The sequence below is a fragment of the Algibacter lectus genome, assembly GCF_900112395.1.
In the GTDB taxonomy this organism is placed as follows: domain Bacteria; phylum Bacteroidota; class Bacteroidia; order Flavobacteriales; family Flavobacteriaceae; genus Algibacter; species Algibacter lectus.
The window spans coordinates 1-207,896 of sequence record NZ_FOLN01000007.1; the positions used below are offsets into that span (position 1 = coordinate 1).

General features: G+C 33.7%; 149 protein-coding genes, 4 tRNA genes and 1 pseudogene. 79 read left to right on the plus strand and 75 right to left on the minus strand.

The genetic code is table 11. The features are described from left to right. The 3 genes from BM246_RS12885 to BM246_RS12895 all read left to right on the plus strand — a co-directional run. On the plus strand, positions 1-4,500 hold a 4,500-nt coding region (locus BM246_RS12885), incomplete at its 5' end, for a T9SS type B sorting domain-containing protein (protein WP_074938446.1). A 30-nt stretch (positions 4,501-4,530) separates the two neighbouring features. Next, entirely contained in the window at positions 4,531-5,463 is a 933-nt protein-coding gene (locus tag BM246_RS12890; RefSeq protein WP_074938448.1) for a PorP/SprF family type IX secretion system membrane protein, read from the plus strand. Positions 5,464-5,480: 17 nt separating this feature from the next. Then, positions 5,481-7,451 (plus strand): OmpA family protein, encoded by a 1,971-nt coding sequence (locus tag BM246_RS12895; RefSeq protein WP_231961858.1) that lies wholly within the window; start codon positions 5,481-5,483, stop codon positions 7,449-7,451. A gap of 55 nt (positions 7,452-7,506) precedes the next feature. Here BM246_RS12895 and BM246_RS12900 read toward each other — a convergent pair whose 3' ends face one another. Beyond that, complete coding sequence (locus BM246_RS12900; RefSeq protein WP_042497841.1) at positions 7,507-9,096, minus strand: peptide chain release factor 3; 1,590 nt, start codon at positions 9,094-9,096, stop codon at positions 7,507-7,509. 194 nt (positions 9,097-9,290) lie between these two features. On the opposite strand from BM246_RS12900, the gene idi reads away from it, so the two are divergent. The 4 genes from idi (at position 9,291) to BM246_RS12920 (ending at position 10,765) form a co-directional block, all read left to right on the plus strand. Then, positions 9,291-9,812, plus strand: coding sequence for an isopentenyl-diphosphate Delta-isomerase (gene idi, locus BM246_RS12905; RefSeq protein WP_042497843.1), 522 nt, complete (start codon positions 9,291-9,293; stop codon positions 9,810-9,812). 1 nt (position 9,813) lies between these two features. Beyond that, positions 9,814-10,224: a 6-pyruvoyl trahydropterin synthase family protein gene (locus BM246_RS12910; protein ID WP_042506240.1), complete on the plus strand. Its 411-nt coding sequence runs from the start codon at positions 9,814-9,816 to the stop codon at positions 10,222-10,224. A 139-nt stretch (positions 10,225-10,363) separates the two neighbouring features. Continuing rightward, on the plus strand, positions 10,364-10,630 hold the full coding sequence (locus tag BM246_RS12915) for a hypothetical protein (protein ID WP_042498109.1): 267 nt from the start codon (positions 10,364-10,366) through the stop codon (positions 10,628-10,630). 61 nt (positions 10,631-10,691) lie between these two features. Then, positions 10,692-10,765, plus strand: a tRNA-Thr gene (locus BM246_RS12920). 65 nt (positions 10,766-10,830) lie between these two features. Here the strand turns inward: BM246_RS12920 and BM246_RS12925 are convergent. Then, complete coding sequence (locus BM246_RS12925; protein ID WP_074938452.1) at positions 10,831-11,532, minus strand: DUF4369 domain-containing protein; 702 nt, start codon at positions 11,530-11,532, stop codon at positions 10,831-10,833. 606 nt (positions 11,533-12,138) lie between these two features. Between BM246_RS12925 and BM246_RS12930 the strand changes: the two genes are divergently transcribed. Then, entirely contained in the window at positions 12,139-12,804 is a 666-nt protein-coding gene (locus tag BM246_RS12930; protein WP_083415805.1) for a M15 family metallopeptidase, read from the plus strand. A gap of 399 nt (positions 12,805-13,203) precedes the next feature. Here the strand turns inward: BM246_RS12930 and BM246_RS12940 are convergent, their stop codons facing one another. Continuing rightward, positions 13,204-13,896, minus strand: coding sequence for a peptidylprolyl isomerase (locus BM246_RS12940; RefSeq protein WP_042506235.1), 693 nt, complete (start codon positions 13,894-13,896; stop codon positions 13,204-13,206). A gap of 4 nt (positions 13,897-13,900) precedes the next feature. Between BM246_RS12940 and BM246_RS12945 the strand changes: the two genes are divergently transcribed. From BM246_RS12945 to BM246_RS12960, 4 genes are all read left to right on the plus strand, one after another. Next, a complete protein-coding gene (locus BM246_RS12945; protein ID WP_074938454.1) occupies positions 13,901-14,542 on the plus strand; it encodes an NUDIX hydrolase in 642 nt (213 codons plus the stop codon). Positions 14,543-14,603: 61 nt separating this feature from the next. After that, entirely contained in the window at positions 14,604-15,401 is a 798-nt protein-coding gene (locus tag BM246_RS12950; protein WP_042497856.1) for a lysophospholipid acyltransferase family protein, read from the plus strand. Between the two features lie 40 nt (positions 15,402-15,441). Next, positions 15,442-17,598 (plus strand): DNA helicase RecQ, encoded by a 2,157-nt coding sequence (recQ, locus tag BM246_RS12955; protein WP_074938456.1) that lies wholly within the window; start codon positions 15,442-15,444, stop codon positions 17,596-17,598. 67 nt (positions 17,599-17,665) lie between these two features. After that, entirely contained in the window at positions 17,666-18,244 is a 579-nt protein-coding gene (locus BM246_RS12960; protein WP_227805829.1) for a pentapeptide repeat-containing protein, read from the plus strand. 244 nt (positions 18,245-18,488) lie between these two features. Here the strand turns inward: BM246_RS12960 and BM246_RS12965 are convergent, their stop codons facing one another. From BM246_RS12965 to BM246_RS12995, 7 genes are all read right to left on the minus strand, one after another. Continuing rightward, entirely contained in the window at positions 18,489-20,360 is a 1,872-nt protein-coding gene (locus tag BM246_RS12965; RefSeq protein ID WP_074938458.1) for a B12-binding domain-containing radical SAM protein, read from the minus strand. Positions 20,361-20,418: 58 nt separating this feature from the next. Next, positions 20,419-21,561, minus strand: coding sequence for a fibrinogen-like YCDxxxxGGGW domain-containing protein (locus tag BM246_RS12970; RefSeq protein WP_074938460.1), 1,143 nt, complete (start codon positions 21,559-21,561; stop codon positions 20,419-20,421). Between the two features lie 258 nt (positions 21,562-21,819). Further along, positions 21,820-22,500, minus strand: coding sequence for a Lipl32 family lipoprotein (locus BM246_RS12975; protein WP_042506272.1), 681 nt, complete (start codon positions 22,498-22,500; stop codon positions 21,820-21,822). 41 nt (positions 22,501-22,541) lie between these two features. Beyond that, on the minus strand, positions 22,542-23,159 hold the full coding sequence (locus tag BM246_RS12980) for an SIMPL domain-containing protein (RefSeq protein ID WP_074938462.1): 618 nt from the start codon (positions 23,157-23,159) through the stop codon (positions 22,542-22,544). Positions 23,160-23,185: 26 nt separating this feature from the next. Then, the gene (locus BM246_RS12985; RefSeq protein WP_074938464.1) at positions 23,186-23,605 is read right to left on the minus strand and encodes a hypothetical protein; all 420 of its coding nucleotides are present in this window, start codon (positions 23,603-23,605) and stop codon (positions 23,186-23,188) included. Positions 23,606-23,975: 370 nt separating this feature from the next. Next, complete coding sequence (locus tag BM246_RS12990; protein ID WP_074938466.1) at positions 23,976-24,620, minus strand: response regulator transcription factor; 645 nt, start codon at positions 24,618-24,620, stop codon at positions 23,976-23,978. Further along, complete coding sequence (locus BM246_RS12995) at positions 24,621-26,717, minus strand: tetratricopeptide repeat-containing sensor histidine kinase (RefSeq protein WP_074938468.1); 2,097 nt, start codon at positions 26,715-26,717, stop codon at positions 24,621-24,623. Between the two features lie 251 nt (positions 26,718-26,968). Here BM246_RS12995 and BM246_RS13000 point away from each other — a divergent pair, with 251 nt between their 5' ends. Continuing rightward, complete coding sequence (locus BM246_RS13000; protein WP_074938470.1) at positions 26,969-29,287, plus strand: type IA DNA topoisomerase; 2,319 nt, start codon at positions 26,969-26,971, stop codon at positions 29,285-29,287. Between the two features lie 112 nt (positions 29,288-29,399). Here the strand turns inward: BM246_RS13000 and BM246_RS13005 are convergent, their stop codons facing one another. Continuing rightward, the gene (locus BM246_RS13005) at positions 29,400-31,256 is read right to left on the minus strand and encodes a M1 family metallopeptidase (RefSeq protein WP_074938473.1); all 1,857 of its coding nucleotides are present in this window, start codon (positions 31,254-31,256) and stop codon (positions 29,400-29,402) included. Positions 31,257-31,434: 178 nt separating this feature from the next. Between BM246_RS13005 and BM246_RS13010 the strand changes: the two genes are divergently transcribed. The 3 genes from BM246_RS13010 to BM246_RS13020 are packed head-to-tail and all read left to right on the plus strand — an operon-like array spanning position 31,435 to position 33,154. Continuing rightward, a complete protein-coding gene (locus tag BM246_RS13010) occupies positions 31,435-32,718 on the plus strand; it encodes a DEAD/DEAH box helicase (RefSeq protein WP_074938475.1) in 1,284 nt (427 codons plus the stop codon). A gap of 3 nt (positions 32,719-32,721) precedes the next feature. After that, a complete protein-coding gene (locus tag BM246_RS13015) occupies positions 32,722-32,946 on the plus strand; it encodes a DUF6500 family protein (RefSeq protein ID WP_042497875.1) in 225 nt (74 codons plus the stop codon). Beyond that, complete coding sequence (locus tag BM246_RS13020) at positions 32,927-33,154, plus strand: VF530 family protein (RefSeq protein WP_042497878.1); 228 nt, start codon at positions 32,927-32,929, stop codon at positions 33,152-33,154. The genes BM246_RS13015 and BM246_RS13020 overlap by 20 nt, the downstream gene beginning before the upstream one ends. 22 nt (positions 33,155-33,176) lie before the next feature. Here the strand turns inward: BM246_RS13020 and BM246_RS13025 are convergent, their stop codons facing one another. From BM246_RS13025 to BM246_RS13065, 9 genes are read right to left on the minus strand one after another with little or no spacing between them, the layout of a single operon-like run. Continuing rightward, positions 33,177-33,926, minus strand: a complete 750-nt coding sequence (locus BM246_RS13025; protein ID WP_042497881.1) for a DUF5995 family protein — start codon at positions 33,924-33,926, stop codon at positions 33,177-33,179. A 25-nt stretch (positions 33,927-33,951) separates the two neighbouring features. Beyond that, positions 33,952-36,078: a methylmalonyl-CoA mutase gene (gene scpA / locus BM246_RS13030; RefSeq protein WP_074938477.1), complete on the minus strand. Its 2,127-nt coding sequence runs from the start codon at positions 36,076-36,078 to the stop codon at positions 33,952-33,954. 9 nt (positions 36,079-36,087) lie between these two features. Then, a complete protein-coding gene (locus BM246_RS13035; protein WP_139221892.1) occupies positions 36,088-36,726 on the minus strand; it encodes a hypothetical protein in 639 nt (212 codons plus the stop codon). Beyond that, positions 36,710-38,095 carry a methylmalonyl-CoA mutase subunit beta gene (locus BM246_RS13040; protein ID WP_074938481.1) on the minus strand — a complete coding sequence of 462 codons (1,386 nt, stop codon included), beginning with the start codon at positions 38,093-38,095 and terminating at the stop codon, positions 36,710-36,712. The genes BM246_RS13035 and BM246_RS13040 overlap by 17 nt, the downstream gene beginning before the upstream one ends. Beyond that, on the minus strand, positions 38,088-38,420 hold the full coding sequence (locus tag BM246_RS13045) for an FtsB family cell division protein (protein ID WP_042497887.1): 333 nt from the start codon (positions 38,418-38,420) through the stop codon (positions 38,088-38,090). The genes BM246_RS13040 and BM246_RS13045 overlap by 8 nt, the downstream gene beginning before the upstream one ends. Further along, the gene (gene udk, locus BM246_RS13050; protein ID WP_042497892.1) at positions 38,421-39,026 is read right to left on the minus strand and encodes a uridine kinase; all 606 of its coding nucleotides are present in this window, start codon (positions 39,024-39,026) and stop codon (positions 38,421-38,423) included. It lies immediately after the preceding gene. A 51-nt stretch (positions 39,027-39,077) separates the two neighbouring features. Next, on the minus strand, positions 39,078-39,494 hold the full coding sequence (locus BM246_RS13055; RefSeq protein WP_175489797.1) for a c-type cytochrome: 417 nt from the start codon (positions 39,492-39,494) through the stop codon (positions 39,078-39,080). Between the two features lie 10 nt (positions 39,495-39,504). Further along, positions 39,505-40,629: a PQQ-dependent sugar dehydrogenase gene (locus tag BM246_RS13060; protein WP_074938484.1), complete on the minus strand. Its 1,125-nt coding sequence runs from the start codon at positions 40,627-40,629 to the stop codon at positions 39,505-39,507. Positions 40,630-40,654: 25 nt separating this feature from the next. Continuing rightward, entirely contained in the window at positions 40,655-42,952 is a 2,298-nt protein-coding gene (locus BM246_RS13065; protein ID WP_139221893.1) for a TonB-dependent receptor domain-containing protein, read from the minus strand. A 163-nt stretch (positions 42,953-43,115) separates the two neighbouring features. Here BM246_RS13065 and BM246_RS13070 point away from each other — a divergent pair. From BM246_RS13070 to BM246_RS13080, 3 genes are all read left to right on the plus strand, one after another. Next, a tRNA-Pro gene (locus tag BM246_RS13070) sits at positions 43,116-43,190 on the plus strand. Positions 43,191-43,379: 189 nt separating this feature from the next. Then, a complete protein-coding gene (locus BM246_RS13075) occupies positions 43,380-45,656 on the plus strand; it encodes a DUF7133 domain-containing protein (protein ID WP_074938485.1) in 2,277 nt (758 codons plus the stop codon). Between the two features lie 296 nt (positions 45,657-45,952). Then, complete coding sequence (locus tag BM246_RS13080) at positions 45,953-47,773, plus strand: lectin-like domain-containing protein (RefSeq protein WP_074938486.1); 1,821 nt, start codon at positions 45,953-45,955, stop codon at positions 47,771-47,773. A gap of 160 nt (positions 47,774-47,933) precedes the next feature. Here the strand turns inward: BM246_RS13080 and BM246_RS13085 are convergent, their stop codons facing one another. From BM246_RS13085 to BM246_RS13185, 21 genes are all read right to left on the minus strand, one after another. Continuing rightward, positions 47,934-50,306, minus strand: coding sequence for a GumC family protein (locus BM246_RS13085; RefSeq protein WP_074938487.1), 2,373 nt, complete (start codon positions 50,304-50,306; stop codon positions 47,934-47,936). Positions 50,307-50,313: 7 nt separating this feature from the next. Beyond that, the gene (locus BM246_RS13090; RefSeq protein ID WP_074938489.1) at positions 50,314-51,081 is read right to left on the minus strand and encodes a polysaccharide biosynthesis/export family protein; all 768 of its coding nucleotides are present in this window, start codon (positions 51,079-51,081) and stop codon (positions 50,314-50,316) included. A 14-nt stretch (positions 51,082-51,095) separates the two neighbouring features. Continuing rightward, on the minus strand, positions 51,096-52,088 hold the full coding sequence (locus BM246_RS13095) for an MraY family glycosyltransferase (RefSeq protein WP_074938492.1): 993 nt from the start codon (positions 52,086-52,088) through the stop codon (positions 51,096-51,098). A 132-nt stretch (positions 52,089-52,220) separates the two neighbouring features. After that, positions 52,221-52,982 (minus strand): glycosyltransferase family 2 protein, encoded by a 762-nt coding sequence (locus tag BM246_RS13100; protein WP_074938495.1) that lies wholly within the window; start codon positions 52,980-52,982, stop codon positions 52,221-52,223. Between the two features lie 14 nt (positions 52,983-52,996). Next, complete coding sequence (locus tag BM246_RS13105) at positions 52,997-53,932, minus strand: UDP-glucuronic acid decarboxylase family protein (RefSeq protein ID WP_074938497.1); 936 nt, start codon at positions 53,930-53,932, stop codon at positions 52,997-52,999. After that, positions 53,929-54,750, minus strand: a complete 822-nt coding sequence (locus tag BM246_RS13110) for a glycosyltransferase family 2 protein (RefSeq protein WP_074938500.1) — start codon at positions 54,748-54,750, stop codon at positions 53,929-53,931. Before BM246_RS13110 ends, BM246_RS13105 begins: the two co-directional genes overlap by 4 nt. Before the next feature lies 1 nt (position 54,751). After that, the gene (locus tag BM246_RS13115; protein ID WP_074938502.1) at positions 54,752-55,300 is read right to left on the minus strand and encodes an LbetaH domain-containing protein; all 549 of its coding nucleotides are present in this window, start codon (positions 55,298-55,300) and stop codon (positions 54,752-54,754) included. Next, complete coding sequence (locus BM246_RS13120) at positions 55,297-56,445, minus strand: glycosyltransferase (protein ID WP_074938503.1); 1,149 nt, start codon at positions 56,443-56,445, stop codon at positions 55,297-55,299. The genes BM246_RS13115 and BM246_RS13120 overlap by 4 nt, the downstream gene beginning before the upstream one ends. A 3-nt stretch (positions 56,446-56,448) precedes the next feature. Next, on the minus strand, positions 56,449-57,423 hold the full coding sequence (locus tag BM246_RS13125) for a glycosyltransferase family 4 protein (RefSeq protein WP_074938504.1): 975 nt from the start codon (positions 57,421-57,423) through the stop codon (positions 56,449-56,451). Next, a complete protein-coding gene (locus BM246_RS13130) occupies positions 57,413-58,630 on the minus strand; it encodes a glycosyltransferase (RefSeq protein ID WP_074938506.1) in 1,218 nt (405 codons plus the stop codon). Before BM246_RS13130 ends, BM246_RS13125 begins: the two co-directional genes overlap by 11 nt. Next, entirely contained in the window at positions 58,611-59,885 is a 1,275-nt protein-coding gene (locus BM246_RS13135) for a hypothetical protein (RefSeq protein WP_139221894.1), read from the minus strand. The genes BM246_RS13130 and BM246_RS13135 overlap by 20 nt, the downstream gene beginning before the upstream one ends. Positions 59,886-59,893: 8 nt before the next feature. Continuing rightward, positions 59,894-60,484, minus strand: a complete 591-nt coding sequence (locus BM246_RS13140; protein ID WP_074938509.1) for an acyltransferase — start codon at positions 60,482-60,484, stop codon at positions 59,894-59,896. Then, the gene (locus BM246_RS13145; RefSeq protein WP_074938511.1) at positions 60,485-61,606 is read right to left on the minus strand and encodes a glycosyltransferase family protein; all 1,122 of its coding nucleotides are present in this window, start codon (positions 61,604-61,606) and stop codon (positions 60,485-60,487) included. A 2-nt stretch (positions 61,607-61,608) separates the two neighbouring features. After that, the gene (locus BM246_RS13150; RefSeq protein ID WP_074938512.1) at positions 61,609-62,562 is read right to left on the minus strand and encodes a glycosyltransferase family 2 protein; all 954 of its coding nucleotides are present in this window, start codon (positions 62,560-62,562) and stop codon (positions 61,609-61,611) included. Between the two features lie 47 nt (positions 62,563-62,609). Further along, a complete protein-coding gene (locus BM246_RS13155) occupies positions 62,610-63,539 on the minus strand; it encodes a hypothetical protein (protein WP_074938514.1) in 930 nt (309 codons plus the stop codon). Positions 63,540-63,570: 31 nt separating this feature from the next. Continuing rightward, on the minus strand, positions 63,571-64,323 hold the full coding sequence (locus tag BM246_RS13160; protein ID WP_074938515.1) for an acyltransferase: 753 nt from the start codon (positions 64,321-64,323) through the stop codon (positions 63,571-63,573). Between the two features lie 2 nt (positions 64,324-64,325). Then, entirely contained in the window at positions 64,326-65,801 is a 1,476-nt protein-coding gene (locus BM246_RS13165) for an MATE family efflux transporter (protein WP_139221895.1), read from the minus strand. A 96-nt stretch (positions 65,802-65,897) separates the two neighbouring features. After that, positions 65,898-67,334 (minus strand): UDP-glucose 6-dehydrogenase, encoded by a 1,437-nt coding sequence (locus tag BM246_RS13170; RefSeq protein WP_074938518.1) that lies wholly within the window; start codon positions 67,332-67,334, stop codon positions 65,898-65,900. A gap of 18 nt (positions 67,335-67,352) precedes the next feature. Beyond that, a complete protein-coding gene (locus BM246_RS13175; RefSeq protein WP_074938520.1) occupies positions 67,353-68,303 on the minus strand; it encodes a GDP-L-fucose synthase family protein in 951 nt (316 codons plus the stop codon). 1 nt (position 68,304) lies between these two features. After that, positions 68,305-69,423, minus strand: a complete 1,119-nt coding sequence (gmd, locus tag BM246_RS13180) for a GDP-mannose 4,6-dehydratase (protein ID WP_042506194.1) — start codon at positions 69,421-69,423, stop codon at positions 68,305-68,307. A 135-nt stretch (positions 69,424-69,558) separates the two neighbouring features. Then, entirely contained in the window at positions 69,559-70,020 is a 462-nt protein-coding gene (locus BM246_RS13185) for a UpxY family transcription antiterminator (RefSeq protein ID WP_074938521.1), read from the minus strand. Between the two features lie 856 nt (positions 70,021-70,876). On the opposite strand from BM246_RS13185, the gene BM246_RS13190 reads away from it, so the two are divergent. Beyond that, on the plus strand, positions 70,877-71,467 hold the full coding sequence (locus tag BM246_RS13190; protein WP_074938523.1) for a DUF3575 domain-containing protein: 591 nt from the start codon (positions 70,877-70,879) through the stop codon (positions 71,465-71,467). A gap of 268 nt (positions 71,468-71,735) precedes the next feature. Here BM246_RS13190 and pepE read toward each other — a convergent pair whose 3' ends face one another. Continuing rightward, positions 71,736-72,443, minus strand: a complete 708-nt coding sequence (gene pepE, locus BM246_RS13195; RefSeq protein ID WP_074938524.1) for a dipeptidase PepE — start codon at positions 72,441-72,443, stop codon at positions 71,736-71,738. Between the two features lie 112 nt (positions 72,444-72,555). Here pepE and BM246_RS13200 point away from each other — a divergent pair, with 112 nt between their 5' ends. The 5 genes from BM246_RS13200 to BM246_RS13220 all read left to right on the plus strand — a co-directional run bounded on the left by BM246_RS13200 (position 72,556) and on the right by BM246_RS13220 (position 77,631). Beyond that, positions 72,556-73,353: a hypothetical protein gene (locus BM246_RS13200; RefSeq protein WP_074938526.1), complete on the plus strand. Its 798-nt coding sequence runs from the start codon at positions 72,556-72,558 to the stop codon at positions 73,351-73,353. Positions 73,354-73,448: 95 nt separating this feature from the next. Further along, positions 73,449-74,237, plus strand: coding sequence for a hypothetical protein (locus BM246_RS13205; protein WP_074938527.1), 789 nt, complete (start codon positions 73,449-73,451; stop codon positions 74,235-74,237). A gap of 108 nt (positions 74,238-74,345) precedes the next feature. Next, positions 74,346-74,849 carry a DUF6702 family protein gene (locus tag BM246_RS13210; protein WP_074938529.1) on the plus strand — a complete coding sequence of 168 codons (504 nt, stop codon included), beginning with the start codon at positions 74,346-74,348 and terminating at the stop codon, positions 74,847-74,849. Positions 74,850-74,959: 110 nt separating this feature from the next. Next, positions 74,960-77,215: a M1 family metallopeptidase gene (locus BM246_RS13215; RefSeq protein ID WP_042506185.1), complete on the plus strand. Its 2,256-nt coding sequence runs from the start codon at positions 74,960-74,962 to the stop codon at positions 77,213-77,215. A 128-nt stretch (positions 77,216-77,343) separates the two neighbouring features. Continuing rightward, positions 77,344-77,631 carry a Sec-independent protein translocase subunit TatA/TatB gene (locus tag BM246_RS13220; RefSeq protein WP_042497928.1) on the plus strand — a complete coding sequence of 96 codons (288 nt, stop codon included), beginning with the start codon at positions 77,344-77,346 and terminating at the stop codon, positions 77,629-77,631. Positions 77,632-77,633: 2 nt separating this feature from the next. Here the strand turns inward: BM246_RS13220 and BM246_RS13225 are convergent, their stop codons facing one another. The 3 genes from BM246_RS13225 to BM246_RS13235 form a co-directional block, all read right to left on the minus strand. Then, positions 77,634-78,308, minus strand: a complete 675-nt coding sequence (locus BM246_RS13225; protein ID WP_042506181.1) for a DUF2490 domain-containing protein — start codon at positions 78,306-78,308, stop codon at positions 77,634-77,636. Positions 78,309-78,455: 147 nt separating this feature from the next. Further along, the gene (gene pckA, locus BM246_RS13230) at positions 78,456-80,087 is read right to left on the minus strand and encodes a phosphoenolpyruvate carboxykinase (ATP) (RefSeq protein ID WP_074938530.1); all 1,632 of its coding nucleotides are present in this window, start codon (positions 80,085-80,087) and stop codon (positions 78,456-78,458) included. A gap of 36 nt (positions 80,088-80,123) precedes the next feature. Further along, a complete protein-coding gene (locus BM246_RS13235; RefSeq protein WP_231961859.1) occupies positions 80,124-81,968 on the minus strand; it encodes an SLC13 family permease in 1,845 nt (614 codons plus the stop codon). A 274-nt stretch (positions 81,969-82,242) separates the two neighbouring features. Between BM246_RS13235 and bshB1 the strand changes: the two genes are divergently transcribed. Both bshB1 and BM246_RS13245 read left to right on the plus strand, forming a co-directional pair. Further along, complete coding sequence (gene bshB1 / locus BM246_RS13240) at positions 82,243-82,962, plus strand: bacillithiol biosynthesis deacetylase BshB1 (RefSeq protein WP_074938533.1); 720 nt, start codon at positions 82,243-82,245, stop codon at positions 82,960-82,962. Between the two features lie 115 nt (positions 82,963-83,077). Continuing rightward, positions 83,078-83,153, plus strand: a tRNA-His gene (locus BM246_RS13245). Between the two features lie 108 nt (positions 83,154-83,261). Here BM246_RS13245 and BM246_RS13250 read toward each other — a convergent pair. Further along, the gene (locus tag BM246_RS13250; protein ID WP_042497938.1) at positions 83,262-83,768 is read right to left on the minus strand and encodes a hypothetical protein; all 507 of its coding nucleotides are present in this window, start codon (positions 83,766-83,768) and stop codon (positions 83,262-83,264) included. An 89-nt stretch (positions 83,769-83,857) separates the two neighbouring features. Further along, positions 83,858-84,760, minus strand: a complete 903-nt coding sequence (locus BM246_RS13255) for a LysR family transcriptional regulator (RefSeq protein WP_074938535.1) — start codon at positions 84,758-84,760, stop codon at positions 83,858-83,860. Between the two features lie 93 nt (positions 84,761-84,853). Here BM246_RS13255 and BM246_RS13260 point away from each other — a divergent pair, with 93 nt between their 5' ends. Further along, a complete protein-coding gene (locus BM246_RS13260; protein WP_042506171.1) occupies positions 84,854-85,450 on the plus strand; it encodes an NAD(P)H-dependent oxidoreductase in 597 nt (198 codons plus the stop codon). Positions 85,451-85,626: 176 nt separating this feature from the next. Here the strand turns inward: BM246_RS13260 and BM246_RS13265 are convergent, their stop codons facing one another. The 5 genes from BM246_RS13265 to BM246_RS13285 all read right to left on the minus strand — a co-directional run bounded on the left by BM246_RS13265 (position 85,627) and on the right by BM246_RS13285 (position 89,112). Beyond that, on the minus strand, positions 85,627-86,145 hold the full coding sequence (locus BM246_RS13265) for a DMP19 family protein (RefSeq protein WP_042497949.1): 519 nt from the start codon (positions 86,143-86,145) through the stop codon (positions 85,627-85,629). 67 nt (positions 86,146-86,212) lie between these two features. Beyond that, the gene (locus BM246_RS13270; protein ID WP_042506164.1) at positions 86,213-86,614 is read right to left on the minus strand and encodes a UPF0158 family protein; all 402 of its coding nucleotides are present in this window, start codon (positions 86,612-86,614) and stop codon (positions 86,213-86,215) included. A gap of 23 nt (positions 86,615-86,637) precedes the next feature. After that, the gene (locus BM246_RS13275) at positions 86,638-87,642 is read right to left on the minus strand and encodes a M28 family metallopeptidase (RefSeq protein WP_074938536.1); all 1,005 of its coding nucleotides are present in this window, start codon (positions 87,640-87,642) and stop codon (positions 86,638-86,640) included. Positions 87,643-87,772: 130 nt separating this feature from the next. Further along, the gene (locus BM246_RS13280) at positions 87,773-88,288 is read right to left on the minus strand and encodes a hypothetical protein (protein WP_074938538.1); all 516 of its coding nucleotides are present in this window, start codon (positions 88,286-88,288) and stop codon (positions 87,773-87,775) included. Positions 88,289-88,347: 59 nt separating this feature from the next. Further along, positions 88,348-89,112 carry a DUF3108 domain-containing protein gene (locus BM246_RS13285; protein WP_042506256.1) on the minus strand — a complete coding sequence of 255 codons (765 nt, stop codon included), beginning with the start codon at positions 89,110-89,112 and terminating at the stop codon, positions 88,348-88,350. A gap of 170 nt (positions 89,113-89,282) precedes the next feature. Here BM246_RS13285 and BM246_RS13290 point away from each other — a divergent pair, with 170 nt between their 5' ends. The 4 genes from BM246_RS13290 to BM246_RS13305 all read left to right on the plus strand — a co-directional run bounded on the left by BM246_RS13290 (position 89,283) and on the right by BM246_RS13305 (position 94,543). Continuing rightward, positions 89,283-89,621 carry a DUF4870 domain-containing protein gene (locus BM246_RS13290; RefSeq protein WP_074938541.1) on the plus strand — a complete coding sequence of 113 codons (339 nt, stop codon included), beginning with the start codon at positions 89,283-89,285 and terminating at the stop codon, positions 89,619-89,621. A 409-nt stretch (positions 89,622-90,030) separates the two neighbouring features. Further along, a complete protein-coding gene (locus BM246_RS13295; protein WP_074938543.1) occupies positions 90,031-91,986 on the plus strand; it encodes a protein-disulfide reductase DsbD family protein in 1,956 nt (651 codons plus the stop codon). Positions 91,987-91,989: 3 nt separating this feature from the next. After that, on the plus strand, positions 91,990-92,991 hold the full coding sequence (locus tag BM246_RS13300) for a TlpA family protein disulfide reductase (protein ID WP_074938545.1): 1,002 nt from the start codon (positions 91,990-91,992) through the stop codon (positions 92,989-92,991). 49 nt (positions 92,992-93,040) lie between these two features. Further along, the gene (locus BM246_RS13305) at positions 93,041-94,543 is read left to right on the plus strand and encodes an aminotransferase class V-fold PLP-dependent enzyme (protein ID WP_074938547.1); all 1,503 of its coding nucleotides are present in this window, start codon (positions 93,041-93,043) and stop codon (positions 94,541-94,543) included. Between the two features lie 8 nt (positions 94,544-94,551). On the opposite strand, the gene BM246_RS13310 is transcribed toward BM246_RS13305, so the two are convergent. From BM246_RS13310 to BM246_RS13330, 5 genes are all read right to left on the minus strand, one after another. Beyond that, a complete protein-coding gene (locus BM246_RS13310; RefSeq protein ID WP_074938549.1) occupies positions 94,552-96,084 on the minus strand; it encodes a sialate O-acetylesterase family protein in 1,533 nt (510 codons plus the stop codon). Between the two features lie 7 nt (positions 96,085-96,091). Beyond that, positions 96,092-97,930 carry an alpha-L-rhamnosidase-related protein gene (locus BM246_RS13315; RefSeq protein WP_175489798.1) on the minus strand — a complete coding sequence of 613 codons (1,839 nt, stop codon included), beginning with the start codon at positions 97,928-97,930 and terminating at the stop codon, positions 96,092-96,094. Beyond that, complete coding sequence (locus BM246_RS13320) at positions 97,923-99,125, minus strand: Gfo/Idh/MocA family protein (RefSeq protein ID WP_074938554.1); 1,203 nt, start codon at positions 99,123-99,125, stop codon at positions 97,923-97,925. Before BM246_RS13320 ends, BM246_RS13315 begins: the two co-directional genes overlap by 8 nt. Before the next feature lie 88 nt (positions 99,126-99,213). Beyond that, the gene (locus BM246_RS13325) at positions 99,214-100,563 is read right to left on the minus strand and encodes a Gfo/Idh/MocA family protein (protein WP_074938556.1); all 1,350 of its coding nucleotides are present in this window, start codon (positions 100,561-100,563) and stop codon (positions 99,214-99,216) included. Positions 100,564-100,588: 25 nt separating this feature from the next. Next, positions 100,589-101,965, minus strand: a complete 1,377-nt coding sequence (locus BM246_RS13330; RefSeq protein ID WP_074938558.1) for a 3-keto-disaccharide hydrolase — start codon at positions 101,963-101,965, stop codon at positions 100,589-100,591. Between the two features lie 247 nt (positions 101,966-102,212). Here BM246_RS13330 and BM246_RS13335 point away from each other — a divergent pair, with 247 nt between their 5' ends. The 13 genes from BM246_RS13335 to BM246_RS13395 all read left to right on the plus strand — a co-directional run bounded on the left by BM246_RS13335 (position 102,213) and on the right by BM246_RS13395 (position 130,210). Beyond that, complete coding sequence (locus BM246_RS13335; protein ID WP_052415499.1) at positions 102,213-105,278, plus strand: SusC/RagA family TonB-linked outer membrane protein; 3,066 nt, start codon at positions 102,213-102,215, stop codon at positions 105,276-105,278. An 18-nt stretch (positions 105,279-105,296) separates the two neighbouring features. Beyond that, positions 105,297-106,940 (plus strand): RagB/SusD family nutrient uptake outer membrane protein, encoded by a 1,644-nt coding sequence (locus tag BM246_RS13340; RefSeq protein ID WP_042497973.1) that lies wholly within the window; start codon positions 105,297-105,299, stop codon positions 106,938-106,940. 169 nt (positions 106,941-107,109) lie between these two features. Next, a complete protein-coding gene (locus BM246_RS13345; protein WP_175489799.1) occupies positions 107,110-109,143 on the plus strand; it encodes a glycosyl hydrolase 115 family protein in 2,034 nt (677 codons plus the stop codon). 12 nt (positions 109,144-109,155) lie between these two features. Next, complete coding sequence (locus BM246_RS13350; protein WP_074938563.1) at positions 109,156-111,480, plus strand: GH92 family glycosyl hydrolase; 2,325 nt, start codon at positions 109,156-109,158, stop codon at positions 111,478-111,480. A 14-nt stretch (positions 111,481-111,494) separates the two neighbouring features. Continuing rightward, positions 111,495-112,796, plus strand: coding sequence for an alpha-L-fucosidase (locus tag BM246_RS13355; RefSeq protein WP_074938565.1), 1,302 nt, complete (start codon positions 111,495-111,497; stop codon positions 112,794-112,796). A 36-nt stretch (positions 112,797-112,832) separates the two neighbouring features. Beyond that, positions 112,833-114,251: an alpha-L-fucosidase gene (locus tag BM246_RS13360; RefSeq protein ID WP_083415810.1), complete on the plus strand. Its 1,419-nt coding sequence runs from the start codon at positions 112,833-112,835 to the stop codon at positions 114,249-114,251. Positions 114,252-114,279: 28 nt separating this feature from the next. Further along, entirely contained in the window at positions 114,280-116,841 is a 2,562-nt protein-coding gene (locus tag BM246_RS13365) for a glycoside hydrolase family 3 protein (RefSeq protein ID WP_074938567.1), read from the plus strand. Between the two features lie 15 nt (positions 116,842-116,856). Continuing rightward, positions 116,857-118,479: a sialate O-acetylesterase gene (locus tag BM246_RS20125; RefSeq protein WP_074938569.1), complete on the plus strand. Its 1,623-nt coding sequence runs from the start codon at positions 116,857-116,859 to the stop codon at positions 118,477-118,479. 106 nt (positions 118,480-118,585) lie between these two features. Then, positions 118,586-121,582 carry a glycosyl hydrolase 115 family protein gene (locus BM246_RS13375; RefSeq protein ID WP_074938572.1) on the plus strand — a complete coding sequence of 999 codons (2,997 nt, stop codon included), beginning with the start codon at positions 118,586-118,588 and terminating at the stop codon, positions 121,580-121,582. A gap of 8 nt (positions 121,583-121,590) precedes the next feature. Beyond that, positions 121,591-123,432 (plus strand): metallophosphoesterase family protein, encoded by a 1,842-nt coding sequence (locus BM246_RS13380; protein WP_317042983.1) that lies wholly within the window; start codon positions 121,591-121,593, stop codon positions 123,430-123,432. Positions 123,433-123,455: 23 nt separating this feature from the next. Then, the gene (locus BM246_RS13385) at positions 123,456-127,490 is read left to right on the plus strand and encodes a hybrid sensor histidine kinase/response regulator transcription factor (protein WP_074938576.1); all 4,035 of its coding nucleotides are present in this window, start codon (positions 123,456-123,458) and stop codon (positions 127,488-127,490) included. 106 nt (positions 127,491-127,596) lie between these two features. Further along, entirely contained in the window at positions 127,597-128,475 is an 879-nt protein-coding gene (locus tag BM246_RS13390; RefSeq protein ID WP_074938578.1) for an inositol oxygenase family protein, read from the plus strand. A gap of 157 nt (positions 128,476-128,632) precedes the next feature. Further along, on the plus strand, positions 128,633-130,210 hold the full coding sequence (locus tag BM246_RS13395) for a solute:sodium symporter family transporter (protein WP_074938580.1): 1,578 nt from the start codon (positions 128,633-128,635) through the stop codon (positions 130,208-130,210). Positions 130,211-130,293: 83 nt separating this feature from the next. Here the strand turns inward: BM246_RS13395 and BM246_RS13400 are convergent, their stop codons facing one another. The 3 genes from BM246_RS13400 to kduI are packed head-to-tail and all read right to left on the minus strand — an operon-like array spanning position 130,294 to position 133,128. Then, positions 130,294-131,469 carry a DUF4861 family protein gene (locus BM246_RS13400; protein WP_074938582.1) on the minus strand — a complete coding sequence of 392 codons (1,176 nt, stop codon included), beginning with the start codon at positions 131,467-131,469 and terminating at the stop codon, positions 130,294-130,296. A 16-nt stretch (positions 131,470-131,485) separates the two neighbouring features. After that, on the minus strand, positions 131,486-132,280 hold the full coding sequence (locus BM246_RS13405) for a gluconate 5-dehydrogenase (RefSeq protein ID WP_042506450.1): 795 nt from the start codon (positions 132,278-132,280) through the stop codon (positions 131,486-131,488). A gap of 5 nt (positions 132,281-132,285) precedes the next feature. Beyond that, complete coding sequence (kduI, locus tag BM246_RS13410) at positions 132,286-133,128, minus strand: 5-dehydro-4-deoxy-D-glucuronate isomerase (protein ID WP_042506448.1); 843 nt, start codon at positions 133,126-133,128, stop codon at positions 132,286-132,288. A gap of 126 nt (positions 133,129-133,254) precedes the next feature. On the opposite strand from kduI, the gene BM246_RS13415 reads away from it, so the two are divergent. The 10 genes from BM246_RS13415 to BM246_RS13460 all read left to right on the plus strand — a co-directional run bounded on the left by BM246_RS13415 (position 133,255) and on the right by BM246_RS13460 (position 155,367). After that, positions 133,255-134,271, plus strand: a complete 1,017-nt coding sequence (locus tag BM246_RS13415; protein ID WP_083415811.1) for a LacI family DNA-binding transcriptional regulator — start codon at positions 133,255-133,257, stop codon at positions 134,269-134,271. Between the two features lie 18 nt (positions 134,272-134,289). After that, a complete protein-coding gene (locus BM246_RS13420) occupies positions 134,290-135,261 on the plus strand; it encodes a type I phosphomannose isomerase catalytic subunit (RefSeq protein WP_074938586.1) in 972 nt (323 codons plus the stop codon). Positions 135,262-135,543: 282 nt separating this feature from the next. Further along, complete coding sequence (locus tag BM246_RS13425) at positions 135,544-139,743, plus strand: hybrid sensor histidine kinase/response regulator transcription factor (RefSeq protein WP_074938589.1); 4,200 nt, start codon at positions 135,544-135,546, stop codon at positions 139,741-139,743. A gap of 551 nt (positions 139,744-140,294) precedes the next feature. Beyond that, entirely contained in the window at positions 140,295-142,598 is a 2,304-nt protein-coding gene (locus tag BM246_RS13430) for a fasciclin domain-containing protein (RefSeq protein WP_175489800.1), read from the plus strand. 20 nt (positions 142,599-142,618) lie between these two features. Next, complete coding sequence (locus BM246_RS13435) at positions 142,619-145,873, plus strand: SusC/RagA family TonB-linked outer membrane protein (protein ID WP_042506441.1); 3,255 nt, start codon at positions 142,619-142,621, stop codon at positions 145,871-145,873. 22 nt (positions 145,874-145,895) lie between these two features. Beyond that, positions 145,896-147,350 carry a RagB/SusD family nutrient uptake outer membrane protein gene (locus tag BM246_RS13440; protein WP_083415813.1) on the plus strand — a complete coding sequence of 485 codons (1,455 nt, stop codon included), beginning with the start codon at positions 145,896-145,898 and terminating at the stop codon, positions 147,348-147,350. A 10-nt stretch (positions 147,351-147,360) separates the two neighbouring features. Further along, positions 147,361-149,013, plus strand: coding sequence for a fasciclin domain-containing protein (locus BM246_RS13445; protein WP_042506438.1), 1,653 nt, complete (start codon positions 147,361-147,363; stop codon positions 149,011-149,013). Positions 149,014-149,039: 26 nt separating this feature from the next. Then, entirely contained in the window at positions 149,040-150,563 is a 1,524-nt protein-coding gene (locus tag BM246_RS13450) for a fasciclin domain-containing protein (protein ID WP_074938596.1), read from the plus strand. A 37-nt stretch (positions 150,564-150,600) separates the two neighbouring features. Next, positions 150,601-153,717 carry a SusC/RagA family TonB-linked outer membrane protein gene (locus BM246_RS13455; protein ID WP_175489801.1) on the plus strand — a complete coding sequence of 1,039 codons (3,117 nt, stop codon included), beginning with the start codon at positions 150,601-150,603 and terminating at the stop codon, positions 153,715-153,717. Between the two features lie 39 nt (positions 153,718-153,756). Then, positions 153,757-155,367 (plus strand): RagB/SusD family nutrient uptake outer membrane protein, encoded by a 1,611-nt coding sequence (locus tag BM246_RS13460; RefSeq protein ID WP_074938601.1) that lies wholly within the window; start codon positions 153,757-153,759, stop codon positions 155,365-155,367. A 248-nt stretch (positions 155,368-155,615) separates the two neighbouring features. Here BM246_RS13460 and groL read toward each other — a convergent pair whose 3' ends face one another. The 7 genes from groL to miaB all read right to left on the minus strand — a co-directional run bounded on the left by groL (position 155,616) and on the right by miaB (position 162,482). After that, positions 155,616-157,247: a chaperonin GroEL gene (gene groL, locus BM246_RS13465; RefSeq protein WP_042498019.1), complete on the minus strand. Its 1,632-nt coding sequence runs from the start codon at positions 157,245-157,247 to the stop codon at positions 155,616-155,618. Between the two features lie 107 nt (positions 157,248-157,354). Then, positions 157,355-157,630 (minus strand): co-chaperone GroES, encoded by a 276-nt coding sequence (locus BM246_RS13470; protein ID WP_042498021.1) that lies wholly within the window; start codon positions 157,628-157,630, stop codon positions 157,355-157,357. Between the two features lie 151 nt (positions 157,631-157,781). Then, the gene (gene secG / locus BM246_RS13475; RefSeq protein WP_042498023.1) at positions 157,782-158,132 is read right to left on the minus strand and encodes a preprotein translocase subunit SecG; all 351 of its coding nucleotides are present in this window, start codon (positions 158,130-158,132) and stop codon (positions 157,782-157,784) included. Continuing rightward, positions 158,132-159,079 (minus strand): hypothetical protein, encoded by a 948-nt coding sequence (locus BM246_RS13480; protein WP_074938603.1) that lies wholly within the window; start codon positions 159,077-159,079, stop codon positions 158,132-158,134. The genes secG and BM246_RS13480 overlap by 1 nt, the downstream gene beginning before the upstream one ends. A gap of 56 nt (positions 159,080-159,135) precedes the next feature. Next, positions 159,136-159,642, minus strand: coding sequence for an LptE family protein (locus tag BM246_RS13485; RefSeq protein ID WP_042498026.1), 507 nt, complete (start codon positions 159,640-159,642; stop codon positions 159,136-159,138). Between the two features lie 59 nt (positions 159,643-159,701). Beyond that, the gene (locus tag BM246_RS13490) at positions 159,702-160,970 is read right to left on the minus strand and encodes a sigma 54-interacting transcriptional regulator (protein WP_042498031.1); all 1,269 of its coding nucleotides are present in this window, start codon (positions 160,968-160,970) and stop codon (positions 159,702-159,704) included. A gap of 63 nt (positions 160,971-161,033) precedes the next feature. Continuing rightward, positions 161,034-162,482: a tRNA (N6-isopentenyl adenosine(37)-C2)-methylthiotransferase MiaB gene (miaB, locus tag BM246_RS13495; RefSeq protein ID WP_074938606.1), complete on the minus strand. Its 1,449-nt coding sequence runs from the start codon at positions 162,480-162,482 to the stop codon at positions 161,034-161,036. A gap of 290 nt (positions 162,483-162,772) precedes the next feature. Between miaB and BM246_RS13500 the strand changes: the two genes are divergently transcribed. The 8 genes from BM246_RS13500 to BM246_RS13535 all read left to right on the plus strand — a co-directional run bounded on the left by BM246_RS13500 (position 162,773) and on the right by BM246_RS13535 (position 173,614). Then, the gene (locus BM246_RS13500) at positions 162,773-163,558 is read left to right on the plus strand and encodes a hypothetical protein (RefSeq protein ID WP_042506433.1); all 786 of its coding nucleotides are present in this window, start codon (positions 162,773-162,775) and stop codon (positions 163,556-163,558) included. A 202-nt stretch (positions 163,559-163,760) separates the two neighbouring features. Then, on the plus strand, positions 163,761-166,295 hold the full coding sequence (gene topA / locus BM246_RS13505) for a type I DNA topoisomerase (protein WP_042506432.1): 2,535 nt from the start codon (positions 163,761-163,763) through the stop codon (positions 166,293-166,295). A 124-nt stretch (positions 166,296-166,419) separates the two neighbouring features. Continuing rightward, complete coding sequence (locus BM246_RS13510) at positions 166,420-167,586, plus strand: formimidoylglutamase (RefSeq protein ID WP_074938609.1); 1,167 nt, start codon at positions 166,420-166,422, stop codon at positions 167,584-167,586. Positions 167,587-167,747: 161 nt separating this feature from the next. Continuing rightward, entirely contained in the window at positions 167,748-169,109 is a 1,362-nt protein-coding gene (gene porK, locus BM246_RS13515; RefSeq protein WP_042506458.1) for a T9SS ring complex lipoprotein PorK/GldK, read from the plus strand. Positions 169,110-169,197: 88 nt separating this feature from the next. Beyond that, complete coding sequence (porL, locus tag BM246_RS13520) at positions 169,198-169,839, plus strand: type IX secretion system motor protein PorL/GldL (RefSeq protein ID WP_042498037.1); 642 nt, start codon at positions 169,198-169,200, stop codon at positions 169,837-169,839. Positions 169,840-169,905: 66 nt separating this feature from the next. After that, positions 169,906-171,468, plus strand: coding sequence for a type IX secretion system motor protein PorM/GldM (gene porM / locus BM246_RS13525; protein WP_074938612.1), 1,563 nt, complete (start codon positions 169,906-169,908; stop codon positions 171,466-171,468). 117 nt (positions 171,469-171,585) lie between these two features. Continuing rightward, positions 171,586-172,476 carry a type IX secretion system ring subunit PorN/GldN gene (gene porN, locus BM246_RS13530; protein ID WP_042498039.1) on the plus strand — a complete coding sequence of 297 codons (891 nt, stop codon included), beginning with the start codon at positions 171,586-171,588 and terminating at the stop codon, positions 172,474-172,476. A gap of 91 nt (positions 172,477-172,567) precedes the next feature. Continuing rightward, entirely contained in the window at positions 172,568-173,614 is a 1,047-nt protein-coding gene (locus BM246_RS13535; RefSeq protein WP_074938614.1) for an NAD(P)/FAD-dependent oxidoreductase, read from the plus strand. A 186-nt stretch (positions 173,615-173,800) separates the two neighbouring features. Here BM246_RS13535 and BM246_RS13540 read toward each other — a convergent pair whose 3' ends face one another. Further along, positions 173,801-174,184 (minus strand): DUF983 domain-containing protein, encoded by a 384-nt coding sequence (locus tag BM246_RS13540; RefSeq protein ID WP_042498041.1) that lies wholly within the window; start codon positions 174,182-174,184, stop codon positions 173,801-173,803. Positions 174,185-174,269: 85 nt separating this feature from the next. On the opposite strand from BM246_RS13540, the gene abc-f reads away from it, so the two are divergent. From abc-f to BM246_RS13580, 8 genes are all read left to right on the plus strand, one after another. Continuing rightward, a complete protein-coding gene (abc-f, locus tag BM246_RS13545) occupies positions 174,270-176,174 on the plus strand; it encodes a ribosomal protection-like ABC-F family protein (protein WP_042506425.1) in 1,905 nt (634 codons plus the stop codon). A 183-nt stretch (positions 176,175-176,357) separates the two neighbouring features. After that, positions 176,358-177,488, plus strand: a complete 1,131-nt coding sequence (locus BM246_RS13550; protein WP_074938616.1) for an efflux RND transporter periplasmic adaptor subunit — start codon at positions 176,358-176,360, stop codon at positions 177,486-177,488. Continuing rightward, positions 177,488-180,685 (plus strand): efflux RND transporter permease subunit, encoded by a 3,198-nt coding sequence (locus BM246_RS13555; protein ID WP_074938618.1) that lies wholly within the window; start codon positions 177,488-177,490, stop codon positions 180,683-180,685. The genes BM246_RS13550 and BM246_RS13555 overlap by 1 nt, the downstream gene beginning before the upstream one ends. Beyond that, entirely contained in the window at positions 180,675-181,991 is a 1,317-nt protein-coding gene (locus BM246_RS13560) for a TolC family protein (RefSeq protein WP_074938620.1), read from the plus strand. The genes BM246_RS13555 and BM246_RS13560 overlap by 11 nt, the downstream gene beginning before the upstream one ends. Positions 181,992-182,146: 155 nt before the next feature. Next, a complete protein-coding gene (locus tag BM246_RS13565) occupies positions 182,147-182,971 on the plus strand; it encodes a Two component regulator three Y domain protein (protein WP_074938622.1) in 825 nt (274 codons plus the stop codon). A 278-nt stretch (positions 182,972-183,249) separates the two neighbouring features. Next, positions 183,250-183,322, plus strand: a tRNA-Met gene (locus tag BM246_RS13570). A 125-nt stretch (positions 183,323-183,447) separates the two neighbouring features. Then, positions 183,448-184,683: a tyrosine-type recombinase/integrase gene (locus BM246_RS13575; RefSeq protein WP_231961860.1), complete on the plus strand. Its 1,236-nt coding sequence runs from the start codon at positions 183,448-183,450 to the stop codon at positions 184,681-184,683. A gap of 4 nt (positions 184,684-184,687) precedes the next feature. After that, a complete protein-coding gene (locus BM246_RS13580; protein ID WP_139221896.1) occupies positions 184,688-185,368 on the plus strand; it encodes a hypothetical protein in 681 nt (226 codons plus the stop codon). A 168-nt stretch (positions 185,369-185,536) separates the two neighbouring features. Here BM246_RS13580 and BM246_RS19780 read toward each other — a convergent pair. The 7 genes and pseudogenes from BM246_RS19780 to BM246_RS13625 all read right to left on the minus strand — a co-directional run bounded on the left by BM246_RS19780 (position 185,537) and on the right by BM246_RS13625 (position 196,802). Continuing rightward, positions 185,537-186,250: pseudogene (locus tag BM246_RS19780) on the minus strand (transposase). Between the two features lie 94 nt (positions 186,251-186,344). Beyond that, complete coding sequence (locus BM246_RS13600; RefSeq protein ID WP_074938634.1) at positions 186,345-188,411, minus strand: glycoside hydrolase domain-containing protein; 2,067 nt, start codon at positions 188,409-188,411, stop codon at positions 186,345-186,347. Between the two features lie 7 nt (positions 188,412-188,418). Then, a complete protein-coding gene (locus tag BM246_RS13605) occupies positions 188,419-189,684 on the minus strand; it encodes a YdcF family protein (protein ID WP_074938636.1) in 1,266 nt (421 codons plus the stop codon). 45 nt (positions 189,685-189,729) lie between these two features. Continuing rightward, a complete protein-coding gene (locus tag BM246_RS13610) occupies positions 189,730-191,397 on the minus strand; it encodes a RagB/SusD family nutrient uptake outer membrane protein (protein ID WP_074938638.1) in 1,668 nt (555 codons plus the stop codon). A gap of 9 nt (positions 191,398-191,406) precedes the next feature. Then, positions 191,407-194,838 carry a TonB-dependent receptor gene (locus BM246_RS13615; RefSeq protein WP_231961861.1) on the minus strand — a complete coding sequence of 1,144 codons (3,432 nt, stop codon included), beginning with the start codon at positions 194,836-194,838 and terminating at the stop codon, positions 191,407-191,409. 156 nt (positions 194,839-194,994) lie between these two features. Beyond that, positions 194,995-196,119, minus strand: coding sequence for a FecR family protein (locus tag BM246_RS13620; RefSeq protein ID WP_074938640.1), 1,125 nt, complete (start codon positions 196,117-196,119; stop codon positions 194,995-194,997). 110 nt (positions 196,120-196,229) lie between these two features. Then, positions 196,230-196,802, minus strand: a complete 573-nt coding sequence (locus BM246_RS13625) for an RNA polymerase sigma factor (RefSeq protein WP_074938642.1) — start codon at positions 196,800-196,802, stop codon at positions 196,230-196,232. 709 nt (positions 196,803-197,511) lie between these two features. Between BM246_RS13625 and BM246_RS13630 the strand changes: the two genes are divergently transcribed. From BM246_RS13630 to cas2, 8 genes are all read left to right on the plus strand, one after another. Next, positions 197,512-198,060, plus strand: a complete 549-nt coding sequence (locus BM246_RS13630) for an RNA polymerase sigma-70 factor (protein ID WP_074938644.1) — start codon at positions 197,512-197,514, stop codon at positions 198,058-198,060. Positions 198,061-198,182: 122 nt separating this feature from the next. Beyond that, a complete protein-coding gene (locus BM246_RS13635) occupies positions 198,183-199,097 on the plus strand; it encodes a FecR family protein (RefSeq protein ID WP_074938646.1) in 915 nt (304 codons plus the stop codon). Between the two features lie 83 nt (positions 199,098-199,180). Then, positions 199,181-202,420 carry a SusC/RagA family TonB-linked outer membrane protein gene (locus BM246_RS13640; protein ID WP_083415816.1) on the plus strand — a complete coding sequence of 1,080 codons (3,240 nt, stop codon included), beginning with the start codon at positions 199,181-199,183 and terminating at the stop codon, positions 202,418-202,420. Positions 202,421-202,432: 12 nt separating this feature from the next. Then, positions 202,433-203,971 (plus strand): RagB/SusD family nutrient uptake outer membrane protein, encoded by a 1,539-nt coding sequence (locus BM246_RS13645; protein ID WP_074938648.1) that lies wholly within the window; start codon positions 202,433-202,435, stop codon positions 203,969-203,971. 91 nt (positions 203,972-204,062) lie between these two features. Next, positions 204,063-205,487: a purple acid phosphatase family protein gene (locus BM246_RS13650; RefSeq protein WP_074938650.1), complete on the plus strand. Its 1,425-nt coding sequence runs from the start codon at positions 204,063-204,065 to the stop codon at positions 205,485-205,487. A gap of 88 nt (positions 205,488-205,575) precedes the next feature. Further along, a complete protein-coding gene (locus BM246_RS13655; protein ID WP_175489802.1) occupies positions 205,576-206,409 on the plus strand; it encodes a glycerophosphodiester phosphodiesterase family protein in 834 nt (277 codons plus the stop codon). A gap of 196 nt (positions 206,410-206,605) precedes the next feature. Further along, positions 206,606-207,490, plus strand: coding sequence for a type II CRISPR-associated endonuclease Cas1 (gene cas1 / locus BM246_RS13660; RefSeq protein WP_074938656.1), 885 nt, complete (start codon positions 206,606-206,608; stop codon positions 207,488-207,490). Further along, a complete protein-coding gene (cas2, locus tag BM246_RS13665; RefSeq protein ID WP_074938658.1) occupies positions 207,481-207,810 on the plus strand; it encodes a CRISPR-associated endonuclease Cas2 in 330 nt (109 codons plus the stop codon). Before cas1 ends, cas2 begins: the two co-directional genes overlap by 10 nt. The last annotated feature ends 86 nt before the right edge of the window (positions 207,811-207,896 follow it).

Consider the following 207,896-nt stretch of genomic DNA (forward strand, 5'->3'; position numbering starts at 1 on the left):
ATTTGTGAAAAAGCAGTACCAAGTAACTGTGATACCACAACTGTAGATATTGAAGTTGGTGGAACTATCAATGCTGTTATAAATGACTTCACAGCAACTCCTATAAATGGAAAAACAGGAGGAACTGCTGGTGATGTTACTGCTAACGATACTTTAAATGGAGTTGCGGTAAATGATTCAGAAATTAATATAACCTTAGATAGTAATGGGGGACTTATAGGCGTAAGTATTGATGCCAATGGAAATGTAATCGTACCAGCAGGAACGACTTCAGGAACATATACAATAACTTATACTATTTGTGAAATAGCGGTTGCGACGAACTGTGATACTACAACAGCAATAATTGTTGTTGAAGAAGCAGTTATTGATGCTATAATTGATGATTTTAGTGTAACGCCTATAAATGGATATGATGGAGGAATAGTAGGGGATATTACTCTTAATGATACTTTGGATGGTGTTGTGGTAACAGATTCTCAAATAACAATTACATTAGATGATAATGGTGGTTTAGTAGGCACTAGTATTAGTGCTACAGGCGAGGTAAATGTGCCTGCTGGTACACCTGCTGGATCTTATGTATTGATTTACACTATTTGCGAGAATTTAAATTCAAGTAATTGCGATACTACTACGGTTACAGTTGTAGTTGAGCCCGCAACAATCGGAGCTACTGATGATGATTTCACTTCAAACCCTATAAATGGACTAGAAGGTGGTATTGCTGGAGATGTTACATTAAACGATACATTAAACGGAGATCCTATCGATGATGGAAAAATATTTATTACTGATAATGGTGGTATACCAAGTGCGAGTATTGACGCCGATGGAAATTTAATTATTCCGCCAAATACACCTGAAGGGACTTATACAATAGAATACACTATTTGCGAGAACCTTAATCCAACAAACTGTGATTCTGCAAATGTTACCGTATTAGTTAGTGCAGCTATTATTGATGCTGTTAATAATGATTTTACAGCAACATCTTTTAACGGTTTAGATGGAGGAACAACTACTTCAGTATATACAAATGATACTTTAAATGGTGATCCTTTTGTTAATACAGCAGTAACTTCGAGTATAGTTAATGATGGCGGATTAATAGGAGTAACCATTAATAACGATGGAACAATTAATATTCCTGAGGATTCAGTAGGAGGCACTTATAATGTTGAATATCAAATTTGCGAAGTTTTAAACACTTCAAACTGTGATACAGCAACTGCTATAATTGTAATTGATTTACCAATAATTGATGCTGTTGTTGATGATTTTACTGCAAGTCCGGTAAACGGGACAAATGGTGGAGCTGTTGGAAATGTGCTTGGTAATGATACACTAAATGGAGATCCAATAACATCAAGTGAAGTTAATGTCACATTAACTTCAGATGGTGGATTAACAGGTGTTGCTATAGCAGCAAATGGAGTTGTCGAGGTTCCGGCAGGAACTTCTGCAGGAACGTACACTATAACCTATCAAATTTGTGATGTTATAAATCCAACAAACTGTGATACGGCAACTGCAGTTTTAGAAGTTGGAGCAGGAACAATAGATGCTATAAATGACGACTTTACTGCATTACCAATTAATGGTTCTGAAGGTGGAGCGCCAGGAAATATTTTATTGAATGATACACTAGAAAGTAATGCTGTATTAGCTTCAGAAGTAACTATAGCAATAATTAATGATGGTGGATTAACAGGGATTATAATTGATGCCAATGGAGATATCACTGTGCCTGTTGGAACTGCAGCAGGAACTTACAGTGTGATTTATCAAATCTGCGAAAACATAAATTCAGGAAACTGTGATAATGCCGTGATTTCTATTGTTGTTGAAGCTCCAGTTATTGAAGCTGTTAATGACGATTTTACGGCAGTGCCAGTTAACGGATTAACTGGAGGTATTACCGCTTCTGTATTCGGAGGAGATACTATTAACGCAAATCCTTTTGCAAATAATGATGTTGTAGTGTCGTTAACAGATATCGCAGGGTTAAATGGAGCAACAATAAATACAGACGGAACTATAAATGTTCCAGCCAACACTACGGCAGGAACTTACGTTTTAGAATATCAAATCTGCGAAGTGCTAAATCCTTCAAATTGTGATATAGCAACAGTAACTATTGTTGTTGGAGCTGCAAATATTGATGCTATTAGTGATGATTTTAGTGCAACCACAATTGATGGGCAAACAGGAGGAACAGCTGGAGATGTCACATTAAATGATACATTAAATGGAGTTCTTGTAGATGATAATTCAATTGATATTACTTTAGATGATAATGGCGGATTAATTGGAGTTGCTATTAATAATGATGGAAGTATAATTGTGCCTCCAAGTTCAACTTCAGGAACGTATACCATAACATATACTATTTGTGAAAATTTAAACCCGACTAATTGTGATACAACTACAGCTATTGTGGTAGTAGGAGAAGCGGTTATAGATGCAATAGTTGATGATTTCACAGCAACACCAATTAACGGTATTGATGGAGGTGTTGTAGGGGATGTTACTTTGAATGATACACTTAATGGAAACCCTGTAACAGATGCTAATATTTCTATTACACTTAATGATAATGATGGTTTAGTAGGAGCTAGTATCGATATTAATGGACTTGTAAACGTTCCAGCAGGAACACTTGCAGGTAGTTATGATATTACATATACTATTTGTGAAAATTTAAACCCAACCAATTGTGATACTACAACAGTAACCGTAGTAGTTGAACCGGCAGTAATCGATGCGATGGTTGATGATTTTAGTACAACTCCAATAAACGGAACTACAGGAGGAAATGTTGGTGATGTTACTAGCAATGATACTTTAAACGGGGATCCTGTTTTGGATACAGATATCACAATTACTTTAGATAGTAATGATGGGTTAAATGGTGTTTCAATAGATGCTAATGGTAATGTAATTGTGCCTTCAGGTTCTATAGCAGGTACTTATGTTGTCTCATATACAATTTGTGAGAATTTAAATCCTTCAAATTGTGACACTTCAACAGTAACTATTATAGTTGAAGCAACACCTATCGATGCCATAGAAGATAATTACACGGCTACAGTAACAGAAGGTAGTGCAGGAATTACATATACAGATCTTTTAAATAATGATAATTTAAACGGAGTAGCTGTAGATGTTAATGATATTTCGGTAACACCAAACACCAACGGACCATTAACAGTAAATACGGACGGAAGTGTAGATATTGCTCCTAATACAACACCTGGAACATACACTGTAACTTATACAATTTGTGAAGTTGCTGTTCCTGGTAATTGTGATACGGCAACTGTAACCATTACGGTAAATACATCAACGGTTACACCTGTAGATATAGAACCAGATACAGTAGAAACAGAAGAAGATGCACCTTTAGTGGTCGATGTTTATGAAAATGATACTTACGTTCCAACAATAGGGACATTAGTAACTACAGATCCTGCAAATGGAACAGTAGTAATCACCGATCCAAACGGAACACCAAACGATCCGAGTGATGATGTTGTAACATATACGCCAGATTCAGGATTTAATGGTACAGATTCATTTAACTATACGGTTTGTGATAACGAAACAGCACAAAGTTGTGATACAGCAACTGTATCGGTAACAGTGAATGAAGCAACATGTACAAGTTCTGTTGATACAGATGGTGATGGTTTTACCGATTGTGAAGAAACAACAGGAATCGATGACCCAAGTACGGAAGCAATTCCAACGGGGATTTCAGATGAAACAAATCCATGTAGTCCAATATCAACTGGGTGCGTTGCAGAAATAACTGTCACTAAAATAGCAGATGCAGCAGGAACAAATTTAGGAGAACAAATTAGGTATTCTATTTACGTTGAAAATACTGGAGATTACAATTTAACAGAGATTGCTTTAATAGATACTTTCTTAGATGCAAATGATGAAACACTAACATTAACTAGTGAGCCAACTTTTGATAGTGCCGATTTAGGCAGTCCAGAAGGTACCTTGTTAATTGGAGAAATAGCAACTTACACTGCTACATTTACAATTAACGAGCAAGCTTTAAACGCAGGAGGCGTTAGCAATAGTGTTTCTGTATCAGGGAAAACTGCTAACAATCAAATTGTTGCCGATATAAGTGATGATGGTGATGATTTTGATGGCGATTTAGAAGAAGATGCCACAGTTACAGAGCTTGGTTGTGTATCTGTTATAAATGAGTTTTCACCTAATGGAGATGGCTATGGAGATACTCTAGTTATTAATTGTATAGATAATTACCCAAATAACAGTTTAGAAGTTTATAACCGTTGGGGGAATGTAGTTTACAAGAAAAAAGGCTATAGTAGCAGTAACGAATGGGATGGAACTTCCGATGGTAGAACTACAGTACTGCAATCAGAAAAACTTCCAGTAGGAACATATTATTATGTTTTAGACTTAGGAAACGGTTTGAAACCTAAAGTAGGATGGTTATATATTAACAGATAATATTATCTTTAAGAAATAGAATTTATAAAAATGAAAGAATTCAAATTAAATACACGGTCTTTTCTATTATTAATGTGCTTAGTCATATTTAGTAGTTTAGATGCCGTTGCACAGCAAGATCCGCAGTATACTCAATATATGTATAATACTATGAGTATCAATCCGGCATACGCAGGGCAAAGAGAGGTTTTAAGTATAACCGGTTTATATAGAACACAATGGGTTGGGATCGATGGTGCTCCAAAAACGCAAACTTTAGGTATCCATGCACCTTTAAGAAACGAGCGTATTGGTTTAGGATTATCTGTAGTAAATGATGCTTTAGGGCCAGCCGAAGAAACATATATCGATGCCAATTTAAGTTATAGCATACCTTTAGATTACGATTATACTACCTTATCATTTGGGGTTAAAGCAGGGCTTCATCAATTAAGTACAGATTGGAGTAAAGGTAAGTATCAAACAACCGATCCTCTTTTTAATGAGCCTATTAGTAGATTATCACCTACTGTTGGTGTTGGTGTATACGTTAGTAATAGAGAATGGTATTTAGGAGTTTCTGCACCTAATTTATTAACCACAGATCATTACGATGATTTTATAGAATCGATAGCTACAGAGCGTATAAATTTTTATGCCATTGCAGGTTATGTATTCGATATTAATAATGATTTAAAACTGAAACCTTCAGCATTTATAAAAGCCGTTTCTGGAGCACCGGTAATTGGCGATATATCATTAAATGGATTATATAGAGAAAAATTAACGCTTGGTTTAGCATGGCGTTGGGACGATTCTGTAAGTTTACTTACTGGTTTTCAAATATCAGATGGTTTATATGTAGGTTATGCATACGATTTAACAACCACTGGTTTAAATAACTACAATAGTGGTTCTCACGAAATTATGTTACGTTTTGAATTACGCAAAGCAGGACGTTTATTATCCCCAAGATTCTTTTAAAGCCTAACCTTATGAAAATGAAAATACACATATTAACTATATTTTTAAGTCTAAGTGCAGTACTAAGTTATTCGCAAAAGGCCGATTATCAAAAAGCAAATAAAGCTTACGATAATTTTTCGTACGCAAAAACAAGTGATATTTTACTTGAAGTAGCCAATAATGGTTACACTTCGGTTAGCTTATTACAAAAATTATCCAATTCATTATATTTTAATAACGAAATGAAAGAAGCCGCCAAATGGTACGGCAAACTTTTTGAAGAAGTTGGAGAGACCGCTTTAGATAGTGAATACTACTTTAGGTACGCTCAAGCATTAAAAGCAACAGAATCTTATGAAGAGTCTGATGCTTGGATGCAAAAATTTTATGAGGCTAATAAAGATGATTTAAGAGGGAAAGCTTTTGCTAGTAAAAAAGATTATTTAGAGTCTATTTTATCGCTAAGTAGAGACTTGCAAGTTGTAAATCTGGATTTGAATACTGAAAAATCAGATTTTGGAACCAATCAATATAAAGATGAATTAATATTTGCTTCTTCAAGATTAGGAGACAAAATATACCAATGGAACAAGCAACCTTACCTAGATTTATACAAAGCAACAAAACAAGCCGATGGTTCTTATAAAAATGTGGTAGCCTTTAATGAAGATATTAATACAAAGTACCACGAGTCTACAGCTGCTTTTACTCCAGATGATGAGGTTATGTATTTTACAAGAAATAATTATTATAAAAAGCGCTATAAAAAAGATGATGAAGGTGTAAATAGGTTAAAAATATTTAAAGCTACAAAAAACATAAATGGAGATTGGAGTAATGTAGAATCTGTTCATTTTAATAGTAGTGATTATAGTGTAGCACACCCGGCCATTAATGTAAGAGGAACTAAAATGTACTTTGCTTCCGATATGCCAGGAACTATTGGTCAATCCGATTTATATGAAGTAGATATTCTAGAGGATGGTACTTTAGGTGATCCTGAAAATTTAGGTGCTTCTATAAATACAGAGGCTCAAGAAACGTTTCCTTTTATAAATGAAATAGGTGATTTGTATTTTTCATCAAACGGACTTTCAGGTTTAGGAGGTTTAGATGTTTATGTAGTTAGAGATTTTGAAAATAAGCGTGAAAGTAATCAACCTTTAATTGTTGAAAATGTAGGAAAGCCAATAAATAGTTCTAAAGACGATTTTGGTTATTATGAAAATTTAGGAACTAAAGAAGGTTTCTTCACATCAAACAGAGAAGGCGGAAAAGGTGATGATGATATTTACAGCTTTAAAGCGATAGAGTGTGAGCAAATTGTAACGGGAACGGTATTAGATAAAAATACGCAAGAATTACTAGCGGAGGCAACGGTAACATTGTATTCTAAAGCTGGAGATAAAATAGAAACCGTTATTGCCGATCAAGCAGGAGCTTATAGTTTTTCTAAGTTAACTTGTAATGAACCCTTTTTAATTCGTGCAGAAAAGACAGATTATATAGGAGACGAAAAGAACTTTGTAACCTTAATGGGGACAGAGGATATGGTAATTAATCTGAATTTGGAAATTAATATCCAAGCCATTACACCATGTGCAGATTTAGCTAAAATTTTAGATATTCCTGTGGTTTATTTCGATTTTGATAAGTATAATATTAGATACGATGCTGAAGTCGATTTACAAAAGGTATTGGTTTTAATGAATCAATATCCAACTTTAAAAATTGATATACGTAGTCATACAGATTGTAGAGGTACCAATGCTTACAACGAGACACTATCTAGCAATAGAGCTAAATCTACTAAAAACTACTTAATAAGTAAAGGTATAGAGGCTAGTAGATTAACAGCTAAAGGTTATGGTGAATCTCAGTTAATAAACCATTGTGATTGCGATTCTAATAATCGATCTACTTGTACAGAAGAAGAACATAATAAAAATAGACGTAGTGAATTTATAGTAACTAGTATAAACGGAAAGTCTTGCTTAGATAAATAAGAGCAAAATATAAAACATAAAAAAAGCCACTTTTAAAAAGTGGCTTTTTTATATTTTAAGAGAATTCAGAAACAAAATGAAACTTAATACTTGGATATTTCTGTTGTGTCATCTGTAAAGAGAAAGCCGAATCTGCTAAAAACACCAATTGGTTTTGTTTATCCTTTGCAAGAAAACGTTGTTTCACTCTCACAAACTCTTTGTATTCATCGTTTTTAGGATCTTCTGGTTCAACCCAGCAAGCTTTAAAAACATTTAAATTCTCATAGGTACATTTAGCACCATACTCGTGTTCTAGTCGGTATTGAATAACTTCATATTGAAGTGCTCCAACTGTTCCAATTACTTTTCTTCCGTTTAGTTCTAGAGTAAATAATTGTGCTACACCTTCGTCCATTAATTGGTCGATACCTTTAAAAAGTTGTTTCGATTTTAATGGGTCGGCATTATTAATATATCTAAAATGTTCTGGAGAAAAACTCGGTACACCTTTATAGTTTAAAATTTCACCTTCTGTTAAAGTATCACCAATTTTAAAAGTTCCGGTATCTTGCAAACCTACAATATCACCAGGGTAGGAGATGTCTACAATCTCTTTCTTTTCTGCAAAAAAGGCATTCGGACTAGAAAATTTTACTTTTTTATTATGGCGAACGTGTAAATAAGGCGCGTTACGTTTAAACTCTCCCGAAACAATTTTAACAAAGGCTAAACGGTTTCTGTGGTTTGGATCCATATTGGCATGTATTTTAAATACAAAACCAGTAAATTTATCTTCATCAGGTTTTACTAAACGTTCTTCACTTTGTTTTGGTCGCGGTTTTGGTGCTATTTCAACAAAACAATCTAGCAATTCGCGAACTCCAAAATTATTTAAGGCAGAACCAAAAAACACAGGTTGCTGCTCACCATTAAGGTATGTTTCTTTATCAAACTCAGGATAAATACCTTCAACAAGTTCAATCTCTTCACGAAGTGTGTTGGCTGCTTTTTCTCCTACTAGTTTATCTAATTCTGGTGATGCTAAGTCGGAAATTTCAATAGTTTCTTCTATATCTTTTCTACTATCACCACTAAATAAATTAACGTTTTTCTCCCAAATATTATAAATACCTTTAAAATCGTAACCCATTCCAATTGGGAAACTTAAAGGAGCTACTTTTAAACCTAGTTTTTGTTCAACTTCATCTAATAAATCGAAGGCATCTTTACCTTCACGATCCATTTTATTAATAAAAACAATCATCGGGATGTTTCGCATACGGCAAACTTCAACTAGTTTTTCCGTTTGTTCCTCAACACCTTTTGCAACATCAATAACAACAATAACACTATCTACAGCAGTAAGCGTTCTAAATGTATCCTCAGCAAAATCCTTGTGACCAGGTGTATCTAAAATATTAATTTTAATACCATTGTACTCAAAAGCAAGTACAGAGGTTGCTACCGAAATTCCACGCTGACGTTCAATTTCCATAAAATCACTCGTGGCTCCTTTCTTTATTTTATTACTTTTTACGGCACCAGCTTCTTGGATGGCTCCACCAAATAAAAGTAATTTTTCTGTTAAGGTCGTTTTACCGGCATCGGGATGCGAGATAATACCAAAAGTTCGTCTGCGTTGTATTTCTTTTAAAAAACTCATAAATTTATGTTGAAAAGCGATTGCAAATATAGCCGTAAAAATACATTTATTATAAGGTTTTAAATTTTAAAAAAGATAAACCCCTTCTAATTATCATTATAACCTCATTTTAAGTATACATTGGCAGGTAGGCTTCTTCCGTTTAAATTGGTATTATTCTTTATTTTAAAAATTAGTTGGTATTTTTGTGTTCTATGATTGAAGAAAAAGTTGTTTTAGTAAACGAAAAAGATGAGCAAATTGGTTTAATGCCAAAAATGGAAGCTCATGAAAAAGCAGTTTTGCATCGTGCATTTTCTGTATTTATTTTTAACGATAAAAATGAGTTGATGTTACAGCAACGTGCATTAACTAAATATCATTCTCCTGGACTTTGGACTAACACATGTTGTAGCCATCAACGCGATGGTGAAAGTAATTTACAAGCGGGTAAAAGACGGTTGCAAGAAGAAATGGGCTTTGTAGCGGAGTTAAAAGAAACCACATCCTTTATATATAAAGCTCCTTTTGATAATGGATTAACAGAACATGAATTCGATCATATCATGGTAGGGCATTATAATGATGCACCTGTTATAAACCCAGATGAGGTTGAAAGTTGGAAATGGATGCTTGTGGAAGATGTGAAAGTTGATATGGCTAAACATCCAGAAGAATATACAGAATGGTTTAAAATTATTTTTGAAAAATTTTACGAGCATATAAATATAGCTTAATATGGAAGTTACAGTTAACAGAAAAGCACATTTTAATGCGGCACACAGATTGTATCGCAAAGATTGGAGTTTTGAAAAAAACGATGCCGTTTTTGGTAAATGCAACAACCCTAATTTTCATGGGCACAACTACGAACTTATAGTTAGTGTTACCGGTGAAATAGATAAGGAAACTGGTTTTGTAATGGATATGAAGGTTTTAAAAGATCTTATAGAAGCAGAAGTTGAAGATCAACTCGACCATAAAAATCTAAACCTTGAAGTTCCAGAGTTTAAAGATTTAAATCCAACAGCCGAGAATATTGCTGTGGTAATCTACAATAAACTAAAGCCGAAGCTAGATGATAAATTAGCTTTAGAGATTACACTCTATGAGACACCGCGCAATTTTGTAACCTACTCTGGGAAATAAAACAGAGTTTCTTCTTTTAAAACGGAAGTAAAACTAACTTTTAGTGCAGTAATAGCAGTGCAATATTAAAATAGTACTAAAAATGTAAACGGTTTAGAAGTTTATGTTTAATTTTGTAAAAAATTTAAAAGCAATTAAAATGGCAAATGTTAGAAACCTAAAAAAGGACATTAATTATGTTTTAGGTGATATTATAGAAGCAGTATATGTTTGGGAATATGCAAACACAGATAAAGATACTAAACAAAGTGAAGCAATTATTGATGAAGCAATAGCTACTTTCGATGAATTGATAGTTAAAGTAAACGCTAAAAACGATAACGCAAAAGCGCATTTTAAAGCAATTAACCAAGAGTTAGAAACTAAAGGATTGGCTTTAATCGAAAAAATTAACAATTTAGGATAAATTTTTTGACATTTATGTTGCATATCTAAATATAGATACTATATTTGCACTCGTTAAAAAAGCCGATGTAGCTCAGCTGGCTAGAGCAGCTGATTTGTAATCAGCAGGTCGTGGGTTCGAGTCCCTCCATCGGCTCTTAAAAATAAAAAAGACCTTTCAAATTTGAAAGGTCTTTTTTTATGCTTAAAAAGTAAGTTTCGTTACTCTTTTTCAACAGCCTTAATCTCATCAAGAAATCTTTGTAATTCCTTTCCGTATTTAGATGCTTTTACTTTATCGGTTAGCGATACGTTAATAGTATCTAATAAACTTGTTTTAGCATTGTATATTTCGGTTAAAGCTAAATAAGGCGCAACCTCACTATCTTTATTATTTAGTGCAAAATTAACCGTAAACAAATATCTACGCTTTAAAATGGTGCTATATTGCTTTTCTAAGCTCTTTAGCTTAGTGGTGTCGCCAGCTATTTGAGCATCAAACTTCTCTTTTATTAAATCTAAGTTTCTATCGTTAAATCGGCTAATCATGGTTTTGTAATCGTCCATTACTTTTTGTTGTTCCGACCCTGTAATTTTAGCATCGTACATAAAGTTTTTAAGAGATGTGTTTATTTCTGTAATACCTTTATCTGCAAAAAACGAAATACCATCTTCTCTCTTACTGTTTTTATCTAAAAATAAAAAGAAAACCTCTGGAGATTCTAATGTACTATGTAATTCAAAATTAGGATTTCCACTTATAACCAAAGAGTCTACATTAATAAGTGTAGAATCTTTTACTTTTTTAAGATAAACAGTTCCTTTTTTTAAACCATCAATATGGCCTTTAACAGTTAAATCGTGTTGTTCTTCTCCGCAAGAAACCAATAAACAAACTAGTAATAATACAAGTACTCTATTCATATATAATTATGCTTTTTTTTAGTTAAGCAAATATCTCACTTTTATATTTTAAATACTAATGCCCATAATTGAATTATTTTAGTTAAAACTATCTAAAAAAAAGATACAAGTATAAAGTTTGGCACGCCGTTTGCTTTTAGATTAAACGTTACACTTTATGTAAAAGTTTATTGAGTGGTTACTTTAAACTGTAGAGTTGTAACTCATATTTTGATTGGTTAGTTAGAAAAAAAGCATCCGTTTTCGGGTGCTTTTTTTGTGTTATAATGTTTTGTTTTTCGATTTCTCGGAATTAAAAAAAACATGTATTTCATCGGTTATTTTAAATATTTCGTCTATAAATGTTAAAATTTAATGTATTTCATCGATTTCATATGTATTTAGTCGTTTTGTTACGTTTCAAAATTATATATTTGAACAGTTCTAAATAACACATTTTTTAGATCAATGGATTAATTAATTAGTATTTGCATTATGTTGTTGAAATGGAATCCCAAATCTAACCTCATAATACTAAAGCAAATGATAGAAAACCGAGTTTGAGGGAACTCGGTTTTTTTTATGCCTAATTTTTAGTGAAACATTATTTTAGCTAACTTCGCTATTATGAATTTTAAATATCTTTATCTCGTTTTACTCTCTTCTGTGGTTTCATTTGCACAATTACCAGAGGGTTTTGTTTATGTAAAAGAAGTTATACCAGATTTGCATGTAGAATTACGCTATAACACCAATTATAACTTTGTTGGGCAACCCGTAGATGGTTATAACTCTAATCGTTTAATTCTAACTAAGCAGGCTGCAGAGGCCTTGCGTTTAGTACAAGAAGAATTGGAAGATGAAAATTTGTGCCTAAAAGTGTACGATGGTTATAGACCGCAACAAGGTGTAAACCATTTTATGCGATGGGCCCGTGACTTAAATGATACGGTGAATAAAACAATTTTTTATCCTAAAATTAAAAAAAGAACATTATTTAAAGCCGGATATATAGCAACCAAATCTGGGCATAGTAGAGGTAGTACTATAGATTTAACTTTGGTAGATGGGAGTACAGGAGAAATTCTAGATATGGGAAGTCCTTACGATTTTTTTGGTGAAGCCTCATGGGTAAATTATCCACACATATCAGAAAAACAAAAAGAAAATCGACAAAAACTTCAAAAGGTTATGCTTAAGCATGGTTTTAGAAATTACTCAAAAGAATGGTGGCATTTTACATTACGATGGGAACCATTTCCTAAAACCTATTTCGATTTTCCTGTAGAATAGATTTGTTTGCCTTGATAAAAGTTATTCTCTTGGCTCTTTAAAAAGGATATATTTTGAAGGAAAGCTTGATTACAATTTAATGGAAAGGAAGAACCATAAGGAATTTAAAAAATTCACCACGACAAAAATTATTAGGGTGGTTAATATTTTAGCAGTAATTCTATTTATGGCATTTAAAGTGATTGATAAATCAGGGGTGTTTGCACTCTATTATGCGTTTTACTATTATTTGTGGCTTTATATTCTGTTTTTATGTTTAGAAATAAGGTATTATAAATTAACCCAAAGCAGCCTAGTAAATTATACTATTAAGCAGCCTTTATCAATTATAGGTATCGTACTTCCTGTATTATTTGTGTTTTGTTTTTGAACTAAAATTAAGAGCGAAATAGCAAGTGGCTATTCAATAATTTCACAATCACGAATATATATATTCTGTAAAGGCCAATCGCCTTTACCGGTTTCTACAGCTGCAATTTTATCAATAACATCCATCCCACGAGTTACATGTCCGAAAACAGTATAATCGCCATCTAGAAAATGCGATCCGCCATGTTGCTGAATAATAAAAAACTCGTACGGCGACGCTAGTTTATGTGGGTTTTCAATGGCACTACTTGGCATCGAAATAACGCCTCTATCATGTTTAAAACCACGTTTAGTATCTGGCGGAAGCAAGTATTTACCTATTTTTCCTCGCTTTTTAGAAATTTTCACATCATCGCTATTTCCGGCTTGCACCATGTAATTGTCAATAACGCGATAAAACTGTGTATCCACAAAATATTTTTGCTTTGTTAAAAAAATAAAATTTGATCTGTGAAATTTAGTTTCATTATAGAGTAAAATATCAAAACTTCCAAAATCGGTTGTTATACGTACTTTGTTCTCTTTATGGTGTTTATCATATTCTAGAAAAAACTCCATAGCACTTTTGGAATCTAACTTTTCAAAAGTATCCTCTTTTTTAGGTTTAGCATCCTTTTTAGTCGTTTTTGTAACTACCGTTTCTGTTGTTATTTTCTTCTTAGATTGTTTATCTTCACAATTCAGAAATAAAAAAAAGAAACACAAAAGCAAACCTATACGCATATCAATGAATTTTGATGAATTTTTAGAATCGATTTCAAAAATAAAAAATATACCGCTACCAGCCGAGGCTTCTCAGTTTAAAATGGTGCCTTCTTTTAGGCAAGAACTTTTAAGGCAGCAGAAGGACGCTATTAAAAATGCTAAAAAAGCAGGTGTTTTAGCTTTATTTTATCCTAATAACGAAAACGAAACAACCTTTGTTTTAATACTTCGGAAAGTCTACAAAGGCGCGCATTCTGGACAAGTCGCTTTTCCCGGTGGGAAGTTAGAATCTATCGATAAATCGTTGCAAGATGCAGCAGTTCGCGAAACTTTTGAAGAGGTTGGTGTGCCTATCAAAAATATTAAGGTTATTAGAGAATTAACCGAGGTTTATATTCCGCCAAGTAACTTTTATGTGCATCCGTTTATAGGTGTTTTGCAGAATCAACCCGATTTTATTAAACAAGATGATGAAGTTGAGGCCATTATAGAAATAAAATTGCAACATTTTTTAGATGAAAAAATAGTCATTAAAAAAACAGTAAAAACCTCGTATAGTATTGAAGTCGAGGTGCCTGCATTCAATTTAAACGGACATGTAGTTTGGGGAGCAACAGCAATGATGCTTAGCGAAATTAAAGACTTATTAAAACAGCTTTTGTAATCTGTTAGAATTGTTACATTTGTATTTTAGTATATTAACTAATCAATTTGACGTGTGATTTATGGGATTGTTTAAAAGAAATCCGTTCGGACATATATTGTTTTTAAAGAAATGGCTAATTAGAATCTTTGGTGTGATAACACATAGAAGGTTTCGTGGCTTTAATGAACTTCAAATTGAAGGCTCTGAAATTATAAAAGATTTACCTGGTACCAATGTGCTTTTTGTATCAAACCATCAAACCTATTTTGCAGATGTTGTAGCGATGTTTCATGTGTTTAATGCGAGTTTAAGCGGAAGAACAGATTCTATAAAAAACATAGGTTATATCTGGGATCCAAAACTTAACATTTATTATATAGCCGCCAAAGAAACGATGAAAGCTGGTTTATTACCAAAAATATTAGCTTACATGGGGTCTATTAGTATAGAGCGTACTTGGAGATCGGAAGGTAAAGATGTTAATCGTCAGGTTAAAATGAGCGATATTTCTAGTATAGGGAAAGCTTTAGACGATGGTTGGGTTATTACCTTTCCACAAGGTACAACTACACCTTTTAAACCTATCAGGAAAGGAACAGCGCATATTATTAAACGTTACAAACCAATTGTTGTACCAATTGTTATCGATGGTTTTCGTAGATCGTTTGATAAAAAAGGATTATTTATTAAGAAGAAAAATATATTTCAATCTTTTGAAATTAAAGAACCTTTAGAAATAGATTACGAAAACGATACGCATGCAGATATCGTAGAAAAGATAGAATATGCTATAGAGCAACATTCATCTTTCTTAAAAGTAGTTTCACAAAAAGATCTAGCAGCTCTGGAGGAATTAAATAAAAAGCGCGAATGGTAAAACATTATGCTTTTAATGTTTACCGTTTACACTTAAATTAATGCCCAGAACAGCCACTAACGATCAGGTGTTTTCAAACTTAAAAAACTATTTTGGTTACGATTCTTTTAGAGTAAATCAACAAGATATTGTAGAGTCTGTACTCAATAAAAAAGACTGCTTGGTTATTATGCCAACAGGAGGTGGTAAATCTATTTGTTTTCAGCTTCCGGCGTTGTCCTTTAAAGGCGTTACCATTGTTATTTCTCCGCTTATAGCTCTAATGAAAGATCAGGTCGATGGTTTAAACGCCAATGGTATTCCTGCATCTTATTTTAATAGTAGCCAAAGTAGCGAAGAGCAATTTGCTATTATAGAAAGTGTTATTACAGCAGAAATAAAACTACTTTATGTTGCTCCAGAAAGTTTAGCGGCGTTACAAAATATTTTAACTGAAAAATATATTAGCTGTGTTGCTATAGACGAGGCGCATTGTATTTCTTCTTGGGGACACGATTTTAGACCATCGTATCAACAACTTGGTTTTTTAAAATCTACATTACCTAATATTCCGTTTATTGCCTTAACTGCTACTGCGGATAAAGCAACTAGAGAAGATATTGTAAAACAATTACGCATAGAACATGCCGAGCGTTTTATTTCATCTTTCGATAGAAAAAATATAGGATTGGAAGTTAGAACGGCCAATAACCGAATTTCTCAAGTAGTTAAATTTATAAATGCCAGACCAAACCAGTCGGGAATTATTTATTGCTTAAGCCGAAAAACTACAGAACAGCTATCTAAAAAATTAAAAACCAATGGCATTCATGCGGAAGCGTATCATGCCGGGTTAAATTTTGATAAACGAAGTAAAGTTCAAGAATCTTTTATTCGTGATAAAACCCAAATTGTTTGTGCAACCGTTGCTTTCGGTATGGGAATAGATAAATCTAATGTGCGTTGGGTGGTGCATTATAATATGCCTAAAAACATTGAAGGTTATTATCAAGAAATTGGGCGTGCAGGACGAGATGGCTTAACCTCGCATGCGTTATTATTTCATAGTTATGCCGATGTTATTCAATTACAAAATTTTGCAAGCGGTGCTACCAATGAGGCTGTACAGATAGCGAAATTAGATAGAATGAAACAGTTTGCAGAGTCAACCACATGCCGACGTAAAATTCTATTAAGTTACTTCGGAGAGTTGCTTGGTGGCAACTGCGGGAATTGCGATGTTTGTAAAAATCCTCCACAGTTTTTCGATGGTACTGTAATTGCTCAAAAAATTCTTTCGGCAGTCTATCGTTTACAAGAAAAAGAAGCGATGGGAATGATTATCGATGTGCTTCGTGGTTCGCAAAACGCGGCTGTTTTGGCAAAAGGTTATCAAAATGTACGCACGTTTGGTATTGGTAATGATATTGCTTGGAAGCATTGGCAACATTTTGTAATTCAACTTATAAATCAAGGGTTTTGCGAAATTGCATTTCATAAAAATAATGCTTTGCAACTTACCGAGTTTTCAAATAATGTGCTGTTTAAAGGAGCCAAAGTCGCGCTAACAAAACCATTAGTGATTACAGAAATAAAACCTGTTATTAAAGAGAAACATACACGAACAAAAAGGAGCAAAACCACAAAAACAAAAACAAGAACAAAAACTAAGGTTGTAGCTAATAGTTTATTTGAACGCCTTAGGAGATTACGATATAAAATAGCACAAGAGGAAGATATTCCTGCTTATTTAGTTTTTAGTGATGCTACATTAAAAGAAATTGAAAAAGAGCGCCCATTAAGTGATGACGATTTTTTAAGAATTAGTGGAGTAGGGCAGCGTAAACTTGAAGTTTATGGTGATGAGTTTATGGCTGAAATCATGAATTTTATGGGGTCTAAACCTAAAAAAGTTAAAAAAGGTGATACTTATATAAAGACATACAATTTGTACAAATCGGGTTTATCAATAGATGAAATTGCTATGCAGCGTAAGTTAGGTACAACCACTGTTTACTCGCATATTGCTAAGTTATACAGCATGGGCAAAGAAATTAATCTATACGATTTTGTTTCTAAAAGCGATGTTGAAGCTGTACGAAAAGCTAAAAAAGCTCTTGGTTCTCCAAAAGCGCTCCGTGCGTATTTTGATTATTTTAATGAGAGTATCGACTATTTTAAAATTCGTTTAGCATTAAGTATTATTGAGAAAGACTAATTGTTTTTAATTAGAGTTTCGTTTAAAATAAGTTAACTTCGGTTTTTAAGTCTATAAATTTTTATAAATGATGTCCGCACCTTTATTTGAAGATGAAATTTTCGATAAACAAGATTATTCCGTAAATCGAATTCCAAAAGGCGATTACGAATATTGTACGTTTAAGAATTGTAATTTTTCTGAAGGGTTTTTATCGGAAGTTAGATTTTTAGAGTGCGAGTTTATAGATTGCAATTTTAGTTCGGCAAACCTAACAAGTTCATCGTTTCAGGATGTTAAACTTTTAGGATGTAAAGTTTTGGGTGTGCATTTTGAAAGTTGTAATTCTTTTGGATTTGCATTGTATATTGAAAACTGCCAGCTTAATCACTCTTCCTTTTATCAAGTAGATTTAAGTTATACTAAAATGATTAATTCTAAACTTCAGAGTGTGGAATTTACTGAGGCTAATTTAAGTCGTTGCGCTTTTGATGATTGTGATTTTCAAGGTGCTACTTTCGAAAATACTAATTTAGAAAAAGCAGATTTCCGAAAAGCTATTAATTATAATATTCACCCTGAAAGAAATAAAATTAAAGGCGCTAAGTTTTCTTTGGAAGGCATTGAAGGCCTTTTAATGAGTTATGGTATTGTGGTTGAGAAGTGAGTTTTGTAAGGTTTATATGTTTTGATTGTATCTGTTATGTCGCCGCAAGGAGATATCGCGTTATAGATTTAGAGAATGTGAAAAATCTACTCAAGGACGAGCTTAAACAAAAACAAATTTTTAGATAAAGTTAAACCTCAGTAGTTTTTTCCGCGTAAGGGATTGCAGAGAAAAGCCCACAGCCCGACAAAGGAGGTGCGAGGACTTGTAACGTAAAGCCCGACCCTTTTCGGGTAACGCCCAATTATTTTATAGCCAATTCTTCTAAAAAACTTTCTATTAAACCTTTAGAATGACTTGTTGGAGGTATTGGGAAATCGAACCAATTTTGTAAGCTATCTTGGAGTCCGGCATTGTTTAAATAGTTGTGTAATGCCAAGTTTAGACCTTTTGTGTATTTAGGATGATCGGCGCCTTGTACGTCTTTATGGTACAGATCGTTTTGTGCAAAACCTTCGAAAATTGGGCCTGTTATTTGGATACTAAAGGCTTCTGGGTTTTGACCAATTGGGCTGTGTATTGTGGTTGTAAATTGGTGCCAAAATGCCGATTGTATACAGTTTCTCTCGAATAATTGCCTTACGACCTCTAGAGAATCGATGGTTTCTTGCTCGGTTTGGGTTGGAAATCCATACATGAGATAGGCGTGAACCATGATATTGTTTTGTGAAAAATGGTGTGTTACTCGGGTAACTTGTGCAATATCCACACCTTTTTTCATTTTAGATAATAAACGGTCTGAGGCTACTTCTAGTCCGCCGGTTACGGCTATACAACCTGATTGTGCCATGATTTGGCATAAGTCGAAATCGAATGTTTTTTCGAACCTAATGTTTGTCCACCACGTAATCTCTAGATTTCTTTTTATAAGCTCTTTCGATAGCGCGCGTAACATTTTTGGTGGTGCAGCTTCGTCTACAAAATGGAAGCCTGTAATGCCGGTGTCTTTTATTATTTTCTCGATTTTATTGACTAAATCTACAGCGGTTGTATTTTGGTAATTGCCAATATAGTCTAGGCTAACATCGCAAAAGGAGCATTGTTTCCAGTAGCATCCATGAGAAATGGTTAGTTTATTCCATCGGGCATCGGTCCACATACGATGCATGGGATTTACAACGTCTAAAAAAGAGACGTATTTATTATACGGTAATCCTGAATAATTTGGTGCAGGAAGATTTTTGTGGTGATAAATGGTATTTGGAATCTTGTTTTTATAAACCACCTTATTGTTTTCTAGAACAAATGTGCGCTCTAGTTGGTCGATACCGATGTTGCCATCGAGATAGTTTACCATTTTTAATAACGGGCCTTCGCCATCATCGAGAGATATAAAATCGACAAATTCAAAAATTCTAGGATCTTCTAGTGAGCGTAATTCGGTGTTGCAATATCCGCCTCCAAAAGCCACATGAATATCTGGAAAAAGTTGCTTAATAAATTGTGCACAGCGTAAGGCTGCGAATAAATTCCCTGGAAAGGGAATAGTAAAACAAACTAAATTTGGATTGTGATTTTCAATTTGAGCCACTAAAATATCGAGCATTTGCTCTTCGATAAGTGTAGGCTGATAACTTAAAAACTCGTCTAATTGATTGAAACTACTTGCTGATGTAGCTATTTGCTCGGCGTATTTGGTGAACGCAAAAAACTCGTCGACGTTGGCTTGTATAAAATCGCCTATTTCTTCAATAAAAAGTGTAGCGTAATGTTTGGCTTTGTCTATAATACCTAGATCGCCTGCTGCCCATTCAATTTTGGTGTTAACATGTTTTAAACGATGACCTTGTGGTAAAAAATCGGCTTTTAAAATTTTATAAGCTGTTTCAATATCATGCTTTTGTAAAAAAGCAATAACGGTATCTACTCTAGAGATGTAGAGTGATTTCATTTTACTAACTTCAGGGTAATTATAATTACCCAAAGCTTTTGCTTCCGTAAACATGGCGCGCAAAAAATCACTTTTAAAAACAGCCGTAAATAGCTCAATGCTTAAATCGCAATGTGGCACAGTTATATCGTGTATTTCCAGAAAGCCTTTTAAATAAGCTGTTGCTGGATATGCTGTGTTTAATTGCGTAAACGGTGGTGTTATAAAAAGGGCTTTGGTTTGCATGCTGCAAAGATAGCCTTCTTAAAAAAGAAATAACTAAGTGTAAATGTAATATTTGGATTTAACGAATAAATAATTGAACATGATTTACTGCAGTGCTGTTTGATGGAATGCCTCCGCCCCATGGGTTAACACTACCTATAGAGTAAAACCAGCTTCCGCTATTTACTGAGCCGTCTAAATAAGTACTACCTCCTGATAGCTCTAAACCTCCCCAACTATTATTAGTCATATCAATATTAATTGCGTTGTAACCAGTTACAGGTCTAATTGTTGAAGCACTTGTTCTTGGGTCGAAGGTTTGGCTCCAATGGTTTCTTAAGCCTAAGGTTGGGTAATATATTCTAAACTCGTAGGCTGCGGCGCTTTTAATTTCGTCTAGTTTACTTAAAATAGAATATTTATTAGTAGTTAAGCCTGGGGATGCGACGTTAAATTCGCTGGCTTCTGCGTCGTTTGTCCAATAACCACCTGCGGTATTGTGGTTAAATACTAAGGTCCATCCGCCTCCGTCGTTTGTCATATCGCAATAGCAATCGTAGGCAGGGTTTGGACCGCTTCCATCTGGGTCTACAGAATATATGCCATCGGTTGTGGAGCCTGCATTAAGGTATGCCAGGCAACTCGATAAAACAGATGTAACGCCTATATTTATATTACAGGTGTCTCCTTTTTCTGTATAAGTGATAGTAAAGCTATCGGTTTGTTCGGCTATTGGGGTTCCAGATCCCGAAAGCGTAATGGTATTTAGGCCAATAGCACTAAAGACTCCTGAGGCAGAAAAGCTATAACCATTAACGGTATTTGTACTTATGTTGTAAGTTTCTATTGAATTAACAAGAACATCTACCGTAATGGTGTTCGCGCTTGTTAGGGGTGTACCTATAGCATACCCGCCATTAGATGCTGGAGAACTACATTCTAAAGCATTGGTTGGAGATTCTCCTAAACAACCCGACCAAGCTGTACCTTTGTAATATTGAAAGCACTTGCTGTCTAGATTGTAAATAAACAAACCTTCGGCAGGAGCTGCAATAGCATTTCTTTCTGTTAAGGTCATTCTAGGTAGTAAAAGACCTTGTGTTTGAGAATTAATTTCTAAGATCGATGATGGATCTGGAGTTGTGGTACCGATACCAACTTGAGAAAAAATTTGGCAATAGTTTACCAGGCATAATAGTAATGCCAGAGGGATCTTTTTCATTATTTAGTGTTCTTAGGGATTACTAAAATAGATAAAAAAAGCTTAGTGATGTTGTGTAATTTGTAAGTCGCTGGTTTATTGGTGAGTTATGAAAATACTTGAAATATTTATGATTACAATAGCTTACAAAGTGTGTTTTAAATTCGGTTTATAGATGTAATTTTTAACTTTCTTTTGGTGGGTTTTAAAATAAAAAAAGCATCTCTTTTAAAAGAGATGCTTAATTAAGTTAAGAAAAAGGATGTCTGTAATTTTGTATTATAGTCCTTTTTTTAATTCTGCAATAGTTTTGGCCATAACAACACCTGGTAATTTTACTGGAGCTGCAACTTCTGCTAAAAATGTTCCTTTAACTTCACCTGTTTTGTAAGTTGTAAAACCAATTCTGTATAAACCAGCAGTTAAAGCTTTTGTTGGGCTTCCAACTTCACTTTTGTATCTTAATAAAGAGTTGTAGCTGCTTCCGCTTGGTTGCTTAGGCATTTCGCTACTGTCATCGTTACTCGCAAGTCTTGTCCAAGTTGCGTTTTTAGCAGCTTCTTCAGTAATATTTTCTTTTGTGAAAATAGTAGAACGTTCTAAAGTGATGTAAGTATCAAAATAATCGCTAGAAGAAGCATTTTCTGTGTAAGCCGCAGACTCTATTGCATCTTTAATTTTTGTTTTAGCTACAGGAGAAAGCATTCTAACTCCTAATTCTGGAGCAACAGCAGGAACCCATAAATAAATGTAGTAGAACTTTTTACCATCTACAACTTCATCTTCATTTCCTGCAGAAGCATATCCTAAATAAGATATTACATCTGTGTAAGGTACTTTAATAGTTTTTGGTCCGATTTTCTTTTCAATAGAACTTCCAAACTTTTTTAATTTTTGTGCTTCTGCGTTAAATATTGCACAGAAAGCAAATATTGATAATGCGGCTAATTTAATTTTCATGTTTTTTTAAAATTGAAATTTGTTAATAATAGACATCCTTTTTATTTTAGTTCGAAAGCTACAGTGACACTATGAGGTTGTAAACTTGTAGTGCCATAACTTTGAATATACTGCATGTTTGTGTTTTGATCTGAAATGCTTACAATTTCACCTATAGTTTTATTTAATTTTTTAGCTATAAGTTCTGCTTTTTCTCTGGCATTTTCAATGGCTTTTGTTGAAAGTGCTGCCAATTCTTTATCGGTTAATTTTTTAGGTTCCACTTCACTACTAGCAACCGATACGCCAGACGCTTTTAAGTTTATTATTTTTCTAGCTTCATCCTTATTGGTTGTTTTTAAATAATAATATGCCGTTTCTCTGTTTTGTCCGTAAGACATGGCTAGCTCATAATAGGTGTTTCTTCTAAACCTACTAAAGTCTATACCTGCTTCATCTAATTTTTTGATGTAATTGCGTGTTACATCTTCTAAAGATGTGGCTTCCACTTCCACTTGTCCATCATAAACCATTATTTGTTGCAAGGCAATTATAACGGTGTAATTTTGGTCGATTATGGTCTTTTCTGTTTCACCAATAACAGAAATAGTGTTGCTTTGCTCTTGCGAAATTAGGGGAATTGTACAGAATAAAGCTACTAAATAGATGAGTTTTTTCATGATAATCTAAATTAATTTTTAACTTTTTAGAAGAATAATATAGAAGCTACTATCATCCAGGTACCTACGAATAAACCTACAATACCAAGTTTACCTTGTTTTGGTGCTAATTTCTCTCTAAGTGCTACTGCTTTTTCTTTTGCAGCTTCATTTTTAGATAAAACAAATTTGTTAATTAGGCTAAATCCTAACATAAAACCTAAAACAGCTTGCACAAGACTACCTGCTAGTAATGTTACCCACCAGATTGGGAAAGTTGTAATCCAACCTAAGTTTAAAATTGAAAAGATAATACCCCAAACACCGTAGAAACAAAAAATAATTCCAATCCAACCTTGGTAAGGTTCTATTTTGTCTAAAAGTTCTTTTGCGTTAGGTTTTTTTGAAAGTAATAAAGAAGGTACTGCAATGATACTTAATAAGATTAATGTAATTCCGAAAGTCATAATTTTGATTTTTAAAAGTTAATTTTTATTTGTTTTTCTTATAATAAGCATGTTAAGGTTTTGTTTGTTTTTAACTTACCATGTGTCTTATTTTCTTGTACAAAAGTATAGCAATAGAAGCCCTAGAATAACCCCGTATTAGGTGAAAATCAATACCCTGAAAACAGGGTGTTTTGTTTTAGTTGGTTGATTTTTAGTTGTTTGTTGTTGCTGTTTTTTTTGTGTTTATGAAGTTTTTTAGATGAAAAGTCAAAATTGAGCTTATTAAATAGAGTTAGAGTGTGTTTAATAGTGCTAAGGAGATTTTACGCATAAAAAAAGACGCTTTAAAAAAGCGCCTTAGTATTATATTATAATTAGTGTTTTATTATTAAGATGAAACGTAACCTTTTTTTATAGCGTATTTGGTAAGGCCAGCAAGGTTTCTAACATTAAGTTTAGTAATTAAGTTTTTTCTGTAACTCTCAATAGTGTGTTTGCTTAAAAAGAGTTTATCTGCTATTTCTTGAGTGGTGAATTCTTCTGCAATTAAAGAGATTACTTCAACTTCGCGCTTTGTTAGTTTAATCTCTTTTTCTTTATTTTTTTCAAACTTATTTTGAAGATAAATATCTTTTATTTCTTTTGAAAAATACTTTTCCCCTCCCAAAATAGTTTCAATGGCTTTTAGAAATTCTTCCTTTTGTGCGTTTTTTTGAAGGTAGCCATCTACATTGCTTTCTATTAAATCATCAATAATTTCTGGTGTGTTATGCATGCTTACTACCAGTGTTTTTATGGTTCTATGGTTTTCTTTAATCCATTTATTTAAAGTAATGCCATCTACTTCGGGCATGGTAACATCGGTAATAACTAAATCGATTTGTTCTTCGGTATTTATCGATATATATTTTTGCACATGGCCACCATGCTTAGCTGTAAATATAATATTGTAATTGCTTTCTGTTTTAAGAATACTTAATAAGCCATCTAAAAACATTTTATGGTCGTCGGCAATAATAAGGTTATGCTTCATTTATTTTTGTTCTAAGGGGATTTCTATATTAATACTTGTGCCTCTGTTTATTTTAGAGTCAATATGTAATGTGCCATCGTAATCGTTTACTCGGTTCTTAATATTGGTTAAGCCAATACCTAGAGTAGTTACAGATACATCAAAGCCTTTGCCGTTATCTTCATACATAAAAAAGATACAAGAGTTTAGTAAATCTAATTGAATATCTATAGTGTCGGCGTCGGCATATTTGAGCGTGTTGGTTGTTAATTCCTGAAAAATAGAAAACAACTCGTTTTGCAATATTTTGTTTAGTGTGTTTATTTTTTCTTCATCATAAAAATGAATATTAATTTTTATGTTGCTCGCCTCTTGTACGGTTTTTATATATTCTGTAATTAAAGATACAAAGTCATTTTCTCTAATTTTTTTTGGTAATAAATTATGCGATAAGTTTCTAACTTGCTCGTAAGTATCATCGAGTTGGCTGTAGATTAATTGCGCTTTATCTGGGTGGTTAGAAAGCTGACTGAACTGTAATTTTATCGCTGCTAAATTTCCACCAATGCTATCGTGCATTTCTTGAGCAATCTTTTTTCGTTCTAAATCTTGTCCTCTAATAGACGCTTTTATAATTTTTATTTCCTGATCTTTTTTCAACGAATTAACGCGCTGTGCGTTAACCTCTTTTTCCTTTAGGTTAAGTAAACTCTGAGCTTGTAATTTTTGATAGTAAATAACCAATAAACCAATAGTGGGTACTAGTAAAATGAAAAAGGCACCAAGCACAATATGTTTTATGGTTTTTTCTCTATCTAATTCTAAGGCCTTTAATTGCTCTTTTTCTTTAAGTATGGCTATTTCGCTCTTTCGTTTTTCTGCGCGATTTTGTAATTGTAAAACTTCATTTTCATTTTGTTTAGCAATAATAGCTTTTTGAAGTTCGTACTTTTCTATGGCAGCATCTTTGTTTTTTATGTTTAAACTTTTATTTAAGTTTTCTATTTTTAATAGCTTTATTGTCTTTTCTTTTTCAAGCGTTTCAAACTTAACTTCTAAGCGGTTAATCTCTTCTTTTGTTTGCAGATTATCTATTGAGTCTTTTATTCTGGAGTAGCGCTTACTGTATGTGTAGGCCGTGCTATAATCTTCTTTTCGGGCTGCTAGTTTTTCTAACATCAAATAACTATTCATTTGAATGTTTAAAGCGTCAGAGTTAATAGCTTTTGTTAAGGTATTTGCATAGATTAAAATGGCTTCATTATTTCTTTTTTGATTGTAAAATACTGTGCCTAATTTATCAGATATGATAAGCTCTAAATTATAAAAATTATTTTTAATACTTATTTTTTTAGCTTCACCATAGGTGTAAATAGCTTGATCAATCTCGCCATTGTTTACGTAATTATCGCCTATATTAATAATAACATTTACTAAAGCTTGTTGTTTGCTATTGTCTTTTTCACAAATAGCTTTGGCTTTCTGTAAGTAAATATTAGATAATTGATATTGAGAAAATGATGAGTAAATAGAGCCTAGATTTATATAGCTTCCTAAAATAATTTCGGCGTCCTTAGAGTGTTTAATGCATTTCTCAAAAAGCTCTTTAGCTTCTTGTGTTTTGTTTAGAGCAATGTAAGTACTTGCTAACCCGTGTATATGTGAATAGTAAAGATTTGTTTCGTTATGTTTTTCGCTGAGTTCGGCGCCTTTAATGTGCCATTTTTTACTTTCGTGATATAAACCTTTGTTTTTGTTGTTTAGAGCCAATAACTGGTATGCTAATATGGTTAGCCGGTTGGCTAAAGAGTCGTTAACAATAGATTTATGAGCAAGAGCTTGGTTAGTGTAATAAATAGAAGAGTCTATTTCTGCGTAGTTATTATGGTAATAGGCCAGTAGTAAATTGGTATTTGCAATGGCTTTATTGGTTTTAAATTTTTTTAAAAATTGATGAGCTTCTTTGTACGCTTTTTTTGCCGAACCAGAATTAAAATGGTGGTATAGTTCATCCACTTTTTTGTCTTCTAATTCTATAGAAGTCTGTGTTTGCGTCAAACCAATAGTGCAGTAGCATAAAAATAAATATGCAATTATGTTTTGTAACTTAAAAGGCATTCGCAAATTTAGGCTTTGTAGCAAGTATTAATATCCCTGAATTCAGTGATTTGTTGGTTTAAAATAATGAGGGTGTTTTAATATAAATATTTAGCCTTAAAACAATTAAGGTCAAAATCATGGTTTGATACAACAAATTTAAAGATAATATCTTTTACGAGCATTTAAATTCGTTAATAACTCGTTATAAAAGGCGCTTTGAATACCATGCAAAATCCTTATTTTGCACCTTCTATTTTAAAGCCAAATAAGTGAAAGTCTGTATAGCTGAAAAACCAAGTGTTGCCCGCGAAATTGCTACCGTTCTAGGAGCAAATACTAAACGCGATGGGTATTATGAAGGCAATGGTTATGCGGTAACTTATACTTTTGGACACCTTTGCACGCTTAAAGAACCTAACGACTATAAGCCTTATTGGAAAAGTTGGGATTTGAATAATTTACCCATGTTGCCAGAAAAATTTGAAACCAAAGTGGTTGCGAATGATGGTATTCAAAAGCAATTTAGAATTGTAAAAAGTTTATTTGATAAAGCCGATGTTGTAATAAACTGCGGTGATGCCGGGCAAGAAGGAGAGCTTATACAGCGCTGGGTGATGAACGAAGCTGAGTATAAAGGTAAAGTAGAACGTTTGTGGATATCATCATTAACAACGGAAGCCATAAAAGAAGGATTTCAGAATTTAAAACCTTCTGAAGATTACGATAATCTATACTATGCAGGGTTTTCTAGAGCCATAGGCGATTGGCTTTTAGGGATGAATGCTACACGCTTATATACCGTAAAACATGGCGGTTATAAACAAGTGCTATCTGTTGGTCGAGTACAAACACCAACTTTAGCCATGGTAGTGGGGCGTTTTAAAGATATTGAAAATTTTAAACCACAACCGTATTGGGAATTACAAACACTGTATCGTGAAACATTATTTAGTTACGAGGAAGGTCGTTTTCTTAAAAAAGAAGATGGTGAATCTATGGCTAATAAGGTAAAGGAGAGTGAATTCGAAATACAATCTACCACTAAAAAGAAAGGTAAGGAATACGCGCCAAAACTGTTCGATTTAACAGGCTTACAAGTATATTGTAATACGAAATTTGGATTTTCTGCAGACGAAACTTTAAAAATTGTTCAGAAATTATATGAGCAAAAAGTAGTAACTTATCCAAGAGTAGATACCACTTTTTTACCAAACGATGTGTATCCAAAAGTACCTGGTATACTTCAGAAGTTAACGAATTATTCCACTTTAACGCAACCGCTTTTAGGGAAGAAAATAAAGAAGTCTACTAAGGTTTTTAACGATAAAAAAGTAACCGATCACCACGCTATTATTCCAACAGGAATTCAAATTAATCTGCAGTACAATCAGCAACAGGTTTACGATATTATTGTAAAACGTTTTATTGCTGTTTTTTATGATGAGTGTATCGTGTCTAACACTACTGTTTTAGGAAGTGCGGCCGACGTTGTTTTTAAAACCACAGGAAAAGAAATTTTAGAGAAAGGTTGGCGCGTTGTTTTTGAAAACCCGAACGCTAAAGAAAAAGAATCTGGAATTTTACCAACCTTTGTCAAAGGTGAAAAAGGACCGCATGAGCCATCGTTTTTAGAAAAGGAAACCAAACCACCAAATCAGTTTACGGAGGCAACTTTATTACGTGCCATGGAAACAGCGGGTAAACAAGTGGACGATGAAGAGTTAAGAGATTTAATGAAAGAAAATGGTATTGGTAGACCATCTACACGAGCCAATATTATTGAAACACTTTTTAAAAGAAAATACATAAAACGTAATAAAAAGCAAGTATTACCAACAGTTACGGGTATTTTGTTGATAGACACTATTCAGAATGAATTGTTGAAATCTGCCGAGCTCACAGGATCTTGGGAGAAACAATTAAAAGATATTGAAAAAGGGACGTATAGTGCCGGAGCGTTTATAAAAAACATGAAACGCATGGTAGATGCCTTGGTTTACGAGGTAAGAAGCGAAACTAAACGTGCCAATATTTCACAAGCTAATGTGGTTAAAAACCGTGCAGCAAAGGCAACTGTTAAAAAGCAAGCCGGTATTATGGCTGAGGTTTGTCCAAAATGTAAAAAAGGTCAGCTTTTAAAAGGAAAAACAGCTTATGGCTGTAGTGCTTATAAAGACGGCTGTAAATTTGTTTTACCTTTTAGTTTTGGTAATAAAAAAATATCTGAAAAACAATTTATACGTTTGCTTCAAAAAGGATCTACAGTAAATTTGAAAGGTTTTAAAACCGAAGCAGGAACTGTGGAGGGTTTGCTACGTTTTGATGATGATTTCAAGTTGAAATTAGAACCGAAAGTAAAAGTTGAAAAAACAGAAAAAGCAGCAGCGACAGCAGAAGGAGATTCTGATGTTTTAACTTGCCCAAAATGTAATGTAGGTAAGGTTTTAAAAGGAAAAACAGCTTATGGTTGTACTGCTTATAAATCAGGTTGTGATTTTAAAATGACTTTCGATACCGTTAAATCTAAAATTAACGGCCAAAAACCAACTAAAGCCTTGGTTTATAAAATTCTGAAAGGGGAAGTGTAATCTTTTTTTATTGTTACGAGTATTGTTGTTATGTCGACGCATGGAGACATCACACAAGTTTTTTAGCTCACTGTTATGATATATCTCCTCACGTCGATATGACTTGAGAGTGTTATTCAGAAACAAACCCCAACATAGCATCAATAGTGTTCACAGTAACTGAATGATAATTGTTACGAGCTTTTTTGTAAATCACTAAAGCGTCATCGGTTTTATTATTTCTTTTAAAAGCTTTATAAATAGTTGAAACATACCAACGGCGACCAACTTCGGTTAAAAAAGTTTCAATCTTTTCATCTACATTATTACCATGATAATCATGATTGATAGCTTGCTCGTACCAAACCATAGCAATGTAAGAGTTGTTAGAGTTGGTTAAATTGAACGTGCTATCCAGTAATTGCATCTGTTCAGTATTCATGTCTTCAGGGAAATTACGAACAAAATGTACCCATTCTTGAGGCGTCCAATTATTTGTTTTTTCCTGATCGATGTTGTTTGTTTTAACAAAATCTTGGACTATACTTTCAACTTGTTCAAATTTATCAGAAACAATAATAGCTTGGTTTTCAGGAATACCTGGTTGGTAAATCCATTCTTCCGTGTTAAACGTTATACCATTTTTTTCTAATAGATTTTCATTTAAATATTTGATGAATTTTTCAGTGTTGGTTGTTGAAAATGCATGAGATTCAAAATAATTTTTCAGGAAAACATCAAATTTTTCACGACCAACCGTTTCTTCTAAAGTTCTTAAAAACAGGTACCCTTTATCATAAGCAATACTGTTCATGCCGTCGTCAGGATTTCTTCCGTTAAGGTCAAGTTTTAGTTTGGTATCATTCGGTGAATCTTTTAAACCTTCTAGTTCTTCTTCTAAATCTTGTCGACCTATTCTTGCCAACATATTTGCGCGATCTTTTCCGTAAAGCGCTTCCATAATACGCATTTCAAAGTAAACGGTAAAACCTTCGTTAAGCCAAAAATCGTCCCAAGTGGCATTGGTTACTAAGTTTCCAGACCATGAATGCGCCAACTCGTGTGCAATAAGTGAGGTTAAACTTTTATCGCCAGCAATTACAGTTGGTGTAGCAAAAGTTAAACGTGGATTTTCCATACCTCCAAATGGGAAACTTGGTGGCAACACAATAACATCAAATTGTTCCCAAGCATATTTACCATATAGTTTTTCTGCAGAAGCAACCATGTTTTCCATATCCGAAAATTCAAAATGTGCTTTGTCTAGCATCGATTTTTCAGCATAAACACCAGTTCTGTTACTTATTGGTTTATAAGCTATATCTCCAACGGCAATGGCTATTAAATATGGTGAAATGGGTTGAGTCATTTTAAAGTTGTAAACACCATCTGCAGTTTTTGTTTTAGGGTTTTCAGCACTCATAACCGCCATAAGTTGTGCTGGCACGGCTACTTTTGCGTTGTATGTTACTCTAATTTGAGGGCTATCTTGTATCGGGATCCAAGTTCTAGTTAAAATCGCTTGACCTTGAGTAAATAGAAATGGCTGTGCTTTATCGGCTGTTTGTTGAGGTTTTAACCATTGTAATGCTTCTGTTTTGTCTGTGGTTTTGTAGAAAACAGTAATACGTTTAGTCTCTGGTTTTATTGCTATTTTTAAAGGGTTTCCTAATTGAGAATCAAAAGCTCCTAATTTGAAATTAGTGTCTGTGCCATCGGCTTGTACCTTTTCAATTTCTAAGAATTTTGAGTCTAGAATAATTTCGGAGGCATCGTTATTGTTAATTAAATAAGAGGCTGTTCCCGAAATAATTTCAGTATCGAAATCGACTTTTATATCTAAATCTAAATGCGTGATAACCGCTTCATTTGGTTTAGCGAACGAGTGTGGTTCTTCAATATAAGTCATTAAAGAGGTTTGTTTTTTTGCTTTTTGGCAGCTTGAAAATAAAAGTATTACGCATCCTAATAGTAGTAGGGCCTTTTTCATATAAAATTTAATGTTTTGATAATTTATTACGAAGTTACTCGTTTTGGTTTAAAAAAAAGAAATAAACTAACAACGAAAAAAATAAGTGTACCTTTGCGGCTTAATAAAAAGGAGATGGTGTTTACTACATAAATTGTCATCTCAACGGCTCGCAAAAAGAGCTTTCTAAACAATTTATATGTCATTTCAATCTTTAGGCTTATCCGAAGCCTTGCTAAAAGCAATTAGCAAAAAAGGATACACTACCCCAAGTCCAATTCAAGAAAAAGCGATTCCTCCAGTTTTGGAAGGTCACGATGTTTTAGCTTCGGCACAAACAGGAACAGGGAAAACAGCAGGTTTTACATTACCACTTTTACATGTTTTATCGGAAAATCCGAAAGAAAAGTATAGACCAATACGTGCCCTAATTTTAACGCCAACGCGTGAGTTAGCAGCGCAGGTTTATGCTAATGTTAGAGAATATAGTGAGTTTTTAAATTTACGTAGTGCCGTTATTTTTGGTGGTGTAAACCAGAAGCCACAAGTAGCAACACTTCGTCAGGGTATTGATGTTTTAGTAGCGACTCCGGGACGTTTATTAGATTTGCAAAATCAAGGATTACTATCACTTAAACGTGTGGAGATTTTTGTTTTAGATGAAGCAGACCGTATGCTAGATATGGGGTTTTTACGTGATATTGAGCGCGTTATTAAATCGATGCCAGAAAAACGCCAGAATTTAATGTTCTCGGCGACGTTTTCTAAAGATATTAAAAAGTTAGCTCATGGTATTTTAAATCATCCGGTTCAGGTTGAAGCCACTCCGGAGAATACAGCTGTAGAAGCGATTACTCAAAAAGTATATCGTGTGGCTAAAGGTTTAAAAACGCCTTTAATTATAAAATTAATTTCTGATGGAAATTGGAAGCAAGTTTTAGTTTTTGCGCGTACAAAACACGGTTCAAACAAACTTTGTGAGAAATTGGATAAAGCAGGAATTTCTGCGGCGGCCATTCATGGAAATAAAAGTCAAGGTGCACGTACAAAAGCATTGGCTGGTTTTAAAAGCGGACGCATTCGTGTGTTAGTGGCTACCGATATTGCTGCACGTGGATTGGATATTCCGTTATTACCACATGTTATCAATTTTGAAATCCCTAACATTCCAGAAGATTACGTACATAGAATTGGTAGAACGGGTAGAGCAGGAGCCAATGGTGTTGCCTTATCGCTTGTTAGTGCAGATGAAACTACGTTTTTAAGAGACATCGAAAAACTTATTGGTAATAAGCTTCCTGTGGAAGTATTGGAAGGTTTTGAGCCTGACCCAAATGCATCTACACAACCTATTAAACAAGGGCAAGGTCGTCAAAATAGAAATTCTAGACCATCATCTAATAAATCTGGAAACTCTAGTAAAAGTTCCAATAAAAGCAGTAATTCTAGGCGTCCAAAACGTAATACAGATAGACGTAAATAAAAGATGAAGCAGGTTTTAAAAGATAAAATTATTGAAGTTTGCGATAAAAAAATAGCAGCAAAAGGAGACTCCGTTGGAGTTTCCTTTTATGCGTTTTTTAAAAATAAGAATGATAACCCGGAGTTGTTAATGGAAGCCGCTACTTGGTGGATTGAAACCCATAAACTGGATCATTTTGAAAAAGCAGTTAAAATAAAAGCATTAGTAGATGGAATCGCAACCAAATAATCCGTTACATGGTATAAAGTTAGAACAAATTATAAACGATTTGGTAGAGCATTATGGTTGGGAGTATATGGGGTATAATATTAAAATAAAATGCTTTACCGATAATCCATCTGTGAAATCTAGTTTAAAATTTTTGCGCAGAATGCCATGGGCACGTACAAAAGTAGAAAACATGTATTTAAAGATGTTAAAGAATAAAGAACGCTAGTCGTTCTTTTTTTATGCTTTATTTATAGTAGTGTTTTAATTTTATCAGAAACATTTCCACGTTCGCCAATTCTCGCGGCCAAAAGTATCATTTTTACTGTGAATTTATGATTTGTAATGGTTTTTGAAAACTCAGTAATGTCTAAGTCGCGTTGCAGTATAGCCTGATCTTTGGAAAACACATTAGGTTGGTTTACTAAAGCATTGGCAAATGTCCAAGCGCCATCTCTAGCTACAGTCATGCTAAAGTTTATTAAAAAATCGTCCACCTTATTCGTGAATTTTAATATTTTTATTAGTGTCGGCCAAATTTGAGACAAATCGTCTAGAACCTCAGTAACTAGTGCACTTAAAATGGTGTTAATTTTATTGAAATCGGCCTGTAAATCACTGATTGTATTTGGATTTGTTATTTCTGCTGCAGCGATACCAAGGTCTAAATTAATATGTGCATTCATTCCTAAAAGTAAATGCTGCAATACTATTGGGCGCCATTGTGTTGCCGTTGTAAAGGCCGATAACCAAGATTTAGAAATAGGTTTGCCTTCTTTGTAATTGGCATAAGCGGTTAGATAGCGATTTGCGAAAATGACATCTAATTTCTCCATGCGTATATCATCATCGAAATAATTTGTACCTAATTTGTTTTTTACGGTAATCGTTACTTTTTGGTATAGAGCCGCAAAATAACCAAGTGTGCTTTCTTCTACAATAGAATCTTGAATGATGTATTCTAATTGTTCAATAACCTCATCAATAGTATTTGCAATCATGTTATTGAAGTTTTTAGGTTAAATTTTAATCAATTAAAATCTCCAAAATTCTTATTGCTGTTTCGCTAATTTTTGTTCCTGGGCCAAAAACAGCAATTGCACCAGCATCAAATAAAAATTGATAATCTTGTTTGGGTATTACACCCCCAACAATAACCATAATGTCGTCACGATTATAGTTTTTTAAAGCTTCAATAACTTGTGGTACTAAGGTTTTATGTCCGGCAGCTAAAGAAGATACACCTAAAATGTGTACATCGTTTTCAACGGCTTGTTTAGCAACTTCTGCGGGTGTTTGAAATAACGGACCAATATCAACATCAAAACCAATATCGGCATAACTAGTTGCTATAACTTTAGCACCACGATCATGACCATCTTGCCCCATTTTGGCAATCATAATTCTTGGGCGTCTTCCATCTTGCTCAGCAAAAATATCGGCTAATTCTTGAGCTTTCTTAAAGGATTTATCGTCTTTTATTGCTTTACTATACACACCAGAAAAAGATTTGGTTTGTGCTCTATAGCGTCCGAATTGAACTTCTAGGGCATCACTAATTTCACCTAAAGTTGCACGTTCTCTTGCAGCTTCAATAGCTAAAGCTAATAAATTATTTTCTCCTGTACGTGCCGCTTCAGATAAATTTTCTAAAGCTATTTTTACTTTTTCAGAATTTCTGCTCGACTTTATAGTATTTAAGCGTTCAATTTGAGAATTTCTAACCGATTCATTATCGACTTCTAGCGTAGAAATTGGAGCTTCTTCCTCTAAAACATATTGGTTTACACCAACAATAATATCTTGGTTAGAATCTATTTTAGCTTGTTTTCTAGCAGCAGCTTCTTCTATTCTAAGTTTAGGTATTCCCGCTTCAATGGCTTTTGTCATGCCGCCAAGCGCTTCAACTTCTTCAATTAAAGTCCATGCTTTTTCTGTGATATCGGCAGTTAATTTTTCAATAAAATAACTGCCAGCCCAAGGGTCTACCGTTTTTGTAATTTGTGTTTCTGCTTGTAAATAGATTTGCGTGTTTCTTGCAATACGTGCCGAGAAATCGGTTGGTAGCGCAATAGCTTCATCTAAAGCATTGGTGTGCAAACTTTGCGTACCTCCAAATACTGCAGCGGTAGCTTCAATAGTTGTTCTAGCGACATTGTTAAATGGATCTTGTTCGGTTAAACTCCAACCTGATGTTTGACAATGTGTCCGTAATGATAATGATTTTGGATTTTTAGGATTGAATTGCTTTACTAATTTGGCCCACAACATACGAGCGGCACGCATTTTAGCAATTTCCATAAAATGATTCATACCAATTCCCCAAAAAAAGGATAATCTCGGTGCAAACGTATCAATATCTAAGCCTGCATCTAGACCTTTTCTAATGTATTCTAAACCATCGGCTAAAGTGTAAGCCAGTTCAATATCGCAGGTAGCACCAGCTTCTTGCATGTGGTAGCCCGAAATGCTAATACTATTAAATTTAGGCATGTGTTTGCTCGAATATTCAAAAATATCCGATATAATCTGCATCGATGGTTTTGGAGGATAGATATAGGTGTTACGCACCATAAACTCCTTTAAAATATCGTTTTGGATTGTGCCTGCAAGCAAGTTTGGTGTTACGCCTTGTTCTTCTGCAGCCACAATATAAAAGGCCATAATGGGTAAAACAGCGCCATTCATGGTCATAGAAACCGAAATTTTATCGAGCGGAATTTGGTCGAAAAGTATTTTCATATCTTCCACCGAATCTATGGCAACACCTGCTTTTCCAACATCACCGACGACGCGTTCGTGATCAGAATCGTAACCACGATGTGTAGCTAAATCAAAAGCTACTGAAAGTCCTTTTTGCCCAGCTTTTAAATTACGTTTGTAAAATGCATTACTGTCTTCGGCTGTAGAAAAACCTGCATATTGCCTAATGGTCCAAGGTCTTTTAGCATACATGGTGCTGTATGGGCCACGTAAATACGGTGGAATTCCTGCAGCAAAATCGAGATGTTCTAAGTCTTCAAGATCTACTTTAGAATAAGTAGGTTTAAACGGAATACCTTCGGAAGTGATAAACGGTTCTTGTTTATCGACATCCAAATTAGCGCCTTCAGTTTTTGCCTTTAAAGTGATATGTTGAAGATTTTTTCTCAAGGTATATGCTTATTTTGTTGGTCTTTTATTAAAATCTACTTTTTGTTCAACAACAGTTTTTTCTTTTACATTCGATAAATCGATACCAAAAAGTTTAGCGTAATATAAGTCTAAAGCAATATAAGCTGCTAGATTTTTATCCGATGCTGCTGCTCTGTAATTTCTAGCTAATGGCGTTCCAAATAATTCTGGTTTCATGCTATTAGTGGCAACTAGAGCATCATAAGTTGTTTTTAGTTTTTTGTCTTTTAGGTTGCTCGAAATACATTCTAGTAAGTCGCCTTTATAGTTTAAATGACTATCTGGGTTGTTAGCATCCCAAAGATCGTTTACATGTTTTAAAGCTTCAAAAACTTTTACGGTATGTGGCGAAACTATGTCTTCGTATTTAATACGGTTAATACTTGCCGCTCTAAGAAACTGCCCATAGGCATTAGGTACATTCTCTTGTCCGTTTTGTGCATAAAATGCTGCAATATCGGCTTCAAAGCTAAATAAGGCTTCGTTTATTAAGGCTGTGTTTTGGTTATTGCACGTAATAACGCTGCCTTTTTCTGAAAATTTGTAATCGTTAAACGTGTTTTCTTTTTTACAGCTCACTACAGTTAAAGCTCCTAAAAATAAAATAAAGTTAATTGTCGATTTCATTTTGTTTTTCATTTTTTAATCTGGTTTGTTCTATTTGTTCTGCTATTCGTTTTTCTATAATGGGAACAATTAAAGTTTTTCTTTTGTTAATTTTTACAAAAGGATAAATCTCCAATTGTTCTGCCATTTTATCGTTTGGGTTACTGTGTTTATTTGTGCCTAATAAAATACGTTCACCACTATTAAATTGCTCTTGTTCTTTGGTTGCGTTTTCTTTTATTTTACGTTGAATGGTGCCTGACTTTAACTGATTTAAGAATCCGCCATTACGTTCAATATCTTTAAATAATTCTAATGCTTTTTCTGCTAATTGCTCGGTTAGCGATTCTATGTAATACGCACCATCGGCAGCATTATTTACTTTGTCAAAAGCGCTTTCATGCTTTAAAATAAGCAGTTGGTTTCTGGCAATACGTTCGCCAAACTCGTTGTCTTTATGGTAAATGGCGTCGTAAGGTAAATTACATACATTATTTGCGCCACCTAAAATCGCACTCATACACTCGGTGGTTGTGCGCAGCATATTGGTGTTGTAATCGTATAGTGTTTTATTGCGTTTTGTTGGAACTGCACTAATATAGCAATCGGTGTTAATTTGGTATTCTGAAGCTAACGTGCTCCAAAGTATTCTAAGCGCTTTCAGTTTTGCAATCTCGAAGAAGTAATTAGAACCTACCGAAACTGTGAACATCGTTTGAATAGATGCTGAAGACTCTGGGTTTAGTTTTAAATGATTGAGATATTCATTGGCATGGGCTAGGGTGTAGGCCAATTGCTGAACCATATTTGCGCCTGCATTTTGATACAGACTAGTATTGATGCTAATGGATTGAGAAGACTGAAAACTGGTTTCAAACTTCGAGAAATCATCGGTTAGGTTATTAAACCAATTCCCTGTTTTTGAAAGGTTCCCGATAATATCAACGGCAATACTAATGTTCTTTTTCCCCGGAAGGGTGTGTATACTTTTTATGAAACCTACTGATAAAAATTGTAATTCTAAATGAATAGAAATACTATCGGTATCAATGTTTTTAATTAAATGTTCTATTGAAATATTTTCTTCGGAAGGAATAATGAAATGAATATGTTCTGCTCCGCGTTTAATGGCATCTACAGCTTTTAAATTCGATTTTTCAGTATGGGCAACAAATATGGTTTGCCCAATTCTCCAAGGGGAAATATTAGAGGTTGAAGGTGTTTGCTTTTTTAAGTCGTCTGCGTTATAAAATGGTTTTACGGCAATATCTTCGTTTGAGTTCCAGATAAGGGTATCGTTAAAATCAGCTCCATTTAAATCGAACTGAATTTTTTGTTTCCACTGTTTAGTTGAAACCGAATCGAAACCATCAAACAAACCTTTAATCATCTTGTTTTACTTTTAAGCTATCTTCATATTCAATAATGTAAATGTCTTCATTTTCTCGTTTCATGAAGTATTCTTCTCGAGCAAATTTCTCTAAGCCATCTTCCGAACTTAACTTTTTAATGGCTTTATTATCGTTTTCAATTTCTCGTTGATAATATTCTTTTTCATTTTCTAGAGCTTCAATATCCGAGTTTAATTCGTGATGAATAACCCAAGAGTTCGCATCGAAAAAAATCATCCAAATCAGGAAACCAGTAAATATCAAGATAAACCAATTTTTGAAAGGTTTTAAATATTTACTTGTATTTTTATTGAATTTTGCCATTTAGAGTCTGTCGTTAATAATAGTACGCACAATATTTACTGCAACCGTATTGTATTTATTGTTTGGTATAATAATATCTGCATACTCTTTCATAGGCTCGATAAATTGATCGTGCATGGGTTTTAGCGTAGTTTGGTAACGCGTTAAAACCTCATTTATATCACGGCCACGCTCGCTAATGTCACGTTTTAAACGTCTAATTAAACGCTCGTCGGTATCGGCATGTACAAATATTTTAATATCAAACATATCACGAAGCTCCGGGTTTGTTAGTATTAATATACCTTCAACAATCATTACTTTTCTCGGGTGTGTTAAAATAGTATCGCCCGTTCTATTATGTTTTACAAAAGAATACACGGGTTGGTGTATGTTTTTTCCCTTTTTTAATGCTTTTAAATGTGTTGCTAATAAATCGAAATCGATAGATCTTGGATGATCGAAATTTATATTACCACGCTCGTTGTAAGATAAGTGTGAGTTGTCGTTATAATAAGAATCTTGCGAGATGATACCCACTTCACCCTCTGGCAATTCGTGTAGAATTTGATTAACAACCGTTGTTTTTCCGCAGCCTGTACCGCCTGCAATTCCTATAATTAGCATGTGTTTTTGTTTTTTTGCAAAGTTAATTAATTGTAAAGGTTTAAGTAATCTTTATTTTTTAATTTTTGCAACTTCGTCTTCCGTAATTATTTTGTCGTTTTTATTGCCCCAAGCATTGGTAATGTAATTCATAACATCGGCCACCTCATCATCACTTAAACCTAATGGCATCATGGTGCCGTTGTATATTTTATCGTTTACAACAATGCGTCCTGTGAGTCCAAATTTTATAGCTTTTATACTCGCAATACGTTCTGATTGTAAATAATCAGATTTTGCCAATGGCGGATACACTTTTTCTACACCTTTTCCGCTAGGTAAATGGCAAGACATGCAAAAATCGTTATAGATTTCACGACCACGAACAATACTTTCTTTTAGTGGGTCGGTTTGTGTATAATTCGGTTTAGTCGGAATTATGCTGTATAGCGAACAGCAAATTAAAAAGCAACATGCAATTAATTTCATAATTTAAATTTTATTTATTCGGAATAATTTTAACAATGCCAGTGCCTTCTGCGGCTAAATAAATATAACCATCTGGTCCTTGAATAACGTTACGTACACGGCCAATATCTTTAAACAATTCTTCGCGTTTTACAACTTTGTTGTTCTCGAGCACTAAACGCTCTAAATATTGAAATTTTAGAGAACCAACTAATATATTATTTTTCCAATCTGGATATTTATCTGAAGTTACAAAGGCCATACCACTTGGCGCGATAGAAGGCACCCAATAAAATAGAGGCTGTTCCATACCTTCTTTTTCTGTGATTTCTGTTAAAGCAGTACCACTATAATTTACACCATACGAGATTACGGGCCAACCGTAATTTTTGCCTTTTGTTATAATATTAATTTCATCGCCACCTTTTGGTCCATGTTCATTAACCCAAATGGCTCCAGTTTCCGGATGGATTGCCATGCCTTGTGGATTGCGATGTCCGTAGCTATAAATGGCTGTTTTAGCATTTGGTGTGTTTACAAACGGATTGTCTGTAGGTATACTACCGTCGTCGTTAAGTCGGTATATTTTACCGCAGTCGCGTGTAATATCTTGAGGGTTTTCGTCACGATTACCACGCTCACCAATAGAGAAATAAAGGTAACCATCGTTATCAAATTCAATTCTAGAACCAAAATGTTGTCCTTTTTTCGTGTTTGGTCCGGCTTTATATAACAGTTGTTTTTCAACAAAGGCGTTATTTTTTAATTTGCCACGCATAAGGGCGGTATTACCACCATCGCCTTCACCTTCCGCGGAAGCGTATGTTATATAAATCCAACCATTGTGTGCATAATCGGGATGAATTTCAATATCTAATAAACCACCTTGACCACGAAGATACACTTCTGGTAAGCCTGAAATATTTGTTTTTGTTCCGTTTTTAAAATGAATAAGTTCACCTGCTTTTTCTGTAATTAGCATGCTACTATCTGGTAGAAAAACCATGCCCCAAGGAATATTTAAATCGGGAACAACAACTTCTGTAGTGTAATTTAAAGCCACAGGCGGTTCGGCCTTTATTTTAGATTCGCTTTGTTGCGCACAAGCACTTAAGGAAAGCGCGAGTATGGTGTATAGTATGTGAAATTGTTTCATTTTTTCGTTTTTTTTATAAATTTAGTTAAAACTTATAACTTAAGTTAACTCCAGTGTAATAATTTAATGGTTGCCCTGGATAATAATATCTTGGCGCAGCACCACCAAAACCTGTGGCATTAATAAGTATTTGCGAGGCATAATGCGTATTAAAAACATTATCCAAGCCAAAATAGATATTCAAATTTAGGTTGTTATTTAGGTTGTGCTTAAAACCCAGTTTTATGTTCGTTAAACTGTAGCGATCGGAAAATAGTGTGTTGGCATCTGTTATTGGTATGCGCCCTACATATTGGTAATTTACGGTGGCATAAAGACCGAACGCAGTATCTAAATCTAAACCTGTGTTTAATAGGTTAGATGGCACACCAGTTAGTTTATTACCCGAAAAATTATTTCCATCATCTTCAAAATCTTTAAATTCAAAATGGTTTAAGGAGTACGTGATGTATTGGTGTAGCGATATTTTTTTAGATGTTAGCCATTGATATTTTATTACGGTTTCTAATCCATTGTGTAGCGTTCGGCCTGCATTAACACCAATAAATTGGTCGTTACCCGTTCGTCTAGCGACTAAAAGGTTTCGCACATCTAATCTGTATAAAGCGAGGTTAAATTGTAAGCGATTATTATAAAAAGCACTTCGTGTTCCTAGTTCGAAATTCCAACCTGTTTCTGGTTTTATATCCGTATTTATTAAACCATCGGGAAGCAAGGTTTCTTGAGTTGAAGGTGGAGAAAAACCATGGCTAATATTAGAGTATAAACTGATGTGTTTTGATAATTGGTGTGATATTCCAAATTTAGGAGACAGTATGGCTTTAAAACTATAGTCGCCAGATTGGTCGGGATTTTCATCTGAAATAAAACGGTCTGATAAAGTGTATGCGGTCTTGTTTAGGTTTAACCCAAAAGACAGCATTGTTTTTTCTGAAGCTTGATAGTTGCTTTCAAAAAAGAGATTGTAATAGGTTCTGTTTTCTTTGAAATCGGAAAATTTATCGCCTTCAACACTGCCGGATCCTTCGGGAGCTTCTTGATATAAATTTTCGTAGTTTTTGGATATGTAGCGGTCCTTAAAGAATTCGCCACCTAGTGTGTAATTAAATTTTTTCCATCGTCCTAAAAAACGACTTCTTAATCCGTAAGCCGATGTGTTTTCGGTAAGAATATCAAAAGGTCTTGGTTCGTAAGCTTTTTTTAATGATGTAAAAATACTGGTAGTTTGTTTTAGGTTGTCGTGATATTGGTGATTCCATGATGCTCCAAATATACCACGTTGTGCATCTTCATAACCTTGGGCTTGTGCCCATGTAAAGGCGGCAGATTTCGGATTGTTATTATACGCATCTTCATTTAAGGAACTCGGGATAAAAGCGTTCAAGTCCACATAACTGGCTATAATAGATAGGTCATCTTTGTTGCTTAAATAATGATTGGTGTTTATCGTGAATGTTTGCCTGTTGTATGCATTATTATCGCGGTAACCATCGCTTTCCGTGTTGCTGTAGATTAGTTTATAGCTGTTTTTATCCGTTCCATGATTTAAGTTTAAAACACTTTTTACTAAACCAAAAGAACCTATTGTGATATCTGTTTCCGCTGAAGTTTGATTGAGGTAAGCGTGCTCTGGCGTTAAATGTATGGTGCCACCCAACCCAGCGCCATAAATGCTAGAACCGGCACCTTTTATAATTTCAAATCGGGATAAAGCACTGAGTTCAAAATCTTCAATGGTAGTTTCTCCATTACCAGACGTTAACGGAATGTCTTGAAAATAAGCACGTATTTTAGATGTGCCATATAAATTTCGAGAACCAATACCGCGTATGGAAATCTTATTTGTGTTTAATGCGCCCGATTGCATAAAAACTCCTGGAACGCGATTCAGTACTTGAATAGGTGAGGTGGTATTACTGCGCTCTAAATCTTTAGATGAAATAATATCGATGGTGGTATTCGCTTTTTTTAGTTCTAAAGGCAATTGATAGGCGTTCACAATCACTTCGTTTAATCGATCAGGATTTAATTCCAGTTGAATTATAACGTTATTGGATTTTAAATTTTCTGACTGTGCCTGATATCCTGTTTTTGTAAATCGGTATACACCAGAATTTGGCACTTTAAAATATCCTAAATGATTAGAAGTTGAAACTATTTTGTTTTCATGATCTGTAATGGTGACGTTTTGAAGTGCTGTACCATTTTCTTTTTCAAGAATTCGCCCGGTGATGATTTGCTGCGCATTTCCAGAGGTATAGCTGAAAAATAAAATTACAATGATGGTTATTTTGTTGAAAATAAAAGATTTATAAGTTTTCATTGTAGGGTTTAGCTATATGCAGTTGATTTGGTTTAAGCATGAAAAACAGGTGTTGTTTGACTGCTTAGTAAACTAAAGTTAATTTTTTTTAAAATTACTAAAAAAAATAGTGTCTATATTATAGAAAAATGTATATTTGCACCCGGTTAGAGATAATCATATTCGGGGTGTAGCGTAGCCCGGTTATCGCGCCACGTTTGGGACGTGGAGGCCGCAGGTTCGAATCCTGCCACCCCGACTAAAAACCTTTTGAGAAATCAAGAGGTTTTTTTAGTTTATTCAAGTTTCTTTTGAATAATTGAAATTTCTGAAACCTTTATGATTTTACTAGTTTTCTACTTTTCAAAATTGTTGTAATTTTATGATTATAAAAACAACATAAAGGGCATAAAAATGTACTTTAAAACTCCCTGAAAACTAATAATTAATGGCATTTCAAACGCGTTCCTTTATAACTCAAATCGCTTCAAGTAAAACTTTAGTATTAAATCTCATTCTATTAATTTTTATTATTGGCTGTAAAAAAGTATCGTATGAGGAACCTGAAATCTCACTAGACTCCTATCAAATAGAAGATGGGTTTCATTTAGAAGTCGCTGTTTCAGAGCCTTTTATTGAAGCGCCAGTGGCTATGGATTATGATAATCAAGGGCGTATGTGGGTTGTTGAGATGAAGGGGTATATGCGAAATTTAAAAGGCATTGGTGATGAAATGCCCAATGGTGTAATTTCTATAATGGAAGATTTAGACCATGATGGGGTTGCCGATCATTCCAAAATATTTTTAGACAGTTTGGTATTACCACGCGCTATTTCTCATGTTTATGGCGGTTTATTGTATGCAGAACCACCAAATCTTTGGTTTGTGGATATTGAAGATGATAAGCCTCTTAATAGAGTTTTAGTCGATTCTGCTTACGCCTATGGAGGTAATGTAGAACATCAGCCAAATGGTTTAATGATGCATTTAGATAATTGGATTTATAATGCAAAATCTAAATACAGATACCAACGAAAAAACGGAAAATGGAAAAAAGAACAAACTGCTTTTAGGGGGCAGTGGGGTATCACAAAAGATAATTTTGGTAGGTTGTACTATAATACCAATTCGGTGCAATTAATGGGAGACTATGTGTTGCCAAATGTTACCGATAAAAATCCGTATTTTAAAGGTGGAGCAGCTTTAAACAAGAGGTTAACAGTAGATCAACGCGTGTATCCGTTGCATCCCACTTCAGTTAACCGAGGCTATGTAAATGGTGTTTTAGATAAGGATAGTTTATTGGTTAATGTCACATCCGCATGCGGTCCTTTAATTTACACAGGTAATAATTTTGGTGCTCAATATAGAGAAAATGCCTTTGTTTGTGCGCCCGAAGCCAATGTGGTAAAACGAAATATTTTAACTTTTGAAGATGAAATAGTAAGCGCTACACAAGCCATTGCTGAAACCGAATTTTTGGCCTCCACAGATGAAGGTTTTCGTCCGGTAAATTTGAATAATGGTCCTGATGGTAATATGTATATCGTGGATATGCATCGTGGTATTCTTCAGGATAAAGTGTTTTTAACCGCTTATTTAAAAAATCAATACGCCAAAAAAGCTTTAGATACCATTGTTGGTATGGGGCGTATATTACGTGTGGTAAAAAATGAAAACTCACCGAAGGATATTATTAATGTTGAAAAATTATCAACTTCAGAATTGGTAGGTTTACTAGGTAGTAAAAATGGTTGGTTACGCGATAGGGCGCAACAATTATTAGTTTTTAAAGGTGATAATAAGGCAGTTTCGCTTTTGGAACATGTAGCTTTAGATACACAAAATGCTATCGCTCAAATACATGCTTTGCATACTTTAAACGGTTTGGGGCAACTTGATTTTAAAACATTGGAAGTGCTTTTATCTTCGGAAAGTGAGACGGAAGTTCTAAATCATACATTAGTGTTGTTGGAAAATTATGCCAGTGAAAGTAATTTGGTTTCCGTACTGCCGCTAATAGCGGGGTTAGTTAAAAGGGATGATGCTGAATTAGATTTGTATATTTTAAGCACTTTAGGCGGTTGGGCACAAGTTTCAACGGGGCAGGTATTTCCAATTCTTTTTGAACTTTCAAATCGATATGCCGAAAATATTATCTATCAGCAGAGTCTTATTAGTAGTTTAAGAGGTGTAGAGGAAGCGTACAAAATATTTTTAGATGAAGAAAAAAGTATGGTTTCTGAAAACGTGTTAAGTGTTGTTTTAGATAAAACCATTTTAAACAAGCAAAGTAATAAGACGAAAAATACGGAGGTTAAGCCAGCGATGTCTAACACGTTTGGATATAAAATATTTAGAAACTTCTGTGCTACTTGCCATGGGTTTAATGGTGAAGGTGTTGATGGTTTAGCACCGCCATTAGAAAATTCAGAATATGTAAGAGGCTCAACTAAAAGGTTGGCATTGGTATTGTTGCATGGTTTGGCAGGACCTGTACATGTTAATGGAACATTGTATGAATTAAACGGAACAATGCCCGGACTTGCTAATAACCCTGCGTTTACCGATCGTGATATTAAAAATATTATTAGCTATTTACATAGTACCTTTTCCGAAGGATCAAAAGGAATAGACGTTGAGCAAATAAAAGCATTGCGAGATGTAAAACCAAAATCAGGTGGTGTTTATAGCGAAAAAGAATTGCTGGATTTAGGGTATTAAGTTTACTTAAATAACCTATGCGGAATAAAAGATGGCTTTTGCTATTTTGTTAATAGTGCCTTAGTTTTTAGTGAATTGATGCTAAGTGAACTCAGGCTATATCTCGTTTTTTTAATAAGGCTTTTTTAGTTGCGATATTTTGAGTTTTTAGGCTGTGTTTTTATCAATTTGTTATTAATTAAAATACAACAGCTTTTAATATTAAATTAACGATAATAATCACCGATTTTGTAAGAAAATAAGAGTGGTTCTATTGTAAAACTTGTATATTTCGCTTAGTTATTAAATCTTCAAGAATGGCTTTTTTAAGCAGCTCCATAAAAAAAGTTTTCCTGTTTGCCCTTGTTATGTGTTGTGGTCATTTTGCTATGGCGCAGTTAAAGGCGACTACTATTGAGAGTGCTTCAGATTTAGGTAATAATTGTTTTCAAATTACGCCAGATATAGATGGCCAAGTTGGAGGCGTTTGGTTTGATTATCCTATCGATTTTTCAAATGATTTTACCATTGCTTACCAAAATTACTTTGGAAACGATAATGATGGTGCTGATGGGATGGCGCTTGTTTTTAAATTGACACCTGATATTGTTATTGGAGGTTCGGGTGGAGGGTTAGGTTACGAGGGAATTCCATCTTCTTTAATTATTGAATTCGATACTCATAATAATCCAAGTAGAGAAGATCCTTCTTTCGATCATATAGCACTGATGTCAAATGGATCTTCATACCATACGCTTGCTACAAATTTATCAGGGCCTGTCAATCCGTTGGTTGATGGTGGCGTAAATATTGAGGATGACCTTCTGCATGACGTTAAGGTAGAGTGGATTGCTACAACCAAGACCTTAAATGTGTATTTCGATTGCCAACTTAGACTCTCCAAAACACAAGATTTTAAAAGTAGTATTTTTAATAATGATAATGCTGTATATTTTGGATTTGTAGGAGCAACAGGAGCAAAGCATAATCGCCAAGAAGTTTGCCTAAATCGAGTGTCATTTATAGAAGATTTTATTGCAAGTGATGAAACCATTTGTTTAGGAGAGTCTATTTTAAAAGATGTTAGTATTCACAATGGTATTACCTATTCTTGGGAGCCAAGCGCTAGTGTAAGTGATCCTAATAGTGCTAACCCAATGTTGTCACCTACAGTTGATACTAGATATACTGTTAGTATTACCGATTTGTGCGGAGAGACTTTTAAAGAATTTATTAATGTAACTATTGCAGGGAATAGTATAGTACCTCGTTTTAATCCAATACCCAATGTTTGTGAAGGCGAATCTCTTGTACTACCAAGTACTTCGCTCGAAGGAATTACAGGAGCATGGTCTCCAGAACCCGATAACACAAAAACTACAGAATATACATTTTATCCAGATCCCGGTCAATGTGCAGCGCCAACAACCGTAATAGTAAATGTATTAATCCCTACTTTTAATATTCCTGCAGGTATATGTGAAGGTGAACAGCTGTCTCCATTACCCACAACATCTATTGAAGGCATTGTAGGTTCATGGTTGCCCGAATTAAATAATAAAACGCCAACCGTTTATACTTTTACACCTGACGTTGGTCAGTGTGCGCATTCAGTATCTAGACGTATTGATATTTATTCAACTGAAGCTTTATCACTCAAAACTGTAATTTTACCTGATAGTTTTAGCGAAAGTCGAACTATTGAAATGCATGTTACTGGAGGTAGTGGGTTTTATGAATATCAATTGGATGAAGGTGTTTGGCAAAGTGAGGCTGTTTTCGAAAATGTTTCCCGTTGTAATCAACATGATGTTGGGGTTCGTGATGTTTATAGCTGTGCTGCTGAAGTTAGAGAGGTGGTAGATCTTATTTTTTATCCTAAATTCTTCACGCCTAATGGCGATGGCTATCATGAGTTTTGGAATATTAAATGTTTAGAAACGCATCCAGAAGCAGTGGTATTTATTTATAATCGCCATGGCGCGCTATTAAAACAAATAAAACCGAGTCAAAATGGATGGGATGGTACATACCGAGGTACGTCACTCCCTGATGGGAGTTATTGGTTTGTAGCGCATTATAAAGATGAAAATAATGAAAATAAAGAATTACGAGGTTATTTTGCTCTTAAGCGTTAGTAATTCATAAAGTGTTTAGCGAAGTTAAAAAGGGTTAAAAAGAATCAATCATATCATATTCAGTAGTTTATAAAAAGAAAAAACCGATGAAGTCTAGCTTCATCGGTTTTTTTATTAGAGTAATATCAGTGTTGGTTCTAAAACAGAGCCGTATACTTTTCTAGTTTCGGTTGGTTAACTTTTTCAACCAAGACTTGTTCTCTTCTTCATGTCCGTAGCCATAACCATAACCATAACCGTTACCATAGCCGTAACCTTTCTTCACATCAGTTCCGTTTATTACAACCGTCATATTTGGTATTCTTTTCTCGTGATATAGTTTTTTAGGAATTTCTAAAAGTCGGCTATCTAAATAATTCGCACGAACTAAATAGATAAATAAATCGGCTCTCGATGCAATCTGTAAGGTGTCAGTCACCATGTTTACCGGAGCGGTATCCACAATAACATAGTCATAATGTGCTTTACCATAATTAAGCACCTCATCAAATCGTCCATTTATTAATAATTCCGATGGGTTTGGTGGTACCATTCCAGATTGTATTACATCAAAATCACCGTTTTTAGCGGTTTCAATAATTTGGTTAATTTGTATGCTTTTATCTGCTAAAAACACCGTTAAGCCAGTAGATGCTTCCGTCATGTCTAGATATTCAGCCACCTTAGGTTTGCGCACATCCGCACCAATAAGCAGTACTTTTTTGTTAGACATGGCCAACACGGTTGCTAAATTAATAGCAACAAAAGTTTTCCCTTCACCAGGAACAGTTGAGGTAATATAAATGGCTTTAGATTGCTCTTTTAAATTACCAAGCATAAAGTTCATGTTGGTTCTTAACATTCTAAAAGCTTCAGCCACGTTACCGCGATCCGATTTGGTTAAAATTTTATTGCCATCTAAAGTCTTTGGGATATTCCCTATAATAGGTGTTTTTAGTAACGCTTCTAAATCTTCTTGATTATGTACTTTATTGTCTAATAAAAATAGGACGTAAATAAAAACAAAAGGAATAAGAAGGCCTAGCATTAGCGCAATAGCATAAATCATTTTTCGTTTTGGGCCAACCGGTATATCACTGCCGTCCGCTGCATCAATAAGTTTGGCATTCGGTACTGTTACTGCAAGAGAAATCGCATTTTCTTCTCGCTTTTCTAATAAAAACAAATAGAGGGTTTCTATAATTTGCTGCTGGCGCTGTATGTCTCTAAACTCGCGTTCTTTTCTTGGTGCTGAGGTTATTTTGCTGTCAATAGAGCGTTCTTGAGATTTGGCTTGTCCTAAAGAAATAGTTAGGCTACGTTTTAAATTAGATAATCCCTGAGCAATACTGCCGCTTAACTGCGATAGTTGCGCATCTAAATTTAAAAGCACGGGGTTGTTTTTACCAGAGCTCTGTGCTATTCTATTACGTTCTAAAAGTATGGTGTTGTACTGGGTGCTACTAGAAGTTACATCACTAGAATTAATACCTAAATTTTCTGGTATTAAGTTTTTCGATCCCGATTGCATGTGGGCAATTACATAGTCCACGAGTTTCAATTGGGTGCTTAGGTCTATAATTTCTTTTTCAACAACCGAGTTTGTTTCTAGCACAATACCGGTTTCCAATGAGATATCGGTTAGTTTATTAGTCGTTTTAAAATGCTCTGCTGTTTTATCAACCTTTTTAAGATCGTCTTCAATAAGTTCTAGCCTTTCGTTTATAAAGGCATCGGTATTATTACCAATTAAACTTTTGTACTCTATGGCGTCTTTATTATACTCACGTATGAGTTCATTTAAAATACGTTCTGCTTTTAACTTTACAGGGCTTTTTAATTTCAATTCTAAAATGCTCGCTTTTTTATATAATAAACTTACGTTAATACTATTTCTATAACTTTTAGCAACCGATTTTAAAGGTGCAGTTTTAACAATATAAACAGCATTATAATCTTGTGATGTTATGTTTACAGGGGTAATAATAATGTCGCCATAAGCGGTTTTTACATTTTTGCCATAAGCATAAGATGTTCCTTTTTCTTTTTTCGAGTGTGATAATTCAAAGTTTGTGTCAGATATAATTTTTATTATGAATGATGTATTGCGTTCAAAAAAACTGGAGTCTTTTACAAAAAAAGTTGTTTTAAAAGGAAGTTCATCTTTGTAGATTTCGGTGTCTCTAACACTTCCCTCTTTAAAGTAAGAAATATTTAGGTCTAGTTTTTTAACAACACGGGTCATTAAACTTCTAGACTTTAAAATTCCCATTTCATTTTCTATATTCTTTTTACTGTTTCCAATACCTAATTCTTCAAAAGCTGCTAATTCATTATTTAGACCTCCATTAGCTTCATCGTCAATTAAAATTGTTGCCGAAACCTCATAAGAGTTTGGTGTGTAACGTAAATATAAATAGGCTCCCATCATGGCAAGAAATAAGCCTAATGCAAACCATTTCCAATGAAATACATATTTTTCAATTTGCTGACGAATATTAATACTTTCGTCTTCAGTAAGCATATAATCTTGAAATTTCTCTTTGTTAGACATATTTATGTTATTTTAAGATTAAAGCTAAAACAGTTATAAGTAAAGAGGCTGAAGAAATAATAACGCCCGTGTTCGGCCCAACTGCAGATGAGTTTACTCTAGTCTTATTTGGTGAGATATAAATAATATCGTTTTGTTTTAAGTTATAGTATGGGGAATTAAATATTTCTTTCTTGGTTAAATCCAAGGAGGTAAATGTTTTTTCTCCATTTTCAATTCTTACTAATAATACGTTATCTCGTTGTCCGTAAATAGTAAGATCTCCTGCTAAACCTATAGCTTCTATAACAGAAATACGCTCATTAAGCACCTGGTAAGATCCTGGTTTGGCTACCTCACCTAAAACCGATACTCTAAAGTTATCAAAGCGAATGTTTATTGTAGGGTTCGTTATATATTCTACCAAGTCAACTTCTAATTTTTTAGTCAGTTGTTTAGTTGTGAGTCCTGCAACTTTAAGTTTTCCTAACACCGGGAAATTAATAACTCCATCATCATCAACTAAATGAGGAATTGGTTTTGCACTAGCCGCAGCACCCTGTAGCATTGGTGTTTCATAAAGGTTAAATGGCAAAGCGGCTTCGGCATTAATGGTGGATACGTTTATCGTTAAAAGATCTCCGCTTTGTATTTTGGCTCCAAATGCAGATGTAGAATCTTTTAAAACACCATCTTCCACATTCTGAAAATATTGTATGTCTTTTGATGAGGCACAACTGTTAAAAAGTAGTAAAGTGATAACAGTTATGATTAACCCTTGATTGAGTTTTTTCATGATTGAGAGGTTCATTAGTTATTTATTTTTTTTAAAGAAAGCAATTTCAGTTTATGGAAAATCCCTAAAAGTAAAATGAAAATTATCGGCAAGATAAACATCATTTGAAAAGAGTTAAAAATTGAAGCGAAAAAAATAAGAATAATCGCTAAGGTGTAATTTAATAGGCCTAATAGTATGGCTATTTTGTAATGTTCTAACCCTAAGTCGGATAATATGTGATGAATGTGGTTTCTGTCGGCTGTAAACGGGCTTTGTTTTTTTAGCAGACGCACCCCAATAACACGCATCATATCAAACAGTGGTACCGCTAAAATGGCGGCAACAATTAACAATTTGTTTTGTGGGGCAAAGGTAAAGCGTTTAAACAAGCTAGTGTCTATGGTTAAAAACTTTAAAGCTAATATGGCTATACAAAACCCAATCACTAAAGACCCCGTGTCGCCCATGAATATTTTTTTCTCATGGGAAAAATTATAGCGCATAAAGGCTAATAAAACACAAATAAGACTCACGCATATTAAAAAGTAATAGTTTAAACCCATAGTTAAAAAGATAAGTCCAAACATAGAGAAAATGGAAATACCTAGAGTAGAAGCCAAGCCATCGACACCATCAATAAGGTTGTAAGCATTAATAATGGTAAGTGCGATAATAACATGTAGGACGTCTAAAACTACCGTAGGCACTTCATGAATCCCCATAAAGCCAGCTAATGAAGTGGTATGAAAATCGGAATGTAGAAACACAATACAGATGGCGAATATCTCGACAATTACACGGGCTCTGGGAGTTGATACCGCTAAATCATCTTTTAAGCCCACAATAAATATAATGGTGATAGCTGCTGCTAAATTCAGCCCAATATACTCTGTATCTACCGGTTTAAACAAAAACAAGTTGAGTACCAAGGTTACAAAAAAGGCGAGCCCACCCATGGTTGGGGTTGCTCTGGTGTGCGAACTACGTTCACCTGGGACTTCGTTTAAATTATGGAAATTCACCATAAAAATAATTTTGGGAATAATATAGCTTACCAGACCAAATGAAAATATGGCGCTTATAATACTCAAAAATATTAAGCTTGAGAGGGGATCTTGCATGTGTTTATGTTTTGGTTAGCAGGTTTGGAAAATGAATTAACCCTTTTTATAAAACTGGTTCAGTTTCGATACGTTTTTTTGGATAATGGTACCAAAGGAGCCAATGTTGTTAGAGGTAATGGCTTTATAATCTTCCTTAGATTTTATAATGATATTTTTTAAACTACGGTTACTAGCGCCACCAGCTCTCATTTTTGTAATCACTTCAGGTAAATAAGCAAAACGTAAAGTGTCGTCTTTAAAAACGCGTAAAATAAAATCGTAGTCCGCAGCAATTTTATAGGTTAAATTAAAGCCGACGTGTTTGTTATAGACCTCACGGGTTAAAAACAAGGTTGGGTGTGCTGGCATCCAACCTTTCTTCAATAGTTTTTTATCAAAGGCACAGCTTTCCCAATGGCGAATCACTTTGGTTGGGTCAATTTTGTTCACGTATTGTAAATCACCATACACACCGTCAGTTTTTTCAGTTTTAAAGATGTTTACAAGGTGTTCAATTGTCGTGGTTTGTGCTAACATATCATCGGAATGTACAAAACCAATAACATCACCTGTAGCACGTTTAACACCTTTGTTTAAGGCATCGTAAATCCCTTTATCTGGTTCCGATAGTATACTGACTTCGATATTCGGGAATTCTGCCTGTAATTGTTTTACAACATCCAAAGTGCCATCGCTAGAGTTACCATCGATAATCACATATTCTATAGAAGCATACGTCTGTTCCATTACAGAACGCATGCAACTCGCTATCGTAGCTTCACTATTATAAGTGGCGGTTATTATTGATACTTTCATAGTTTATAAACTATTTACAGTTTGGTTTTAAAATAGTCGATGGTTTTTATTAAGCCTGTTTCTAGTTGAATATTAGGTTGCCATCCATTTAGTTTATCTTTAGCTAAGCTAATATCTGGTTGGCGTTGCTTTGGATCATCTTTAGGCAACGGCATAAATATTAATTTAGAGCTAGAACCTGTTAATTTTATCACAGTTTCTGCTAACTCTAACATAGTGAACTCATTAGGGTTTCCAAGATTTACTGGGCCTAGAAATTCTGGTTCCGAGTTCATCATTCTAATCATACCTTCCACCAAATCATCTACATACTGAAATGAGCGTGTTTGTAAACCATCACCAAAAATGGTGATGTCTTCGCCTCGTAAAGCCTGCATAATAAAGTTAGAAACTACACGGCCATCACTAGGGTTCATATTAGGACCGTAAGTATTAAAAATTCTAATAATTTTTATAGCGACTTCATTTTGTATATGATAATCCATAAATAAAGTTTCTGCGCAACGTTTTCCTTCGTCGTAACAAGACCTTATTCCAATCGGGTTAACATTTCCCCAGTAATCTTCTTTTTGTGGGTGTACTTTTGGGTCACCATAAACTTCACTTGTACTTGCTTGTAGTATTTTAGCATTAACACGTTTGGCTAAACCTAACATGTTTACAGCGCCAAGTACCGATGTTTTTATTGTTTTTATTGGGTTGTATTGGTAATGTACAGGCGAAGCTGGACATGCTAAATTATAGATTTCATCAACCTCTGCAAAGTAAGGGTGCGTAATATCATGACGAACTAATTCAAAGTATGGGTTATCTAATAGATGTACCACGTTTTGTTTAGATCCTGTAAAATAATTATCTAAGCATATAATATCGTTTCCTTCGTTTAGTAAACGTTCACATAAATGAGACCCTACGAAACCAGCACCTCCGGTAATTAAAATTTTTTTCATTTTGTATGTTTTAATTCTGCAATTTTAGTTTGTATTTGAAAAAAGTAATTCGCTTTATATTTTGCCAAGCGATAGCCCGCAAGTCCATCAAGAAACCCGAGTTTTAACACGAAAGAACCCATAAAATATATCATAGGTAATAAGCCGCTATTAATAAATTGATACTTAATTTTTTGTCTTTTCGTTAAATCATTAAATCCTGTTTTTAATAAAAACAAGTAACGCTTAGCTTCCCAAGTAGAGTAGGCGTTATGGCGTGCTATATAATGCTCTAAACCTTTGTAGTCTTTGTGTATAATTGGGCTTCCAATTTTACCAATTTCACCATCAATAATGGGGTGTTCGTGCACTTCCATATCTAAATGGCTCCATGAATCTTCCTGAATTTGCTCATATTCTCCCGAATCTTTTTTGAACAAAGCCAGTTTTTTCATTTTATCGCCATGCTTCAACTCCTTACCCATAAAGTAGTTGTTGTAGTTCAGCCAAAACCCTTTAAAGTTCGAGTCTTTAGTTTTTTCGCCTATTTCTTTGATAAACGCATCGGTTAAAAATTCATCGGCGTCCAAAAATAAAATCCAATCATTTTCTAGGTCAACATTCCTTAAAGTCCAATTTCGCTTTTTAGGGAATTTTCCATCCCAATTAAAATCTACAATCTTAAAACCAAATTGCTTCACTATAGCTGGCGTTTTGTCTGTACTTTGAGAGTCAATAACAATAACTTCTGAAAACGAACTTAATTTCTCCAAACAATGGGGTAAATTCAGTTCTTCATTTTTTACGGATACAACAACGGTAATCGGTAATTTACTCATATTAGTCAATGTTTCTTTTTTTTATAAATTTAGCTGGGTTTCCACCAACAATAGTCCACGGTTCTACGTCTTTAAATACAGATGCTGTTGCTCCTACAACGGCTCCTTCACCTATAGTTACTCCCATACCAATAAAAACAGCAGCGCCAATCCATGCTTGGTCTTTTACAGTAATTGGTGCGGTAATTAAAGGGTAATCTTTTTTGTTAATATCGTGAGATGCAGCACATAAATATGTTTTTTGTGATACGGTAGCATGTGCGCCTATGGTAATTTTATCAACATTATAGCAATCTACTTCTGGAGCTAAACACGAGTATTCATGCATTTCTAAGTTCCAAGGCATATATATTCTAACAGATGAATATACTACAGCTTTGGCGTGTACTTTTGCACCAAAAAGTCTTAATAAAAATAATTTCCACCCGTTACCTAAGCGTCTTGGTAGAGGGCGAGCAAAAAGCAACCAAACTACAGACCATAATAATCGAGCGATTTGATTTTTACGACTAAAGTTGTTTTTGTATTCTGATAGATCTACTTTATTCATACAACATCTACATATTTAGGTTTATCACCATCATTTAAAATCCAATTATAGAGTTCTAGCATTTGCTTAGCTACCGCATTCATGCTAAATTGATCTTCAACTAGTTTTCTTCCATTTATTCCTAATTCCAATAAGGCTTCGGGAGATTTTACTAACATCTGGTTTAAAGATTCAACAAGAGGTTTAACACCAATATCAATCCAATTTCCACAGTTGTAAGTTTCTAAGGCTTCCCAAGGCGCACCTTTTGTGGTTATTACAGGTGTATAGCAGGCTAAAGCTTCAGCAACTACAATACCAAAATTTTCACTAAACGTTGGCAGTACAAATAAACTAGCGGCTCTAAATACTTTAAGTTTTTCTTCCCCAAATACTGGTGCTTTAATTTGTATTTGGTTTTCTAGATTAGATTTTTTTATAAGCGTTTTTAGTTCTTCAATATAAGCAGTGTCTCCATTTCCGTAAATATCAATGACCCAATTTTGCTTTACTTCAGGGTTTAATTGTTTCCAAGCTTCAATTAAATTTTCAATGCCCTTTTTTTTATGAATTCGTGATAAAAATAAAATGCGTTTAGGAGTTTTAGATTTATTCGGAATGGTATCTGAAAAAGCTTTTAAATCAATGCCATTAGGTATCATAGCTACAGGATTTGTAAATCCTAAATCACGAATGCTTTTTACTTCCATTGGTGCAGTAGCGTGTATGCAAGCGGCATGATCTAAATCCTTTTTTTGAAACAAACTTAAAGCTAGTTTCTTTTTTAGCGGACTTTGCGTTAAAGACCAAGGTTCTAGCATGCCTCTAGGTGTGATAATGTATGGTATATGTCGTTCTCTTGCCATTTTAGCCATTTGGTGCACTGGCATTTGCCACAATCCATGACCGTGTAATAAATGAGCTTCCGATTTTTTTAGACTGTTTTTTAGGCTTTTAGAAAGGCCTAGTTTTTCGAAGTCATGAAAATAAACGTTTCCATTAGGAGTGTTAAAGCTGTTTAAAATTGGTTCAGGACTTTTTAGGGTCTCTAAATCAATTTTTATATTACTTTCCAGAGATAACATTTCCGAAATTAAATGGGTTACGCTTCGCGCTGGTCCTCCGGTTGAAATATCTATGGAAGTTATAACATGATTAATTTTCAAAGCTTATATCTTTTTGTATAAATTAAAATATTTCGAAGCTATTTTTTTGACTTCAAATTGTTCAACATTATTGAAGCCTAAGTCTATTAACTTATTTCGCCTGTCGTTGTTTTCTATAATTGTTTTAAAGGCTTTTTGCATATCCTCAACATTCAAAGGGTCTGCATAGCATACACTATCTCCTGCAATTTCAGGAATAGAAGCTCTTTGGCTTGTTACTACAACGCGTCCCGTTTTTTGCGCCTCAATAATTGGCATTCCAAAACCTTCGTATAACGAAACAAAACTTACAAGATCGCAGTCCTGATACAAGGCCACAATATCTTTATATGCTATGTTTGTGTAGTTTAAAAAATCTATTTTATATAGTTCTAATATATCTTTATCGTTTTTACTTAACGGGCCAACTATAACAAGTTTACATGGTATATGTTGTAAACTTTTAATGGTGTTTTCTAAATTTTTATTAGCCTTAGTCCCTATATGTAAAATAGTAGGTTGTTTAGCATTGAAGTCTTTAGGTTTAGTTTCTATCAATGGGTTAACAGGGTTATAGATAACTTCTGTTTTGTTTTTTGCCCATGGAATAACTTGTAACACCTCATGTTTTGAAAATTTTGAGATTACCGTTATTTTTTTTACAAATAAACCTGGTAAGGTAAACCATAAGGTTTTAAACATAAATTTTCTAATAGAAGTCCCTTTTATAATCGAGTTAACATCGTGTATCGTTAATATGGTTTTTTTAAAGGGGATGATACCAATGTAATGTACATCGCCTGTAATATGGATAATGCCTTTAAGCGATAAAACATGCCAAATATTTAGAAAAACAGCTTTTAAAGAAGCACCTCCATGGGGTAATTCCACAATATTAACGGCAACATCACTAGGGAGATTTTTTATTATTGAAGCAAACAACTCTTCAATGCTATTATGGCTAGGACCTCTTTTTCTGAAAATGAAATTAACCAGCATGAGAAATGTTTTCTATTAAAGTATTAAGTTGCTCATAGTAATTATCCCAAGTATAGTTTTGTGCCGTATCATAGGCTTTTAATCCATCCTCTTTTAATAAAATTCTATTATTTTGGTATGCTTTAACAGATGTGATTATCGCATCTACATCATCAACAGGGATTACTTTTCCTCCGCCTTTCAGTACAGCATCTTTAGAACCTGTATTTTCGGTTACAATTACTGGTGTACCGCAAGCCATGCATTCTAAAACAATCATAGCCCAACTGTCTAAATAAGAAGGGAAAACAAGCAAGTCGGCTTCTCTAAATTTATCTGCAAGTTCTTCATGATGCATAAACGGGTAATACTTGAATTTGGTTTTGTTATTTTCAATAAGGTCTCTGGCATCTGCCATAGGGCCTATTAAAGTTAGCTCCACGTTATCAAGATGTTCCATGGCTTCAAATAATAAATGCACACCTTTTCTTTTGGTCATCGTGCCTGCAAACAATAGCTTTATTGGTGCTGTTTTATCTAAGTTGTATGAAGCTTTAGGTGAAAATGATTTAGGATCAAAGCCTAAACTAACTACATGGACTTTCTTTTCTTCGATACCGTAATTTATCATGGTATCTCTAGCGAAAGTAGAAAGTGTTATTACATGATCCATAAGGTCATATTCACTTTGCTTTGTAGATGCGGCTTTATTATAGATATGGTCTTCTTGTATGGATTTAAACATAGGGTACCTGTCTCTTAAATAACCAATATATTTATAATGTACTTGTGCTAAGTCGAGTACAGCTATAGCGTTCTTGTTTTTAGCTTGTTTAAAACTGTTTAAACAAGATTTTTCGTAACCTATAAACACATTAAAATTTAGCTTTTTTATTTTTTTTGTAACAAACAAATCAAACTTGTTTTCAGCATAAAGGCTATCTAGTTCTGTATTATTGTAAAAGGGAACTTTTGTTTTTAGTTGTCGAAACAATTCATGCATTGGGTATTGCTTAACAAACTTTGGTGGTAAGCTTTTATCAAAACGCTTTTTAAAAATAGAATCTATTAATTTTTTTAAAGGTGTTTTTAATAACACTTTTATTAGCGTATGGTCTTTTTTATACCAAATACTAGTAAAAAAACACAATAAATAATTATCCTTAAGTAAAGCAATACAAAGCTTATTTGTATGCTGTTTTACAGGGTTAGATACTATAACTTTCATCTATATATCTTTGTTTTTGGCGAGCAGCAATAAATAATAAAACGCCTATTTGTGAGCAGTATATAATGTTTTCTATATAGGCATAGTTTGTTTGAGACATAACTAAAACTGCAGGTATTTGGTATATAAAAAAGAACAGTAATAGACCTCGTAATTTTTTGTCTTTTTCTCGGTTCATCACTTTAAATAAAAAGAGTAATACTGTAAACCTAAAGATTACAAGTATTATGAAACCGAGCATACCTTGCTCAATGGCTATACGCTCAGATTCTTCTTCCCAGTATGATGGTAAACTAGATCGATCATATATAAAGCTTTGAGCAGGACTTGCTGTTACGCCTAAACCATGTCCGAAAAAACCAGCAGTTTCAGAAAATTTAAAGGGTGTAAATATTTCAAGTAGCCGACCTTCACTACTGTCAGAGTTATTAATTCTTGATTGAAAATTTTCTAGAGAATTTTGAAAAAAGCTAGTTTGAAGACCTATCAGAACAAGAACAGGTAAAACTATAAATATGCGGGCAAATTGTTTAAAACTGATAACTTTAAAAGGCTTTGCTAACATTAAAAATAAAACTGAAGTGAAGATGTAAAAGCCAAGTGAGTACCTTGACCCCGTCATAAAAACACAAGCTACTCCAAGAATAACATTTATACTTACAATTAGTTTATTGCCTGAATTTAGAACGAATTGAGCGAAACTTAATAATGCTGTAAATACAATGTAATATTGACTTAGTGTAATATAAGGAAATATGGTTGTGATTCTAACGGCGTTACCAACTTGTGATATATATTCTGTTTCTGCTACATATTTGTTTAAAAAATGATCTGGAGGTAAAGTATATTGATAGATACCTAAAATGAAGACAAGTAGAATAATGAAATTTAAGAAATTTAGAAATTTAAATAAGCCTTGCTTTGTTTTTAATGCTAGTGGAATCATGAAGAACAAAGGGAAATAAGCGACGTGTACACTTAAACCTAAAATAGGCACAATAGGTCCGAAATTTAATGCTCCCAGGCAAAAAGAAAAACAAAGAAATAGCATGTAAATGGTTAATGCTATAATAATGTTTTTGTCTTGCAGTATTTTTTTTCGGTTCGTTTTTATTAGAACAAAAGCAAAATAAATAGAAAACACTAACTTGCCTAAGAATAAAGCATTACTTAAGCCTGGGACAACCCATTTCCTTAAGATACCTTCTAAAAGGACCCATATATAAAAAAAGATTAGTGTTTTTTTTAAATTCACGTGCTCTATTAATATAGCCAAGCTCTGTTTGCCGCAACAAACTCACATGGGTTATAGGTTAAGTTTTTATTTCGCTTTTTTTGTAATATAACTGCGGGATTGCCAATAACAATGCTAAAGGGCTCCACGTTTTTACTTACTACTGCTCCTGCACCTATTACCGCACCTTTACCAATGGAAACACCAGGTAGTATAATGGCATTTGTTGCAACCCAGGCATAATCGCCTATCGTTATTGGTTTGGAGTGTTGTGTCCATTGCGGGTCTTGCACATCGTGAGAAGCGGTTAATATCTCTACACCATCGTTAATACAAACATAGTTTCCTATATCTACTTTATCGTGAAGTGCTATTTTTACTCTACCTAAAAAGGAGAAATCTCCAATTATTAAATTATGCTTTTTTCCCAATATAGAAATTTTACCAACTTCTGCTGTTTTTGAAATTAATGCTCCCTTCGTTCCCAATTTAAATCGCCTTAAATTTCTTAAAAAAAGTTGTCTGGCGTTTAAAGCTCTTTTAGCCCAAGATTTTAAATAGTTTTTACTCAAAAAAGGATGTCTCGATCTATTTTTCCAAAGATAAGTTAGTGCTGCCATTTATTTATCTTTATTTAATTCACGTATTAGTTGTTTGCTCACGTTTAATACGTCGTTATAAACTAAAGTGTTTGGTGTATTCATTATTTTTTCTAAAGTTCCGTTTTGATAGTTTTTAACACCAATCAAATTAGTACTATGGTTAATTTTGCACGCCTCTACATTCCAATCTCTAGCAACGCAAATAACGTTTAAATCGTGTTGCATCATAGCTGCTACAGTACCACTTTTTTCTACTAATACATATGGCGTTGTAGTGATTCCTATATCTGTAATGCTTAAGTAATTGCTAATATCATGCTCACTTAATTTACCGGTAATTTCAAATTCAATATCACGGTTTCTTAAAGCACGAGTCCACTCTTCTATATGTAAACCACAATTACCAATAAAAATAAATTTTATTTTGGCAAACTTATTGGAATCGTTTTGCGTAACCTGTAAAAGTTCATCTAAAAAAAGGCTTACAGGTGCTCCATAATGGATACTGCCAAATATAGATAGTACAATAGTATTTGTTTTTTTATGACTTTCAATATGAGGAGCAATCTGTTGGCTTTTTAGCATATTACTGAATAGCGGTAAAATGGTCGCGCTATAACCTAATTGGTTAATCTGGTGTTTATAAAGGTTGCAGTGTGTATTAATTAAGGCAGGTTTTAATGTTTTTATTAAACCCTTAATTAAATTTTTTTGTATGTAACCATGAATTTTAGATTTAAACGAGGCACCAATTTCCATGGCAACCCATAGCTCATGGAACATAATGTGACAATTGGCATTCGGGAAAATATTTTTTAAGTTTCTCCCTAAATGTATAGGTAAGCCTTTTTTATTGAAAGCAAAGGGTACATATTGTAAACTTATATAATCGTAAGTTTTATCTTTAAATACGTTTTTAACCTCTTTTAATCCTTTAGAATCCCATGTTTTAACAATCGGGAGTACTGTTATGTCTTCTAAACTAAATTTTTCTTTACTATTAATTATCTCCCTTTTTTCAGAACATAATACAGAAACTTCAAAACCTTGACTTACTAGATTTTGAGTGAGCTTATATGTATAGTCTCCTACACCATCTAAAATGGGAGGGAAGTTGTTAGAAATAAATAAGATATTCATAGTTAATTTTTAAACAAAACAGTTTTTAAGTGTCTAAGGCGCAAAACAGTCTTTATTCCTAGTATTTTAGACGCAAAATTATATTTATTCGATAAATTTCTAGGAATAGTCCATCCTCCTAATTCGTTAATTAAAAGAGAGGTTGATGCTCTCAGGTGATTTGTTTTGGAAAACGAACCATAATAATTTAAACAAAGGTTTTCTTTTATTGGTATTAATGTTTTATTATCTGTGTAAGACTCTTTAAGTAAATGTGCTATTTGTTTATATGTCTCTAACAATACCTCCGCTTTTTTTAAGGTAATGGTGCCTGAAATACTTTTAGTATTAGCAGTTCTATAAAAAGATAATGCATTTTTTACCATTACGATGTTCTTAACTTTTACAATTATAGGTAAAAAGAACATTTTATCTTGGTTAACTATCAAGTCTTCTTGCCATAATAGGTTATTGGTTATCAATTCTCTTTTTAACAGAATAGCTATAGGGTAGGTGTACCCCGAATTATAAATATAACTTTCACTGCTTATTTTTGAGAATTTTGGATCAATGCTTGTTGATTTTAAGTCTATTTCGCTTAAAGATCCCGTGAATTTTTTCAAATCTGAAACTAAAAAATTAGCATTTGGAAATTCTATAATTGCTTTTAATTGAAATTCTATTTTTTGCGGATGCATAATATCATCGGCATCTAGAAATTGGACCCATTCACCTTTAGAGTTTTTAAGCGCTAAATTTCTTGCTGTGCATGCACCTTTGTTTGCTTGAGAGATTACGTTTACTCTAGAATCTTTAATTTTAGAAATTTCTAATAAACTGTTGTCCGTAGACCCATCATCTACCAAGATAATTTCAATGTTTTTGTGTGTTTGGTTAAGGCAAGACATTAAGGTGTCAGAAATCCATTCTTCACTGTTGTAAATGGGAATAAGTATAGAAACAAGAATGTTTTTCATTTTTTGCTATTTATTATTTTGAATGGCTTTAATTTAAAGGAGTATGATTACTGTGCCAGTAGATGAGATTTCTGTTTAAGATATTTAGTAATTATATTAGCTAATTTTTTTTGGCCTTTATTATTTATATGTATGCCATCCCGAAAATCTGATAATTGGAGTCCGTTCTCTAAATCTAGAATTATAGGGATATTATTTACTCTTGCAAATTCTATAATTTTTTGTCCATGTTTATTATAGTTTTTAGATTTTAGCTCTTCTTTTTCTGCATGCAGATAAATAGTTAGAGGTATGTTTTGCTCTTTAGAATAATTATGAAAAGCGCTAAAACCTGTGTTGAAAATACTTGTTTCTGTTTTTTTGTTAATGCCCAAATTGTCCGTAGAGGTAGTTGATTTTTCAAATTTGCTTGTTAATCTAGGTAGAATATATCTATCTACTAATTCATAAAGGGCCAATGAATATTGTTTACTTGGATAGCTTTTATTTACATCAACAATTTTTTCAAAATTCATATTATCATAGGCATCATGAGAGCTTACAAAAAGGAATATAGATTTAGCGTTCCAATCACCATGTTCTTTTAGGTAAGCAAAGCAATTGTCTGGTCCCCAACTTCCTGCTGAGATATTTAAAAATTGAACTTTTTTATTACAAAAGGAGGTTAAGGTTTTACTTAAAAATGATGTGGCTAATGAGTCGTGATCAGTTGGAGTACCTCCATTTATAACAGAATCTCCGAAGCCTAGTATTTTAATTGAAGCTGTATCAATTTCCTCGTTTCTCATTGAGAACTTATTATACTTTATATGGTTTCCAAAGCGAAAGCGATTTTGATTAGGTTTAGCGATATATTCATAATTTTTACTTTCTTTAATTAAAACGGTATCGCAAAAACCAAAATGTATTCTCATTATAAGCTCTATGGCTATAATTAAAATGGCTGCGAGAGCTATATAGCGTACTTTTTTATTCATTATTTGTTTTAAGAATTCAGCAGGTTAGATATTAAATATCATTTTTAATGACACGAATTTCGTTATTACCAATTATGGTGTTGTTCTCTTCAAATACTTTGTTGATAATAATAGTTCTAAACCCAACGATACATTTACTATTAATGGTTGTACCTTTCATGATAGAAGCCTCTCTACCTATCCAACAATCGTTTTTTATTTCAACAGGTTTTGTTTTTGGTTTTTCGTGTTCAAATCCAAAATAAGGTAGTTTGTTGTTTTTAGTGATTTCTCTTCTAACTTCGGCTTTATAAATATTATGTGTATTGGTATCCCAAATAAGGACTTTGTATGAAATTTGATTGAAGCTTCCTATTTTGATTTTTTCGTCTACTCTTATTTCACTTTCTTCATTAATGTTATTATAATCTCCAATAGTTAAATCACCTTTAAAACGAATAAAAATATCGCATCGAAGCCTATTATAATCACCCATTTTAAAGTTACCATCGATAAAGATTAATTTTTGTTTGAGTTCATAGCCATTACTTATTATATTGTTTTTGCCTATAACGAAATCTCCATTAAGGTGTAATTTTGTGTTTTCAATAACAGAACCTTCTTCTATAATTAACTTAGAACCTTTAGTAACCGTAATTTGAGAGTTTTTAATTTTAACGTTTTTTGAGATTGCAATCGACGAATTCTCATAAGCCTTAATGCTAGTCTTTGATAATTTAAAACGGATACCGACTTTAAAAAACCAGTATAACCTCATCCAAATTTTATTTAAAATTCCGCGCATAATTACTTGGTAAATCTATTTGTTAATTGAGTTAAAAAGTTTTTTAAAAGGTTTTTTTCATTGGAGTTAATCCCAAAGAAATACGTAGCAATTAAAAAGAATAAGGCTCCAGAAGGTAAAGTGAAAAGAAAACGATTATTGAATTTAAAATTATATGTAAAAACAATTAAATAACCTATTAAAATTATGGTTGGAATCAATACTTTAACTAAAACATTTTTGATGTAAAAGTTATAATTTATATTTAAATTCTTTTTTAAAATCCATAGTCTTGATAATCCTGCGATGCCTTCAATAATAGCATAACTAAATAAAACGTGAGATGAAGAGTATCCCATTTTTAGAAGTAAGTAACCAAAGGGTAATATTGTTAGCTTAATTAAACCCACGGTTAGCATGTAAAGTTTTATATTACCTGTAGCATGTATAGCAGAATCTACACCAACAGTGAGTTGATTTACCATAATTGCGCTAATAATTAACGTACAAAATGTAACGGTATATTGTGGAACATCTTTAAGCCAAAGGTCTAAAATAGTAGGCAATTCGAACATAATAGGAATGGCTACAAAGGCTAAGAGGAAGTAGCCAAATTTGCTCGCTATAATCGATAAGCGAATCATTCTTTCTCTATCTCCAGCACCTTCACTTTTAGCGATTTGTGGATTAATAGCTCGAAGCATTGAGGTTGAGAAAAACACGAGTTGAGAGGTTACCTGATTTGCAATACCGTAAGCCGCATTAACAACTGTACCTAAAAAGATATTTAATAAAATGGCTAAACCTTGAGATTTTCCTAAAGCACAAACGGCACCAAATAAGTTCCACCCAGCGTAACCGTTCATTTCTTTTAAAAGATTTAAATCTAATTTTCCTCTATAGCTAATTTTACATTCCTGATAATTTCTAAGACAGTAAAACCATTTAAAAACTCTTATTAAAATAATTAAAAGCGCTATTAAGAAACTATATAAAATTAATTTATCGTAATCTGAATAACTTATTATAATGGCTATACCTAACTTTAAAATAGATTCAATAATACCTATGATAGAGTCGAGAAGCATATTCTCTCGAGCATTTATAACAGCATCGTTTGGTACAGAGTTAATGGTGAAAAACGTGCTAACAACCATAAAATAATAAACATATTTAGAAGTTGTAATACGGTCTGCCGGGATGTTTAAAAAACCATCGAATATAAAAAAACTAGCACCAATTAGTATTAAAGCAATAAGTGAACCTAATACTAGGTGTATAGTTACACTAGTTTTATAAACAGACTTTAAGGTGTTAATTTGTCCAGCGCCAAGATGAAAAGAAATATAGCGCTGAGTTGCTGTCGACATCGAGATGTTGAGAACAGATAATAAAGCAATTACACCCGCTAGTAAATTAAAAATTCCGAAATCAACAACTCCTAACGCACTCAAAATAATTCTAGTGGTATATAGGTTGATGACAATTGAGATTGCCATTTTTATGTATAGAAAAAAAGTGTTATTTATTACTTTTTTTGAATTCGTCATAAATTTAATTTCTATTAAAGGAGTTGTGAGTTAGGTAACGTTTTTTTACTTACCTATCGATTGCACTCTAAACCCAATAGTTTCTAAAGCTACTTTATCTAATACATTTCGACCGTCAAAAACAAAAGCAGGTTTGCTCATGCTGTCGTAAATACGTTGCCAGTTGTAAGTTTTAAATTCATCCCATTCTGTAAGTACCGCAATAGCGTGAGCGCCTTCTAAAGCTTTGTATGCATCGGTTTCTGTTTTTACAAAGTTTTCGTTTTCAGCTTCCGATCGGGTATTTAAATAATTTAAATCGGCTTGCATTTGTACGGCGGTTACTTTAGGATCGTAAACGCTAATTTGCGCTTGCTCGTCAATCAATTTATCGGCGACGTAAATGGCAGCAGATTCGCGGGTATCGTTGGTGTCTTTTTTAAAGGCCCAACCTAAAAAGGCTATTTTTTTACCAGAAACCGTATTGTAAAGTGTAGATACAATATTGTTTGCAAAGCGATCGCGTTGGTGGTTATTCATGATAATAACCTGCTCCCAGTAATCGGCCACTTCAGTTAAACCTAAAGATTTTGAAATATAGACGAGGTTTAAAATATCTTTTTGGAAACAAGACCCTCCAAAACCTACAGAGGCTTTTAAGAATTTAGGGCCAATGCGTGAGTCCATACCAATAGCTCTAGCAACTTCTTCTACATTAGCTTCGGTAACTTCGCAAAGCTCGGAGATGGCGTTAATAGACGATACACGTTGTGCTAAAAAAGCGTTAGCGACCAATTTAGAAAGCTCTGACGACCATATATTAGTGGTTAAAATTTGTGCTTTTGGTACCCAAGTGGCATATACATCTACCAAAGATTGAATGGCCTGTAAACCTTCTTCGGTTTGTTCGCCACCTATTAATACACGATCAGGATTTGCTAAATCCGTCATAGCTGTACCTTCAGCTAAAAATTCAGGATTTGATAATATTTGAAATTTAACACCGTTGCCTGTGTGGTCTAAAATAGATTTTATGGCCTGTGCTGTTTTTACCGGTAAGGTTGATTTTTCGACTACAATTTTATCGGTAGTTGCAATTTGTGCAATTTGTCTGGCACATAATTCGATATATTTTAAGTCGGCCGCCATGCCTTTACCAGAACCGTAGGTTTTGGTAGGTGTGTTTACCGAAATAAAAATCATGTCTGCTTCGCGAATAGCATCATCTACGTTTGTAGAGAAAAATAGATTGCGTCCTCTAGCTTCTGCAACCACTTGGTCTAAACCAGGTTCAAAAATGGGTAATTTAGATAAATCGCTATCGTTCCAGTCTGCAATACGTTGTTTGTTTAAATCGACTACGGTTACTTTAATGTCTGGGTTTTTTTGAGCCATTACGGCCATAGTTGGTCCGCCTACATAACCCGCACCAATACAACAAATTGATGTGATTTTTTTAGGTTTTAAAACTGTGGTTGAGGTGTTTTCTAGCGTTGCGAGCATGATGTATGTGTTGTTAATTTATAATTTTACTTGTTTATAAGAAGCTTCATTAGACAGAAACCAATTATAGGTGTTTTCTATACCTTGATCTAAAGGTGTTGTGGCTTGCCAACCTAAGGTTTTCATTTTAGAAACATCCATAAGTTTTCTTGGCGTGCCATCTGGTTTGGTATCGTCCCAAACAATAGTGCCTTGGTGCCCTACAATACGTTGTACGGTTTCGGCTAAATTTTTAATAGTAACATCGGTACCGGTACCTACATTATAAAGATGCTCTGGCAATTTGTTTTCTAAAGCAAAAACAACAGCTTGTGCCATATCTTCCACATGTAAAAATTCACGCATTGGCGATCCGCTGCCCCAAAGGGTTACGGTAGCGTTATCGTTAAGTTTGGCTTCGTGGAATTTACGAATCATGGCTGGTAATACATGCGATGATTTTAAATCGAAATTATCGTGAGGACCATATAGATTAGTAGGCATTAAGCTTACAAAATCTTTTTGATATTGATCGCGAATGGCTTTGCATAAACGTACACCAGAAATTTTAGCAATGGCATAACCATCGTTAGTAGGTTCTAATGGGCCTGTAAGTAAGTATTCTTCTTTTAAAGGTTGCGTAGCCAGTTTAGGATAAATACATGAGCTGCCTAAAAAGATAAACTTTGAAATGTTTTGTTTGTGAGCCGCATCGATCAGGTTATTCTGAATTTGCATGTTCTCTAATAAAAACTCAAATTGGTATTGGCTATTGGCTAAAATACCACCCACTTTTGCAGCCGCATCTATAATAACGTCTGGTTTGGTGGTTTCTATAAAGGCTTGTACCGCACTTTGATTACGTAAATCGAGTTCTGCACTGGTTTGACCTACAAGGTTGTTGTAGCCCGAAGCTTCTAAAGCGCGCCAAATAGCAGAGCCGACCATACCTCTATGGCCAGCGATGTATATTTTAGATTGTTTGTTCATACTATTCAAAATAGTTTAAGGTTTGGTAATTTCCTTCTTTTAAATAACAATCTTTTTGCATCAAGTGTAAATCACTTTGCATCATATCTTTTACTAAGTCGGCAAGTTCGTATTGACATTCCCAACCTAGTTTTGTGTTTGCTTTAGTAGCATCTCCTATTAATAATTCTACTTCTGTTGGTCTGAAATATTTAGGATCTACAGCTAAGACTTCTTTACCAATTTCGATTTGGTATTTTTCGTTAGAACAAGATTTTACATATCCTTTTTCGTTAACACCTTCGCCTTTAAATTCTAAAGTAATACCTACTTCTGCAAAACTTAAGGTTACAAAGTCTCTAACGGTGGTTGTTTTTCCGGTAGCGATTACCCAATCTTCAGCTTCTTCTGCTTGAAGAATCATCCACATCATGCGTACATAATCTTTGGCATGGCCCCAGTCACGTTTAGCATCTAAATTTCCTAAATAGAATTTATCTTGTAAACCTAAAGCAATTCTTGATGTCGCTCTCGTAATTTTACGTGTTACAAAAGTTTCTCCTCTAATAGGCGACTCGTGATTAAATAAAATACCATTACAAGCATACATACCGTAAGCTTCTCTATAATTTACAGTAATCCAGTAAGCGTACATTTTTGCAACAGCATAAGGCGAACGTGGATAGAATGGTGTGGTTTCCGATTGAGGTACTTCTTGAACTTTACCATATAACTCTGATGTAGAGGCTTGGTAAATTCTAGTTTTCTTCTCTAAACCTAATAGTCTAACGGCATCAAGAATTCTTAATGTTCCAATACCATCTGCATTTGCTGTGTATTCTGGTATCTCGAAAGATACGTGTACGTGGCTCATGGCTGCAAGGTTGTAAATCTCGTCGGGTTGAATTTCTTTAATTAAACGGATTAAGTTAGTACTATCCGTCATATCACCATAATGCAAAATAAAATTACGTTCTTCTACATGTGGATCTTGGTAAAGGTGATCGATTCTATCAGTATTGAATAATGAAGATCGACGTTTTAAGCCATGGACAGTATAGCCCTTTTTTAATAAAAATTCGCTTAAATATGCACCATCTTGACCTGTTACTCCTGTTATGAACGCTACTTTGTTTGCCATGATTTAATAAGTTTCTACTTTTTGTAATTTATAAAGTTGATTTGTATTCTATTTTAATGGCCGTTTTACACGGCTCCGCCTCCTGAGTCCCATTACGGACCCAGTATTATTCAAAAAAAAATACTTTAAACAAGGTTATGCCCTGTTTAAAGTAATTTTCATTTCTAAATCCAAAAGTAATAATTGGATTCTATTTTTACTTATTTCTTTAACAAGCCCTTTCTCTCCTTTAAAAGGTCCGGTTTTTATTGCAATGCGGTCTCCGGGTTGGATGCTCTCTACGGTAAAGGTCGTGTTTTGAGCAACTAGCCAGTTCTGCATTATTGTTATTTCGTTATCTCTTACAATAGCGGGTTTACCCAACCAGAAGAGGTAACGTACCACATTGGCCACTTGAAAAACTAAATCGCGCTCGTTATCGTTTAATTGAACAAAAACGTAGGATTTAAGTAAAGGTACCTCTACCTTTTTTTTTCTATCGGACCATTGGTGGATTTCTGTAACTACAGGACAGTAAGCTTTAATCCCCATTTTTAACAATGCGGCTTCCACTTTTTTCTCGGTTCTTGGCTTTACATAGATAACATTCCAGATCATTTCTTCAAATTTAATTAATAGTCGCGTTAACGACTAAAACGAGTGGATGCTAACTGTAAAGACTCCAATGTGCGGTTGTTTTTAGTTTACTAAGATGTAACTTAATAAGGTTAAAAACATGTACGACACAGTTAACGATAAACACACTAATGAAATTAATTTACTTTTTTTCATAATAAATTGGATTTAATTAATAAATATCCCTTGAGGGCGGTTTTAAATATTTTAAATAGCGGATAAGGATACCTGGATTAAGGGTACACTTAATACTATCATTAAATTCATTTTCGTGCTAAAATGGGATGAGATACCCACATTTGAAAGTAGATGTCAAAAACACAGATTAGCATTTAAAATTTCAATTGTTTAACGGTTATTGATCTGCTTTTTAAATAGGGGTTTAAAAAACTAAATTCACCTTTAACTGTTAAACAAATACGTAGCTATTAATCAGTAATGTTTTAACACTGCTAAATTAGAAATGTTTTGTTGAATAAAAAGACGGGATGTTTACATTTCGCCCAACACCTCATTAAAATCGGTTAAAGACAAAGCGCTGTGTTTTTAAAAGAAAAAAGCATGCATTTCGTCGATTTTTCGGGTGATTTTGGAGGTTTTTCTGACTGGTTTTGATTTTGTAAAAAACGCTGTAAACCCTTGTGAAATAAGTAGTTTTCGAGGGTATGTCTGCGAAATTGACAAGAATTATTGCTTGAAATTATCAACTTCGTAATTGTGAGTGTATTTGTTGCTTTTATGTAAGAATTAACCTTTAGTTTACATTAAAATTGTAGCAAGTGATATTGTAAAGATTTTGCTTAGTTTTAACTCGAAAATGTTTAAAAACAAATAAATTATGAATTATAAAGCGTGTGTTTTTGTTGTTTTTTTAGTCTTTGGTTTCTTTAAAATGAATGCTCAAAATGATGTTGATTTAGCGTCTGATTCTAAAGGAACCTATTTAAAGGGAAATGCAGTGACACTTTTGGCGGCTATGCCACACATTGGTCTTGAAACGGGCTTGAGTAAAAAGTGGACGTTTCAAATAGATGCAATTGCTTCTTTTTGGGATTCTGTAGATGGTGCACCGTTACAGTTTTTGATTGTGACTCCAGAATTTCGTTATTACTTTAAGGAGCGTTTTAAAGGTTTTTATGTGGGTGGGCATATTGCTGGTACAACTTTTAAATTATCTAAGTTTTTTAGAAGGAATAGCGCTTACGAACAAGGTTTTGGATATACCGCAGGTGTAACCATAGGAATACAAAAACGCCTAAGTGACCGGTTTAATATCGATATTTTTCTTGGTGGTGGTACGCATCAGGCTTTTTATAAAGCATACAACCAAACTACAGGTGAGCGTGGTGATGGTGCAGTGCGCTATAATAAGAGTGGAGAGTGGTTGCCGTATAGAGGTGGTGTGATGCTTGCTTATAAATTGAACTAAGCACATTTTTTATTTTTTACTGAACTTAGCAAGTACACTTTATGTTACTATAATTAATGATGTTGGCGGGTTATTGCGGGAGCGATAGCAGTGGCATCCTTTTTACGACTTATTAAAATGGCTTAAAATAGCTGTTGTTTTGTTTATGCTCTAGCTAATTTGATTAGCTTAATTTTTCCTCGTAAAAAGATATAACGGATAGCGCGGTTTTTATTTTTCTTAAAAACCCGCCCAAAATTGTATTCTGAATTTTAATATGTTACTCTTTTTATTTTAAATGATTTAATTGGGTGTCTGGCGCGACCTCGTAAGGTGCTTTGTTGTACTCGAAAATACGTGCGGGTAGTTCGCCCTTTAACTTTATAGATTTTCCTGAAACGGCCAGCCAACTGCCTTCTCGTAGGCCTACTACGGGGTTGGTGTTGAAATTGTGGAATTCTTTTATGCGGGTTTCTCTAGTTTCGCCCATGTGTTTGCTATCTGGCAATGGGTCTAAATAATGCGGATTGATATTGAAGGGTACCAAGGCTAATGCATTGAAACTTGGCGGATATACTATGGGCATATCGTTGGTGTTTTTTATGGTGAGTCCGCAAATGTTACTGCCTGCACTGGTGCCTAAATATGGTGTTCCGGTTTTAACGGCTTGTTGTACAGCATCGATGAGGTTGTTTTTGTACAATTGGTTGGTAAGTACAAAGGTGTTGCCGCCACCTACAAAAATGGCTTCGGCTTGTGCTACGGCTTCAACAGGATTACTGTGTTTATGGATTCCGGTAACGCTTTTATCGATTTTAGCGAATGCTTTTTGTACGGTTTCTGTATAAGCATCATGACTTATGCCACCTGGCCTAGCGTAGGGTATAAATAGAATGGTATCGGCATTTTTAAAAAATACGCTGAGGTAATCGAGTAGGTATTCTAAATATCCCGAACCGTGTAGGGTAGAGGTGCTGGCAATGGTAATTTGTTGCATGATGTTTTTCTTTAGAGGGTAAAACTAAATAAATTTATTTTTTTTAATGTATTTTTTTCTGTTTTACTTGATGAAGACTTGATTAAAACGTATTTTTAATAAAAAAGAACATATGAAATTTAAAATACTTTTACTGGTTTGTTTAATAAGTAGTTTTGCTTTTTCGCAAGATTTTCAGCGGTTTAATGTTGAAGGAAAAATTATTGTTGAAAGTAGCGAGCTTGGCGGTATTACCGTTTTTAATGCATCGTCTAATGTAGGGACGGTTACCGACGATCGTGGTGAGTTTACACTTGCGGTGCGCCTTAATGATGTGATTGAGGTGAGTGCCTTGCAATTTCAGAACATTAAATTTACTGTGAATGAGGATATTGTGGGGTCTAAGAGTATGAAGGTGTTTTTAATTATGGAAATTAATAAGCTGGACGAAATTATACTTTTGCCACAAAAACTGACAGGTGTTTTAGCTGAAGATATGGAAGTGGCTAAGCCGTTTTTGCCTAAGTTGGATGCGCTTTACTATGGTATTAAGCATAAGGATGAATTTGAGTTTGCTCAAGATTATAGTACACAAACGGTTAATGACGCTATTGGTAGAGAGCATATGCCGATGGTAAACGGACTGAATGTGATAAATGTTGTAGATCAATTGTTGTTACCTTTATTTAGATCGAAGGTTAAAAATAAAGAGGCAAAGGGAATTCCGGAAGTTCCTATTGAGGCGGTTAAATATTATTTTGGATCGGAGTTTTTAGTGGATAATTTTGATATTCCAGAGCACCGCGTGGAAGAGTTTATACATTATGTGCAACGTAATAATTTTGATTTTAGTTTACTGAACGAAGGTAAAGAAATGGAGTTCTTGGAGTTGCTAAATGCGAGAAGTGTTGCTTTTTTGAAGGCTAAATAGAAGGCTAGGAGTTGTTAGCTTTAACAAAATATTAGATGCGTTTTGTAATTTCTTTAAGAAATTATCGTCGTTATTCGTAGTTCTAAAATTAAAGTGTGAAACAAAAACTACTATTTTTATTCTTTTTAGCGTCTTTAAATTTCTACGGGCAAACGGTTGAGATTCTTGGTAAAGTTACCGGCGTAAGTGATGTGGAAAATATACACGTTATTAATAAAACCGGACAGGCTTATACCGTTACCGATGCCCAAGGTGAGTTTAAATTGCGGGTGCGATTGCATGATACTATTGTGTTTACGTCTATTCGGTATAAGTTGCAAGAAATTGTAGTTTCTAACGAAACGGTGCTTAATAAAGCCGTTTTGGTAAAGTTAAACGAGCAGGTTAATCAGCTTGATACTGTTATTGTTGGTAAAATACTAACAGGCGATTTACTTTCGGATATTAAAAACACAAAAGGCGATAGGCCTCTTAATTTCTTCGATGTTGGTATTCCGGGATACACCGGTAGAATTGCTACTATAAATGAAAGGCAGCTAAGTGAGGCTTCTGGTTTTAATCCTGGATTAGGTAGTTCTGGCTACGGCCTTGGTGCTTCTGTTGGTTTTACGCCTATAATAAATGCCATTTCGGGCCGAACTAAAATGCTTAAACGTCGCGTGAAAATTGAGCAGAAAGATGGTTTAATGCATAGTATTAAAAGCCGTTTAGGAAAAGATTTTTTTGCATCGAACCCGCTAGATGAAGATAAGCAAATGGATTTTTTCTATTTCTGTTCTGATGATGCTAATTTTATTAAATACTGTAAAAACCAAAACGATTTTAAAGTGCTTGTGTTTTTAAGAATGAAATATAAGCAGTATTTAGAAAATATAAAGCCTTAGATTTCTTTGTGAATTAAGGGTGTATATTTCGGTTTTAAAAAAGAACTTATATTTTGGAATGCTTTTTGAACTTCTAAAATAATTACTTTAGCAAAAAAAAAATAATTAATGAATCGTTTTAAAATAGTTTTACTCCTTTTAGCATTTAGCTTTTTTTCATTTACAAGCATTCATAAATATTACATTAGTGTTACGCAGGTTGAATATGTGAAGGATAAAAAGGCGGTTCAGATAATTTCTAGAGTTTTTATTGACGATTTAGAAAAAGCATTGCGTTATAATTATGATGAAAACATCACTTTAGATGAAAAAAATGATACTGAAGCTACAAATGCTTACCTAGAAAAATATATTAATACCAATTTAAAGGTTTCTATAAATAAACAACCTGCTACACTGCAATTTGTGGGTAAAGAATATGATGGTGATATTGTAAGGTTTTATGTTGAAGTTGTTGATATACAAAACGTTAAATCGTTAAAGGTCTCCAATGAAATGCTTTTTGCAGTATGTCCAGATCAGCAAAATATTGTTAAAACTAAAATTAACTCCAAACAGAAAAGCTTTATACTGACCACTAAAAATACCTCAGCGCTGTTAAATTTTAATTAATTTAATGTTAATTAACTTCTAGATTTATTATTTTCGAGCGTTTTTAGTTCTAATAAGTAAACGTATTAGCTCTAAAAACCGAAAATTTGTTAAATCTATTTATAGCTAAAATGAGAATCCTGAAGTATTGTTTCCTATCTGTAATTTTTATTTCCACGAGCCTTTTCGCTCAAGAACCCACAAGCACTAAACCGCAAGGTCATACCGATCAAAACAAGTTTAGGCAAATGAAAGATTTGTTGGCAACGCCTAACGAAACTAGAACAGCCTCTGGTGCGCCAGGCTACAAGTACACCCAACAACAAGTTGACTATGTAATGGATATTCGTTTAGACGAAAATACGAGTCAGATTTTTGGTGACGAAAAAATAACGTACCACAACAATTCAAAAGACCATTTACAATATTTATGGATTCAGCTCGACCAAAACATGCGAGCTAAAGATTCAAAGACTCCAGATGTAAAGGAAGAAAGTTTTAAAACGCCTTTTAATAGTGCGCAGTCTTTTACAAAAAACAATCTTCAAGAGCGTTTTGATGGTGGATTTAATATAGAACATGTAAAAAACGATAACGGATCGGATTTATCATATACTATCAATCAAACCATGATGCGTATTAACTTGGCAAAACCATTAGCGCCAGGCGATACCTTTAAATTTGAAATAAAATGGTGGTACAACGTAAATAACCACGTTACTCAGGGCGGACGTTCTGGTTACGAGGCTTTTCCTGATGGAAACAATACGTATGTTATTGCTCAGTTTTTTCCAAGATTATGTGTTTATAATAATGTAGAAGGTTGGCAAAATATGCAATTCTGGGGCAGAAGTGAATTTGCTTTAGAGTTTGGAAATTACGATGTTAAGTTAACTGTGCCTGCAGACCATAAAATGGAAGCCACGGGTGAGTTACAAAACCCAAAAGATGTTTTAACTAAAGAACAAATAAAACGTTTTGAGTTAGCTAAAAAATCTTTTAAAGATCCTGTTTTTATTGTAACACAAGAAGAAGCTGAAGCTGCTGAAAAGCAACGTAGCACAAAATTAAAAACATGGCACTTTAAAGCCGATAAGGTTAGAGATTTTGCTTTTGCAACGTCTAGAAAATTCCTTTGGGATGCTATGGCTGTAGATATTAATGGCCGTTCGGTAATGGCTATTTCTTTGTATTCTAAAGAAGGTAACCCTTTATGGGAAGAGCACTCTACACGTGTAGTTGCAAATACTTTAGAAGAATACTCTAAGTTAACTTTTGATTATCCTTACAGTAAAGCGGTTTCTGTACATGCAGAAATGGGAATGGAATACCCAATGATATGTTTTAACTACGGGCGTCCAAATGAAGATGGAACTTATTCTGAAAGATTAAAACGCGGAATGATTGGTGTAATTACTCATGAAGTTGGGCATAACTTTTTCCCGATGATTGTAAATAGTGATGAGCGCCAATGGACTTGGATGGATGAAGGTTTAAACTCTTTTGTTGAAACATTAGCTGAGTTAGATTACGATCCAAACTACATTACCGGAAACTTACCAAAAGATATTGTGCCTTACATGGGTGGCGATCAAAGTAATATTTCTCCAATTATGTCTCAAGGTGATTATGTGCACCAATTTGGTCCAAATGCATATACAAAGCCTGCAGCAGGATTATATATGCTTAGACAAACTATTATGGGACCAGAATTGTTTGATTACGCGTTTAGAACATACTCACAACGTTGGATGTTTAAGCACCCAACTCCAGCAGATTTCTTTAGATCGATGGAAGATGCTTCTGCAATGGATTTAGATTGGTTCTGGAGAGGTTGGTTCTATACTACCGATTATACAGATATTGGTGTTAAAGATGTTAAGCAATACTATTTAACAGATAAACCAACTGAAAGTGCTAAGGAAAGAGCTAAACGTTTTAAAATGGATTTAGCGGATTACCCAGGGCGTTTTATTTATTATGCTGAAGCTGTAAATGGTGTGATTCCTCAAGATGCTAAAAGTGCAAGCGATTTTGCTGAGCTTAATACATATTTAGAGTCTTTATCTCCAGAAGAAAAAGCAAAATTAAAAGAAGCTCCAAAACATTTTTATGAAGTGACTTTTGAAAAGCCAGGAGGATTAGTAATGCCTATTATTTTAGAAATTACTTATGAAGATGGTACTATAGAAAGAAAAAAATATCCTGCTGAAATATGGAGATACAATGAGTTTGAAGTTAAAAAGGTATTTAAAACTAATAAAGCAATAACGAGTTTTGTTATTGATCCAGATTTAGAAACTGCCGATGTGGATACTTCTAACAATGCGTGGCCAAAAGATGATGCTACTGCATTTAGTAAATTTAAAGAAAAAGTAAAGGGCTGATTGATAGCAATTGAATTCTTTACTATAGCCGACTTGAAAAAGTCGGCTTTTTTTGTTTTAAATTGAAAATTGAGTTAAACAAATTAAAAAATGTTTAAACTAATAAAACAAGTTACTATATTTGCCACGTGATACAACTAGCAACATTTTTATTTATTAGCGGAGCAGAAATCGCCTTTATACTATTTATAGTCGTGATGGTTTTTGGAGCCGATAAAATACCCGAAATCGCACGTGGTTTGGGTAAAGGTATGCGTACTCTAAAAGATGCTACCAACGATATTAAACACGAAATTACCAAAACTGCTGAGAAAAGCGGAATTGATACTAGTGTAACCGGAGACATTAAAAAAGAACTCGATAAAGTAAAAGACGATATTGAAGACTTTGCTGGTTCGGTTAAAAGAAAATTATAAAATTACTTCACTTTTTTTCTTAAATCTGTTTTGAAAAAGTAACCTACTTGTAGTCGGTTTAAATTCAATTTATTTATTTCATGATTTAAATAGCCTAGCTGAAAATTGCTAGTTTTTGAAACATTGAAGCCTATAGCCGCATAAAATCTATTTTCGGTAAAAACCTGATCCTGCAGGTTCATGAAAATTTCATTATTGATATTGAAGAACATTTTATCGCTCAATTTCACTTTTGTGCCTAATCTGTAACGAAATCTATGTAATGTAGTTTGTGTATGTTGATAGTTTAAAAAACGATGCTCTAACCTTACTCTATGATAAACAGGAAGGCTTTTGGTAGATTGTGTGTAGCTTATTTGCTCGTAAGGTCTATTTTCATATAAATGGCTTTCTCCGGCCAGTAAATAGCTTCTATCGATGTCTAAATAGCAATACACTAAGGTTAATGTTGTTTTTTTATTTAAATGGTAGTTGGCACCAGCATAATAAAATAATAAATTTAAGTTGTCTAGTACTTCAAAAGAACGTAATTGAACCCCTGTTTTAACGCTCCATTTATCGGCCACTTTATGTGTGCCATCAAGCATATACCAAGATCCTAATTTATCTTCTGGAGATTGACTATAACTGTTAGAGATAGCAATAATAAGCACTATTGTAGTTAATAAGTACTTCATGATGTTGTGATTTAAGTTAGTAATAAGGTTTTAAAATTTAGCATAAAATTACTACGATTTAAAACCGAAAACTGTTTCAAAAAAAAGAGTTATAATATAAAAGGAGCTCTTTTCGAGCTCCTTTTTTTGCTATTAATATCCACTTAATTAAAAACTCTCGTTTAAGTGGTGGTGTTCGTCAATTAGTGGCCCACCTTCAATAATTTGTTCTGAAGCTTGAGCTGCGAATTTCTCGAAGTTTAAGTGGAAAGAGTGTGCTAATTGAATTGCTTTCCCTACATATTCTCCTTTTTTCAACCAAGTATTCATTGGGTCTAAAATTTCAGTTGGTACACCTGGGCAGTATTTTGGCATGTGTAAACCGAAAATAAAGTTTTGATCGTAATCTACGCTGTCTAACTCACCGTTTAGAATTGCTGTAATCATCGCTCTTGTATATTTTAATTTTATACGAGATCCTACACCGTAAGGTCCAGCACTCCATCCCGTGTTTATTAACCAAACATTTACACCAGCTTCAGTCATTTTTTTACTTAGCATTTCACCGTAAACTGTTGGGTGTAATGGCATAAATGGTTCTCCGAAACAAGCAGAGAATGATGGTACTGGTTCTGTAATTCCAGCTTCTGTTCCAGCAACTTTAGCAGTATACCCAGAGATGAAGTGGTAAGCCGCTTGGCCTGGTGTTAATTTAGATACTGGAGGTAATACACCAAAAGCATCACAAGTTAAAAAGAAGATGTTTTTTGGGTTGTTTGCGTAAAGTGTTTCTTGGATGTTATCGATATGATAAATAGGGTAACTTACACGTGTGTTTTGCGTAATGCTGCTATCTAAATAATCTGGTTCTCCATCTTCTTTAATTAAAATATTTTCAAGTAAAGCCCCTGGTTTAACCGCTCTAAAGATGTCTGGTTCTTTTTCTTCAGATAAATCGATCACTTTTGCATAACATCCACCTTCAAAGTTAAAAATAGTGTTGTCTGCTGTCCAACCATGCTCATCATCTCCAATTAATTTTCTTTCTGGATCTGCAGAAAGTGTTGTTTTCCCTGTTCCTGATAATCCGAAGAAAATAGCAGTATCACCTTTTTTGCCTACGTTAGCAGAGCAGTGCATTGGTAATACATTTCTTTCTACAGGTAAAACCATGTTCATAGCAGAGAAGATACCTTTTTTAATTTCTCCTGTGTAAGCAGACCCACCAACTAAAGCTATTTTTTTAGTAAAGTTGATAATAGAGAAGTTCCCTTGACGGATACCGTATGCTTTAGGATCTGGACATTCATATCCTGGAGCACAAAGTACTAGCCAGTCTTCACTAAAGTTTTCTAACTCACTTGGGCTTGGGCGTAAAAACATATTAAAAACAAACATGCTAGACCAAGAATACTCGGTTACTGTTCTAATATTTGTTCTGTATTCTGGCTCTGCACACACATACCCATCTCTTGCGTATATTTCTTTTCCAGAAAGATACTTTTTAATTTCAGCTTCAAGTTTATCAAAGTTTTCTGGAGAAACTGCTTTGTTTGTTTTTCCCCACCAAACTCTTTCAGCAGTATAATCATCTTTTACTATAAATCTATCTTGAGGAGAACGACCAGTAAACTTACCTGTTTTAATTACTAGAGTTCCGTTAGCTGTTTCTTCACCAGAACCTTCAGCTACTGCAATTTTTTGAAGTTCTTCTGGAGATAAATTCCAGTTCACTTTCGCAGCGTCAATTCCGTATTGTTTTAAGTCGGCTTGTTTTGTCATGGTTTCTGTCGTTTTCATAATTATTGATTTTAAAGTTCCTAATAATTTTATGGTTTAAAATGGCCAAATAATTGGCACAAGTATTAATGATATAATGAAAAATAATAGTAGTAATGGTGCTCCAACTTTTAGGTAGTTCATAAACTTGTAACCACCGGCCGTCATAACCATTGCGTTTGTTGTTGTGCCTATTGGCGTTAAAAATGCTGTTGATGCACTTATGGCTACAATAATCATAAACGGTTCTGGCGAGAGGTTTAATGATGTTGCTGCTAAAATGGCTATCGGTGCCATTAAAACTGCTGTGGCCGAGTTGTTAATGACCTGGCTAAAGGTTGTTGTTAGTAAAAACACACCACCAAGTAATAGAATAGGGTGAATGGCTCCTAAATAGTCTACTAAAGCACTTGCTATAAGTTGTGCTGTGCCTGTTTTTTGTAATGCAATACCCATTGGTATCATTGCGGCAATCATAACAACACTGGTCCAGCTAATGCCTTTGTAAGCTTTCGATATTGGTACGCAACCTGTTAATAAAACGACACCTGCAGATATTAATGCAGCAATAGAGCCTGGTACAATTTTAAAGACCATGAATATAATCATGAGGATTAAAGCGCCTAAAGCAATGTATGATTTTGGACTTAAGCTTTCCACATTTTTAGCCATACCTTCTGGGCTACCAATGATAACAAGGTTTTCGTTTTGTTCTTTTAAATCTTCAATGTGTGCCCATGTTCCTCTAATTAAAAAGGCATCACCAACTTTTACAGTTATTTCTTTTTCTAGTAAAGGCTTGTTATTTCTAGAGGCAGCTAAAAGTTGAATACCATATCTTTTAAAATAATCGCCTACTTTATATTTTCTTCCTACTAAAATAGAATTTGGATTTACAATTACTTCTGCCATTCCAACCTCTTGGTTGATTAAGTTGTGCTTTAATTCGTCGGTTGTTATAGGCTCTAGAGGTAAAAGCCCTAGTCTAAACGTGATCATTAATTTGTTAATGTCTTTAGCATCACCTTTTACAGTAATAATATCGTGGTATAGTAAATCTGTTGATGGTACAGGGAATTCTTCAAACTGTGCTATACCTTTTAAAACATTTGGGTGTCTTCTTTTAATTCTTATAATAGATACATTATAGTCTTTCTCAAAATGCCATGCTTCTAGTTTTGTATTAATTAATGGTGATATTGAGCGTACGCGTAGTCTATAATATCCATCGTGTACTTTGTAGGCTTCAATCCAATTGTAAAGTGTAGATTCAATGTTTACAGGTTTGTTATTTGTTTTGTTACTTGGTAATAATTTGTAACCTATATATCTAAAGTAAAGTAAGGCAACAAGTAGTAATGGTATACCTATTAAGGCGAATTCGAAAAATGAAAACCCATCGAATCCTGCTTCAACTAAAGCGTTACTTGCAATAATGTTTGGCGGTGTTCCTGTTAGGGTTAATAAACCACCTGTGTTAGATCCAAAAGCAACAGGCATAAGCATTTTTGATGGTAATGTACCAATGCTCCAAGCTGATGATATGGTAAGTGGCATTAAGGTTGCAACGGTACCCGTATTACTAACAAAACCAGAAAGTACACCAGCACCAAGCGTGATAATTACTAATAGCTTCGGAACACTTTTACCTGCCCATTCTACAAACTTTTTACCTGCTAAGGCCGTCCATCCGGTTTGAGCAATACCTTCTCCTATTATAAAGAGTGCGGCAATCATAATTACTGTTGGGTTACTAAAACCGCTTAAGGTTTCTGTTGGAGTTAAAATGCCTGTTAAGTACAAACTCAACATAGATATTAATGCAACAATATCTGGTGTAAACTTTCCCCAAACAAAGAGACCAATAGTTATAATTAAAATGAGAAGCATTAAGTAGATCATAATTTATAATTGTTTATTAGCTTAGCGCTATAAGTGTCGTTCTATAATTATACTGTAAAATTACTATAGATGTAGAAGAGTAATTATGACGAAAGTCATACTTTGAATTTGGGGTCTATTTTTTCATTATTGTTATATTTGAGCCTCATTAAATGCAAAAAATACTTACGAATACGTTTGCGAAGTCACTAGTTTTGCGATAATTAAGAATTTTGATAGTGTATTCTGATTTTGTAGGTTGAAAAACGAAATAAAAATTTAAAAGAAGTTAAAAATGAAATTAGATATTCTAGCCATTGGAGCACATCCGGATGATGTGGAGTTAGGTTGTGGTGGTACCATTGCTAAAGAAATTGCTAATGGCAAAAAAGTGGGGATTATAGATTTAACCCAAGGAGAATTAGGAACGCGTGGTACAGCAGAAACTAGATTTACAGAAGCTAGTAACGCAGCTAAGATATTAGGTGTTGCTGTGCGTGAGAATTTAGGCTTTGCCGATGGCTTTTTTGTAAATGATAAAACCCATCAATTAGAGGTTATTAAAATGATACGTAAGTATCAACCAGAAATAATACTTTGTAATGCTTTTGATGATCGCCACATCGATCATGGAAAAGGAAGTAAGTTAGTTAGTGATGCTTGTTTTTTAAGCGGACTGATAAAAATAGAGACAAAAGATGATCAAGGCACACTGCAAGCACCTTGGAGACCAAAGCAAGTATACCATTATATACAATGGAAAAACTTAGAGCCAGACTTTGTTGTTGATATCTCTAGTGTTATTGATATAAAAATGGAGTCGGTGTTGGCATATAAAACTCAATTTTACGATCCAGATAGTAAAGCACCTGTAACTCCAATATCTAGCAAGAACTTTACAGATAGTGTAACTTATCGCGCACAAGATTTAGGACGATTGGTTGGTGTGGCTTACGCCGAAGGTTTTAATGTAGAACGTTTGCCAGCAGTTGGTAGTTTGTTCGATTTAAAGTAGTTAGAATGTTGCTGATGTTTTTTTAAAAATTTTATGTAAAAATTTTTAAAAAGTCTTTGTAGATAACGTTTAAATCGTTTACATTTGCACACGCATTACAAAATGCAAGTTACATGGTGGTTGTAGCTCAGTTGGTTAGAGCATTGGTTTGTGGTACCAAGGGTCGCCGGTTCGAATCCGGTCTTCCACCCAAAAAGTAAAAGCCTTTCAAGAAATTGAAAGGCTTTTTTTGTGGATGTCACTTTGGTGTTTGCAAAAACTAAGTGTTATTTTTATGCGCTTTAGTATATAGTGCTTTATTAATTTTTGAATTTTAGATATTCAGTTGCTTGCTCATTATCAGACCATTTTATTTTCAGAGTATCATTTTCTGTTGAAGTAATTCTTCCTTTTTGAACAAAGTCCTTGTAAAATATAGTGATTTCATTTTTGTCTAAAATATATGGCATTGCTCCATCTCCGTCATAGTCTACAACATAAAATGATTTTTCAGTGAGCCAAAAATCGGCATGAGGTCCATTTGGATCTTGAGTCCAAATTCCGAATGCTTTAGATGTGTCAATTGCTAAATTTCGAATAATTGTTTTTTCTGGTCGCTCAATATTTTCAATTTCGGAATAGTCAGTATTATATTCAGAGCTAGTGAGCGATTTTTTGTTGTTGAGATTAGCTTCCATAGAATCTATTTTCAATTCAGTTTCAGCTTCTAAATTTAGAGCGTCCTTTTTATTTCCGTGTTTACACGAAATACTTATTAAAATTAGGCAATAAAACATATACGGCTTAAGTTTAAAGTGTTCTTTCATTTTTCCTTAATAGTTTGAGGTGTGTATTATACCAGTAACGGTTGTATGTTGTTGTTTTAGTGTTTTTGTTTTTCGGCGTTGTACTGCCTTTATTTCATTTTTGATGTAAATATAGTCTTAATTGTATCTAATTCTTTTTTGTATTTCAAATCTGTTCTTGAAGCAAAATATAAGGTGTTTTCCGTTTTCACGTTTCCTTCCCAAACTAGATTTATCTCGTTTCTTAAAATTTGTTCTTGGCATAAAAAATCTGGAACTAATGCAAGTCCATTACCATTGTTTAAACACCTTATTATGGAAGTAATGTTTGGTAAAATGTAGTTTGGTTTAAAAGCAGGTTTCTTATTGAAATTCTCAAACCAAAAACGTCTAAAATGTTCCATTTCGTTTGATGAACTATACCAAACATTTTGAAGCAGTTCGTCTTCTAACTTGTTTATATTATTAGAATTAATGTGTTTTTGTATTTTAGTTGTATCCGTTTTATTTCCTGCTATTAAAACGATTCTTTCTTTTGAAAACGGAATATATTCAACTAATGATTTTTTTTCATTCTGTTTTTTAGGTGTTATAACTAAATCTAAAATGCCGTTGTTTAGGTCTTTTATTAAATCTGTATGCGCTCCAAATCTAGCAACTAAGTCGAAGTCTAATTTGGGAATTTCTGGTTCAATAATTAGTTGAAACATTTCAGAACACATTCCAATGTTTAGAGATGGATTTTTTTCTTGAGTTGTTTTTTTAAAATGCTGTTCTGCTATTTCTAGTTTTTTTAAAGATTCAATAATGTATTCATATAAAAATTTCCCATCCTCTGTTGGAATCATTTTTCTGGATGTTCGCTCAAATAGTTTTTTACCAACATAAGCTTCTAAAGCATTCAAGTGTACACTAACTCCGGGTTGAGAAGCGTATAAAGCAATAGAAGCTTTAGTTAAAGTTCCGTTTTCATATATTTCTTTAAATGTTCTATACCATTCTAAATTTACCATATCTATTAAAATATTTATACAAAGGTATGATTTGTATTATTTTTACGATAATAAGTATTGCTTTAATTTTGCCTCAAATAAAATAAGAGACAAATGAAAAATATATTTATAATTAATGGAAGTCATCCATTTGCACATTCTGGTGGACGATTTAACGAAACACTTTTCAACAATACTATTTCATATTTTGACACACGTGAAGAATTTGAAGTTAAATTTACTCAAGTAGGCGACAATTATGATGTAAAGGAAGAGGTTGAAAAATTTAAGTGGGCAGATATAGTGATTTATCATACTCCAATTTGGTGGTTTCAAATTCCTTTTGGATTTAAAAAATATATAGATGAAGTTTTTACGGAAGGTCATCAAAATGGAATTTATGCCAGTGATGGAAGAAGTAGAAAAAATCCAAACATCAATTACGGAACAGGAGGTTTAATGCACGGAAAAAAATATATACTTACTACAAGTTGGAATGCACCTAAAACCGCATTTACTTTAGAAAATGAATTTTTTAATCAGAAAAGTGTAGATGAAGGTGTTATGTTTGGCTTTCACAGAATGAATGCTTTTACAGGAATGGAATTATTAGCAACACATCATTTTCACGATATGGAAAAAAATGCAGATGTTCCTTTAGAGTTGAATAATTACAGTGCTTTTTTAAATGATTTAATGGTTAATTTGTAATTATTAAGTTGTTTTATTGAGGAAATGTAGTGCTGTGCCAACGTGTTTATATATGGTTTGTTGTGTGGTTTAAGTACCTAATTGAGTAAATAATTACTGATCAAGAAAATCCGAGAGGATTTTCGTAAGTAGGCAAGTAGCCAGCAATAAATTATATATGGTGTTGTAGGTAGGCTTTATAATTCATTCCTATTTTTTTCGGCATATTTTCGATATAAATTTCTCATTGAACCATCTGGATAATTAGAAAATTCAGAATCTAATTCACTCATAATTCTTTCAGATTCTTCGTTTGAACTTTCAAAAAACCAAGTACCATTTTCAGGAAGTAATTCAATAGCTTTTTTTATTATTTCAGATGATTTGGACGCTCCAATTTCATTCAGCGATTTAATAACTTTTTCATTCTGTTCAGGAAACCATTCTTGTAAAAAAGTCAAAATACTATCTGCTTGACCTGCATTTTCTAAATTCATACATAAAAATAAATTCAGTTCAATTTCATTTAGAGAATTAGGATCTTTTTCGTTCCTTTTTTGAAGGATTTCAAATAATGCAATTGAAAAGTCAGAATTGTCTTTTAAAGAAAATAGACTTTCAATATCTTCATTTTCAACAATTTTATCTCGTATAATTAATTCGTTTTTTATTTCCTCTGTCATCCAAGAAAGTCCAGAATAAGAATCTTTTTTCATAGTTCGAATTTCATTGATTTATTTCGGTTTTAGCTTACCTACAACTACGGGATAAGATTAATTTCATTCAACCTTTATTCAATTGAATTACCACATGCTTTTCAATTTCTTTTTGCTTAAAGTTAAACCAAGACGTTCTAAATTCTGAAGCTTCAATTAAATACTTGAAGTTCTGAAAAGGTTTTTTGTTGCGTAAGGTATGTTCTAGTTCTTGCTGCAAAGCGTTTTCAGGGAGTTGCTGTACAAATGATTCCATTATTTTAAAGGAATCGGAACCTTCTAAGGGATTAATTTTGATAAAATCATCTCCAGTAGGTGGTTTAAATTCATCATCATCGAAATCATCAAAACCATCCATAAAACTGGGGATGGCTATAACTTCTTTAGTTTTGATATTATAAAAACAGGTGCAGCCGCAGTCTAAATCTTCAGCTATATTCTTTATAATAGATTGATCTACGGCTCCCATTTTTTTAAATTTTATAAGTTTGTTTAATCTAGTTTTAAGCGCTCATCGCGATTAGCAAGTTCCCAAGCAGTGTAAAATACAAGTCTCGCGCGAGTTTCTAATAAATCGTATCTAATTTTATCTGGAGTATCACTTGGTTTATGGTAATCGGCATGCGTACCATTAAAATAGAATATTACAGGAATATTGTTTTTAGCAAAGTTGTAGTGATCCGATCTGTAATAGAAACGATTCGGGTCGTTTTCATCATTATAAGTGTAATCGAAATCTATTTTAGTGTATTGTTTATTTATTGATTCTGAGATTTCGTGTAATTCTTTACTCAATTTATCTGCACCAATTAAATAAAGGTAGTTCTCGTTGTTTTCGTGTTTAGGATCTACACGGCCAATCATATCAATATTTAAATTAGCTACAGTGTTTGCTAAAGGAAAAACAGGATCTTCGTCTGCATAATAACGTGAGCCATATAGTCCAATTTCTTCACCTGTAACATGTAAAAACAGAATAGAACGCTTTGGTCCAAAACCTTTATCGGCAGCTTGTTTAAAAGCTTCAGCAATTTCCATTACGGCAACCGTTCCAGAACCATCATCATCGGCTCCGTTGTTAATATCTCCATTTTTTGAGATTCCAATATGATCTAAATGTGCCGAAACAATAATAATTTCATCTGGCTTTTCCGATCCTTTTATATAAGCTAATACATTTTCTGAAGCTTTGGTATCGCCTTTAAAAAATGAAGCAGGAATTTCTTGAAAGTAATCGCCTTCTGCAATAGGCGAAGGAATACCGTTTGCTACGTAACCTTGCTTAATAAACTCAATGGCTTTCTTTTGGCCTGGTTCGCCTGTTTTTCTACCTTCAAAATCATCAGAGGCATAGGTGTAAAGCATGTCTTTTAATTCTGCAGCTGTAATTGTTTTAGCGTAAGTTTCGGCGTTAGCAGTGGTTTTAGATTTGTTTTGAGAACTACTGCAAGCCATTAATGTAAAGGCCACTAAGCATAGTGGAAGGTAATTTTTCATAGGAGATAGAATTTATCTGCTAAGATATTACAAAATTAAAAATGAACACAGCCCAAGCTAAATAATTTAACTTGGGCTGTAGTTGTGCTTTCTATTTTAAGGAAAAGCTTAATATAAAACGAGTTGCTTTTTAGAATTCGATATCTTCTAAATCCGATTCGTCTATTTCTATGTTCTCATCAAAGCTTTCTAAATCGGCTTCGTTAATTTCTAAAGCTTCTGGTTCAACCTCTAATGCTGGCGCTTCTAGTTCCAATTCTTGTGCGTCAATTTCTAATTCCGAGGTATCAAATTCTAAATCAGCATCATCAATTTCTAGATCTTCTATTTCTAAGTCTTCCAAATCGTCTAAAGCAGCTTCTTCAGATTCCATTTCTTTGGCATCAATAAACTCTGTGTTTGCAATTTCGGTTGCTGTAAAAACAGATTTATAAGTTACAATAGCTAAAGCAGCAATGGTTAAGAAAAACGAAAACTGAATGGTTTTTTTAATTTCGCCTGTTTTTTTAGATAAGTAAAAGGCGATTAAACCAAAGATAAGCGCTGCTACGGCAGGAATAATGGCTAAGTTAGAAATTGGTAATACCGAAAAAATAATTGCAAAAACAGATGCTATTACGGCGAGTATGGTGAAAATCTTTTTCATGAGTTTGAGTTTTTATTCAATAAAGGGAGTTATAAAGTTAGTTATTAAAAAAAACGGGTTTAGTTTTTTAAACCAGAAGCCGATTTTATTTTTAACTCACCATTTCCAACAGGAATTTTAAACTTTCCGTAAACCGGAATTTTATTTTCATCGGCTGTTAACCATAAAAAGTTACTAGAACCTTGTAGGCCGCTAGAGCTATCTGCACCAATAGATAGTTTGTAGCATTCCTTAGTACCAATGGCTGTAGAAATGGTTTCTTTACCCAAATAGGTTATTTTACCGTTAAACTCTTTTCTGTCGAAAATAATATTTAAGCTCTTACTGCTGCCTTTGCTCATGCTAGCATAATCAAACAAACGGATATAGTATAAAGCCGAAACAATATCTTTTGTGCCTTTGTTTATAGAAACTGTTTTGTTTTCTACGTAGTTATTCTTTTTGGTTTGCACCGTTTTAACCGTATTGGTTTTATGGCTAAAGGTGTATTTCATGGCTTTGTAATAACCGCCTTCATTAATATCACGCTTGTATAAATAAGGTGTTAATGTTTTTGGACTTACATAGCTCTCGTATAAATCTCTAATTTTAAAAAAGTTATCCCATTTGCTATAGGTTAAAGCTGTAACTTTTAAACGCATTAGTGTGGCTTTAGAAGTGTTCACTTTTGCTGTAGACATGGTAACTTGGGCGATGTCGTTTAGAATACCAGACATGTTGTAAGAGGCCGTGTAAACTAATTTTTCATCTGGGGCAATGGCATTATTTTGTGCCTGTAAGGCAACCGAAAAAAATAAAGCTATAAGTAGGGTAAAACGCATCATATATGTGTTTGGTTTTATGTTATAACGTGGCATTAATCATTTATTGTGCCAAAAATACAACATGAAAAATATTCTAGAGCATTTAATTTATAAATAATTAATGGTAGTGTATGTAACAAATTAAAGACCTAGGCGTCATATTAATACATCAATCAAAATATATCAAAACCATGAGAAACGATAAACAATTATTAGTTATTACACATTTAAGTCAGTTAATATCTTTAGTAACCGGCTTTGGTAGTTTGCTGCTACCATTAATTTTATGGCTAGCCAATAAAGGGCGAGTAAACCAAATGGATACCCATGGAAAAAGCATTATCAACTTCCAATTAAGTCTTATTATTTGGTTTATCATCTGCGTACCATTAATACTGTTCTTTGGCTTAGGTTTACTAGGTTTTGCAGCATTAGGACTTCTTTCAATTATTTTACCAATAGTAAATGCCTTAAGAGCAAGTCGTGGTGAAAATCCAACGTATCCTCTAACATTCAATATTATCTCTTAATTTTATTAGTTATTTAATTCGAGATCTTTTAAAACGTTCACTGTTTAAGTGAACGTTTTTTTTTGTTTTAAGTTTTAATTATAGCTTGGTTTTACTGCTAAAAATCTATGTATGGCACAGTTTAGATGTTGCGGGTGTTAAAGTTTTATAATCTTTGAAAATTCATTTAAAATATGTTGTAAATTTCGACCGAAAATAGATGTAATGATGTCTTAATGTAACCTGATTTTTAAATTTTAACAGAATTTAACTAAGGGTAATGACGTGTTTTTTGGTCATTATAGCACATGTAGTTTTTGTAGTTTGAAAATAGTACGGTATAAAACGAAGTAAATTTTTAATATTGATGCTTTTTTGAAAGAAATACAAAAACTAGAGACTATTACATAATTAATAATAAATTTGAGGAATGAAGAAAGTAATTTTATTTTTAGCACTAATATCCTTTTTATTTGGGCAAGCTCAGGTTTTAGAGCCTGTTAAATGGGAAACTTCTGTTGAAAAATTGTCTGATACCGAATATCAATTAATTTCCAAAGCAACTATAGATAATGGATGGCATTTGTATTCTCAAGCGGTACCTCAAGATGGTCCCATACCAACAACGTTTACTTATGATGATAGCGAAGGACAATTTAAAATAATAGGAAATACTTTTGAAGAAGAAGGCCATACTATCGACGACCCTGTTTTTCAAATGGAAATTAAATTCTTTGAAAAAACAGCAACATTTAAGCAAAAAGTAAAAGTTACCGAAGGTGTTTCTACAATAAATGCTTTTGTTGAATTTATGGTTTGCGACGATTCTCGTTGTTTGCCTCCAACAGAAGTCGATTTAAATTTTATAATTTCAGAAAATGCAGCTGCTAAAACCGCAGAGAACGTTCAGGATAATGCTATTAAATCTACCGAGTCTAGTTCTAAGCAAGGACTTTGGGGTATCTTTTTTATAGCTTTTCTATCAGGGTTTGCAGCCTTGTTAACCCCATGTGTTTTCCCAATGATTCCTATGACGGTGAGTTTCTTCACTAAACAAAGTAAAAATAAAGCTGTTGGAATTAAAAACGCCATTATTTATGGTGTCTGTATTATTGTAATTTACGTTTTACTTGGTACTGCCGTAACCGGTATTTTTGGAGCCGATGCTTTAAATGCATTAGCTACCAACGTATGGTTTAATATTATTTTCTTTATATTATTAGTGGTGTTTGCAACGTCGTTTTTAGGAGCGTTCGAAATTATGCTACCTAATTCTTGGGCTAATAAAGTAGATTCTCAAGCCAATCGTGGCGGGTTAATAGGCATATTCTTTATGGCTTTAGCTTTAGCTATTGTGTCGTTCTCTTGTACGGGACCCATTGTTGGAACCTTGTTGGTAGAGGCAGCATCTAAAGGAGGCTTAGCTCCAATAGTTGGTATGTTCGGGTTCTCGTTAGCCATTGCATTACCTTTTGCTTTATTTGCAGCATTCCCGGGTTGGTTAAATTCATTACCAAAATCTGGTGGTTGGTTAAACACCGTAAAAGTGGTTTTAGGATTTTTGGAGTTGGCTTTAGCCTTTAAATTTTTATCGCAAGCCGATTTAGTAATGCAAGGTCATTTATTAGAGCGCGAAGTGTTTATCGCAATTTGGATTGCCATTTTTGGAACATTAGCCTTATACCTTTTCGGAAAAATTCAATTACCACACGATTCGCCATTACCGCACATTTCAGTTGGTAGGTTGAGTTTAGGTTTAGTGGTTTTAACTTTTACTATTTATATGATTCCTGGATTATGGGGCGCACCATTAAATTTAATAAGTGCTTTTCCGCCACCACAAGATTATAGCGAATCGCCGTATGGTGTTGGTTATACAAGATTGGGTACCGGATCTTCCGCGCTCAACGATCATGGAGATTTACCAGAAGGAGCACATTTATTAGCGCCACACGATATTTTAGCTTTTAATGATTATGATACCGGTTTGGCTTATGCTAAAAAAGTAGGGAAACCAGTAATGATTGATTTTACGGGTTGGGCTTGTGTAAATTGCCGAAAAATGGAACAAAACGTTTGGCCAAAACCAGAGATTTTAAATATTTTAAAAAACGATGTGGTATTAATATCGCTATATGTTGATGATAAACGTCCGTTGGAAGCTGGCGATGTGGTTGATTCAAAATTAAAACCGGGTAAAAAATTGAAGTATATTGGTCAGAAATGGAGCGAACTTCAAACCATTAAATATAAAGCCAATACACAACCATTCTACGTGCTTATGGATCATAATGAAGACAATTTATTGGATCCAGTAAGTTATACACCAAATGTAGAAGATTATCATAACTGGCTAAAAACAGGAATTTCAAAATTTAAAAAATAACAGATGAAGAATTTTATTTACGTATTATTAATAGGTTTAGTATTTACAGCATGTAAAGAAGAAGCGCCAAAAGATTATGTTACATTTTCTGGAACAATTGCAAATCAAAATTCCGATTCTTTATTAGTAAGAAGCCGTACCGTTTCAAAAGTAATTCAAGTGAAAGCCGACGGAACATTCTCTGATACTTTAAAAGTAGAGCCTGGTGTATTCTTAGTTTATGATGGAGCAGAACAAGCACGTGTATATTTAAAAAATGGTTACGATTTAAAGATGAAGTTAGATACTAAAGCTTTTGATGAAACCATTAAATTTGAAGGAACAGGAGCAGAGGCCAGTAATTATTTAGCTGAAAAAGCATTGCTTATGGAAGAGGTTTTTGATATTGAAACTTGGTTTGAGTTAGATGAAACTGCCTTTAATGAAAAAGTGAAAGAAAGTAATAAAACGTTTAAAAATTTACTTGATAAAGCAGGAGATTTAGATTCGTTATTTGTGGTAAGTGAGCAAAACGATGCGATAAGTTTAGAAAAACAGTTGCATAGTATGTATAAGCAAAAACAAGGCTTAATGGGGCTAAATGGTAAAGCTTCTCCAAAATTTGTAGATTACGAAAACTACAATGGTGGTAGCACATCTTTAGATGATTTAAAAGGAAAATATGTTTATATCGATTTATGGGCAACATGGTGCGGACCTTGTTTAGCAGAGATTCCATCGTTAAAAGCTGTTGAAAAAGAATATCATGGTAAAAATATTGAGTTTGTAAGCATTTCTGTAGACGATCAAAGAGCACACAGTAAATGGCGTACTATGGTTGAAGAAAAACAGTTAGGTGGTGTGCAGTTATTTGCTAAAGACGATCGTTCTTTTGTAACAGCTTACAATGTAACGGGTATTCCAAGGTTTATATTAATCGATCCACAAGGTAACGTTGTTAAGGCCGATGCGCCAAGACCATCGAATCCACAATTAAAAACATTGTTTAATTCTTTAGATATATAAATTTCTAGAGTTTAAAGTGTTTCAATCTAAATCATTTTAATTTTCAACAATGGGTGTCTTAAAAAGTGTTTCCAAAATCAAAAATCAACACAGTAATTTAGAAGCATATTTTGAGCAATTTAGAAATAATGTTGTTGGTGTCGATTTGTATTTTGATTCTCCTTACGGTAAGAAAAAAATAATTTATGCCGATTGGACAGCAAGCGGACGATTATACCGACCTATTGAAGAAAAATTACTAAATGATATTGGGCCTTTTGTGGCCAACACACATACCGAAACCTCTATAACAGGTAGCGTAATGACGCATGCTTATCACGATGCTAGAGCTATCATAAAAAAGCATGTTAATGCCTCTAAAGACGATGTTTTGATTACGGTTGGAACAGGAATGACAGGTGCTATCAATAAGTTTCAGCGTATTTTAGGTATTAAATTAAACGAGAATTTAAAGGATAGTACGGAAGTTCCAGAAGAAAAACGACCAATAATTTTTGTGTCGCATATGGAGCATCATTCCAATCAAACCTCATGGTTAGAGACTATAGCTCGTGTAAAAGTAATTCCTTCTAATGCCAACGGTTTGCCATGTTTAGAGGGCTTAAAGAAGTTGTTGGTAGAATATAGCCATGTTCCCGTAAAAATTGCAGCTATTACAGGCTGTTCTAATGTTACAGGTATACGAACTCCGTATTATGATGTTGCTAAAATTATGCATCAAAACAATGGGCTATGCTTTGTAGATTTTGCATGTTCAGCACCTTATGTGGATATTGATATGCATCCCGAAGATGAGGAACAATATCTAGATGCCATTACCTTTTCTCCTCATAAATTTTTGGGTGGTCCGGGAACTTCCGGAGTATTAGTTTTTAATAAAAAACTTTATAAAAATTTAGTGCCAGATAACCCAGGTGGAGGAACGGTAAGTTATACCAATCCTTGGGGTGATCATGATTATATTGACGATATAGAAACGCGAGAAGATGGAGGAACTCCTGGGTTTTTACAAACCATAAAAATTGCGTTTTCTATTCAGTTGAAAGAAAAAATGGGGGTTCAAAATATTTTGGATCGCGAACATGAACTCAATGCTATAATTTTCGATAAGCTTTCTTCTATAGAAAATCTCAAAATTTTAGCACCAGAACATACCGATAGGTTAGGGGTGTTTTCTTTTTATATTGAAAAGGCACACTATAATTTGATTGTAAAACTTTTAAACGATCGCTTTGGTGTGCAAACTAGAGGTGGTTGCTCTTGTGCTGGAACTTATGGACATTACTTATTAAATGTAGATGAAAGCACATCAAAATCTATAGAAGTAAAAATTTTGGAAGGCTGTTTAATGGAGCGTCCAGGCTGGATTAGAATGTCTATCCATCCAACCTTAACAAACGCTGAGGTTACTTTTATTTGCGATGCTATTGATCAGGTTTCGAAAAACCATGAGGCTTGGAGTAAAGATTATGAGTATAACGCCTTTAAAAATGAGTTTATTCATAAAGGAAATCCAAATACTGAAAAAGCAATTATCGAAAATTGGTTCTAGAATTATAATTATTTTACATCAACATCTGTTCTAAAAGGATATGCAGGTAAATTAGCTCCATTAACTAAGTTAACATCTGGTTTTCCTGCGAAAGCATACCTGATAAATTCAGGATTCTTAACGTCTTTATTCTCAAGAATAACTGTTTCACCTTCTATTTTAGCGTCTGCCATTTTCCAGTTTAAAGATTCGTCTGCAATCCAAAAACCTTCAGGTGCTTTTCTATTGTTGGTTTTTAAACCTTTACTGTTTTTAAAATGAACTATTAAGCTATTGTTTTCTATTTCAACTTGATCCAAAACAGGGCCTTCTGCAACTATATTTTGATTTAATGTATGTTTAGCTGCGGAAAGTGCTAAACGTTGCCCAATAGGAAATTTATCAGTAGGATGAATATTGGTTTCACTACCTAAATCTATGGTGTTTGTTACACTCGTATTTGGTAAGTCTAAAACTTTTAATTGAGATTCGCGCATCCATGCCCAAGATTCTGCAGTAGGACTTTTAGAATCAATATTTGGGCTAGCATGTGTGCCTTTTCCATATCCTGGCAGCATTACTACAGCGAAGTGCATGTTATCGTTTTGCCATGTTTTTCTGTAATTCTGAATCCAAAGTTTTAAAATATCACCATACTCTTTCATACCGGCAACCTTATGAAACCAATTGGCTTCGGTAACTTCTGGCACACCCGAAATATAACGTGTGTTACGCTCGCCTTGATACCAAACGAGTCCACGACATGCGTAAGGCGCTAGAGGCTTCATCATAGCATTATATACCACATTAGGTTGACGTCTCATAAAGATATCTTCTTTAATGTTCCAGCCTTTTGGTGAGTTTATAGCTTCTAAAAGTCGGTTTTGAGTTGCTGTATCTTTATCAAAATCGTCCATTATGGTCTTAAAATACGGTAATTCTTCGGTCATGCTTCTTGGCATCCATGCTTCTAGAGAAGAACTTCCCCAAGACGATAAAATAATTCCAACAGGCACATCGCCAATACTTTCTAAAAAGTAAGCAAAACCGAAAGCAACAGCGCTGCTCGGGTTGGTTACTTTCCATGTTCCGGTAACCTCATCTTGTTCTTCTAGTGATACTATATTTTTAACCTGAAAGGTTCTAATGTTTTTTGTAAACGGAATAAGTGATTTTATTTCAGGAACATTATTCACATTAAACTGCATGTTAGATTGGCCTGAGCAAATCCAAACTTCTCCAACTAAAATGTTAGATATAATTACTTTAGAATCACCAGAGATTACTAAGTCTCTGGCGATTTTAGATGCTTTTAATGGATCTAATTTTAACATCCATTTTCCGTTATTATCAGCTTTTGTTTTCTGTTTTTGGTTAGCAAAAGTCACCGTGATTTTTGAGTTAGGTTTTGCTGTACCCCAAACAGGAACTGGTATGTCGCGTTGTAAAACCATACCATCTGAAAATAAGCTAGCAGGTTTTAATTCTTGCGAAAAGCTTATTGTAAATTGAAAAAAGGCTAATAATAAAAAAGGAATAAATAGATGTTTTTTTAATTTCATAAGATGCTTAGTAAGCTATGTTTATATGATGCGTTCCGCTTTCAAGTGTTAAAAATAAAGATTTTCCTTTTACTTTTTTGTTATCTAAAGAAACCTTTTTGAAGTTTTTAGGAAGTGTGAATTCTGCCGTCATATTTTCCGGAATCGTCACAGTATAAACATCATTTTGGTTAGATTCTTGTTTGTATTCAGCTAAAATAAAACCTTGTTTGGTAGGCACTTTAATAGACGTAAAAGTTAAGCCAGCTAATTGTGGATTAATGTCAGCAACTTTAAAACCAGCCATTTTTGGTTTAATACCCCACATGTATCTTGTAATAGCATTAAGCGGCGCAGTTCCCCAAGCGTGATTCCAATCGGCATTGGGTTTGTATTTTACATCCCAAGCTTCCAAAGTCATTGTAGAGCCTACCTGTATCATGTTCCACCAGTTTCTATCACCTTCAGTGTTTGATATTAAACTTGATGCGTATTCCGCCTCGTTATTTTTGTATAAACCTTCCAATAAATATTGAGCACCATAAACGCTACAAGCCATACCACGAGATTTTACAAACTCAGCAACTGTTGCTACGTGTTCTTCTGGTACTAAATCGAAAGCCAACGGTAACATGTTGGCGTGTAAAGCCGAGTGTGTAGAGCCTTCACCGTCGATATAATAACCTTTTTCAGCATCGAATAGTTTGCTGTTTATAGTTGCTTTTACAAGTTTGGCTTTCTTCTTATAGAATTCAGCATCTTCAGTTTTATTAAGTACGGTTGCAATTTCAGTCATTAACTTTAAATTATAATAGTAAAACGCATTTACAGCAGTATTTACATCTACAATTTCGTAACCATCGCGTTCACCTTCTGGTGTTGCAAGTTTCCAACCGGTATCTTTTTGTGCAGGTGGCCAATCTATAATATCTTTAAGCTTATCATTTGCTTTTTTGAAACCTAATTTCGACATTAAATCTTTGGTTAGGTTGGGCGATTTAGAACTTATTAAACCATCGGCACGTTCTAAATCCATTAAAGTTTTAAGCTTTAAATTCTCGTAGTTTTGTTTAAGTGGCTCAATATCTCCTGTGTACATGTAATCGGCATGAAACATAAGTACAGTGTGTAACAACCATTCGGTTGGCCAAGTAGGATTGTCTATAAAATAAGCATTTGTGCGGCGCGCCATAGAATACTCGTTATCCACACTATAATGACTTAGTTGATTGATATAAGCATCAGCCTCGTAAGGAATACGCTCCCGATCTCCATCAACGTAATACCCGGTAAAGCTCGTAGCTTTTATGGTATGTTTACAAAGTTCCCAAATAGAATCCATAATAGGGTCTGATGAAGAGAAAGCGCTGGCATCATCATTAAATTTAAAATGAAGTGCTTTTTGCTTGATTTCAATAGACTCAATAGGAACTTTTAGATTTTCAATTTCGCAATAACGAAACGGAATAATGGCTCCAATATCTTCTGGTAACATAATTGCAGCGCCTGTTGTATTCCTTTTATATGCTTGTATTTCTGGAGTTATAGCTTGGTTTGCTACTAATGTGTTTAACTTCGAGGATCTGTAACGAATATTTTTTCCGGGATCTCTATCAATATGAAATTCGCCATCTAACTTTTCACCTAAATGAATAATTAAAGAATCGTTTTGACTCTCGTTTGATGTAATCTCTACATTTCCAAAAAATGCCTTTCCGAAGTCAATGAAATAGTGAGAATCACTGATTTTAATAATCTGTTGTGGTTCAATTAAAGAGGTCTCTAAATCGAGATCTTTAGTAGAAGTTTGAGCGCCTAAGCTTGAAAAAGCCACTAGGGTAAATAGACATAATATATATTTATTCATAAAATTTAAAGCCTTTAAATTCATCTTGTTTGATAATGCTGTTGGTGTACATGGCTTCTAAGCCCATTTGAACACAGATAGCCGTGTTAGCACCGGTTTTAATATCGGAAATAGGTTTGCTGTTGTTTGTAATACTATCTTTAAAATCGATTAAAGCTTGTAAACTAGGCTCTTTATGGTCTACAGTAATAGGAATCCCTAATCCTTTTTCCCATTTTACAGTGGCGCCAGATACGCCATCTACAATACCTAATTCTTTTTTCTTACCACCTTCTGGGAAAAACCATGCTTTGGTGTAGCTTAAAATAATGGTGCCTTTATCACCCATTACTTTTATTTGGTAACCATCTTTAGCATTGCTAGTGAGGCAAGTAAATTTAGCTTTTACACCGCTTGGGTAATTATATATTAAATGAATATTATCGTAAGTTTCTCTACCATCTTTATAGTAATCTACACCACCGGTACCCATAACTTGGTTAGGAGTTTCGCCTAAAACCCAGTTTGCGAAATCTATTTGATGCGAGCAAAGTTCGGCTACTAAACCACCAGAAAACTCGCGATACATACGCCAGTTAATTTGTTTTTCTAATTTAGGACTTGGTACAGGACGTCTCCAGTTTCCGTGTCGGTTCCATTGGCATTCAAAAGCAGAAATCTTTCCTATTTTACCTGCTTTTATTAAATCTACAACGTGCGTGTAAAGTCTAGAACTGTGGTATTGATGTCCAGTTTGAAATACGTGATTGGATTGATCGACTTTATTAACCAAATCTTGAATGCCTCCAAAACCTTTAGCCATGGTTTTCTCGCAATACACATGTTTGCCAGCATCTAGAGCATCCATAGCAATTTTGGAATGTGTGCTAAATGGAGTAGAAACCAAAATAGCATCAATATCTTTATTATCTAAAAGTTTACGATAATCGGTGTAGCCCTTAGCTGTTCCTTGTGCTGCTTTTAAACCATTTTCTAATCTAAAAGGCAAGGTGTCACAGCAGCCAAGGATATTAAAATTCTTGATAGAATTAATGTTAGCAGAAAGGCCCGTACCTCGATCTCCGGTGCCAATAATTCCTATGTTTAAAGTGTCGTTTGCGTGTTTAAAATCAAATACATTGGTCATGGCTGCGGCCGAAGTAGTAACTGCAGCAGAAGCCATTGCTCCTTTGATTATAAAATCTCTTCTTTTCATTTCAATATTTTTTAAATTCCTGTTTCCACAGAAACGGTAATTTAAGCAGAAACCTCGAGACAAGAGTCCCGAGGTTTTATTTTTGTATTTATACTGGTTTAATTTCCCAACCTGGTTCGTAAGTTCTAGACCAAAGTTTCATAGCTTCTCTATTGTAAATACGTCCGGTAGTTTCATCAACTTCAAAAGCATCATCAATTCTGTGTGCAATATTTGCGTAGTGTGTTAACATCTGACTAATAGCGCCTTGTTCTATAGGCGATGTTAATGGGGCTTTACCTCTAATGGCATCAAAAAAGTTAACCGTATGTGCTTTAGAAAGTTGGCCACCACCACCTAGTGCGTTTCCATCTTCTATACCTGTTACAATATTGTTTTTTTGCTCTTTTCCCTTAATATCAAATAGTTTATAACCATCACGATCTATAAAAGCAGAACCGTTAGAACCGTAAACTAGTGTACCACGACCAGCACCGTATTTGTCGTAACCATTTCTACTGCGACCATCCCATTGAATAGAACGATTGCCAGCAAAACGAAATGTAGCTTCCATAGTATCGTACATTTCCCAACCATCATCTTTATAATGGAATTTACCAGATTTAACATCTACATGCTCTGGGTACTTAACATCTAGTGCCCAACGTGCAATATCTAGTTCGTGTGTGGCATTATTTCCCATTTCTGCAGTGCCATAATCCCAACCGTACCAATGCCAGTTGTAGTTCCAAGTATCATCTGTATACTCTCTTCTTGGTGCTGGCCCTTGAAATAAATCCCAATCTAAACCTTCTGGCGGAGCTGTTTTTTTCTGATGAGGTACTGGCCCACGTTTACTTGTGTAAAAAGCAATGGCATTATACACATCACCAATAACACCTTCGTGAATGGCTTTTATGACTTCTTGTGATTGTGAAGACGAACGTTGTTGGTTCCCCATTTGCACAATTTTATTATATTTTTGTTGATAAGCAACAAGTAACTCACCCTCTTTTGGGTTGTGACTACAAGGCTTTTCTAAGTAAACATCTTTACCTGCCTGCATAGCCATGCAAGCACCAGGTGCGTGCCAGTGATCTGGAGTGGCCATAAAAACAGCATCTACATCTTTATCGTTTAGAATTTTACGGATGTCGTTTTCTAATTTAGGTGTTTTACCTAGTTTTTTAGATACTTCAATTGCTGCTTTATCACGTTGGCTTTTCATGACGTCGCATAAATAGCTCAATTCAATATTATTGTTTTTATCAGCAATGGCAGACATGTATGCACCATAGCGACGGCCTAAACCTTGTATTGCTACATTGATGCGGTCGTTAGAACCAATGATTTTTGAATAACTTTTTGCCGACATGGCATTTATACTGTTAGAGGCCAATGTTACTCCAACGGCACCTAAAGCTGTTTTTTTTAAGAAATCTCTTCTATTAGAACTCATAATGTTTTGTTGTGGTGGTTAAAATTTAGTTGATAGGACGAATTTTTACATTTTTAAAGGATACTAAATCTCCGTGATCTTGAAGTAATATTTCCCCTTTATCTAACTCGCCAAAATTAGGCCATTTGGCATATTTACTTTCTGACACTAACTTTTTGTAGTCATCGCTTTTTCTTTCGTATTCTAAAACCTTTGTTCCGTTCAACCAATGTTCTACGTGGTTGTTTTTAGAAATAATATATGCTGTATTCCATTCGCCAATTGGGTGAATAGGTTTGTTTACGTTTGCTTGAATTAAATCGTATAAAGAACTTACCGTTCTACTACCATCATGATTACCTAGTTTAGCATCAGGATGTAAAGCATCGTCTAAAATTTGGTATTCTAAACCAATTGAAGAACCTGCTCCTTTATTGATATTAGTATCTACATAATATTTAATACCGCTATTTGCACCAGGTGTTAATTTAAAATCTACTGTTAATTCAAAATCCCCAAATTGTTCTGTGGTTACAATATCGCCACCTGCAGTAGATTCAGCTCCTCCAGATGCTAATACACTTAAAACGCCATCTTCAATTTGCCAACCACTTTTAGGAAATTCTTCAAGTTTGGCACCGCGCCATCCGTTAGTCGTTTTTCCATCCCAAAGTAATTTCCATCCTTTTTTCTTTTCATCTATAGTTAGCTGGTTTTTAGTAATAATAGGTTCTAGAGGAGATTTTTTAGAATACTCACTAAGGTTCTCAGTTAATATTTTAATGTTTTTCCAAACAATTTCTGTGCCTTCTTTTTTATCAGCATGAATTCCATGTACTTGTAAGCAAATAAATCCGCTTGCTGTTTTATCATCTATTAAATAAGATGCAGGAACATCGTTTATCCATGTTTTTAAAGTATCACCAATAGCTTCAATACGGTAGTGATTCCAATCGTTTTGTTTGAAAGCTTTTTGAGCTTCAGGGTTGTTTTCCATAGTGTTTAACCAGCCACGACGAGACTCGTCGTAAATACCAGCACTCCAAGCTCTTTTAGATGGATCGATTTCAACTTGATAACCATGAACACGTCCGTCTCTATAAGTAGGTATGCTATTACTTCTAATTTGAATTCCAGAATTCATTGTAGAATCTACTTTGTAATCCAATTCGAGAATAAAATCTCCATACATTTTATCTGAAGTTAAAAAAGAATTTGGTGTGTTATGTACTGTAGTTCCAACGATAGATTGGTCGCGAACGGTGTATACTGCTGTACCTCCTAATTGATGCCAGCCGTTAAGGGTTTCTCCATCAAATAAAGGTTGCCAAGGTGTGGTGTCTGTTGGCGTTTCTTTACAACTAAATAATACAGATACTATAGCAACAAGAAATACTTTGCTATAAAAAAGGGTCTTTTTCATTTTAATTAAGCTTAGTTATTATTCTACTAAGATACTTTTTTTTCATTAATGTTAAATGGACACTTTATTCAGTCTAATGGACGAATTGATCATATAAAAACATGTTTTGTCTCCCGTATATATTGGGATTGTTAAGTTTTAATTTCTTTTTTATTTGATGATTGTATCCATAATTTGGATTAATAAGTCCATCTATTAACAAATGTTTAACTATAAATTAGCGGTATAACTAATACTAAATAATAATATGGAAAAACTAAAACTCTTATTAGTAACCTTATTGATAGGTTATGCGAGTGCCTCTTGGTCGCAATCTAAAGTGTCAGGCGTAGTAACCGATAGTCAAAATGTGCCTATCCCGGGAGTGAACGTCATTATAAAAGGAACATCGAATGGAGCCGCCACAGATTTCGATGGGAATTTTCAACTTAATGCGAAAAGTGGAGATGTAATTACTTTCTCTTTTATTGGGTTTGTAACAAAAGAACTTACATATAAAGGACAAGGATCATTAAATGTGAAGTTAGAAGAAGATGCCGCTCAACTTGATGAAGTGGTTGTTATTGGATATGGATCTGTAAAACGTACCGATTTAACGGGAGCTGTTGAGTCTTTAGATACTAAAGCGCTTACAGAGCAAAAGAAAACAGATATTGGTCAGGCTATGCAAGGTAGAATTGCGGGTGTGGATGTTAGAACATTAAGTAACAAGCCTGGAGCTCCATTATCTATAGACATTAGAGGTAATACAGTAATTAAAAATACCGACGGTGGTCGTGATGGTATTAGTGATAGTGCCGCAGACGATTTATCTAAACCTTTATATGTAGTAGATGGTATCTTTTTCGATGATATTAATATTTTAAATCCTGCCGATATTCAACAAATGGATGTTTTAAAGGATGCATCTGCAACAGCAATATATGGTGCAAGAGGTGCTAATGGTGTTGTAATTATTACAACTAAAAACGGTATTGAAGGAAAAACAGTATTTACGTATGAGGCTACTTTAGGTGTGCGTTCTGCAACTAATGTGCCTGATATGTATAATGGTGATGAGTATGTAGATTTTGTTGATAAAGCATTAAGAAGTACTGCTTGGAAAGGTCTTTTTCAAAACGGAAATGTTCCAACAGTAGAAGATTATAATAATGTTGCTGTAGATTTAAGTAGAGAATTAAGAACTACTAATGAAGAAGCAAGTAACGCTGCAAATGGTAGATATACAGATTGGGCTGGAGATTACCGTCATGCGGGAATACAAACAAGCCATAATTTAGGTATGTCTGGTGGTGAAAATGGTTTAACTTATAGTGGTTCTATAGGGTATTTAAGTGATGAAGGTGTTGTAGGTATAGAAGGTTACGATCGTTACAACTTAAGTGCGTCTATAACAAAAAAAGTATCCGATCAATTTACAGCAGGTGTAAAAGCATATTTAGCTTTATCTGAAAGAGAAGAAGGAAGTAGAGAATTATTTAGAAGTACATTGCGTTTAGCGCCAACAGTTAATTCTTTCGATCCTGATGGAAATGTAATTTTGTTTCCAGACGATCAAGATGGACGTTTTACCAACCCTTACTACGATGCGCAAGGTGCTTGGAAAACGAATACAAAGTCTTTGGATGTAATTGCTAATGTATTTTTAAATTACGCACCAACAGAATGGTTAAGTTTTAAAACACAATTTGCTCCAAATATTAAGAATACTAGATTTGGTGAGTATAGAGGTTTGTATACTAAAGCAGCAAGAAATGAGCCAGCTAGAATACAATCTCATTACGATTCTTCATTTAAAACATCTTATACATGGGATAACATTATAAATTTTGATTTCGATATAACAGAAACTCAAAACTTAAAAGCAACATTAATTTCTTCTGTATACTACAATCAATTAGAGTGGAGTAATATTGAAACACGAGATTTTGATACAGATTCTTATTCATTTTACAACACTGCTGCAGGGTTAGATGTTAGAGATTATGATACTAATTATAGAAAAGAAACTTTATCATCATTTGCAGGTCGTTTAAATTATAGTATTGCCGATAAGTATTTATTTACTTTCACAGGTCGTTATGATGGGTCTTCAAAATTAGCAGTTAATAATAAATGGGCATTTTTTCCGTCGGCAGCATTTGCATGGAAAGCGAGTGATGAAGATTTTTTACAAGACGTAGATTGGTTAAGCAATTTAAAAATGCGTTTAAGTTATGGTGAATCTGGTAATGATAGTCCAGTTAGTTCTTATAGCTCATTAGCCTTTTTATCTGGTTCAGATTACGTATTTGGAGATACACATACCAACGGTGTTGGTGTAGCAGGTTTGCCTAATTATGAATTAACTTGGGAACGCTCTAAAGAGGTTAATATAGGTTTAAACTTAGGTGTTTTACAAAACAGAATAACTTTAGGCTTAGAATTATATAGAAAGAAAACTGTAGATGCTATTTTAGATAAAACATTATCAAATATTACAGGCTATTCTACTGCAACGGGTAACTATGGTTCTGTAGAAAATAAAGGTATTGAGATTACTTTAAATACTGTTAATGTTAAAACAGACGATTTTAAATGGTCTACAAGTATCAATTTTGCGAAAAATAAAAATCAAATTCTTGAGCTAGATGGCGATTTAGATAAGGAAACTTACGGAACACATGGTGTGTTAGAAGTAGGGCAGCCTGTAGATGCTATTTATAGCTACCAAGTAGATGGTATTTGGCAATTAGACGAAGCAGCTGAAGCGGCTGTTTATGGTGCTTTCCCTGGTCAATATAAATATAGAGATGTTGATAATAGTGGAACTATTGGAGCTGAAGATAAAATGGTTTTAGGTCAAGTATCTCCAGACTGGATTGGAGGTATGACGAACACCTTTACTTATAAAAACTTAGACTTCTCTGTACAAGTTTATACAAGACAAGGATCTTTCGGTCACTCTGAGTTTTATTCTCACTTTGCACCATATAATGGTGATGATGCTACATTTAACAAAATAAAATTAGATTATTGGACACCTAATAATACAGATGCTAAGTATCCTGCGCCAGAATACGGTCACCCAGGAGAGTGGTATTACGAAGATTTAAGTTTTGTTAAAATCGGTAATATCGGTTTAGGATATCAGTTTAATGATGATGTTTTAGAAAAATTAAGAATGTCTAGTTTAAGATTAACTTTAGATATACAAAACCCATTTGTATTCACAGATTATAAAGGTCCAGATCCTGAAACAGGATTACAGAATTCTTATAATTCAGGTTATTTAACAAAAACGATATTATTCGGACTTAAGTTATCTTACTAATTTAAAATTTTATTAAAGATGAAAACAATAAACAATATAAAATACTTTGCACTTATATTAGGTGGATCGCTTTTGCTTAGTGGTTGTAACGACTATATAGAAGAAGATATATACACACAAATAACAAGTGAGAACTTTATTGATGAGAGTACTGCAGATCAATTTATAGTAGGGCTTTATACGTCTACAAGATCAGTGTATCAAAATTACGGTTATAAATTTGAGGGAACGGATATTTTTACAACTCAAGGAGAAATTTTTTCAACCTCAAGCACTAATGATTATGTTGGGTTAAATGCACCGCAAACAAATGGAGTATGGAGTGCAAACTACGATGTAATTTCTAAAGCTAATACAGCTATTAATAGATATGAAACTCAAGTAAATTGGAGTGATGCTAAATTAGGCGAAAAAGCTTATGGTATAGCGCAAGCAAGAGCCTTAAGAGCATTAGCCTTTTTTAACCTGGCACAGCAGTATGGTGGAGTGGTTCTAGATTTAGATGAGCCACAAAGTATCCGTAACAATTATACAAGATCTACAGAGCAAGAAACTTATACCTTAATTATAGAGGAGCTAGAAGCTGCAATTCCGGATTTGTTAGATAACCCAGAGACCGGACGTTTTTCTAAAAGAGCCGCACAACATGTTTTATCAGAAGTATATTTAACGCGTGCATACTTAGATTTTGGTGAAAGTACAGATTTTCAAACAGCGGCTGATTTAGCTGTTGCAGCTATTGGTTCTTACGATATTAGAAGCCAGTCTTTTGAAGAAGTTTTTGCTTATGATAATCAAGTAAATGATGAAATTCTTTTCGCAGGACAATGGAGTGATACAGGGATTTCAGAAGATAGTAATAATAATAAGCATTCCCTTTTTATGTATCAAGTGTTTGATTTACCAGGAGTAAGTCGTGCAAATCCATACGGTACAAAAGGAAACAGTTTAATGCCAACGCCATATTTTTATTCTTTATTTGATGATAATGATAGTAGAGAAAATGTAACAATCCATAGAACTATTATGGCCGATGAAGCAAGTGGACTTGCAGATGACATTATTAATCCTGGTGATACTTTAGTTTATTTTCCAAAAAACACGCTAGATATAGACGAGCTTAAAGATCGTTTAGACCGTTACTGGGTATATCAACCAGATCAATATTTATTTGGAGTTCCTGCCGATATTGATGGTGTAAACTATAAGTATTCTTTAAATCCTTCATTTATCAATTTTCCAATCATGAAAAAGTTTGATGATGAAATTTTTGCAGCAGAAACTAGTGGAGCAAGGGATACATTCATTTTTAGAATAGCAGAAACACATCTTATAGCAGCCGAAGCCTTTTTAGGTGCCGGAAACACAACCCAAGCTTTATTTCATTTAAATAGAGTAAGAGAGCGTGCTACAGGTGTTGCAGATCATTACACAACAGTAGATTTAGATAATATTTTAGTAGAGCGCGCTTTAGAATTAATTGGTGAGTCTAACCGATGGGCAGTACTAAAACGTATGGGTAAATTAGAAGAGAAACTTGCTAATAATCCTCATTATGCTGATCATGGCGCATTCGACGCTTCAAAACATTTATTACGTCCAATTCCTATTAAAGAAATTGAGATTTCTCCAGAAACAATGACTCAAAACCCGAATTATTAATAGCAAATTAAAAGATTTAGTTGTTTTAAGTTAGTTTATATAGGCAGGCGAGAATATGTCTGCCTATATTTTTAATAATTGTAAGTTATTCCTTAATTAGTAAACAGAAACAAATAGGTTTGTTTACTCTACATTATAGATGCAATCACTTTTTAATCCCATTTTAAACATGAAAAAAAAATACATTTTAAGTATTCTATTAATAGTTGTTTTATGCTTTTCATGTACAAAAACAGTAGATGAATCTTTCTATTTAGTGGTTGGCGATAACTTATCAAAAGTAGAATTAAACACTATAGATGATTTAAAAACAGATTTGCAAAAAGTAATTACTTCCGAAGTTAAAGTCGTTTCAGAAAAAGAAGCTTTTCCAGAACATGGTACAGTTTTTATTCTAGGAACACCAACTTCAAATGCGTTAATCCAAGAGTTAGCCATTCAAAAAAATATTAATTTGTCCACTGAAATACCCGGAAGTCGAGGTGGGATTTGGGCAAAAGTAAATCACAAAAATCATAAAAACGCGATTGTTATCGGAGGTTCAGACTTGCAAGGCTTGCAGTATGCCATTTACGATTATTCAAAAGACCTTTTAGGTATAGATCCCTTAGAATATTGGACAGGTAAAACAGCGAGTAAAATAGATAACGAAGCCGTTTTTAACTTCACAGCAAAAACTATAGCACCACCAAAAGTCCCCGTTTTAGCTTATTTTGAAAACGATGTGGACGAGCTGGCAAATTACCGAGGTAAATTACTAGAATACGATTGGGAAACTTACACCGAAATGATTGATGCTTTGGTGCGTATGCGCTACAACGCCATCCAGTTATTCGATATGTTAGGGCGACCAGAATTCTTTATTCGACCAGAATATAAAAAGCTAAAACCAGACTACCAAATAGACATTGATTACATCGAAAAAATGATTGATTACGCGCAATTAAAAGGTATGAAGGTCGCGGTCGATTTTGCATTGGGATATCAAATTCACCCTATGTCTGCCGATAAAGCCGATTGTTGGAAAACATATAAAGAAGATTGGCTAGATGCTTGGCGTTATTATTTTGAAAAAACACCATTGGCAAAAACCGATATTTTTATTCTGCGCCCGCGTCATCAAGTTTGGGACTGGAAATACGAAAGTACTTGTGGCGAAAGTAAAATTGACGTTTTTAATGAAGTCTATGCGGCCTTTGGGAAATTAGTAGATGAGTATAAACCTAATGCATCAAAAGTATTGGTGTGCTATTCTGATGGGATGGAAATGTGGAACGAAGGGTTTAGACCGCCAACAGATTGGACGGTGCTTTGGTCCGACCATGGGTTTGGCGATTTTGAACATCTACCAAATACCACCGATAATTATGAGTTCGGAACCTATATGCATGCTGGGTATTGGTTAAATCATACCGTTCATAATCCGTATCCAAACAAGGTAGAAACCATAATGAAAGAGATGTTTGAAACCTATAATGCCGATAAATTTTGTTTAGTAAACGGACAAAACTTCAGACCCTTTTTATTAAATCTAGAGGCCTATAGTGCCGTTTGTAATAATCCGGATACTTTTAACGCCGATACTTTTTACAAGGACTGGACTTCTCGATATTTTTCAGAAGCAGCAGCCCATCACGCTATAGCTTCCATGAAATATTTACATGAAGCGCAAGAAGGACGTAAAGGTTACGTAGAGCATTTGTGGGAAATTCGTGAGGCGGTTTCATATTTATCAAACGCACCAATTAGAAGGCCAGGGAAAACGCCAATTCCTTTCGATTATAACCGGGTTATAGGCGATTATGAAACTACAGAGCATGTTGCTAAAAACGTACAGAAAGCTTTAACGGAAGCAGAGCAAGGTTATCAAATAGAAGCGACCGATTTTTATCACGCTTACGTGTTGTTACCTGCGCAATTATATAATGATTTAATTGCTTTTGAAACTACGCTTCATAGTATGACAAAACTTAAAAACCAATTCGAGAAATCTAAAAATGTAACGTTTTTAAATGAAGCTAAAGCATTGCTTCCTTCGGCTAAAGCGCAATTAGATGTTATTTACAAGCACAGAGCATCTGGTGATTTAGATGATAAATGGAAAGATTGGTACGCTATAAAAAACAGAAGACAAAACAATGGTTTTCCTACTAACGATATGTTATCGGCTATTAAAGAAAACTTAAATAAAATTACGCCTTAAAAACCTAGAATAATGAAGTTATATCCCCTCCTTAAGAACAGATTTTACATTTTAAGTGTTGTATGTATTGCCATGTTTTCTTGTAAACAAAATGCAAATCAGGATTTAAAAATAAATACGGAATCTGTTATAGATTATACAGCAAAAGTATATCCGTTATTAGATACCGAAAATTCACGTTGGTTTTTCTTCTCGTCGGCTAATCGCCCATTTGGGATGGTTAATTTAAGTCCCGATACACAAATTGGAGGCGCTTGGGGTAGTGGTTATCGTTTTAAAACAGATACTATTAAAGGGTTTAGCCATATACATGCTTGGCAAATGTCTGGTGTTTCTGTTATGCCAGTTACTGTTTCCGAAGAAAATAAAAGTAATATTTTTAAAGATTTTTATTCAAAATTCAGTCATAATAAAGAAAAAATAACACCTGGTTTCCATAGTTTAGAGTTGGAGCGTTACCAAATAGAAACTAAACTTACAAGTACAAAACGCGTGGGTTTACATCAATTTACGTTTCCTGAAAATCAAAATACAGCCGTTCTTTTTAATTTGAATACCATTTTGGGACCTTGTGAAAATTCGAATGGGGTTTTAGAACAAAATAATAAAAATGAACTTTCGGGGCATTTAGTTATGGAGCCAACTCATCGACGTCCAAAGCCAGTAACTGTTTATTTTAAAGTGAAACTAAATACAGAAATTGAAGCTTTAGAACGAGATGAAGAAACGGGTAATTACATCGTGAATTTAAAAGAGGATAAAAGTGATGTTTTAATGAAGGTGGGTATATCGTACACTTCCGTGGAAAATGCAAACATTAATATAAATGAAGAGTTGCCAAATTGGGATTTCAATCAAATAGTAGAGGCTTCTAAAGAGGAATGGAATGCGTTACTTGGTCGAATTGATGTAAAAGGAAATACAGAGCAAGCACAAAGGCGTTTTTATACCGATTTATGGCACGCCTTACAAGGCCGTAGAATTATAAATGATGCTAATGGTGCATATCCTGATAATACGGGAGCGACATTTAGAATGGGGCAATTACCGTTAGACGAAAATGGTAAACCTCAATTTAATCACTTTAATTCCGATTCATTTTGGGGTGCGCAATGGACAATAAATACACTTTGGGGAATTGCTTATCCTGAAATCATGGCCGATTTTGCACATTCATTAATGCAATATTATAAAGATGGTGGTTTAGTACCACGTGGGCCTTCTGGAGGAAATTATACTTACGTGATGACGGGAGCATCTTCTACGCCATTTATGGTGAGTGCTATTCAAAAAGGAATAATTACGGAAGATTTAGAAGGCATTTATCAGGCTTTAAAAAAGAACCACATGCTTAATGGAATTATGGGAAAAGCTGGTTACGAGCATGACACTAACCTAGGAGGCGGTTTAAAATATTATATAGAAAACGGTTATGTGCCTTACCCAATTCCAGATGGTAATTTTGGCGGTCATCAAGATGGAGCAAGCATGACCATGGAGTATGCGTATCAAGATTGGACTTTAGCGCAGTTAGCTAAACAGCTAAACCACAATGACGATTATAATTATTTTATAAAACGATCTAACAATTATAAAAATGTGTTTGATGCTGAATCAACTTGGATGCGTCCTAAAAACTTAGCAGGTGTATGGAAAGAAGATTTCGATCCTTACCAAGCCGAAAATGGTTTTATAGAATCTAATGGCGCGCAATCGACATGGTTTGTACCTCACGATTTAGAAGGTTTAGCAACATTGATGGGCGGTAATGATAGAGCAGTTGAGAAACTTAACCAACAATTTAAAACAGCCCAAGAAATTGGATTTACAGCAGGAAATTCGCATTCACAAGAATTACACCCAGAGTATAGTAGAATTCCTGTAAACTATGGTAATCAACCATCGATGCAAACGGCTTTTGTATTTAATAAATTGGGTCGAAATGACTTAACCCAATATTGGTCTCGTGCCGTTGTTGATAAAGCGTTTAGCGGATTGGATCCTACCACGGGTTATAATGGAGATGAAGATCAAGGGTTAATGGGAAGTCTTGCTGTGCTTATGAAAATTGGATTGTTTCAAATGAATGGTGGAACAGAAACCAATCCGGAATATCAAATAGGAAGCCCTATATTCGATGAGGTTACTATCAAGTTAAATCCAGATTATTATTCAAATAAAACATTCAGCATAAAAGCGCATAATAATAGTGATGCCAATGTTTATGTTAGTAAAGTGAGTTTGAATAATAAGCCTATTGAAAATTATAGTATTTCTCATCAAGACCTATTAAATGGAGGTGAATTAATCTTAGAAATGTCTAACGTCTTTAAATAATAATATTTATAATTATGAAGTTCAAATTTTCGATACTACTCATATTACTAATAACGTTTTCAGCCTTTTCGCAACTTAAAAATAAGCCCGAACTTAATGAAGATTTCATGGATATGGGCTTCGGTATATTTGTGCATTGGAGTATGGATTCGCAATTGGGGAGTGTTATTAGTCATTCGTTGGTTGGAGCTTCAGATGATTATGTAAATAAATATTTTAACGAACTTCCTAAAACATTTTATCCCAATAAATTTGATGCCGAAGAGTGGGCACGTCTGTTTAAAGTAGCAGGAGCCGAGTATGTTGTTTTTACAGCAAAACACCACAATGGTTTTTGCATGTGGGATACTAAAACTACCGATTTCAACATTATGAATACGCCTTACGGAAAGGATATTGTTGGGGAATTGGTAAAAGCCTTGCGTAAATTCGATTTAAAAGTAGGGATTTATTTTTCTCCAGAAGATTTTAGTTTTATTCATAAGCAGGGGCATTTAATTTCTCGAAAAGGCCCAATGACACAAGTAACGGCCAATAAAGAGCTTTTTGAATACGATAAAACTCAAGTTAAAGAGATTATTGATAATTACGGCCCTATAGATGTGATGTTTTTCGATGCTTTTCAGGCAAAGCCTATGGCGCAATATGTTCATGAAATTGCACCAGATATTGTAGTTACTCGTGGTGAGATGAATACACCAGAACAAAAAATCCCAGGCGGCGCCATGCCAGGACCATGGGAAACTTGCATGACGATGGGTACCCAATGGCAATACAAACCTACAAATGAAGATTATAAAGAGGGCTCTGAATTAATAGAAAAACTGATTGAAATCCGTGCAAAAGGCGGTAACTTTCTAATGAATATTGGTCCGAAACCTAACGGAGAAATTCCGATAGAACAAGAGGAGCGTTTGAGAGAAATTGCGTTATGGATGTATGTTAACGAAGAAGGCGTTAAAAATGTGAGAACCGTGCCAACCATTGTTAAAGATGGCGATATGTGGTTTACAAAAGGTAAAGAGGATAACACGGCTTATGTTTTTATTACCGGACAAGAAAATTGGTTTAAAGGCTTTAGACGAAACTTTTTATTGAAAAATATGCGATCCACTAAAAATACCAAAATTTCGGTACTCGGGCAAAACGATTTAGTGGTGGAGTATTGGCCAGAAAACACACCAACATCTCGATTTATTCAGCATGAAGATTTACTCGAAATATCTATAAGTAGAGCACAAAGACTTTACAACGATAAAATTTGGCAAAACCCAATAGTGGTGAAGTTGACCAACATAGAATTTATTACCAATTAAGGATTTATTATTAGAAAATATTCAAATTAGTATAAAATGAAACAGATCACATTCCGAAGAAATTTTTATTACAGTTTAGGTTTTTTACTTGTTTTTATCACGAATACCTTCGCGCAGTCATCCGATAAAATGGAGTGGTGGAAAGATGCCAAATTTGGTATGTTTATGCATTGGGGGTTATATTCTCAAACGGCAGGGTATTGGAAAGGGCACAAAGCAAAAGGTAATGAGCATTTCATGATTCATGAAAAAATATCTTTAAAAGAATATGCGACCATAGCCGACGATTTTAATCCGGTTAATTACGATGCCGAAAAATGGGTGCTTACTGCAAAAGCGGCAGGTATGAAATACATTATCATTACCTCCAAACATCATGATGGTTTTGCGATGTTCGATTCACCATCTAATGATTATAATATCAAGGAGAGAACACCTTACGCAAAAGATCCTATGACGGAACTCGTTGCGGCTTGCCATAAACACGACATGAAATTCGGGTTTTATTATTCATTAGGGCGCGATTGGGAAGATCCCGATGTGGCTACCGATTGGCCTTTTAAAGGTGGTAGAAGTAATTTAGTAGATTATCCAGATGAAGATATAAAAGTATACAGTCGCTATTTTGAAAGAAAAGTAAAACCACAAATAAAAGAGTTGCTTACCCAGTATGGTAAAATTGATGTGATGTGGTTTGATACACCAGAATTAATTAGCCCAGAAGAAAGTAAAGAATTAAGAGAATTGATTCTCGAACTTCAGCCAAAATGTATTATAAACAGCCGTATTAAACATGGTTTTGGTGATTATAAAGTGACAGAGCAAGAAATAGTTGAAGGTTTAGAGGTGGAACCTTGGGAAGCTTGTATTACCATGGGGAAAAACTGGGGATATATTGAATATGATACTATTTATAAATCTTCAGAATTAATGACGCGTCAGTTATTAGAAATAGTAAGTAAAGGCGGAAATTTATTACTGAATAACGGACCAACGGCTAAGGGTGAAATTACAGATTTAGCTCAAGAACGATTGGCCGAAATGGGAGGGTGGATTAAGCAAAATTCAGAAGGAATCTACGGTTCTAAACCCTGGGAAGTGCAAGGAGAACGTCTTGTGGATACACCAAAAGAGAACGGAAAGGTTAAGTTTTCCGAAGAAAAAAACACCATGAAAGATAACGAACACGATGGCACATCGAAAGTTATTTTTCCAGAGGTTAGGTTTACTTCAAAAGACGGAGCTGTTTATGCTTACGTGTGCAGTGTTACCGATAAGTACGTTGTTATAAAAGCATTGGCTTTGGAGAATGGCGATAAGATAAAATCGATAACACGATTAAATACGACCGATAAAGTAAAATGGAAGCAAACGAAGACGGGTTTAACCATTAAAATGCCGGTTTATACTGCTACAGAAATTCCTATTACAGGATTTAAAATTGAGTTAAAATAATAATCATCCATATAATTTCATTTTTCAAATGGCATTAAAAAGAGTTATCATATTTGCTTTGTCAGTCATGCCTGTTTTAGGTTTTTCGCAAACTAAATATACGTTTCAAAATCAAGATTTACCTATTGAAACGCGTGTTCAAGATTTATTGGAACGATTAACTGTTGAAGAAAAAGTATCGATGCTTGTGTCAACTGCAGAAGCGATTCCACGTTTAGATGTTGAAAAATATTATCATGGTAACGAAGCTTTACATGGTGTTGTAAAGGGTGGTCGATTTACCGTGTTTCCGCAAGCTGTAGCTTTAGCAGCGACTTGGAATTCCGATTTAATTTACAACGTGTCTTCGGCTATTTCAGATGAAGCCCGAGCAAAATGGAACTTTTACAATCAAGGTAAAGATCAAAAAAATGTGTACAGCGATTTACTTACCTTTTGGTCGCCTACTATTAATATGGCACGAGATCCACGTTGGGGAAGAACGCCAGAAACTTATGGTGAAGATCCTTATTTAACTAGTAAAATAGGGGGTGCTTTCGTGAAAGGATTACAAGGAAACGACGAAAACTATTTAAAAGTAGTGTCTACTCCCAAACATTTTGTAGCCAATAATCAAGAAGATAATCGGTTTGCTTACAATGCTAATATTTCTGAAAGAGCACTGCGGGAGTATTATTTCCCAGCTTATAAAGCAACCGTTCAAGAAGGAAACGCACAGTCTATAATGAGTGCTTACAACGCTATTAATGGCGTGCCAAGTACCGCAAATAGTTGGTTGTTAAATACGGTTTTAAGAGATGAATGGGGTTTTAAAGGCTACGTAGTAAGCGATTGTGGAGCGCCAACCTATATAGTAAAATCGCACAAATATGTAGATACTAAAGAGCTCGGAGCAAAAGCAGCATTAGAAGCGGGTTTAGACCTCGAGTGTGGGAATGATATTTATGCAAAATATTTACTTTCGGCTTATAAAAAAGGTTTAGTTTCCGAAGAACATATAGATAAAGCAACGGCTAGAGTATTAACAGCGCGTTTTAAATTAGGGATTTTCGATAGCACAGAAAACAATCCGTATACCAAAATTTCACCAGATGTTATTGGGTCAAAAAAACATCAAGATTTAGCTTTAGAGGCGTCAAGAGAATCTATGGTACTTCTTAAAAATGAGAATAACATTTTGCCTTTAGATGTAAATGCCATAAAAAAAATTGCGGTAGTTGGTTTTAATGCCAATCAGGTTGTTTTTGGTGATTACAGTGGTTTACCGGTTATTAAACCGATATCTCCTTTGGAAGGGATAATGGAAAAGGTTGGTAATAAAGCTGAAGTTACGTATGTGAAATGGAAAACCGCTGCTAGAAATTTAAACCTTATTGAAGCCGAAAATTTACGCAATGATCATAATGATGAAACGGGTTTGTTTGGAGAATATTATGATGATAAGTTTCTAGAAGGCACCCCGAAAACTCGTGTAGATAAGGTGGTGAATTTCGATCCTGTAAACAATCCGCCAGATCCGTATACCAATTATAGACATAAATCAATAAGATGGACGGGCTACATAACGCCTAACTTTTCGGGAACTTATAAAATAGGTGTTAATTCGGATGATGGTGTTCGATTGTGGTTAAACAATAAACTTGTTGTAGATGAATGGCATAATCGTGGAATGACTACCGATCAAGTTGAAATCCCTATGGAAGCTGGTGAAAAATACGTTATTAAATTAGAGTATTTTGACAATGGTGGCGATGCTATTTGTCAGTTATTATGGGAAGTTCCAACCTTAACCGATGATTTATATGCGGAAGATAAAGCCGTTGCCCGAGCAAGTGATTATGTGATTGCCGTTATGGGAATTAATAAGTCAATAGAAAAGGAAGGTCGAGATAGAACAGATTTAAAATTACCCGAAGATCAGGTTAATTACTTAAAAGAGATTTATGCCGAAAACAAGAATATTATAGTTGTTTTAGTTGCAGGAAGTTCTTTGGCTATTAATTGGATGGATAATAATATTCCTGCTATTGTAGATGCATGGTATCCGGGGGAATCAGGCGGAAAAGCCATTGCCGATGTGCTTTTTGGCGATTATAATCCTGCCGGAAGATTGCCGTTTACTTTTTATAAATCAATCACAGATTTGCCTCCAATGGACGATTACGAGGTTTCTAACGGTAGAACTTATATGTATTTTGAAGGTGAAGCGCTTTATCCGTTTGGTTATGGTTTAAGTTATTCTGAATTTGAATACAAGGGTATGAAAATAAAACAGAAGGGTGACATGCTAACAATCACTACGACTATTGAAAATATTGGAAATTATGATGGTGATGAGGTGGCTCAACTATATTTTAAAGCACCTAACGCTTCAATTAAAAGACCTTTGAAGAAATTAGTCGGTTTTAAAAGAGAATTTTTACCTAAAGGAAAATCAACTCAGATAGAATTTGAAGTTTCGAAAAAAGAATTGCAATTTTGGGATGTAAAAACGAAACAGTGGGCTTTTGCAAGTGGCGAATATCAGTTTATGATTGGTGGATCGTCTCAAGACATTAAGCAGCAAAAAAGTTTTCGTTTAAAACCATAAAAACCCTTTTGCATTATGAAGTTTGCTTTATTAGCTATTAGTCTTTTTTTTACTTGTTTGCTTTCAGCTCAAACGGAAGACATTATTAGGTTGTGGCCTGATAAAGTACCCAATGAATCGAGGCCAAAACAATTACCAAGACAAACGGACAATACGAGTAATAATGTTATAAGGTTAACGGATGTTACCAACCCAACGCTTACAGTATTTAAACCAAAACATTCCAATGGATCTCAGGCAGGTATTATTGTTTGCCCAGGTGGTGGTTACGGTATTTTGGCTATCGATAAAGAAGGTTACGAGATAGCCGAATGGTTAAACAACTTAGGTTACACGGCGTTTGTGTTACAATATCGAGTTCCTAAAAACCAAAAAGGAGCTTCTCAAGATATTCAGCGGTCTATAAAAGTGGTGAGAAGTAAAGCTTCGGAGTTTGATTTAGATACCAAGAAAATTGGTTTAATAGGTTTTTCAGCAGGAGGTCACTTGTCTGCTTTAGCTTCAACTAATGCTACCACTAGTTTTTACGAGCCTCAAGACGATATAGATACGTTGTCTAGCAAGTCGAATTTCACCATGCTTATTTATCCAGCGTATTTAGATAAAGGTGAAAATAAAACCATAAATCCCGATTTTGCTTTAGATAAAAATACACCACCGTTTTTTATCTTCGGAACAGCAGATGATCAATATGGAAATAGTGGATTGGTTATGGGGCAAGCTTTACGCGATAACAAAACGCCGGTAGAGTTACATGTTTATCCAGAAGGAGGACATGGTTATGGATTACGTAAAGGAAATGTGGCTGCCGAAATCTGGCCAAAATTAGCCGAAAAATGGTTAAAGAAAATGGCTAAGCCTGCGGAAAAAGCAAAGCAAGACAGAACCTATAATTTTCCGAAAGCTGAGGTTAAACTAAAAGCGCTTCCTAAAAAGAAAGATGTTTGGGTTTTTATAATGGCGGGACAATCTAATATGGCTGGTCGTGGTTATGTAGAACCGCAAGATACTATAGCATCGAGCCGCGTGCTGACTATAAATAAAAATAATGACATTGTTTTGGCTAAAGAGCCACTTCATTTTTACGAGCCTAAAATGGGAGGTTTAGATAGCGGTTTGTCTTTTGCTAAAAACCTTTTAGAAGAAATTCCAGAAAACACATCTGTATTATTAATACCAACTGCTGTTGGTGGAAGCTCGATAAGTCAATGGCTTGGAGATGTTAGTCATCGTGATGTAAAATTATTATCAAATTTTAAAGAAAAAGTTGCTCTAGCAAAAAAGTATGGTAAGGTAAAAGGGATCTTGTGGCATCAAGGGGAGAGTGATGCCAATCCAAAAAAAATCCCTCAACATGATGAAAACTTAACAGCACTTTTTAAAACCTTTAGAAAATCTGTTGGGAATAAAAAGTTGCCCATTTTGGTTGGTGAACTTGGTCGCTACTCCAAAAAAGTGGCATTATGGTCGCAAATGAATTCTATTATAAACGAGCACGCTAAAGGAGATCAATACATGTCGGTTATTAAAACCGATGATTTGGTCGATAAAGGCGATGCGGTACATTTCAATTCAGAAAGTCAGAGATTATTAGGCAAACGCTACGCGGAAGCTTTTCTAAAAACAATCAAAAAATAAGAAGTTTTAAAGCGTGTAAGCTTTTATAGAACTGATTATTTTGACAAGTTTTTATGGCGTCAACTTTATTTGAATTGAAATCTAAATATATGTTGAAAAAGAACTTATGAAAAAATTAAAATATAAAAGCATGTTTAAATATTTAGGATTGTTTTTGGCTTGTTTTCAAGTGTTAGTGTTAACAGCACAAGAAGGTAAGACTTCGGAGTTTTCAATTGTAAAAGGCGGTAATGCCATACCGGTTTTAATTGATAAAAAAGATGCTAAAGTGGTATCTATAGCTTCGGATATTTTTGCAAATGATGTTTTGAATATTACCGGTTTAAAGCCCTCAATAATTTCGAAAGCGCGTACTGCTTCGTCTGTAATAATCGCAGGAACTATTGGAGGAAATGCGATAATAGACAAATTAATAGCTTCGGGTAAATTAAGCGTTACTGCGTTTAAAAATGATTGGGAGCGTTATGCTATTCAAGTTATAGAAAACCCAGTAAAAGGTATTGATAAAGCTTTAGTTATAGCAGGAAGTGATCGTAGAGGAACGGCTTACGGTATTTTAGAATTGTCTAGAAAAATTGGTGTATCTCCATGGGAATGGTGGGCCGATGTTACGCCAGAAAAAAGAAAAGAGTTAAAGGTTACAGTTGAAAATACGGTATCCAAAAGTCCTTCAGTAAAATACAGAGGTATCTTTTTAAATGATGAAGATTGGGGCTTACAACGTTGGGCCGCTTTAAATTTTGAGCATGAAACCGGTGATATTGGTCCTAAAACCTACGCTAAAGTTTTTGAGTTATTATTGCGCCTAAGAGCCAATACGATTTGGCCGGCGATGCATTCGAGTACCAAACCGTTTTACTCGTATCCTGAAAATAAATTTGTTGCAGATAATTATGCTATTGTCATAGGAACGTCGCATGCAGAGCCTATGCTGAGTAACATCAATACAGAGTGGAAACACGATACCATGGGCGAATATCGTTATGACACCAATTCAGAAACCATAAAAAATCTATTCACTAAACGAGCCAAAGAAACCGCGAAATACGATGGTATTTATACGGTTGGTATGCGTGGAGAACACGATTCACCAATGATTGTTGGTGAAGATGATACCGATGCACAGGTTAATTTATTAGAACGTGTTATTACAGACCAACGTGCCATATTGAAAAAGGAAACCAAAAAGAATCCAACAAAGGTTCCGCAAGCTTTTGTACCCTACAAAGAAGTCTTGAATTATTACCAAAACGGACTAAAATTACCGGAAGATATTACACTTGTTTGGACGGATGATAACTACGGCTATATGCGTCAATTAAGTAATCCTCAAGAACAAACTAGACCAGGCGGCGCAGGGGTGTATTATCATACGTCGTATTGGGGAAGACCGCATGACTATTTATGGTTAAACTCCACAAACCCTGTTTTAATGTGGGAAGAAATGTCTAAGGCTTACGAGTTTCAATCGCGTGATATTTGGATTTTAAATTGTGGAGATATTAAACCACATGAATATAACATCGAGCTATTTTTCGATATGGCTTGGGATATGGGTAATTTTGAAAAAAGTACGGCTGTAAAAACACATATGAGTACTTGGGCAGCACGTGAATTTGGAAAAGCATCTGCTTCTGAAATTACGGATGTTTTATTTGAAAATAACCGCTTAGCATATATTAGACGCCCTGAGTTTATGGCTTGGAGCCAAGTGGAACCGGTTACCAAAGAAGGTGAAACGGAATTAACCCAATATCATTATGGTGATGAGGTTTCAGAACGTATCAATAGCTATCAAAGCATCATTGAAACTACGGAGCGCTTGTATAATAATATAGACGCAAATAGAAAAGATGCATTTTATCAACTGGTGTATTATCCTGTAATTGGGGCTTCAAAACTCAATCAAAAATGGTTATATAGTTTTAAAAATAAGTTTACAGCAAAACAAGGTAGGCAGAGTGCAAATGCCTTTGGTGCTTTGTCAAAAGAGGCCTTCAACCGAATTGAAAAGGAAACATCGTATTACAATACAAAACTTCAAAACGGGAAATGGAATCATATCATGACCATGGCGCCTCGTTTTTTACCAGTCTTTGCTCAACCTGCGACGTCTACGGTGCAAACTGATGATAAAGCTAAGTTAGGTTTGGCTTTAGAAGGTTACCAAATGGAAGTGAACGATGACATTATAAACAGTTATGCAGATGTGTTGCCTGTGTTTAATAGATACACAAATAGCAGTTATTTTATTGATGTTTTTGTTGAAGGCAACGGAACTCTAAACTGGGAAGCTAAACCAAAGGCCGATTGGATAAAATTATCGGAAGAAAAAGGTGTTTTAAATACGAGTTCGGGTGAAGTAGAAAAAAGAATTTGGGTGCGTATCGATTGGGATAAAGTGCCAAAAGGCGAGAACAAAAAAGAAGCACCATTGGGACACGATTTTCAATTAATTCCACCAAGTTTTAAGGTGAATAGTGCCATCGATTTTATTTCCGAAGGAAAAACAACAACGATAGGAGTTTCAGTTTATAATCCTAAATTGGATGCGTTAAAAAGCTATAAAGGCTTTGTTGAAGATAAAGGCTATGTGTCTATAAATGCTGAAAATTTCACAAGGAAAAACGAAGGAAAGGAAGCTAAATGGGAATTGTTTGAAGGTATGGGCTATACCAATAAAGTGATTACAGCTTTACCACGAACGGCGACGCCAAATGTTAATATTGAAGAAATAAAAGCGAATAGTCCCGTTTTAGAATATGATTTTTATACTTTTAATTTCGGAGAAGCTCAAGTGAATTTACAAGCTGTACCTACACATGCCCCACATGCAGGTATTGGTGTGCGTTGTGCTGTTGCTATTGATGATGCTGATCCTGTAATTGTAGATTTTCAAACTCAAGGGCGTAGTGAAGCATGGAAAGAAAATGTGCTTAAAAATGCCACAGTAAAAGCGGCGAAGCAAATAGTTAATAAAGCAGGGATGCATACTTTAAAAATTTGGATGGTAGATCCGGGTGTTATGATAGATCAGGTGTTGATTGATTTAGGAGGATGGAAAGCCAGTTATGCTTTTCCGAAGGAAACCGTTAAAAAATAATTAGAATTTTGAATAAATTGTATAGTAAGTACATTGGTATCGTGCTTTTAATGATATTGTTTTCTTGTGAGGAAAAGATAAAAGCTGAGGTGACTCCAATTCAAATAGCATTTATTGCCGATGCTCATTTTCAGGATATTTATGCGCATTTTGAAGATGCCGATTATAAAGGTATCGAGAATCCGGAAACAGGAAATTTTGTTAATATCAGGACTATGCAAGCGCAATTGCAATCCACTAGAATATTCAACGAAAACTATTTTGCATTTATTGAAGCCTTAGATGATATTGTTGCTAGAGGTATTAAATACGTGGCACTACCAGGGGATTTTAGTGATGATGGGCAACCGGTTCATGTAAAAGGATTACGAAAAATATTAGACCGTTATTCTAAAAAGCATGGCATTTTATTCTTTGCAACTACCGGAAATCACGATCCCGTAAAACCATTTACTCAAGAGGCTGGAAAAACTGATTTTTTAGGCGTAGGCGGTCAGGAACAAATTATTACAAGTTCGGTTAAAAATTTAAAAGACACTGTTGAAGGGCAGTTGAAACCTATAATAACTTCAGAAATTAAAAAATGGGGTTATAAAGATATTTTGAATGAAATGTCTTCATTTGGGTTTTATCCTCAGAAAGAATATGTGTATTGGGAAACGCCGTTTTCTAAATATGGTTATGGCGAGTATAGTTTTGAAAAAGCCGAAGAAGCTTCACACTTAAACAAAAGAACCTATCAAATTGATGCATATAATGCGCATCCGGATGCTAGTTATTTAGTAGAGCCAACTGATGGTGTTTGGCTTTTAGCAATCGATGCCAATGTGTATGTGCCAAATAAAGAATTGTCGGGAGCGTCAAATAATGCAAGTGATTTTTCTGGAGCAAGTATTGGTTATAATAACGTGCTTTTACAGAAAACACATTTAATCAATTGGGTAAAAAAAGTAGCCGCGAAAGCCAAAGAAAAAGGCAAGGTTTTAATCGCTTTTAGCCATTACCCTATGGTTGAGTTTAACGATAATGCTTCTGAAGAGATGAAAGCCTTTTTTGGAGAAAATAAAATGCAATTGCACCGCGTACCTAAAGAAGATGTTGCCGAGGTTTTTGCCGATGCAGGTATTCAAATACACTTTGGCGGCCATATGCATATTAACGATACAGGTGTGCGAACTAGTAAAAATGGCAATACGCTTTTCAATATACAAACGCCATCTTTGGCTGCATACGCTCCGGGATATAAAGTGTTAACGATACTATCGGAAACGGATTTTGATGTGGAAACAGTGATTATTAATAAGGCTAAAAACTTTAATAGTTTGTTCCCGTTATACGAGCAGGAATACGCTTACTTAAGTGAAATGGATTCTTCTACAATTTGGAATAAAGATATATTAACTACCGAAAATTATAAAGATTTCACTAAATTTCACTTGAAAGAATTAGTGCGTCTTCGGTTTTTACCTAGCGATTGGCCTAAGAAGTTTGCTGATAGTTTTTTAACCACTTCGGGGAAAGATTTGTTATTAAAAAATAATAGATCGACCGAATTACTAAACGCGCATTTATTAGCTAACAACTTAACCCTAGAAGCTTTTGAAATGTGGACAGGTTTTGATATGGTTAACGATTTTTATAAATTGAGAAGCGCGGATCAATTGGCTTTTACTGATATTGGTGAAAATCGATTAAAGGCATATCAATTTATTTGTGAGGAGTTAAAAGACATTACAGATGAAAAACTAAAGTTATGGCTGCGTATTTTTGAAAAAAGTAGAAAAGGCGCGCCTTCAAATCATTTTAGAATAGATTTAGAAGCCGATAGCATAAAAAATATTACACCGTAAACATTCAAAATAATACCCATTTAATGATTAAACGTTTTATTATATTTTCGCTTTCTTTTTTGTTTGTTTTAAGCAGTTTTGCTCAAAACATCAAATTTGAACATTATAATGATAACGACGGTTTATCTCATAATTCGGTGCGCCATGTGGTTCAGGATAAAAGCGGGTTTTTATGGATTGGTACATTCTCAGGGTTAAATAGATTTGATGGCTACGAGTTTCAGTCTTATTTAAGTTCTTCTGAAGGCAATAATAAACTTAATGATAATGATATTACGGCTTTAGAATTAGATGAAAAAGAAAGGAATATCTGGATTGGTACACGAAAAGGACTGACTTTATTCGATTGTGATACTCAAAAATTCACCACTTTTTTAAAGGATGAGAACAACCCAAATAGTTTACAAGACGAAGAAATTCGATCTATTTATGTAGATAATTTCGATCGTGTTTGGGTGGGTACAAAAGACAATGGTGTGTTTTTGTTTTATGCAGACGAGGAACGGTTCGAAAAAGTAAATCTTCCGAATTTTAATTATGTAAAAGAGATTTTTGAAGATTCCGAAGGTCATATCTGGATTGGTAGTTACGGTACGGCGTCTATAGCAAAAATTAATTTAGATTCGGTTGGCAATATTCAGCAAATAAGCACCTATTCATTAACTATACCCGATTCTATTGAGACCAACCCGTATGTGTATTTTATATATGAAGATGCCAAAAATGATATTTTTGTAGGTACTCGGAAGGGGCTTTACAAACTAGATAAAAGGCTAAATAAATTTGAAAATTTATATATCGAAAATAAAGAAATCCGAGAGTCTTTAGGTCCTTATTTTTTATCAGTAGTGCAAGGTCCTGATGGTAAGTATTGGGTGGGTACGCTTGGAGGCTTAATTGTTTGCGATGGTTTAGAGGCTATTTCAGAAGGTGATTTTAAGCGTTATTACTCGGTTTTAACAGATCAAACATCTCTAGTAGATAACTTGGTTTCTGCCTTATATTTTGATGCTTCAGGAATTTTATGGATTGGTACCGAAGATGGTTTGGATAAGTACGATCCTTATGAAAATCAATTTAATTTAAACAAAGATATTTCAGAATATATAGGGAATCAAGCCCCTAGAATTCGTGGTTTTTCTAAAACATATACTGATGAAATTATTGTTGCTACCCGACATAACGGGCTCTTCATTTCAAAAGAAGATCGTTTTTTGCCTTTAGAAATAGATCAAATAGATATTGCCAGTATTTATTCCCCGGACGGGAAAGTATTCTATTGTGGGTTATGGAATGGTAAAATATTGATTTACGATTTTGAAAAGAAGACTTCAAAAGAGGTATATATCGGTTTTGAAGAATCTCCGATAGTCACTTTCGAAAACTTAGGCAATAACAAGCTGGTTGTTGGCTCGTTTGGTGAGGGTGCATTAATTTTAGATACTGAAAATATTACAGCCAGTACTCAACAACCCAAACTATTAGTTGGTAGTGAGATTAACGAGATTATAAAAGGTGAAGATGATGTTATTTGGTTTGCAACAGAAACAGGCGCTGTAAAATACAATGCAAAAAATGGCGCTCAAACCATTTATAAATCGTCTTTAGATACAGAGAAAGGTTTAGCTCACGATAATGTGAGTGATATTGTTTTCGATAAATCGGGTAAACTTTGGGCGGCAACGCGTAGTGGAATATGCTATTTTGATAAAGAAAAAAACGATTTTTATCCTTTAAAACAACCTGAAGAGTTAGCTGGTAAATGGGTAACGGATTTACTTGTAGATACCAACGGCGATTTATGGTTAAATGTAAACAACAATAGTGTTGCAAGAGTAAATGTTAGTAGTTTAGACTATAATATATACCACGTAAATAGTGGTAATCGGTTAGATTATTTTAGCTCTAGAGGATTTTATAAATTTAGAGATTCTAATATTTATTTAGGAGGAAAAAATGGTGTTATTTATTTTTCACCTTATACCATTAAAGAGAACAAATTATCTCCAGAACCTATAATAACAGAAATTAAAATACAAAATGAAATATTGGTTCCGGGTATGGAAATCAATAAAGAAATCCCGTTGAAAGAAGATTTTAATCAAATAAAAAGTATTGACTTAAATTATAATAACAGGAATTTTTCACTTGAGTTTTCTTCGCCCTCTTATGCTAATGAAAAACTAAATAAGTTTGAGTATCAGTTAGAAGGTTTCGATAAAAAATGGATTTCTACAAATAGTAATTCTCGAACGGTACAATACACCAATTTATTTCCGGGCGATTACGTTTTTAAAATGAAATCGTGCAATAGTGACGGTCATTGGAGCCCAATTGTGTCGTACAAAATTAAAATAGAGCGCCCATTTTGGCTTACCTATCAGGCTTTGTTTTTGGTTGTTTTGTTTTTAGGTTTGGTGCTTTGTTTTGTGAGGCGCGATTTTAAAAATCGTATGCGTTTAAAGCAAGAATTGGTGACCGAGAAGGTAAATAGAGAGCGTGATATTAAATTAAATAATGAGAAATTAAGATTTTTCACCAACATATCTCACGAGTTAAGAACTCCCCTAACGCTTATTATTGGTCCGGTAAAACAACTTATTGAAGAGAGTAAGGAATATAGTAGCGACTATCAAAAAAGTCGTTATCACTTAATTCATCAAAATGCTAGTCGACTTTTAAATTTAGTAAATCAAGTACTGGATTTTAGAAAAGCACAAACGGGAGAGTTAAAGTTAAAAGTGTCGAGCACCGATATTTTGCAGTACACACAAAATACTTTCGATTCCTTTAAGGAGTTTGCTTATAATAAAGAAATTCAGCTTAATTTTAATTCGGAAAACGAGGTGCTTTTCGGTTGGATTGATCGTGATAAGTATGATAAAATTTTATACAATCTTTTATCCAATGCTATTAAGTTTACCAATAAATATGGGCATGTCGATTTATTTGTGCGATTAAAAAGTGATAGTAGCGACTATTTAGTGGTTGAGGTTAGTGATGATGGTATTGGGATTCCGCAAAAAAGTCAGGAAAAAATCTTTAAGCGCTTTTACCAAGCCACAAATAGTAAGGAAAATAATACGGGTTCGGGTATTGGTTTATCGCTTGTTAAAGCTTTGGTCGATTTGCATAAAGGCACTATTTCTGTGCAAAGTACGCCAAACAAAGGGAGTGTGTTTTGTTTTGAAATTCCAATAAGTAGAGAACTTTATAGTAAGAATGAAGTTTTTGAATTTGTGACTAATATTGAAGAACAAGAGCAAATTCCGAAGGTTCCATTGAAAAAAACAACAACAAATACAGATATTAAAGAGAAAATATTGGTTGTTGAAGATAATACCGAACTCCGGAAATATTTAATTGATTACCTATCTAACTATTATAAAGTTTACGAAGCAGAAAATGGGGAAGAAGGTTTGCAGATTTGTCGACAAGTAAAACCTATATTATGTGTGGCCGATGTTATGATGCCGGTAAAGAATGGTATTGAATTTTGTGAAGAACTTAAAAATGATGAGTTTATAAGTCATATTCCTGTAATTTTATTAACTGCGCTTTCTGAGAATGAAGACAAGGTAAAGGGGTATAATGTTGGTGCGGATGGATATTTGGTGAAACCTTTCGATCCGTCGTTATTAAAGTCTATAATGGTTAACATTATAAAATCTAGATTGGAATTAAAAACCAAATTTTCTGATGATGCTGATAGTGAAATAGGTTTGCTAACACACTCACCAGTAGATGAAGTTTTGATGGAGAAAATCTCCAAACTGATAGAAGATAATATTAGTAAACCCGATTTAACCACTAGTTTTTTATGTGAAGAATTAGGTGTGAGTTCGTCTAAATTATATCGAAAAATTAAAGAATTGACAGATTTGGCCCCGAATGAGTTTATTAGAACCATTCGTTTAAAAAAATCGGTGCAATTACTTAAAACAAAAAAACATAATGTATCGGAAGTAACTGATTTAATTGGGTTTAACGACCCGTTGTACTTTAGTCGTTGCTTTAAGAAACAGTTTGGTTATCCGCCAAGTAAGCTGCTTAAATAGACTTTTTGCTTCAATATCTCCATGTTTTTGATTTATAAATCCATTTAAAACCATTCATTATCTTTTAAATTGCGATTAGAAAATTAAACTAATTCACATTATAGCAATGAAAGAATCTTTGAACAAAAATCTCCAAAATCCAATGGAGAATATTGACGATTGGGAAGAGAACTTAATAGATAGATATCCCGATCCGGAAGAACCTAAAAAAGAAAAAGAAGAATTTAGGAATTATGTAGATTCTGAAAGATTAGATACCGTACGCGAATTTTATAAAATTAATCACGAACTTCAAACCTACGATTTTGTTTGTAAGAAGGAAGCGGAGTTTTTAAAGTTCGATAGAAAGGAAATGTCTATTTGGGAAGCCGTAGATTTTTTAAATACTTTGGTTGATGATAGTGATCCTGATATCGATTTAGATCAATTACAGCACCTTTTACAGACTTCAGAAGCTATTAGAGCCGATGGTCATCCCGATTGGTTTGTGCTAACAGGTTTTATTCACGATTTAGGTAAAATTCTATGTCTTTTTGGAGAACCTCAATGGGCGGTTGTTGGCGATACGTTTCCGGTAGGTTGTGCGTATTCGGATAAAATTGTTTATCCAGAATTTTTTAAAGCAAATCCAGATTATACAGATACGCGTTACAATACTAAATACGGTGTGTATTCGCCTAATTGCGGATTGGATAACGTAAAAATGAGTTGGGGGCACGACGAGTATTTGTATCAAATAATGAAAGACTATCTGCCAGATCCAGCATTGTATATTATACGCTATCATTCATTTTACTCGCAACATAGAGAGAATGATTATACCCATTTAATGAATGAAAAAGATGTGGAAATGTTTGAATGGGTAAAAGCATTTAATCCATACGATTTGTATTCTAAAGCTCCTGTGCCACCAAATGCAGAAGAACTTTTACCATATTATAAAGATTTGGTATCAAAATATTTACCTGAGACCTTAAAGTTCTAGTAGCTTTTAAAACTAAAACCAACCAAACGCTAAGTGAGACTAGCGTTTATAATTAATTTGTCGAATTGTGATAATGCATCAATAATTTGGCAAATTAATTTTTGTTGAAATTAACGCTTGTTAAACTTCAACACCAACTAACCACTAAACTAACTTTATGTATACTGCGCTTACGTTTATAGGCTTTACACTCTTTGTTGCCTTTTATTCTTGGTATAAACTTCGGAAAGAAAAATTAAACTCAAAAGATGGCTATTTCCTTGGCGGAAGAAGCCTAACAGGAGTCGTTATTGCTGGTTCTATGTTGCTTACCAATATCTCAACAGAGCATTTGATAGGTATGAATGGTTCATCATATAAAAACGGATTTATTATAATTGCTTGGGAAGTAACTTCAGCTTTAGCCTTAGTGGTTGCAGCCATTTATTTTGTGCCCAAATATTTAAAAATGGGCTTAACAACTATACCCGAATATTTAGAAAAACGATTTGATAGTACCACGAGAACGTTAGTCGCATTGTTTTTAATGATTTCCTTTATTGTAACCTTGTTACCTATTGTTTTGTATACAGGCGCTATAAATTTAGAAAGTATTTTCAACGTATCGGAAGTATTAGAAGTTTCTAAAAAAGAAGGTCTTTGGATTACTGTAGTTGCCGTGGGGATTTTAGGTTCTATTTATGCTATTTTTGGTGGTCTAAAAGCTGTAGCGGTTTCTGATACTATTAATGGTTATGGACTACTTATAGGTGGTTTGGCCATTCCGTTAATTGCTTTAGTTAGTATTGGTGATGGGAATCCATTGGATGGTTTGGCTAAAGTGTATAACCATAGTCCTGAAAAATTTAATGTAATTGGTGCTAAAGATTCGGTTTTACCGTTCGAAGTATTGTTTACTGGATTAATTATCAATCAGCTGTATTTTTGGAGTATGAATCAAACTATAATTCAGCGTGCCTTAGGTGCGAAGAATTTAGTTGAAGCCCAAAAAGGATTGTTGTACACAGGTGTTTTGAAAATTTTAGTGCCAATTATCATTATTCTACCAGGCGTTATTGGGTTTTATTATTTTGGAGATTCTATGTATGAAAACCTAGATATGATTTACCCAGAATTAATTAAAAAAGTATTGCCAGTAGGCCTAGTAGGTATATTTGCTGCTATTGTTATGGGAGCTGTTTTAAGTACCTTTAATAGTGTTTTAAATAGTGCCGCTACTATTTTTAGTATCGATGTTTTTAAGCGTCATTTTGGTAAAAACTGTAGTGATAGAAAACTGGTAAAAGTAGGGAAGCTTACCTCTTTAATATTAGCAATTTTCGCTATTTTGGTAGCGCCAATGGTTGCCAATGCGCCAGATGGTTTGTATCAATTATTGCAACAGCTTAATGGTATTTTCTTTATCCCAATTGCCTCAATAATGTTAGCTGGTTTTTTTCTGAAAAACATTTCGGCTATGGGAGCCAAGGTGGCACTTTTTGTAGGTTTAACATTTTATATTTTAACGACGTTTATATTTAAAGTCGATATTCATTTTGTGCATATTTGGGGAATAGAGTTTGTTTTAAACCTAATCGTGATGTTCGCGGTATCTTACTTTTATCCGCCAACTCAAGAAATGCAGCAAGACAATATTGTGTTTGTAGACATGAAGACCTGGAAGTATACAAAACCAATGGCTATTATGCTTTGTGTTGTAACTGTAGCTATTTATGTGTTATTAGGAAATGCATAATAAAAAAAAGTGATTGTTTCATTCTTTTAATAAAAGAGTAGAAACAATCACTTTAATAAAATAACTTAGAAATAATGTTGAATTTATTTATTCAAAACAACTTCTAAAGGTGTGTTAATTTGTTTAGAAAACATATCTAAATAAGCTTCCCATTCTTGGCTGTTTTTAAATTGGTTGCTCTCGCTCCAAGTAAAGCCAGCGTAATAAACTACTTCGTTATTAGTTACTTTTAATTCCGCGTAAGCGTTACTTAAATCCTTTTGTTCGGTATCATAAGTTTCGTAACCTAAAAATGTTCCTTTAGGAGCTACAATAGCTGTTGCTAATTCGGTTTCAAAGTGTGGTTGCCAGTAGCTTACCCATCCATTATTATCACTCCCAGTAACTTTACCATCTTTTTCATGTAGCGTTAAGCCAGCATAAATAGTATCGGTACCTTCAATGCTTGTTGTGAATTTCGAGAAGTTGTTTCCTAAATCTAAACTAATAGTTTTAGATTCTTTTATCAACTTGCCGTTAGCATCCCAATTTGCATATTCTAAGTGAAAACTAGTTCTAAGTGGCCCCGTAGTAATGGTGCGCCATTGTGTGTAGTTTTTAGAAAAATAGTAAGTAGTATCTGCTTTTACAGCAATACCACCAACACCTCTACTAACACCTACATGGAAATTATCGCGACCTTCCGGAGAAGCTTCATGATAAGCGCCAGGTTTAATAGCGTTCTTTTTATACCAATTGTTGATAATTGGATATTCAACCTTTTTTAACCAAGCATCTACACCACTAGAAAGTGTGCCTCCAGGTGTACCGTCTTCAATCATTTTTTGAGCAACAGGCCCATAAACACGGAAGGCTACTTTATTGTTTTCCCAAGTATAATCGTCTGTACGTTCTGGCACAAAACGAGAATAACAAAGTTCTTCAGCTTTTGGCTGTTCGGCTTCTGTTATGGTAACAATTTCAAACGTTTTTTCTGAATTTGCAGCTATTTTAGGTTGAAATAAAATCTCGTCCATTGTGCCGTCTCCATCATTATCTACCGTTTGAGTTACTTGTAAAGTTCCGTCTTTGGCATCACGAATTCCAACCGTTGTAAGATCGGTAACGTTTAAAAATGCTTTTGATAATTCAACAGTTTCAAAAGTTTTTTCAAAATCTAAAGTGTTTTTAACAACAATAGATTTTATGTCTTCTTTTTGATTACATGAAGAAAGTATAGCGGCACAAAAAATACCGGCTAATATTTTATTTCTTTTCATAAATACTGAATTTAAATTAATCTTCGTTTGAAGGTTTTCCGATAGTCGCTAAAATACCACCGTCAACATAAACCACTTGCCCGTTAACAAAATCACTAGCTTTTGAGCTTAGAAATATTGCTGCACCTTGCAAATCTTTTGGGTCTCCCCAACGTGCAGCAGGTGTACGGTTAATAATGAAATCGTTAAATGGATGTCCATCTACACGAATTGGAGCGGTTTGCGTAGTAGCAAAATAACCAGGTCCAATACCATTAGTTTGTATGTTATGTTTAGCCCATTCGGTAGCCATGTTTTGCGTTAGCATTTTTAAACCACCTTTTGCAGCTGCATAAGCACCAACAGTACTTCTGCCAAGTTCACTCATCATGGAGCAAATGTTGATTATTTTGCCTTCTTTACGTTTAATCATGCCTTTTACAACATGTTTAGACATAATAAACGGACTTACTAAATCTACTTTAATTACAGCTTCAAAATCTGCAACTTCCATTTCTTCCAGAGGCGTTCTTTTAATAATACCTGCATTATTTACAAGAATATCAATATTGCCAACTTCTTTTTCTATAGCTGCAATGTTTTTAATAACTTGAGCTTCATCTGTAACATCAAAAAGGTATCCCGAAGCGTTAATGCCTAGAGATTTATAATGTTCTACAGCTGTATTTAGTTTGTCTTGCGACGATGCACCGTTGATTACCAAAGTGGCACCCGCATTACCTAAACCTTCAGCCATGGCTTGTCCTAAGCCGTGAGTACCACCTGTAATAAGGGCTACTTTTCCTGTTAAATCGAATAAGTTTATAGACATTTTTATTATTTTAGTTCAGTTATTTTACAGTGATCCATATCTCCGTAGTCTAAGTTTTCACCAGCCATTCCCCAAATAAAAGTGTAGTTACTAGTTCCAGATCCAGAGTGTACAGACCATGCTGGAGAAATAACGGCTTGGTTATTTTGCATCCAGATATGACGTGTTTCTTGTGGTTGTCCCATAAAGTGACATACCGATTGTTCTGCAGGTACATCAAAATAGAAATAAACTTCCATACGTCTGTCATGCACGTGTGCAGGCATCGTATTCCAAACAGATCCTGGTTTTAATTCGGTCATTCCCATTTGTAATTGGCAAACATCTACAACGCTATTTACAATATACTTTCTAAGTGTTCTTGCATTAGCAGTTTCAGGTGCACCTAATTGTACAACTTCTACATCATTAATTCCTATTTTTTTGTTTGGATATGCTTTGTGAGCAGGTGTAGAGTTTAAGTAAAATAAAGCAGGTTCGTTAGCCGATTTACTAGCAAAAACAACTTCTTTGTTGCCTTTACCAACGTATAATGCTTCGCGGTTATCTAATTCGTAAACAGTTCCGTCTACGGTAACAGTACCAGAACCACCAATGTTAATGATTCCTAATTCGCGACGTTCTAAAAAGTAATCGGCCTTTAACGGATCGATAGCTTCTAACGTTAAAGCTTCTTTTACAGGAACAGCACTTCCAGAAATAAATCTATCATAGTGAGAATACACCAAATTTACTTCATCTGGAGACATTAAGTTGTCAATTAAAAATTCGTCTCTTAATCTAGTAGTATCATACGATTTAACATCTTGTGGTGATGCTGCGTAGCGTACTTCATAATTGGTTTTCATGGTATTTAGTTTTTATATATGATTTTATAACTTTTTTAACGATGTAAATATAATAAATAAAATCTAAATACAATCGATTGGATTTTGTTATATTTGTGAACGCTAAACTTAATTTTCAATTTACTATTGAATAACAAACCCACCATACACGACATTGCCAAGGCTCTAGGAATTGATAGTTCTACAGTATCAAGAGCCTTAAATAATAGTCCACGAGTAACTCGTGCTACAAAAGATAAAATTTTGGCTAAAGCTGAAGAATTAGGATACCAACGTAATATGTTGGCGTCTAATTTGCGAAAAAACATTACTAACACTATTGGTGTTGTGGTGCCAAGAATATCTCGACATTTTTTTTCGTCGGCCATTCAGGGTATTGAAGAAACGGCCTATTTAGCTGGTTATAATGTAATTATTTGTCAATCTTTAGAGCAATTAGAGCGCGAGAAAAAAATAGTTGGCGGTTTACTTGCAAATAGGGTAGATGGTTTATTAATTTCGGTGTCTATGGAAACCATGAATTACGACCATTTAGAAGCTTTAAAAAATAGTAATATTCCGCTTATATTTTTCGATAGGCATTGTGATATTCCTGGCTTTAGTAATGTGCTAATTGATGATTTTAAGGGCGGCTACGATGCTACACAGCATTTAATATCAAAGGGCTGTAAGCATATTGCACATTTCTCGGGACCGCAGGAATTAGAAATTTATAAAAATAGATTTGAAGGCTACAAAGCAGCTTTAAAGAAAAATAATTTAACCTTTAAAGAAGAATATGTTATTAGCTCTCGACTTATGGAGCAAGATGGTTATATTAGTATGCGAAAATTATTAGCAAAAAAACTGCCTATTGATGCCGTTTTTTGTGCTAATGATTTATCGGCTATTGGTGCCATGAAACACACCAAGGAGTTGCAAATTAAAATACCCGATGCTATTGCTTTTGTTGGTTTTAGTAACGAGCCTGTTTCTAGTGTTATTGAGCCATCGTTAACCACGATAGATCAATCTGGATTTGAAATAGGGAAAATAGCTTCGGAGTTAATGCTGAAGCAAATTTTAACTAAAGAAACCCCTCAAAAGGGACAAACCATATTAATAGATACTCATTTAATAGAAAGAAATTCATCTAAAAAATAACTTTTAAACACAACTATAATGAAACTATATCCATTAAAATTCGAACCGCTATACAAATACAGATTATGGGGTGGCGAAAAATTAAAAACACAACTTAATAAAGAGTATACAGAAAGTAGTATTGGTGAATCTTGGGAAATTTCGGATGTAAAAGGCGATGAAACTCAGGTGTTAAATGGCGAGCTTAAAGGGCAAACGCTTAAACAATTAATTAATACTTATAAAGGTGATTTTGTTGGTGAAGCTGTGTATAAAGCTTTTGGTGAAGATTTCCCGTTACTTATTAAATTTATTGATGCAAAAACACCATTATCTATACAAGTACACCCAAGTAATGAGTTAGCAAAAGAGCGTCACAACTCATTCGGGAAAAACGAAATGTGGTATGTTATGCAAGCCGATAAAGATGCAGAACTTATTGTTGGTTTCGAAAAAGAAATTAATAAAGAAGAATACCAAAGACATTTAGAAGATGATACAATCTTAAATGTTATGCATCACGAAACGGTTGCAAAAGGCGATACGTTTTACATTCCTACAGGAAGAATTCATGCTATTGGATCTGGTGTTTTATTAGCTGAAATTCAACAAACCTCGGATGTTACTTACCGTATTTACGATTATAATAGAGTAGATGCTACAACGGGGAAAGAGCGTGAGTTACACAACGATCAAGCTTTAGATGCTATAGATTTTACTTACCATAGCGAGTTTAAAACAAGTTATGAAACTAAGGCGAATATGGCTAACAAATTAGTACATTCTCCTTATTTTAAAACAAACTTTATAAAAGTTGAAAACGAGTTAGAGAAAGATTATTCTAACCTAGATTCTTTTGTAATTTATATGTGCGTTAGCGGAAGTTTAGAAATTAGCCATGCCGATGATACTTATGCATTAAACACAGGAGAAACGATATTGTTGCCAGCCACTGTTAATGCTGTTAAAATTACTGCTTCTCAAGCCGATTTATTAGAGATTTATCTTTAATCTTTCGAGACATTAGTTAAAAATAATATTAGTAAAGCAAAGTTTTTTATATTAGTGAAAAACTTTGCTTTTTGCTAATATCTAAAAACGACGTGATCACTATATTTTAAAATGATTTCCGTTTGGTTTTATGTTCTCATTCTAAAGAGTATTTTAGATTGCGCAGGCCTGCACAGTTACGGGTAAATAACCTCCATATTTTATTTTAGCTTGAATACAAATTAGTAAAAGTTTTGTATTCAATAAATTAATAACATTTAGTTGTTGAAATTTCAAATAAAAATGAATTTTAAAAATTATTTTATTGCTTTATTCTGTTTACTAACAAATATTATTGTTGGGCAGAAGAATAATATAAAGTTTGAAAATTTAGATACATTTAGTGGGCTTTCAAGCAGTACGTGTACCGAAATATTTCAGGATAAAGCTGGTTTTTTGTGGTTCGGAACTATTGATGGACTTAATAGATATAATGGTTATGAATTTGAGATTTTTAGATCTGTTTTAAATGACAATACATCTATTAGTAATAACAGAATTAATGCTATTGAAGAAGATAACGAAGGGAATTTGTGGGTTGGAACCAATAATGGGCTTAATTTATTTAATAAACAGACTAATAAGTTTATTAGAATAAAACTGTATAAGCAGCTTTCTTTATCAAATAGTTCGCAAAAAATTATTAATGATTTGCTGTACGACAGTATTAATAATACACTCTGGGTTGCTACCAATATTGGTGTTATAAAAATTCAGCTTTATGATTATAATACTAATGAAGATAATTTTAAGTTTTCATATTACATAAGCGATCAAAGTAATTTAAAATCTATTGATAATAATAAAGTTAATGTTCTTTTAAAAGATAAAGATAATACGATTTGGGCTGGAACTAATGGGCAGCATTTAAACCGATATAATAGAAAAAACGATAACTTCGATCGTGTTTTAATTGATAAAAAAGAATCTTACGAGTTAAACCACATTACTAAAAAAGTATTTATTGATGCCGATGGCGATTTTTGGATTGGTAACGATTTATCTAACCTCATACTTTGGAATACCAAAAATAATACGTTTAAGCACGTATCTTTAGTGGATAAAAGTGTGCCTATTTACGATATTTATCAGGATAAAACAGGTTTGTTTTGGGTGTCTACCGATGTTTTTGGTTTGTATTTATTCAAAAAAGAAAATGACGATGTAGAAATGCAACGCCATATTGTAAATAATTTTTCCGATCCGTTTTCATTACCTAATAATAAACCTACTAAAATATTTGAAGACAGAAAAGGTATTTTCTGGATAGGCAGTTACGATGTTGGTGTTAGCAAGTTAGATCCGTCTAGTTATTCCTTTCAGCATTATTACTATAAAGCCAATAAGGCCGATGGTTTAAGTCAAAAAACAATACAATCTGTTTTGCAAGATTCCAAAGAACGAATTTGGATAAGTGCATACAATGGCGGCCTAAATTTGTTTAATGAAGAAGAGAATTCGTTTGAGCATTTTAGTAGTTTTTCTAATGATACAAGTGCGCTTAGCTCCAACAAAATATTATATACTTTTGAAGATCATGCAGGTTTTATTTGGGTTTGTACCTTAGATGGTGGCGTTAATAAATTTAATCCGGAAACGGGTAAAAGTGAAGTGTTTTTACACGATGCTAATAATACTAAGTCTATTGGGCAAAGTTCTGTTTGGAGCGGAGTGGAAGATGCTGAACATAGAATTTGGTTCGCTTTAAGAAACGAGGGTTTAAGTCTTTATAACCCGAAAACTAAACAATTTAAAAATTATAAAAGCACCTACGATTCTGGTAATTCTTTACTTAGTAACTCTATCATTAGTACGTTTATAGATTCAAAAAAACGCTTGTTTATAGGTACAGAACTGGGGTTAAATGTAGTTGAATTGAAAGCCTTAGGTGAGTTTATTCCCAATGATATCGATTTTATACCTGTTAACGTTTCTGGATTAGTGGAGGTTAGGGTTAGTACTATTACAGAAGATCATGGTAATAATATTTGGGTAGGATCAGATAGTGGTGTTTATAAGCTTGATGCTAATTTAAATTTGGTACAGTCATATTCTTCGCAAAATGGACTACCAAACAATTTGGTTGTAGGTATTAAGGAGGATGATAATTTTAATATTTGGATTACTACAAAGAGTGGCTTGTCTTTACTGAATCCCAAAACACATCAAATTGTAAATTACAATACGCACGATGGTTTACAAGGTGCAGAATTTCAAACACAATCTATAGAGAAAACTACAGACGGCCGTATTATTGTTGGTGGTTTAAACGGTTTTAATATTTTTAATCCAGATGATATTGCCATTCCTGCAGCTGTAGATTTAAAACCACAAATAAGTAAGCTGAAGTTAAATAACAGAGTTGTTTTTGCAGGCGACTCAATACATGATAGAGTTTTATTGAACAAAGGTATTTCGGAAACTAAAGATTTAACGTTAAAGTACAAGGAGAATTATGTTTCGTTGGAGTTTGTGGCGCTTTATTTTGATAATCCAGAGCAGGTTAAGTATGCTTATCGTATGCAAGGTCTAGATAGCGACTTTATTAATTTGGGCTCTAACCGTGTAGTAAACCTATCGAACTTAGAATCTGGTACATATAAATTTGAAGTAAAAGCGACCATTAATGGGCAATGGGATACTGCTAAAACAACTTTTCTAAATATAAAAATTTTACCACCTATGTGGCGTAGTTGGTGGGCTTACCTTATTTATATTATTATTGGAGCGTTAATTATTCGTTTCTTAATGTATTATTATGAGCTTAAAGTACAAGAAGAACAAGAACACGAACTAGATCAAATGAAACTACAGTTCTTTGTAAATGTATCTCACGAGTTTAGAACGCCATTAACATTAATCCTGAATCCGGTAGATAAAATATTAGCGAATTTTAGTGATAATCCTGAGGTTGTAAAAACATCGGCATTATCTATTCAGCGAAGTGCTAGACGATTACTTCACTTGGTAAATCAGTTGTTAGATTATCGTAAAATGGATGTTGGTATGGCACCGCTTCAATTAGAAAAAGGAGATGTTGTTAAGTTTAGTGAAGATATTTTTTCGCTTTTTAAAGATTTAGCTTTCAAAAAGGAGATTAATTATAACTTCATAAGTACTTCAGATAAAATTGTTTCACTTTTCGATTTTGATAAAGTTGAAAAAATAATTACAAACTTAATTTCGAATGCTATAAAATTCACCAATAGTGGAGGTGATATAACCATAACAATTAATAAAATTAATACTGGTAGTGGTAATTCTAACTTTTTGAAGTTGGGTAAAGCTAAATCTACCGAGTATGTTGAAATTATAGTTGAAGATACTGGTGTGGGCTTAGATAAGGAGCAAATGCGCCGTATTTTTTCGAGGTTCTATAATTTGGATGCTTCAAAAGCCGGTACAGGTATTGGGTTAAACTTTACCAAAGGTTTAGTGGAATTACATGGTGGTGAAATAGATGTAGAGAGTAAGCATAAAAAAGGAACCAAGTTTATTGTTAAACTACCTTTAAATATCGATGCTAAGCCAGATGATGTTGAGAATGTTAAAAATGAATTTTTAATAAACTCAATGAAGGCTGTTGAATATGATATGTTAATCTCGAACGATCATTTACCAAATGTAAAACCAGATTCGGTAGACGATTACAATGGTGACGATTCTAATAAACCAATACTGCTTATTGTTGAAGATAATAAGGAACTCCGTGTGCATTTAAGTAGTGATTTAAGAGATCAATACATTATTAAAGAAGCTGTTAATGGTGTCGATGGGTTAAAGAAAGTGCATAAATATTTGCCAGATTTGGTTATAAGTGATGTTATGATGCCTAAAATGGATGGTTTCGAAATGTGTAATTCTATAAAATCCGATTTAGAAACCTGCCATATACCTGTAATTTTATTAACTGCTAAAACCTTGGTTGAGGATAGAATAGAGGGTTACGAGCACGGTGCAGACGGTTATATATCAAAACCTTTTGTTACCGATGTATTGAAAGCTAGAATTAATAACTTGCTTGAGGCGAAGAAAAGATTGCGACAACGTTTTTCTGAAATTGGAGGTATATTCCCGTCTAGTGAGGTAACCTCTAATAATCTAGACGAAGCATTTCTTGATAAAGCCACCAAAGTTATTATTGAAAATATAAGTGATATAGATTTTAAACAAGGCGATTTACTGGCCGAAATGGGGATTGGTCGATCTCAGTTCTATAAAAAAATAAATACGTTAACAGGAAGTAACCCAAGCAACTTTATTAGGACAATACGATTGCGTTATGCTGCTGAGTTGTTGGTAAAAAACAATTATTCTATAAAAGAGGTATCTCACATGTCCGGTTTTAATTCCACAGCATATTTTAGTAAAACCTTTAAGGAATTGTTTGATGTAACACCAAGTCAGTTTATTGAACAAAAGGAAAAAGAAGGAGAAATGTAAGCGTTTCGAATTTATAAATTAATAATGTGAAATCTCAGATTAAAACTTAATCTGAGATTTTTTTTTTTTGTTAAAAACAATAGAATATGCTTACTTATATTAGGAGGTAAAAGGTGAGGTAATTGCTCATTGTTTTATATGGTCTGTAATGCTAAAATTTAAGTATTTTATTAGTTTGTTAAACGTTTAAGCAAAATTAAATACTGTATTCTGTTAATTTGATAATTATGCTTATGGTTTTTTAAGAATAGGTTAATGTGGTAAAAATAATACTGTAGGATTTTACATAAAGCCTAGTGTTTATAGGGGTAAAACGGTATAAATGAGCAATAATTTATCTCTAAATAGCTATAATTTATATACTTAAAGGGCATTGTTTTATAAGTTTGCATTAACAAATAGTTAACATTAATTAACAAATTTTAGTATTTGCTCTTTAATTGCTGTTTCTCTTTAATTTAAGCTAAAACCAAGTTTAAATGTATTAACCGAACCTAATTAAATAACTAAACAATAATTCTAAATTAACTACAATTAATATGGTACAAAAAATGAAGCATAGAAATGGTATAATTATATTATTTATAATTATGGCCACTTTTGGGTGTAAGCCCGACCCGCTTGAGTATGCACGTCCCGACAATTTGGCTGGTACAATTTACCAACAATTAGAGTCCATGGGGAATTTTACTTATTACTTACAGGCATTAGATCAAACGGCTTACAAAGAACCATTGGTAAAAGGTGGTTCTTGGACAGTTTTTGCTCCAACAGATGAGGCTTTCGAGGCTTATATGACTGCTGAAGGAATATCTAGTATAGAATCTATTTCACCAGAAAAAATATTAGATATCGTAGAGTATTCAATTATAATTGATGGTTGGAATACTACAACGTTAACTTATTTTCCAAATCGATTTTATTTAGGTCAAAGTTTTAGACGTAGAACGCAATACCAAAGACCTAATAGAACGTATAATACCGATACTTTACAGCATATATTAGATTGGGATAAGTTAGAGCCTGGTCAATATGTGGTAGAAGAAAGTAATGGTAGATTAAAAACAACCAATTATTTTATTCAATCTTATTTAGATACTTGGGATGTTCAGCATTCGGATTACGAGTTTATGTTTCCAGATGAAACTTTCAATGATGGCGAAATGAAAGTATTTGGTGCTAATGTTACAGAACAAAATATTGTAGCAGAAAATGGGATAATTTATGCTTTAGATAAAGTGTTTGAGCCTAAAAAGAGCATGTACGAAAACCTTTCTTCTCCGGAGTATGGCGATAAGTATTCTGGTTTTAAAAGAATATTGGAACGTTTTGCTTATTTGAGATACAATAGAGACGAGCTAAATGAGGAAACAGGAGAAACAGAGCAAATTTACAGATTTGTGTTTTCTACAGGAATAGAAAATGATTATCTACCCTTTAATGTTGCAGATGAGAATTATGCAACTAATATCGATGGAACTCTAGCACAAGCTTGGGGGTTATTAGTGCCAACAAACGAAGCTTTAGAAAGTTATTTAACTAGTAATAGTATTTTGGGAGAGTTTTATAGCTCTTATGATGAAATGCCTTTAGATGTTTTAGGGAAATTTATATCACCTTTTTTCTTTAATGATTATTGGGATATATGTCCAAGTTATTTTGGTCAAAGTTATGATACAAGCTTAGGTTTAGTAGATTATAAAGCGGAAGATGTTGTCGACAAAAAGTTTTGTAGCAATGGTTTCTTTGTAGGGGTAAATACAGTGTATACAAATAATAGTTTTGGAACAATAATGGGGCCTTTATTATTAGACCCTAATTACTCTATAATGCTTCAAGCAGTTCAAGATCTTAGAATAGATACAGCTTTACAAAGTAATGCAGTGCGTTTTTCTATTTTAGGTGTAAGAAACGATCAGTTTGTCGATATTGCAGATCCAAACAGTGCAACACGTAGAATAACAGTACGTACAGATCTTGATTCTTATGATCCTACTGATGTGTCTGTAATTTATATGGATGTAGAAGGTGATCCTGTAGGAGCTAATAACCGTACGTATCCAGATCCAGATGCAACGTCTCCAAGTGCAGCAGATATAGCTTATGTTAGAAAAACAATAGCTGATATTGTTCTTAATCAAATTGTCGATGAGGATATAGATTTTAATGCTAACAATTACTACCAAGCAAGAAGTGGCGAGTTTATCTACGCATCTGCTGGTAATTTAGCACAAGGAGGTGGAGATATTCAGGATATGGAATCTGCTCAGGTTGAGAATATCCAAGTTACAGATAATGGAAACTTTTATGAAATGAGTGCTATTATAGATATGCCGTTAAATTTCACTTACGGTACTTTAGTAGAGAACTCTGCGAGCTTTTCATCTTTTATAGAGGTATTAGAAAGTGCAGATGCATTAATTACCATTGTAGGTTCGGAAGATAAATTAATTAACTTCTTAAACTTACAAAGAACGTTTACATTATTTGCGCCTAACAACAGTGCTGTTGCACAAGCTATTAGTGATGGTGTTATTGTAGACCCTAGCATAGTAAATGGGTTGGATGATTTAGATAAGGCTATAGCAAAAAGAGATCTTTTAAACTTTGCTAAAAAGCACTTTATACAACAATCGTTACCTACCGATGGTAAAATCACAGGAACTTTTCCTTCTATGTATTATAGTAAAATTGTCGATTTTGCTCCAGTTTACGATCAGTTTTCTGTTGTAAATACAACAACATCTGTTTCTATTACAAACGAAGAAACAGGAGATACCGTAACAACTGGTAGTATGACAAATATATTATCAAAGAGAATTATAATACACGAAACGAATAATTATATAAAATAATAAAACTAAAAGTTTTTAATATGAAGGATAAATACAGGTCATATTCATATGTCTTAATGGTAGTTTGTGTATTGTTTTCGGCGTTCAGTATGTCGGCACAAACGCAAATAAGCGTATCAGGAACCGTAATCTCAGAATCAGATGGTCAGCCATTAACAGGTGCAACCATTGCAGAGAAAGATAAAAATAATCGTATTATTAATGGTGTTGTAGCCGATTTTAATGGTAATTACGCTATTAAAATGCATGATGCTAATAACGTGCTAACCTTTTCTTACATTGGTTTTATTACTAAGGAAATTACAGTTGGAGGTAGAACAACAATTGATATAGGATTAAAAGAAGATGTAGCAGAGTTAGATGCTATTATTGTAAGAGGAACAAAAAAAGTATTTACTGGTGAGTTTGAAATGGATAAGCGAAGAATTGCTACAGCCATGGAAACTATCTCTACCAAAGAAATTAGTGAAACAGCATCATCGGGTATTGTAGATCAATTGCAAGGTCGATTAAGTGGTGTAGATATTGTAGCTAATTCTGGAGATCCAGGAGCCGGTTTATCTATCCGTATTCGTGGTACATCATCATTAAATGCTTCTTCAGAACCACTAATTGTTATTAACGGTGTGCCTTTTGAAACACAAATTGATACTGGGTTCGATTTTTCTACAGCCGATGAAGATCAATATGCATCAATGATTGGGGTATCTCCAGATGATATTTCTGAAATTTCAGTTTTAAAAGATGCAGCAGCAACGGCGCAATATGGGTCGCGTGCAGCAAACGGTGTTTTACTTATTAAAACAAAACGTGGGGCAAAAGGTAAAGCTAGATTTTCTTATAGTTATAAAGGAAGTACATCTAAGCAACCAGACGGAATACCAATGTTAAATGGAGATCAATACTCTACATTAATTAAAGATGAATTAATTGCAACTAATACTAATTTAGCAGATAGTAACCCAATAGCATACAATCCAGATTACGAGTTATACGAGTTGTATAATAAAAATGTTAATTGGCTAGATGAAATTACACAAAGAGGGCACACTAATGAGCATTTCTTAAGTGTATCTGGTGGTGGAGAAAAATCATCATACCGTGTATCTGGAAGTTATAAAAATCAATTAGGGACAACAGTTGGTAGTGCTTTCAAATTATTTACAACACGTGCTATTTTAGATTATAATATTTCAGATAAAATTACTATTGCTTCCGAGCTTTCTTATAGCCACGGATCATTAGATCGTTCTTATGCAAAAGATAATAGTTTAGGACAAGCTAACTTAAGATCTTTAGCATTGGTAAAAATGCCAAATCAATCTATTTATCAAGTTGACGAAAATGGTAATTTAACCGATCAGTATTTTACACCAGAAAATTCTTTTCAAGGTAATGGTGTTACTTATTACAACCCAGTTGCAATGGCGAGGTTGTCTAGAAACAATACAGAAAATAATAGAATTACACCGGTTTTTAGATTTAGTTATAAACCTAATAAGCATTTCGATTTTAGATCTATTATTTCATTTGATATTAATGTAGATAAAAAATCTCAATTTGTACCAGAAGAAGCTATTGGGGCAGCATGGACAAATTCAGGAGCAAACAGATCAACTTTTGATGATGGTGAGTTTTTTGTAATGCGTACAGATAATAAATTAATTTGGATGCCAGAATTAGGTGAGAAACATTCGTTTTTATCAAGTTTTTCTTTTCAAACATTCGAAAAAACAAGTCAAGGATATGTATCTGTTGCTAGTAATAGTCCAACAAGTGATATACAAACACCTATTGCAAATATTAGAATTGAAGGTTCTGGAAATTCTTTAGAATCTACATTCGAGCAAAACACAACGCTTGCAGCCAACTTTGCTTTTAACTATCAGTATTTAGATCGTTATATTTTAAGTGGAGGTATTAGATCGGAAGGAAACTCTAAATTTGGTAGTAATTACCGAAATGGTACTTTTCCAAGTGTTGCTGCAAAATGGATTTTATCTTCAGAGCCTTTTATGGAAAGTGCAGATTTTGTGGACGAAATAGGTATTCGTGCTAGTTATGGTGTAAACGGTAATTCGCCAGGTACAAACTACGGTTCGTACAATACTTACACAACGTATAACTATACATATTTAGATGAGCCTGCTGTAATACCAAGTAGTATGGAATTAACAGATTTACGTTGGGAAACTGTTATTCAGAAGAACTTAGGTGTAACCTATTCATTTTTTAATCGTAGAGTTAGTGGTGACTTAGAATTCTATCAAAAAGACACCAAAGATTTATTAACTAAAAACACAGCTATACCAACAACTTCTGGTTTTTCTAGAATACCTTATTTAAACTTAGGTGATATTAGTAACCAAGGTATTGAGTTTAGTGTAAGAACCAAAATTATAGATAATGAAGATTTTGGATTAGATTTTAATTTTAACGTAGCTCGTAATAGAAACGTAGTTAAACGTATTACAGAAGCTCAAGTAGCAGAAGCAGGAAACCCTTTAACAACTGGACCTGGTGGGTATTTAAAACGAATTCAAGAAGGTAACCCTATTGGTTCTTTTTATGGCTACCGTTATTTAGGCGTATTTAGTTCTCAAGAAGATTTAGTAGCACGTGATGGTAATGGAGATATTATTTACGATCTTAATGGAGAGCCTAAAAACTTAGTTTTTAATAATGGTAAAGAGTTTCAGCCAGGTGAAGCCATGTATGAAGATGTTAACAAAGATGGAAATATCAACGAACTAGATGTAGTATACTTAGGAAATGCAAATCCGTTATTATTTGGTGGGTTTGGACCTAATATTCGTTATAAAAACTTTCAACTTAATGCATTTTTCAACTTTAGATATGATCAGAAATTAATGAATATTGCACGTATGAATACGGAAAGTATGGACGATTTTGATAATCAAAGTACAGCGGTTTTAAGACGTTGGAGATTTGAAGGTGATGAAACAGATATACCAAGAGCTATTTTGAATAGCCCTGTTAATACTTTAGGGTCTGATAGGTTTATGGAAGATGCTTCATTCTTAAGAATGAAATACATTACACTTAGGTATAATTTACCAAAGCCTTTTATTAACAAGTTGAATTTTACAAATGCTTCAGTTTATGTTACAGGAACCAATTTATTAACTTTTACCAAGTATTCGGGAGTAGATCCTGAAGGAGGAATTAGTAACGATTGGCAAGAGTTAGGTTACGATGCGGAACAAACTCCGAGATCGAAACAAATAACCGTAGGTATAAATCTATCATTTTAAATAGCATTAAAGTTAAGATATTATGAAAAGACACATAATTAAAATATTTATAATGGTTCCGATGATTTTTGCAACACTATCATCGTGTAGCGATTATCTAGATCTAGAACCAAAAGACAACTTAATTCAACAAGAATTTTGGAATAATAAAGAGCAAGTAAGTTCTGCAGTAGCTGGGTGTTATGCCTCTATGAATCAATCTGGGTTTACCGATAGAGTATTAAAGTGGGGAGAACTTAGAGCAGAAATGATGGTTTCTGGTAGTGGAGGTTTAGAGAATATAATGAGAAATTATATGATTCCTTCAGATGGATTAACAAACTGGAGTAACTTCTATGCTACTATTAACTACTGTAATTTAGTTTTAGAGTTTGCCGATGGCGCTCAGGAGCAAGATAAAACGTTTTCTATAGAAGAATTAAATACATTTAAAGCAGAAGCTATTACTATTCGTTCTTTAGCATATTTAATTTTGGTTAAAAACTTTAAAGAGGTGCCGTTAGTATTAACAGCAACATCAACAAACCAAATCGATTTTTATCCAGCAAAAAATACAGAAGAAGAAATTCTTACTCAAATTATCAATGATTTAACTTTAGCAGTAGAAGATTTAAACTTAGGGTATGCACAATCTGCAGCTCATGATAAAGGGAGAATTACAAAAGGAGCAGCGCTTGCTATTCTTGCAGATGCTTATTTATGGAATGAACAGTACACTGAGTGTATTGACGCCGCACAAGAATTAATAGATTTAGGTCGCTATAGTTTAGTTAATGGTGAAGAGTGGTTTAATAGTATCTTTTTTGAAGGCAACTCAGATGAAGGTATTTTCGAACTTCAGTTTAGCGATATTTCAGCAACGCTAAGAAACTCATTCCAAGTAAGTAATCTTAATTATGTAGCATATCAAGGAATTAACGAATTGTATAGAGAGTTTCCAGATGATATTCGTGCGCATTTAGGAACGTATGATAGGGAGAATTTTGCAGTTTTTAAATATGCAGGTGTAGATGAAACTGGCGAATACCGTGGTAGTGATGAGTATTATAACAATTTTATATTCTATCGTTATGCCGATGTTTTACTTATGCAAGCTGAAGCTTATATTTTATCTGCTGATAAAAAGAATTTAGATATGGCTTATCAACTTATTAACGATGTGCATATGCGTGCAGTTTCTGCACCTTTAGGTGTTTCTAGAGACGAGTCTAGTTTATTAAATGCATTATTATTAGAACGCCAAAAAGAGTTTGCATTCGAAGGAAAGCGCTGGTACGATTTACTGCGTTTTGCACGTCGTGATAACTTTGCAAATCAAGAACTTATTTTAAGTTTAGTCGATTTTAAAGCTGGTGCAGATGATTATGAGCAGATTTTGAGTTATTACTCAGATCCAGATTCATACTTTTTACCAATTTATCAAAATGAAATTAATTTGAATGATAATTTAGTGCAGAATCCATTTTACGAAAACTAAAACTAAACTTATGAAAACTAAAAAAATAATTAATTGGCTTGGAGGGCTTTGCATGTTTATGCTAATATTAAATAGCTGTAATGATCCTCTTGATGGAACCACCTTTTTTACAACAGATGGTGAAACTACTGATATGACAATTTCAGAGGTATTAGAAGCTAACCCAGACAAATTTTCTATGTATGTTGAAATTCTTCAAAAAACAGAATTTTACACCGCATTAAGAAGTTATGGAAGTTATACGTGTTTAGCACCTACCAATACGGCTATAAAGGCATTCTTAGAAGAGCGCTTTAATGTAAGTACTGTAGCAGAGTTAACTTCGGAAGAGCAAATAGAATTTTTAAAAATATTAGTTAAGTTTCATACGCTACCAACGAGTAGAACCACAAGTAGTTTTATAGAAGGGCGATTGGCCGATACAACTTATACTGGAGATTATCTTACAACGTCTTACTTATTAGGAGGTGGTATTGCTAATGTGCAGATTAATAAAGAAGTTGGTTTAGATCAATACGATATTCGTACAAATAATGGAACTATACATGCGCTTACAGGAGTTTTAAACCCTTTTATTGATCCCGTTACTGTTGTAATGGAAAAGGCTGGTAAGCATACTATTTTTATTGAAGCTTTAAAGCAAACCGGATATTATGATATGTTTTCTCAATACTTTAGTGAAACAGGATCAAAGAATAATTTTACAATTTTAGCAGAATCAGATGCTGTTTATGCTGAAGCTGGTATTAATTCTTTTCAAGATTTGGCAGATTATATCTCTCCAGGAGATGTAAATTATACAGACGAGCTAAATGAGTTAAATAGGTTTATGGCTTATCATGCAACAGAGAGTTTCTTGTATTCTGCAGATTTTCCAGAAAACTCTTTTATTAGTACAATACTTCCTAAAAATGCTATAAAATCTTTTAAAACAGATAAAGAGCTTAGAATTAACGAAACAGAAACGGGTGTAGATGATACATGGACGTCTTTAATTTCTGAAGACAGCAATTTTCCTGCGAAAAATGGAGTATATCATACCGTAGATAAATTATTAACCATATTTATTCCTAAAGCAAAACATGTAATCTTCGATTTTGGAACAGGTTTACCAGAAGTACAAGCCGGTAAAATTGGTTTTAATTCATGGTTTGATTCTACAGAATTCGAATCGCTTCGGGTTTTTCCAGCAACACGAATTAGAATTTTAAGACAAAGTAGAAATGCTGCTTATGATGCAGGAACTGTATTGAATTTAGGTTCTGTAACATGGATTGAGTTTGATACGCCAGTACTTCCTAAAGGGAAATATGAGCTTAGAGTATGTGGAAACCAAGGAAATAATGGTAGGCCAATATTCCAAACCTATTGGGATGGACAACCTATAGGGTCACAATGGGATATGAGATCTAACCCAAGTGAATTAGGTATAGGATGGCCAGATGAAGATTCTCTAGAGTTAAGAGAGCGTGGTTATGTAAGAGGACGTGCTGATATTTTTGATAATAGCGGTAACTCTGCTTACGATTTAGCGAACTGGGCAAGGTTTATTGTAATTGATGATTTACTTATGCCAGAACAACAAAGTCACGTATTGCGTTTTGAAACAATACGATCAGGAGGTATTCCTATTGATTATATTGAGTTTGTACCGGTTGATTAATAAAAATAAATAATAAAGAACTTATAATGAATAATAAAAATAATTTCATAATTAATCTAGGTCGCATATGTGCCGTTCTTGTTATCCTTGTAGCATTTAGCTGTAAGGAAGATGCCTTGGACGACCATTATGGACAAGAAGATCAAAGGTTAGAATCTAGTATTTTAGAGACGTTAGCTACCGATGCTAACTATTCAACCTTTTTAGAACTGGTAAAACAAACAGGTTTTGAAGAGTTACTTAGCTCATCGCAAGCTTTTACAGTATGGGCACCAAGTAACGAAGCTTTAGCATTGGTATCTGCCGATGTATTAAACGATCCAGATGCATTAACACAATTAATAGGAAATCATATTTCTAGATTCTCTTACGGCTCAACCATAAATGAAAACCCTGTATTTGTAAAAATGCTTAACGATAAATATATAGAGTTTTCTAATGTAGATGGGCAAGTTACTTTTGGTGATGTTGATTTGTTAGAAGCAGATTTGCTAACATCAAACGGTATCCTACATAAGGTGTCAAGCGTGTTAAGCGTAAAACCAAATATTTGGGGATTCCTTAATGACAATGTAGAAGAATTTCCGGTCTTAATGGAATATTTTTCTCAGTATAACGAAGTTCTTTTTGATGAAGCAAAAAGTGTTAAAACAGGAACTAATACATTAGGCCAAACGGTTTACGATTCTATTTTTAGCGCATCAAATACACAATTTAAAACAATAGGAGATTTAAGTTCTGAAGAAGATCGTTTTACTTTTATAGGTTTAACCGATGATGCTTATACAGGGATTTACGATCGTTTTAAAGAGTATTATAAATTTCCAATTGAAGATTCTGTAAAGAGTAATACAGACAGAACAATATTTAGCAACTTAACATTTCCAGCTTTTGAACAAGCAGATTTAGACGGATCGTTGCTTTTAAATACGGTTGGTAATTTTGTAACGCTAGACGCTAGTTCTATAACGGGTAATGAAGCATTAAGTAATGGCAATGTGCTTTTAGTTAGTGATTTAAATTATACTCCAGAAAATGTTATGTATAAAATTATTGGATATGAGGTAGAAGATAATAAAAGAAGAACTATAGGTGATTTGTCAGACTTTACAGTAGTTCAAAATTTTGATAGAACAGCATCAGGATCATTTACTAATACAGTAAGCTTATTAGCAAATCCAGATGCGAGTAATAGTAATAATTATTTTGAAGTAGCATTTAGTAATGTGTTATCTGCAAGTTATAATATTCAATTACGATTTACTCCCGTAGGAGCATCTCAAGATACTAAGTTGAGGTTTGAGTTTAGCTACACAGATGCTGATAAAAATGTAATTGTAAACGAAATTGGCCCATTAGTAGTAAGTAACCTTGAAGATGGTGTTGTTACCATTGGTGATACTTATGATATTCCTGTGTTTGTTAATGAGGAGGTTGATAATGAGTACTTTGTGAAGCTTAAAGTTATTGTAGATGTGAGTGAACCAGAACTACTGTTGTACGATCGTAAGTTTGGTCTAGATTTTATAGCACTAACGCCAGTAGAGTAAGTATTTTAACTAAAAAATAAACATGAATTATCTGATTATGATGAAAATAAAAAATACATATTCCCTGCTTTTCATTCTATTTTTCGGAATTATTTTTGCATCGCAAGGACAAGAAAAATCGAATAAAATAGTTACGGGAACGGTCCTTAACGCTACTAATAAAGAGCCTTTGGCTGGCGTTAATGTACGAGCGGGTAATTTTTCCTCTGTGCTTACAGACGAAAAAGGTACATTCTCGATAAAAGTTCCAGATGGTAGAGCTACACTTATATTAAGTAGCCAAGAGTTTCAAGATAAAGAGGTTGCCTTAAGAGGAAGATCTAAAATTGAAATTAAAATTAATAAAAAGGATTTCAATACGTATTATACAGACGTAAATACACCACTTAGAGCTAAAAGTAACTCATCTGTAGTAGGAGCTATTTCTGTAAGAGAGGGCAATATTGCTACAGCACGTGAGTCTGCAGCAAATATGATTACGGGTAACGAAGTAAGCGGTATGCGGAGTATTATGCGTTCTGGAATTCCGGGTATTGGTTCTAATAACTTTATTAGAGGGTACAATACTTTAAACAGTTCTACACAACCTTTAATAGTTGTAGATGGTATGATGATTGAAACAAATACGTTTAATAATAATTCTATTATTAGAGGGTATAGTTACGATCCTTTATCAGATATAAACCCAAAGGATATTGCAAATATTACAGTAATTAAAGATGCGGCTTCAATCTACGGATCTAGAGCTGCAAATGGAGTAATACTTATTGAAACTAATAAAACGGATGATGTTACAACTAAAATAGATTTCTATGCGCAAGCAGGTTTAAATATTTCTCCGGATAATATTAGAATGATGAATGCAGATCAATACAAAACGTATTTATCTAACCAATTAAATAATTCGGGACTTTATACTAATAGCGAAATAAGTAATTTACCTTATTTTAATGAAAGTACATCTTTTCAAGATTATGAAAAATATCATAATTCTACCGATTGGCAAAAACAAGTATTCGATGATAACTATGTTAATGAGTACTATTTAAAAGTAACCGGTGGTGATGAGATTGCTAAATATGGTTTATCTGTTGGTTATTCTACTAACGGAGGTGTAATTTCTAATTCAGATTTCGAGCGTTTTACAACACGTTTTAATGCCGATACAAACATTACAGATAGATTATCTTTATCTACAAACTTAAGTGTAAGTTATACAGATAGAAGTTTGTATGACGATGGTTTGTTAAGCACATCTCCAATATTTTCAGCGCTTAATAAATCGCCATTTTTGGCACCTTATACAGAGAATGCAGATGGTGTAGTAACCGATGTTTATCAAGATGTTGATGATATTGGTGGCTTTAGTAACCCTGTAGTTATTACAGATGTTGCAACGTTTGTTGCAAAAGATTATAATCTTTACGGACAATTAAACTTCGGTTATAAAATTTCAGATAAATTAACGTTGAGTTCTTTATCTGGTGTTAATTATATTAAAAACAGACAAAATGTTTTCTTACCAGATTTAGGATTGTCTGAAGAAACTAACGATTTTGGTGATGCTTTTTATCGTACATCAAAAGTAAGTGTAGAGAGTTTATTTTCTGTTTATAACGATACACGATTAAATTATAAATTAAACGTTGATAATATTCACGATTTCTCAATAAACTTAGGGGTACGTTACAACCAAAATGATTATGAGAATTCATACTCTATTAGTGGTAACTCTGGAGACGATCAATTTACATCACTTAATAATGGTAATAGAGATACGTTTGTTACTTCTGGTAATATTGGTAACTGGAAATATGCATCACTTTATGCTAATGCAGATTATTCGTTTTTAAATAAGTATTTTGTGAGTTACAACTTAGCTTTCGATAGTTCATCTCGTTTTGGAGATGCTAAATCTACCGGTATTTTTCCTGGTCTAGGAGTGGGGTGGTTAATTTCTTCAGAAAACTTTATGGCTAACAATAATCTTATCGATAAATTAAAACTTAGAGCAAGTTATGGTTTAACAGGTAACGATGGTATTGGAAACTACAATGCAGAATCTTACTTTGTGTCTACTAGATTTTTAGAAGGAACAGGACTTATTAATGGTAACATTGCCAAAAGTTCTATCCGTTGGGAAGAAACAACTAAGGCTAACATAGGTTTAGATTTAGGATTGTTAAACGAACGCGTATCTGTAAACTTAGATTATTTTAACAATGTTACAGATGGTTTATTAAACCAAACTAGTATTAGCCCAGTTTTTGGTAGTGAAGGGTTTTTGTCTAATGATGGAAAACTAAAAAATAAAGGTTTCGAATTAGGGATTAATGCACGTGTTATTAATACAGATAACTTTACTTGGGATGTTGGAGGAAATATTTCTCAATATAAAAATAAGATTATCTCATTACCTGGAGATCAACAGATATATGAAATCGCTGGTGTAAACGCCACAATCATTAATAAAGAAGGTAGTGCGTTAGGTTTATTTTACGGTTACAAAACAGATGGTATTTATAACAATGCTACAGAAGCTTCAAGCGAAGGTTTAAACTGGGTAGATTTTGCAGGGTTCGAACAACCATTTGCAGCAGGTGATGTTCGCTTTGTTAACAGTGATGCTTCTGATAACGTGATTAATGAAGACGATCGTGTAGTAATTGGTAATCCTAATCCGGATTTTACAGGTATGGTTTACAATACATTTACATATAAAAATGTATCCTTATCGGCTATATTTTCATTCAGTCAAGGAAACGATGTTTACAATGCACAACGCTGGCAAACAGAATCTATGTCTGGTTTAGCTAACCAAAGTGAAGCGGTAGCAAACCGTTGGACCGTAGCAAACCAAAGCACAAATATACCTCGTGCGGTTTATGGTGATGCTGTTGGTAATTCAAGGTTTTCAGACCGTTGGATAGAAGATGGGTCTTACATTCGTTTAAAAACCTTGTCATTATCTTATAGTCCAGACTTTTTTAATGCAACAGTTTTCCTTACAGCAAATAACTTATTTACAATTACAGATTATTTAGGGTTCGATCCAGAAGTAAGCTCGTCTCAAACAAGTTATTTACAAGGTATCGATGCAGGTTTAACACCACAATACACTTCAGTTTTAGTTGGAGTTAGAGTAGGACTATAATTTTTGTATAATAGATTCAAAATAAAAAAATAGATATAAATGAAACAATATAGAAATATTACGTTCAGCATACTTTTCGGATTAACGCTTTTAACCTCTTGCGAGAGTTTGTTAGAAGTAGAACCTGAAGAAGTATTGCTTGCCGAGGATTACCTTGGCGACGATCAAATAGATGCTAGATCGGCATTGTTTGGAGTGCTTTCTCAATTGCAAGGCGTTGTAGGGCAATATGTAGTGCTAGGCGAGTTACGTGCAGATTTAGTAAATGTAAACGCAAACTCTATTGATGAGCTTCAAGAAGTTAACAATCACAACATAAGTGAAGATAATAGTTATGCAGATTTAACGACTATGTTTTCTATTATCAATAACTGTAATTTTGCTTTAGAAGGTATTGATACGGATGCTTACGAAAATCAATTATTAGATGATTATGCTTCTATTTTAAGAATTAGAACATGGGCGCAAATGCAAATTCTAATTAATTACGGAAAGTTACCATACATTACAAAACCAATTAGAACGAGTGATGAACTGGATGATACTTACCCTTTATTATCAGTAGATCAAGCTTTGGATCAATTAATTTCTAATCTAGCTGAGGTTGAAGGTGTAGAGAATGTAACTAAATATGCAGGCTCTTTAGGGTTTTCAATTTTTGACATGATTCCTGATCAAGATATTCTTTTGGGTGACTTACATTTATGGAAAGGAAACAATACGCTAGCAGCAACGAGATATAAAGCATTTTTAGATAAAGAGGCTTTACAAGGTGTTTTATACTTATCTGGATCTAATTCGGTAACAGTTACAAAATCGGGGGAATCTTACAGTTGGGTAAGCCGTTGGTTAAACATATTCGGAGAAACCGTTAGAACTAGTGAGGTTATCAATTATGTTGGTTTTAGTGAACAATATAGACAGCCTAACAATAGCTTTACGGTAGTGACAGATCAATTATCGGCGTCATTATCAATTATATATAATTGGGCAGATCAATCTGTAGGGTTTGAAGGTGAGCCAAAGATCGAAGGAATAGATACAAGAGTTAGTAGCTCAGTTGATGCTTTTAGTGATTTACTTCCAATTAAAAAATATCAATACGATTATTTTACATGGAATAGAGCAGCTAAAGTATATTTAAGATATGCAGAGGCTATTAATTACGCAGGACATCCAGAACAGGCTTTAGCGATTTTAAATGGTATTTTTAATAATCCTGATGTAGCCCCTGTTGATGCTCCTATTTTTGAAAACGGGGAAGCTTATTTAAATTTTGATATAAACACCTATTACGCAACTAATTCTAGTGATGAGCCAATTTCTGGATACTTAGGGGTTCGTGGTCGTGTAGGTATGGCTCCGGTAGGTTTAGATATCGATGTAACAAGTGCTAGTGCTATCGAGCAAGTAGGTGCGTTAATTCTTAATGAGGCCGCTTTAGAGTTGGCTTTTGAAGGAAACAGATGGGAAGATTTAGTTCGTTTTTCACGTAGAAGTAACGATCCAACAATATTAGCTAATGCTGTTGCAAATAAGTTTGTAACTGCAGGAGAAAGTGGAGCAGCAGCAACTGTAGGTCAAAAATTATTAAATTCAGAAAACTGGTATTTACCATTAAGTATTCCTGACAACTTTGTGTCGCAGTAATACATGGGAAGATTATATTATTAGCTTAATATTATTGTTATTTTTTTTTAAAAGGAAAAAACTCCAAGTGCTATACTTGGAGTTTTTGTTTTTATATACAACAGTAGTTTTACTTGTTTGAAAATTTAAATATTGATTAGTATCTATAAAGAACGCTTTGTTTTATAGAGATATAAATAGATTAAATAAAAAAAAGGGGTTTTCTAAAATTTTAGAAAACCCCTTTTTAATACTATATAGTGATGTTATTACATCATGCCTGGCATACCGCCACCACCCATTGGAGGCATTGCAGCTGCATCTTCTTTAATGTCAATTAAAGCACATTCTGTAGTTAAAATCATTCCAGAAACAGATGCAGCATTTTCTAATGCTACACGTGTTACTTTTTTAGGATCGATAATACCTGCTTTAAGCATATCAACATATTGATCTGTTTTGGCATCGAAACCAAAATCTTTTTTACCTTCTAAAACTTTAGCGATAACAACACTACCTTCACCACCTGCATTTTCAACAATAGTACGTAAAGGCGCCTCAATAGCACGAGCTACAATTTGCACACCAGTTGTTTCATCTAAGTTTTCTGTTGTAAGCTTCTCTAAAACAGATTTAGCTCTTACTAATGCAACACCACCACCAGCAACAATACCTTCTTCTACGGCTGCTCTAGTTGCGTGTAATGCATCATCAACACGGTCTTTTTTCTCTTTCATTTCAACTTCACTTGCAGCACCAACATAAAGAACAGCAACACCACCAGCTAATTTAGCTAAACGTTCTTGCAGTTTTTCTTTATCGTAATCTGAAGTTGTAGTTTCAATTTGAGATTTAATTTGGTTTACTCTATTTTTAATAGATTCAGCATCACCAGAACCATTTACAATAGTTGTGTTGTCTTTATCAATTGTTACTGTTTCAGCAGTACCAAGCATTGTTAAATCTGCATTTTCTAAAGTGAAACCTCTTTCTTCAGAAATTACAGTTCCACCAGTTAAGATAGCGATATCTTCTAACATAGCTTTACGGCGGTCACCAAAACCAGGCGCTTTAACAGCAGCTATTTTTAATCCACCACGTAATTTGTTTACAACTAAAGTCGCCAACGCTTGTCCGTCAACATCTTCAGCAATAATTAATAATGGACGACCAGATTGAGCAACAGGCTCTAAAATTGGAAGAATTTCTTGTAAGTTAGAAATCTTTTTGTCAAATAATAAAATGTATGGATTTTCTAAATCAGCAATCATTTTATCAGCATCAGTTACAAAGTAAGGAGAAAGGTAACCTCTATCAAACTGCATACCTTCAACAACGTCAACATAAGTTTCCATGCCTTTAGCTTCTTCAACAGTAATAACACCTTCTTTACCAACTTTACCAAAAGCCGTAGCGATTAATTCGCCAATAGTATCATCATTGTTAGCAGAAATAGCAGCAACTTGTTTAATCATTTCTGATGAGTTACCTACTTTTTTAGCTTGTTTTTCAAGGTCTGCAACAATAGCATCAACAGCTTTGTCAATACCACGTTTTAAATCCATTGGGTTAGCACCTGCAGCTACGTTTTTTAAGCCTTCTTTTACGATAGCTTGAGCCAATACAGTTGCAGTTGTAGTACCATCACCAGCTAAATCGTTAGTTTTAGAAGCAACTTCTTTAACCATTTGCGCACCCATATTTTCTAGTGCGTTTTCTAATTCAATTTCTTTAGCTACAGATACACCATCTTTAGTTACTTGTGGTGCTCCAAAACTTTTACTAATAATTACGTTACGTCCTTTTGGGCCTAACGTTACTTTTACTGCGTTTGCTAATGCATCAACACCACGTTTTAATCCGTCGCGTGCTTCAATATCAAATTTTATATCTTTTGCCATAATATGCTTAATTTTTTTATTCTCACTAAGGAGAAAATCTATTTAATGAAAATCTAGTTTAAATTGATGAGGTTTCCGCTTTCGCGGAAAATAAAAAAAAGTACTTGTTAAATAATTGCAAGAATATCGCTCTCACGCATAATTAAATAATCTGTACCTTCTAATTTTAATTCTGTGCCAGCATATTTACCATATAAAACAGTGTCACCAACTTTTACAGTAATAGGCTCATCTTTGGTACCTTTTCCTGCGGCAACAACAGTTCCTTTTTGTGGTTTTTCTTTGGCGTTATCTGGAATAATAATTCCTGATGCTGTTTTAGTTTCAGCGGCAGCAGGCTCAATAAGAACGCGGTCTGCTAATGGTTTAATGTTTAAGCTCATTTTTATATTATTTTTAATTAATTAAATTATGATTAACGCTTTAATAGTACGCTAAAAATATGCCAAGAGCAATAGACTGACAAACTTGCAGAAATAAAAAATGCCAACTGTATAAGTTGGCATTTTTAAATCTAATATGTTTTTGAGAATCTTAGTTCACACTATCTTTTATTGTAGCAGCGTCGGTTGCTGTATTAGCAGGAGTTTGTAAAGGCTGAGTGCTTGGTGCATCAGTATCTAAAGCTTTAGATTCTAAAGTAGAATCTCCTCTGTTAATAGCAATGTTTGAAGCTAAAATTAATATTAGCAAAAATGTAGCTAAGTACCATGTGCTCTTGTCTAAAAAATCGGTTGTCTTTTTTACACCGCCTAATTGCTGTGTGCCACCACCTCCAAATGAAGAAGATAATCCACCACCCTTAGGGTTTTGCACCATAATTACTACAATTAGTAAAAATGCTACCACAACTATTAATGCTAAAAATATTGTAAACGTACTCATTATTTCTTGTTATTTTGTTCTTGTAATTGTTTTACTGCCTCAATTTGGTTTGCAAAGAAACCACTTTTTTCTGGATATTTCAAACTTAAAATTTTATAAGATTGAATGGCCTTCGAATAATTTTTTTGTTCTACATAAATACGTGCTAAAGTCTCTGTCATCAAGGCTTCCGGTTGTATCATTTGTGCTTTTGCTAAATTTCCTTTTAGCGAAAGTGGCTTTGTAGGGTTTATTTTTGGGTTTTTAATGATGAATTTATCAATTAAATCGAATTTTTTCTCCTTTTTTAATGCTTTTTCCGATTTCTTTTTAGTCGGTTTTTTTAAAACTTCAGGTTCGCGCTCAATAGGCTTAAATTGTGTAAGTTTTAACCATTGGTTGAAGGAATGCGATTCTTTTTTATCAAAAGGAAGTGGTGTCCCTAAATTTAATATAGCCTCTGGAGTATTTTTTTCGGGTTGATCAACTTCTTCGGTTGAAGTTTCAATATGCTCAGAAGGAGTTTCGTTAAGAGTAATTTCTTTTTTCGGACGAAATTCTTTAGGTTCAAATAACGATGGGTCTAAAACGCCTGTAGTATCTTGTATTTGTTGTTTTAAAGTATCATCAATAGTTACTTTTTTGTAAACTGTGATATCTTCAACATCAATTTCTATATCATTTATAGGTGAAATGTTTTTTTTGATGTATTGTGAAATTTCATTCTGAATAAAATGTTCTGAAGTAATAAAATCGAATAAAATACTGCGGTCTGTGGTGTAGGCAGCTGTAGTTTTTAAGGCTTGATTATAATCTAAACTACTTTGATCTTTTAATCCTTTTAAATGAATAGCGCGTGCCGATTGAAAATAAGGATATTGATCTAAAATAGATTTTATAGCCTCGGTTTGTTCATGCGTTATAGCATGCGGGTTTTGTAGTAGATATGTGAAATCGGTTCGATTCATTGGCTAAGCCAAATTTTTAATATTAATCTAAAAATGATTATTAACGCTTGGTTTTATTACCACTTGGCTAACGTAGCATTGAAAATATCTTGAGTTAAACGCTCAAAAATTTCTTCGTGTGCTGTTGTTTTTGTGGTTCCAATAAGTTGTGCTGTTCCATCGTAATCATAGAAAAAAGAGAAACTTTGTTCTAAATCGTCCTCTTCTTTTTTTCTGTTGAAAAACCTAAGCTTAACACTTATTGTTAATCTGTTTTGAGCTGCAACATTTTCTGATGTAGCTGTTGTTGGTGAAACACGGTATCCTGTAATTTCGCCTTCGTAAACTAAATCTCCATTAGATGGTACAAGACTTAAGTTGGTTTGATTCTGAATTAAATCTTCTAAAGCTAATTTAAAATCTCGCTCTAAACCTGGCTCTACTAAAAGGGCATTGTTTTCAAATCGATTTACTTGGTAAGTTTTTATATCAGAAGAAATAGATGTCCCTGTAAAAGAGTAAATACCACAACTTGTAAGGGTTGCGATGGTTAATATTGCAATAATGTATTTTGCGTGCTTCATTTTGTTTTCTTAAATACGTGTCTGTTTTATAGAGGCTTGTGTATTAGGTTAACGTGTTTTTATAGATCGTATTGTTTAATTTTACGGTATAATGTACGTTCGCTAATGCCAAGTTCTGCGGCTGCTAATTTACGTTTTCCGCTGTGACGTTCTAATGATTTTTTAATTAATTCTAATTCTTTATCATGAATAGATAAGGTCTCTTCCTCTTCAATTTCTTCTGCAAAGTGATACTTATCTTGTGTGCTTATAGGCTCTTCAATTTTTGAAGTATGTTCTGGAATAGAGAGTAACTCGGTATTGGTTACGCTTTCTTCAAAATCATGAATATCGTCATCATCGTCACCGTAAATTTTCTGAATTAAGCTTTCGTTTTTCTTCTCAACATCTTTGGTGTTACCATTTTTCATGAGTTCCATGGTGAGTTTCTTTAAATCGCTCAAGTCACTTTTCATATCAAAAAGAACTTTGTATAGAATTTCGCGTTCGCTACTAAAATCACTTTTAGATTTCGATGTTTTAATTACTGCTGGTAAATTGGTTGCTGAAGCAGGTAAATAACCGTTTAAAGTTTCGGCGCTAATAGTACGGTTTTGTTCTAAAACAGACACTTGTTCTGCAATGTTACGTAACTGCCTAATATTACCATTCCATCGGTGTTTTGTAAGAACTTGCACTGCCGAATCTGTGAGCTTTACAGTCGGCATTTTGTATTTTAAAGCAAAATCGCTGGCAAATTTTCTGAATAATAAATGAATATCGTCTTGGCGTTCGCGAAGTGGAGGTAAATTAATATCCACAGTACTTAAACGATAGTATAAATCTTCTCTAAATTTTTCTTTTTCAATAGCTTCAAACATGTTAACGTTTGTTGCCGCGACAATACGCACATTGGTTTTTTGAACTTTACTGGAGCCTACTTTTAAAAATTCACCATTTTCTAAAACACGTAAAAGTCTAACTTGAGTTGTAAGTGGTAACTCGCCAACTTCATCTAAAAAAATGGTTCCGCCATCGGCAACTTCAAAGTAGCCTTCACGGGTTTGTGTTGCTCCTGTAAAAGCACCTTTTTCGTGTCCGAATAGCTCCGAGTCTATTGTGCCTTCTGGTATGGCACCACAGTTTACGGCAATATATTTATTGTGTTTTCTATGTGATAATTGATGTATTATTTTAGGAATACTTTCTTTTCCAACACCACTTTCTCCGGTTACTAAAACCGAAATATCGGTAGGAGCAACCTGAATGGCTTTTTCTATAGCACGGTTTAGTGTTGGTGTATTGCCAATAATACCAAATCGTTGTTTAATTGCTTGGATTGATTCCATAATGCTTAATTAAAAATTAAAAGTGAATAATGATAAATGCTTGGTTTTAATTTCAAATAAATATTAATTATTCATTGATAATGCTATGCCTTCTCCAATTAACGTGGCGCTTGTGCAGTTGTTAACTTTAACTTTTACCAAATCACCAATTTTAAAATCTCCTTTAGGGAATACACACACAATGTTTTGTGAGGTGCGACCCGACCATTGTTCGGTAGATTTTTTTGATTCTTTTTCGATTAAAACCTCTACTTCTGTATCTAAGAATTCTTTAGTTCTAAATTCGCTATGTTGGCGTTGTAAATCTACAATATCTTGTAAACGACGTTTTTTAACAGGTTCAGGCACATCGTCTTCCATATTTCTTCCGGCCATGGTGCCAGGGCGTTCAGAATATGTAAACATGTATCCAAAATTATATTTTACGTATTCCATTAAAGAAACTGTGTCTTGAAAATCTTCTTCAGTTTCTGTAGGAAAACCAACAATCATATCGTGGCTAATGGTGCATTTTGGAATAATACGACGGATGTTGTCAATTAATTCAAAATACTCTTCGCGTGTGTGTAAACGATTCATTTCCTTTAAAATACGGTTACTTCCGCTTTGCACAGGTAAATGGATATGATTACAAATATTATTGAACTTAGCCATGGTTTCAACCACATCTAAAGTTAAATCTTGCGGGTTGGATGTAGAAAAACGAATACGCATTTTTGGTTGTTCTTTAGCGCAAAGCTCTAGTAATTTAGCAAAATCTACAGCGGTAGCTTTTTCCATATCTGTAGCTTTTACAAAGTCTTTTTTAAGTCCACCACCATACCAAAGGTAACTGTCTACGTTTTGGCCAAGTAAAGTGATTTCTTTAAAACCACGACTCCATAAATCGTTTATTTCTTCTAAAATACTTTGTGGATCACGACTACGTTCACGGCCTCTTGTAAAAGGCACCACGCAAAACGTACACATGTTATCGCAACCACGAGTTATAGAAACAAAAGCGGTAACTCCATTAGAATTTAAACGCACTGGAGAAATATCTCCATAAGTTTCTTCTTTAGAAAGAATAACGTTTATAGCGTCTCTACCTTCATCAACTTCAGCTAAAAGGTTTGGTAAATCTTTGTATGCATCAGGACCAACAACCAAATCTACAATTTTTTCTTCTTCAAGAAATTTTGTTTTTAAGCGTTCAGCCATACAGCCTAAAACACCAACTTTCATTTTTGGATTTAGGTCGCGCTTTACGGCGTTATATTTTTCTAATCGTTTACGTACGGTTTGCTCGGCTTTATCACGAATAGAGCAGGTGTTTACTAAAACTAAATCGGCTTCTTCTAAGTTTTGTGTGGTATTAAAACCCTGATCCTTCATGATAGAAGCAACAATTTCACTATCGCTAAAATTCATTGAGCAGCCGTAGCTTTCAATAAAAAGTTTGCGTGTATTGCCTTCTTTTTGTTCAAGAGTTAAAGATTGGCCTTGTTTATTTTCGTCTATAATTTTTTCCATAGTTTGCTAGAAACTGGTATTGTTCAATAAGTATGCAAAGATACAATTAATTTGTGTTTTGTGACAAAGTGGCAGTTTTATTTTTTGAGTCTATTTATAGGTTTTATGGTGTTCTATTTAGTTAAAAGAATGTTTTATAAATCAGGTTTTTAGTGCTGTTAGAAGTGGTTTGCGCATCCTTGGATTTATAATTTAGGGGTTACGATTTGGGTTTATTTAACAAAATTTTTTGTTTTAAGAAATTAAATTACTTTTACGTCTTTAAATAACTTAACCCCTAACTTTAAAATATGAACACAATTACTAGTCTATTAGAAAAAATTAATAATGCAAAGCAACTCGATTTTGGCTCTATTTTTAGTGAAGCCATTGAGTTATATAAAAAGACTTGGGTGCAAGGTTTCTTGCTTCAAATTTTTACTATGGTTGTTATGTTACCTCTTATTATAGTGTTGTACGTGCCTTTAATTGGTTTAATGGTTGCGCAACAGGAAAGCGGATATAACGATCAAGAAGCATTAAGTACATTTTTGGGCGGTATGTCTGTGTTGTATATTCTGTTTGTAGTTATAGGGATATTTGTTCTTGGTACTATTTCATTAACGTTACAAGCTTCTTTTTTCAGAATAATTAAAAGAATGGATTATAATGAAGTAGTTAATACAACCGATTTTTTTCATTTTGTAAAAGGTAAATATTTAAGCAAAGCCTTTGTGTTAATGCTTGTTTCTATAGGTATTGTTATTCCATCGGCATTGTTATGTTACTTGCCATTAATATACACTATGGTTCCGGTTTCTTATTTTATGCTGGTTTTTGCCTTTAATCCAGAGTTTGGTACTGGCGATGTTGTAAAAGCTAGTTTTAAACTAGGAACAAAAAAATGGGGTATTACTATAGCTTTATTTCTTGTTAGTTACCTTTGTGTATTTGTAATATCTATGATTACGTGTGGATTAGGATCTTTGTTTTTGCAAGCCTTTTTATGGCACCCTGCGTATTTAATTTATAAAAAAGTAGTAGGGTTTAATGAAACCACAGATGCTATAGAAGAAATAGGTACGGCTGTAGAATAGAAAAATAAGAGACCTATATAAAGGTGTTTTGAAATAAGAGCTTTTCAAAATATATTGAAAGGTTATTTTAGTGATAAAAAAATAAAACCCTGCTTTTTACTATTAAAAGCAGGGTTTTTTATGTAAAAATTATACAGATAGTACGTAAAATTAGGCAGATAAACTTTTTTTGATATACATTTGTAGGATCAAAAAATGATTTATGGCGAAGAATTTAGTAATAGTAGAGTCACCTGCAAAAGCAAAAACCATTGAAAAATTTCTAGGAAAAGATTTTAAAGTAGAATCTAGTTTCGGACATATTTCCGATTTACCATCCAAGGAATTAGGGGTTGATGTTGAGGGTGATTTTAATCCCAAATACGAAGTATCCACAGATAAGAAAGCAGTTGTAAAAAAACTGAAAGACTTAGCTAAGAAAGCCGAAATGGTTTGGCTAGCAAGTGATGAGGATCGCGAGGGAGAGGCTATTGCATGGCACTTAGCCGAAACATTGAAATTAGATAAAGAGAAAACCAAACGTATTGTTTTTCACGAAATTACAAAATCTGCTATTTTAAAAGCGATTGAGAATCCACGTGGAATAGATTACGATTTAGTCGATGCGCAACAAGCACGACGTGTATTAGATAGAATTGTTGGTTACGAGCTGTCTCCAGTATTATGGAGAAAGGTAAAAGGTGGTTTGTCTGCCGGCCGTGTACAATCTGTTTCAGTTCGATTAATTGTTGAAAAGGAAAGAGATATACAAGGTTTTAGTCCTGTAGCATCATATAGAATAGATGCAGAGTTTTCTAATGAAGATGGGCAAAGCTTTAAAGCAAAACTTCCGAAGAACTTTTCAACTAAAGAAGAAGCGCAAAAGTTTTTAGAGAAAAATGCTCAGGCCGATTTTAAAGTAGCCGATTTACAACAGAAACCAGCTAAGAAATCTCCAGCAGCACCGTTTACAACATCGACGTTGCAACAGGAAGCTTCTAGAAAATTATATTTCTCGGTAAGTAAAACCATGACGATGGCGCAACGCCTCTACGAAGCCGGTTTAATTACTTATATGAGAACGGATAGTGTTAATCTTTCCGATGAAGCTAAAAAAGGAGCAGAGGCAGAAATTAGGAATGCTTACGGTGATAAATACAGTAAGTCTAGAAATTATAAAGGAAAAGCGAAAGGGGCTCAAGAAGCTCACGAAGCGATTCGTCCAACCAATTTCGCTGTACATTCAGTAGATATTGATTATGATCAAGCCCGTTTATACGATTTAATTTGGAAGCGTTCTATTGCATCACAAATGAGTGAAGCAGAATTAGAGCGTACCAATGTAAAAATTAGTGCATCAACACATAAAGAAACTTTTACAGCAAACGGAGAGGTTATTACTTTTGATGGTTTCTTAAAAGTATATTTAGAAGGTACTGATGATGAGGATTTAGATGAACAAGATGGTATGTTACCAGCTATGAAAACTAATGAAACATTACTTAATAGTTATATTACAGCAACCGAGCGTTATACGCGTCCGCCAGCTAGATATACTGAGGCATCTTTAGTTAAAAAGTTAGAAGAATTAGGTATTGGCCGTCCGTCTACATATGCGCCAACAATTTCAACAATTCAGAACAGGAATTATGTTGAAAAAGGTACTATAGATGGTGAGGAAAGAAATTATTCTCAATTAAAACTTCAAGATGGTACGGTAAACGATGTGACTTTATCAGAGAAAGTGGGGTCAGATAAAGGGAAGTTAGTTCCAACAGATATTGGAATGATTGTAACGGACTTTTTAGTGAATCACTTTGAGTCTATATTAGATTACAGTTTTACAGCAAAAGTAGAAGCCGATTTTGATGAAATTGCTGAAGGTAAAGAAGATTGGAAGAAAATGATGCGATCATTTTACGATAATTTTCACCCGATAGTAGAAGATGTAAAGGAAAATGCCGATAGGGAATCTGGTGAACGTATTTTAGGTGAAGATCCTAAAACAGGCAAACGTGTAAGTGTGCGTTTAGGGAAGTTCGGGCCAATGGTTCAAATAGGAACGGTTGATGATGAAGAGAAACCTCAGTTTGCAAGTTTAAGTCCAGATCAACAATTAAATTCTATTACCTTCGAAGAGGCGATGGATTTATTTCAACTTCCTAAAAATTTAGGGAATTTTGAAGATGAAGAGGTTGTTGTTAATAACGGACGTTTTGGACCTTATGTAAAGTTTGGTGATGCTTATGTATCGCTTCCAAAAGGAACAGACCCATTAAGTGTAGAGCTCGATGATGCTATTGTTTTAATTAAAGAAAAACAAAAAGCCGATGCGCCAATTTATATGTATAAAGATTTACCTGTACAAAAGGGTAAAGGACGTTTTGGACCATATATAAAATGGAACAATTTGTTTATTAATGTGAATAAAAAATACGATTGGGATAATTTAACCGATGATGAAATTGTAGAACTTATTGAAGTTAAGATTCAGAAAGAAATCGACAAGGTTATTCATAATTGGGAAGAAGAAGGTATTCGTGTAGAAAAAGCACGTTGGGGCCGTCACAATGTTATAAAAGGTAAAATTAAAGTAGAGTTAGCTAAAACGGTTGATGTTACAGAGATGACCTTGGAAGAGGCTGCAAAATTAATTGAAGCTAAAACCCCGAAGAAAAAAGCAAGAAAAAAAGCAGCGCCTAAAAAAGCCGCAGCGAAAAAAACGACAACTAAAAAAACAACAGCGAAAAAGAAATAATTTTATAAAAAAAAGAAAATTTTAATACGTTTATTTGTGATATAAATTTTTACATTTATAGTGTTAGTTTTCTTTTTTTATTGATATTTGTGTAACGCAAAACAGCATAATTTAGTACACTTTAATGGATTTTAACTTTCTGTCTCCTGTTTCAGATTTTGTATTGGCTCATAATGAGTTGCTTTCAGCTCAGGCTTTAGGTCGAAAAATAAAAATTCACTCAGCGCAGCAGGGCATTCCAGATTTAGATGGTGTTCAAATTGCTATAGTTGGTGTTTTAGAAAATAGAAATGATATTAATTATATAGGTGAAGAGTTTTGCTTAGATGAGATTCGAAAAGGATTTTATAGCCTCTTCCCTGGTAGCTGGAGTATTAGTGTTGCCGATTTAGGTGATATTGAAAAAGGCGAAAGTGTAGATGATACGTATTTTGCTTTAAAAGAAGTTGTAAATACTCTAATTAAGCAAAATGTAATTCCCGTGATTTTGGGTGGATCGCAAGATCTTACTTATGCAAACTATCGTGCTTATGATAGTTTTGCGCCCATGGTGAATATAGTAAATGTTGATAGCAAATTCGATTTAGGCGATTCAACTAAACCTATTAAGAACAATAGTTTTGTAGGTAAAATTATTTTAGATCAACCCTATAACCTTTTTAATTACGCTACAGTAGGCTATCAAACATATTTTAATTCGCAAGAAGAAATAGATTTGATGGATAGTTTGTATTTTGAGTCTTATAGACTTGGGCAAGTATCTCATGATATTACAATAGTAGAACCTGTATTAAGAGATGCTAATATTGTAAGTATCGATTTGGGGTCGGTAAAAAGCTCTGAAGTAAGTTTAAATCAAAAAGTATCTCCCAACGGTCTAAACGGTAAAGAAATTTGCGCCATAGCTAGATATGCAGGTATAAGTAATAAGGTGTCGTCTTTTGGTATTTACGAATACAAACCTTCTAGTGATGATGAAATAACATCTATGTTAGTATCACAAATGCTGTGGTATTTTATAGAAGGTGTAAATTATAGAATTAAAGATGATGATTTTTCAGATGAATATACTTACCAAAAATTCATTACTTTGGTAGAATCGGAAGAATTAGTTTTTTATAAGAGTAATAAGACAGGAAGATGGTGGATTGAAATACCTTTTTTGTCAGAAGTTAATAATAAATTAAAAAGGCATACGTTATTACCTTGCATGCACCAAGATTACAAAGATGCATGCAATAATAAAGTGCCAGAGCGCTGGTACAAAGCCATTAGGAAAAATAGCGTTTAACAAGGTGAAAAGGTTAAAATGCGCATTTCATCGTTTAAATGTTAATTTTTTACGACGAAATGTAATTTTTTTAGGTAAAAAGTTGTTTTTTAAAAAATATATAAATATGTTTACGCTCTCAAGTTAGAGCTTAAATAATTAACCGCGAGTTTTCTATGATTATGAAGAAGTTTATATTATTAACCACAGTAGTAGCATTACTAGCAAGTTGCGGGTCAAATGACCGAGGAGAACTAGTTGGTGTGCAAGGAAAAAAATGGCATCCAGAGAAGCCTTATGGTATGGAGCTAATTCCTGGTGGCGCATTTATAATGGGTAAAGCTGATGATGATTTAGCTGGTGTGCAAGATGCGCCTGCAAAAACCGTTACAGTACGCTCATTTTACATGGATGCAACTGAAATAACAAATAGTGAGTATCGCCAATTTGTTAATTGGGTAAGAGATTCTATAGTTAGAATGAAACTTGCTGTATTAGCTGATGAAATTGGAAAAGTTCCAGAAGATGGAGGTATTGGTGAATACGCATTTAAAGATGCAGATACAGCCAACATGTCTGTTTACGAAAAATACATGTTCGAGAACTATACCGGATTAGGACCAACAGGTTACGAAGGTAGAAAGTTGAACAAAGATGTTGATCTAGTATTTGATACAGCTGAATACCCAGATGAGTGGTATGCAGAGGTTATGGATACTATGTATTTACCTTTAGAGGCATCATACAATGGTCAACGTACTTGGGATGTTAAGAAATTCAAATTCCAATATAGCTATATGGACATTCAAGAAGCTGCTAATAACAGAGGTATTGAACGTAAAGATGCTATTAAAAAGGAAGAATTAGAAATATATCCAGATACAACAGTTTGGATTAGAGATTTCGCATATTCTTACAATGAACCAATGCATAACGATTATTTCTGGCATGATGCTTATGGAGAATATCCTGTAGTAGGAGTGACTTGGAAACAAGCTAAAGCATTTTGTGAGTGGAGAACTTTGCAGAAAAACTCTTACCAAAAATCTAAAAAAGGTGCGGCAATGGTAAATACATTTAGATTGCCATCTGAAGCAGAGTGGGAGTATGCCGCTCGTGGAGGTTTGCAAGCAGCAACTTACCCTTGGGGTGGGCCTTACACAAAAAGTGATAGAGGTTGTTTTATGGCAAACTTTAAACCTGTACGTGGAGATTATGCTGCCGATCAAGCTTTATACACAGTAGAAGCAAAATCTTATGAGCCTAACGATTACAATTTGTATAACATGTCTGGAAATGTTTCAGAATGGGTAAATGCATCTTACGATCCTTCATCTTATGAGTATACATCAAGTATTAACCCAAGTGTAAACGATAGAGATAACAAACGTAAAATTGTTCGTGGTGGTTCTTGGAAAGATGTAGCATACTTTTTACAAGTAAGTTCAAGAGATTACGAATATGCAGATTCTGCAAGAAGTTATATTGGCTTTAGAACCGTTCAAGATTATATGGGGACACAGGTAACAAAAAACGGTAACTAAGCTAATTGTATTAAAACAAATCAAATCATTATAAATTTTTATTAATTAACCTACTTAAGTATTCGTACTTAAATTAAAATCAGAAATTATGGCAAAGTCAAAAGGAAGTAAAAAAATCATGAATATGATGTATGGATTAGGAGCAGCAGTTGTTATCCTTGGAGCATTATTCAAAATCACACACATGGAGTTTGGACCATTAAACGGTAACACACTCTTAACAATTGGTTTAGTAACAGAAGCGCTTATTTTCGCGGTATCTGCATTTGAACCTGTTGATGATGAATTAGATTGGTCATTAGTATACCCAGAATTAGCTGGTGGTATGGGAACCAAAAAAGAAGTAGCTCAAAATGATGATGCTCAAGGGATGTTATCTAAAAAATTAGATAATTTATTAAAAGAAGCTAAAATTGACGGTGAGTTAATTGCAAGCTTAGGAGATAGCATTAAAAACTTTGAAGGTGCAGCAAAAAACATGGGATCTACTGTAGATTCAATGGAAGCAACTAAAAAATATGGTGCAGAGTTATCTTTAGCAGCAGCTCAAATGGAATCATTAAACGGTTTATACAAAGTACAATTAGAAAGTGCTAGTAAACAAGCAAGTATTAATGAAGAATCTGTTGAAAATGCAGCGAAATTAAAAGAACAAATGCAATCTTTAGCTTCAAACTTATCATCATTAAATGGTGTTTACGGAGGTATGTTATCTGCAATGAATAAATAATTAATTAGGCTAATTAATAACCCCAAATTACTTATTATTAATTAACCATTAAAAACCTAATTAACCATGGCAGGAGGAAATTTATCACCTAGACAAAAAATGATTAATCTAATGTACCTCATATTTATTGCGATGTTAGCATTAAATATGTCGAAAGAAGTACTTTCAGCATTCGGATTAATGAACGAGAGACTTGTTGAATCTAACGAGTCTGCAGAATTGAGAAATAAATCATTCGTAGATAATTTAAAATTAAAAGCTGAAGAGCAACCTGAGAAATACGAGCCTTTAAAGGCTAAAGGTGAAGCTTTAGATCAGTTAGCGTCAGATTTTAACGCTTACCTAGAAGAATTAAAAGGTAAAATGACCGCAACGGTTGATAACCCTGAAGAATACGAAAGTATGGATAAAGGTGATTACCTAGATCAAAACTTCTTTAAAGGTGGGAAATTAAAACCAGAAGGCGAAGAATTTAAAGCTAAAATAGTAGGCTTTAGAGAAGGCGTTCTTAAACTTATTGAAGGTCAAAAAGGCATGGAAGATGTAGTTAAATCTGTAAAAGACAAATTTAATACTGACGATGTTAAACGTGGTGCAGGAACTGTAGAATGGTTAGATCATAACTTCAAAGGATTTCCTTTGGTAGCTTCTTTAACTAAAATGACTCAATTACAATCTGATATTAAAACAACAGAATCTGAGATATTAGGTAATATGTTACAAGGAACACTTTCTAGCGAGGTTTCTATGACTAATTATACTACCTTAATGGAAACATCTAAATCTGCTTATTTTAACGGAGAGCAATTCGACGGACAAATTGTTTTAGGTCGTACAGATGCTTCAACAAAACCAAGTAGAGTTGAATTAACTTTAGATGGTAGAAAACTTAGCGATAAACAATACACTATTGAAGGCGGAAAAGTGAAACTTAAAGTTGGAACTGGTGGAGTTGGAGAACATAAAATTGCAGGAGCTTTATATTTTGCTCAAGATGGAGAAGAGGTTGAAGTACCTGTAAACTCATCTTTTGCAACAGTTGCAAAACCAAACTCAGCAACTATTTCTGCAGATAAAATGAATGTAGTTTATAGAGGTGTTAAAAACCCAATGACTATTTCTTTTGCAGGTGTACCTGATAATAAAGTTAATGCTAAGGCGCAAGGTTTATCTAGAGTCTCTGGAAGTAAATATGTTATGGATGCTACTAGAATTAAGGGTAGAGAAGTAACTATTAACGTAAGCGCATCATTACCTGATGGAGGTGGTAGCGTTGGAGATAAAGCAACATTTAGAATTAAAGATTTACCAAAACCAACAGGAACTGTAAGAGGTGAAGATGGTGCTGTAAAAATGCAACGTAATAGTCTTGAAATTTCTACTATTGGTGCTAAGTTTGACGATTTTGATTTTGAATTACCATTACGTGTTACTGGATTCAAATTTAAAGTACCAGGACAACCAACAATTAGTGTAAGTGGTAGTAAATTAGATAGTAGAGCAAAAGGTGCTTTACGTAAAGCTAAGCGAGGATCTGATGTTACAATTTTTGATATTCAGGCTAAAGCAACCGGTGTTAGTGTAATACTTAAAAAAGTATCACCAATTATTATCGAGCTTACAAACTAAAATCGAAAACATAACGTTTAGTTATTACTGAATAATAAGTATTATAGGATGAACATCTAAAATAAAAAGAGTATTTTTATTTTAGATGTTTCATTAAAAACAATAAATAGTAAGCACATGAATTTGAAAAGTTTTTTATTAACTGTAACAACTGTTTGTACCGTATCTGGTATGTTTGCTCAGGCAAATATTTTAAATGCGAAAAGCCCAGAAGAGATTGGTGTTAGAACAGATGCTCAAAAGGCTGTAGATAACGATAAACCTTTAGAATACGGTTATGTTGATGATCGTGATATTCTATTTTCAAAAATGACTTGGGAAAAAGTGGTTTTAGATGAACGTTCTAACTTTCCTTTGTACTATCCTATAGATACTAATAACATTAGTAGTAATAGACGTTCTTTATACGATGTTCTAATGAAGAACATTAAAAACGGTAAGATTGCAAATATCTATGACGATTCGTATTTCAATGCGAAAAGAACATTAAAAGATATTGAATCTGCCTTATCTAAAATTGATACAACAGGAGTTGGTATCGAGCAGTTAAATGCTGGAGAAGAACTTTCTGCTGAGTACATCAATAGAAGAGATATTACAGCTGCAGAAATTAGAGAATACCATATCAAAGGACTATGGTATTTTGATAAACGTCAAGCTGAAATGAAATACCGTTTATTAGGTATTGCTCCAGTGGCGCCAGATGTTAACTTTATTGATGACGATGAGCCAGACTTAGTCGAGTTATTTTGGATATTCTTCCCTGATGCTCGTGAGGTTTTACACGAAGCAAAATCGTTTAATAATAAAAACAGTTCTATGCCGTTTTCATTCGATCATATATTGAATGCACGTCGTTTTCACGGTTATACCTATAAAGAAGAAAACGTACAAGGTGATAGAGCCGTATCGGAATATATTTCGGACAATGCTTTAATGCAATTGTTAGAATCTGATAGAATAAAAGATAAAATTAGAGATTTTGAATTAGATATGTGGACATATTAAATTCTAGATTTTATGAAAAATAAAAAACGCTCACTTTTAAGTGAGCGTTTTTTTGTTAAATAAAGTGTGTAAATATTTATCTTCGCAAGACATGAAAGTAGATTATATTATTGTTGGAATTGGCTTAGCCGGTATTAGTTTTTGTGAGCAATTAAAGGCTTGTAACAAGAGTTTTGTTGTGTTTGATAATGCATCACAACAATCGTCTACCGTGGCAGGCGGATTGTATAATCCGGTTGTTTTAAAGCGGTTTACATCGGTTTGGAAAAGTGAAGAGCAGATTGATTTAGCTTTAAACGTCTATGAAAACATAGAGGAACGACTTAGCGTTAAGTTAGATTATAAAATACCTGTTTACAGGAAGTTTGCCTCTTTAGAAGAACAGAACGATTGGTTTACAGCATCGGACAAACCGAGATTAGCTCAATATCTGTCTACTAAATTGGTTAAGAACACAAATGAAGCTATTAATGCTCCGTTTAGTTTTGGTGAAGTTTTAACCACCGGTAGAGTAGATGTAAAAACTTTAATTGAAACCTATAAAATAGATTTGCTTAAAGGTGGTCTTTTAATTGAAAGTGATTTTGATTATGATGTTTTAGATTTAGAAAGTGATAATGCTATTGTAAGCTACAAACACATTGAGACGAAGCATATTGTGTTTGCTGAAGGTTTTGGAGTTACCAAAAATCCATTTTTTAAGCATTTACCTATGGTACCAACCAAAGGTGAGTTACTAACTATTTTGGCGCCTAATTTGAATATGGAGGTTGTATTGAAGGCTGGTGTGTTTTTAATTCCGTTAGGGGACGATTTATACACTGTTGGTGCTACTTACGATTGGCATGATACTACACATGATGTAACAGATAAGGCTAAAAAAGAACTTTTAGATAAGTTAGAAAAGGTGATTAATTGTGATTTCACTGTGGTGAATCAAGTTGCTGGAATTAGGCCAACAGTCAAAGATAGACGTCCTTTAATAGGGAAACATAATGATTATGAAAATCTGTATGTGCTAAACGGTTTAGGAACACGTGGCGTAATGATTGGGCCTTATGTTGCGAAAGCGCTTTATGAGTTTATTGAATTTGGTACGCCTTTAGATTCTGAAATTGATATTATTCGTTTTAAGTAAATGATTCTTTTGATTGTAGTTTAGCTATATATTTAGCAGATTGATTTACGTTAGGGATTGAACGGTTTGTTTAAGCTCCCCGACGTTAGGAGGGAGCGAGTAGTGAAAGCCCGACCTTTTGCAATTTAGAGAGGTTGTTTTAACCTTGCTAAATTGCAAAAGGTAACGCCCAAAATAAAATTAACTTTATTTTTTTGCCAATTTTTTGTCGTAACTCATAAAAAGATTGATCCAAATATTTCTAGAAATCCGCATAATTACCGGCATAAAGCCAATAAGTGTTGCAATAATGGCGATAAATATTCCATTTAATGTGGCATCGAAAACTAAACTACTAATTACAAAGGCGGCAACGGCAAAAGCTATACCAACTCCGTAACTCACGTACATAGCGCCATAAAAAAACGATGGTTCTATCTTGTATTTTGTACCACAATTGCTGCATTTTTCGTGCATACTTAAGGTTTCGGTAAGCACATATGGGTTTTTGTTGGTGTACATAGATTCTTCTTGACATTTAGGACAAGTTCCTGTGAAAATACTATATACTTTTGAGCCTTTTTTAAACATATTATTTGTGTATTTTTGCAAGCGCAATTACAAAGCAAAAATAAGATTTTTAAAACTAAAACTTTGTAATAAAAGTTACATTTCTATGATGAACATTCATAACTTATCGGTTTCCTTTCAAGGCGAATACTTGTTTGAAGATATTACATTTAAACTTGGAAACGGCGATAGAATAGGCCTTATTGGAAAAAATGGGGCAGGAAAATCGACCATGCTTAAAATTTTATCGAAAGAGATGGAGCCTGATACAGGGCAAATTGCTGCAGATAAAGAATTAAAGATTGGGTTTTTAAAACAGGATATCGATTTTATTTTAGGTCGTACCGTTTTAGAAGAAGCTTACGAGGCCTTTGTTGAGATTAAGGAATTGGAAGCCAAAATGGAAGAGGTTAACACCCAAATGGCCGAACGAACTGATTATGAGAGTGAAGGTTACCACCAATTAATGGTCGATATTAATGATTTACAACATCAATACGATATTTTAGGAGGTTATAATTACCAAGGTGATACTGAAAAGATTTTACAAGGTTTAGGTTTTAAACGTGAAGATTTTGGCAAACTTACCGATACTTTTTCTGGTGGGTGGCGTATGCGTATAGAGTTGGCTAAATTATTATTACAAAATAATGACATCTTGCTACTCGATGAGCCTACCAATCACTTGGATATTGAATCTATTATTTGGTTAGAAAGCTTTTTAAGAAACTACACCGGTGCGGTAGCTATTGTATCTCACGATAAGATGTTTTTGGATAATGTTACTAATAGAACTATTGAAATTTCTTTAGGAAGAATATACGATTATCCTAAACCGTATTCTAAGTTTTTAGTATTACGTGAGGAATTGAGAACACAACAATTGGCTTCTCAAAAAAATCAGCAAAAACAAATTGAGCAAACCGAGAAGCTTATTGAGAAGTTTAGAGCGAAAGCATCTAAGGCTACCATGGCGCAATCGCTTATTAAAAAGCTTGATAAAATTGATAGAATTGAAGTTGATGAGGATGATAACAGTGTAATGACCCTTAATTTTCCGGTATCTATTACGCCAGGGAAGGTAGTTGTTGAAACTAATAAAATCTCCAAAAAATATGGTGACAATCAAGTTTTAAGTGCTATTGATTTGCTTATTGAACGTGATACTAAAACTGCTTTTGTTGGCCAGAACGGACAAGGTAAATCCACACTTGCCAAAATAATGGTAGGTGATATTAAGCATGAAGGTGAATTAAAATTGGGACATAATGTGCAGATTGGATATTTTGCTCAAAACCAAGCCGAGTATTTAGATGGTAACAAAACCGTTTTAGATACTATGATTGATGCTGCAAATGAAACTAACCGAAGTAAGGTTCGTGATATTTTAGGGTCGTTTTTGTTTAGAGGAGACGAGGCTGAAAAATATGTGCGTGTACTTTCGGGTGGTGAGCGTAACCGTTTGGCGTTAGCAAAATTAATGTTGCAACCGTTTAACGTGCTAATAATGGATGAGCCTACCAATCACTTAGATATTAAATCTAAAAATGTATTGAAGGAGGCTTTAAAGCGCTTTGAAGGTACGTTAATATTAGTATCCCATGATCGTGATTTTCTGCAAGGTTTAACACATACGGTTTACGAATTTAAAGACCAACAAATAAAGAAATACCTAGGTGATATTGATTATTACTTAGAGAAACGAAATGTTGATAGTTTACGTGAGGTTGAAAAACGTACGGTGATTAAGGAAGTTCCGAAGGAAAAAAATCAACAATCTTACGAAGACCAGAAGAAAATAAAATCATTAAATAATAAATTAAGCAACATTGAGTCTAAAATTAGTGATATGGAGCGCAAGATTAAAAAGATAGACGCTGAGCTTGAGATTAATTATGAAGAGGTTTCATCTAAACCAAATTTCTTTGATGATTATCAAAAAATGAAATCTGATTTGCAAAACTTTATGCAAAAATGGGAAGATATTCAACTGGAAATTGAAAAGTTTTAATTGAAAAGCTTGAATTACTTACTAAAATTTAAATTTATATAAGTAATTAACGTTAATATTTAGATATATTTAAAATTTTAACGGAAACTGCCAATGTGTAGTTTCCGTTTTTTTTATGTTTTTTTTAACTTTTCGGGATGAGTTATTGGGTAATTTTGGCAACTTACCACCAAAACCATTATCATGCGAAATTATATACTTTCCGGCATAGGAATTTTATTCATAGGGTTTTCCATCTTTTTTGCTAAAAAGCTCATTGACGAAAAGAACAAACCTAAACCTATAAAGGAGAAAGTAGTAAAAACTGTACTTACTGATACTGTTGTAAATAGCACAATTCAAATTGTAATTCCTGCAAACGGAAGTTTGATTGCTAAGCGTCGTGTAGAAATATATTCTGAAGTTGAAGGGATTTTTAAACCTTCTAATATTCTTTTTAAACCAGGACAAGAATACCGAAAGGGACAAACGCTTATACGTGTAGATGCTTCAGAATATTACTCAAGTGTTCAATCTGCAAAAAGTAATTTATATAACGACATTGCGGCAATAATGCCAGATTTACGTTTAGATTTTACAGATGTTTTCCCGAAATGGCAAAAGTATCTTTCTAGTTTCGACTTGAATAAAACAACACCGGAGTTACCAAAAATGACTTCTGATAAAGAAAACTATTTTATTACCGGTCGTGGTATTGTATCTAGTTATTACAATGTTAAAAATCTAGAGCAGCGATTATCTAAATATAATATTCATGCTCCTTTTTCAGGTATTTTAACTGAAGCCTTAGTAACGGAAGGTTCTTTGGTGAGAGGCGGACAGAAATTGGGTGAATTTATAGATCCTTCTGTTTACGAAATGGAAGTAGCCTTAAGTAAAAGTTATGCTAGCATGCTTAAAGTTGGCGAAACGGTAAAACTGACTAATTTAGATAAAACTGAAACTTACACAGGCCATGTATCTAGGGTAAACGGTAGCGTAGATGCTACTACCCAAACCATTACGGCTTATATAGATGTTAAGGATAATACTTTAAAAGAAGGCTTATATCTTGAAGCGCAATTAGATGCTAGAGACGAGGAGAATGCTATTGAAATCGATAGAGGATTATTATCAGAAAGTAACGAGATTTTTATTGTTAGAGATAGTTTGCTCGATGTAATGCCTGCTAAACCTGTTTATTTTTCTGAAACAAAAGTGGTTTTAAAGGAAGTGCCAAATGGTACCGTAATTCTTAAAAAGGCTGTGCCCGGTGCTTATGCCGGAATGCTTGTTAAGCCTTTTAAAACAACAGATAAAACGGACGATAAATAATGAGAAAGTTAATTACTTATTTTATTAAGTATCACGTTGCTGTAAATGTGTTCATTTTGGCATTTGTATTGTTTGGTACTATCGGGATCTTGTCGCTTAAGTCGTCGTTTTTCCCTTTAACCGATTCTAAAATAGTTACCATAAGTGTTGCTTACCCTGGAGCATCTCCGCAAGAAATAGAAGAAGGAGTTGTTTTAAAAATAGAAGATAATCTAAAAGGATTACGCGGCGTAGATAGAGTAACATCGGTTTCTAGAGAAAACAGTGGTACCATTACTGTTGAAATTGAAACGGGTGAAAATATAGATTTTATGCTTTTGGAAGTTAAGAACGCGGTAGATCGTGTTCCTTCTTTTCCAACAGGTATGGAACCTTTAATTGTTGCCAAGCAAGAAGAAGTTCGCCAAACTATTACATTCGCTTTAAGCGGAGATAAGATTCCGTTGGTTACTCTAAAACAATTAGGTCGCCAAGTTGAAAACGATTTAAGAGCTATTGAAGGTATTTCGCAAATTGAAGTATCTGGCTATCCGGAAGAAGAGATTGAAATAGCAATAAACGAAGCTAGTTTATTGGCTTATGATATTAGTTTTGAAGATGTTTCTAAAGCGGTTAGTACTTCTAATATATTAGTTACAGGTGGAAATATAAAAACAGACACCGAAGAATATTTAATTCGTGCAACCAATAGGTCTTATTACGGAAAAGAACTTTCTAATATTATTATAAAAGCCACTAATAATGGTAAAACTGTTCGTTTAAGTGATGTTGCTATAATTAGAGATCGTTTTTCTGAAACTCCAAATGCTACTTATTTTAATGGAGAATTGGCTGTAAATATAACGGTAACAAGTACAAATAGTGAAGATTTAATTAGTTCTGCGGAAAAAATTAAAACCTATATAGAAGGATACAATCAAAGTCATAATAACGTTAAAATTTCGATTGTTAGAGATTTATCTATCACACTTAACCAAAGAACACAGCTATTAACAGAGAACGCTATTGTTGGGATGATTTTGGTGTTGATCTTCCTATCCTTATTCTTAAATACGCGTTTAGCCTTTTGGGTGGCCTTTGGATTACCTATTTCATTTTTAGGGATGTTTATTTTTGCAGCACAATTTGATGTCACTATAAATGTATTATCCCTTTTCGGGATGATTATCGTTATCGGTATTTTGGTGGATGATGGTATTGTTATTGCTGAAAATATATATCAGCATTACGAAAAAGGTAAAACACCAATTCAAGCAGCAATCGATGGTACTATGGAAGTTATTCCGCCGGTAGTTTCTGCAATAATTACTACATTGTTGGCATTCTCGTTATTCCTCTTTTTAGATAGTAGAATTGGGGAGTTTTTCAGTGAAGTATCTGTAATTGTAATATTAACTCTAGTTGTTTCTTTAGTTGAAGCATTAATTATTTTACCAGCGCATTTAGCACATTCTAAAGCTCTTAGGAAACCGGTAGAAGAGGAAAACCCTTCTAAGATGAAACAGTTTTTCTCTAAAATGCGTATTATTAATAAGCTAGGAGATCGCTTTATGGTATTCTTGCGTGATAAGCTTTATAGTCCGTCTCTAGATTTTGTTTTAAAATATAAAATGCTATCGTTAAGTTTCTTTATTGGGTTTTTAATACTCACTATTGGTGCTATTGGTGGAGGTGTAATAGGTGTAACCTTATTTCCATCTGTTGCTAGTGATAGAGTTTCAGTAGAATTAGATATGCCTAACGGGACCAATGTAAGGGTTACAGACTCTATTATTTCAATGATTCAGGAAAAGGCTTATTTAGTTAATAAAGAGTTATCTGATAAATACTTAAAAGGCACAGGGAAAGAGTTGTTTGAAAATACAATTTTGTCTTTGTCAAGTTCTTCTAGTGCGCAATTACAAATAAACATGTTACCTGGAGAAGAGCGACCGAATGAAATAAATTCCAGCTTAGTAACTAATAAACTACGGGAAGCCGTTGGACCTGTAATTGGAACAGAGCGTTTAATTTTTGGTTCTGGTGGTAATTTTGGTGGTAGCCCAGTATCTGTTTCTTTATTAAGTAATAATATTGAAGAGCTAAAAGCAGCCAAACTCGAATTGAAAGAGGTTTTAAAAACCAATCCGTTATTAAAAGATGTCGAGGATAATGATCCGGCCGGAATAAAGGAAATTCAATTGGAATTAAAAGAAAGCGCGTATTTACTTGGTTTAGATTTACAAACAGTCATGTCTCAGGTACGTTCTGGTTTTTTTGGAACTCAAGCACAGCGTTTTCAACGTGGACAAGATGAAATAAAGGTTTGGGTGCGTTACGATTTATCTAACCGGAAGTCTATAAATAATCTAGACGATATGCGTATTATGACCCCTTCAGGAGAGCGTGTTACTTTAAAAGATATCGCAACATATACTATTGCCAGAGGAGATGTGGCAATAAATCATTTAGAAGGTCAGCGAGAAATAAAAGTATCGGCAGATTTAAAAGACCCTAGTTCTAGTGCTACAGATATTATAGATGATATTAAACTGAATGTTATTCCAGAAATTCAGTCTAGATATCCAACAATTTCAACATCTTATGAAGGTCAGAATAGAGAAGCTGTAAAGTTATCTCGATCGTTAAAAGCAGCGGGAATTCCAATTCTGTTACTTATTTATATCACAATAGCGTTTACCTTCAGAAGTTATAGTCAACCTATTTTACTTATATTATTAGTGCCTTTTAGTTTAACAGCAGTGGCTTGGGGGCATTGGATGTTAGATTTTCCTGTAAATATATTATCGCTTTTAGGTATTATCGCTTTAATAGGTATTATGGTGAATGATGGTTTGGTGCTTATAGGTAAATTCAATTCTAATTTAAAGGAAGGCATGGCTTTCGATATGGCACTTTCTGATGCCGGAAAATCTAGGTTTAGAGCAATTTTCTTAACTTCTGTAACCACTGTAGCTGGTTTGGCACCTTTATTACTAGAAAAAAGTAGACAAGCACAATTTTTAAAACCTATGGCAATTTCAATTTCTTTCGGTATTGCTTATGCAACTATTTTAACCTTATTAGTGTTACCATTATTTTTAGCGTTTAGTAATAATATTAAAAAGAGCTCTAAGTGGTTGGTAACAGGAGAAGAAGTAACAAAAGAAGAAGTAGAACGCGCCATTAAAGAACAAAAAGAAGAGCATGAACATTAAAATTGTCTTTTTTAGTATAGTATTCCTTTTGCAAGCTCCAATGTTTGCTCAAGAGTTAATAACGCCAGAAAAAGCGGTAAGCTTGGCTTTAGAGAATAATTATGGGATAAAAATCGCTAAAACCGATGTGGAAATAGCCGAAAATAATGCCGATATTTTAAACTCTGGATATTTACCAACCTTAACAGGTAATGCTGGAGCCAATTATAACCTAGATGATACTGAGGTAGGCTTTTCCGATGGAACAAATAGAGTTTTGAATGGAGCAGAAAGTTCTAGTTATAATGCATCTGTGGATTTAGATTATACGTTGTTTGATGGTTTGGGGAGATCTTACGATTATAAACAATTTAAGGAAACAAAGCAGTTAACAGAGTTGCAAGCACGCGAAACTATTGAAAACACGATAGTAGAATTGTTTACAATATATTATAATGTAGCAGAACTTATTGAAAATAAAGATGCTGTTGCACAAACATTAGCTATCTCTAAAGATAGATTAATACGTGCGCAATATCAATTTGATTATGGTCAAGCTAATAAACTAGCTAGTCTTAATGCAGAAGTCGATATTAATAATGATAGTATTAGTTTAATGAACACCTTACAAGAACTTAATAATGCAAAGCGTGATTTAAATTTTGTTTTAGGTAATACCATACCCTATGATTTTACTATTGATACAGAAGTTGCTTTTGATAATTTATACGATAGAAGTGAGCTTTTAGCGAAGACAAGAAATAATAATATCTATATTCTTCAGGTTGATAAGAATATAAATATTAATGCTTTAGAAATAAAATCGGAAACTTCTGCGTACCTACCAACAGTTGGTTTATCCGGGAGTTATGGATGGAATAAAAACAATAACAATGCAGCTTCTTTTGCTGCGTACTCCATTAATACAGGACTTTCTGCTGGATTAAGTTTAAGTTGGAATTTATTTGATGGTGGAAGTACTATTACAAATGTGAGAAATGCTAAGGTAAATTTAGAAGCTCAAAAAATACTTAAAGAGCAACTATTAGTATCTATAGTAAGAGATTTTAATAATGCTTGGGATGACTATGAGAATAAGCTAAGTGTTTACAGGCTGCAGGAGCATAATATTAAAACGGCTCAGAATAATTTTGATAGAACTGAAGAACAATTTAAATTAGGTCAGATAAATTCTATAGAGTTTAGACAAGCACAAATCAACTTGTTAAATGCAGAATTAAGTCGTAATCAGGCTAAATATTTAGCAAAAATAGCCGAAATGCAAATGTTACAGATAAGTGGTGATTTGTTAAATATAGAGTTTTAGATTACGTTTTATGAAGCAAAATACACTTTGTCGATAAATAGTGTATTTTATCGATGGTTAAATGTTAAAATTTATTGTATTTGAGCGAATAAAATAGTTGTTCGTCTTGTTTAAGTCTATTTTTGTAGGAGAATAAACAACCTAATACAATTCACATGAAAAATTTAAGCTACATTTTAATCTTCTGTTTAGTAACAAGTTATTCATTTGCTAGTATATCGAAAGTACAGAAAAATGCTTTAGTCGCTCTATACAATGCAACAAATGGAGATCAATGGAATACTTCATGGAATTTAGAAGCAGACGTAGAGTCTTGGTTTGGACTTACTATCGAAAACAATAAGATAGTAGAAATTAATCTTCAATTTAATAACTTAAAAGGTGAGTTACCTAATGAATTAGGAGACTTAACCGATTTAAGAAAACTTAATTTAGGATTTAACCAACTTTCTGGTGAAATACCTACTTCAATTTCAAACTTAACCGAGTTAACAGCTTTAGAATTGTTTATGAATAAACTAGTGGGACAAATTCCTTCAGGTATTGGGCAATTAAAGAATATTGAATACATTAAACTTTATAGTAATCAATTAACTGGAGATATTCCTGAATCTATAATGGGACTTTCTCAATTAAAAGAACTTTTATTAAGTAGTAATTATTTAACAGGAACAATATCTCCAAATATCCATGCTTTAGAAAACTTAGAAAAATTAGGTTTAATGGATAATAAAATGAGCGGAGAAATTCCAGTAGAATTAGCTGAACTTCATAATCTTGAAGAATTAATGTTATCTTCAAATAGTTTTTCTGGTAATCTACCAATAGAGTTTATTAGTCTTACTAAATTAAATACATTAATGGTGAGCGATAATAACTTAAACCAAGAATATATTACAGTATCAGGTAATACGCCACAAAACTTATCTAATATGGTGTTGCAAAGTGCTACTGCAATCATGGATATTGAAAAAGAATAGTATATTAAAGTGTTGTTATAACTAGTATTTAAATAGTAGCTTGAAAAGGCTGCTATTTTTTTTGCCAAATTTGAAGTGAAAAAGAGATTATTCAATGTGTTTTAAAAAAATATTTAAATGGAATACTCAGGTAATGAGTTGTTTAAAAATTATTGTGAATTTTTAAGTAAAAAATGCTTGTAATATCTAAAAAGGATTGTATATTTGCAGTCGGAAATAATTTGATTGGTATTATGAGCCAAGAGTTAAAAGCTAAGTAAATTATTTCTAGATTATATCGCGGGATAGAGCAGTAGGTAGCTCGTCGGGCTCATAACCCGAAGGTCACTGGTTCGAGTCCAGTTCCCGCTACTAAGTAGAATTGCTTTAAAACAGACGGTTTAGTTCACACTAAGCCGTTTTTTTTTATGTCTAATTTGAACAGAATCCTTACATTTGAACACGAAAGTGAACACGATTTAGAACACAGTCTCCCATTGAAGAATTTATTTTCCGCACCAAAAATTTATAATGCCAAAGGTGATTTGAGCAAACGTTGGTATGTGTATTTTTCATATCGCAATCCTAAAACAGGGAAATTACAACGAATGCAGAACGTCTACGGTAAAGCGAATAAATATACCACTAAGGAAGATCGACTTTTTGTATTAACTGTATATAAGCGAAGCTTACTAAAACTCCTAAAAGAAGGATTTAATCCTTTTGAAGATAATACAGCCTTACTAGCTAAACGAAACGCAAAAGTTAAACGATCTAATGCAAAACCATCTTCAGAAGTTGATACAGAGAAAGACCAGGAAACAAGTGTACCTACAATGTCTATAAAGGAAGCTTTTAACTTTGGATTAAAACTGAAAGAAAAATTACTAAGTAAAACGACGAAACGAGCCTATGAGAATAGGATCAAGAATTTTATAAAGTGGGTTGAAGATGTGCATCCAGAAATACACACGATCGACAAGGTCGATAGAAAGCTTGTTACCCAGTTTTTAAACCATGTACTTGACAATACAAGCGCACGTAATCGCAACAATTTTAGAGTAGATTTAAGTAGCTTAATACAGGTTTTGGAAGATAATGATATCGTGGCAACGAATTTCGTGAAACGTATTCCAGTATTAAAAAGCATACCACAGCGTAATAAAACCTATAGTAAGGAAAAGCAAGAAGAAATATATAAATACTTAGAAAAGGAAGACACCTTGTTATTGCTGTATATTAAATTTATCTCCTATAATTTTTTGAGACCAATCGAAGTTTGCCGATTAAAGGTTGGAGATATCGATCTAAAAAATAAAGTAATTAAGTTTAAAGCCAAAAACAGTCCTCTAAAAACAAAGATTATTCCTGATTTACTAATCAACGATTTACCCGATCTCTCTACGATGAATAAATCACTGTGTTTATTTACTCCAGATCAAATAGGAGGAAAGTGGGAAACCGATGTAGATAATAAACGAGATTACTTTTCTAAGCGTTTTAAAAAAGTAGTTAAAGACCCTTTTGGACTCGGGAAAGACTATGGCCTATATAGTTTTAGGCACACTTATATTACAAAACTATACCGCGCATTGGTAAAAGGATCTTCACCATTTGAAGCAAAAAGTAAACTTATGTTAATCACGGGGCATTCATCGATGTCCGCTCTTCAAAAATATCTTAGAGATATTGATGCGGAGTTACCCGAAGATTATTCAGAACACATAAAATAGAGGTATGGAATTAGACAAATTATTTACCGAGCTATGGAAAAACCTTTATAAACCTTTTGTGTTTTATATCCCATTACGATTGATGCCTGATTTAAAGCATAATGAGGTCTTAAATACGGTTATCTTTATAGACAGTAAAGGATTTGATAGCGAATTAAAAGAAGCGCCTTCTCATCACTATATATTGAGTAAAGCGATGATTTTAAATGATAACATATTTAAGCTTATCGATCAAAGTGAGCGCTTACCAAAACAGCAATTTGAGTTTTTTTTAGAGAAGTATTTAGAACATGTCAATTTTGTATTGTACGCATCAAATTGGATGAAAAATCATGTAGAAATAGATATTTCTGATTTAAAGGAAGAAACCAAAAAATCATTTAAATCACAGACGGAGATATTTTTACAACATGTAAAAGATTTAGAATCACATATTGTACTGCCAAAAAAAATAATAGAAAATCAAGAAGTTGATGTTTCAAGATTTATTAAAAGCGATTTATCAGATATAAAGAATGCTCTAAATATTAAATTGGATTTAGAAGCACCGAAAACTTCTTTAAAAAAGGATGAACCAACTTCAATAAAAATTAAAAAGAAATTACCTTTAATATGTGAAGAGGTAGCGGAAGACTTTCTTTTAGAAACGGTTTTTCATATTAGAAAAGAATGCACAACAAAATGATAGAGTAATCAAATATGAATAAAAAGGTTTTTTGTTCTTTTTTGAGGTGTTTATAGGTTTCTTTGTGGTGTTTTGGGGTGTAAAGAGGTGTGGTTTGTTCTTATAGTGTGGTGTTTTGTGGTGGACTTGCAATAAAAAAGAGGACAATTAATTGCGAGATTTAAGCTGCTACATTTCTAATTCAAATTCGTTAATAGTTTTATACCCTAAAGTAGAGTGTATTCTTCTTTTATTGTACCAAGTTTCAATCCAACTAAAGACTGACAATTCAGCTTGTGACCTATAATTGTATTTGTGTTTATACACCCATTCTGTTTTTAAGTTTTTAAAGAAGTATTCTCCTAGAGGATTGTCCCAACAGTTACCTTTCCTGCTCATAGATTGAATTATTAAGCCTTCATAACTTTTAAAACTATCTTTAAAAATACTGGTAATTAATTCTGATTATATAACCAAAGTTTTGAAACCTTAGCCTTCAACCAACTATCATAGCCACTAGTGCTAACTTTTAAAACTTTACACATCTTCTCGACTGTAAACTTAAATTTCAATTGCCGCTCTTGGAGAAGATGCTCACCACCTTTTTTAATATCTCATGTTCTTCTGAAATATCTTTTAACTGTTTCTTTAATAGCGCTATTTCTTTTTGTTCGTCGCTCAATTTTGGCTTTCCTCGACCTGGAAAACTATTCTTACCATAATCTTGTGATTCTTTTCGCCACGGTGTAATACTGAATATGGAATGTCCAATTCTTCACATACTTGTTTAGTGTTGCCTCGGGCATAACTTAATTCTACGGCCTTTTTCTTAAAGGACGAAATGTAATTTCTGTACTGCTTTTCACGATTCAAAGTTAATTTATGTAACTCAAAATCTCGCATCTTTATCTCCAGTCTAATATAGTAACTCCAAGTTTTAAGTACAGGTTTTTTTAGCTGTATTACATGCAATACATACGTTATGATAGATTATCAGTTAATGGAATTTGGAAATCCATTGATTTTTAATTCCCCATTCTAAATTTGGTTTTAAGGATGTTTCTATTTCTAAAAAGCCTCCATTTAAAAGTTCTTTATGAGTAAGCCAATTACGTTCTAATGTCTTTCCATTAAACATAACAGATTTTACATAGAAATGGTCTTTATTATAATTCTCTACCGAGATGTTTAATACCTTGTTGTTTGGAAATCTAATGGAAATAGACTTAAAAATAGGAGCCGTAAGGTAATAAATGGGATCCCCAATATTGGCCGGAGAAAGTCCTAAACTACGCATAACAAACCAAGAGGACATGGTGCCAGAATCATCATCCATAGTTCGTAAATAAGCTTTGGGTTTGTTGTTGTAAATTCTACCTATAAACGGATCGACACCTTTACTGTTATTATTGAAATAATTTTGGACTACAGTGTCTAGCATGATATTTCTGTATAATTTTTGAGATTTCCAGGGTTCATTCGATGCATTGTACATGCCTGGAACTTGTAAATCGGGTTGATTAGCATGATTGTAACTGTTGCTGTTAAAAAAATGATCTAATTGATTTGTGAAAGCGTCTTCACCTCCTGTCAACTCTTTTAAGCCCTTTACATCAAAAGGAACAAACCAACGGTATTGTAGTATGGTTCCTTGGTATAGCCCCCTGGCTTGCATAACATCTACATCTGGTTTTGAAAGATCAGCAAAGTCTTTTTTCCAATAGGCTTTGTATTCTAAAGCTTTGTTTTTATACATGTTGCTTAACGCTATATCTCCAGTAGCTTTCATTAATTCGCTTATCGCCCAATTATCATATGAGGATTCTAGAGCTTTGTCTGGCGCTTTATAATCTAGTCCATTGGCTTCGGCTATTAAAGAATCTTTTATAGATTTTAAATCCAGTTTATAGCCTTTTTTATAAGCGTCTAATAATACAATAGAGGCATGCTCCGTTCTCACGGTAGGAGAGGGCTCGTGCATAGTGCCCCAATTATTTTTACCGTATTTGTACAGGTTTGCAATAGATTTTGAGATATCTGAAAATTCTTCCGAATAAAACAAAGAGAGCATAGGCAGTTGCTCACGGTAATTATCCCAAATAGCCCACCCGTTATAAATATTGTGATTGGATTTTTGAACAGATCCATCTATGGCCGCGTAAGTGCCATCGTTTTCAGAAATTAAATAGGGCGCTTGTAATCCACGATATAAAAGCGAATAAAAAAGGGCGGTTCTGTCTGCTTCACCGGTAACATTTATAGTACTTAATAGCTTTTGCCACTCGGCTTCAGTTTCTTTTTTTAATGCTGAAATAGATATGGCTTCTAATTTTTCTTTCGCATATTTAGTATTTACAGATGAAAAACCTAAACGTACTTCCATTGGTGCGTTTATATGTTTTCGCTCTGCCATAAAGATATGGTCTGCCGTGTTTTTTAAAGTCGACATATTCTCTATTTCTAAAGCATAGTAAATTCTATACACACCTTTACTACAAGTGGTTTGAGTGTCAATCCAACCCGTAATTATATGGCCGTTTATGCTATGCGATTCAGCTACAAATCTATCGTCGAAAGCAAAAGATAAGTCTATTTTTAGGCCACTTTTAGTGTTTGGAAAACTGTAATTTTGAATACCAAAATTATGTTTTACACTCATTTGGGCTTGAATACCGTTTTTAAATGCTACGGAATAAAAACCAGGTTTTGCATGTTCTTTTTCCTTTATAAGAGGCGTCTTTTTTTCATCGTTTAAATAAGGTGAAATTAGAATATTTCCCCCGCTTCCTGTGCAGCCAACACCTTCTATTCTAGTGGTTGTAAATCCTAAAAATTCTTTAGCATAATGGTCGTATCCAGCATGAATGTGTGGCGTGGTTTGTGGCCCCATACTCATCATATTAAATGGTGAAGATGCGGATGGCGACATTTGTCCGTGATCTCCAGAGGTGCCCAAAAAGACATTTACAAGCTCCACTGGTTTTTTATCTGAATTGACTTGAGCTTTACACAATTGAAAGCTTAGTAAGCACACCAAAAATATAATAAAATTATGTTTTTTCATAAGGCGTCTATGGATCTAAAGGGTCTAATGGATTTTGGTGCAAGGATTCTATTCTTGGTTGGTATTCTACGGTTGTAGAATTGGTTCTTTCTAAAATGAAAGCAGGAATATACCCTAGTTCTTTCTCACAACGATTAATAAAACTAGCGTCTCCAACATAGTCACTGTGTCCGTTATTGGTAACAACAAGACCTAATTTTTCTAATGGAATGTCGCTGTTAATAATAAGCCTAGATGCATTGCGAAGGTTTGTGGTGGTATGTCGTGCATAAGGGTCTATTAGTATTCTGTTTTCTGGAATATGATAACGGTTTATGAGTTCTTTTTTCATTTCTATCGCTTCTGCAAAAGGTGCTCTAAACGGGTGGGCATGACCTCCTGAAACGATAATGATAGGCGCGTTTTTTTTCTGATATTCTATAACCCCTAATTGTAGGTTTAATTTACCTAAAGCTGTTAAAATATCTTTATTATTCTCAGGACCGTTTCCTAATATTAAAATGTTTGAGTAGGGGAACTCATCAAAATTAATTTGAGTTATAGCAGCAATTGTTTTTTCGTTTTCTCCTGTAATTAGCGGTTCATATCTTGCCGATTCATCTCTATGATTCATGTATAAAAGCGCTAAAGTATAATCTAAAGCGGGTTGAAAAAACAGCTGTGTAGGGGCTTCTTTTTTATGCATAAGCATATCACTCCACATAAATAAAGCGCCTTTATAATCTTTCTCTTTTACATTATACGAAACCGAATCTATGGTGTGGTAGCGGCCTTTTTCGCCTAAACCATAAACAGAAAGCGATTGGTTGATTGCTTTGGCGCAGAGTTGCCAAGCAGCACTAATGTACTCCGGGTTTCTTAAAGATTTAAAATTTTCGTATTTCCCCGATGGACGTAAGTTTTCTGTTATTAAAAGGTTTAATGCATCATTAGATGTGGCTTCTTTACTTAATATTGAAGCTATATCTTTAATGTCGTTATCTGAGAATTTATAAGCATCGATTAACGATTTAGTGTTCATTTGCTTAGATTTTAGACTAGCTGAGATAAGTTCCTTTTTGTTTTCATAAAAGGCGTTTAATTTATCATGATGTTCTAAAGATGCTATCAATTCTGGGGAGTTCTGAATTGCAGTGAACAGATAGAAATTCTGGTCTTGAACTTTAGAATGGGATATGGATGCCCTAAATTTGGGGGTGAAATCTGAGGTGTTTTGGGCGGCAATACTATTTATAAAGCCAACTAAAAACACAAGGATACAAAGTTTTTTCATTGTTTAAATATTAAAAAGGAAACCCGAAAGGGTTTCCTTTATTTTCTAATTATAATTATTGTTTTGTGTAACCGTGCCTTCCGGTACACCGTCAATATATCGTTGTGGTATAGGCCAATATTCATTTTTACCTTCAGTAAACACGGCATTTGTAAGGTGACTTCTTTTTGTTTTTTCAACTAATAGATAATCGTCTATAACATCTTTGGCAATGCCCCAACGTACTAAATTGAAAAAACGATGCCCTTCCATAGCGAGTTCTAATCTTGTTTCTAAATATACAGCCGCTCGTGCTGCTTCAGGATCGGTCCAAGTTTCATTGTAAGTTGCTATATTATAATTTGCAGCATCGGCTGTGCCATCTAAGTTTTTTGTTTTTTCAGAATCAATAGCACGTTGACGAATTTGGTTAACGAGTGCTCTAGCATTTTCTAAATTTCCTAACTCCATTTCTGCTTCTGCTTTCCATAAAATAACTTCAGCGTACCTAATAATATAGTAATTTAAAGCATTAACATAGGGCCAAGTGGTAACGAAGTAGGAGGAGTTTGCTGAAACAATACGTTTTTTAGGACCGTAAGGACCGTAAGTAGCTAAGTCTCTCGCCCAACTTTCTTCGTATAGAATACCTAAATCTTTGTAAGGGATATTTGGACGTCCAACAGTAATATCTAATCTTGGGTCTACAAAATCATTAGAAAGGATATCTGTGTTTTCGTTTAAGGGTAATCCAGCACTAGATGTTTTAAAAGCATTAATTAAATTTTGTGAAGGTCTGTGAAATCCATATTGAGAATAAAATGGGCCTCCAGGAGCAGTTAGTCGATCTCCAATACTTCCGTTATAGTTATTGGGTTGACCATCGTCAACGGAATGCTGAACGGCAAATATTATTTCTTTATTGTTATCATTTTCTGGTAAAAATAATTGCTCGAAATCTCCCATTAAACCATAATTGCTAGACATAACTTCATTGGTCGCGTCAATCACGTTTTGCCATTTTTTTTGAAATAAATAGCATTTTGCTAAGTAAGCTTTAGCCGCAATTTTAGTTGGTCTTCCTAATTCCTCCTGAGTGTCTGGAAGTCCATCATAAGCGGTTTGAAAATTGCCTTCAATTTTAGCCCATAACTCATCTGAAGTGAATTCTGTATTCGATCTTGCATAGTCTGCAACAGTTTCTGCAGTTTCATCGATATAAGGAATTCTGTTATATATTTTTTTTAGTTCAAAATAATAATGACCTCTTAAAAATGATAATTCAGCTAATCGTTTTGTTTTTAATGTCGCATCAAAATCTTTAGAAGCATTTAATAATCTAATAGCTTCATTAGATCTTTTAACCCCTTCATAAAGCGCAGACCATTTGCGTTCTACATCAATAATTGTGGGGTTGGTCGCATAAATTTCCATTTGGTGAATATTGTTTTGGTCACCAGTACCGCCACCACCTTTATAGCAATCATCGGAAACAACATCGCCAAAACTCCAGTTAGAATCTGGGGAATTATAAGCATTACTGGCACTATCAAATTGGCCATTTAGAACGCTATAAGCGGAAATAATAGCACGTTCAATATTTTCTGGTTTAACAATTTCAGAGGGGTCTACTTCACCATAGGTGGTCTCTTCTAAAAAATCTTTAGAACATGAGACGCATTGAATGGCTATACCAATTAGAAGTATGTATTTAATTTTATATATAAGTTTCATAACGTTTTTTTAAAATTTTAGATTAAGCCCTAATGTAAATGTGCGTGATGGTGGATAAATTCCACGGTCTACACCAATGTCTAAATTCCTGTTGTCAGAGGAGTAATTTTGTAAACCAATTTGAGGATTCATGCCACTATAATTAGTAATGGTAAACACATTGGTAGATTGCGCATAGATTCTAAGTTTTTTATCCTTCATAAAAGATTGATTGAAAGTGTACCCTATTTGCAACATGTTTAATTTAATATAAGAGCCATCTTCAACATAGAAAGAGGAGGGTCTAATGTTATTGTTTGGGTCGTCTAAAGACAATCTAGGAATAGAAGAACTAGCATTTTCTGGAGTCCATGCATTTAATAAATCTGCATTTTTATTATAAGCTGCTTGGTTGAAAAAGTGTGTTTTATATTTTGTTAAATTGTACAAATCATTACCAAAACTACCATTAAAGAACATGCCTAAATCTAGGTTTTTATAGTTGAAATTAAGATTCATACCTAACAAAACATCGGGATGTGGAGAGCCTATAAATGTTCGGTCCTTGTCGTCCAAAACGCCGTTTTCATCAACATCAATAAATCTAATATCACCAGGTTGAGCACTTGGTTGTAATCCGTAATCTGCAATCTCTTGGGCACTTTGAAATAAACCGTCAGCTTTATAGCCATAGAAAGATCCAATAGGTTGTCCAACGGCACTTCTTGAAACTTCTTGATCAAAATTCACAGAGTGCAGTGATGAACTCGGTATACCTAAAAATGGCACATTGTCTAATTCTGTAAGTTCATTTTTATAGGTTGTGAAATTAAGGCCCACAGCATAACCAAAATCATTAATTTTATCACTGTAATTAAGGTTCAATTCAAAACCTTTATTTTCCATTTTTCCATCATTAATCCATTGACCATCATTGGTGCCTCCATAGGTAAGAGGGATAATATTGTAAATTAAAATATCATCTGTTTTTTTTGTGTAGTATTCTGCAGATAGTTCTAATTTGTCATTCCAAAACCCTAAATCGACACCAATAGTTGTTCCTGTTGTGGTTTCCCATTTTAAATCTGGATTGGCTACACGGGTTTGGGTTAGACCGGTACTCACTGAATTTTGACCACCTCCAATAGCATAATCTGAATTAGCATTATTGTTCGTATAACTGTCAACGGTAGAGTAAGACGGTAGTTGCTGATTCCCAGTTTGTCCCCAACTTGCACGTATTAAGAAAGAAGAAAAGGCATCGCCTAGATCGATAAAATCTTCTCTATCTATACGCCAACCTGCAGAAAATGCTGGAAATGTACCGTAGTTATTATTTGCTAATCTTGATGTACCATCTCGTCTTACGGTTGCTGTAAAAAGATATTTTTCATCGTAGTTATATCGGGCTTGAGCAAAATAAGAACTTAAAGCCCACTCATTAGCATCTCCATAATTTAATTGATTTTCGGTACCATTGCTTAAATATCTAAAATTTAGGTCTTCATATAGAAAATTTTGTCTGGATGCTCCAAAACCTTCATAATAATACTTTATGGCTTCTTGACCTAAAAGCACATTGATGTTATGTAGTCCTAATTTTTTAGAATAATTTAAGGTGTTTGTCCAAATTAACTGGTAATTAAAGCTATTACTAGTACTAAGTGAATTTGTGTTGTTCTGTGCTAAAATTTCATCGTAAATAGGAGAGAAATCTCTAGAGTTATTGCTTTGGTAATCAATGCCTAAAGATGTTTTAGCGTTAAAATCACCAAGTTCAATACTTGCAAATATATTACCAATAGCCTGAATGCTTTTATCTGCGTTATCCTTATCGCGGTCTAAATCACCTAGTGGATTTTGTAAATCGTTTATGGGATTACCTGCAAAATTTCCGTTTATATCTTTAACAGGAATTATAGATGGAAATTGAAGGGCATTATAAACAATACTTCCTAAGGCCGAGTTTGTTCCTACCGATACACGCTCTTTGTAGGATGTCGTAAAGTTTTCTCCAATAGTTAAAAAATTGGACACCTTATAGCTTGAGTTTAAACGTACTGAATAACGCTCGTATCCCGTATTTTTAATAACACCTTCTTGATTGTAATAGCCTATCCCAAAGGATTGTTGTGATTTTGCATCACCTTTAGACATGGTTAAATTGTATGATTGAACAGGTGCGACTTGCATAATTTCCTTAATCCAATTTACATCGGCACTAGGAATGGTTTGTTCTGCATTTAAAAAATTAGGTATAGTTGCAGTATTGGGGTCATTACCATAAATATCGCTGCTAGGTGTTTTTCCATCGTTTATTGATGCTTGCCACAGTAAATCGCCGTATTGTTGTGCGTTTAGAGTTTTTGGAAGGTTAAAGGTGGATTGTAACCCATTATAAATATCTAATGTGGTTTCAAAACTCCCTTTTGTACTTCCTTTTTTAGTGGTGATTACTACCACTCCATTTGCTGCACGAGATCCATAAATAGAAGATGATGCGGCATCTTTTAAAACTTGTACGGTTTCAATATCAGTAGGGTTTATGCCGTCTAATCCGTTTGAAACCGGTACACCGTCTACAACTACTAGCGGGTCGTTATTATTAATGGTACTAAAACCGCGTACTCTAATAGAAGTTCCTCCTCCTGGACTGTTGTCACTCATAATTTGAATACCAGGAAGGCGACCTTCTAGCATTTCGGCAACATTTGCCACAGGTTTTGTGTTAATGTCCGCTGGAGAAATAGAAGCGACCGATGCTGTAACGTTTTTACGATTTTCAGCAGTATATCCCACAATAAGAACTTCTCCCAAAAGAGAGGTGTCTTGCTTTAATTGGATATTAAGTTGTGTTTGGTTTCCAACTAATATTTCCTGAGTTTCATAACCTACATAGGATATCACAATAACGGCATTAGAGGAATTTAATGAGATAGAGAAATTTCCATCAAAATCTGTAGTCACACCATTAGAGGTGCCTTGCTCTATAATACTTGCTCCTGGTAAAGGCACGTTATTTTCATCAAATACTTTACCAGATAAGGTCTGTTTTTCTATAATGATACTCTGCTCGTTGATCTGTGTTTTAGCTTGTTTTTGTTTTACTAAATACACTAAACGGTCTTTAAAATTAAAAGTAACATCGGTGTCTTTAAAAATAAGTTCTAATACAGATGCTATATTTTCGTTTTTTGCATTTAAAGAGATTGTTCTTTTAAGGTCAACATCTTTTACTTTGTAAATAAAACGAAATTCGGATGTGCTTTCTACTTCGTCTATAAATTCACTTATAGAAACATTTTCAAGGCTTAAGGAAACTTTGGTGCGCTGTGCATAAGATTCCTTGGCTTGTAATGTAAATAATGTGAATAAAAAGAATAGGGTGGTTAGTTTCATTTTTAAATCGAATTTCCCCATGTGATAGGGGCTTCTATTTGTTTTAGTAAATTTTTTTTTCATACTTTTATAGTCTTGATGTGGTTATATTTTATTTAATCACTGTTTTATAATCGGGAAATGCTCGTAACATTTTCCGGTTTTTTGTTTTTATCAGTGACATTTTTCTGTGTGTTTTGTTCTGTTTTTTTAATGCATTGGCCTTAGGGGTATTATATGTTAGTTAATAATTATTTTGTTTCCAGTTATGGAATAGGTTATGTTATAATTTTCTTTTAAGCTTTCTAAAATCACATCAATAGATTCGTTTCCAAAACTGGCATTTAATACTGCTTTAGAGAGTTTACTATTGTTGTTTACAATATCTATATCATAATAGCGTTCCAATTTTTTTAAGATATTCTCAAAAGTCATATTTCTAAAAACCAGTTCACCGTTTATCCAAGAGGTATAAATATTTGTTCGTACCGTTTTAGTTTCAATTTGATTGTTCAATCGATTAAAACTTGCTTTATAGCCTGGTTTTAAAACGGTTTGAGAATCTTGGTTTTGTCTGTCGTCATATAAGGCAACAGAGCCTTCTACTAAAACAATCTCGGAAATATTATCTTCTGAATATGCTTGAACATTGAACTCTGTACCTAATACTTTTACATTCAGCTGATCTGCATTTACAATAAAGGGACGGACACTATCTTTGGCAACTTTAAAATAAGCTTCGCCTGTAATAAAAACTTGTCTGTCCATACCATTCAAAAATTTAACAGGATATTTTATAGATGTTCCAGCGTTTAAGTAAACCGAAGTTCCATCAGATAGCTCTATTTCAAATCTTTTACCATAGGGAACTTTGAGTGTGTTATAGGCTACATCTTTTATAGATATGCCTTTTTCATATACTAAGCGTTTACCTTTTTGAGTTCCTATTAGACTTCCTGCTTTGTTTAAAAAGGAGTTTGTTTTTAGGTTTTCATCGATAACTTTTATTGAACCATCCTCTAACTCTAAAGTTATAGCGTTAGTTGGTATATTTGTTAGTGAATTTTGAATATGATGTAAATACAGATAACTTGTAATCATTAACCCTAGAAAGACAGCAGCAATTGTTTTTATTTGTGTGTAATATTTCTTTTTTTGTTTTCTAGTTTCATGAAATCTTATTGTGGATTTTATTCTTCTTAATGTCTCCATTCTAGTTTTATCTTCTTCAGAGATATTCCAAGTGCTTATTAAATCTTTAAATTGTGCTTTTTCACAAAAAGAGAACAGTATGTTTTTTTCTCTTTCAGAGCATTCACCTTTTTGGTGTTTTTTAGCTAATTTTAAAAACTCATTTTTAGTCATAGTACCTTTTTACATTAGCAAGACGCAGAACTATTAAAGTTCTCACATAGAAATAATTGCAAAAAACCTTATTTAACCTATAGATAATATTGAGGAAACAAAATGGTAAACTACTGGATAAACGAAAAAATTAGTAAGATACCGGTAGCCTTATCTATTACTGCTCTTAAATGTTTTAAAGCTAGATAAAGTTGGTTTTCTACAGTTCGTTGAGATATTTTAAAGTAGTTAGCAATTTCTATGTTGGAATAGTCATCGTAACGGCTCATAAAAAATATGTCTCTACATCTATTAGGGAGGTCTTTAGCAGCATTTTCGATTAGAATTTTTAAATCTTTACCGTTTATAGCTTCGTCTATTTCAGGAGAAAAAGATAGATTATTTAATATTTTTTCATCTAATTCAGTGAATTGAGCTTTTCTAAGCAGAGAGATTGATCTATTCTTAGCAGAAACAAATAAATAATTTTCAAAAGATGTGATTTTTAGAGATTCTCTTTTTATCCAAATATTAGTGAATATTTCATGTATGACGTCTTCCGCTAAGCCTTTATCATTAAGGATGTTTAGAGAGTATGAAAAAAGCCTTTTCCAGTATATATTATATAGCTGATTAAAAGCCATCTCATTTCCTTTTTTGATAAGTATTAATAGTTGAGTATCGTCTTTGTCACTTAATCTCACTTTAGTAGAATTTTTGTGAAAATTAGGAAAAGAGATTTATGGAAATTGAAATTCTTCGTTAAGTAATTATTAATTTTAGTTTATGTTAGTTATTGGTTAATCTTTTAGAAACAGTAGTTCAAATTGAAAAAAGATCTAACATTTAAATTTTATTTTAACAAAAAAGAGGTTACTAGGTATACTATAAATTTTAAAAACAGAGTTTTTACATTTTAAATGTGATTTTTAGTTGAGTTTAAATAATAAGTTATATACAACAATTGTTTACCAGGAGTTCTTTAAAAAACAGGAATAGCTTTACTGTAAGTGTTATTTAATTTAGCGTCAAACGAACGTTTGTTTGACGCTAAATTTGAGTTTTTCATCATAAAATGAATTTATAACTGGTTATTTGATAATGAAAAACTAATAAGTTTTTTATAAAGCAGAAAATGTTAGTAATATTAAGTTGTTTGTGTTTCCGGATAGCGATTATGTTTGGCTAGACTAGTAATCGCTCCGACTGAGAAAGAAACAATTAAGACGTTGGAGCAAATTTATGTTAAAAACAAACATAAAATTATGACCGAGCGCTGTAGTGAGTAATATTTTAAATAAACCAGGAAGCATAGTTTATACTACTATTTAATAATGTACCTGGAAAAGCTTCTTAACAAATTCTTTACTTTTTCGTAATCTAGGTTCTTTTAATTTTGATTTGATTTGTTACATGCAAAGACAGTCTAATAATATTAATTTTTTTAAAGAATTAATGTACAAGATTAAAAACTCTGATGAGTCGGCCTTTACTATACTCTATAATAGACTATGGGAACGTATGTATGCTCTTGCATTTTCATTATTAAAAAATAAAGACTTATCTAAAGACCTCGTTCAAGAGGTTTTTATTGATTTTTGGGAGAGGCGATTAAGTATTGAAAGTACTAATATAGAAGCTTATCTAATTAAAGCTATTCGTTTCAGAGTTTACAAGGAGCTAAGAGATAGTAAGCTTAAAGCAAATGTAGATTTGTTAGATATGATTAAAGCTCCACATACCGGTGGGGTATTAAATGATCTGCAACTGAAAGAGACACAAAAAAGTATCGATAAGGCAATTGATAATTTACCCAAAAAGCGTCAACAAGTTTTTACTTTAAGTCGTTACAGCGAACTTAATAATTACGAGATATCTCAAAAGTTGGGTATTTCAAAGCGAACTGTTGAAACTCAAATTTCTTTGGCAATTAGAAGCATTAAAAGTGAAATAGGCTTTTAGGGAGCTTGTTTTGATTGCTGTTTTATTCCTTTAAATAACTTCAATATTAACTTAACGTAAAGATTCATTTTCTTTTTACGTGCGCACTACCTATTGTGGTATATACCTATAGATACTTTATTATGACTAAAGAAGAATTTGAAATCCTTTTGGATAAATTTTTAAATAAAACAATTACTGAGGAAGAGGAGGCTTTATTAATAGCTTATGAAGAAGAGGCTATTAAAGAATCTAAAAGTGATATTTTTTTAAGTGAGTTAGAAAAAAAACATGTAAAAAAAAGCATGTATCGTGCTATTAAGAAAGAAGTTAAACCAAAACGTATTTTTAAAATTGGGGTGGCTGCTTCTATTGTCCTGCTTATTGGGCTAGGTAGTTTTTTGTTCTTAAAACAACAAAATAACTCAGGAATTTTAAGTGTATCTAATAGGTCAGATCAATTTAAAAAAGTGACTTTGATAGATGGTAGCATAGTTATTCTTAATAAAAATAGTGAGTTAAAATATAATAATGATTTTAATGGAACTAGGCATTTGGATTTAATTGGAGAAGGTTTTTTTGAAATAAAAAGGAATGAGAAAAAGCCTTTTATCGTTAAAACTCAAGATTTGAATACAAAAGTATTAGGTACTAGTTTTAATATTTCAGAGAATGATTCTGTTATTAAGGTCACCGTCGCAACTGGCTTAGTAGAAGTTTTTGATGCGAATCATTCCGTTAGGCTAAAACCGAACGAACAAACTAAATATAGGACAGTCACAAAGTCTTTCTTAACTAAAAAAATACCGCATGAGTTCTTTATCTCATGGTTTAATGAGACTACTTATTTAGACAAGGTTACTATGAAGGAATTAACAGATTTTATAAGGGAAAATTATAATACTCAAATTACATTTTTAAATAAGAACTCAGAAAATGTACAAATTTCTGTAACAATAAAGAGAAATGAAAGCTTAGAAAGCTTGCTGGAAAAAATTAATTACATAAGCGAATTAAAACTAACCTTAAAAGAAAACAATATGATAGAAATAAAATAGAATTAAGCAAAAAAAAGGAAGAGTCTGCGGTCACAGACTCTTCCGGTAAAAGCGTCGAAATATATAACAAAACAACACTTAAAATGAAATTTAAAAATTACTTGTCTAAGTTAATTATACTATTTATTATAATAAGTTTAATTCCTATTACTAGTTATGGGAATAACTCTAAAAATATATTAGAATTAAAAATAAGCATTAAGCTAGAAAATGCTAAACTAACAACTATTTTTTCAAAATTAAAAAAAGAAAACGATATTAATTTTTCTTTTGGAGAACGGGTTATAGAAGATAACTCTAAATATACTATTAATTACAATGATATTGAGCTGGTTAATATTTTAAATGATTTGGGGCTAAAAGGAGGCTTTAAGTATCAAATTATAGAAAATAATATTTTAATAAAAAAAAATGAATTTCAGGAGCGTGTAAGAGGTAAAATTAGTGATGTTAATGGAGTGCCTCTTCCGGGAGCTTCGATTGTAGAGAAAGGAACAAGCCACGGGACTACTTCTAATTTTGAAGGTGAATTCTCTATAGTAGTTTCAGAACCAAGATCTCTTTTTATTGTTAGTTTCATCGGTTACAAAACAAAAGAAGTTACTTTAAATAGAGCAGAAAATAACGAAGTTGTTTTGCTTGAAGATGTTAATGAACTAGATCATGTTTTAATCGTGGGTTATGGAAAACAAAAAAGAAGAGATATTACAGGAGCAATCTCTTCAGTCTCAGATACAGATATTTCTGAAGTACCATCAACAAATGCTATACAAGCCTTAAAAGGGAAAGTCGCGGGAGTAGATATTTATAATGGAGGGAATGAGCCAGGCTCAGACGTAACTATTAGAATTCGTGGTCAACGATCTATTGGAGCAGATAATTCTCCTTTAGTTGTTCTAGACGGTATTCCGATTATAGGGGGACTTAATGAAATAAATCCAAATGATATTTCATCAATAGAGGTTTTAAAAGATGCTTCCGCTACAGCTATTTATGGATCAAGAGCTTCGAACGGAGTTATTTTAGTAACTACTAAACGAGGTGTTACAGGTAAAACATCAGTAAATTTTTCTTCATACTACGGACAAACATCAGTGATTAATCATCTCGATTTAATGAACGGTGAAGAGTTTGCTAGTTTGAGAAGAGAGGCTGAGAGAACAGTTAGCGGTAATGGAACTTATCCTGATGATAGTACTATTTTTGATAATATAGCATTAGAGTCTCTTAAAGAAGGTAGGGAAACTGATTGGCAAAAGTTAATATACGGAAATGGTAGTAAAGAAAATCATCAATTAGGTATAATGGGAGGAAGTGAAAGTACCCAGTTTAGCACTTCTCTAAATTATTTTAAAGAACAAGGAATTGTAGAGAACTCGAAATTTGAACGAGCGTCTATTAGAGTAAATCTTGATCATCAAATTAGTGATAAAATTAAGTTTGGGGTATCTTCTTTTATAAGTAGAACAAAACAAAATATAACTCAAAACGATTTATTTGATAATGTTTTGAGGCTAAATCCTTTAGGATGGGCGTATGGAGAAGATAATGAGGTTTTGTTTAGACCCACAAATGATGAAAGTCAACGCGTAAATCCCTTATCAGATATAGATAATTCTCTTAGTGATAATTTTAAAACTAGAGTTTTTGCTAGTTTGTTTGCCGAATATAAATTACTGGATAATTTAAGTTATAGGTTAAATATAGGTCCTGATCTTCAATTTAATAAAACCGGGTACTTTTATGGCAGCAATACAACCAATAATCAAGGAGGAGCTTCTACTGCAGGTACTAGTAATGCCGATGTTACATCATTAGTAATTGAGAATATTTTAAATTACAATCCCGATTTAGGTGATAAGCATTCAATATCAACAACGTTAGTTCAGAGTTATCAGAACCAGATACAGAAAACTAATTATACTAATGTTAAAAACTTACCATATGATTCTCAAACTTATAATAATTTAGGGTCAGCAGGAGAGGTGACAAGTATTGGAAGTAATCATCAAAAATGGAGGTTGCTATCTTATACAGCAAGATTTAACTATCAATTTGATCAACGTTATTTATTCACGTTAACAGGCCGTGCCGATGGATCTTCTAGGTTTTCAGAAGGTAACAAATGGGGCTTTTTTCCTTCTGCAGCTATAGGCTGGAGGTTATCTAAAGAAGACTTTTTTAATGTGCCAAACGAAATTATATCTGATTTAAAGTTTAGAGTGAGTTATGGCGAAACAGGGAATACGGCGATAGAACCATATCAAACCTTTAGCACTTTAAATAAGAGCTATTATGCTTTTGGAAATAATGCTGCTCCAGGGTTTAGCCCCGGTTCAATTTCTAATCCTGAATTGAAATGGGAAACAACAAAACAAACTAACTTTGGTTTAGATTTTGAAGTTTGGAACCGGAATTTAACTGGTAGTTTGAATTATTATAAAGCTGATACACAAGATTTATTGCTGCCTAGAAGTTTGCCTACGAGTTCTGGTTTTACAACAGTTTTAGAAAATATAGGTTCTACTAGAAATACAGGGGTAGAGGTTAATTTATCTTTAAATAATATTTTATCATCAAAAGATTTTAGATGGGAAGCAGATTTTACTTTTTCAACTAATAAAAATAAAATTACTCAAATTTATGGTGATGGTAAGGATGATATTGGTAATCTATGGTTTATAGGTCAACCTATAAATGTTTTCTATGATTATCGAAAAGTTGGTATTTGGCAACTAGATGAGGCAGATGAAGCGGCATCTTTTGGATTTGAACCGGGACAAATAAAAGTTGAAGATATAAATGGAGATAAAGCTATAGATGCGAATGATAGAGTTGTTTTAGGTTCTCCTACTCCAAAATGGATAGCAGGAATGACTCAGCGGTTTTCTTACAAAGGTTTTTTACTTTCAGTAGTAATGCAAACAAGACAAAACAATTTAATAAGTTCGGAGTTTTATGGTAATAATAACAGATTAGCAGGACGTTATAATAACCTTGATGTTGATTATTGGACACCAGAAAACCCAACTAATGAAAATCCAAGACCTAACGTAAGTCAAGAAAGTGTTTATTTAGGTTCAACTCTTACGTATAAAGATGTCAGTTTTGTTAGAGTTAGAAATTTAATGCTCAGTTATTCTATTCCAGAAGAGGTGTTAAAACAGATTAACCTTACAGGTTTAACTTTCAATTTTACAGCCGAAAATCCATTTACAATTACAAACTATGAAGGTTTTGATCCTGAGTTTGAATCTAATGGAGAGCGAGCATTGTATCCATCAACTAAGACAATTGCTCTTGGTGTAAATATTAATTTTTAAATAGTATTTCAAATGAATAAAAGACTTTATTATTTAGTAATTAGCTTATCCGTTTTTTTTATTAATGGATGTAGCTTAGAGGAAAAGCCTTTGTCTGAAGCTGCACCTAACTCAATTTTTAGTACAGCTTCAGGAATAAGGGATGGTGTAAATGGTGTTTATGCTTCATTAAGAAGTATATATGGTACTCAAGAAGGGTTTTCGGTAACGACTTTTGGAACAGATCTTTTTCAGCACGGAAAAGATGGAGGTGCTAAATTTATGGACACCTATTCTTCTGAATTGAATTCAACAGAAACTTATTTTTATAGAATATGGACTTATTGTTATGCTGGTATAAATGCTGCGAATACTGTTTTAGATAGAATTGATGAGGTTGAAGACTTATCCGAAGATCAAAAAAATATTTACAAAGCAGAAGTACGTTTTTTACGGGCACATTATTACTATTGGCTTTCGTTGCAATACGGTGATGTGGTGTTAAGAGAAGGGGGGACTAAAGGGGTGAACACTGAAGATTTACCCACGGATAAAAGAACGATTTGGGAGTTTATGAAGGAGGATACTCAATTTGCTGTTGATAATTTAAAATTTACAACAGCTGATTACGGGAGGGTTACAAAGGGGGCTGCTTTACATCAATTAGCAAGAATTTTATTGTTATTGGAAGATTATCAAGGGGCTGAAGCGGCTGGCAAAACCGTTATAAATGACGCTCCATATCAGCTTCAAAATCGGTATTCAGATGTTTTTGATTATGATAATCAAGTGAATACTGAAATAATTTTTGCCGTTCAATATTTAAATGATGCATTAAATAATGGAGACGGTAATCAGGGGCATTTGTTTTTTACTCCGGCCTATGATCAATTTGCTGGTTTAACTCGTGATGTTACACAAGGAGGTCGTCCATATACTAGATTTAGACCTACAGAATTTTTTAGAAACCTTTTTGAAGAAAATGACTCAAGATTCGATGCTACTTTTCGATATAACTGGTATTATAATAAAGCGGAAACACTTCCCGAAGGCAAAAACTTAGGCGAGATGGTGGAGTGGGAAATAGAACCTAATGTTTTCTCCTTTGTAGCTCCTAATATTGATAAAATGCATTGGGGTATGAAAAAACACGATGATCCTACTAGAGCAAGCTTTCAAGATAAAGCAGGGTTTAGAGATTTTTTTGTGTTTCGATTGTCTGAAACTTATTTAATAGTAGCAGAAGCTCTTGTGCTTCAAGGAAAGCAAGAGGAAGCTGCAGGTTTTGTAAATATTGTTAGAAATAGAGCAGCTAAACCAAGCTTAAGTATGACCCAAATTAAAGCTGAAGATATGAATATTGATACCATACTAGACGAAAGAGCATTGGAGTTAGGTGGTGAAGAATTGAGGTGGATGGATTTAGCAAGAACAGGAAAGTTGTTAGAACGGGTGAAATTATATAATCCTAATGGGGCTCCTAATATAAAAGACTATCACCAATTACGTCCAATTCCACAAGCGCAAATAGATTTAAGCACCGTTGAATTCCCTCAAAATATTGGATATTAAAAATAAATCATAAATAACATATTGTTATTTTGATAATTATAAACAACCAGAAAATTTAAGAGTTTTCTGGTTGTTAATTAAAAATTAAATCATGAAAAAAAGTGTTTTTGTTCTTATGGCCGTTTTAGGTTTATTATCATGTAAAACAGCAAATAAAGAATCCAATTCTCATGATGAAGATCATGAACATTTCCATTCGCAATATTCATCAATGTCCGAGGTAGATGCACATAAACTTATTTTTCCATCAAAAACTCCTGATAGAATAATTGTGAGTTTAACGGAAGACGCTAATCATAGTTTTGCTGTTAACTGGAGAACAAACCAACAGGTTGATACTGCATACGTACAGGTAGCAGAAGAAACTCATGGACCAGATTTTTTACTAGATAAAAACAAGCAACAATTTACTGCTAAAACAGAATTCATAGCTGTAGAAAATATTAGAGACCAAGAACCTTTGGTAAAAGCGGCATATCATTCTGCAATTATTAATAACTTAAAACCAGGCACTAATTACGTGTATAGAGTTGGTGATGGGAATAAAAACAATGATACTTGGAGCGAATGGTTTCAAATAAAAACGCCTTCATCAAACAAAAGCGAACCTTTTAGTTTTATTTATTTTGGAGATGCGCAAAACGATGTGAAATCTATGTGGTCTAGAGTTCTTCGTAAATCATACAAAATGATGCCAGAAGTCGATTTTATGCTACATGCTGGAGATTTAATTAATCATAGTGAATCAGATAGAGAATGGGGAGAGTGGTTTTATGCGGGGAGTTTTATACATGCAACAGTACCTAGTGTCATGACGCCTGGAAATCATGAATATGATAAAACTGTAGAACGAAAGAAATTATCAGCCTTATGGAAACCACAATTTACATTGCCTGAAAATGCACCTATAGAAGAGCTTAAAGAAACTTGTTATGCTTTAGAGTATCAAAGTATGAAATTGATTTCTATTGATGCACAAAGTTTTATTAATAGTGAGTACTCACGAAACCAACAAATAAAATGGTTAGATTCTGTTTTAGCAAGCAATACTAAAAAATGGATAACCATTACAATGCATTACCCAATTTATTCAACTAAAAAAGGAAGAGATAATAAAGAGTTAAGAGAAGGTTTAAAGCCTTTAATAGATAAATATAATGTTGATTTGGTTTTACAAGGGCACGATCATACTTACGCCAGAGGTTATGCTTCGAACGAAGGTTTAGGAAAAACAGTAGTTGAAGAAGCAGGAGCTATTTATGCTGTTTCTGTTAGTGGTCCTAAAATGTATGAATCTCAGAATCAAGATTGGATGGTTAAGCGCGGGGAATTTACTCAGCTTTTTCAGATAATAACAATAGAAGGAGACACTTTAAAGTACGATTCATACACCCCAATGGGAAGCGTATATGATAGCTTTCATCTAATAAAAAAAGAGGATGGTACTAAGAAAGTAATTAATGATCCTGAAAGTCAGGAATTCATGAGATTTAAAAGCGATTTTATAAAAGAATAATGAAGTGTTTATGGAATTGACGTAGACATTTAATAATGAACATAAATAAATGAAAAATACTAAAATTATAATAATTTCAAAAGTACTGGTGCTATTCTGTCTTTTTTTAGACTTTGAAATTCAAGCACAAACCACCAGAGTAGACAGTATTCTTATTGATTTTCATGACAATAAAAATGTACTGGTAGCGTCACATAGAGCAGCTCATCAAGAATATCCTGAAAACTCTATAAAAGCGATAGAAGAATGTATTCGTTTAGGAGTTGATATTGTCGAATTAGATATTAGGCAAACTAAAGATGGTGAAATAATAATAATGCATGACAGTACAGTGGATAGAACTACTAACGGAAAAGGTAAAGTGGATGAATTAAACTGGAATTATTTACAAAACTTAAACCTTTTATTTAAAGAAAAAGAGACTAGTGAAAAAATTCCAAGTTTTGAAGATGTTTTGAAAGTTACTAAAGGGAAAATTCTAATTGATGTAGATTTTAAGGCGAGTAGTGTGGACGCTATTAGTAAGACTTATGCTTTAATTAAAGAATATGGAATGGAAGATCAAATTTTGTTTTATTTATACGATTACGAGAAGATTCCATTATTACGAAATATAAATTCTAAAGTAAAAATTATGCCTAGAGCTTATAGTAAAAGAGATGTAAAAAGAATTTTTAAGTATGATAGTATTTATATAACTCACATAGATGCTGGATTCTACAAAGCGACTCTCATGGAAAAAATGATTCAACAAGGATCTAGAGTTTGGATAAATTCACTTGGTAAATATGACGATATGGAGAAGAATAAGAAAAACTCCGGGTTTGATAGGCTTTTAGAAAAGCGATATGTAAATGTTATACAAACAGATTTACCGGAGGAGTTATTATCTTATTTAAAACAGAAAAACTTACATAGATAATATCAATTTGTTTCAGTTATTCCTTTTAGGGCACAATGGTACTAAGCTATTGTGCCTTTTTTATTGATTATTAATGCTTTAGGTATTGTTTTTCTGGTGAGATATTCAAAGAATTTTAGTTTTTTAAAAACTAATTTATTAATTTAGTAATTCCCTGCTGTTTTGTTAGTTAGCTATAATTTTTAAATAATTTGCTATGCTAAAAAAAACATTGTTATTCTCGAATAAGTGCTCAATAACAACCAGAAATTACCAATTAGTAATTAAATCTGACGCAAGAGATGGTTTAGTTCCAATTGAAGATATTGGTTTTGTTGTTATAGATAACCCTGAAATTTATATAAGTATCACGGCACTAAATTTATTAATTGAAAATAACGCATCCGTAATTACATGTAGTAAAAGCCATTTGCCAAATGGGATGTTTCTAAACCTTAATAGTCACCATATTCAACAAGATGTTTTTAAACATCAAATAGCGGCTAGTGTACCTTTAAAAAAACAACTTTGGCAACAAACAATTGTTGAAAAAATTAAAAATCAGGGCATATTATTACAGCAAATTACAAAAAGGAAAAATAAACTTGATTTTTTAGCTAGTAAAGTTCTTAGTGGAGATACTACTAACATGGAAGCTGTAGCAGCTAAGTTTTACTGGAAATCTTTTTTTGATATAGAATTTAAACGCGAGCGTTTTGGAAATTACCCAAACAACTTTTTAAATTATGGCTACGCTATTTTAAGAGCGGCGACTGCAAGAGCGTTGTCTGGTAGTGGATTGTTAAACACTTTGGGTATACATCATAAAAGTAAATACAACGCTTTTGCTCTTGCTGATGATATAATGGAGCCTTTTCGTCCAATTATAGATGAAGCGGTATATACTATTATGGAACACTATGATGAACAGGAGCTTAATACCGAAATTAAATCTGTGTTATTAGAAACGTTAACACGAACGGTTTATTTTAAAAATGAAAAAAGTACATTAATGGTTGCTTTGCAAAAAACAGCAAGTTCTTTGCAGCAATGCTATAGTGGTAAAAGAAAAAAAATCAATTACCCTAAATTATGGAACTAAACGGTTATAGAATTATGTGGCTATTTGTCTTTTTTGATTTACCAACAGATACAGCTAAAGATCGAAAGAATGCTTCGGGATTTAGAAAAAACTTACTAAAAGATGGTTTTACCATGATGCAATACTCCGTATATATGCGGCATTGTGCAAGTAGTGAAAGTGCAGATGCCCATGAAAAAAGAATAAAAAAACTATTACCTCCTTTTGGAAAAGTGAGTATTTTGAGGATTACCGATAAGCAATTCGGTAATATTATGAATTTTTGGGGTAGGGCTGCTCAACCTAAAGAACCGCAACCAATTCAGTTAGAACTCTTTTAAATTAAAAAAACGACTCAATTTCACCTTATCACTGTGAAAAAGAATCGTTTTTTTTAACGATATTTCATTATAAGTCCTTAGTTATT

What these genes read in the sequence shown, in the direction of transcription:
- porL (WP_042498037.1), top strand. Translation starts at nt 169,198, where the DNA reads ATGGCAAAGTCAAAAGGAAGTAAAAAAATCATGAATATGATGTATGGA.
- BM246_RS12915 (WP_042498109.1), top strand. Translation starts at nt 10,364, where the DNA reads ATGGCAAATGTTAGAAACCTAAAAAAGGACATTAATTATGTTTTAGGT.
- BM246_RS13540 (WP_042498041.1), bottom strand. Translation starts at nt 174,184, where the DNA reads ATGTTTAAAAAAGGCTCAAAAGTATATAGTATTTTCACAGGAACTTGT.
- BM246_RS13285 (WP_042506256.1), bottom strand. Translation starts at nt 89,112, where the DNA reads ATGATGCGTTTTACCCTACTTATAGCTTTATTTTTTTCGGTTGCCTTA.
- abc-f (WP_042506425.1), top strand. Translation starts at nt 174,270, where the DNA reads ATGATGAACATTCATAACTTATCGGTTTCCTTTCAAGGCGAATACTTG.
- BM246_RS13435 (WP_042506441.1), top strand. Translation starts at nt 142,619, where the DNA reads ATGAAGGATAAATACAGGTCATATTCATATGTCTTAATGGTAGTTTGT.
- BM246_RS13565 (WP_074938622.1), top strand. Translation starts at nt 182,147, where the DNA reads ATGAAAAATTTAAGCTACATTTTAATCTTCTGTTTAGTAACAAGTTAT.
- BM246_RS13215 (WP_042506185.1), top strand. Translation starts at nt 74,960, where the DNA reads ATGAGAATCCTGAAGTATTGTTTCCTATCTGTAATTTTTATTTCCACG.
- BM246_RS13510 (WP_074938609.1), top strand. Translation starts at nt 166,420, where the DNA reads ATGGATTTTAACTTTCTGTCTCCTGTTTCAGATTTTGTATTGGCTCAT.
- BM246_RS13450 (WP_074938596.1), top strand. Translation starts at nt 149,040, where the DNA reads ATGAATAATAAAAATAATTTCATAATTAATCTAGGTCGCATATGTGCC.
- BM246_RS12930 (WP_083415805.1), top strand. Translation starts at nt 12,139, where the DNA reads ATGAATTTTAAATATCTTTATCTCGTTTTACTCTCTTCTGTGGTTTCA.
- BM246_RS13095 (WP_074938492.1), bottom strand. Translation starts at nt 52,088, where the DNA reads ATGGTGAATTTCCATAATTTAAACGAAGTCCCAGGTGAACGTAGTTCG.
- BM246_RS13035 (WP_139221892.1), bottom strand. Translation starts at nt 36,726, where the DNA reads ATGAAATCGACAATTAACTTTATTTTATTTTTAGGAGCTTTAACTGTA.
- BM246_RS13330 (WP_074938558.1), bottom strand. Translation starts at nt 101,965, where the DNA reads ATGAAAAAGACCCTTTTTTATAGCAAAGTATTTCTTGTTGCTATAGTA.
- BM246_RS13375 (WP_074938572.1), top strand. Translation starts at nt 118,586, where the DNA reads ATGAAAAAATTAAAATATAAAAGCATGTTTAAATATTTAGGATTGTTT.
- BM246_RS13630 (WP_074938644.1), top strand. Translation starts at nt 197,512, where the DNA reads ATGCAAAGACAGTCTAATAATATTAATTTTTTTAAAGAATTAATGTAC.
- BM246_RS12965 (WP_074938458.1), bottom strand. Translation starts at nt 20,360, where the DNA reads ATGCAAACCAAAGCCCTTTTTATAACACCACCGTTTACGCAATTAAAC.
- gmd (WP_042506194.1), bottom strand. Translation starts at nt 69,423, where the DNA reads ATGGCAAACAAAGTAGCGTTCATAACAGGAGTAACAGGTCAAGATGGT.
- BM246_RS13405 (WP_042506450.1), bottom strand. Translation starts at nt 132,280, where the DNA reads ATGTCTATAAACTTATTCGATTTAACAGGAAAAGTAGCCCTTATTACA.
- BM246_RS12990 (WP_074938466.1), bottom strand. Translation starts at nt 24,620, where the DNA reads ATGAAGCATAACCTTATTATTGCCGACGACCATAAAATGTTTTTAGAT.
- BM246_RS13140 (WP_074938509.1), bottom strand. Translation starts at nt 60,484, where the DNA reads ATGGCAGCACTAACTTATCTTTGGAAAAATAGATCGAGACATCCTTTT.
- BM246_RS13280 (WP_074938538.1), bottom strand. Translation starts at nt 88,288, where the DNA reads ATGAAAAAGATTTTCACCATACTCGCCGTAATAGCATCTGTTTTTGCA.
- BM246_RS13190 (WP_074938523.1), top strand. Translation starts at nt 70,877, where the DNA reads ATGAATTATAAAGCGTGTGTTTTTGTTGTTTTTTTAGTCTTTGGTTTC.
- BM246_RS13460 (WP_074938601.1), top strand. Translation starts at nt 153,757, where the DNA reads ATGAAACAATATAGAAATATTACGTTCAGCATACTTTTCGGATTAACG.
- BM246_RS13005 (WP_074938473.1), bottom strand. Translation starts at nt 31,256, where the DNA reads ATGAAAAAGGCCCTACTACTATTAGGATGCGTAATACTTTTATTTTCA.
- BM246_RS13325 (WP_074938556.1), bottom strand. Translation starts at nt 100,563, where the DNA reads ATGAGTTCTAATAGAAGAGATTTCTTAAAAAAAACAGCTTTAGGTGCC.
- BM246_RS13025 (WP_042497881.1), bottom strand. Translation starts at nt 33,926, where the DNA reads ATGATTGCAAATACTATTGATGAGGTTATTGAACAATTAGAATACATC.
- BM246_RS13635 (WP_074938646.1), top strand. Translation starts at nt 198,183, where the DNA reads ATGACTAAAGAAGAATTTGAAATCCTTTTGGATAAATTTTTAAATAAA.
- BM246_RS12980 (WP_074938462.1), bottom strand. Translation starts at nt 23,159, where the DNA reads ATGAAAAAACTCATCTATTTAGTAGCTTTATTCTGTACAATTCCCCTA.
- BM246_RS13485 (WP_042498026.1), bottom strand. Translation starts at nt 159,642, where the DNA reads ATGAAGCACGCAAAATACATTATTGCAATATTAACCATCGCAACCCTT.
- BM246_RS12910 (WP_042506240.1), top strand. Translation starts at nt 9,814, where the DNA reads ATGGAAGTTACAGTTAACAGAAAAGCACATTTTAATGCGGCACACAGA.
- BM246_RS13275 (WP_074938536.1), bottom strand. Translation starts at nt 87,642, where the DNA reads ATGAAAAATTACCTTCCACTATGCTTAGTGGCCTTTACATTAATGGCT.
- BM246_RS13210 (WP_074938529.1), top strand. Translation starts at nt 74,346, where the DNA reads ATGAATCGTTTTAAAATAGTTTTACTCCTTTTAGCATTTAGCTTTTTT.
- BM246_RS13010 (WP_074938475.1), top strand. Translation starts at nt 31,435, where the DNA reads ATGTCATTTCAATCTTTAGGCTTATCCGAAGCCTTGCTAAAAGCAATT.
- BM246_RS13100 (WP_074938495.1), bottom strand. Translation starts at nt 52,982, where the DNA reads ATGAAAGTATCAATAATAACCGCCACTTATAATAGTGAAGCTACGATA.
- BM246_RS13165 (WP_139221895.1), bottom strand. Translation starts at nt 65,801, where the DNA reads ATGGCAATCTCAATTGTCATCAACCTATATACCACTAGAATTATTTTG.
- porN (WP_042498039.1), top strand. Translation starts at nt 171,586, where the DNA reads ATGAATTTGAAAAGTTTTTTATTAACTGTAACAACTGTTTGTACCGTA.
- BM246_RS13620 (WP_074938640.1), bottom strand. Translation starts at nt 196,119, where the DNA reads ATGACTAAAAATGAGTTTTTAAAATTAGCTAAAAAACACCAAAAAGGT.
- BM246_RS12985 (WP_074938464.1), bottom strand. Translation starts at nt 23,605, where the DNA reads ATGACTTTCGGAATTACATTAATCTTATTAAGTATCATTGCAGTACCT.
- BM246_RS13265 (WP_042497949.1), bottom strand. Translation starts at nt 86,145, where the DNA reads ATGAAAAAAGATTCTTATTCTGGACTTTCTTGGATGACAGAGGAAATA.
- BM246_RS13555 (WP_074938618.1), top strand. Translation starts at nt 177,488, where the DNA reads ATGAGAAAGTTAATTACTTATTTTATTAAGTATCACGTTGCTGTAAAT.
- BM246_RS12890 (WP_074938448.1), top strand. Translation starts at nt 4,531, where the DNA reads ATGAAAGAATTCAAATTAAATACACGGTCTTTTCTATTATTAATGTGC.
- BM246_RS12945 (WP_074938454.1), top strand. Translation starts at nt 13,901, where the DNA reads ATGAATTTTGATGAATTTTTAGAATCGATTTCAAAAATAAAAAATATA.
- BM246_RS13045 (WP_042497887.1), bottom strand. Translation starts at nt 38,420, where the DNA reads ATGGCAAAATTCAATAAAAATACAAGTAAATATTTAAAACCTTTCAAA.
- BM246_RS12970 (WP_074938460.1), bottom strand. Translation starts at nt 21,561, where the DNA reads ATGAAAAAGATCCCTCTGGCATTACTATTATGCCTGGTAAACTATTGC.
- BM246_RS13085 (WP_074938487.1), bottom strand. Translation starts at nt 50,306, where the DNA reads ATGTCTAACAAAGAGAAATTTCAAGATTATATGCTTACTGAAGACGAA.
- groL (WP_042498019.1), bottom strand. Translation starts at nt 157,247, where the DNA reads ATGGCAAAAGATATAAAATTTGATATTGAAGCACGCGACGGATTAAAA.
- BM246_RS13640 (WP_083415816.1), top strand. Translation starts at nt 199,181, where the DNA reads ATGAAATTTAAAAATTACTTGTCTAAGTTAATTATACTATTTATTATA.
- BM246_RS13490 (WP_042498031.1), bottom strand. Translation starts at nt 160,970, where the DNA reads ATGGAATCAATCCAAGCAATTAAACAACGATTTGGTATTATTGGCAAT.
- BM246_RS13155 (WP_074938514.1), bottom strand. Translation starts at nt 63,539, where the DNA reads ATGAATAAAAAAGTACGCTATATAGCTCTCGCAGCCATTTTAATTATA.
- BM246_RS13310 (WP_074938549.1), bottom strand. Translation starts at nt 96,084, where the DNA reads ATGAAATTAAAAAAACATCTATTTATTCCTTTTTTATTATTAGCCTTT.
- BM246_RS13340 (WP_042497973.1), top strand. Translation starts at nt 105,297, where the DNA reads ATGAAAACAATAAACAATATAAAATACTTTGCACTTATATTAGGTGGA.
- BM246_RS13105 (WP_074938497.1), bottom strand. Translation starts at nt 53,932, where the DNA reads ATGAAAAAAATTTTAATTACCGGAGGTGCTGGTTTCGTAGGGTCTCAT.
- BM246_RS13445 (WP_042506438.1), top strand. Translation starts at nt 147,361, where the DNA reads ATGAAAACTAAAAAAATAATTAATTGGCTTGGAGGGCTTTGCATGTTT.
- BM246_RS13500 (WP_042506433.1), top strand. Translation starts at nt 162,773, where the DNA reads ATGAACACAATTACTAGTCTATTAGAAAAAATTAATAATGCAAAGCAA.
- BM246_RS13170 (WP_074938518.1), bottom strand. Translation starts at nt 67,334, where the DNA reads ATGCTCGCAACGCTAGAAAACACCTCAACCACAGTTTTAAAACCTAAA.
- BM246_RS13580 (WP_139221896.1), top strand. Translation starts at nt 184,688, where the DNA reads ATGGAATTAGACAAATTATTTACCGAGCTATGGAAAAACCTTTATAAA.
- BM246_RS13305 (WP_074938547.1), top strand. Translation starts at nt 93,041, where the DNA reads ATGGGTGTCTTAAAAAGTGTTTCCAAAATCAAAAATCAACACAGTAAT.
- BM246_RS13300 (WP_074938545.1), top strand. Translation starts at nt 91,990, where the DNA reads ATGAAGAATTTTATTTACGTATTATTAATAGGTTTAGTATTTACAGCA.
- BM246_RS13600 (WP_074938634.1), bottom strand. Translation starts at nt 188,411, where the DNA reads ATGAAAAAACATAATTTTATTATATTTTTGGTGTGCTTACTAAGCTTT.
- BM246_RS12895 (WP_231961858.1), top strand. Translation starts at nt 5,481, where the DNA reads ATGAAAATACACATATTAACTATATTTTTAAGTCTAAGTGCAGTACTA.
- bshB1 (WP_074938533.1), top strand. Translation starts at nt 82,243, where the DNA reads ATGAAATTAGATATTCTAGCCATTGGAGCACATCCGGATGATGTGGAG.
- BM246_RS13395 (WP_074938580.1), top strand. Translation starts at nt 128,633, where the DNA reads ATGTATACTGCGCTTACGTTTATAGGCTTTACACTCTTTGTTGCCTTT.
- BM246_RS13355 (WP_074938565.1), top strand. Translation starts at nt 111,495, where the DNA reads ATGAAGTTCAAATTTTCGATACTACTCATATTACTAATAACGTTTTCA.
- cas2 (WP_074938658.1), top strand. Translation starts at nt 207,481, where the DNA reads ATGGAACTAAACGGTTATAGAATTATGTGGCTATTTGTCTTTTTTGAT.
- BM246_RS13645 (WP_074938648.1), top strand. Translation starts at nt 202,433, where the DNA reads ATGAATAAAAGACTTTATTATTTAGTAATTAGCTTATCCGTTTTTTTT.
- BM246_RS13255 (WP_074938535.1), bottom strand. Translation starts at nt 84,760, where the DNA reads ATGGTAAATTTAGAATGGTATAGAACATTTAAAGAAATATATGAAAAC.
- BM246_RS13350 (WP_074938563.1), top strand. Translation starts at nt 109,156, where the DNA reads ATGAAGTTATATCCCCTCCTTAAGAACAGATTTTACATTTTAAGTGTT.
- idi (WP_042497843.1), top strand. Translation starts at nt 9,291, where the DNA reads ATGATTGAAGAAAAAGTTGTTTTAGTAAACGAAAAAGATGAGCAAATT.
- BM246_RS12995 (WP_074938468.1), bottom strand. Translation starts at nt 26,717, where the DNA reads ATGCCTTTTAAGTTACAAAACATAATTGCATATTTATTTTTATGCTAC.
- BM246_RS13075 (WP_074938485.1), top strand. Translation starts at nt 43,380, where the DNA reads ATGGCATTTCAAACGCGTTCCTTTATAACTCAAATCGCTTCAAGTAAA.
- cas1 (WP_074938656.1), top strand. Translation starts at nt 206,606, where the DNA reads ATGCTAAAAAAAACATTGTTATTCTCGAATAAGTGCTCAATAACAACC.
- BM246_RS13160 (WP_074938515.1), bottom strand. Translation starts at nt 64,323, where the DNA reads ATGCGCGGAATTTTAAATAAAATTTGGATGAGGTTATACTGGTTTTTT.
- BM246_RS13420 (WP_074938586.1), top strand. Translation starts at nt 134,290, where the DNA reads ATGAAACTATATCCATTAAAATTCGAACCGCTATACAAATACAGATTA.
- BM246_RS13270 (WP_042506164.1), bottom strand. Translation starts at nt 86,614, where the DNA reads ATGGGAGCCGTAGATCAATCTATTATAAAGAATATAGCTGAAGATTTA.
- BM246_RS13295 (WP_074938543.1), top strand. Translation starts at nt 90,031, where the DNA reads ATGAAGAAAGTAATTTTATTTTTAGCACTAATATCCTTTTTATTTGGG.
- BM246_RS13175 (WP_074938520.1), bottom strand. Translation starts at nt 68,303, where the DNA reads ATGAACAAACAATCTAAAATATACATCGCTGGCCATAGAGGTATGGTC.
- BM246_RS13090 (WP_074938489.1), bottom strand. Translation starts at nt 51,081, where the DNA reads ATGAAAAAACTCAATCAAGGGTTAATCATAACTGTTATCACTTTACTA.
- BM246_RS13145 (WP_074938511.1), bottom strand. Translation starts at nt 61,606, where the DNA reads ATGAATATCTTATTTATTTCTAACAACTTCCCTCCCATTTTAGATGGT.
- BM246_RS13110 (WP_074938500.1), bottom strand. Translation starts at nt 54,750, where the DNA reads ATGAGTAAATTACCGATTACCGTTGTTGTATCCGTAAAAAATGAAGAA.
- BM246_RS13250 (WP_042497938.1), bottom strand. Translation starts at nt 83,768, where the DNA reads ATGAAAGAACACTTTAAACTTAAGCCGTATATGTTTTATTGCCTAATT.
- BM246_RS13365 (WP_074938567.1), top strand. Translation starts at nt 114,280, where the DNA reads ATGGCATTAAAAAGAGTTATCATATTTGCTTTGTCAGTCATGCCTGTT.
- BM246_RS13315 (WP_175489798.1), bottom strand. Translation starts at nt 97,930, where the DNA reads ATGAATAAATATATATTATGTCTATTTACCCTAGTGGCTTTTTCAAGC.
- BM246_RS13115 (WP_074938502.1), bottom strand. Translation starts at nt 55,300, where the DNA reads ATGAATAAAGTAGATCTATCAGAATACAAAAACAACTTTAGTCGTAAA.
- BM246_RS13455 (WP_175489801.1), top strand. Translation starts at nt 150,601, where the DNA reads ATGATGAAAATAAAAAATACATATTCCCTGCTTTTCATTCTATTTTTC.
- BM246_RS13020 (WP_042497878.1), top strand. Translation starts at nt 32,927, where the DNA reads ATGGAATCGCAACCAAATAATCCGTTACATGGTATAAAGTTAGAACAA.
- recQ (WP_074938456.1), top strand. Translation starts at nt 15,442, where the DNA reads ATGCCCAGAACAGCCACTAACGATCAGGTGTTTTCAAACTTAAAAAAC.
- secG (WP_042498023.1), bottom strand. Translation starts at nt 158,132, where the DNA reads ATGAGTACGTTTACAATATTTTTAGCATTAATAGTTGTGGTAGCATTT.
- BM246_RS13260 (WP_042506171.1), top strand. Translation starts at nt 84,854, where the DNA reads ATGAAAAATATATTTATAATTAATGGAAGTCATCCATTTGCACATTCT.
- BM246_RS12900 (WP_042497841.1), bottom strand. Translation starts at nt 9,096, where the DNA reads ATGAGTTTTTTAAAAGAAATACAACGCAGACGAACTTTTGGTATTATC.
- BM246_RS13440 (WP_083415813.1), top strand. Translation starts at nt 145,896, where the DNA reads ATGAAAAGACACATAATTAAAATATTTATAATGGTTCCGATGATTTTT.
- BM246_RS13335 (WP_052415499.1), top strand. Translation starts at nt 102,213, where the DNA reads ATGGAAAAACTAAAACTCTTATTAGTAACCTTATTGATAGGTTATGCG.
- BM246_RS13040 (WP_074938481.1), bottom strand. Translation starts at nt 38,095, where the DNA reads ATGATTAAAGGTTTGTTTGATGGTTTCGATTCGGTTTCAACTAAACAG.
- porM (WP_074938612.1), top strand. Translation starts at nt 169,906, where the DNA reads ATGGCAGGAGGAAATTTATCACCTAGACAAAAAATGATTAATCTAATG.
- BM246_RS20125 (WP_074938569.1), top strand. Translation starts at nt 116,857, where the DNA reads ATGAAGTTTGCTTTATTAGCTATTAGTCTTTTTTTTACTTGTTTGCTT.
- udk (WP_042497892.1), bottom strand. Translation starts at nt 39,026, where the DNA reads ATGCTAATTATAGGAATTGCAGGCGGTACAGGCTGCGGAAAAACAACG.
- BM246_RS12950 (WP_042497856.1), top strand. Translation starts at nt 14,604, where the DNA reads ATGGGATTGTTTAAAAGAAATCCGTTCGGACATATATTGTTTTTAAAG.
- topA (WP_042506432.1), top strand. Translation starts at nt 163,761, where the DNA reads ATGGCGAAGAATTTAGTAATAGTAGAGTCACCTGCAAAAGCAAAAACC.
- BM246_RS13385 (WP_074938576.1), top strand. Translation starts at nt 123,456, where the DNA reads ATGATTAAACGTTTTATTATATTTTCGCTTTCTTTTTTGTTTGTTTTA.
- BM246_RS13080 (WP_074938486.1), top strand. Translation starts at nt 45,953, where the DNA reads ATGGCTTTTTTAAGCAGCTCCATAAAAAAAGTTTTCCTGTTTGCCCTT.
- BM246_RS13125 (WP_074938504.1), bottom strand. Translation starts at nt 57,423, where the DNA reads ATGCTGGTTAATTTCATTTTCAGAAAAAGAGGTCCTAGCCATAATAGC.
- BM246_RS13060 (WP_074938484.1), bottom strand. Translation starts at nt 40,629, where the DNA reads ATGAAACAATTTCACATACTATACACCATACTCGCGCTTTCCTTAAGT.
- kduI (WP_042506448.1), bottom strand. Translation starts at nt 133,128, where the DNA reads ATGAAAACCAATTATGAAGTACGCTACGCAGCATCACCACAAGATGTT.
- BM246_RS13320 (WP_074938554.1), bottom strand. Translation starts at nt 99,125, where the DNA reads ATGAAAAGAAGAGATTTTATAATCAAAGGAGCAATGGCTTCTGCTGCA.
- BM246_RS13605 (WP_074938636.1), bottom strand. Translation starts at nt 189,684, where the DNA reads ATGAAAAAACTTTGTATCCTTGTGTTTTTAGTTGGCTTTATAAATAGT.
- BM246_RS13615 (WP_231961861.1), bottom strand. Translation starts at nt 194,838, where the DNA reads ATGAAAAAAAAATTTACTAAAACAAATAGAAGCCCCTATCACATGGGG.
- BM246_RS13550 (WP_074938616.1), top strand. Translation starts at nt 176,358, where the DNA reads ATGCGAAATTATATACTTTCCGGCATAGGAATTTTATTCATAGGGTTT.
- BM246_RS13400 (WP_074938582.1), bottom strand. Translation starts at nt 131,469, where the DNA reads ATGAAAAGAAATAAAATATTAGCCGGTATTTTTTGTGCCGCTATACTT.
- BM246_RS13225 (WP_042506181.1), bottom strand. Translation starts at nt 78,308, where the DNA reads ATGAAGTACTTATTAACTACAATAGTGCTTATTATTGCTATCTCTAAC.
- BM246_RS13610 (WP_074938638.1), bottom strand. Translation starts at nt 191,397, where the DNA reads ATGAAACTTATATATAAAATTAAATACATACTTCTAATTGGTATAGCC.
- BM246_RS13055 (WP_175489797.1), bottom strand. Translation starts at nt 39,494, where the DNA reads ATGAAATTAATTGCATGTTGCTTTTTAATTTGCTGTTCGCTATACAGC.
- BM246_RS13480 (WP_074938603.1), bottom strand. Translation starts at nt 159,079, where the DNA reads ATGAATCGAACCGATTTCACATATCTACTACAAAACCCGCATGCTATA.
- BM246_RS13470 (WP_042498021.1), bottom strand. Translation starts at nt 157,630, where the DNA reads ATGAGCTTAAACATTAAACCATTAGCAGACCGCGTTCTTATTGAGCCT.
- BM246_RS13290 (WP_074938541.1), top strand. Translation starts at nt 89,283, where the DNA reads ATGAGAAACGATAAACAATTATTAGTTATTACACATTTAAGTCAGTTA.
- BM246_RS13200 (WP_074938526.1), top strand. Translation starts at nt 72,556, where the DNA reads ATGAAATTTAAAATACTTTTACTGGTTTGTTTAATAAGTAGTTTTGCT.
- BM246_RS13360 (WP_083415810.1), top strand. Translation starts at nt 112,833, where the DNA reads ATGAAACAGATCACATTCCGAAGAAATTTTTATTACAGTTTAGGTTTT.
- BM246_RS13065 (WP_139221893.1), bottom strand. Translation starts at nt 42,952, where the DNA reads ATGAAAACTTATAAATCTTTTATTTTCAACAAAATAACCATCATTGTA.
- BM246_RS13535 (WP_074938614.1), top strand. Translation starts at nt 172,568, where the DNA reads ATGAAAGTAGATTATATTATTGTTGGAATTGGCTTAGCCGGTATTAGT.
- porK (WP_042506458.1), top strand. Translation starts at nt 167,748, where the DNA reads ATGAAGAAGTTTATATTATTAACCACAGTAGTAGCATTACTAGCAAGT.
- BM246_RS13235 (WP_231961859.1), bottom strand. Translation starts at nt 81,968, where the DNA reads ATGATCTACTTAATGCTTCTCATTTTAATTATAACTATTGGTCTCTTT.
- BM246_RS13150 (WP_074938512.1), bottom strand. Translation starts at nt 62,562, where the DNA reads ATGAAAAACATTCTTGTTTCTATACTTATTCCCATTTACAACAGTGAA.
- BM246_RS12940 (WP_042506235.1), bottom strand. Translation starts at nt 13,896, where the DNA reads ATGCGTATAGGTTTGCTTTTGTGTTTCTTTTTTTTATTTCTGAATTGT.
- BM246_RS13430 (WP_175489800.1), top strand. Translation starts at nt 140,295, where the DNA reads ATGAAGCATAGAAATGGTATAATTATATTATTTATAATTATGGCCACT.
- BM246_RS12925 (WP_074938452.1), bottom strand. Translation starts at nt 11,532, where the DNA reads ATGAATAGAGTACTTGTATTATTACTAGTTTGTTTATTGGTTTCTTGC.
- pepE (WP_074938524.1), bottom strand. Translation starts at nt 72,443, where the DNA reads ATGCAACAAATTACCATTGCCAGCACCTCTACCCTACACGGTTCGGGA.
- BM246_RS13650 (WP_074938650.1), top strand. Translation starts at nt 204,063, where the DNA reads ATGAAAAAAAGTGTTTTTGTTCTTATGGCCGTTTTAGGTTTATTATCA.
- BM246_RS12960 (WP_227805829.1), top strand. Translation starts at nt 17,666, where the DNA reads ATGATGTCCGCACCTTTATTTGAAGATGAAATTTTCGATAAACAAGAT.
- BM246_RS13560 (WP_074938620.1), top strand. Translation starts at nt 180,675, where the DNA reads ATGAACATTAAAATTGTCTTTTTTAGTATAGTATTCCTTTTGCAAGCT.
- miaB (WP_074938606.1), bottom strand. Translation starts at nt 162,482, where the DNA reads ATGGAAAAAATTATAGACGAAAATAAACAAGGCCAATCTTTAACTCTT.
- BM246_RS13390 (WP_074938578.1), top strand. Translation starts at nt 127,597, where the DNA reads ATGAAAGAATCTTTGAACAAAAATCTCCAAAATCCAATGGAGAATATT.
- BM246_RS13345 (WP_175489799.1), top strand. Translation starts at nt 107,110, where the DNA reads ATGAAAAAAAAATACATTTTAAGTATTCTATTAATAGTTGTTTTATGC.
- BM246_RS13425 (WP_074938589.1), top strand. Translation starts at nt 135,544, where the DNA reads ATGAATTTTAAAAATTATTTTATTGCTTTATTCTGTTTACTAACAAAT.
- BM246_RS13185 (WP_074938521.1), bottom strand. Translation starts at nt 70,020, where the DNA reads ATGATCTGGAATGTTATCTATGTAAAGCCAAGAACCGAGAAAAAAGTG.
- BM246_RS13015 (WP_042497875.1), top strand. Translation starts at nt 32,722, where the DNA reads ATGAAGCAGGTTTTAAAAGATAAAATTATTGAAGTTTGCGATAAAAAA.
- BM246_RS12975 (WP_042506272.1), bottom strand. Translation starts at nt 22,500, where the DNA reads ATGAAAATTAAATTAGCCGCATTATCAATATTTGCTTTCTGTGCAATA.
- pckA (WP_074938530.1), bottom strand. Translation starts at nt 80,087, where the DNA reads ATGAAAACGACAGAAACCATGACAAAACAAGCCGACTTAAAACAATAC.
- BM246_RS13130 (WP_074938506.1), bottom strand. Translation starts at nt 58,630, where the DNA reads ATGAAAGTTATAGTATCTAACCCTGTAAAACAGCATACAAATAAGCTT.